Consider the following 230,686-nt stretch of genomic DNA (forward strand, 5'->3'; position numbering starts at 1 on the left):
ATGGGCCGCACCGAAGTCAACGCCCGCTGGCAGGCCGACATGGCCCCTTTCTTCGAACCGCCCGGCGGGCGGGACGACGGCGCGGGGCCCGCGCCCGACGAGGCGATGGTCCCGCTCACCGAGATCTTCCACCTCGCCTGACGAACGACGGGCGTGTCGCACGCGACCTGCGTGCGACACGCCGTCATCCCGCCCGCCCGAACCTGATGGAGCGCCATGATCCCCCGTACCCCCGCCGTCGCCCGCAAGCCCCGCATCGGGCTCGTCGCCGGAGGCCTCGGCGCCTACTGGCCGCAGTTCCCCGACCTCCTCCCGCAGCTGCGGAAGTCCGCCGCGCGCGTCACGGAACGCATGGGGGCCTTCGACGCCGAGGTGATCGACGTCGGCTTCATCTCCGACGCCCAGGAGGGCGCGGCGGCGGCCGAGAAGCTCCGCGTCGCCGACTGCGACCTCATCGTGGGATTCCTGACGACCTACATGACCGCGAGCATGCTGGTGCCCGTCGCCCAGCGCAGTGGCGCCCCCGTCCTGCTGATCAACCTGCAGCCGTCACCGTCGATGGACCACGCGAGCTTCGACACCGGCCAGTGGCTCGCCTACTGCGGTGCCTGCCCGCTGCCCGAGATGGCCAACGGCTTCGAACGCGTCGGGGTCCCCTTCCGCTCCGTCTCCGGCCATCTGGAGGACGAACGGGCCTGGGCACGCATCGGGCGCTGGATCACGGCCGCCGGGGTCCGCTCCGTCCTCAAAAACGGCAGGCACGGCCTCATGGGGCACCTCTACCCCGGCATGTACGACGTGTCCACGGACCTCACCATGGTCACCGGCAACCTCGGCGGCCACATGGAGGTCCTGGAGTTCGACGACCTCAGGGTCCGGGCCGAGAAGGTCTCCGACGACGAGGTCGACGCCAAGCTCGCCGAGACCCGCACGGTCTTCGACATCGCGGACTCCGTGGTGGAGGACGACCTGCGCTGGGCCGCCCGGGTCTCCGTCGGGCTCGACTCCCTCGTCGCCGAGTTCGATCTGGACTCCCTCGCCTACTACCACCGCGGCCTCGACGGTGAGACGCACGAACGCCTGGGCGCCGGCATGATCCTCGGCGCCTCGCTGCTCACCGCGCGCGGTGTGCCTGCCTGCGGCGAGTACGAGCTGCGGACCTCGCTGGCGATGCTCATCGCCGACCGGTTCGGCGCCGGCGGCTCCTTCACCGAACTGCAGGCGCTCGACTTCGACGCGGGCGTCGTCGAGATGGGCCACGACGGCCCCGGCCACCTCGCCATCAGTGAGCACAAACCGCTGCTGCGGGGACTCGGCGTGTACCACGGCAAGCGCGGCTGGGGCGTGTCCGTGGAGTTCGATGTACGGCACGGGCCCGTCACGCTCGTGGGCCTCGGCCAGAGCAGGGACGGTGCCTACCGGCTGGTCGCCGCCGAGGGTGAGGTCGTCGGCGGGCCGCTGCTGGAGATCGGCAACACCACCTCGCGCGTCGACTTCGGCTGCGACCCGGGGGAGTGGACGGACGCCTGGAGCGCGAGCGGCGTCGGCCACCACTGGGCCCTCGCCACCGGGCGGCTGCTGCCCGACCTGCGCGCGCTGGCCGGCCTGACGGGGCTCGACCTCGTCGAGGTCACCGTCTGATGGACCGGGCCCGGCCGGCGGGGATCAAGGACGTCGCCGACGCGGCCGGAGTGTCCGTCGGCACCGTGTCCAACGTCATCAACCGCCCCGACACCGTCACGGACGGCACCCGCCGCCGGGTCCTCGGGGCCATCGCCCGCCTCGGCTATGTCCGCAGCGAGTCGGCCCGGCAACTGCGCGCCGGCAGCAGCCGCATGCTGGGCCTGCTCGTGCTCGACCTGGCCAACCCGTTCTTCGTCGCGCTGGCCTCCGGCGCGGAGCGCTCCGCGCGTGACGCCGGGCTCGGCGTGATGGTGTGCGACAGCGCGGAGAGCACCGACGAGGAGGCCGCCTACCTGACGATCTTCTCCGAGCAGCGGGTCCGTGGGGTCCTCGTCACGCCGGCCGACCGGACGGGGCACACCCTCGGCATCCTCCGCCACCACGGCATACCGTTCGTCTCCGTCGACCGCGTCGTGCCGAGCGAGGACGGCTGCTCCGTGTCCGTGGACGACGTGACGGGCGGCTCGCTCGCCGTGCACCACCTGCTGCTGGGCGGGCACCGCTCACTCGCGTACATCAGCGGCCCGATGCACCTGACCCAGTGCCAGGAGCGGTATGAGGGGGGCCTCGCCGCGCTCGCTGCGGCGGGCCTGCCGCCCGGCACGATGCGGCACATCGGAGCCGCGCGCCTCGACGTGGCCTCCGGGCGTGACGCGGGCGCCCGGCTGCTCGGCACCCAGCCGCTGCCGACCGGGGTGTTCTGCGCCAACGACCTCCTGGCCCTCGGGGTGCTGCAGGCGCTGTACGAGGCGGGGGTCCGTGTTCCGGAGGACGTCGCCCTCGTCGGGTACGACGACATGGAGTTCGCGGCCGCCGCGGCGGTGCCCCTCACCTCGGTGCGCCAGCCCGCGCGCCGGATGGGGGAACTGGCGGCCGGCCTGCTCATCGAGGAGACGGGGGAGCAGGCGGCCGGTCACCGGCACCGCCGGATCGTGCTGGAGCCCGAACTCGTGGTGCGCGCCTCGACCCTGCAGCCGCGCCGCCGAGCCTGACGGCGCCGGGCAAGCCCCGGCCTCTCGCCCGTTCGTCCCGCGATCCGGTGCCCGGGCCTCGCCGGTGGCGCCGGGCACCGCCGCCGAGTCCGAAAATCCGACCGCCGCCGCAGAACTGTTGTGCCGTCCTCTCGTTGGGGGATGCGGGACACCGCCTCGGTGTCCCGGACGAACCGGCGAGCGGAGAACTTCATGGCGGGCGCGGCGACGCACGGTGGAAGCCCCAGGCGCACCCTTGTGCGCACCTTGTTCGGCCTCGGTGTGCTCGGCGGTACGGCCGCCGCTCTCAGCCCGCTCGTACGGGCCGACGGAGCGGCCCTCGGCGGGGCGGCCGTGCCGGATTCCGCTGCCGCGGCGGCGCCCGGCGCGGGAGCCGATCCATACGGGCCGTCCACCGGGCCCGTTACGGAGGAGACATACCGGGGGCGTCACATCAGGGTGCGGCACAGCGCCGGGCAGGATGCCGTCGAGGCCGCCGTGCCGGCTCCGGGCGTGTACCCCGCCGCCGCGTCGGACGACGTCCTGATCGACGGCAGACCGCTGCCCGTGATGCGACGCGCCGACGGCAGCTACCTGAGCGCGGTCAACCACTACGAGTCGTTCCCCACGCTGGTCGCCGCGGCCCGCGCCGCCGTGGACGACCTGCGCGGGGCCCGGCTCGCCCTGGACGACCCGATGATCCACCACGCCTGACGTCTCCGGGAGGACAGCCACCGCATGTACACCAGGAAGAACCAGCGCGATCTCGGCGCGGCGGAGAAGAGGAGCTTCGTCGAGGCGGTACTCGAACTGAAACGGCGCGGCGACTACGACGGATTCGTCCGTACGCATGTCGAGTTCTACACGCCGGACGGGGAGAGCGGCCTGCGTTCCGGCCACATGGCCCCCACTTTCTTTCCCTGGCACCGCCGCTTCCTGCTGGAGTTCGAGCAGGCGCTGCGGTCGGTCGACCCCAAGGTCACCGTCCCGTACTGGGACTGGAGTACGGACAACACCCCGGCCGCCGCCCTGTGGGGCGAGGACTTCCTCGGCGGCACGGGCCGTCAGGAGGACCAGCAGGTGATGACCGGCCCGTTCGCGTACACGACGGGCAACTGGCGGATCGAGGGCAACGTGACCGACGACGCGTTCCTGACGCGGGACCTCGGGCGTCCCGGCCGCGACCCCATCGCCCTGCCCACCGGGCAGGAACTGGAGCGGGCCCTGTCGGAGAGCGTCTACGACGTGTCGCCCTGGGACTCGACCCCGTCGCGCGGGTTCCGCAACGGCCTGGAGGGCTGGGTGGGACCGGGTGCGGACCAGCCCTGGCGCAACCACAACCGCGTGCACCGCTGGGTCGGCGGCGAGATGCTGGGGGCCGCGTCCCCGAACGACCCGGTCTTCTGGCTCCACCACGCCTTCATCGACCTGCTGTGGGACCGCTGGCAACAGCGCCACCCGAAGGCGGGTTACCAGCCGGCGAAGAAGCTGGTAACGGGCGACCGGCAGGCCGGACGGGTGCTCAGCCTGGACGAGCCGATGCCGCCCTGGAACGTGAAGCCGAGTGCCCTGCTCGGCCACGCGGGGATCTACCGCTACGCCTGAGCCGTGTGCGACCCCGGGGTGCCGCGGCGGAGCGGTCGGCGGGCGACAACGGGACACGGCCCCCCGCGCGCCGCGCGGGAGGCCGTGTCACGAGGGGTCCCTCGGCGCGGTGTCCTGCGGACGCCGCACCGACGGGGGCCGCGGACCCGCAAGGGCCCGCGGGTGTCAGCCGCCGTAGCCGGCGTCGTCGTGGCTGCGGTGCTGGTGGGAGTCGACGTTGGCGCAGGTGTTGCCGAAGGCCGGGTTCAGCAGGCCGACGACGTTGACCGTGTTGCCGCAGAGGTTGACCGGCACGTGCACCGGCACCTGGAGGATGTTGCCCGACAGGACACCGGGCGAACCGACGGCGGCGGCACCCGCTCCGGCGTCGGCGGCGGCCATTCCGGCACCGCCGGCCAGGACGGCACCGGCGCCGACCAGAACGGCGGTGGCCTTCGTGATACGCGACATCAGGAATCTCCTTGAACGTTTGTTGCACAGCCGCACGATGTGCGGCCTCACGCACCTACAACGCCGGGACTCACGCCGGGTAACGGATGCGCGGCAGAACACTGCCGAACGGGTGTAAGCCGAGCGCCGCGCGGGGCTCAGGGGGTCGCGCGACCGGGTCCGCTTCCGGAGCCGCCGGGCACGCGCTCGGGAGCCGGCGGGGCGCGCTCCGGAGCCGGCGGGGCGCGCTCCGGAGCCGATCGGTGGGACGGAGGTTCCGGAATACGATGGTCATGCGTACCGGACCTGGCACCGTACGCCGCATGTCGTGTGCCACGAGGGAGTCACCATGAAATTTGATGCGGTCGACCGTGCTTTGCTGCGGGAGTTGCAGGACGACGCCCGACAGACCAATCGCGACCTGGCGGCCAAGACGGGCGTCTCGCCCTCGACCTCGCTGGAGCGCGTCAAGCTGCTGCGCGAGCGGGGAGCCATCACGGGCTACCACGCCTCCGTCGACCTGGACGCCATGGGCCGTCCGGTGCAGGCGCTGATCTCCGTACGGATCAGGCCGCCGGCACGGCCGGTGATCGAGGGGTTCCGCAACTGGGCGGCCCGGCTCCCCGAGGTCATCGGCCTCTTCGTCACCTCGGGTACGCACGATTTCCTGCTGCATGTCGCCGTGCCGGACGTGAACGGCGTCTACGCGTTCGTCATCGACCGGCTCACCGAACGGCGCGAGGTCGCCGACGTGCAGACGACGATGGTCTACGAGCATGTCCGGCCGGGCCGGATCGACCCGGCGGCCCGGCCGGACGGCGAGCCCGGGGAATAAGAGTCCATGAGGGTCCGGGGAATAAGTGAGAGTGTGACCGTCATTTACTGAGACGTACAGGAACGACGAACACGGAGAAGAGGGTCCGGACATGACACAGACGTGGCTCATCACCGGGAGCTCCCGCGGCTTCGGCCGTGAACTGGCCGTGGCCGCCCTGGACGCGGGCGACAACGTCGTCGCGACGGCCCGCCGCCCCGAGCAGCTGGACGACCTGGTGCGGAGGTACGGCGACCGGGTCCGTACGGCGCCGCTCGACGTCACGGACCCGGCCGCCGCCGCCCTGGCCGTCCAGGTCGCCGTCGACGCGTTCGGCGGGCTCGACGTCGTCGTGAACAACGCCGGCTACGCCAATTCCTCCCCCATCGAGGAAGTGGACGAGGACGACTTCCGCGCCCAGATCGAGGCCAACCTGTTCGGCGTGTTCCATGTGACCCGGGCAGCGCTGCCGGTTCTGCGCGCTCAGCGCTCGGGCACCTTCGTACAGTTCTCGTCCATCGGCGGCCGCGTCGGCGGCTCTCCCGGACTGAGCGCCTACCAGAGCGCCAAGTTCGCCGTCGAGGGCTTCTCCGAGGTACTCAAGAACGAGGTCGGGCCCTTCGGCGTGAAGGTCATCATCGTGGAGCCGGGGGCCTTCCGCACCGAGTGGCAGGGCGCCTCGATGCGCAGGGCCGAGGTCGGTCCCGACTACGAGGCCAGCGTCGGCGCGACCCACCGCCTGCGCGCCGAGAGCGAGGGATCGGAGCCGGGCGACCCGAAGCGCGCCGCGCGCGTCATCGTCGAGGTCGTGCGCCATCCGGAGCCGCCCACCCGGCTGCTGCTGGGAGCGGGCGCCGTTGCCCTGGCCGAGAAGTCCTCGCACGAGCGCGCGGCCGAGACCCGTGCCTGGGCACAGACCAGCCGGTCGGCCGACTTCCCCGAGGACGAGCGCTGACGGCGGCCGGGGGACTGCGCCGGGACGCGGCCGAGAACCGCACGCGCATCCTCGGCGCGGCGACGGACGCCTTCGCCGCGCACGGCCGGAACGTGTCCCTGGAGGAGATCGCCCGCCTCGCGGGTGTCGCCCCCGCGACGCTGTACCGGCGCTTCCCCTCGAAGGAGGCCCTCATCGGCGAACTCGTGTCGGTCTTCTACGGCGAACTGGTCGGGCTCGCCGAGGAAGCGCTGCGGCTGCCGCCGGGAGAGGGACTGGACCGGCTGCTGCGCACGGTGGGCCACCGCATCGCGACCGCGCGCGGCTACCTGCCCTTCGCCTGGGGGGAGCTCGCGGGGCCCGAGCAGGTCGGCCACCTGCGCGCGTTGACGGGCCGGCTGCTCGACGACGCCAAGGCGGCCGGGGCGGTCGACCCGCGTGTCACCGTCTCGGACGTCGCCACGGTCGTCTGGGCGGTGCGCGGCGTCATCGAGACCGCGGGCGACCTCGCCCCGGACGCCTGGCAGCGCCACCTCGACTTCGTGTCGGCGGGTCTGCGCCGGGCGCCCGAGCATCTGTCCGCGCCTCCGCTCGCCATGGAGGCCGTGGACCGGATCACCGGCTCCTGACCCGGTCGCGCCGCGCCCCGCCATCGCCCGGACGCCGGGCCGCGAGGACGTACGGCCGCCGGGAAGTGCGAGGGCCCGAATGGTGGGATGGTTGACGCATGGCCGATGGGGGTCCCCCCGGTGGTGTCGCGCCGGAGACGCACAGCTCGCCTGCCCATCCGGCCCAGGCGCATGTGCCGGGCCGTATGGGCAGTTTCGACTGGGATCTGCGCCGCGGCCGGCTCGACCTCGACCCGTCGGCGCTCGACGTGCTCGGCCTGCGCCCCGACGAGTACGACGGCCGGGCGACGAGCGCCACGCGGCTGGTCCCGCCGGAGGAGGCCGCCCGGCTGCGGGCCAGGGCCCGGCTCGTGCTGCTGCAGGGCGCCGACGGTTTCGGGGCCTACTACCGCACGCGGGGACAGGACGGCGTGCTGCGCACCCTGCACTCGCAGGCCCAGATCCGCTACGACGGCAGGGGCCGGCCATGCCGGCTCGTCGGGGTGGTGCGCGAGGCGGACAGCGCGGGTACGGGCATCGGCGAGAGTGCCGGCCGCACCGACCTGACCGAGCGCCTGACCTTGCTGATGGGGCAGGCCGTGTCGGTGGGGGACGTCAGCGCCGCCCTCAACGACCGCGAGGTGCTCGGCAGCCTCGGAGCCCTCGGCATGACGCTCGGGATGGTGGAGGGAGGCCGGATCCACCTGCTCGCCCTGCCGGACCTGGAACTTGGCCTTCCGGTCGTAGACCGGCCGCGGCTCGACGAACCGCTGCCGATGGCGCAGGTCATCAGGACGAACCAGCCCCTGTTCGTACGCTCCCCCAAGCAGTTCCGTACGGACTACCCGACGATGTGGCCGGACACCGAACCGTTCCCGCTCGGAGCGGGGGCCTACCTGCCGCTCATCACCGAGGGCAGGACCATCGGCGTGCTCGGTGCGCTCTTCCCCGAGCCGCACTCCTTCCACGCGGCGGAGCGCAACCTCCTGCTGACGCTCGCCAGCGGCATCGGCCAGAGCCTGCAGGGTGCCCTGCTGCACAGCCAGGAGCACGACCTGGCGGAGAACCTGCAGCAGGCCATGCTGCCGCGCGTCGTCCCGTGCATCCCCGGCGCGGCCGTCGCCGTCCGCTATCGGTCGGCACGGCTCGGCCGCAGCGTCGGCGGTGACTGGTACGACGTGGTCCCACTGGCCGCCGGCGGAGTGGGTCTGACCATCGGCGACGTGCAGGGCCACGACACGGACGCGGCCGTCGTGATGGGCCAGCTGCGCATGGTGCTCTCCGCATACGTCGCCGAGGGACACCCGGCGGCCACCGCGATGGCCCGGACCTCGGCGTTCCTGCGTGAGCTCGACACGGACCGGTTCGCGACCTGCACCTACGTGAACACGGACCTTGCGACGGGCCGGCTGCGCATCGTCCGGGCAGGACACCTCGACGCCCTGATACGGCGACGGGACGGCACCTGTGAGTGGATCCCGTCCGGCGGCGGACTGCCGCTCGGGCTCTCCGCCGAGTTCGCCGGGTCCGGGGCCATCGACTACCCCGTCACGGAGGCGCGGCTCGGGCCCGGTGAGACGGTGCTGCTGTGCACGGACGGTCTGGTCGAAGTGCCGGGCACCGACCTGGGCACCCGGATGCGGGTGCTGAGCGACACGGTGGCCGAGGGCCCCGAGGAGGTGGAGGCGCTCGCCGGATACCTGCTGGACAAGGCGGCCGACCTCAACGGCGGCGACGACATGGCGCTCCTCCTGCTGCGCCGCGACGACGCGCCGGACGGGGCACCGGACCTCGCCGGAGCCTGATCCTCCGCGCTGCTGCGGCGCCCGGACCCGAGGTCCGGGCGCGGCGGCTTCGTACCCGGTGATCCCGTGTCCGGCGGGGATGCCCGCGACTGTCGCGCACCCGGCCGTGCCGGCACCGCGATCACCGGCCGGGGCCCGCGAGACTCACCCCGGTGACGCGCCGTCACACTGAGGGGCCGTCACCACCGGTACGGTCGGACCGCGTCACTGCCTGTTCTTCGCGATGTTCCCCCACATCCCTGGATCATTGGCGTGTGCACGGCGATGCTGGCGCGTGACCTCGCCCGCACCCGGGTGACCCGCCATTCTCAGGAGAACGTGTGGGACCTCGTATCGCCGGCCGTTCGGCCGTCGTGTTCGCCGCCCTGACCGCTCTGACCATCGGGGCGGCCGCGCCCTCCCTCGCCGACACGGGGGCAGATCCGCACCCCCGCACCACGGCTGAGGTACTGCGCCCGGTCGCACCGCCACCCGCGAGCGCCCTCGCGGGCGGCACGAGATCCGACGGCACGAGATCCGGGGCGAGACGCGCGGACGGCCCCGACGGCATCGAGACCGACTCCGCCTCGCACCCCGTCGCACCGGGCGTTCTGCTCACCTCGTACGACCGTCTCGAAGCGGACAAGTGGCTCCGCGTGCAGGCGCTGAACGTCGACCTCGACGGCACCGGAGCCCGCGCGGACTACCTCTCCTCCGGCACGGTCTCGGGACGTGACACCGTGTCGGACATGGCGGCCCGGCACGACCCCGGCACGGGGCGGCGCACCGTCGCCGCCATCAACGCGGACTTCTTCGACATCAACGAGACGGGGGCGCCGGAGGGCGAGGGCATCAGCGACGGCGCCCTCGCGCAGTCCCCCAGCGCGGGCCCCTCGCCGGCCGTGGCCCTCGGCCCCGACAACGCGGGACGCATCCTGCAGCTCTACTTCGACGGCACGCTCACCCTGCCGTCAGGACAGCGGCCGCTCGCCACGTACAACGCGGCCGACATCCCCGCCGACTCCATCGGTGTCTACACCCCCGCGTGGGGCACCGCGGACCGCGCGCTGACCGTGAACGCCTCGAAGGGGCCGCTCGCCGAGGCGACCGTACGGGACGGCAGGGTCGTCTCCGTCGCCACGACGCCCGGCGGCGGGACCATTCCCGCCGGGACCACGGAACTCGTCGGCCGCGAGTCGGGTGCCACCGCACTCGGCGCGCTCGAACCCGGCGACCCGGTGTCGCTCACCTACCGGCCCCGCACGGACGGCGGCGCCGTGCCCCGTACCGCCGTCGCCGGCCGCGAGCCGCTCGTCATCGACGGCGTCGCACAGAACCACGACGGCGAGGGCAACAACACACCGGCGCCCCGTACCGCTGTCGGCTTCTCCCGCGACGGCAGCCGGATGCAGATCCTGACCGTCGACGGCCGCCAGGCCGACAGCGCGGGCGTCACCCTGACCGAACTGGGCGGGATGATGAAGAAGGCCGGCTCGTACAGCGCACTCAACCTGGACGGCGGCGGTTCCACGACGCTGGTGACCCGCGAGCCGGGCACCGACGCCCTGCACGTCGACAACAGCCCCTCGGACGGCAGCGAGCGCGCCGTCGCCAACGGCCTGGCCCTGACCGCCCCGGACGGCAGCGGACGCCTCAAGGGTTTCCGGGTCGAGCCGCGGACGTCCGCGACCGACGCGCCCACCGTCGACCCGGTCACCGGCGGCCACCCCGAGCGGGTCTTCCCCGGCCTCAGCAGGCAGCTCACGGCGGCCGGTTACGACGAGACGTACGGACCCGCCGCGGGCACGCCCGCGTGGCGCACATCGGACGGGTCGGTGGGCCGCGTCGACCCGCACGGCCTGTTCACAGCGCGCTCAGGCGGTACGACCCGGGTGCGGGCGGTCCGGGGAGGCGCGAGCGGCTCCACCACCCTCCAGGTCCTCGACCGGCTCACCACCCTGCGGCCGACGACGGAGCGGGTCGGCCTCGCCGACACGTCGGCCACCGGTACCTTCGGTCTCGTCGGGCTCGACGCGCACGGCGACAGCGCACCGGTCGAACCCCGCGACGTGGACCTCGGCTACGACCACACGCTGTTCTCCGTCACCGACGACGGCAAGGGCTCCTTCAGCGTGAAGTCCCTGGCCCCGGGCGGCTCGGGAGCGATCACTGCGAGTGCCGGCGGGGTACGGACCGAACTCGCGGTCAGCGTCGGCCTGCAGCAACAGCAGGTCGCGTCCTTCGACGACGCGGCATCGTGGACCTTCAGCCAGGCGCGCGCGAGCGGATCACTCGCCGCCGCACCCGACGGGCACACAGGTACGGCGCTCTCGCTGAGCTACGACTTCGGCCAGTCGACGGCGACCCGGGCCGCCTACGCGAGCCCGCCCGCGCCGATCCCGGTCCCCGGACAGCCGCAGTCCTTCACGCTGTGGATCAAGGGCGACGGGCACGGGGCGTGGCCCACGCTGCACCTCAAGGACGGGGCCGGCACGGACCAGCTGCTGCGCGGCCCGTACGTCACCTGGACCGGCTGGCAGCAGGTGACCTTCACGGTCCCCGACGCGGTGGCCATGCCCGTCAGCGTCTACCGCTTCTACCTGGCCGAGACCGACGCCACGAAGTCGTACACGGGGCAGATCCAGATCGACGACCTGGCGGCGCAGGTCCCGCCCGCCGTCGACCTGCCCATGGCGCAACCCCCCACCGATCCGCTGATCGACACGGCCGCGGGCACCCAGGACAGGGACTGGCGCTTCGCCGTGATGTCCGACGCGCAGTTCGTCGCGGCGGCCCCCGACAGCGACATCGTGGCGCAGGCGCGGCGCACGCTGCGTCAGATCAAGGCGGCGAAGCCGGACTTCGTCGTCATCGACGGGGACCTGGTCGACGAGGGCTCCCCGGCGGACCTCGCCTTCGCGCACCAGGTGCTCCAGCAGGAGCTGGGAGACGCCGTGCCCTGGTACTACGTCCCCGGCAACCATGAGGTGATGGGCGGCTCGATCGCCGACTTCACGGCCGAGTTCGGGCCGGCACACCAGGTCTTCGACCACAAGGGCACACGGTTCGTCACACTCGACACGTCGAGTCTGACGCTCCGGGGCGGCGGACTCGACCAGATCGAGCAGTTGCGCGCCCAGCTCGACGCGGCGGCGGCCGACGAGCGCGTCCGGTCGGTCGCGGTGATCGAACACGTGCCGCCGCGCGACCCCACCACGCAGAAGGGCAGCCAGCTGACGGACCGCAAGGAGGCGGCGCTGCTGGAGGGCTGGCTGGCGGACTTCCAGCACCGTACGGGCAAGGGCGCGGTGTTCGTGAGCGGGCACGTCGGGGTGTTCGACGCCTCGCACGTCGACGGTGTGCCCTACCTGATCAACGGGAACTCGGGGAAGAGCCCGTCGGCACCCGCCGACCAGGGCGGCTTCACCGGCTGGTCGCTGATCGGCGTCGACGGCGTCTCGCAGGCGGCGCAGGCCGCGGCGCGGCGCGCGCCGTGGCGGGGCGCCCCCGACTGGATCTCCGTCCAGACCCGGCCGAGGACCGACGCGCTCTCGCTCACGGCACCGGCGGCCCTGGCCGAAGGCGGCGCGGCGAAGGTGACGGCGCGTCTCACGCAGGGCACGCGGGAGGTCCCCGTGGCGTTCCCGGTGAGCGCCGACTGGCGCGTCACCGGTCCCGCGCGACTCGACCCGTCGACAGGGACGCTCATGGCGGGACACGAACCGGGCACGGTCCGGATCGCGGTGACGGTGAGCGGGGTGACGCGCAGCACGGATATCCAGGTGACGCGACGCTGACGCGGAGCGCGCAACCCCGCGGGGGACGGCGCTGACGCGGACCGGAGGGCCGACGGGGAGCCGTCGCCCGCGGGTGGCGGCCGGTGCCCCGGTCCGGCACGTCCCTCGGGCACCGGGGCCAGGGCGGGCGCCCGGTACCGCCTTCGGTGCGGAGACCCCTCTCCGGCTGCCCCCCGGCCCGGGAGCCGGCGACGGGCGCTACGCCACCCCGCAGCGCATTCCCGTCAGTTCCTCGGACACCGACCAGAGTCGGCGCGCCAGGTCCTCGTCCCGGGCAAGCGGCGACCGGGAGGTCGCCGTCCTGGTGTCGGACACGATCAGGACCCTGGTGGACGGACTGCGGCCGCGCTGACGGGTACACCGGCGCCGGTGCACCCGGCGCCGGATGCCCGGCGTCCCCGCGGCGGTCGGTCCCGCCGGTCCATCGGCCCCCGATCCCAGGTCGGAGTCGGGCACTTCGCTTGTGCCGACCGACCGACCGGCCGCCTGAATCGACATGCCGAACGAGCCGAACGAGCCGAACCAACCGAAAGAACCGAACGAACGGAACGAACCCGCCTACCGACCGACGAGCGGTGCCGGGGCCCGAGGTCAGCCGGCGGCCGGAGCGGGGGACTGCGCCAGCCGGAGGTCCGTGAACCGCGTTGTGAACCCGCTGCCGTCCGGTGACGCGCACATCGGCCCCGCTGTCGCCGCCGCGCCCTCGGGGAAGTACGCCAGCCGCAGCAGTGTCGAGGGCTCGGCGCCGTCGGTCCCGTACCGGACGGTCACGCTGTCGCCCGCGCGCTCCAGCTCCACGGTCACGGGTCCGGTCGCCGGACCGTCCAGCGGGGCGACGCTCCAGTCCGACACGTCCCGCGTGACGACGGCGCTCACCTGGCGGCGGCCGTCCACGTACTCGATGCCCGTCTTGATCCAGTTCGTGGCGTCCAGCCGCAGCAGCAGCCCGGCCTGGTCGTACTGGTCGCGGTAGTCGCCGGCGAAGGTGACCCGCAGCGTGAACGCCGCCGGTACCGGCCTCAGCAGCGCGTGCCCGGTGTCCCGGACGAACCCGTAATGCGTCCGCACCCAGAGGTCGGTGTCCCGGTCCGTGGTGATGTCGAAGGCGGCGTCGGAAGCGGCCCACGCCGACGGCGGGTTGAACCACTGCCATCCCGTCAGTCCGAGGACCGTACCGGGCGTCGCGGCGCTGCTCTCGTCCGCCCCCGCGGCGACCTCCGTGGAACGTCCCAGATATGTGAGGGGGCCCGGATCGGGTACGGGAAGGACCTCGAATCCCAGCCGGTCGTAGAAGGCGCGCGCGGCCGTGTTCGCGGTGACCATCGACAGGTGTACGGCTTCCGAGCCCCGGGCGTGCAGCGCGCGCAGGAGCGCGTGCATCAGGGCCCGCCCGTGACCCTTGCGCTGCCACGCGGGCAGCAGGTCGATGTGCAGGTGCGCCGGATATCCGGCCAGTTCGGGCAGCACCATCCGCTCGGGAGTGTGCAGCAGTTCGGCCATCTCCTCGCTCGGCGTGGCGGGCGTGGCGGCCGGGCGGGGGTAGCGGTCACGGACCCGGGGCAGCCAGCTGTCGCGGAAGGCGCGGACGAACGCGGCCGTGTCGGCCGCGCCGAGCACATAGCCGACGGCCCGGCCGGACCCGTCGTCCAGGACGAACGCGAGAGAGGGCTCCAGTTCCACGTACGGTGCGGCGAAGATCGACGGCAGCAGGTCGAGATCGGGGTAGAGCTGACGGGAGTCGCCGCCTTCCAGGGCCGTGCGTACGCAGATGTCGTACAGCGCGTCGCGGTCTCCCGGCCGGTACGGCCGGACGAAGGCGCCGGAGGGCGAACTGGACGTCGCGGCGGACGATGTGGGGGACGCGGAGGCCGTACCGGGGACGGCATGCGAGGCGGCGGGGGTGGCAGGTGGCAGCATGTCAGACATTCTGCGTCTCTGAGAGCGCTCTCACAACCGCTCTCCCACCCCTCTTCCACCCCGCCCCGCCCCCGCCGCCCGTCCCGTCCGCCACCTCCCGGCCCGCCGGTGTCCCCTCCCGGGGTGCCGGTCGCTCAGGCCGAGGCGGGAACCCGGTCCAGGAACCCCCGGACCGTGGCGATCCGGCCGTCCGGGGCGAGCGTCACCACGTCGAACCCCGCGACGGGGGCGGAACCGTCCGCCGCCGAGACCAGTTCCCAGCCGAAACGCGCTGTGTCGTGGTGGCCGTCGACCGGTCCGTTCGGCCGGAAGGTGAAGCCGGGGAACTGCGCCCGCGCGCCTGCGATCACCTCCGCGATGGCCGCGTGCCCGGTGACCTCGGCGAGCGGGTCCGTGTAGCCGCCGTGCTCGCTCCAGGCGGCGGCGACCGCCGCGGAGCGGGACTCCTCGTCGGCGTTCCACGCGGCGAGGTAGCGGTCGGCGGCGGCCTGGTAAGGGTTCTCGGACATGGCGATGGTCTCGCTTCCGCTCGGTCGGCAGGTCGGTTCACCACCGGGGCCGTACTCCTTGGGACCCGATGACCTCACCCTGCCGTCCTTCACCCGGGCCGGTCGATTACCTCCGGAGTAATGAGGCCCGGCCCGGGGGACGCACCGCACGGGGTGATGCGTCCCGCCGGCGACGCCGTACCGGCGCGTCGGCTCAGGAGGCCGACGTGTCCGGCGTCAGAACGAGGTCGAACTCGATGAGCCGGAAGGGCGCCTCGACACCGAACGCGGCGGCACGCCCGGCGTCGCGGACCTCCCGCACCGGTGTCACCAGACTGCGCTTCACCCCGAACACCGCGTCCGAGTCGAGGTACGGGCTGCCGTCGAGGAACAGATGGGTCGTCACCGGCTGGTGCCCGCGTGCCCCGCCGATGAAGTGGATGTGCGCCGGGCGGTACGGGTGGCGGCCGGTGGCACGCAGGAGTGCGGCCACCGGGCCGTCCTGCGGAATGGGGTAGTGGCGCGGTACGACACTGCGGAACCAGTACCTGCCCTCGTCGTCCGTGGTGAACAGGCCCCGCAGGTTCAGCTCAGGCTGCACGCCCGGCTGCTGCACGTCGTAGAAGCCGTCACCGTTGGCCTGCCAGACGTCGACCAGAGCCCCGGGCACCGGTGTGCCGTCGATCGACCTGACCGTGCCCGCCACCACGCAGGGCTCGCCCACGTGGTCCAGGGCGATGTCGGCACCGAGTGTGCGCGCGGGGGAGTCGACCAGGTGGAACGGGCCGAGGACGGTGCTCTCCGTCGCCCCCTGCGGCTTGCGGTTGTTGATCGCGTCGACCAGCATCGACACCCCCAGCACATCGGACAGGAGGATGAACTCCTGCCGGGTGTCGTCGCACTTCTGGCCGACGTCCGTGAGGAACCGGAGGGCGCGTTCCCACTCCTCGTGCGTGGGTTCCGTCTCCTTGACGAAGGCGTGCAGATGGCTGACGAGACCGGACAGCAGCTCGCGCGACCGCTCGTCAGTGGCATCGGCCCAGGACGCGTTGACGAGCTCGGCCGACGTCTCCTCGTCGAAATCGGCGACGGGGCCGGAAGCTGCCGCAGGAGTCACGGGCAGCGGGTCGGATTTCGGGTCGGGGACGGAATCTGATGTCGTGCCGGCCAGGGGAGCCGCACCGGGCGCCGCCGTCTCCGTACCGGGCGCCGCGCCCGTGGCCGCACGGGAACCGCCTCCGGCCGATGCCGATGCCGGAGCCGGGGCCTGCCCGGGCGCCGTGGGGCTGCCGGGGCCGACGGGAACGCCGGTCCGGGACGGTCCACCCGGCCGCGGGGACGGTCCTTGTTCGGCGGCGGTGTCTTCCATGCTGCGCGCTCCCTCTTGGGTCTGCCCGCCCGCCGGGCCGGTGTCAGTCGCGGGGCGGTGTGGCTGCTGTGTCCAGGAAGAACGAGTCGATGTCCTGGACGGAGCGCATGAACTCGTCCAGGTTCATCGGCTTGGTCACGTAGGCGTTCGCGTGCTGCCGGTAGGCGTCCTCGATGTCGTCCGGGGCGGTCGACGTCGTGAGGACCACGACCGGAATGCTGCCGAGGTCGCCGTCCTCCTTCAACACGGCCAGGAGCTCGCGTCCGTTCATGCGGGGCATGTTGAGGTCCAGGACGATCAGGTCCGGACGGTCCTTGGACGGGTCTCGCAGGTGCTCCAGGGCGGCCACACCGTCCGTGACATGGTCGATCGTGCGTGCCGTGCTGCGCTCCACCAGCGCGTCCTCGATCAGCAGTGCGTCCGCCGGGTCATCCTCCACGAGCAGGAGGCTGTACGTGCGGTCGTCGCTGAAGGCGTTCACGGCTGGTCTGCTCCTGCGCTGGAAGCTGGAAGGTGGGGAGGCACGAGGGCGGCCGTGCGAGGCCATGACGCTACACCTTATGGCCGCGATCACTCGTGCGCCAGCGGTGCCCGCACCGGGCCGCGACGGCCGCCTTGCACCCGAGCACAGCAGGTCGGCCGCCCGCGCAAGCCCAGGTCCGTACGGACCACGGCCGCCGCTTCGCAGCGTGGAGCGCGGGACCGCGGGGAAGGGTGAAGCTGCCGTCCTGTCGTCCCCTGACAAAGAGCCACCTGCCCCGGCACCCCGCCCGGACGGGCCCACTCAGTCGCGTCCGTACGCTCCGTCGCGGTCCTGCCCGCCGCGGCGGACCCCTGCGAGTGCGACGCAGGCGTCCCCGTTCCCACCACGAGACGCGGCCCCTCACGCCCGAGTGGCGCACCGGCGGCCGCGTGGAGGAGAACCATGCCGATCACCCCGGACCGCCCCGGTGAAGGTTCCGCGGGGCCCGTCGTCGACCGCCTCGACGTGTCCGTGTGCAGGGTGCCGACCGAGGGCCCCGAGGCCGACACTCCCCTCGCCAGGACCGTGACCACGGTCGTCCTTGTGGAGATCGCCGCCGGGGGTGTCACCGGACTCGGCTGGACCTACGGCGACCCGGCCGTGGGCCAGGTGGTCACCGGCGCCCTCGCGCCCGTGGTCACGGGGCGCGCGGTCCACGACGTGCCGGCCGCACACCGGGCGATGAGCGGCGCGGTGGGGACCTTCGGCGGGCCCGGACTCGTCCGAGCGGCGATCTCCGCCGTCGACATCGCCCTGTGGGACCTGAAGGCCCGGCTGGTCGGCCTGCCGCTGACGCGCCTGCTCGGGGCCGTGGAACACCGGGTGCCGGTGTACGGGAGCGGCGGGCCTGTCTCGTACGGCCAGTTGCTGCTCGAACGGCAACTGCGCGGGTGGACCGAGGACCTGGGCATCGGCCGCGTCAAGATCAGGATCGGCGAGGACCGGGGCCGCGCGCCCCAGCGCGACCTCGACCGGGTGCATGTGGCACGTGAGATCCTGGGTCCGGTCCCCGAGTTGTACGTGGACGCTGGCGGAGCGTACAGCGTCAAGCAGGCGGTCCGGATTGCCGAGATGTTCGCCGACGACGGCGTGAGCTGGTTCGAGGAGCCCGTGCCCGCAGGCCACCCCGCGCTGCTGGCGCAGGTGCGGGAAGCCGTCACCGCCGAGGTCACCGCGGGTGCGGACGGCTGGGACCCGGCCTGCTTCGCCCGCCTGCTGCGGGCGGACGCCGTGGACTGCCTCCAGGCGGACGTCACCCGCTGCGGCGGCGTCACCGGCTGGCTGCGCGCCGCGGCTGTCGCGGAGGCCGGCGGACTGGAGATCTCAGGGCACGGCGCGCCCCACGCCCACGCCCATGTCGCCGCCGCGGTGCCGAACCTGCGCCACATCGAGTGGTCCCACGACCATGTCCGCGTCGAGAGCGCGCTCTTCGACGGCGTGCTGGACCCGGCGGGAGGCACCGTGGAGCCGGGTGCGTCCGGCGCCCCCGGCCTCGGGCTGACCCTGCGCCGGGAACAGGTGCGGCGCCACCGCGTCGCCTGAGGGCCGGGGCCGGCCGGTGTCACGCGTGCCGTGGCGCGGGCGGGCACCCGCCTGCCCTGTTCACCCGTGCACCCACGCACCCCTGCCCGTACCCGTCGACGACGATGGTCGTGAACGACGACGAAGGTCGTGGACATGGTGCGCCGCTCCCGGAGCGCACGCGGCCCGCGCCGCCTCGTGCGGACGGTGGCGGCCGGCCGGCGGACGACGTCCCTTTCGAGGGCGGGGAGCGCCCCGCCGGCCCTCCCGGCTCGCTAGGGTTGGAGATCCACGACGCGCGGCGTCGTCGACGAGCCCGAGGAAGGACCCCGCATGGCGGCCACGACCGCAGACCGTCCGTACTCCCAGGGAGAGGGGCAGGGGCTGCGCGCCCTCCTGGCGTCCGGCCGGCCCTCGTTCTCCTTCGAGTTCTTCCCGCCGAAGACGGAGGCGGGCGAGCGGACCCTGTGGAAGGCGATCCGTCGCATCGAGCCGCTGTCGCCGTCCTTCGTCTCGGTGACGTACGGGGCGGGCGGCTCCTCCCGCGACCGGACCGTCGAGGTGACCAAGCGCATCGCCGCCGAGACCACACTGCGGCCCGTCGCCCACCTGACCGCCGTCGGCCACTCCGTCACCGAGCTGCGGCACATCATCGGCCAGTACGCCGACGCCGGGATCCGTGACGTGCTCGCGCTGCGAGGCGACCCTCCGGGTGACCCGAAGGGCGAGTGGGTGCGGCATCCCGAGGGGTTCGGCCAGGCGCACGAGCTGGTGACGCTCATCAAGGAGCTCGGCGACTTCAGCGTCGGCGTCGCCGCCTTCCCCGAGCGGCACCCGCGCTCGGCGGACTGGGACAGCGACATCCGCAACTTCGCCGCCAAGTGCCGGGCCGGGGCGGACTACGCCATCACCCAGATGTTCTTCGACGTGGAGGACTACCTGCGGCTGCGGGACCGGCTCGCCGCCGCCGGCTGCGTGACGCCAATCATCCCCGAGATCATGCCGGCCACGGACGTACGGCAGATCCGCCGCTTCGCCGAGCTCAGCGACGCGCGCTTCCCCGACGTCCTGGCCCAGCGCCTCGAAGCCGCGCGCGACGACGCCGCCGAGGGGCACCGGATCGGTGTCGAGCACGCCACCGCGATGGCTGAGCGGCTGCTCGCGGAGGGCGCCCCTGGCCTGCACTACATCACGCTCAACCGCTCGACGGCGACCCTGGAGATCCACCAGAACCTGGGCGTGCGCGAGCGCCCGGGCGGGGAACTCGCGGCCCTTCCGCGCTGACGGCGTCCCGCCTGCCGGCACGGGCCTTCTGCGTCCCGGCACGGGCAGCGTCCGTCCCGCCCCACCGCGTCGGCTCCGGGGGCGGACGCAGGGGGCCGGGGGAGCGGAGCACGCAATTCCGCCACGTCGTAGCATGCACCGTATGGAGCAGCGTGTATTGGGCCGGACCGGCCGTGACGTATCCGTGGTCGGACTCGGGACCTGGCAGCTCGGCGCCGACTGGGGCGAGGTGGCGGAGGCAGACGCCGCCGCCGTGCTCGACGCCGCCGTCGAGTCGGGTGTGACCTTCTTCGACACCGCGGACGTCTACGGCGACGGCCGCAGCGAACAGCTGATCGGCAGTTATCTCAAGGAGCGCCCGGACGCCGGGATCTTCGTCGCGACGAAGATGGGCCGCCGCGCCGAGCAGCTGCCCGAGAACTACGTCCTCGCCAACTTCCGGGCGTGGAACGACAGGTCCCGGGCCAACCTGGGCGTCGACACCCTCGATCTGGTCCAGCTGCACTGCCCGCCGACCGCGGTCTTCGCGTCCGACGAGGTGTTCGACGCGCTCGACACCCTCGTCGAGGAACAGCGGATCGCCGCGTACGGCGTGAGCGTCGAGACCTGCGCGCAGGCGCTGACCGCCATCGCGCGGCCCGGCGTCGCGAGTGTGCAGATCATCCTCAACCCGTTCCGCCTCAAGCCGCTGGACGAGGTGCTCCCGGCGGCCCGCGCGGCCGGCGTGGGCATCATCGCCCGTGTCCCGCTCGCCTCCGGTCTGCTGACCGGGAAGTACACGAAGGACACGGTCTTCGCGGAGAACGACCACCGCTCCTTCAACCGGCACGGTGAGGCGTTCGACCAGGGCGAGACGTTCTCCGGCGTCGACTACGAGACGGGTCTCGCCGCCGCGGCCGAGTTCGCCGGCCTGGTCCCCGCGGGCGCCACGTCCGCGCAGACGGCGCTGCGCTGGATCGTCCAGCAGCCCGGCGTCAGCAGTGTCATTCCCGGTGCCAGGTCGGTGGCGCAGGCGAAAGGCAACGCGTCGGCCGCCGAGCTGCCCCCGCTGGGTCCCGAGGTGGTGGCGGCGGTGCGCGACCTGTACGACCGCAGGATCAGGGAGTCCGTGCACGGTCGCTGGTAGTGCGCCGGGGACCGACTGGGCCGCAGGGGTGAACTCCTGGGCGCGGTGGGCGACACGAGGCGGACCCATGGTGCCGTCTTCTGTGGCTGTACCGCGCCCGGCGATGTAGCGTCATGATCAGCTGTCGTGGTTCCGAAGTACCGCTCGCCCGTGACGCTCCGTTACGGGCGTTCATGCTGTCCAGCGTGTCCGGACCAAGGCGATCACCTCCGGGCCGCCGCGCCGTGCGGCGGCCCTCGCTTCGCGGAATACGGAGAATCGGCATGGCCAGTGGCACCGTCAAGTGGTTCAACTCGGAAAAGGGCTTCGGCTTCATCGCGCAGGACAGCGGCGGACCGGACGTCTTCGCGCACTACTCCAACATCTCGACGACCGGCTACCGCGAGCTGGCGGAGGGCCAGAAGGTCACCTTCGACGTGACCCAGGGCAACAAGGGCCCCCAGGCGGAGAACATCCTCCCCTCCTGATTGATCCACGGCGTCCGCCCCCGCGGCGGACACGAGGACGATCCCGGGGCGTGGGCCCGGTGGCAGTCGGCCACCGGGCCCACGCCCTTCGCGCCTCCCGGGCCACTGTCGGGTCTGGGGTCCCTCTTCTGCGCTTCCCCGATGGCGTGAGCGCTGGGGGACGGCTGTCATGGAGCGAAGAGGGCGTCACCCGTGGCGCCCGATGACCGACACGGTGGGTGCCCCACCCGTGGTCGTCTCGGCAAAGGGAGCCGCGCCAATGCCTCGTGACCCGCATACCGCAGAAGGAGAACAGGATCCTCCGCCTCCCCGAGCGGGCGGGGACACGACCCGGGAACCCATACGTACCCTCCTGTGGACGGCGGCGACCATCCGCCCGCTGGACGAGGTCGCCGCGCTCGTCAGCCTGCTCCGGCGTACGGGGGAGGTGCCGAGCCCCGCGGACGAGGCGCTCAGGGCGGCGGCCGTCGCCCGTCCGCTGGATGAGGTCAGGCAGCTCGTCCTCATGCTCAACGAACCGCCGGATCGACAGGACGAGATGGACGCGGCCCTGCGCGCCGTCGCTGTGGGGCGTCCCATCGAGGATGTCGCCCACCTCGTCAGCATCCTGGGATTCGAGGGCTCCGAGCCGGCCGGGACAGCGGGGGAGCGTCCCGTCCGCGCGGCGACGGCGGCCTCGGTCGCGGAGCGCGTGACAGCGCACGAACCCGTTCTGGCACCGGCGCGGGAGGCCGTGCTGGAAGCCGTGTCCGAAGCGGGACCCGCGGCGGGGGAGCCGCCGGTCGTCGCGGACGCGCAGGCGGCTGCCGTCGTCGACGCTCCCGAGCCGGCGCGCCGACAGGCGTCCGCGGTACGGACAGCCGGCGCCGAGCCCCCCGGTGTCGACACGTTCCGCTTCGTGCCGCCCGCCACCACCCGGACCCGGATTGCTCCCGCGTCACCGGCGCCCCGCCCGGCCGCGCGGCACGCCGCCAGGACCGCCGTGCCCGACCGTGACGCCCGGGCCGCCCGCCCGGCCCCGTCCCCGGCGCTCGGGTCCGTCCTGCGTTGGCCCGCCGGTGCGGTGCTGATCGTCATGGGCCTGCTCCATCTGCCCGAGGACCTCGGCGAACTCCGCTCCGGCGGCGTCACCGACATGCTCTGCGTGGTCATCACCGTGCTCTGCCTGGTGCTCGCGGCCTGGCTGATGGTGCGGGACATGGCGTGGACCTGGGGCGCGAGCGCGGTGGTCGCGGGCGCGGTGCTGGTCATCCACTCGATGGTCGGCTTCGGCAGCATCACACTGCCGGGCAGCAGCCTCGGCGGGGCGTACAGGTGGGCGAGCGCCATCGCGCTGGTCTGCGCGATCGCGGCACTCGCCCTGAGCGGCTCGGCGCTGATGCGCAGGCACCCGCAGGGCGTCACCGGTGACGTCGGCTCGTAGCCCGCGACCCGTCCCGTGCGACGGCGGCGCCCCCTGCCGTCAACGCGTTCCAGGGGGCGCCGCCGCGTGCGTCAGGCGGTCCGGTCGGGCAGCCAGTTGCCGTGGAAGCCGGCCGGGACGCGGCGCGGCAGGTGGACGACCGCGACAGGCGGCGCAGCAAGGTGGTCGGCGTCGAGTATCACCAGGTCGCTGCGGTCGGTGGCCGCGTCGTACACGAAGGTCATGAGCCAGCCGGGGCCGCCGGGGACATCGTCGGCCGGCGCGAAGGCCGCCTCCCCCGGCGCTCTGCCGGCGCCGAAGACATGGCTCGTCACCGCACCGGAGTCCAGGTGGTAGCGGTGCAGCGCGCCACGGCCGTGCCCCCCGTCCGTCCGCCCGGCCGCCTGCGTCGCGTGGCCGAACGCGCTGGGCAGTCCGGCGAGCCGGTCGTCGATCCGCGGGAACTCGGCGCGCCGGTCGTCCAGCCGCTCCTCGCGGACCGCGCCGGTGGTCAGGTCGATCGTCCACCGCCACAGCGACGCGCTCCCGTCGAGGGCCACGCCGTCGCCGAGGGAGGGGTAGCGCGACACGTGGAGCACCAGGCGGGTTCCGTCCGCCCCCTCGTGGGCGTTGAGCGTGTGGAAGACGTAGCAGGGTTCGATGTCGAACCAGCGGACCGGACCGAACGGGTCGTCGCGCCGCAGCACCCCGAGCCGGGCCCCGTTCTGCGGCGACCACACGTACGGCATGCCGCCGCCGGGGGCCGTCGCCCGCCCACGGTCGAAGACGACCGGGAGGTCCATGAAGACCACATGGCGGGCGGTGAGGTGGAAGTCGTGCATCATCGTCGCCGCGGGCACCTCGATCTCCCGGCTGACCGTCAGCTGCCCGGCCGCGTCGGCGCGGTGGTAGGTCAGATACGGGGGCCTTCCCGCGCCGTACCCGAAGAAGTGCAGCTCGCCCGTGGTGGGGCAGACCTTCGGGTGAGCGGTCATCGCCGTGCCGAGCCGCCCGCCGAAGTCGTACGGTCCGACGGTCCCGAGTTCGTGACCGGGCTCGCAGGTCAGCTCGTAGGGGAACGACGACTCGACGAGGGCGAGCGTGCGCCCGGCGTGCCGTACGACATGGGTGTTGGCGACGCCTGCGGTCAGGTCGCTGCGGCCGTGAACGTCCCGGGTCCGGGCGCCGTGTTCGAAGGTGCTGGTGCGGACCCATCGGTTGCGGTAGGCGACAGCGCGGCCGCTCTCCAGCCGGACGCCGTGCACCATGCCGTCACCGAGGAACCAGTGGGCGGACGCGGCCTCGCGGGGGTTGGGTCCGTTGCGCAGGTACCAGCCGGTCAGCTCGGGCGGTACCGCCCCGGTCACTTCCAGCGCCCGGGTGGTGAGTTCGTCGGGCACGGGGGCGTAGTTCCCCGCGAGGTGCGGCGCGGGTGCGTCGGCCGTGGTCATGATCGGTCCCTTCGTGAGGGTCGGGAGTGGTGCGGCTCGTGTGGTCGCGGGCCTGTGGGCGGGGCGCGGAACGGTCCGCGGGGTGGGGTGCGCCGGTTCAGGCCGCTTCGCCCGCGCTGCCGGAGGATGTCGGGGCGGCTCCCGCGGCGGCTCCCGTACGGGCGAGGCGGGCGCGGACCCGGCGCGGATAGAGGGAGGTGAAGAGGGCGGGCGTGGCCAGCCCCACGACGTGGACCAGGATGATGACCCAGTCGGGCGCGTCCTTGGCCGAGCAGGCGATGAGCGCGGCACCGGAGAAGGTGAAGGCGGTGGCCCAGACCGACGTGATGATCACGTTGACCCGGAGGAAGCCCGGCGTGTGCCAGTACTCCCGCGGTGTCTGCTGCCGGGCGATGCCCAGGGTGAAGGGCCTGCGGATGGCCAGCGACAGCCAGGCGGTCAGGCAGAGCCACACGAACGACATCGCGCTGTCGTAGGGCTTCAGCGCGGAGCCGGGATCGGCGAACGCGAGTGCGCCGAGGGGCACGAAGTAGATCACCGTGCTGATGTCGAGGATCAGGGCGTCCGCGGCGATCCCGCCGCGCAGCCCGCCCGCCAGCAGGATGCTGCCGGTGGCGAGGGCGGCGACGGCCCCCCAGCGCCAGTCGGCCGACGACACGGCGGCGAACACGATCCACGGAATGAAACCACGCAGGTAGCCCACGGCTGCTCTCCCTGAGAACTCCGTTATTCCAATATTGACAGGTCAAAAGTAGAAGGTCTTCCTTTGATGTGTCAACACTGGAAGGTAGGGTCGTTCCCATGAGCCTTCGGCACGCACTTCTCGGACTCCTGGTGGAACGCACCGGCAGTGGCTACGACCTGATGAAGCTGTTCGACACCTCACTCGCGAGCGTCTGGCCGGCCACCCAGAGCCAGGTCTACGGCGAGCTCAACCGGCTCGACGCCGGGGGCCTGATCGAGGTCGTCGCCGAGGGCGCCAGGGGCCGCAAGGATTACGGCATCACCGCGGACGGGAAGGCCGAGCTGCACCGCTGGCTGGTGGAGAACGAGGAGCACAAGCCGCAGCGCAGTGAGCCGCTACTGCAGGTCTTCTTCCTCGGGGTGCTCGCGAAGGACGAGGCCGCGGCGCGCATGCGCCGCTGGGCGGAGCTCTCGGAGGCGCAGCACCAGCAACTGGTCGGACTCCGGGAGGGCGTCGACTGGGGTGAGGACATGCTGTCCACCGGTGGCGCGCTGGCGCTGGAGTACGGCCTGAGACTGCGCGCGATGGAGCAGGAGTGGGCCCGCTGGGCCGCGGAGCGGATCGAGCAGGGCCGGTCCTGAGGTACCGCGCCCGCGGTGCGACGGCGCGTCTCCGTGTCCGCGCACGGCACGGACAGGGAGGCGCGCCGTCGGCCGGGCACGGCGCACTGCGACGGGTCGCGCGGCCGGCGCCCGGTCAGGTGGCGGGGGTGCTCGAAGTGGGTTTCGTGCCGCCGTCGTTGACGCCGCGTGCCGACAGGGGAGTGGCGATGTCCTCCAGGGACCTGCCCTCCGCGGAGACCGCGAGGAACACCGCGACCAGTCCCGCTGCCACCATCAGCCCGGCACCGACGCAGAACGCGATCACCGCGTCACCGACATTGCCGCTGCTCGTCAGCGAGGAGAAGACCAGCGGCCCCGAGATGCCGCCCGCCGCGGTGCCGATCGAGTAGAACAGGGCGATCGCGAGCGCCCTGGTCTCCATGGGGAAGATCTCGCTCACCGTGAGATAGGCGGAACTGGCGCCCGCGGAGGCGAAGAAGAGCACCACGCCCCAGCACACCGTCATCGTGGTGGCGTTGAGCCAGCCCTCGTTGAACACCCAGGCGGTGATGAACAGCAGGACACCCGAGAGGATGTACGTCCCGGAGATCATCTTCTTGCGGCCCACGGTGTCGAACAGCTTCCCCAGCAGCAGCGGGCCCAGGAAGTTGCCCACGGCGATGGCTGCGAAGAAGTAACCCGTCGTGCTGCTGGAGACGTCGAAGAAGTTCACCAGGATCGACCCGAAGCCGAACGTGATGGCGTTGTACAGGAAGGCCTGCCCCACGAAGAGGGAGAAGCCGAGCACCGCGCGCCGGGGATAGCCCGCGATGAGCGTCTTCGCGATCGTCCAGAGGCTGATGCTCTTGTGCTGCTCGACGGTGATCGAGCCCTCCGGCGCGGGCAGCCGCTCCCCCCTTTCCTCCTCCACCTGCCGCTCCACGTCCGAGACCAGGTCCTCCGCCTCCCGCTCGTAGCCGTGGATGAACATCCAGCGCGGGCTCTCGGGCACATGGCGGCGCACCAGCAGGATCACGAGTCCGAGTACGACACCGAGCGCGAACGTCAGCCGCCAGCCGACGTCCTTGGGGAAGATGTCGGTGTTCAGCGCCAGGACGGACAGCAGCGCTCCCCCCACCGCGCCGAGCCAGTAACTGCCGTTGATGATGAGGTCGACCCGGCCCCGGTACTTGCTCGGGATGAGTTCGTCGATGGCCGAGTTGATCGCCGCGTACTCGCCGCCGATGCCGAAACCGGTGAGGAAGCGGAACAGGAAGAACCACCACGCGGAGAACGACAGCGCCGTGGCCGCCGTGGCAGCCAGGTAGACCGCGAGGGTGATCAGGAAGAGCTTCTTGCGGCCGAACCGGTCGGTGAGCCAGCCGAAGACCAGCGCGCCCGCGCAGGCCCCCGCCACATAGAGGGCCGCACCGATGCCGGTGACCTGGCCGTCGCTGATGCTCAGGCCGCTGCCGTCCTCGGAGAGCCGGCTCGCGATGTTGCCGACGACGGTCACCTCAAGGCCGTCGAGAATCCATACGGTGCCCAGCCCGATCACGATCAGCCAGTGCCACCGGGACCAGGGCAGCCGGTCCAGTCTGGACGGGACCTGAGTGGTGACCGTCCCGATCGCGGGTTGCGCGGATTGACTCATCGTTTGAGACTCCTGCCCGGCGGCGCATGCTGTACGGCGCGTGGGACACGCCGATGATGGTTGGCTGCGGTTACCCGATGATCAAAGTGGGTAAACCGCCGGGTTTCGCGTCCAGTTGGGAGGGCCGGGGAACGCGAGGCGACGCGTGCCCGATCGAATGACTCCCGGGGAGCGGTATTGACGGTGCGTCCGCGCACCTCGGCCGACGGGCCGCACGGTCCTGGTCAGGCCTCCCGGCGGCGCGGAGCGAGAGCGTACGACGCCGGGACGGCCGAGTGGCGGAGCGGAGCAGAGGCCGGGAACGCTCACGGCCGCGCTGTCAGGGGCCCCGGCCCCTCCGGCCGGGGCGGGTCCGCGCGCCGGGGCGGCCTTCCCGGCGAGGCGGCTCAGCTTTCGCGGGGCCCGCCACGAGGACCACGTCCCCGTTCCCGCCGCCGCGCCGACGGCCGGGCGGGACCGGCTTCCGTAGCGGCCGAGGGCGGCCGGGGGAGTGCCACTGTCCCGGAACGCCTCCGCCCTGGAGAGCCGGAACCTGGCAGGGCCGCCTGCGGCGCCGCTGTACGGGCAGAGCCGTCATGCTCGGCCGTGAGCGCCTTCCGGGGGGCGGGGCGACGGGTGGCGGACGGTCCGCGCCTCAGGCGTCGGCCGTGTCGCAGGACCGCGGCTGCGCGTGCCGCACGCTCTCGGGCATCTCGATGTTCCACGCGGTGATGACGGGGCGGTCGTGCTCGGTGCCCAGCCGCGAGACCGTGCCGGTCTCCAGCTTGAACAGTCTGCCCTCGGCCGGTGTGAGCTCCAGGTAGCGGGCGGTCAGTACCCGCAGGAAATGCCCGTGCGAGACCAGAACGACGTCGTCGTCCGTCTCCGCCATCGCCTTGCGGACCTCGGCGAGGACCCGGTCGGCGCGCTCGCCCACCTCCTCCGGTGTCTCGCCCGGATGGGCCGCGTCGCCGGGGATCACGCCGTCGGTCCACAGATACCAGTCGGGGCGAGTCCTGTGGATCTCGTTCGTGGTGATGCCTTCGTACCCGCCGTAGTCCCACTCGTGCAGGTCGGTCGTCACCCGGTAGTCCGTGAGGCCAGCGAGTTCGGCTGTGCGCTCCGTACGTCCCAGCGGGCTCACCATCGTCAGGCCCACCCTGCGGTCGGCGAGCAGCGGCGCGACGGCGCGGGCCTGGTCCTCGCCGCGCGCGGTGAGAGGGATGTCGGTGTTCCCGGTGTGCTGCCCGGACAGTGTCCACTCGGTCTCCCCGTGCCGTACCAGGATCAACTCGCCCATGGCTCGTGCCACCCGCTTCCACTCGTGTGCAGTTCCTGCGGCCTGGGCCGTTTCCGAGGGGGACAACCCGCCCGGAGGGCGCCGCATTCCGGTCGCCCGTCCCCGCGGATCCGGGCGGGCGACCCCGTGATGTCCTCCCAGTGTCCCCTCTCCCTGCTTCCCCCACAGGGCGGGAATGCCACACGGAGGGGGTGCGTTACACCGGGCGTCCAGTTGATGAACATGACATCCAGAACGGAGAAGCCGGGCGAGAGTCGGGCGACCTCCGCGACGGAGTCGGAACGCCCTGTCTGGAGCACGCATGGCACGCAGTGAGACCCGCCCCGTCGTCACTCTCCGGTCCACCGCAGGGACCGGGCACACGTACGTGACGCGGAAGAACCGCCGCAACGACCCCGACCGCCTCGAACTGCGCAAGTTCGACCCGACGGCCGGAACGCACGTGCTGTACCGCGAATCGCGCTGACCTGCGGGGGTACCCGTAGGAGCCGTCCGTAGACGAGGAAGGACTACGTTATGAAGCCTGGCATCCACCCCGAGTCCCGTGCGGTCGTCTTCCGTGACACCGCCACCGGCGACGCCTTCCTGACGCACTCGACGCTCGACTCCGACAAGCGCGTCGACTGGGAGGACGGCAACACCTATCCTCTCGTCGACGTGGAGATCTCCTCCGCGAGCCACCCCTTCTACACCGGCAAGGGCCGGGTCGTGGACACGGCGGGCCGCGTGGAGAGGTTCGAGCGCAAGTACGGCTCGTACCGCAAGGACGACAGCGGCAACAGCTGACCGTGCGGACCCGCGTCCGCCGCGCGGCCCGTGGCCCAGTTCACAGGACGGCACGGGAAAGCGGCGGAACACGCGGATCCGGTTGAGCGTTCACCTGTACGTGGCCGCGGAGGGGACAGTGTCCCCGGGCCTCACCCCTTGCCCATGGGGAAGATCGTTCGGCTGAAGCCCCATGGAGCCTTTCGCCGCGAGGCGACCGCCCTCCGTGACCACCTCTGAACGGCCCCGGCTGGAATCCCCCGAATCCAGCCGGGGCCTCCCCATGTCCGCGGGGTCTTCTCCCTCCTGTCCGGGTCTTTCCGCGCTTGTGGCGCCCCGGTTCCACCGACCCCCGGTTCCGCCCACCCCCGGTTCCCTCGGGCCCTCGGTCTCCCCGGATCCGGGGCCGCTCGGCCGGTCACCCGATCCTGCAGGGCACGACGAGACCCGCCCGGCATACTGCGCCTCATGACGCAGCAGCCGACAGGTCCCCGTGTGTCCCCCCTCTTCCCGGCCCTCGCCGTGCCCGACGGCCGTCCAGCCCTGCGCTTCGGCGAGCGCACCGTCGGCTACGCGGAACTCGCCGCCACCGCCACCGCTCTCGCCGCCAGGATCGACGGCGCCCGCCGGATCGCGATCTGGGCCACGCCGAGCGTCGACACCGCCGTCGCCGTCGTGGCGGCGCTGCTCGCCGGGGTGCCCGCCGTACCGCTGAACCCGCGCAGCGGAGAGCGCGAGCTCGGGCATGTCGTCGCCGACAGCGAACCCGAACTCGTGATCGCGGAACGGGACGCCGTGCTGCCCGCCGCGCTGGACGGCATCGAGCGGGCGGCCGTGCCCGTCGTACCCGAGACGGGTGGTCCTGCCGCGCCGCTGCCGGGGGAGCCCGACGCGGAGAGCCCGGCCCTGATCATCTACACCTCGGGCACCACGGGCCCGCCGAAGGGGGCGGTGCTGCCCCGCCGCGCGCTCGCCGCCACCCTCGACGCGCTGGCCGACGCCTGGCAGTGGACGGCGGACGACGTGGTCGTGCACGCGCTGCCGCTGTTCCACGTCCACGGCCTCGTGCTCGGGGTGCTCGGCCCGCTGCGGCGCGGCGGCTCGATGCGGCACCTCGGCAGGTTCGACACCGGCGCGGTCGCGCGCGAACTGGCGGACGGCGGGACCATGCTGTTCGGCGTTCCCACGATGTACCACCGCATCGCGCTGGCGGTCGCGGTGGACGCCGCGCTCGTCAGCGCCCTGTCCGGAGCCCGGCTGCTCGTGTCCGGCTCCGCGCCGCTCCCGCTGCCGGACCACCGGAGGATCACCGAGGCGACCGGGCGTCAGGTGATCGAGCGGTACGGCATGACGGAGACCCTCATGAACACGAGTGTGCGTGCGGACGGTGAACCACGCGCCGGGAGCGTCGGCGTGCCGCTGCCCGGCGTGGAACTGCGGCTCGTGGACGACGAGGGCGGTGTGCTCGACACGGACGACGGCGCGACGATCGGGGAGATCCAGGTGCGCGGCGCGAACGTGTTCACGCAATACCTGAACCGCCCGGAGGCCACCGAGGCCGCGTTCTGGGCCGGTTGGTTCCGGACCGGTGACATGGCGACACGTGACGGCGACGGATACGTCCGCATCGTCGGCCGCCGGGCCACCGACCTGATCAAGAGCGGCGGTTACAAGATCGGGGCGGGTGAGATCGAGAACGTCCTGCTCGATCACCCCGGGGTGGCGGAGGCGGCGGTCACCGGCGAGCCCGACGACGACCTGGGGGAGCGGATCATCGCCTGGGTGGTGCCGGCCGACCCGGCGGCGCCCCCGGCCGCGGACGAACTGGCGGCACATGTGGCGAGGGAACTCGCGGCGCACAAGCGGCCCCGGGAGGTGCGGTTCCTGGAGGCGCTGCCGCGCAACGACATGGGCAAAATCACCAAGCGGGCACTGGGCACCTGATTCTCATCCCCCTCTCACCGGACGATACGACAAGCTGAATAGAGTGGAGGAGTGACCAACTCGACTCCTCCCGGCTGGTACCCCGATCCGGCGCAGACAGGTGAAGGCGCCCATCAGCAGCGCTGGTGGGACGGCTCCGCCTGGACCGACCACGTGCACCCGGCAGCGTCCGACACGTGGAACGCGACGGACGCACCCGGCCTCCCCGGCTATCCGCCGATGCCGCAGAGCACGCCACGCGGCGCCCGCGGGCGCAAGGTCGCCGTCTCGGTCACCGCGGGAGTGGTGGTTCTCGCGCTCGCGGGCGGTTTCTACCTGCTCGGCAAGAACGACAGCGGCGACGGGTCGAAGGCGGCGGACTCCGTCCCGTCCGCGCCCCCCCAGGCGGGGCAGGGCGAAGGGGGTTCCCAGGGTGGTGGCGGCCTCGGCGGCTCGGACGGTGGATCCGGCGGCTCCCTGGGCGGCTCGGAGGGCGGTTCCGGCGGCTCCCTGGGCGGCTCGGACGGCGGCGGCCTCCCCGGCAGTCCCGACGACCCGCAGGGTGGCGACGGCGGCAGTGCCGGCGGCGACGGGCAGGGCCAACTCCCGCAGACGGAGAAGGGCTTCGCCACCGACGCGGCCAGTGGGATCGACCTCCCCGTGCCGAGCGGCTGGGCGGGTCAGTCCGGGCTCGCGGGCGCCGGCGTGACCACCGGGAACTACAAGTGCCCCGGGGACGCCTCCCAGACCTGTGTCCGCGGTGGCGTGTTCTCGGCTCCCGCGTCCAGCCTCAAGGTCACCGCGAAGACGGCGAAGGCCGCGGCGCTGCAGGACATCCCGGCCAACGCCCAGGAGTCGTACGGCGACGACGGTGTCTACGGGAAGATCACCTCGCACCAGCAGCTGAAGTCGGAGGCCGTGAAGGTGGCCGGCAAGGACGGTTACCTGGTGCTGTGGAAGGTCGTCACGAGCAAGGGCGACGACGGGTACGTCGAGTCCCTGGCCTTTGCTTCCCCGGCGGCCGAGGGACAGATGGTGATGGTCCGTGCCGGGTTCGACGTGAACAGCAAGGCGCCGGCGCTGAGCGTCCTGAACACCATCGTCAAGGGCATCAAGGCCGCGCCTGCGGGCGCCGGGGACAGCGGGAACGGCAAGGGCGTCTGACGCGGGGCCGCTCGGCTGTCCGCCCGGCCCGGTGCCGGGCCGGGTGGCCCGGGCGGTCGCCCCGCGCGTACACGGGCGTCGCGGCCGGTGCGGATCGTGGTGGTGGCGCGGAGATGCCACGCCGAGGCGGCCGTGCGAAAGCACCACGAGGGGGCGGCCGGACGAAAGCGCCCGCGACGGTGGCGGCTGTACGAGAGCCGCCACCGAGGGCGGCGCCGTTGGCGGGTGCCATGGCCTGTGGCGGTCGTACGCATGTCGTGCGGGCGAACGTGTGGTGCGTCCGTCGCGCGCCCGTACCGCCCGGAGCCCGCTGCCGGCCGGACGGAGCCTCGCGGTTTGACTTCGAGCGCGCTCCAATTCGTAGCCTGGCTTCATGAACACGCCTCAGCACAAGATCGGAACAGGGTTCGGAGCCCGTACCACCGCCGCCGAAGTCCTTCGGGGAATCGACCTCACGGGCAAGCTCGTGATCCTGACGGGCGGCTACTCGGGCATCGGCATCGAGGCGACACGGGCGCTGGCGGGCGCGGGCGCGCACGTCGTCGTACCCGCGCGGCGGCCGGAGCAGGCCAGGTCCGCACTGGAGGGCATCGCGAACGTCGAGGTCGACGAACTCGACCTCGCCGACCTCGACAGCGTGCGCGCTTTCGCCGAGCGCTTCCTCGCCTCGGGTCGCTCCATCGACATGATCATCGACAACGCGGGCGTGATGGCGTGCCCCGAGACGCGCGTGGGGCCCGGCTGGGAAGCGCAGTTCGCCACCAACCACCTCGGCCACTTCGCGCTCGTCAACCGGCTCTGGCCGGCGGTGGCGAGCGGGGCGCGCGTGGTCTCGGTCTCGTCCGGCGGCCACCGGCGTTCCCCGATCCGCTGGGACGACATCCACTTCGAGCGCGACTACGACAAGTGGGAGGCGTACGGGCAGGCCAAGACGGCGAACGTGCTGTTCGCCGTCGAACTCGACCGTCTCGCAAGGGAGTCGGGCGTCCGTGCGTTCGCGCTGCACCCGGGAGGCATCCTCACGCCGCTCCAGCGGCACCTTCCCAAGGAGGAGATGGTGGCCTTCGGCTGGATCGACGAGGAGGGCAACCCGGTCAACGACTCCTTCAAGACGCCGGAGCAGGGTGCCTCGACCGAGGTGTGGGCCGCCACCTCGCCGCAGCTCGACGGTGCGGGCGGTGTCTACTGCGAGGACTGTGACATCGCAGAACGCAACGACGACCCCCAGGTGGGCGGCGGTGTGCGCGATTACGCGGTGGACCCGGAACAGGCCTCCAGGCTCTGGAAGTTGTCTGCCGCGCTGACCGGTGTCAACGCGTTCCCCGCGGTCTCCTGACCGCTGCCGCACACAGTCGCCGCGGCCTGCGGCGACGGCCGCCACGGGCCGGGGCTCACACCGCAGGCGACGCCGTCGCCGGGGGAGCGGTGCCGGGCCCTGGGCGCCCGCCGCGACGCACCTGTGGGGCCCCGCCGCCGGGTCCGGCCGCGCGGTCGCACGGAACGAGAACGGACAGGCGGCCGTCACCGCGGGCCCGCGGTGACGGCGAACGGTGCGCCCGGGCTGCCGGTCAGGTGGCGGGCTCGCCGGTGGTTTCGCCCGGGGGCGCCGGATCGTCGGGCGGCGGGCACCGGGTGTCGGGGTGCCGGCACGGACGCCGGCGCCCCGGCGCCTGCCCCAGGCCCGTCCGGCGCGCGGGACCTCCCGTCACCGGCCGGGTGGGGAGCGGGCCGGGAGGTCGTGGACCCTCCACGACGTGCGGCGATCAGAGTCCCCTTCGATGGGCCCGCAGTGAACGTGGTCGCCTGCGCCGTGGCCGGTTCCGGTGCCGCCTCCTCGGCTTCGCCGTGGCCCGGGCGTTGTGCGCGACGACGCCCTGGCTGTTCCGTCCACGGAGGTTGGTGACGGGGCGGGCGTCGCCGTCGTCTGAGGCGTCCCGCTTAACGACGGCTTCGAAGACTTCAACCGCCGGGTCCGGCTCCCCCTGGGGTTCCGGATCCTTCGGCCCGCCCGCGAAATCGTGTTCCTGACCCCGTCGGGCAAGGCGGAGTTCTCGGCCGCCCCGCTGCCGGACGTCGCGCCCCAGGACGGCACCCTGATCCTGCAGACGATGCGTTTCGCACGACCAGTGGAACACCACGATCTACTCGGACAACGACCGCTACCGGGGTATCGAGAACCTGCGGACCCTGGTGTTCCTGAACGCGGACGACATGCGGGCGCGGCAGTTGGCCCGACGCGACAGCGTCGACATCACCAGCACCGCGAAGGACGGATCACCACGCGTCCTGCGGGGTTACATCGCGCTTCCCTACGACATCCCGCACGGATGTGCCGCCGGCTACCTGCCGGAGATGAACGCCCTGATCGCGGCGGGGGACTACAGCGTCCAGAGCGACCAGCCGCTGATGAAGAGTGTCAGGGTCCAGGTCGCCGCGGCGGCTGCCGCGCCGCCCTCCTCCGGCAGGTGCCCGTCATGTCGGGCGCGTCGGCAGCCCGTTGACGCTCCGCCCGGCGGATCCGCAACAAGGACGCGCCGCTCACGGAGCCGGTGAGCCGCGTACGGCAGCCTGAAGCCGCGTACGGCGCGTACGAATGGCGCGTACGGCGTGAAGCCGCGCATGGCAGCGCGAAGCCGCGTACCGCGTGAAGCCGCGTGTACGGGGCGGCGGGAGGCGACGCCAGTGAGGGGCCGGGGCAGCCGCGGGCCTCGGAGCGTGCGGCCGGGCCACGCGCTTCGCGCCGTTCGCTGAGGTGACGAACCCGTCGGTCCGCGGCGGCGGTTCGTCCGCGTACGCCCGCCGCCCGGCCGCGCACCCGTGCGGATTGCCCGAGCGGCAGTGAGTTCCACCGTCTCCGCTGCGGGCGCCGCCACCTGCGAGGACGGAACGGCACCGGCGTTTCGTGGTGTTCCGGCCCCATCCCGGATGAGCGCTTCCCATGGCGCGCTGCACGCTTATGGACATCGCCCGGCGGACGTGCTGTCATGCCAACTGCCTGCATTACAACGATGGAACAGTCCGTGCCGCAAGGGAACGAGCCGGTCGCGGCGCTTCTCGGCCGGCCCGGCGCGGACGTGTCACCCGGTCGACCGGAGAGCGGAGTTGTCCATGAGAGCCCCAGCAAAGAGGCGATGGCCCAGGTCCCTGCGGAAGGGGATCGGACTGGCCGCCGTCCTGAGCGCGGCCGCCACCACGACACTGGCCGGCGGTGGCACGGCGGCGGCCGGCGCGGCCCAGGCCGGAGCTCCGGCCCACCGCATCCCGACCGTCTCGTCGGGAGACGCCCGCTTCGAGATCCTGTCGCCGACGCTGATCCGTACCGAGTACGCGGGGGACCGGAAGTTCACGGACGACGCGACGTTCAACGCGATCGGCCGTGACGGCTTCGCACCGGCCGCCTACACGGTGAGGACCTCCGGTGGCTGGCTCACCATCAGGACGAGCGCGGTGACCCTGCGCTACCGGGTCGGCTCGGGCCAGTTCGACGCGCAGAACCTCACCGTGCACACGGTCGCGGGCGACACCCCGGTGACCGCCACGCCCTGGCAGCATCTGAGCTGTGGGCTCGGCGCGTTGTGCGAGGCCGAGGAATTGCAGCTGAGCGGTGTCTCCGTGGGCTCCGACCACGTGGGCCACACGGGGGCCGGCTTCGCGGCGGGCTTCGAGAGCACCGGTGCGTCCGCGTCGGCTGACATCGATGTCAGCAGCGCCGGGACCTACCAGTTCGACGTGCGGTACGCCAACTCCCTCGGCGGTGACGGCCAGACCACGACCCGTACGCTGACGCTCTCCGTGGACGGCGGCGATCCGCAGAGCGTCACTCTGCCGACCACGGCGAACTGGGACACCTGGAAACTCGCCACCGCGAGCCTCGGGCTCACCGCCGGGCACCACACCATCACCCTGGCCAGGACCGCGACGGACTCCGGCGACGTCAACGTCGACAGTGTCGCGCTCGTCCGGCCCGGCGACGCGTACCCCCCGGCCTCCACCACCGCGATCTCCGACTGCGGCTACGGCGTGAGCTGCGAGGCGGAGGCAGGACGGACCGGCGGCTCGGCGGTCGTCGCTACGGACCACACGGGATACGCCGGCAGCGGCTTCGTCGCCGAACTCGATCAGGGATCGAGCGTGGCCACCCACGTGGTCGGCGTGCCCGCCGACGGCGACTACACGCTCCGGGTGCGTTACGCCAACGGCCCGGGCGGCGACGGACTCCACCAGACGCGCGACGCCACCGTCACCGCGGGCGGAGCCAGCACGACGCTGTCGCTCCCCGCGACGAAGGACTGGGACGACTGGCAGACGGCGTCCGTGCCGGTGAGCCTCAAGGCGGGCTCGGACGACGTCGCCCTCACCTGCCCGGGCGCCGCGGACTGCCACATCAACGCGGACACCCTGTCCGTGGCCGCGCCCAAGGAGGCCGCGCCCCCGCCGCACCTCGCACTCGGCGGCTACCGCCGGGGTCTGGACGGCGTGACCGGCAACGGCGCCGCACCCGCGACCACCCCCGGACTGCTCAACCAGGACGGCTGGTACCTGCTCGACGACACCCCGTCGGCCCTCTACGACACCGCGGCGCACAAGGTCACACCGCGCCCCGGCCACGGCGGCGATCCGTACCAGGACGGCTATGTCTTCGGATACGGACACGACTACAAGCAGGGACTCAAGGATCTGGCCACGCTGACCGGGCCGCCCGCCCTGCTGCCGTCATGGGCCTACGGCGTCTGGTACTCGGAGTACATCGACCGCACCGCGGCCGACTACGAGAACACGATCCTGCCGTCCTTCCGGTCCGAAGGCGTACCCCTGGACGTCCTGGTCACCGACACCGACTACAAGGCGGTCAACGACTGGAGCGGCTGGGAGCTGGACCCGTCGAAGTTCCCCGACGCGAAGGGATTCTTCGACTGGTCGGCCGCGCAGGGACTGCACAACACGCTCAACGTGCACCCCAGCATCCTCGCGTCCGACCCCCAGTTCGCCCAGGCGCAGGCAACGGCCAAGGGCAAGCTGCAGAAGGGGGGTTGCGCCTCGGGCGCAGAGGTCCAGGACAACTGCTACACCTTCGACTTCGGCGACCCGGACCAGCTGAAGGCGTACCTCGGCCTGCACCGGACCATGGACCAGGAGGGCAACGACTTCTGGTGGCTGGACTGGTGCTGCGACGCGTCGCAGTCGTCGCTGCAGGGGGTCACCCCGGACGCGTGGATCAACCAGCAGTACGCCGACCTCACCGCGAGGACCCTCGGCCGGGGATTCGTCCTCTCCCGTGCGTACGGATCCCTGCAGGCCGGCGGGTACAGCGGCCAGCAGGCACTGCCGACGGGGCCGTGGGCGGACAAGCGCACCACCGTGCATTTCACCGGCGACACGTCCTCGACGTGGGGCACACTGAAGCTGGAGGTCGGCTACACCCCGGGCGAGTCCGCGGCGACCGGGATGGCGGCCATCACGCATGACATCGGCGGCCACAACGACACGACGGGGCTGACGGGTTCGGAGACGTACACCGACGGCGGGCAGACGCTCAGCACGCACAAGCTCCCCGACGACCTGTACGCCCGCTGGGTGCAGTTCGGCGCGTTCCAGCCGATCGACCGGCTGCACAGCAACCACAGCGACCGGCTGCCCTGGCAGTACGGTGACGCGGCCAGGAAGTCGGCCGACGCGTTCCTCAACCTGCGCGAGAACCTGCTGCCGTACACCTACACGCTCGCGGCCGAGGCGAACCGTACCGGCCTGCCGATCGTCCGCCCCACCTACCTGGAGTACCCCGACGAGCCACAGGCGTACGCGACGTCCGCAGACGAGTACTTCTACGGCTCCGACGTCCTGGTGGCGCCGGTGACCTCGCCGGGCGACTCCGCCACCACTTCCGTCTGGTTCCCGCCCGGCCGGTGGACCGACTACTTCACCGGCAGGACGTACGCCGGCGGGACCACGCAGTCCGTCACCACCGGCCTCGACACGATGCCGGTCTTCGTCAAGGCCGGCGGCATCGTGCCGACGCGCACCCACAACGTCACGGACAACGACCGCAATCCGCTGACGGACGTCACACTGAGCATCGCCACCGGGGCCTCGGGTTCGTACAGCCTCTACGAGGACGACGGGGCGGCCCCGCAGAAGAACCGGAGTGCCACGACGACGGTCCGCTACCAGGAGAGCGGCTCGCGCCACACGGTGTCCATCGGCGCGGTGAAGGGGTCCTTCCCCGGACAGGTGCGGGAACGCGCGTGGACCCTCGCGCTGATGGGAACCCACGCGCCCACCAAGGTCACCGCGTCCGGGGTACGGCTGTCTCCGCACGCGTACCACTGGAACAGCACCACCGGGGTTCTGACGGTCACGCTGCCCCGCCGGTCGGTCCACTCCCCGGTCACCGTCACCTACCAGTAGGAAGGAACAGGAAGGAGACGCGCGGGCCGGCCGCTGACTGCGGGCCGGCCCGGTGATCGCCCGCTCTCCCACAAGGACCCGTCCCAGGACCGGGCGCCGCGGGTGGGCGACGCGAGGTGCCCGGTGGACTTCCCGCCACCGGGCACCCGTCCGCCGGTGGGCGCGCGGGGGGCCGCGTCCGGTCAAGGGCGTGCGGACGCGGCCAACAATGGTTGTCCGCCGACCCGTTGCCCCGGTCCGGAAGCTTCCTACTCCGCCTGGGTGAGACCGGCGTGCGCCTCCAGGCGGTCGATGCGCTCGGCGAGCGGCTTCAGCTCCTGCCGCAGGGCGGTGAGGAGCGCGGCCTGCGGCGTGCCGGGCGCGTCCGCGGTGGCCCGGCCCGCCGTCTGCGCCTGGAGGTGGACGTAGCCCGCCAGCGCGGCAGTCACCGCCCGGCGCAGCAGTCGCGGCTCGGCGCCCAGGGACCGCAGCACCTGACCGCCCACACCGTTCGGTTCGGCGGCCAGGCCCAGCAACAGGTGCTCGCAGCCCACGTAGTTGTGTCCGAGGCCGATCGCCTCCGTGACCGACAGTTCCACCGCGGCGGCGGCCTCGGCGTCGAACCGGGGAGCCGCGCCTTCGCCCCGTACGTCGTCAACGGCTTCGGCGTTCACGAGCGTGTCGTCCGTGGGCGGGCGCCCCTGCGCCGCCAGCCCGCGCCGCGCCGCCAGCTCGCGTCCCACGTGCTCGGGCGGGATCTCCATGGCGAGCAGGACCCTGAGCCCCAGGTTCTCCCCCTCGGCGAGGATCCCGGCGAGCAGGGCGCCCGTGTCCACCTCGGGCCTTCCCGTCGACCTGGCCTCCTGTGCCGCCCGTTCCATCACGGTCTTCGTGCGCGCGGTGAACTGGCCGAACGCGCCCTGGGCCGCGGCCGTGTCCGGTCCGTGCAGGGCCGTCTCGCGGATGGCGGTCACGCGCCGGACCGCCGTCTCCAGAGCCCGCTGGCAGACGGCGGACACCGGTACGCCCGCCTGCTTCACCGTCTCCGCGAGCTCGTCGGGCAGATACACGTTGATCTTGGGCATCGGAGCACCTCTCGACGGTTGCCATGCGCCGTCCGCGCATTGAACCCCCAATGTAACCCCCATAGGGTTATGAAGGCCACGGAGGCGGGCACTTGACGTGGTCGGGTGCGGGCGGAGACGCTGGGGGACGTCCTGAGAGCGCTCCCATCGCGGCTACGTGCTGAGAGCGCTCTCAGAAAACCGGCTGTCGCCGGTGACCGCGACGACGAACCTCCCTGGAAGGACCCCCGTGGCCACCTCAGCACCCATCCCAGGCCAGGCCCCCGACCCCCAACAGGCGATCAGCTTTCCGCCGGACTTCCTGTGGGGGACGGCCACCGCCTCGTACCAGATCGAGGGCGCGGCCCGGGAGGACGGCCGCACGCCGTCCATCTGGGACGTCTACTCCCACACCCCGGGGCGGGTGCTGAACGGCGACACGGGTGACGTGGCCGACGACCACTACCACCGCTGGCACGAGGACCTCGGCATCCTGGCGGACCTCGGCGTCGGCGCGTACCGCTTCTCCGTCGCCTGGCCGAGGGTCCAGCCGACCGGCAGCGGGCCGGCCAACGCCAAGGGGCTCGACTTCTACAGCAAGCTCGTGGACGGCCTGCTGGAGAAGGGTGTCCAGCCCGTCGCCACGCTGTACCACTGGGACCTCCCGCAGGAGCTGGAGGACGCGGGCGGCTGGCCCGAACGCGAGACGGCCTACCGCTTCGCCGAATACGCGGGCGTCGTCGCCGATGCGCTCGGCGACCGCGTCCGCACCTGGACCACCCTCAACGAGCCCTGGTGCAGCGCATTCCTCGGCTACGGCTCCGGTGTGCACGCCCCCGGCAGGACCGACGCCGCCGACTCGCTGCGGGCCGCCCACCACCTCAACCTCGCCCACGGCCTCGCCGTACGGGAGCTGCGCGAGCGGCTGCCCGCTGAGGCGCAGGTGTCGGTCACGCTCAACCTCCACCAGGTAAGGCCGCTCAGCGAGGGCGCCGAGGACCTCGACGCGGCCCGTCGCATCGACGGCACCGCCAACCGCGTCTTCACCGGCCCCATGCTCGACGGCGCCTACCCCGACGACGTGCTGGCCGACACCGCGCACCTCACCGACTGGTCGTTCGTGCGGGACGGCGACACGGCGATCATCCACCAGCCCCTGGACTTCCTGGGGGTGAACTACTACTCGCCGACCCTCGTCTCGTACGACAAGGAGGGTGCCGCGCACGGTTCCGACGGGCACGGCGCGAGTGAGCACAGCCCCTGGCCCGCGGGCGAGGGGGTGGCCTTCCATCAGGCTCCCGGCCCGCGCACGGCGATGGGCTGGGGCATCGACCCCACCGGTCTGTACGACCTGCTGCGGCGGGTCGGCGGCGAGCACCCGGACCTGCCGGTCGTCATCACGGAGAACGGCGCCGCCTTCGACGACCGGATCGGCGCGGACGGCGTCGTGGACGACCCGGAGCGCATCGCCTACCTCCGGGGCCACCTCGGCGAGGTCCACCGCGCGCTGACGGCGGGTGTGGACGTGCGCGGATACTTCCTGTGGTCGTTGCTCGACAACTTCGAGTGGGGGTACGGCTACAGCAAGCGGTTCGGCGCCGTCTACGTGGACTACGAGACGCAGCGGCGCATCCCGAAGGCGAGCGCCCGGTGGTACGCGCAGGTCGCGCGTACCGGCACGCTGCCGGCGCCGTCGGGCCCCTCGGCCTGATCTCGCGACGCGGGCCGGGATGTTCCGCTCCGTGTCGCCCCGTCACACGGCCGGGCGGCCGTGGCAGTCGCCGTACGGGCGGCCGCCGCGGCCGCCCGCGTCTCTCCGGACGGTGGGGGAGCCGCTCCTGCGTCGGCGGTGGTGGTGCGCCTGACGAGGTGTCGGCGGCGCCCGTGGGAGCCCGGTTCATCGGGCGCGGGCCCTTCACCGAGGGACCCACCGGAGGGTGCGAGAGGGATGCGTCGGGTTTTTCCATGCCTTCCCGGGCTTCTCCGGCGTCGTGGGTGATGTCCGGACGTGGGCTTCTTCGTCCCCCAACTGCCCATGGCGGAAAGGTGCCTGAGGCATGGAGAAGATCACTGGCCTGACCTGCGTGTTGACCTGAACATGCGGTTCCTTTGGTATTCCTTTGGTCTACGCGTGTTCCCCCTGAGAACACTTGATCGACAGAGTGAGGGTCTGCGTGTGGTCTGCACCTCTCACCGCGCCGCACGCGTTCACTCGCAACGCAGGGGGTTTTATGAGATCCAGCCGACCGCGCCTGCGCACCGGAATGGCCGTGGCAGCCACGCTGTCCATGGTGACCGGCGCTCTCGCACTCGGCGTCCAGGCGGCCGGTGCCGACACCGGCCCGGCCGGACGCGCCATGCTGCACGGCACCAAGCCGCTGTGGGCCACCGCGCAGGCCGACAAGGGCAGTACGGCCGCGTCCAACAAGGTCTCCGCACGCGTGTACCTGGCGGGGCGGGACGCCGCGGGTCTGGCCACGTACGCGAAGGAGGTCTCCGACCCTTCCTCCGCGAGCTACGGCAAGTACCTGAGCGCCAAGCAGGTCAAGGCACGCTTCGGAGCGACGCAGCAGCAGGTGGCGGAGGTCACCAAGTGGCTGACCTCCGCGGGGCTGAAGGTCACCGGTACCACCAGTCACTACGTCTCGGTCTCGGGTGACGCGACGGCCGTGGCCAAGGCGTTCTCCACCAAGCTGCACAACTACGCCAAGTCCGGCAAGACGTACCACGCGCCCGACACGACGGCGTCGGTCCCGGCCTCGCTGCACGGCGCGGTCCTGACCGTCACCGGCCTGGACAACGCCCCGAAGGCCTCGCAGCACGACGACGCGCTGCCGCCGCCGGACGCCGCGTTCCTGAACGCCGGGCCGTTCTCCACGTACTTCGGCTCGAACGTGAACAAGAAGCTGCCGAACGCCTACGGTTCGAAGGCTCCGTACACGATCAAGGGCTACACCGGGGAACAGCTCCGGGCCGCCTACGGCGCGAAGACCTACACCGGCAAGGGCGTGACGGTCGCCATCACCGACGCCTACGCGTCGCCGACGATCGCGCAGGACGCCAGCAAGTACGCCAAGCGCAACGGCGACAAGAAGTACAAGGCGGGCCAGTTCTCGCAGGTGGTCCCGAACGACTTCACCGTCGACGAGACCAACTGCCCCGACCCCGCCGGCTGGTACGGCGAGGAGTCGCTCGACGTCGAGTCGGTGCACGCGGTCGCGCCCGACGCGGACATCACCTACGTCGGCGCGAAGTCCTGCCTGGACGACGACCTGCTCGACTCGCTCAGCAAGGTCGTCGACAGCCACCTCGCCGACATCGTCTCCAACTCGTGGGGTGACGTCGAGGCCGACCAGACCCCGGCGTCGCAGGCCGCCTACGACCAGGTGTTCCAGATGGGCGCCGTCGAGGGCATCGGCTTCTACTTCTCCACGGGTGACGACGGCGACTTCAAGGCGGCGACCGGCACCAAGCAGGTCGACGTTCCCGCCAACTCCTCGTGGGTCACCGCCGTCGGCGGTACCTCCCTCGCGGTCGGCAAGAACGACAAGTACCAGTGGGAGACCGGCTGGGGCACCCTCCAGGCGTCCCTGTCGGCCGAGGGCAAGAACTGGACCGGTTTCCCGGGCGCCTTCACCTCGGGCGCCGGCGGCGGCACCAGCACCACGGTGGCGCAGCCGTTCTACCAGAAGGGTGTCGTGCCCACCTCGCTGTCGCAGGCGAACGGTACGTCGTCCCCGATGCGCACCATGCCCGACATCTCCGCGGTCGCCGACCCCAACACCGGCTTCCTGATCGGCATGACGCAGACCCAGGCGAACGGCAAGCAGCAGTACAGCGAGTACCGCCTCGGTGGCACCTCGCTGGCCTCGCCGGTCATCGCGGGTATCCAGGCACTGGCGCAGCAGGCCCGGCACGGTGTGCCGATCGGCTTCGCCAACCCGGGCATCTACCAGCGCTACGGCACGTCGGCGCTCCACGACGTCACGGACCACCCGCTGGGTGCGGGCCAGGACATCGCGGTCGTCCGTAACGACTACACGAACACGCAGGACCCGACCAGCCCGGTCAAGACGTCGATCCGCACCCTCGGCCACGACAGCTCGCTGTCGGCGACCGTCGGCTACGACGACGTGACCGGTGTGGGCACTCCCGCGGGCAACTACGTGTCGTCCTACAAGACGCGCTGATCCGGCACTCTCCGGGGCGCCACGGCGTCAGGGAGCGTGGCACTGCCTCGCACACGACGGCCCCCGTGCGGTTCCCGGGCGGAGTTTTCCTCCGCCCGGGGCCCACGGGGGCCGTCGTGCGCCCGGGTGCGGCCGGTTGTTCGTTCCGGGTCCGGGCGCGCGTCTCAGTGGAACTGGGGGACGATCAGGTACAGCCCGTACGCGACCGCCGCGAGGCAGGCCAGGAAGCACAGCCCGGCCACGAACCGCGACAGGGGCGCCGGTCCTGCCGTCCCGGGAGCCGCGCCCCCGGAGAGCCCTGCCTGCTCCGGCGTCGTGGCGGCCGGCTCGCCGTCCGGTCCCGGCTCTGACAACACCCGTACACCGAGGGCGAAGACGACCACGACGGCGACCGTGGCGCCGATGCTCACGCCCGCCACCTCACCGAGGGCGCTGAAGTCGATACTCATGTGCGGTCTCCTCCCGCCGGATCAGACGCCGGCCCTGGCCGCCTGCGCCCGGACGGGCACGGCGTGGTCCTCGTTGACATTGCCGGACGTCACCGGGTTGCGCCGGGACATGTGGACGATGAAGCCCGACACCGCGGCGGCCACCAGGGCGATCACGATCGTGCCCGCCGTGCCACCGTGCACCACGACCCCCGCCGCCACCGCGCCGACCGCCGCGGCCGCGGGAAGCGTGATGCACCACGCCGCGGCCATCCGTCCTGCGACGCCCCATCGGACCTCGGCCAGCCTGCGGCCGAGCCCGGCGCCGAGGATGCCGCCCGAGCACACCTGCGTCGTCGACAGCGCGAAGCCGAGGTGCGCCGAGGTGAGGATCACCGTCGTCGACGCGGCCTCGGCGGCGAACCCCTGCGGCGACTTGATGTCGGTAAGGCCCTTGCCCATCGTCCTGATGATCCGCCAGCCGCCGATGTAGGTACCGAGACCGATGGCGAGCCCGGCGGCGCCGATGACCCAGACGGGCGGGCCCGCGTCCGGGCCCAGGGCGCCCGCCGAGATCAGCGTCAGCGTGATCACGCCCATGGTCTTCTGCGCGTCGTTGGTGCCGTGGGCGAGCGAGACCAGCGAGGCCGAGGCGATCTGCCCGATGCGGAAACCCCGCTCGACCGGACCGGACCCGCCGCGCCGCGTGATCCGGTACGCGAGATACGTCGCGAACAGCGCCGCGAGCCCCGCGACGAGCGGCGATGCCACCGCCGGGATGATGATCTTCTGTACGACCTGGTCGAAGTGGACTCCGCGCTGCCCGGCGCCCACCCACACGGCGCCGATCAGACCGCCGAACAGGGCGTGCGAGGAGGAGGAGGGGAGCCCGAGCAGCCACGTCGCCAGGTTCCAGAGGATGGCACCGACCAGACCGGCGAAGATCATGCCCGGCGTGACCAGGTTGTCCTGAACGATGCCGCCGGAGATGGTCCGGGCGACCTCCGTGGAGACGAAGGCGCCGACGAGGTTGAGGACACCGCTGATGAGGACGGCCACTTTGGGGCGCAGTGCCCCGGTCGCGATGGAGGTCGCCATGGCGTTCGCGGTGTCATGGAATCCGTTGGTGAAGTCGAAGGCCAGAGCCGTGACGATCACCACTGCCACAAGGAAGGTGATGTGGTCCATTCGCCCCATGAAAGCGCGAGCGGGCGTACCCGGGGCAACAGCGATGTGAAGACGTCAGGTTCTTGTCTCCACAGGTAGGCGACACATCCCGGGGTGCGCCTGAACGCTCGGGCCCGTGCCCGCGGGTGGCCGGTTCGGCTCCGGGCCCCACGCACCGCGTCCGCCCCCGGGGACCCGACGCGGTGTGGTGCCCCCGGCCGCGGGCTCCGCACCCCCGCGGACCCCGGCATCACTGGACGGGAACCGCCACCATCCGTCCCGGACGTCGCCAACCCCCGCCCGGAAAAGCCGAGTACGGCCCCGCGAAGGGACCGTGGCGGGGCCCCGGCGCGGCGCGCGGACAGCGCCTCGGGCGCCGGCCCGGTGCGGACAGCTCCCACCGCGGGGCCGGGAGTGGCAGGGCGATGGGAGCGGACGGCGGGAGGGGCGGCCCGGTACGGGGCCGCCCCCCGGATCAGACGCGCTCGCGGTACAGACCCCGGCCCGCGCGGTCGGCGCGGGACGTCGCGACCAGACGGTCGAGTGTGCTGCGCACGGCGTTGATGTCACCGGGGCTCCCGTCACGGCCGAGGACCTTCGCCACGTCACGTGCCCTGACCGTGCCGCCCTTGGCGTCGGCGAGGATGTCGAGCACCTGCCGGGTGAGGCCGTTGGCCTGCTCCTTGTCCTCGGTGCGCTCCTCGGACTTCTTCGCGGGGGCGGGCTTGGCCGCCGCCTTGGCCGCACGCACGGGCTTCTTGGCCGGGCCGCGCTTCTTGGCGACGGCCTTCTTCGAGCCGGAGCGGCGCGGTGCCGGCACCGAGGCGACCGGCTCCTCGGCCGGCTCGGCGACGGTCTCGGCCTCTGTGGCGGCGGCCTCCTCGGTCCCTTCCAGCACGTGCGGCACACCGGACAGCGCCTGGAGCGCCGTCAGGGCCGAACGCACCGATTCGAGGCGCTCGGTGACCGCGGCGAGTTCCTTCTCCAGAGACTGCTGGTGTGCCTCAAGGCGGGGAAGTTCCGCCTGGAGGAGAGTGGTTGTCGCCTCGACACTGCTGGGAGAGGCGGGTGCGGATGTCATTGGTGTCCCTTTCCGTCAGGAGCCACCGGCCGTTGTTCCCGTCGGTGGCCTGTGCCAACAAAGCCTAGGCTCTCCACGGCGCCACGTGGGCGGCAGGTGATCGTTCGGCGTCACACGCATGCACAACGACTCGGGTTCGACACCGGTTCCTGTTCACGGCGAACGCATCGGGCACCACCGTACACACCCTTCCTGACGTGCATGAACGCGCCCTTCCCACAAACCCTTCCGTCCCCGTCGCGGTCGCCGGCGGCGGATTCGGGGGCCCCGGTACCGTGCGTGTGACAGAAAGCGTAGAACGTGCACGGTAGTTGACGCGCGCTTTCCGGGCTATGGGCGCACCCGACCGCGTGGCGGTGTACCGTTCACGCCTTGCGTGCGAGGACCGTCAGACACCGGGGGGCGCCGTCGGCCCTCCTGCCGAAGCTCTCGGCGGCCCGCAACCGCACGGAGAAGCCCGCGTCCGCCAACTCGCGCAGCGCGTCGGGCAGCCCGAAGGTCCGGTAGTACATGACGAACGGCGGCCTCCACACCGCGTTGCGCACCCGCATCGCGGCGTCGAACCCCCACATCGCCCAGTAGGGCAGTGACCCCACCCGCGCCGGCGCGGGGAGCGGGAAAACGAAGAGGCCGCCCGGCCTCAGCGCCGCGTGCACACCCGCGAACACCGCGGGCCGCTCGGTGGGCAGGAAGTGCCCGAAAGCGCCGAAACTGGTGGCGAGATCGAACACTTCGTCGAACGGAAGTGCCCGTGCGTCCGCCCGTACCCACTCCACATCCGGCGCCCCGCCGGAATCCGACGGGACCCCCGCGAACGCTCTCCGGGCCTGCGCGAGCATGCCAGGACTGAAGTCGAGGCCGGTCACCCGCTCCTCGCACACGCGGCGCAGTGCCCGTACCCCCGCTCCGGTACCGCAGCACACGTCGAGCCCGGTGCGGAACGGGCCGAGCGGGCGCACCGCGGAGACCACCGCGTCGAGGAACGGCCCCGGCGTGCGGAAGGGAGTCGCGTCGAACTTCGGCGCCAGCAGGTCGTATCCGTGTTCCACGGACGACAGTGCCTGAACGGCCAGTTCGGTGAGGGAGGGCCCACGGTCGAAGAACATCACCCCCCAGCGTAGGCGCCGCCCGTGAGCCCCCTGGCGTCCGCCACCAACTCGTCCAGCCACTGCGGCCAGTCCGCCACCACACCGACACCCTCCTCGACGACCCACCGCAGCGCCTGCACCGTCCAGCACAGCCCGCCGACCGCCAGATCCGACAGGACCCCACCGGGAGGCAGGCCCGCCGCCCGCGCGAAGACCCCGGGCAGTGCCGCCACGCCGACCTGCTCGGCCAGTCCTGCCTTTCGCGCGTCCCGCAGCAGGCAGTACAGATCGCCGAGATGCCCGCCCACATACGCGAGTGGCCAGTCGACGACCGTGACGGCGCCGTCCGGACCGAGCACCAGGTTCTTCGGGTGGAAGTCGCTGTGCACCACCGTGGGCGGCGCGGTGTCGTCCAGGTGCGCGGCGAGCCACCGGGCGGGCCCGTCCAGCGCTCCGGCGAGCCGTGGCCGCAACCGGGCCACGCCCGCCGCCGCGACCCGCGCGGACTCGGCGAAGCGTGCCGCGTCACGCACCGGCGCCGGCGCTCTGTCCTGCCGGGTGAGCCGCCGCGATGCCGCCGCGCGCATCCGCGCCAGTGCCCGTACGGCCTCGCCGTACCCCTCGGCGCTCGGCCGCTGCTCCAGCGTGTGCGTTCCCGCGTCGGTCAGGACCAGCACCACCGCGCCGTCGCCTTCGCCGCCCACCGACGCCAGCAGGCGCGGCGCCGGCAGCCCGAGCGGCACCACCAGGCTCCGGTAGCGGGCGGCCTCGGCCGCCATCCCGCCCGTCGCGCGCTTCACGATCACGGTCTTCGGCCCTTTCCCGCCTGTGAGTTCGAGCCGCCACACCTCGGAGAGGCCCCACGCGCGCAGCCGCCAGCCCCGTACCGGCTTCGCACCGCGTCCTAGCGGTACGTACCCGTCCGTCAGCCAGGCGGGCAGTGCGGCGGCCGACACGCCGGGAGGCCCGGTGGTGCCGCGGAAGGGAGGGACGGGAAAACCGGTACCCGATACGTGATCCACCGCGCCATCATGCGGCCCGGGCAGCAGAACGCCCACCTGCCCGCATCACCGGCCATGCGCTACCTGCCACTGCCACCAGTCACCAGCCACCGTCAACAGCCGCCAGGCCGGCGCCGGGCCGCGATCGAAGAGCCCGCTGCCGCCTTCCCCGCCTGCCGGCCCGTCCTGTCAGGGAGTTCCTGTGCGTCTGCTCGTCCTCGGCGGTACCAAGTACCTCGGCCGCCACTTCGTCACCCACGCCCTGAGTCGGGGGCACGACCTGACGCTGTTCCACCGCGGCCGCACCGGGCCCGCGCTGTTCCCGGGCGTGCGGCGCCTGTTCGGCGACCGGGACACGGACCCGCGGAGCGGTCTTGCCGCGTTGCGCACGGGGGAGTGGGACGCCGTCGTCGACTTCAGCGGTTTCCTGCCCCGGCAGGTGAGGGCCACCGCCCGCCTGCTCGCGCCCCGCGTCCGTCACTACGTGCTGATGTCGAGCATCGCCGTCTACCCGCGCTCGGCCACCGCCGGTCGCACCGAGGACGTCCCGCTGCGGCGGCTCGACCTGCCCCCGGGGCGCACGCCTGAGGAGGTCGGGAGCTTCACGGCGCAGACGTACGGACCGCTGAAGGCGGCGGCGGAGCGCGCCGCGGTGGAGGAGTGCGACGGCCGCGCGACACTGGTGCGGGCCGGGCTCGTCACGGGTCCCGGGGACCCCTTCGGTGCCTTCCCCGGCTGGGCACTCGCCATGGCGGGAGAGGGCGGGAGGGACGGCACCGTGCCGTGCGCGGCCCGCCCCGGCCAGCCCCTCCAGATCACCGACGCCCGTGATCTCGCGGCGTTCATGGTCCGCATGGCGACCGTCCCGTTGCCCGGTCCCTACAACGTGACCGCGCCGCCCGTCACGTTCGCGACGATGCTGGAGACCTGCCGGGCGGCCTGCGGCGGTACGGCTCGTGTGCGGTGGACGGGTCCGTGGAACGAGCCGGGACCACGGAAGGGCGCCGAGGCATACGGGTACCCCGAGACCAACGGGACGCCCGAGACGAACGAGATGAACGAGATGAACAAGGGAAAGGGACACCGGACGCCCGAGGGGTGCGGGACGCCCGAGGCGCAGGACGGCGACAGCCGACACGCGGCGAACGCGTCGGGTGTCCGCCACGGAGGGCCCGCCCGCAACGTCGACGAGCATGCGGCAGGCATCGTGCAGCCGGCCGACGGCAGTGACGACGCCGTCTTCCAGCTCTCCACACGGCGCGCGCGGGACGCGGGGTACCGGGCCCGTCCGCTGGCCGACACCGCCCGCTCCACCGTGACCTGGGCCCTTCGCACAGGAGCCGTGTTCACCAGCCCGCACTGACGCCGGGCGGGGGTTGTGCGCCGGGCCGCCTGCCGCCGGACGGGTGGGCCCGGCGCCGGGCGGCGGCCGGGAGCGACTATCGTAGGTCGACATGTCCGTCCCTGAGATCGTCCGTATCGTCTCCCGCGACTCGCCGATGGCCCTGGCCCAGGTGGAGCGCGTCCGCGCCGAGCTGAGCGCGGCCCACCCCGGCATCACCACCGAGGTCGTCCCGGTGAAGACCACGGGCGACAAGTGGCTCGGGGACCTGTCCAAGGTCGAGGGCAAGGGCGCGTTCACCAAGGAGGTCGACGCGGCCCTCCTCGCGGGCGAGGCCGACCTCGCGGTGCACTGCGTGAAGGACATCCCCGCGGACCGGCCGCTGCCCGCGGGCACCACCTTCGCGGCGTTCCTCAAGCGGGACGACGTGCGGGACGCGCTGATCCACCCCGGCGGACTCACCCTCGACGAACTGCCGGACGGCACCAGGATCGGCACGTCGTCCGTGCGCCGCGTCGCCCAGCTCGCCGCGTCGCACCCGCACCTGGAGTGCGTTCCGCTGCGGGGCAACGCCAACCGCCGGCTCGACAAGCTCGCAGCGGGCGATGTCGACGCGCTGCTGCTCGCCGCCGCCGGGCTCGCCCGGATCGGCCGCGAGGACGTGATCACGGAGATCCTGTCCACGGACACGATGTGCCCGCCGATCGGCGCCGGAGTGCTGGCCCTGCAGTGCCGCGAGGGCGACACCGCCGTCATCGACACGGTGAGCGACCTCGGCGACCCGGACACCTACCGCGAGACCACCGCCGAGCGGATGTTCCTGCACGTCCTTCAGGGCCACTGCAACTCGCCCATCGCGGGCTTCGCGAAGGCCGAGCGGGGCGGCGACCTGTCGCTGCGCGCGTGCGTGTTCTCCCCGGACGGCAAGACCGTCCTCAACGCGCACGAGTGGGCGGGCCCGCTCGACCCGGCGACGCTCGGCACCTCGGTCGCGGTCAGCCTGCTCCGCCAGGGCGCGCGCGACCTGATCGACGGCATCGCGCACTGACGGCCGGCTTCCTCCCGCGTACGCGGCACGGCTGAGGGCCGTGCCGCCTGGCGGGGCGCGGCTCCCGGGCGGCGAGCGCCGCAGCTCTCGCCCCGCGGCCCCGGCGAACGGACGCCAGGCGTCCGCCATCCCGGCGTGGCGCTGCCGTTCCCCCGGCGTCACCGGGGACTGAGATCGTCCACGGATGCTCGCCCTGAACGTGGACCTCGACCCGGGCCGCTGCCGCATCCTCGGGTTCACCGGGTCACTCGCGCTGACGGCGGGCGGGCTCACGGCCGGCGCCCTCCCGGTGCACGACACCTTCCCGCCCTCCGCCGGCCGCGTCGCCCTCGGCGTGCTGTGCGGGTACTTCGGGCTCGTGCTGCTGGTGGCCGCGTGGTGGTGGCTCGGCGGCGCACTGCGCGGGCCGCGTCCGCCCGCGCCGCGCGAGCTGGTGCTCACCCTGTTCGTGTGGGCCGCTCCGCTGCTGTGCGGCCCGCCGCTGTTCAGCAGGGACGTCTACAGCTACCTCGCGCAGGGCGCCATGGTCGACGGCGGGATCGACGTGTACCACCACGGCCCCGCCGACCTTGGCGGCCCGCTCGCCGCCGAGGTCGCGCCGGTGTGGGCGCACACCCCTGCCCCCTACGGTCCGGTCTTCCTCGCCGTCGCGGGCCGGGCCGCCCGGCTCACCGGGTCCGATGTGGGCGCGGGCGTCCTCGGCATGCGCGGTGTGGCGCTGCTCGGCGTGGGTCTGCTCGTCGCGCTGTTGCCGGTCCTCGCCCGCCGTTGCGGTGTCGACCCGGCGGCGGCCCTGTGGCTGGGCGCGCTCAACCCGCTGGTGGTGCTGCACCTCGTCTCCGGTGCCCACAACGACGCCCTGATGCTCGGGCTGCTCGTCGCGGGACTCGCGGTGGCGGCCGGCGGCCGGCCGCTCGTCGCCACCGTGCTCGTCACACTCGCCGGCCTCGTCAAGGCGCCCGCCGCGCTGGGCCTGCCCGCCGTCGCGGCACTGTGGGCGCCCGCCCTCACGGGCAGGGCACGTACCGTCAGGGCCCTCGCCATGACGGCGGTGCTCGCCCTCGCGACCACGGTTTTGGTGACCGCTCTCGTCGGTACCGGATACGGCTGGATCGGCACCCTCGGCACGCCCGTCTCGTCCGGGAACTGGTCACTGACCAGCGGTCTCGGCCGGATCACCGCCGCTGTCCTGGGCGCCGTGCCCGGCGACGACGCACTGGCGCGGTTGGCCGTGCCGCTGTGGCGCAGGCTCGGGCTCGCGGGCACCGCCGCGCTGGTGGTGGCGGCCTGGCTGCGCCGGGCCCGGCTCGGGGCCGTCCACGCCCTCGGCTTGAGTCTCCTGGCCGTCTTCCTGCTGGGCCCGGCGCTGCGGCCCTGGTACGCGCTGTGGGGTCTCGTCCTGGTGGGCGCGTCGGCGCCGGCCGGCCGGCTGCGCACCGGCGCCGCGGCGGTGGGCGGAGCCCTCGCGTTCGTCCTCATGCCGGACGGATTCCCGCCCGGTGGGCTCCAGTTGACCCTGGCCGTGTGCGGTGGTGTGCTCGCTGTCCTGGCGTTGTGGTGGATGCTCCTGCTCGCCCCTGCCGCGTCGCCGGTGGCGCCCTCGCTCCCGAGGACCGCGCTGTGAACGGCGGGCGCGCCGCGGCCGGTTCGGCCCGCGCCGCGAAGAACCGGCCCGTCACTCAGCCTTCTTCGTCCCCGCCACCCCTGCAGGCGTCCGGACCCCCGGCGACCGGGCACCGTTCACCCGTCCCCGTCCCCGTCCCCGTCCCCCTCCCCGTCCATCCGGCGCCGCGCTCCCCGGCCACCGCCCGCGACGCGCTGCCGGCCCGGCCGGCCTCTCGGGTCCGGGGCGGTGTGTCCCGGGCCGCGGCCGCGCCGACCTCCTCGGCGGGGCGCCGCGCCACCACCGCGGGTGCGCTGGTCGCCGCGACGGCAGTTTTCCTCGTGACCGTCCCGCTGTTCCGGCACTTCTTCGACATCGGCGTCTACTACGGCACCGTCGACGCGTGGACGCACCACGGGGGCCGCATCTACGACTACGTACGCCCCGGCACCCACTACGGCTTCACCTATCCGCCGTTCGCCGCCGTCGTGATGGCTCCGATGGCGCTGGTGTCGTGGCCCGGCGCCGTCGCGATCGGCCTCGCCCTCTCGGCCCTCGCGTCCTGCCTGCTGCTGTACTGGTGGCTGGATCACGTCATACGCCGCCAGGGCTGGCGGCCCTGGTTCGCGTACACCGTCATCGGCTGTCTCTTCGCGCTCCTCGAACCGGTCAACGACACCTTCAGCTTCGGCCAGGTCAACCTCGTCCTCGTCGTGCTCGTCCAGGCGGACGCCCGGCTGCTGGCCACCGGGCGCGGCCGGTACGCGGGTGTCGCCACCGGGCTGGCCGCCGCCGTGAAGCTCACCCCAGCCCTGTTCATCGGCTACCTCCTCGTCACCGGGCGCCGCAGGCAGGCCGCCGTCGCGGCGGGCACCGCTGCCGCGGCCACCCTGCTCGCCGCGGCGGTCGATCCCGGCGCGTCGCGGACGTTCTGGACCGGCGCCCTCTTCGACACCGGCCGCGTCGGCCGGCTCTCGTACGTCTCCAACCAGTCCTTGCAGGGTGTGCTGGCCCGCCTCGCGCCCGGCTCCGACACCCACACGGCGTGGCTGCTGTGCGCCGCCGCCGTGCTCGCCGTCTGGATCCGCAGGGCCCGGGCCGCCGTGGCAGCCGGCGACGACCCCGCGGGGTTCGCCCTGACCGGCCTTGCTGCCTGCCTGGTCAGCCCCGTCACCTGGGTGCACCACCTGGTGTGGGCCCTGCCCGCGCTCGCGGTGCTCCTCGACGGGGGTCTCCGGCGCCGCGCGCGGGGTCCGCTGGCGCTCTGCGCGGTGCTGTACGTCCTCCTGTGCAGCTCTCTCGTATGGCTGTGGCACGACGGGTCCACCGGGCCGCTCGCGTTCGTCGGCTCGAACGCGTTCGTCTGGATCACGCTCGGGCTGCTCGTGGCGCTCCCGGCGCGCGCCCCGGCGCCGACCGGGCAGCGCGCGGGCAGCGGAGGGGGAGAAGGGCCGACCGGGGGGCCCTTGTCCCCGGATGACCCCTCTCGTTAGGGTCAATGGGCTGACCAGGGCATCCCCGTGCCCCGGTAGGCCCGTCAGGTCAGGCCCGTCCCGGCGGCCGTCGGGAGTGAACGAGAAAGAAGCGGTTCGTGCGCTACACGCGGTTGGGCAACACCGGTCTTGAGGTCTCCGCCATCACCCTGGGCTGTATGAGCTTCGGCGAGCCCGAGCGGGGCACGCACCCCTGGAGTCTCGGCGAGGAGGCGAGCCGGGCCCTCATCAAGCAGGCACTGGACGCCGGCATCACCACCTTCGACACGGCGAACGTCTACTCGGACGGGTCGAGCGAGGAGATCACCGGCCGGGCGCTGAAGGACTTCGCGCGCCGCGACGAGGTCGTCATCGCGACCAAGATCTTCAACCGGATGCGGCCCGGCCCGAACGGCGCGGGCCTCTCGCGCAAGGCCATCCTCGCGGAGATCGACAACAGCCTGCGCCGGCTCGGCACCGACTACGTCGACCTCTACCAGATCCACCGCTGGGACCCGCTCACCCCCATCGAGGAGACCCTGGAGGCCCTGCACGACGTGGTCAAGGCCGGCAAGGCGCGTTACATAGGTGCCAGTTCGATGTACACCTGGCAGTTCGCCAAGGCGCTCTACACCGCGGACCTGCACGGCTGGACGCGGTTCGTGTCCATGCAGAACCACTACAACCTGATCTACCGCGAGGAGGAGCGGGACATGCTCCCCTTCTGCGCCGACCAGGGCATCGGCGTCATCCCGTGGAGTCCGCTCGCCCGCGGCAGGCTCACGAGGCCCTGGGACGCGCAGACGGCGCGCTCCGACACCGACGGGTTCGGCAAGACGCTGTACCACCCCGAGGACCGGACCGTGGTGGAGCGGGTCGCCGACGTGGCGCTCAAGCACTCCGTCTCCCCTGCGCAGGTGGCGCTGGCCTGGGTCTCGCAGCGGCCCGTCGTGACGTCGCCCATCGTCGGCGTCACCCGCTCCGGGCAGTTGGAGGACGCCGTGGCCTCCCTCGACCTGCGCCTGGAGGCGGACGAGGTCGCGCAGTTGGAGGAGGCGTACCGGCCGCACAGCGTCGCCGGTCACTGACCACCCCGTGAGAGGGACGCCGCCTCGGGGCCCGGGGCGGCGTCTGGCAGGCTTGTTGCATGCGAACCAGGACCCCAGTCGAACTCGTGGACGCCCTCCTCGAAGGCGAGCGGCCCGCCGCCGTCGTCAGCGCGGGCGACCCGGTGCTGCGCCGGCCCGTCCCGCCGTACGAGGGGGAGCTCGGCCCGGACCGTCTCGCCCGCCTCGTCGCCGCGATGCGCGAGACGCTGCACGCCGCCCCGGGTGTGGGCCTCGCGGCCCCGCAGATCGGGATCCCGCTGCGACTCGCCGTCATCGAGGACCCCGCGGAGGTGCCCGAGGAGGTCGCCGTGGTCAGGGGGCGGGTGCCGCAGCCCTTCCGGGTCCTGGTCAACCCGCGCTACGAGGCGGCCGGCCCGGGGCGGGCAGCGTTCTTCGAGGGCTGCCTGAGCGTGCCGGGCTGGGGCGCCGTGACCGTACGCCACGCCGCGGTCCGCCTGCGCGGCCAGGACGAGCACGGCAGGGAACTGGACGAGGAGTTCGCCGGGTGGCCCGCCCGCATCGTCCAGCACGAGACCGACCACCTCGACGGGACGCTGTACCTCGACATCGCCGAGATCCGGTCCCTGTCCAGCACCCAGGACGTGCGCGACCGCTGGTCGCAGCCGACCCCGGAGGCCGCCGCGCGCGACCTCGGGTTCGACCTGCCGGGCAACGCGAGGGAGGCGGGGGCATGAGACGAAGACCGGCACATCCCTGGATGATCGCCGAATCACCTGCCAGAATCGGCTGGGTGAAAGGGTGTCAGGCGGTGATCGCACGATGAGTGAGGCCCGGCCGGGAGGTTCCGGCGGTGCCAGCGCCCCCACAGTCCTGCGCATGGTGATCGGCAAGCGTCTTCTCGCGCTGCGCGAGCGCGCCGGAGCGAGCCGGGAGAGTGCGGCCCGGCTGCTGGATGTCACCCCGCTGACCATCCGCAGGATGGAGAACTCCGAGGTCACCTTCAAACTGCCGTATGTGCGGCTGCTGTTGGGTCTGTACGGAGTCGACTCCGCGGAGGCCGACCAGTTCGTGGAACTGGTCAAGGCCGCCAACAAGCCGGGATGGTGGCACCGTTACCGCGACGCGGTACCGGGGTGGTTCGGCGCCTACGTCAGCCTGGAGGACGAGGCCAGCCTGATCAGGGCCTACGAACCCCACTACGTGCCTGGCCTGTTGCAGACCGAGGAGTACGCCAGGGGGGTGCTCGGCGCGGGCATGCCCCGGAACGCGGAGGTCCTTGAGCGGCGGGTCGCGCTGCGCGTCAAGCGTCAGCAGCTGCTGACCAAGGCCGACGCCCCGATGCTCTGGATCCTCATGGAGGAGGCCGTGCTGAGCCGGCCGGTGGGCGACACCGGTGTGATGGACGGCCAGTTGGACCGGCTCATCGAGGCGACCACGCTGCCGAACGTCACACTCCAGCTGCTGCCGTTCTCGATCGGACCGCACCTCGGTGCCTTCGGCCCCTTCCACCTGTTCCGTTTCGACGTGGTGGAACTGCCGGACATCGTCTACACCGAGAACCTCACCGGCGCCGTCTACCTCGACCGGCGGCCCGACAGCTCCGCCTACCTGGAGGTGCTCGACAACCTCTCGGCGCGCGCCCGGTCCGTGCGGGAGAGCCGTGACGAGCTGCGAAGAATACGCGCGGATTACTCGTGAGGGCGGTGCGCCGGCCCGGCGTGCCCGTACGCCTCCTCCGGGTGCCGGGCCTACGCGGTGGCGCCGGGTACGGTCCCGTGCACCTGCCGCAGGAAGGCCGCGTTGTCCGGGGTGCTCCTGAGGCGGTCGAGCAGGGTCTCCAGGCCCCCTTGGCCCTCGCGGCCGCGCAGGGCCCGGCGCAGTCCCCGTACGGTTGCCAACTCTCCTGGCGAGAGCAGGAGTTCCTCGCGCCGTGTGCCCGAGGGGGCGATGTCGACGGCGGGGAAGATCCGGCGGTCGGCCGCCGCGCGGTCGAGCCGGAGTTCCATGTTCCCCGTGCTCTTGAGCTCCTCGAAGTAGAAGTCGTCCGCGCGTGAACCCGTCTCCACGAGGGCCGTCGCGAGGATCGTCAGCGAGCCGGCCTCCTCGGTGCGGCGGGCGGCGCCGAACAGCCGCTTGGGGCCGAGGAGCGCGCCCGCGTCCACGCCGCCGCTGAGCGTACGCCCGCCGGACGAGGCCGCGTTGTTGTGTGCCCGGCACAGTCGGGTCAGCGAGTCGAGCAGCAGCACGACGTCCTCGCCGCGCTCCACCCGCCGCTTGGCGGTCTCGACGGCGAGCCCGGCGAGTGCGATGTGCTCCTTGGCGGGCCGGTCGAAGGTGGACGCGAACACCTGGCCGCGCACGGACCTGCGCATGTCGGTGACCTCCTCGGGCCGTTCGTCGAGGAGCAGCACCATCAGGGCGCACTCCGGGTGGTTGTGGGCCACAGCCGCGGCGATCTGCTGGAGCAGGACGGTCTTTCCGGTCTTCGGCGGCGCGACGATCAGTCCCCGCTGTCCCTTGCCGACGGGGGCGACGAGGTCGAGGACACGGCCCGCGAGGCCGCCGCGCGGGGTCTCGAACCGCAGCCGCCCGGCCGGGTGGAGAGGAGTCAGGTCCTGGAAGCGGGGCCTGGCGGTGAGCGTTTCCGGCGGCAGCCCGGCGAGCCGTTCGACTCGGGTGAGGGCACGGCCGCCCTCGCGAACGCCCTCGACCGCGTCGCCGGTCCGCAGGCCGAAGCGGCGGATCAACGCGGCCGGTACCTGAAGGTCGCCCGGCTCCGGCAACAGGCCGGGTCCGCGCAGGAATCCGTGCCCCGCGGGCGTGATGTCGAGGATCCCCGCCGCCGGCGCGGCCTGGTGCCCGTCGGTCGCCGCGGGGGAGCGGTGGAGTGTGGTGGTGGTCATGAAGTGCCTTTCGCATACGGCGGATCGGCCGCTGACCGGCCGGTGGTGGAGCGGGAGGGGGTTGTGCCAGGCCCGTTCGTCGGGCGGCGGCCGTCCATCGTCAGAGCTCCGACACGCACGCCAACGGGTACGTGAAACAGGAGCTGGTGAGATCCGAGAGGCCAGTACGGACGCGCTGCGACCCACCGCTCCATGCGGTTTGTGGGATCGGGCGTACGACGTACTGGACGAAGACTACCACGACCGGGCGGCGGCATGGGCGGGGACCGCGGGGGCGCCGCGTCATCTGGCCCCTGTGATCGTTCTGATCTAGTTTCGAGGCCATGTCCCGACCACTCCCCCTCGCACTGGTCCAGGCGCCTCCCCACCCGGCCTCCGCTGCCTTCGCCGGCTTCGCCTCGGACACCGAACACCTGCTGGGCCGCCTCCCCGGCACCCGGATGGTGATCCATCCCGAAATGCACCTGTGCGGCGTCGATCCCGGCGCGCCGGACAACCACGAGCAGCTCAGGGCCGCCGCCGAACCGCTCGACGGTCCCCGCGTCACCGCGCTCGCCGAACTCGCCGGCGACCTGAAGGTGTGGCTGCTGCCCGGCACGGTGTGCGAACTCGGCTCCGGTGGTGAGCTGTTCAACACCGCGCTCGCGTTCTCACCCGAGGGCCGCCTCGTCGCCTCGTACCGCAAGATCTTCCCGTGGCGCCCCTACGAGCCCTACGACGCGGGCGACCGCTTCGTCGTCTTCGACGTCCCGGACACGGGACGGATCGGTTTCTCCGTCTGCTACGACGCGTGGTACCCCGAGGTGACCCGCCATCTGGCGTGGATGGGGGCCGAGGTGGTCGTCAACCCGGTGATGACCACGACCGCGGACCGTGCGCAGGAGATCGTGCTCGCGCGGGCCAACGCCATCGTCAACCAGGTCCATGTGGTGAGTGTGAACACCGCGGGTCCGGTCGGCACGGGGCGCAGCCTCACCGTCGACCCGGAGGGGCGCGTGCGCGTCGAAGCGCCGTCCGAGGCGCCCACCGTGCTGACCGATGTGCTGGACCTGGACGACGTGACGCGGGTCAGGAAGTACGGCACCGCCGGCGTCACCCGTGTGTGGGACGTGTTCGGCGAGGACGACAGCCCGCTCGAACTGCCCCTGTACGGGGGCCGGATCGATCCCCGCCAGTGGCGACCGGCGACGGCGGGGGAGGCCCGCGCATGAGTTCGTCGACCCCTTCGTCACCCTCCGGGCCGTCCTCGCCCTCTGAGCCGTCCTCACCGAAGCTGAACAGGACGCTGGGCCTTCGGTCCGTCGTCCTGTTCGGCCTCGCGTACATGACCCCGCTGATCGTGCTCGGCACCTTCGGCGTCGTCGCCGACGCGACCCACGGCGCGGTGCCCATCGCGTACGCGCTGGCGCTGGTCGCCATGCTGTTCACCGCGCACAGTTACGGCCGGATGGCCGCCACGCACCCCGTGGCGGGCTCCGCATACACGTATGTCAGCCGCGCGATCGACGGCCGCGTCGGGTTCCTGATCGGCTGGGCCACCCTGCTCGACTACTTCTTCCTGCCGATGGTGATCTGGCTGATCGGCGCGTCCTATCTGCAGGCCCAGTGGCCGGGTGTGCCGTTCTGGGTGTGGATCCTCGCGTTCATCCTGCTCACCACCGCGCTCAACGTCCGGGGCATCAGGACCGCGGAGCGCGTCAACGACCTGCTGATGGTCTTCCAGGTGCTGGTCATCGCGGCGTTCGTCGTCCTGTCGGCCCACCACATCGTCCAGTTGCACGGCGGCGGCGGACTCGCGGACTCCACCCCCTTCTGGAACAACGCCACCACGGTCTCCGCGGTCTCCTCCGGAGCGGCGCTCGCCGCGTACTCCTTCCTGGGCTTCGACGCTGTCACGACCCTCACTGAGGAGACCGTCGACCCGCGCAGGACCATGCCGCGCGCGATCCTGCTGATCGCCCTCATCGGCGGCGGCATCTTCGTCCTTGTGGCGTACGTCACCCAGCTCGCGCACCCCGGCAGCCACTTCGACGACACCGGCTCGGCGGCCTTCGAGATCGCCAAGACCATCGGCGGCGACGTCTTCTCGTCGGTCTTCCTCGCCGGTCTGGTCGTCGCGCAGACGGCCTCGGGCATCGCGGCGCAGGCCAGCACCGCCCGGTTGCTGTATGCAATGGGGCGTGACGACGCGCTGCCCAGGCGTGTCTTCGGCTATATCCACCAGCGCTTCCGCACCCCCGCGTTCAATGTGCTGCTGACCGGGGCGGTGGGCCTGATCGCCCTGACGCTCGACGTGGCGACGTCCACGTCGTTCATCAACTTCGGTGCCTTCACCGCCTTCACCTTCGTCAACCTCTCGGTGATCGTGACCTTCATCAGAGAGCGCAGGGCCGGTCGTGCGCCGGGTGTCGCGGGCCACGTCGTCGCGCCGCTCATCGGCGCCGCCGTCGACGTGTGGCTGCTCGCGCACCTGGATGGCAGGGCCATCGAGCTGGGCCTCGCGTGGCTGGTCATCGGCATCCTCTATCTGGCATGGCTGACTCGTCTGTTCCGCAGGCCGCCCCCGGCTCTGGACTTCAGTGAGGACGACCCGCAGGATGACCAGCGGACAGTCGGAAAGGTCTGAACGTCCAACCATCGGACGGGTCGCCAAACGGGACGGCGGCTCTGGTTATCTTGTGGAGTCCGCCTCCGGTCCCGCATCTGTGAAATGAGGCCGCTCACGGTGTCCTCCCGCCCTGTGACCCTGCTCAGCCTGGTACCCGCCGTCTTCCTTCCGGCGCTCACCTTCGAGACGGGCATGGGCGCGCTGGCGCCGATCCTCGCGCTCAGCGGCAGGGCACTCGGCGCCTCCGTGGGCGCCGCCGGGCTCGTCCTCGCCCTGCTCGGCGTCGGGCAGATCCTCGGCGACGTGCCGGCGGGCGCGCTCGCCGCCCGGCTCGGCGACCGCAAGGCCATGCTGGTGGCCGCGGGCGTCGCCGCGCTCACCCTGTGCGGCTGCGCGTTCGCCCGTACGGTGTGGGAGCTGGCGATCGCCGTCACGGCGACGGGCGCGACCAACGCGGTGTTCGTGCTGGCCCGGCAGGCCTACCTGACCGAGGTCATCCCGGTCGGTCTGCGGGCCCGGGCGCTGTCGACGCTCGGTGGCATGTCGAGGGTGGGCGCCTTCATCGGACCGTTCATCGGCGCCGCCGTGCTGCGGGACCGGCCCGTGCACGACATCTACTGGCTGGCGCTCGGCTTCACCGCGGTCACCGCGGGTGTGCTGCTGTTCGTGCCGGACGTCTCCGATCCGACGTCCGCCCACGCGACGGGCGCCAGGAACCCCGTCTCGGTGCGCGCGGTGGTCCGCGACCACAAGCAGGTCTTCCTCACGCTCGGCATGGCGGTGCTGCTCGTCGGATCGGTCCGCGCGACCCGGCAGACCGTGCTGCCGCTGTGGGCCGAGCACCTCGGGCAGAACGCCTCCACAACGAGCGTCGTCTTCGGCATCGCCGGCCTGATCGACATGCTCACCTTCTACCCGTCGGGCATGGTCATGGACCGGCTCGGACGGCTGTGGGTCGCCATCCCGTCCATGCTGGTGCTCGGACTGACCCAGGCCGCCCTGCCCCTTACGCACGGGCTGGTCTCGCTGACGGTGGTCGCGATGCTGATGGGCTTCGGCAACGGCATCGGCAGCGGCATCCTGATGACACTCGGCGCGGATGTCGCGCCGCCCGGGACCCGGACGCAGTTCCTCGGGGTGTGGCGGCTCTGCGCGGACTCGGGGAGCGCGGGCGGCCCTCTCGTCGTCTCCGCCGCCGCGTCGCTCGGCAGCCTCGCGGCCGGGATCGTCGCGATGGGCGCGATGGGCGTCGTCGCCGCGGGCGCCCTGCTGCGCTGGGTGCCGCGGTATTCGGAGTTCGCCACCACCGGCACCCGCCACCGGCGCAGCACGGTCGCCGCCGTGTCCCTGCCACCGGCCGCACCGCCGCCGCAGCCGGAGCGGATACAGCCGGCCCAGGGCGCGGAACACGGGGAACGCGTCGACGAGGCGTGAGCCCCCGGGCTCCTCCCGGCGCCCCGAGAGGCCGCGAGCACGGGCCCGCGGCGATCCCGGGTCGGAGAGCCGGCCGGGCGGAGGAGGGAGCGAGCCGGGTGCGGCGGGCGATCCGGGCGTGTGGCCTGAGGTGCGACGGCGGGGACGTGCGATCCGTTGCGGGGCCGAGGACCGGGCCCGCCCGCGGAGTATGTTGACGCCTCCTCGCGCCGCGTTCCGCCATCGGCGGCCCGGCTCATGGTAGGCACAGGACATGTCTTCTGACGACGTGTCATCCGGATGGCCGCGGGCGGACCGCATCCGTTCCGCCGCGCGTGGCGGACGCCTTCGCCGGATATGACCTGATGCGGGGCCGATCGACATGTCGATGTCATGGCCCTGCCCACTGAAGGTCGGGTTCCCACGCCTGTACGCCTGTCATCTTGCCTGCGGCCCTGCCGCCACCAGAAGGGACCACGCCATGCCCGAAATCTCCCGCCGCCGGCTGATCGCCGCCGGTGCAGCCGCGTCCGGAGCCCTTGTCGCAGGACAGTTGACCACCGCCGCAGCCGCCTCGGCGGCACCGCGCCGAGCCCGCAGACGCGCGCCCGACCCGTTCACGCTCGGCATCGCGTCGGGGGACCCGCTCACGACCGCCGTCGTCATCTGGACCCGCCTCGCCCTTGATCCGCTGCACGGCGGCGGCATGCCCGACCAGGCCGTCGAGGTGACCTGGCAGGTCGCCGAGGACCAGAAGTTCAGCCGGATCGTGCGCACGGGCACCGCCTACGCCCAGGCCGCGTTCGGCCACAGCGTCCACGTCGACGTGCGCGGTCTGCTCCCCGGTCACGAGTACTGGTACCGCTTCCGCACCGGGGACCAGCTCTCGCCCGTCGGCCGGACCCGCACCATGGACTCCGCCCCCTCCAAACTGCGCGTCGCCCTCGCCTCGTGCCAGAACTGGCAGCAGGGCTACTTCAACTCGTACGCCGACATGCGCGAGCAGGAGCCCGACTTCGTCCTGTTCGTCGGCGACTACATCTACGAGTCCGCGCCGACCACGTCGTCCGTACGGGTCCACGAGGGCAAGGGCGAACCGGTCACCCTCGACCAGTACCGCAACCGGTACGCCCAGTACCGCACGGACCCCGATCTCAACGCGATCCACGCCACCACCCCCTGGATCGTCACCTTCGACGACCACGAGGTCGACAACGACTTCGCGGGCGAGGTGCCCCAGGACCCGGACAAGCAGCCCCACGACGCCTTCGTCAGCCGGCTGACCGCTGCCTACCAGGCGTACTACGAACACATGCCGGTGCGCGCCACCGCGGTCCCCAACGGACCGCACATCCAGATGTACCGGCGCTTCGACTTCGGTGGCCTGGCCCGCCTCAGCGTCCTCGACACCCGCCAGTTCCGCAGCAACCAGGTCACCTCGGACGCCGCCGCCGAGGACCCGAAGCTGACCATGCTCGGAGCCACCCAGAAGGCCTGGCTGACCAGCGGTCTTGAGGGGTCGCCCGCCCGCTGGAACCTGATCGCCTCGCAGATCATGATGGCCGAGACCGACAACGTCGCCGGGGCCGGCAAGAACTGGTTCTACGACGCGTGGGACGGCTACCAGGTCGAGCGCAACGACCTCATGGCCCGCTTCCAGCACGTCAGCAACCCCGTCGTGCTCAGCGGCGACCGCCACCTGACGATGATCAGCGACCTGAAGAAGGACTTCTCCGACCCCAAGTCAGCCGTGGTCGGCGCCGAGTTCGTCGGAACCTCCATCAGCTCCAACGGGGACCAGGACGTCGCCGCCTTCAACGCCCAGTGGGACCCGCTGCGCCCGGACAACCCGCACTGGAAGTTCATCGACTGCCACCGCGGCTACCACCTCTTCGACATCGACCGCCAGGGGGTCGACGCCCAGGTGCGCGGCGTCGGGACGGTCAGCAAGCCGGCGTCGGCGGCCACCACCCTCTCCCGCCTGCGGGTCGACGACGGTCACCCGGGCGTGCACACCGTCTGACGCGCGCCGTCGCCGCTCCCGCCGCCCCGCCGCCGTCACGCGGCGGGGGCAGCGGCCCCCGCGTCCCCTGCGGCCCCGTCCTGTGCCTCCCCTTCCTGCAGCGCCGCGGCCGCCCTGCGCGCCCTGGCCAGCCCCGGCGCCAGCGCCAGCGTCACGGCCACGGACAGTGCCGCGAGCGTGGCCATGGCGGCCGGCACCGACGTGCGCTCCGCCACCGCCCCGGCCAGCGCGGCGCCCAGGCCCTGTGCCGTCAGCATCCCCGACGAGTGCAGCCCGAGGGCATGTCCCCGCACGCTCCGCGGTGTGAGCGCGACCAACTGCTCCTGGAGCAGCAGACTCGCCGCGTACCCCACCGAGGCGAACAGCACGGCCCCGGCCGCCACCGCGAGCGGCGGCCCCACGGCGAAGACCAGGTAGGGCACCGCGAGTACCAGGCGCAGCGGCGCACCGGAGCGTGCCCGCCACCGCGGCGGGACGAAGCGACCCGCCAGCGTGTCTCCCGCGAGCATCCCGACCGCCGCCGTCGCGAACAGCAGCGCCGCCCGGTGCCCCGCGTACGGGACGAACAGCGCCTCGCACCCGACGATCAGACCGTTGGGCACCCACAGCGCGAGGTAGACGCGGCGGCGGTGCGCCGAGGACCACAGCAGCACGTCGGTGCGCCAGGTCGCGGACACCGAGGGGCGGCCGGCCGCCCGCGCCGGTCTGCTGGTGAGCCCCCACCGCGCGGCGCCCGACGCCAGCAGGTAGAGCCCGGCCGCCACCAGGAGCGTGCCGCGCGGGGACACGAGTGCCACCAGCGCACCGCCCACCGCGTAGCCCACGACCTGGGTGGTGCCCGCGGCCATGTTCAGGACCGACCTGCCGAGGATGTAGCCCGGCGCGGGCAGCACCTCGCCCAGCAGTCCGTACCGCACCCCGCCGCTCAACGACGAGGCGAGCCCCAGCACGGCCAGCACCGCGAACAGCGCCCACAACGGCAGCCCCGGCAGCGCGAGCACCGCCGTGCCGACGCCGAACACCGCCGACGTACAGGTCAGCGCCGCCCGCGCGGGCAGCCGGTCCGCGGCGGACAGCAGGGCGAGCGCGCCGACCACCTGGGCGAACGAGGTGCCGAACATCGCCAGCGACGACAGCAGCGGCGACCCCGTCGCACCGAACACCAGCGTGCCGAGGGCCAGGCCGCTCACCGTCTGGCCCGCGACCTGCGCCCCGGAGGAGGCGAAGAGAGCCGTGAACTCGGCCGTACGGAAGAGCTCGTGGTAGGTGCGCATGGCCGGGAGTCTCACGGGTGGCCCGGGTCGCCCGTTAATGTTTCGCGCGGAGGCGAAACGACATGGGCTTGTGGCTGGTGGACACCGACACCCTGGCGAGCAGCCGCTTCGTGCTCTCACCGCTCGCCGAGACGCTCGCCTGCGTGCAGACCCTGGAGGCGGGTACGGCGGCCCATCCGGGCGAGCACCGCTGGCTCGGACATCACCTGCGCGCCTACCGGGGGTTCCTGGCCGCGGACCCCGTGACGGCGGCCCTGGTACGGATCGGGCTCGCCGGTTCCTGGAACGCCGGCTTCCTCACCCCCGTACCCGAACCGGGACCCGACGGGCCGCGTGGCTTCCGCGACGAACTCGCCCCGGTACGCGCCACCTCCGCGCTGCGCGCCCACACGGACCTCACGGTCTGCCACGGCCGCCCGCTGCCCCGGCGACTGCGTGTACCGGATGCGGCGGAGCGGCTCGCGGGCCTGCTGGAATGGGTGTGGTCCCACGCCGTGGAGCCGTACTGGCCGGTGCGGCGGCGCGCCCTGGAGGCGGACGTCGTCGCCAGGGCGGGGCGGCTCGGCACGGCCGGGTGGTCCGCCGTGCTGGACGACCTGCGGCCCGGAACGCGGTGGCTGGGGGAGGGACGGCTGCAGATCAACGAACGGGACTTCCCGCCCCGCACGGCCCGCGGTGCCCTGCTGTTCGTGCCGGTCACACCCCGAAGGGGGTGGGTGTCGTGGACGACCGACCGGTTCGCCCTGGTCCACCCCTGCACCGGCGCGCTCGCGGAACCCGCGGGGCCGCGGGTGCCGGGCGCGCTCGGCAGGCTCCTGGGCCCGGCGCGCGCCGCTGTCCTGGTGCTGCTGGACGACCCCAAGAGCACCACGCACCTTGTCGCGTTGACCGGACAGGGCCTCGGCTCAGTCGGCCGTCATCTCAAAATCCTGCTGGAGGCGGGCCTGGTACGGCGGCGCCGGGCAGGCAGATCGGTGCTCTACTACCGCACGGCCGCCGGGGACGGGCTGGTCGGGACGCGGTTCCCGGACTGACCGGGACCACGCGGCCGCCTGGGGGCAGCACGCCGTCCCGTCGTCCGATCCCGCGACACGGGGACTCCGGGAGCGAAGCCGTGCCGGGCGTCCCCGTGCCGGGCGTCCCCGTGCCGGGCGTCCCCGTGCCGGGTCAGGGAGCGTGCGTACGCGACTCCAGGTCCTCGCGGGTCGCGGCGCCGTACACACCGGAGGGGTCGCCCGTGATGCCGTGCGCGTCCTGGTAGCGCGCGACGGCGTCCTTCACGCCCGCGTCGTACTGACCGTCGGGCGCGCCCAGATAGACCAGCAGCAGTTGGCCGAGCCGCTTCTGCAAATCCACCACCTGGGGACCGCTGTCGCCCTCCTGCAGGATCGCCGGCCCGCCGGGCGTGCTCGCGGCGCCCGAGGGCGAACCGGCGGCCGGCGCGGAACCCTCCCCGGTCGCCGAGGGAGAGGAGCCCGTGTCCGCGCTCCGCCGCGCCACGCCGCCCGAGGCGGACGCCGAGGGACTGCCGGCCGCTCCTGCCGCGGCCTTCTTCTCCGCCCCCTTCGACGAAGGCGTCGCCGACGGGGCCGACGCCTGCTGCGACGCACCGGCACTCGCGGCGGCGCCCGATCTCCGCGCGCCGTCCTGACCGCCGGGCAGCGCGGCGTCCGACGTCGAGGACCCCGTGCCGGCCGAGGCCTTCGAGTCGTCGCCCCCGAACACGCCGGTGCCGGCCCCGACCGCGACCGCCGCGACGACCACGCCCGCCGCGACCGCGATGAGCAGGCCCTTCCTCTTGCGGCGTCCGGGTCCGTCCGGCTCGGCGCCGGTCGCGGCGGAGCCGCCGGCGTCGATCACGGAGCCCGCGAGGGGACCGGCCGCCTCGCCCGTCGTCCCCTCGCCCGTCGTCCCCTCGTCCGCGGGGGCCGAGGCACCGGGAGCCCGGTCGGCCTGTGTCGGAGCGGTGCTCTCCAGGGCCGTCGGAGCAGTGCTCTCCTGCGCCGGCGCTTCACCCACCGCCCCGGCCTCGGCCGTGCTCGTGCCCTTCTTGGAGGCTCCCGCCCCGGAAGCGGCGGTGATAGGGGGTTCTTCCGCGGCGCGTCGCCCGGCACCGGGCCCGGCCACGTCGCCCGATCCGGAGTCGTCCGCCGCCGTCGCGACATCCCTGGCCGGGTTCTGATCCGTCGTCGGCCCGGGCGCACCGGAGGCCTCGGATGCGTCGGAAGCAGTGGCAGGGGCAGTGGCGGCGGAGGCAGTGGCGGAGGTGGAGCCGCGAGCGGCGGCGTGGCCGGGCTTCCCGGTTTCCGTGCCGCCCGTGCCGTCCGAGCCGCCCGTGCCGTCCGTGCCACGCGTGCCGTCCGTACTGGCGTCCCGGACGCCCTGGTCAGCGGCTCCGCCCCCGGGGCCGGTCTCCCCGTCCGAGGCCGCGGCGGCGACACGGCGCGCCTCCACGGTGACCGCGCAGGCGCAGTCCGGGCTGCCGTCCTCGCCCGCGGGGGCGAAACAGCGGGGGCAGGGTTCTGACTTCACCGACGTTCCCTTCGTGGATGCGGTGTGTGACGCAGGGCCGCATGGGGTATGCGCTGCGATTGTGCCGCGTGCGGCGGCAGCGTCATTCGGCCATAAGAGGGCAAGTGCGGCCCGAAAGGGCAAAAAAATTCCGCCAGTTGCGTCGGCTCCGCGTCTCACCTCGGTGCGGCCGCACCCCTCCGGGGCCGACCGCCCTCGTCCCCGCGGCCCGTCATCCGCCCCGAGGCCCCTCCTCGGGGCGCCGCCAACGTAAGCCCAGAAGCCGCCGGTTGTGCATCTTGGGGGTGTGGTGGCCGGTCGGCTCGACGCGGGCCGGCAGTCGGGAGAGCGTTGACGCGGTTCTCGCAGGCGCGGCGGGGCCCGCGCCGGGCCGGGAGCGCCGTGGTGCCGTCGAGGACCTGGCAGAGGCAGAGGAGCCGCCGGTGGGCCGCGAGGACGGCTGCGAGGCGCGGGGTGAGGCCCAGGCCGCGTCGTACGGTGATGGCCTGACCCATGGTGGGTGAAGGCGGCTCAAGGTCCCGGCCTGCTCCTCGAAGACGACCAGGGCCTCGATCCCGGCCTCGCCGGCACCAGGTTCTGGCGGTCGGTCGACTGCTGGTCGCTCGCTTGCTGACCGGCCGACACCCGCTCCGGGACCAGGCCGGCCAGGCCGCTCCCTGTTGCGGTGGTCGCATTCGGGCCTGGCAGTGAGCTCGATGGCGCCGGTCGCCTCACCGGAACTCCCCCCTTTTCCCGAGCGCGGCACATCACCGCCGGTTTCCAGGCGCGCGCTCGCCCATAAGGCGCACGGACAGCGGGAGCGCAATGAGCGATAGGGCGAATTGCGGGACGCGTAATACGGTCGGCCGTCGTGGATTCTGTGTCGGAGACATGGCTTCAACAGGTAAGTCAAGACTTACCTTTGGGGAACTTTGGCCGTATGGTGTGGCTCGAATCGAAGGAGCCCCTGTTGTCGGAAATGAATGATCCCATTGTTCGTGCGGTTGAATCGGAGCGGGATTATGTGTCCTCCTTGTATGAGTTGCTGTCCGAGCGGCTTTCCGAGACGCGAGTACACCGGGCGAGTGTGCTGAAGGTCCCGGCGGAAAGCGCCGGCGAGGCATATGAGAGAGAAATCGCCGCCGAGAATCTGGCCAAGGAAATCGGCCGGCTGGAGGGGGCCGAAAAGGGGCTGGTCTTCGGGCGCATCGACGGGACGGACGGCACGGTCCTGCGCATCGGGCGGATCGGACTGCATACGGAGGAGGATGACCTTCCTCTGCTCGTGGACTGGCGTGCGAACGCGGCGCGGCCCTTCTACGAAGCGACACCGGTCCATCCGATGGATCTGCGGAGGCGCCGGCACCTGCGCCTCCAGGAGCGCACGGTCGTCTCGGTGAGCGACGAACTGCTGGACGGGACCGCTCCGACCGACGAGGACGTCGTGGGGGACGGCCCGTTGACGGAGGCTCTGTCGGCACGGCGCACGGGCAGGATGCACGCGGCCGTCGCGACGCTGCAGGCGGAGCAGGACGAGATCGTCCGCTCCACCCACCGCGGGGTGACCGTGGTGCAGGGCGGGCCCGGCACCGGCAAGACGGTGGTCGCCCTGCACCGGGCGGCCTACGTCCTGTACGCGTTCCCGCGCGCCGCGGAGGAGGGAGTCCTGGTGGTGGGCCCGACCGCCCGGTTCCTCGACTACATCTCCCAGGTCCTTCCCTCGCTCGGGGAGAACGACGTCGTTCTGGCGACCTGCCGGGAACTGGCCGCAGTGTCCACGGACGCGGTGGACCCGGTCGAGACGGCGCGTCTCAAGGGCGGCTCCGACCTCGCCGACGCCTTGGCCGGTCTGCTGCGCGTCCACCAAGCCCCCTGCGGTGACTTCACCGTGCGGGTCGGACGGGAAGTGGTGCACCTGTCCGGCGAGGAGGTCGCCACGGCACGCGACGCCGCAGTGGCAGCCGCACCGGGGCACAACCCCGCGCGCCAGGTGTTCAGGGAGCTCTTGGTCGACGCCGTCACCGACGCGATGCAACGGGACATGGGCGACCTCCTGGAGCAGATCGACGCCGATACCGAGAGGATGACGGGCCTGGACCTCGACCGGTTCACGGGAGCCGCCCAGCGCCGTGCCGAAGGTGCGGCCGACTCGGGTCCGGTCCACGAGCTCGACCTGGACGCCATCCGAGCCGATCTCCTCGACGACGCCGGTGTCGAGCGAGCGGTCGAGGTGTTGTGGCCGCGGCTGGTACCCGGTGACCTCGTGAAGGCGCTCCTGACGAACGCCGCCGCTCTCGCGGAGCGCCTGCCCCGGCTGACCGCGCAGGAGCGGTCCCTTCTGCTGCGCGGTCCTGGCGACCCGTTCACCGATGCCGATGTGCCGTTGCTGGACGAGGCGGCGAGCCTGGTCGACGGCCCTCCCGGGCGGACGTACGGGCACGTCGTCGTCGACGAGGCGCAGGAACTGACCGCCATGCAGTGGCGGATGATCGTCCGCCGCTGTCCGGCGAGGGCGATGACACTGGTGGGTGACTTCGCCCAGGCAGGCCCGGTCGCGACAGCACGCGACTGGAAGGAAGCACTGAGCCCCCACGTCGGGCCGCGGTTCGCACTGCACAACCTGACCGTCAGCTACCGCACCACGCAGGAGATCCTTGAGAGCGTCCGGGACCTGCTCACGCGGATCGCGCCGGACCAGAAGCCCACCCGGTCCCTGCGAAGCGGTGAGACGCCTCGCACCGTGACCGCACCTCCGGACGGGTCGGTCACCGCCGTCGTTCAGGAACTCCGCGCCCAGAGCGCCGCGCACCCGGGCGAGTTTCTGGGAGTGATCTGCGCGGACACCAGGGTGAGCGATCTGACGGCCCAGGGCATCGCCCACCACGCACGCATCGTGCCGGCGTCCGAAGCGCGCGGCCTGGAATTCGACGGGGTCGTCGTCATGAACCCCGAGGAAATCATCACGGCCCGCCCCGGTGGGGAAAGGGATTTGTACGTGGCCCTGACCCGGGCCACCAAGCGCCTTTGCACCGTCACCTTGCAGCCCGCCTGACGACGCGGCGCCCACGTCGTCGCCGCGGCCGCACCCGGCCCGGTGCGGACACCGGCTCGCGCGCACGGGGCAGCCCGCCGCCTGACCGCTCGTGGCCGCACCCGGCATCACGCGGCCTGGTCCGGGCCGACGACGTCGAGATCCCCTCCGCTGCGGCTCGCGCCCGGTGATCAGCGGTGGTCAGCGCTGATCTGCCGCTTGAAGCGCGGGTACGCGGTCCGTTCGATCGACGTCCCACGTCCCGCCCCAGGCCCGGGGATCGGCAGTGTCAGCACCAACGACCCTCGGCCGAACGGGTGACGGCCGGCCCCGGTCGGACATCAAGATCAAGTAATGGCGGCTCATGGCCTTGCCCCGGCGCTCCCCCTCGTCCGTCCTCGCGGCGCCGTCCTCGTACACGCGCCGGTCACGCCCGCGCCGGAAACCCTCGGCAGGCGGTCGACCGTGTGGACGACGCGGCCCCGTGGCGCAGGTCGATGCGGTGCGGAGGGGACGGACGAGGCAGAATTGCCAGGTGACGGAATCCGCGACAGGCGACGCGTACACCGGCCGGACGGAATGCAACTCCCGCGTCCGATCTCCTTGGCGCGACTTCCTCCGCACCGAGACGGGCAGTGCCGCCGTCCTGCTGGCCGGGGTCGTCGCCGCACTCATCTGGGCCAATACGGGCTTCGGCGCGTACGAGATGGTCTGGCGCACCACGCTGTCCGTGCGACTCGGGAGCATGGATGTCTCCCTCGACCTGCGCGGCTGGGTCAACAGCGGGCTGATGGCGATGTTCTTCTTCGTCGTCGGCCTGGAGGCCCGCCGCGAGTTCGACATGGGCGAACTGCGCGACCGGCGCCGCGTGGCGCTGCCGCTGATCGCGGGGGCGTGCGGGCTCTGCGTGCCCGTACTGATCTTCGTGGCCGTCAACGCGGGGCACGGCACCGAACACGGCTGGGGCGCCGCGATGTCGACCGACACCGCCTTCGCGCTCGGCATGCTCGCCCTGCTCGGGCGACGGCGGCTGCCCGCCGGGCTGCGCACGTTCGTGCTGTCGGTCGCCGTGGTCGACGACTTCGTCGCCCTCGCCGTCATCGCCTTCGCGTACAGCGGGACCGTCGTCGTGCCCGCCTTGCTGACCGCCGTCGGCATCCTGGTCGCGGTCCTGGTGATCCGGGCGCTCGGAATGCACCAGGGCGCCGTCTACGCGGTACTCGCCCTGGCCATCTGGGTCGCCCTGCAGAAGTCGGGCATCGATCCCGTCGTCACCGGTCTCGTGATGGGACTGCTGACGTACGCCTACCCGGCCGCGCGCGGCGACCTGGAACGGGCGAGCGGTCTCTTCCGCAGGTTCCGCGAGCAGCCCACCCCCGAACTGGAGCGCACCGCGCGCCGCGGACTCGCCTCCGCCATCTCCCCGAACGAGCGGCTCCAGCGCGCGTTCCACCCCTGGACGAGCTACGTCATCGTCCCGGTGTTCGCCCTCGCCAACGCGGGCATCGAGTTCAGCTCGGGCGAGCTCTCGCGCGCCTTCTCCTCGACGGTGACCTGGGGCATCCTCGGCGGCCTCGTGCTCGGCAAGCCGATCGCGATCCTGGGCTCCTCGCTGGTCACCTCCACCGTCACCCGCGGGAAGGTGCGCCCACCGGTCGGCTGGGGCGCGGTCGCCGCGGGCGGCACCGTCGCGGGTGTCGGCTTCACCGTGTCGCTGCTGATCGCGACGCTGGCCTTCCACGGGCAGCGGCTGGCCGAGGCCAAGATCGGCATCCTGACCGCCATGATCGGTGCGTTCGTCCTCACCTGGACGGTCACCGCGGTCATCGGCCGCCTCCCGAAGCCGCTGCGCGGCCGGGCCCTGCTGGGGACCGCCGAGACCATTGTGGATCTCGCGGTGCCCGTCGACCCCGAGCGGGACAAGGTGCGCGGCCCGCACGACGCCCCGGTGACCGTCGTCGAGTACGGCGACTTCGAATGCCCGTACTGCGGCCGCGCCGAATCGGCGATCCGCGCGCTGCTCAAGGAGTTCGGCGACGACGTGCGCTACGTGTGGCGCCACCTCCCGCTCACCGATGTGCACCCGCGGGCGCAGATCGCCGCCGAGGCGTCCGAGGCGGCAGCCGAGCAGGGCCGTTTCTGGGAGATGCACGACCTGCTGCTGGACCACCAGGGGGCGCTGCGGGTGGAGGACCTGCGCGGTTACGCGCAGCAGCTCGGCCTCGACATGGAACGCTTCGGCCGCCATCTCCGCCACCACGCGGGCGCGTCCCGCGTGGCGGACGACGTCGAGTCCGCCGACCAGAGCGGCGTCTCGGGAACACCGACCTTCTTCGTCAACGGCCGCCGCCACACCGGGGCCTACGACATCGACCACCTGTCGACGGCTGTCCGGACCGCCCGCGTGCGCGCCGCCCTGGGCGCGCCCGGCTGACCCGGGTCCGGGGAAGGGGCGAAGGCCTCATGCCGGCCGCCCCTTCGGCGCCGTCACACCCGTCAGCCGGTCAGCAACTCGGACTTGAGCCGCTTGATGTCCTTGGCGTCGAGACCGAGCGCCTTCTTCTCGTACGAGGCGAAGGAGCCGTACTGGTCCTTCACCTCGTCGAAACCGGAGTTCAGGTACTCCGCTCGCACGTCCAGGAGCGGCTTGTACACGGCGGCCTGGGCGGCCGGCATCGCTGCCAGGGCCGCAGCGTTGGCCGCCGCACGGTACGTGTTGGACGCGAGGTAGTCCTCGAAGACCGTCTCGCGGGGCACACCCAGCGCGGTGAGCAGGACGGCGCTCGCCCAGCCCGTACGGTCCTTTCCGGCGGTGCAGTGGTACAGCGAGCCGTCGGCGTCCGCGAGGATCCCGTTGAAGACCGTGGAGTAGGCGTCCTTGGCGGTCGCCGAGCTGACCATCGACTTCTCGCCGTCGGTCATCAACTGCTCGGCGCCCTCGACCGTTGTGGGCAGATCGGTCGTGCTGGTGGAGTCGCCGGTGACGTTGGCGACCACATAGCGCACCCCTCGGGGCAGGCGGTCCGGTCCAGCGGTCCGCTCCGAGGTCATGCGCAGGTCGTAGTCGACGGAGATGCCGAGGCGCTTGAGCTTGGCGATGTCGGCGTCCGTGAGGTTGTTCAGGGCGTTCGAACGGTATACGACGCCCATCTTCACCCAGTGGCCGTCGGCGGTGCGGTAACCGCCCGCGTCACGGAAGTTGTCCGTCCCGTCGAGCTTCACCAGACGGTCGGCCAGGTGGAGTTTGCCGCCCCTGTCGGGTACGAGGTCGAACCACTGCCGGTCGAGGGTGGCGGGCAGGCCCCTGACCGTGACGGAACCGGTCGAACCGCCGGAGGCGACGGTCCGGCCGTTGGCGCGGATGGCGACGTGCCGCACACCCGGCGCCTTCCAGGTGATCTTGTACGAGCCGTTCTCCTGCGCCGTGACCTCGGCAGCGGTGAAGGGGATGCGCGGGGAGGTCCGCTGCGAGCCGGAGGGGTGGGACGAGTGGGACGAGTGGGAGGCCGGGGCCGCGCCGGCGGTCTGAGCCGTCACGCTCGTGAGCACGGCGGCCGCTGCCACGGCGCAGGAAGCCCATCTGACATGGGTCATGCGAGGAGTCATGGCGAGATCGTCGCGCCCGAAGAGGATCTGGAGGTGACCACTCCGTTAACGGCCGGCGGCCTGCGGCAACACGGCGGGCTGCCGTCACCCTTCCTGTGCGCACCTCGGGCGCACCAGGGGCGGACGTACGCTCGGCCCGCCGCCCGGCTCGGAGCAGCCGCTCGTCCGCGACCTCGGCCACGCCGTGGCCGAGGTGCCCGGCCTGGGCTACGGGGTACCCGGCCGGGGGCCGGTCGGAGCGTTGTCCTGCGCAGCTGACGAGCCCGGCGAGGCATCGGCCCCCTCGGGGCCTTCCGGCCCCGGCTCCTCCTCCTGCGTCATCGGCAGGCACACGATGAACTGCGTGTCGCCGGGCCGGGACTCGACCCTGATGTCGCCGTGGTGCTTGTTGACCACGATGCGGTACGAGATGTCCAGGCCGAGGCCGGTGCCCTCGCCGACGCCCTTCGTCGTGAAGAACGGCTCGAAGATGCGCGGCCTGATCTCCGGCGCGATGCCCGTGCCCGTGTCGCCGATTCCCACCAGCAGATGGTTGTTGTCGTCGCCCCAGGTGCGGATGGAGAGCGTGCCGGTGGTGCCCATCGCGTCCACGGCGTTGTCGATGAGGTTCGTCCACACCTGGTTCAGTTCGGCGCCGTACGCGGGGACCTCGGGCAGTGTCCTGTCGTAGTCCTTGACGATCCTGATGCCGGTCGGGATCTTCGCGCGCAGCATCGTCAGCGTCGCTTCGAGCAGCTCGTGCACGTCGACCGTCTGCTGCGGCGCCCGGTCGAGCTGCGAGTACTTCTTCGCCGCTCCCACCAGGTCGGAGACCCTGGTGACCGCGTCGTCGATCTCGCCCATCAGCAGCTCGGTGTCGATCGCGTACGCGAGCCAGCGCACCGCCGAGTCGAGATACGTGTCGCCGACGGTGTCCGCCACCGTTTCCAGCCACGGCACCCCGACACCGCCCGCGACCAGCGTCGGAGCGATGTCCCACGGGTTGACCACACCGCGCTCGTCGAGCCAGTCCGACAGCACGTCCTCCGCGTCCGACGTCTCCAGGGCGGACAGCGACGGCGCGGACGCCGCCTGTTTCACCGCGGTGTCCTGCAGTTCGACGAGCTGGTGGAGCCGGCTGCCGTCGAGCCGCCCGTCGGCGATCAGCGCCAGCTTGTGCCGCATGCCCGCCACCCGGTCGCGCAGCGCTTCCGTCGCGCGCACGGCCGCCGCCGCCGGGTTGTTCAGCTCATGCGTCAGGCCGGCGGACAGCGACCCGAGCGCCAGCAGCCGCTCCCGCTCGTTCACCAGTGAGTTCGCGGCCCGGTAGCCGAAGAACAGCCCCTCCAGCAGGTGCAGAGCCATCGGGAACCACGTACGGACGGCCGTGGCGAACTCGTCGGCGGCCAGCACGAAGAACTCGCTGTCGCTGATCGCCCTCAGCGAGTTCTTGTACGTCTGGTCGACCCGGTCCCCGAGGTAGGCCTGCGTGGAGCCCGCGTACACGCCCCGCTGCTCGGTCCTCGACGTCTCGACGTCGTCGCCGTGCATCTCCCGGCTCAGCGCGACCGTGCCGCTGAGCAGGACGTAGAAGCAGGTGGCCGGCTCGCCCTCGCGGTACACGAAGCTGCCCGCCGTGCGCTGTTCCAGCCGGCCCCGCTCGGAGAGCCAGCCGAGCTGTTTCTCGTCCAGCTTCTCGAAGAGGAAGAGCCCGCGCAGTTCCTGTGGAGTCATGCCGTCCGCCGCGCTCACTGTGCCTCCAGATAACGATGCGCCAGCGATACCGCCATCGCGCCCTCGCCGACGGCCGACGCCACGCGCTTGACGGACGCGGCCCGCACGTCCCCCGCCGCGAACACACCGGGCACACTGGATTCCAGGTGGTAGGGGTCACGCGGCAGGGACCAGCCCGCGATCCGCTTCCCGCCCGCCACCAGATCGGGGCCCGTGACCACGAACCCGCCCGGGTCGCGGGCCAGCACCCCGTCGAGCCACTTCGTGCGCGGCGCCGCGCCGATGAACACGAACAGCCATGAGGCGTCGACCGTGTCCGTCGTACCGGAGCGCACGTCCCGCAGGGTGAGCTGCTGGAGATGGTGGTCGCCCTTGGCGTCGGCCACCTCGGTGTACGGATGGACCACGATGTTGTCGATCGCCGCGATCTGGTCGATCAGGTAGCTCGACATGGAACGCGTCAGGTCGCCCGAGCGCACCAGCATGTGCACCCGGCTCGCGTAGCGCGAGAAGTACACCGCGGCCTGCCCCGCCGAGTTGGCGCCGCCGACCACGTACACCTCCGCGCCCTCGCATCCCTGGGCCTCGGTGACGGCCGAGCCGTAGTAGACGCCGGCGCCCGTGAACTCCTCCAGGCCGGGGGCGGGCAGGCGCCGGTAGGAGACGCCCGTGGCGAGGACGACGGTGTGCGCGCCGATCGTCTCGCCGCTGCCGAGGTGCAGGACCCGCGCGGAACCCGCCGCCTCCAGCGACACCACCTCCCGGGCGCTGAGGATCTCCGCGCCGAACTTGAGCGCCTGCCGCCGCGCCCGGTCGGTGAGCTGGGAGCCCGAGACGCCGTCGGGGAACCCCAGGTAGTTCTCGATGCGGCTCGACTGGCCGGCCTGTCCGCCGGTCGCCTCGCGCTCCACCAGCACCGTGTTCAGGCCCTCCGACGCGCCGTAGACGGCGGCGCCCAGCCCCGCGGGCCCGGCGCCGATGACGACCAGGTCGTAGAAGTCGGACGCGGGGGTCGTGGACAGGCCGACGTGCGCGGCGAGTTCACTCTCCGTGGGCGCCACCAGCGAGCTGCCGTCCGCCAGTACGACCAGCGGCAGCCGCGCCTCGGTGTCCAGGCCGGCGGCGGCGAGCAGCCGCTCGCCCTCCGGCTCGTCCACCGGCAGCCACTGGTACGGCACGAGGTTGCGGGCCAGGAAGTCGCGGGCCGCGTACGACGGGCGCGACCACCGGTGGCCGACCACCCGCGTCATGGCGCTCGCCGGATCGGGCGTCGCCAGCCACGCCTCCAGCAGGGTGTCGATCACCGGGTAGAGGTTCTGCTCCGGCGGGTTCCACGGCTTGAGCAGGTAGTGGTCGAGATCGACGACGTTGATCGCGTCGATCGCCGCGTCCGTGTCCGCGTACGCGGTCAGCAGCACCCGGCGGGCCAGGGGGAACAGGTCCATGGCCCGCTCAAGGAACTCGATGCCGTTCATCCGCGGCATCCGGTAGTCGGCGAGCATCACGGCCAGCTGGTCGCCGCGCAGCTTGATCTCGCTCAGCGCCTCCAGCGCCTCCTGGCCGGACACCGCGCGTACCACCCGGTACCGGTCGCCGTACCGGCGCCGGATGTCCCTGGCCACGGCGCGGGATACCGTGGGGTCGTCATCCACGGTCAAGATCGTCGGATTCGTCATGGCGCCATCATCCGGACTGCTCCCGATGGTCGTCGGACACCGCTTCGTGTCCCAGTCTAGGGACGGTGTACCCGTAGCCGCCCGACTTCGAAGCTGAGTGCGGACTGTGACCGCTCCGGCGCGGGGTGGTAGCGGCCCGCGGACACGGACAGGTTCACGATCAGGTACGCCTCCCAGCCGCGCCCCACGCCGCGCCCGTCCGCGAAGACCCGCCTGCCGTTGACCCACCACACGACCGAGCGCGCGCCGAACTCGGTCCGCACGGAGACCCATGCCCCGGGCCGCAGCGCCGGGTCCCGGTGGTCGTACGACCCGCCGCCGACGTGGTTCGACAGCTCCAGCAGATCCGGGTTGTCCGGGTGGTACTCGAATACGTCGACCTCGTTGCCGCCGTCCCGCCACGTCCACACCGCGGGCCAGGCCCCGATCCCCTCGGACAGCCGGGCCCGTACCTCCAGCACGTCCCCTGTGCGCACCATGAACCCCTCCTCGCTGCCCTCGGTGGTGAGCAGACCGGTGTTCCACAGCCCGTCCGGGCGGCGCTCCGCGCGGAAGACCCCGGTCCGGCAGAAGGCGGGATCAGTCACCAGGTGGTCGAGCTTGTTGTCGCCGGGGTTGACGGGACCGCCGTCCGGATAGCTCCAGGACCGCCCCTCCACCCACTGCTCCGCCGACGAGAAATCGGCCTCGAAGGCCAGGGGAGGGAGGGCTCCGGGACCGGGCGGATACGGGCGGGAGCGCTGAGAAGGGAACAACGACGCGAACCACTGCTTCACGGACATCCCGGCACCCTAGGGATTCCGGTCCCCGCCCGCGCGGGAAACGCCGGAGCGAGCACCCCGCGCACGCACGTGCGACGCCGTGGCCGCGACACCGTGCGTGAGCGGCGGCGGGGCCCGCACCGGGCCCGCGGCACGGGACGGGCCCCTCCCGGTGGCAGCGGGCCCGGCCGTTTCCCGGCCGTGCCGGGCCCGCACGCCGGCAGCTATGCGGTCCGCGTGGTCAGGGCGCCGTCGGGGAGCAGCGCGTGCACACCCCAGACGCCGTTCGCGATCTGCGTCACCCGCAGGTCGACGACGGTGCTGGCGAGTGCGAGCGCCGTGGGCCTGTCGAGGCCGTACAGGGCGCCGAGCCAGACCAGCATGGCGTCGAGGGCCTGGGCGGACGCCTCGTTCAGGTCCGCGTCGAAACCGAAGGTGACGCGCCCCGCGGGAGTGACGGCGTGGATGCCCGGCACGGGAGGCTTCTCCTCGATCAGGTCGAGGCGGAGCGTGGTCGTCATGCCGCACTCGATCGCCGTGCCGGAGACCTCGCCGTCCCCCTGCGCCGCGTGCCCGTCCCCCACGCACAGAAGGGCCCCGGGGACCGTCACGGGCAGGTACAGCGTCGAACCCGCCACCAGTTCACGGCAGTCGATGTTGCCGCCGCCCTCGGCCCGGGGAGGTCCGGTGGGATGCTCGCCCGGTTCGGCCGGCGGCAGCCCGACGACACCGAGGAAGGGGGCGAGGGGCACGGTGTGACCGTGCTGTTCGGTGGCCGTGCCGGCCTCCTCGTCGATGTCCCACAGCAGATGGGCGGGCCCGGCGCCGGTGAGGCCCAGGCGGCGGTTGAGGGGTGTGTCCCGGGAGTTGGCGGCGGTGAAGCCCCACGCGTCGGGATGGAGCTCGGCCAACTGGACGGCGAGCGTCGCACCGGGTACGGCGCCGCGTACGGCGACGGGACCGACGAGGCAGTGGCCCGGCTTCGAGTCGAACATGCGGGGACGGGTCTCGCCCGGTGACCGCAGCCGCTCCAGGTGGCCCGAGCAGTCGAGGGTGTGGACGACGAGGGTGTCGCCCGGCTCTACGGTCAGGACGGGAGGCGTGTCGCGGGAGAAGACGTTGGTGACGGTGGTGGGTGCGGATTCGAGTTGGTGCTGTGCCACGGTGCTCCTTGGGTTCGGCCGCTCGTACGACGGACGCTACGGGCACGCCCCGGCGCGGCGCGCGCGGCCCCATGTCCGCCGTCCCGGTCACTAGCCTGGGCCGCATGCGCATCCTGCTGACGTCCGACACCCATCTCCCCAAGCGGGCCAAGGTGCTGCCGGGCGAACTCCTCGACGCGATCGCCGCCGCCGACGTCGTCGTCCACGCGGGCGACTGGGTGGACGAGCCGGCACTGGACCTGTTCGAGGCGCGTGCCCGCCGGCTCGTCGGCGTGTACGGCAACAACGACGGGCCGGGGCTGCGGGCGCGGCTGCCCGAGGTGGCGTCCGCGGATCTCGGGGGCCTGCGGTTCGCCGTCGTCCATGAGACGGGCCCCGCGCAGGGCCGCGAACGACGGTGCGCCGAGCGGTTCCCCGGCATCGACGTCCTCGTCTTCGGTCACAGCCACATTCCGTGGGACACCACGGCACCCGGCGGGCTGCGGCTGCTGAACCCGGGCTCGCCCACCGACCGCAGGCGTCAGCCCCATTGCACCTACGTCACCGCCGAGGTGACGGGCGGCCGGCTGAGCGAGGTCGTGTTTCACCGGCTGCCGCCACGCTGACGGATGCACCGTCGATCCCCGGGTAGGCGACGTACAAGAAGCACGAAACGGAACGGACCGAACAGCACGGAAAGGCAGGTGAGGACGGTGACCCAGACCTTCGACCGGCCGGCCGCCCGCGGCTCCGACTCGGTGGGGGCCCTGGTCAAGGACGCCTCCGAGGATCTCTCCCAGCTCGTACGGCAGGAACTGCGGCTCGCCCAGGCCGAGATGCGGGTGAAGGGCAAGAGGTACGGCCGTGGCGGTGGCCTCTTCGGCTCGGCCGCCGTCGTCGGCTTCCTCGCGCTCGCGGCCCTGGTCGCCGCGGCCGTCGCCGGACTCGCACTCGCGCTGCCCCTGTGGGGGTCGGCGCTGATCGTGGGCGGGGTACTGCTCGCGCTCGCGGCTGTGCTGGCGATGCTGGGGCGCAAGGAGTTCGGCAAGGCGGCCCCGCCGGCACCGGAGCAGGCGATCGACGGTGTACGCAGCGATGTGGCCGAGATCAAGGAGAGGGCACACCGATGACCGACGAGGCCCACGACGACGTCACGAGCGGCGCGGAGACGGCCGAGAGCATGGACGAACTGCGTGCCGAGGTCGAAGATACGCGGGCGAGGCTCGGCTCCACCGTGGAGGCGCTCGCGGCGAAGACCGATGTCGTGGCGCGGGCCAAGGAGAAGGCCGCCGCTCTCAAGGGCCGTGTGCAGGACAGCACGCCCGAACCGCTGCGCGAGAAGGCGCAGCAGGCGAGGAGCCTTGCCCGTCGCAACCGCACACCGGTGCTGGCGGCGGGCGCGGGTGCCGTCCTCGTCGCGGCCCTCGCCGTCCGCCGGGCCCGCAGAAAGGGCAAGTGAGGCCGTTCGGGGGCGCGGTGCGGCTCCCCGTCCTCAAGAGCCGCCGCAGGCCGGCGGGGTGAACCCCAGGCGGCGAAACCGCGGTCGGGAGAGGACGAGTCCGACCGCGGTTTCGCGCTGCGGGGCCTTGCCACAAGCCCCGCTGGCGCTCGCGGAGGCAAGGACCGAGGCAGAGGGATCGACAGGCCCTCGGTGCGCCCGGTGTCAGTCCGAGGCGCGTGCGAGGAGTTCCGCCTCGATCAGGTCCGCGGCCCTCGGCGCGCCGCCTTCCGCTGCCATGGCGGCGCCGATCTCCCGCAGCCTGCGGGCCACTTCCGGGTCCCCGACGAGCGAGAGCACCGCGTCGCGCAGCGCGTCAGGCGTCGCGTCCGGAGTGTCGAGGCGGCGGGCGACCCCGAGCGCGACCAGCGTGTCCGCGTTACCGAACTGGTCCACCGCCTGCGGGACGGCCACCATCGGAGTCCCGGTGGCGAGGCCCTCCTGGGCGCCGCCCGCGCCCGCGTGGGTGATGAACGCGTCCGCCTGCCGCAGCACCGACAACTGCGGTACCCAGGTGCGCACGTCGACGTTCGCGGGGACGTCGCCGAGTACCGCCGCGTCGACGTGCCGTCCGATCTGGAGCACGACGTGCCAGCCGGGAAGGTTGCCGAAGGCTTCGACGCAGGCGCGGTAGAAGGCGGGCTGCTTGGTGAACGTCGAACCCAGCGAAACGAGCAGCACCCGCTCCGCGCCCGGGGGGCGCGACCACACCCCCTGCTCCGCGCGCTCGCCCTGGCACGAGCCGACGAACGTGTACACCGGGGTGTCCACCCGGTCCACGTTCGGCTGGAGCACCCCGGGGATGAGCACGAGGCACCGGTCCGGCCGGCCCATGAAGTCCTCGACGGCGATGTCCATGCCGTTCTCGGCGATCCACCGGGCGAACGTGCCGTAGAACTCCTTGCCGCGCACGGTCTGTTTCATCGGCTCGAACACCGCCCGGCCGACTTCCTCCTCGTAGCCCCGCCACGCCACCATGGCCGGCGAGAGCTGGATGACCGGCACGCCCCAGCGGTGCGCGAGCACGCGCGCCGGATAGGACGTGATGTCGTACAGGACGAGGTCGGGCCGGTCGTTCTCGAAGGCGCCGGCGAGCTGCGGAAGCGCCTGGATGGCGTCGGTGAGGAACGGTTCGAGGTGGTCGACCAGCTCCGTACCCCACGCGTCCTGATCGCCGTCGGCCGGCAGCACGGAGCTGTACGGGACGGGCCGCGCCCCCGTCTCGGCGACCACGCCGGTGAACGACGGCGGTACCGCGTAACTGACCCGGTGGCCGCGGGCCACCAGCTCCCTGACGACACCGAGGTTGGGGTTCACATGGCCGTGCAACGCGGTGGAGAACATGGCGATGTGCGCCGGACCGCGCTCGGGTACGGAGGTCATGCGCCCGACCCTAGGCGAGGAGGACGCCGGCGCACGAGCGAATATCCCGCCCGGAGCAGGGTCGTGCCGGGCGGCGGGCGCGGGCACGGACGGTGGCGGCCGTCCGCACCTCGCCGGCCGGCCGAGGTGGCGCGGCGGCCCTGGATCCGGCCGACGAGCGTCACCACTCGGCCGGTCAGGCGGTCAGGACCGGGCCGCCGTGGGCCCGGTCGACGTGCCCTTCGGCTGTTGTCAGGCCGCCGTCCTCGCCGGAGCGGTGGACGTCAGCCCTGGAGGGGCCGCGGCCAGTGCGGAGCGGATCGCGTCGATCAGGGCCAGCGCCGACTCCTCGGTCAGCTCCACCGCCACACGCGACGAAGGGCCCTGCGAGGGGTTGAGGAAGTCGATGTTGACGGTGTGTTCGTGGGGGGCGTGCTGCGGGTGGTCGACGTAGACCATCGCGTCGGTCAGCGTGAAGTAGCCGCCGGCTCCCTTGCCGCTGCCGTCCAGCGCGAACTTCTCGGTGAGGTAGGTGCACATCAGAGGTGCTCCCCGTAGAAACGGAGGATCTTCTGCCAGCCGTCGACGACGGCAGCGGGCCGGTAGCTCGGCCGGTCCACGGCGAAGAACGCGTGGCCGGCGTCGTCGTAGCGGTGGAACTCGTAGGGCTTGCCCTGCGCCTTGAGCTCCTGCTCCAGCTCGTCGACGTGCTCCGGCGACGGGTACTGGTCGTCGTTGCCGAACAGGCCGAGCAGCGGGCCGCGCAGATCCTTGACGCGGTCCTTGAGCGGCGACACCTGGAGCGGGAAGCCCTCCGGGGGCGTGCCGGTGACGAACGCGCCGTAGCAGTCGACGCCCGCCTGGAGGTCGAGGCTCGCGAGCGCCAGGAACGACTGGCGGCCGCCGGAGCAGTAACCGATCGTGCCGACCTTGCCGTTGGACGAGGGCAGGCCCCGCAGGTACGCGGCGGCACCGGCGACATCGCCGACGAGACGCTCGTCCGGCACGCCGCCCGCGGCGCGCGCCGCGGCGGCCGCGTCGTCGGGCTCCGCGCCGGGGGCCTCGCGGCTGTAGAGGTTGGGGCAGACCGCCGCGTAGCCCTCGGCCGCGAAACGCCGGACGATCTCCTTGCTGGGGGCGTCGTAGCCGGGCATGTGGTGGATCACCACGACACCGCCGAGCGGCCCCGCGGCCATTGGGCGCGCGGAGTACGCCTCGATGGCGTCTCCGCCGTGACCGGTGATGGTGATGGTCTCGGCCAGCACTGCGTCGTACATCTGGGTCCCTTCAGCGCGGATTGCTGGCTCGTACACTAAGCCTCCTGCCCCGTCGGGCGGCCACCGCCCCGTCCGCCCCCGAGCGGGCCGCTCCTCGCTCCCCCCGCGCGGCGGCGTGAAGCGGCGTCAGCGCAGGTAGGCGGGGGCCAGGGCCGCCGTCATCAGGCGCCTGGGGGCGCCCGTGCCGTCGGCGGGCAGCGTGTAGAGGTCGGATCCGTAGTCGCTCGGCATTGCGTACACGACGGTGTGGTCGTCCGGCCACACGACCTGGTCGTCGACGCTGCGCGGTTCCGCCAGCGCCCTCTCGCGCCCGGTCCGCAGATCCAGTACGTACAGCCGCCACGGCGCGTCGGCCGGCAGCCCGGGTACGCGCTTCTTGAAGGCGATGCGGGTGCCGTCGGGGGAAAGGGAGGGGCATTCGACGTTCGTGCGCACCGTGGTGACGGTGCGGGCCGCGATGTCGCCGCGCACCAGGTACGTCCGGCCGCCGGTCCCCATGGTCGCGTAGAAGTGCCGGTCGTCGGCGAAGGTGACACCCCAGTAGTTGATGTCGGAGGCGTGCACCGGCTGCCCGTCCCTGACGGCACGGTACGACTCGAGTGACGCGTCGAGAGCGCCGGTACGGGTGTCGAGGATGCCGGTGCGGGTCGAGAAGTCCGATCCCGCGTACGAGTCGCCGCCGACGAACACGGTCCACGCGAGGAGGTGCCCGCTCGGTGACACCCGCGCGCGGGTCGGGATGCCGGGCAGCGGGTAGCGGGCACGCTCCCTCAGCGCACTGTCCAGGACGACCGCGCGGTAGCTGTCGCTCAGCGGGCCGTGCACCGCCTGCAGGCAGATGCCGGTGCCGCCCGCCGCGTAGAAGCGCAGGCACCGCATCCCGGACGCGGTCCTCTTTCCGCCCGGGGTGGCCGCCGGCACGCTGCTCAGTTCGTCCCGGTGCGGGCCGTAGGCCATGTTGCGGAAGACGACGCGCCCGGCCGCGGCGGGCCCCAGCGTCACCGGGCCCGCCGCCACCGGGGGACCCCCGGCCTGCGTACGGTCCTTGACGGCGGCCCGGTGGCCCGCGTGCAGCACGGCGGCCCCGGCCACCAGCGACAGCACGACCACCGCCGCCACCAGGATCAGCACCTTGCCGCGTACGGCCGGCGCTCCCGCGCCCGCCTCGGCCCCGGTCATCGGGCATCGCCCCCGGCGGCCTGGGGCGCGATCGTGGCGGGGCGCAGCGCGAAGGCCGCGGCCATCAGCACGCCGTCCGTCGCCGCGTAGAAGCAGCCGTGCAGGGCGAGCACCACGTACGGCAGCGCGACAGAGTGCCAGGACGAGAGGATGACACCGTAGGCGGCGAGCAGCGCGAGATGCCCGCCGAGGAAGACCTGCCAGCGGCCGATCCGGTCCGCGAGCCGGCCGAGCGGGACGGCGAGCAGCAGGAACGCCGCGGCGGTGCCCAGCGGCAGCAGCGCGAACCAGCGGTCCGAGACGCCCAGCCGGTGCTGAAGGAGCAGGTAGACGAACGAGTCGCTGACGGTGGCGAGACCCAGCAGCAGCGCGCAGACGGTGAGCCGCCGCACGTCCCGCCGGCGCAGCAGCCGGAGCGCGGCCCGCAGCGAGACGGCGTCGGCGGGGGCCGGGGGAGCGGGAGTGGGGGACGCGAGGGCGCCGGCCCCGGACGCGGTTGCCTTCGCCGTCCCGCCGCCACGTGCGCCGAGCGTCCGGCCAGGCACGAACAGGACCAGCACCAGCACACCGACGATCGCCACGCAGAAACTCACCGTGAACACGGCGTCGTAACCGTCCACGGCGAACCGCAGGATCAGGAACGCGGCCAGCGGCCCGAGCAGGGCACCCGCCGTGTCCATCGCCCGGTGCACCCCGAACGCGCGGCCACGCGTGGCGGGTTCGCATGCCAGCGAGATCATCGCGTCGCGCGGCGCGGTGCGCAGGCCCTTGCCCGTACGGTCGGCGGCGAGCACCGCGCCGATCAGCGGCAGGGAACCCACCAGCAGCAGAAGGGGCTTGCACAGTGCGGAGAGGCCGTAGCCGAACACGGCGACCGCCTTGTACCGGCCGCCCCGGTCGGCGAGATGCCCGCCGACGAGCCGGACGAGCGCGCTGAAGCCGTTGTACACCCCGTCGAGCAGGCCGAAGCCGAGCGGTGACAGGCCGAGCCCGGTCACCAGGTACAGCGGCAGGACCGCGGTGACCATCTCCGAGGAGATGTCGGTGACGAGGCTGACAGAACCGAGTGCGAGGACCGTGGGCGCGACGGCCGCGCGCCGCCCGGAACGGATCCGGGCGGGCGCCGCCGACGCGGGCGGTGTGCCGCGACTGTCGGCTACGTACACGTCAGGACGTCCAGATGCCGGAGATGTCGGTGGCACCCGCGGCCTGACCGGCGTGGCCGGTCCCGTACATGTCCTCGATCGTGCGCAGCACGTTGTAGTGCGTGTACTTCGCCGAGGACGACGAACCGGGCTTGACGGGCTGCCCGTACAGGACGGTGGTGATCTTGTTGCCGGACAGCGAGTTGTCCTCGTCGAAGGTGACGAGGAGCAGGCTGTGGTGCGTCTTGGCCCAGGTCGCGTACGCGCCCAGGTTGTTCTGCAGCCAGGTGTCGCCGGTGGCGACGGAGCAGTCGTGCATGTCGCTGCACAGGTTCGGCGTCACGAACGAGACCTGCGGCAGCTGGGTGAAGTCGGTCGGGAACTGGGCGAAGGTGTGGGCCGTCGAGGTCGGCACGTTCCTGAAGCCGAACCACGGGTTGTGCTTGCGGGCGTACTTGCCACTGCTGCACGTGGTGGAGCCGGCGCTCGGCAGGGTCTCGTTGTAGCTCGCGAACGACTTGCCCGCCGAGGCCAGTTCGGAGCCGAGGTTCGCCGCCGAGGAGAAGCCGGGCGTGTAGCAGCTGTCGTCCGTGACGCCCTGGGTCGAGCCGGAGAACAGCGCGAAGTAGTTGGGCTGGCTCGGGTGGGTGATGGCGTACGACGACGCGAGGTCCGCGCCGCCGGACTTGAGGGAGTTGATGTACGGCGCGCTGGAACTGCCGATGATCTGGCTGTAGGCGTGGTTCTCCATGACGACCACGACCACGTGGTCGGGTGTGGGGACGCTGCCCGCCGCCTGGGCGGCCGGTGCGCCGCCGAGGGCGGCCCACAGCCCGGCGCCCGCCGCTGCGAGGCAGGTCAGCGAGGCGGCGGCGGTACGGGCGGGGCGGGAGAGGAACCGTCGAGCGGGGGAGCCGGACACGGCGTACCTCCGGTACGGGGGACGGGGGGACGTGCACCGCGAGAGTAGAACGTGACGCGTGCACGTCACGCGGGGATTCAGGTGAAGTCCTCGGGAACGGCTGGTGGTCGGCGGGGGTCGCGGTCCGGGGGCCGCGGGAGCGGCGAGGTTCGTGCGGGTGCGGGTGCGGGTGCGGGGTACGGCGTGCGGAGGGTGTCCCTGTGGTCAATCCTCCGTCACCGCCCCGCGCTTGGTGAACCTGTGGTGTGATGCGCGTAGACACAAGATGAACATGACATGTCTTCGAGACGGGAGAAGCGTCTTCATGCGAACGTTCCACCAGGTGGCCGCCGCCGCCCTCGCCACCGGGGCGCTGACCGCCGGCATCCTCTACGGAACCGGCGTCGCCGGCGCCGACACCGGAAGCCACGGGCACCCGGGCTCCGAGCCGGAGAACATCGGGCTGCTCACCGGCCAGATAGACGACTACTACGGCGCCACCCAGGCTGCCGACGGCACATGGCAGGCCTCGCCGGACAGCCCCTACGCGCACGACCTCGCCGCGATCGAGGCCCGCGCCGAACACGACATCGCGGCGGAGACCGCCGGCGGCCACCACACCGGCGCCCGGCACGGCAAGCCCGCGATCGTCCTGGACGTCGACGACACCGCGCTGCTCAGCTTCACGTACGAGCGCGACACCAACTACGTCTACACCGACGCGACCTGGAACGCCTTCGTCTCCAAGGCCGACCGCCCGGCCGTCTACGGCATGCCCGGCCTCGTCTCGTACGCCAAGAAGCACGGCGTCACCGTCTTCTTCCTCACCGGACTCGCCGAGAACCTGCGCGACCCGGCCGTCCAGAACCTGCGCAAGGACGGCTACGACACCGACCTGGACCGCACCCACTTCTTCACGAAGGACAAGACCGCCCCGCCCGCCTACCTGGCCGACTGCGCCACGGCCGCGGCCTGGAACTGCACGACGGTCCAGTTCAAGGCAGGCACCCGGCAGCACTTGGAGGCGAGTGGCTACGACATCATCGGCAACTTCGGTGACCAGCAGTCCGACCTGACGGGCGGGCACGCCGACCACACGTACAAACTGCCGAACCCCACTTACTTCGTCGAGTGACACGCTGAAGCCGGGGATCGCCCGGCCATCCGCCGGCGGGGTGCCATGGGCTTCGCCGCCGGCGGGTGCGGGCCGGCGCCCGCGAGGCGGTGCGACCCGAGGTGCGAGGTGCGGCGATGAGTGTCAGCGAGGAACCGGTGGAGCCCGCCGGGGAGGCGGTCGTCGAGGCCAGGTCGGCCGAACGGCTGATGCTGTTCACCGACGCGGTGGCGGCCATCGCCATCACGCTGCTGATCCTGCCGCTCGTCGACATCGTCCCCGAGGCGGCGCACGATCACGTCCACGCGCGGGACGTGATCGGTGACCACCTCGACCAGGTCGGCAGTTTCGCGTTGAGTTTCCTCGTCATCGCCCGGCTGTGGCTGGTGCACCACCGGTTGTTCGCCACGGTGAAGTCGTACAACGACGCACTCGTCCTGTGAAACCTGGGGTGGCTGCTGTCGATCACGTCCTTCCCTTCCCGACGGAGATGGTGGGGGAGTTCGGGCAGGACCGCTTCACCGGCACCCTGTACTACGCCAACGTCGTCGCCTCCATGGTGTGTTCGACCGTCATGGTCCAGATCCTGCGCCGCAACCCGGAGCTGCTGAGCTCGGGGGCCGACGAGTTCGACGCGTTCCTCGTCGCCGGCCTGGCCAACGTCTGCGCGCTGGTCGTGGCGTTCGTCATCGCCTTGCTGGTGCCCCACCTCCAGTACTACAGCCTCCTCGTGCTCGTACTGGTGTCGCCGGTGCTCAGGTTCCTGCGGGCCCGCGGCCTGATCCGGGTCTGACGCGCGGCCGGCACGGGCACGGGGAGGGTCAGGGCTCGATGACCAGCCGCTCGATGGAGCCGTCGCGCAGCGTGAAGCGGAAGTGCAGATCGGCGACGCCGCCCGGAAAGTCGCCCTCCAGGCGATGGTCCGCGACATAGTGCGCGTCGTCGGCCCGGTAGGCGCCGGTGAGCGTCGTCGTGTACGTGTACTGGCTCCCGGCACGCTCCAGCCAGGACTGGATCGCCGTGATGCCCTCGTGTGTCCTGCCCTCGTCGGTCACCGCGGCGTCCGGGGTGAAGGTGGCGAGGGACGCGGCCGTGTCGCGGGCCTGATGGGCCCGCAGGTAGGCGGTGACGGCGTCGGGGAGCAGGGCGGCGTCGATCGGCCGGAACGCGCTGTCGGTCATGGGGTTCCCGTCTGTGTCTGTGGTGCTGGTGCTGGTGGTGTCGGTGCCCGGGTGTCGGTGCCCGGGTGTCGGCGGCTGCCGGGTGCCGGCGTCAGACCGTGGGGATCGTGCCGCCGTCGATGACGTGCTCCGCGCCGCTGATCGTCCGCGCGCGGTCGGAGACGAGGAAGGCGACCAGTTCGGCCACTTCCGCGGGCTCGTTGGGGCGGCCCACCGGGATTCCGCCGAGCGAGTCCATCAGTCTGCCGAGCGCGGCCTCGGTGGTGATGCCCGCCTCTTCGGCGATGCGCTCCACCAGTTCCTGCGCGGCGGGTGTACGAACGAACCCGGGCGAGACGGTGTTCACCCGCACGCCGTGCGGCGCCACCTGGCGGGCGAGGCCCTTGCTGTAGGTGGTGAGCGCGGCCTTGGCCGCCGCGTATCCGAGGGTGCCGTTCCACAGCGGCATGGTGCGCTGGATCGACGTGACGTGTACGACGGCGCCGGCGCCCCGCTCGATCATGCCGGGCAGCAGCCCCCGATCGAGCCGTACGGCGCCCAGCAGGTTGGTGTGGAGCTCGGTGTGCCAGGTGTCGTCGTCCAGGGCCGAGAAGCCGCCCGCGGGCGCTTGGGAGCCACCGACGGTGTGCACGACGATGTCGGCGCCGCCGAGCCGCTCGCTCACCTCGCGCACGACCGTGTCGGTGCCCTCGGGGGTGGAGATGTCGGCGGCGATGAAGCCGCGCGGCCCAGTGCCGGTCGTCCCGTCCCCGTGGACCGGGGCGTTGCGGGCCGTGACGAGGACCGTCGCGCCCGCGTACGCGAGGCGGGCCGCGATCGCCGCGCCGGTGCCCTTGGTGCCGCCGGTGACGAGGGCTCTGCGGCCCTGGAGGGACTCACTGAGGGGAACGGTGGTCGAGGGGGAGGTCATAAGCTGCTCCGAAGGGGAGTGCGGGCATACGGAACCGCACTCGTTATTACTGCTAAAATAGAAGTGAGTGAATTCGATTTTAGCAGACACTCTGGAGGGGTGAGGACCTTGGTGAAGCGGATGAGGCTGGAGGACCGCAGCTGCCCGCTGTCCACGACGGTGCAGCACGTGGGGGAGTGGTGGACGCTCCTCCTGCTGCACGACCTCTTCGACGGCTACACCCGCTTCGATCAGTTCCAGGAGAGCCTGGGCATTTCCTCCAGCATGCTCACGACACGCCTCAAATCGCTCGTCGCCGACGGGCTCGTCGAGCGCAGGCCATACCAGACGAACCCGGTGCGCCACGCCTACGAGCTCACCGAACTCGGCCGCTCCCTGCGGCCGGTGATCGTGACGATGGCGGCCTGGGGGAACGCGCGGCTGGCACCCCGGCAGCGGGAGATGATCCTGGTCGACGCGGTGACCGGTGAAGAGGTCGAGCCGGTGGTCGTGGACGCGAAGACGGGCCGCAGGCTGGAGGACAGCGAGGCGTACGTGTTCACGGCGGGCCCGTCGGCGGGACCTGGCATGCGCGCGCGTTACGTGCCCGGAACCGGTGAGGCGGCGACGGCGGGCGCGCGGGACGCGGCCGTCCCCGCCGGGACGGCGGGGGAAGGGACGGGGTGCGCGGCGGACACCGGGCCCGTCGTACGGGAGCCCGGGGTGCGGATCGCGTAGCCCCCGCCCCGTACACACCGAAGGCCGGCGGTACGAAATCCTGGTCCGGCCTCGGCCACGCACAGGCGGGCCGAGGCCGGGACGCGCTACCGGCGGGGCCGGCGAACGTCCGTGGACGGCGCACAGTCGCACCGCGCGCTCCGGGTCGCGGCGGATGTCCCGGCCGGGTGCGCCGCGCGCCGGTCGGTGTCATGGCCGCCGTCCCGCGGCGGCAGCTCCCGTCTACCCCTTCAGCGCCGTACCACCGCGCACCTGCTCGCGGATCTGATCATCCGTGAGGTACGCGTCGGTGTGCTCGAACTCCCTGAGCGTGGCGCGCTTTTGGGCCTGGAACCCGGTGCGGACGAAGTCGTCGCCGGCGACAGCGTTGAGCAGCCAGTTGGTCATGACACGTGTCCTGGCGACGTTGGTGCGCAGCGCCGACCAGTGGTAGCCGCGCGCCACGGCCTGTGCGGGCATGCCGCGCAGTTCGATGCCGAGGGGCTTGGACACCGCGTCCCGGCCGCCGAGGTCCACGACCAGCCCCAGGTCCTTGTGCTCGTAGGGACGCAGCGGCTGTCGGCGTACCGCCGCGACGATGTTCGCGGCGACCTTCTTGCCCTGGCGCATCGCGTGCTGTGCGGTCGGCGGGCAGATGGCGCCGTCGCCGGCCGCCAGGTCCGGCACGGCCGCCGCGTCACCGAGGGCGAACACGCCTTCGGTGCCCGGGACCGTCATCTCCGGTGTCACCACGAGCCGTCCCTTGACGGTGTCGGAGTCGAGGGTCCGCATCAGCGGACTCGCGGCGACCCCGGCCGTCCAGATGAGGGTCCGGCACGGCAGTACACGGCCGTCCGTGAACGTGACCTCCTCGGGCGCCGCCTTGGCGACGGACACCCCGAGGGAGACCTCGATACCGCGGCCCCGCAGGATCTCCAGCGCGCTGCTGCCGAGTTTGTCGCCGAGTTCCGGCATCAGTTTCGGGGCGATGTCGATGAGGTGCCACTTGATCAGCTTCGGGTCGAGCCGCGGGTAGCGCTTGGCGGCGTTGACCGTCAGCCGCTGGAGGCAGGCGGCGGTCTCGGTGCCCGCGTAGCCTCCGCCCACCACCACGAACTGGAGCCGCGAGGCGCGTTCCGCCTCGTCCTGGCTCGCGTCGGCCAGGTCCAGCTGTGCGATGACGTGGTCACGGATGTACGCGGCCTCCGCCAGCGTCTTCATGCCCCGCGCGTTGTCCAGCAGACCCGGGATGTCGAAAGTGCGGGTGATACTGCCGGGCGTGAGGACGAGGTAGTCGTACGGCTCGTTGACGATCTCACCGGTGATCTTGCGCACGACGCAGACTTTCGCCTGGTGGTCCACGCCGATCGCGCCGCCGGGGATGATCCGGGTCCGGTGCCGCTGGCTGCGGCGCAGCGAGACGGCGACCGACTGGGGGGTGAGGACACCGGACGCCACCTGGGGGAGCAGTGGCAGATAGAGCTGATACGAGAAGGGGGCCACCAGAGCGACGTCCGCCTCGCCGGGAGCGAGACTGCGTTCGAGACGGTGTACGCAGGCGACGCCGGCGAATCCGGCGCCCACCACGAGGATCTTCTGTCGTGCCACGGTGTCGGTCCCTTCTCAGTGCTGCGCGGTCGTCACTCGACTGCCCCCTGATCCCAGTCCATCACCCCCATCTTCGCGAGCCTTGCGCACCACCGCCACAGGATCGGCCGTACCCGAGGGGCCGGGGGCGGCCGGCGAGGGCGCGCCCCCGGCCCGGTCAGGTCCCGGTGACGGAAGTGAGGTGGGCGAAGACGACCACGTTGGCGGAGTAGCCCGACCTGCGCTCGAAGCGCCCGCCGCAGGTGAGCAGCCGCAGTTCCGGGCGCCCTGTGTCCCCGTAGACCGTCTTGTCGGGAAAGGAGGCGCGGGGGAAGGTCCGTACCGAGTCCACGGTGAACACGGCGGTCGTCCCGTCCTCGCGGGTGACCTTGAGGACGTCACCGGGGTGGAGGGCGTTGAGGTTGAGGAACACGGCGGGCCCGGTCATCGTGTCGCGGTGGCCGACGATCACCGCTGTCCCCTGCGCCCCGGGGGATGGTCCTCCGGCGTACCACCCCACCAGGTGCGGTCTGCTCATGGGCGGGGTGCCGAGGTGGCCGTGCCGGTCGAGCCGGAGCCGGACGACCTTCGCCTCGACCACGATCCGGGGCATCGCGAGCTTCACCGGCGCCGAGGGCGGCAGGGGCGCGTGGGAGGTCACCGGGGCCGGCCGCCGCGCCCCGCCGCCGGCCCCGTCGGAGGCGGCGACGGTGGCCGTGCGCGCGTCCTCTCCGTCGCCGCCGCAGCCGCGCACCACACCGAACAGCAGCGTGGCGGTCACGCTGAGGGTCAGGGTGAGGCGGACGGCCCGGCTCGGGCCGCGGCGGCGGCGACGGCGCTGCGGATACGGACGCGCGTACGGACGGGGTTGTGGGCGGGGACGGGGCCTCGGTGTGTTACGCGGCGCCATGGACGCGACGGCGGGCCCGGCGCAGGAAGATCAGCCCGGCGGTCGCCACGGCACCCGAGACCAGGAGGGGCGCCGCCACGGAGGAACCGCCGTCCTCGCCGCCGGTCGTCGGCGGCACGCCGCCACCGCCCGCGTGCACCGGGCCGCGCGGCTTGTCGTCGACGTTGCCGCAGTTGACCTTGAACGTCTTCTGCTTCGGCACCCCGCCGGGGAACGTCCAGGCGAGGGTGTACGTCCCGTTCGGCAGGGAGAGGGGCTGGGCGGTGGCGCCCCTGCCCTGGGTGAGCGTCAGCTGACCCACGAGGGTCGGCTTGTTCAGGGCCTTGGGCAGCGGTGTGATCGTGTACGCCACGGCGGGAAGGGTCTGGAAGTTGGTCGCGGCCAGGCCGAACGAGCAGACCTGGGGCGCGTCGCTGGTGTTGGCGGCGGGCACACCGGCGGGGTGGACCTTGATGTCGCCGCTGTCACCGGGAGCGGCGACGGCGGTGGAGACGGACAGCAACGTCGTGCCGGCGAGGATCAGCGTGGCCAGAGCCACCGGGCCCGTGCGGGGACGGCGCGAACGGAAAGATGCCGAGAGGGACATGCGGGGCTCCTTCAAGCCGTGTGATTGTCATACCGGTCGACCGGACGCCCACTTGATGTCATGATCCCGAGCCGAAAATATTAAGAAACACTGAGAAAGGCCGATATCCCACCCGGACGGACCACACGGACGACGCGGGACGGGACCCCGCCACCGTCAACCGTGGCGGTGACAGGGCCGATCCGCCGCTACGGCTATGTTCGCTACGGATCTGATGTCCACCGGCCCGGCAGGCCGGGCCGGCGACCCAAGGGACACGATGAAACGCCAGCAACGTCGTCGCGCCACCTTCCCCCGCTCCCTCGGCCTCCTCCTCCCACTCCTCGCGGGCGGCCTCGCCCCGCTGTCCGCCGCCCCCGCCGCGCACGCGACCGGCGCGCCCTGCGCCGCGAGCGTCCCGTACCGCTCCGGCACGTCCGGTTACCACACCTTCCGCATCCCGGCCGCGGTCGCCACCGCCGACGGCGCGCTCCTCGCGTTCGCCGAGGGCCGCCGCGACTCCGCCGCGGACGACGGGGACATCGACCTCGTCCTGCGCCGCTCCAGGGACGGGGGCTGCACCTGGGGCCCCCTCCAGGTCGTCGCCGACGCGGGCAAGGACACCGCCGGCAACCCCGCACCCGTCGTCGACCCGGCCACCGGCGACGTCGTGCTGCTGTCCTGCGGCACGCTCGGCGGCGCCACCGAGCACGACATCGTGTACGGAGCGGCTGACGCCTCCGCACGCCGCGTCTACGTGCAGCGCAGTGCCGACGGCGGTGCCACCTTCTCACCCCGGCGCGACATCACCCGCGACGTCAAGCGTGCGGACTGGAACTGGTACGCGACGGGCCCCGGCCACGCGATCGTCCTGCGCGGCGGCCCCCACCGCGGCCGGCTGGTCGTGCCCGCCGACCACTCGCTCGCCGCCGACGGCACGAGCGGCGGCCACGCGCTCCTCAGCGACGACGGCGGAAGGACCTGGCGCATCGGCTACGTCAGCGACGACCTCGGCACCGTCAACGAGAGCACGCTCACCGAACTCCCGGGCGGCACCCTCTACATCAACGCCCGCGACCAGGGCGGGCGTGCCGCCGCCCGCGACGACGCGTACAGCACCGACGGCGGTACCTCGCTCTCGACGCCCTTCCGGAGCCGGCCGGACCTGTCCGGGCCCGAGGTGCAGGGCAGCGTCCTGCGGACCACGGTGCGATCCGGCGGCCGGCTGCTGTATTCGGGCCCCGCCGACCCGGACAGGCGGCAGCGCATGGAGATCAGATCGAGCGCCGACGGCGGCCGGACCTGGCGGTCGCTGTGGACCGTGTCCGAGGACCCCGCCGGCTACTCCGATCTGGTGCAACGCACGCCGGCCCAGGTCGGCCTGCTGTACGAGACCGGCTCCGCCGACTCGCGGGAGACCATCACGTACACACCGCTGCCCGGCTGACGAACCCGCACGGCCGCCGCGCTCCCCGCGCCTCGTGTGCCGGGCCCCGTGGGGGCGCTCCCCACGGGGCCCGACGTTCCCAACTCCCCGTCCTCGCCCGGCGGAACGGCAGGAAGACGTACAGCATGACCGGCAGCCAGACACCCCTCCCGGCCGGAACCCCGTCCGTGCGCCGCGGTCCACGCTTTCGGGCGTGGCTCCTCGAAGGACTCAGCGAGCGCAGCGCTCGCCACCCCGGTCCGCACGCGACCCTGCCCCAGGAGCACGTGGGGCACAGCTGGTGGCGTGTCATGTGCCTCACCGGTGTCGACTACTTCTCCACCCTGGGCTACCAGCCGGGCATCGCGGCGCTCGCCGCCGGGCTGCTCTCCCCTCTCGCCACGCTCGTCCTGCTCGCGCTGACCCTGTTCGGCGCGTTGCCCGTCTACCGGCGCGTCGCTCGCGAGAGCCCCCACGGCCAGGGCTCCATCGCGATGCTGGAGCGGCTGCTGCCGGGCTGGGCGGGCAAACTCCTCGTGCTGGTGCTCCTCGGGTTCGCGGCGACCGACTTCATGATCACCATCACGCTGTCGGCGGCCGACGCCTCCGCGCACGTGGCCGAGAACCCGTTCGCACCGTCCTGGCTGCACGGCGCCGGCGTGTGGATCACCCTCGTCCTGCTCGCCGCACTCGGCGGGATCTTCCTCAAGGGCTTCAAGGAGGCCATCGGCATCGCCGTCGTCCTCGTCGGTGTCTACCTCAGCCTCAACGTGGTGGTGCTCGGCGACGCGGTGGTCCGGATCGCCACCCACCCCGGCGACTTCCACGACTGGTGGTCGGCCGCCACCCGGGAGCACTCCTCACCCCTCGCCATGATCGGCATCGCGCTGCTGGTGTTCCCCAAACTCGCCCTCGGCATGTCGGGGTTCGAGACCGGCGTCGCCGTCATGCCGCAGGTGCGCGGTGCCGAGTCCGACACCTACGAGCGGCCCGCGGGACGCATCAGGGACACCCGTACCCTGCTGACGACCGCGGCCGTCATCATGTCCTGCTTCCTGCTCCTGTCGAGCGTCGCGACGACGCTCCTGATCCCGCAGTCCGCGTTCAAGGCCGGGGGCCCCGCCAACGGCCGCGCCCTCGCCTTCCTCGCCCACGCCGAACTGGGCCAGGCTTTCGGCACCATCTACGACGTCTCGACCATCGCCATCCTCTGGTTCGCCGGTGCCTCCGCGCTCGCCGGGCTGCTCAACCTCGTACCGCGCTACCTGCCCCGGTACGGCATGGCACCCGAGTGGGCCGGCGCGGTGCGCCCCCTCGTGCTGACGTTCATGGCGATCGCCGTCGCCATCACCGCGTACTTCGACGCGAGCGTCGACGCGCAGAGCGGCGCCTACGCGACCGGTGTGCTGGTGCTCATGCTGTCCGCTTCCTTCGCCTCCACGGTCGCCGTGCACCGGCGCGGTCGCCGGGCCGCCACCGCCGGATTCGGCGTGATCACCGCCGTGTTCGCGTACACGGTCGTCGCCAACGTCGTCGAACGGCCGGACGGCATCAAGATCGCGCTCCTGTTCATCGTGACCATCATGATCAGCTCCCTCGCCTCGCGCGTGCACCGGGCCTTCGAACTGCGCACCGTCGACGTGACGCTGGACGCGGAGGCGGAACGTCTCGTCGCGCACGCCGCGCAGGCGGGTCCCCTGCGGATCGTCGCCAACGAACCGCAGGAGCACACCGCCGCCGAATACCGCGCCAAGGAGGCCGCCCAGCGCGCCGACACGCACATCCCCGCCGACAGCCCGGTGCTCTTCCTGGAGGTCTTCGTCCGTGACTCGTCCGAGTTCAGCTCGGACGTCGCGGTACGCGGCGACACGAAACACGGCGTCCACCGGCTGCGCGTCCAGGGCCCGACCGTGCCCAATACCATCGCGGCCGTGCTGCTCGAACTCCGCGACCGCACGGAGGAGGTGCCGCACGTCTACTTCAACTGGACGGAGGGCGATCCGTTCGGCCACCTCGTGCGTTTCCTCGTCTTCGGTGACGGCGAGGTCGCGCCGGTCACCCGGGAGGTGCTGCGCCGCGCCGAACCCGACCCGTCCCGCCGCCCCCGCGTCCACGTGGGGTGATCTGCCGCGTTAGCGTCATGCCCGTGACCGATTCCGCCGACGTCCGCCGTATCGCGCTGTCCCTTCCCGAGACCGTGGAGAAGGAGGCCTGGCGCATGCCCACCTTCCGGGTGGCGGGCAAGATGTTCGTCACCGTCCCGGACGACGAGACGTCCTTCGCGGTCCGCTGCCCCCGTCACGAGCGGGCGGAGCTGATCGCGGCGGAGCCCGGGAAGTTCTGGGTGCCGCCCCACGAGGCGGCCTCGCACTGGGTACGGGCCCGGCTCGCCGCCCTGGAGGACCTGGCCGAGCTCTACGACATCCTCGTCGACTCCTGGCGTCAGGCGGCGCCGCCCCGGCTGCTCGAAGCCCACCCCGGCCTCGCCCCGGGCACGGGGCCACAACGCCCGGGCGCGTAAGGCCTCCCCGGGCCGGGCCGGGTGACGCGTGCGCCCCGGCCGGCACGCTTCGCTGGAGCCGGGCGCCCCGCAACCGTCGGACTTCAGGTATTCCGGCGGCAAAGGCTCCGTGAGGATCGAGCACGACGTACCCGCACGGCCACCCGTTCAGCGCACTGCCACGAGCACGCAACTGCTGCCGACCTGCCACACCGGGGCCGCCTGGCCGAAGCCCGCCGCTCGCAGCATCGCGGTGTGGCGGTCGAGCGTCAGCCCGTTGTTGCCCGAGCCGCGCCCGTCGTCGCGCCGGGCGCTCTCCCGCCCCGCGTCGCGCCGTCCGCTGTCCCACCCGCCGCCGTCCCGTGCGCCGGCGGTGTGCCCGGCGGCGGTGGGGTGTGCGTCGCCGCCCGTTGTGCCCGGCACGGAGCCATGCAGGCGCCTGCGCTGCGCGAACAGGTCCGTCAGTTCCGGGTCCTGTTCCGCCGCCGCCCACCAGGACTCCCAGTCCTCGTGGGCGAACGCCCGCTGCCGCCGCGCCCGTCGGCGTCCCACGTGCACCGCGATGTCGGACGCGTCCTCCGGGACCAGGTGGTCGGCGTTGACGAGGACGCCGCCCGGCCGCAGTATCCCCGCGAGTTGCCCGTACACCCGCTGGAGGCGGTGACCGGGCAGATAGTGCAGAGCCGTCGTGGAGACCGCCGCGTCCAGTGGCCCGTCGAGGCCCAGCGCGGAGGTCCAGCCCTCGGCGCCGATCACCGCCTCCACGTACCGCACCGCGTGGGCCGGCCCCCCGGACCCGGCGTGGGCCCGGGCCAGTTCCAGCAGGACCGGGTCCATGTCGACGGCGACGATCCGGGCCCGGGGCAGCCGCCGCGCCAGCCGCACCGCGAGTGATCCGGGACCGCAGCCCAGATCGACGACCAGCGGGTGCCGCCGGCCCGCCGTCACGTGTTCGACCACGTCGGCGATGACGGTGAAACGCTCCTCGCGGTCGATCGCGTACCGCTGCTGCTGCAGTTCCCAGCGCTCCACCCACCGTGCCGCCGTGGTCGTGCTCAGGCCCATCGTGCTCGGTCACCCCTCGTTCTCGATCCGCCTCCGGGGGAGGTGACAGAAATCTACACTCGAAAACGGTTTTCATCTGCACTGATGGGCCGGACGGGTTCACAGCGTGTCAAGAACCGCCAGCAGCCGGTCGATCTCGTCCGGCGTGTTGTACACGTGCAGGCTCACCCGCACCGACGTCCGCCTTTCCCCCGCGGGCCCCTGGCAGTGGCTGTCCGAGCGCACCATGAACCCGTGGCTGTAGAGGATGAACCCCAGGTCCGCGGCCTCGATCCGCTCGTGCCGCAGGGTGACGACCGCCCGCCGCCGCTGGACCTCCGCGTCCGCCGCCAGGCTGAGCGCGCAGCCCAGGACCTCGTAGCGCGGCATCCGGCGCAGCCCGTCCGTGAGCCGCGCCACGAGTGCCTCCGTCCACGTCTCGATCCGGCCGACGCCTGCCGCGTCCAGCCAGTCGAGCGCGGCCTCCAGGCTCGCGATGCCCACGGTGTTCGGCGTCCCCGCCCAGCCGCCCGGTGCTAAGGCGGGCCCGCGCAGTCCGCGCGACCACACCGCCCCCGTGCCCGGCAGCGCCAGCGCCTTGTGCCCGGAGAAGACCACGAAGTCCACGTCCAGCTCCCCCAGGCGGACCGGCACGTGGCCCACGCTCTGCGCCGCGTCCAGGCAGATCACGGCATCCGGTCCGACCGCCCGCCGCACCCGCCGCACGTTCATGTCGCCGCCGTAGACGTGGTGGACGTGCGTCGCCGCGACGAACCGCGTGCGGGGGGTGACCTGCCGGGCCAGCTCGGCGGTGTCGTAGTCCCGGGAACCCTCCTGGTACGGCATCTCCCGCACCGCGACGCGCACGCCGCGCCGCGCCAGCAGGTCCCGCGCCTCCAGCCACGGCAGCGTGTTGGCCTGGTGGTCGCCGAACGGGACGACGATCTCGTCGCCGTCCGCGAGCACACCGGGCAGCCAGTCGAGCGCCACCGCGCGCAGCCCCTCGCTCGTACCGCTGGTGAAATCCACCCGCGAGCGCTCCGGTGCCGGGTCGCCGAGGAACGCCTTCACCCGGCCGCGTACGCGCTCCACCATCGCCGTCGTCGCGTTGGCCCAGGGGTAGGTGCCCCGGCCCGCGTTCGCGTTGGAACCGGTCAGGTACGTCCGTACGGCGTCGAGCACGGCGTCCGGTTTCTGCGAGGTGGCCGCACTGTCCAGGTAGGCGAGAGCGGGATGCGCCGTGACGATCGGGAACTGGGCCCGCAACGCCTCGTGCCACGGCCGCAGGTGATCCGGGAACGGAGCCATCCGCCCTCACTCCCTGACCAGTTCGCCGCCGCCGTCCCGCCAGGCGACGATCCCGCCGGCGAGGCTGCGAACGTCCGGATGGCCGAGCCGGGCCAGCAGCGCCGCGTACCGCGCCGACCGCTCGCCGACCGGACAGGCCAGCAGCACCGGCTGGCTCCGGCTGAACGGAAGACCGTCCCGCACCAGTTCCTCGAACAGCTCGTCCACGATGTTGACGGACCCGGCGATGTGCAGCGCCGCGTACGCGAACGGACTGCGCAGGTCCACCACGAGTGGATCCGCCTGAGCGATCCACGCGCGCGCACCCGCCACGTCGACGGACGCCGCCTTGGCGACCTCGTCCTCGGACAGCGCCGCCGCCGAGGCGCCGCGCACCTCGGCGCCGAACAGGTCGGGACGCCGCGTGCGCACGTAACCCAGATAGCTCTCGATCCGGTCGCACACGATGAACACCGCGGAGGCGCGCCGCCCGGACGCCGTCAACTCCTCATCGACAGCGCGGAGATGCCGTACGGCGCCGAAGTACGCGGCGCCACCCGTGGGTCCGGAGAGCACCCCGCACCTGCGGGCCAGCGTCAGCATCCCGTCGATGGCCTCACCGGACGTCACCGCGTCGATCCGCCCGTACACCGCCGGGTCGAACAGACCCACCTCCTGCACCTCGTCGATCGTGCGGATGCCCGGCACGAAGTCCGACTTGTGCGCCACCAGCCCCACGACCTCGACGTCGGGGTCGTGTGCGCGCAGCACCCGCGCCACACCGGTCGACGACCCCGCCGTGCCGACACACGCGACGAAGAAGTCCGGCGCCCGGCCGTCCAGATCGCGCACGATCTCCGGGCCCGTGCCCGCCGCGTGCGCGTCCGCGTTGCGCGGGTTGAAGTACTGGTCGGTGTGGAGGTACGTGCCGCCCCCCTCGCCGAGCGCCTGGTGGAAACGGGTCAGCGGGTCCTGGGTGTCGGTGGGGTCCAGGCACTCGCTGCGCCCCGGCAACTCCTCGATCTCCGCCCCGAGCAGCAGCAGGAGGTCCTTGATCTCCGGCACCTTCATCCGGTTCGTGACGCTCTTGAAGCCGAGCCCGTGCATGCCGGCGATCAAGGCCAGTGCCTTGGCCGTGTTGCCGCTGGACAGCTCCACCACCTGGCTGCCGCGGGCGAGGGCGTCCGGCAGTCCGGGGCGCGCCATGTTCCATGCCGCGCGGTCCTTCACGGAGCCGAATGGATTGAAGAGTTCGAGCTTCGCGTACAGATCCACCGAGCGCAGGGCGTGCACGGCCGGATCGATGCGCAGCAGGGGAGTGTCGCCGATGATGTCCGTGACGCTGTCGTATCTCATGCGCTCGCCTCTTCCTGCCGGTCGGTTCCGTTGCGGTGCGCCGGTGCCTCCGGCGCGAGCGGCCAGTAGTGGGTGTCCAGACGCCACCGCCAGGTGTCGCCCTGCGGACCGGCTGTGACCGCCACCTTCCGTGCCCGGGGCCTGCGTTCGGCCTCGTGGGCGCCGAAGTCCATGCAGTAGGCCGCGGTGTTCACGAAACACAGCAGGTCGCCGGGGGCCGGCAGCCGCGGCAGGAAGACCCGTCGTCTGGTGATCAGGTCGGACTCCAGGCAGAGGTTGCCGAACAGGTGCACCCCGACGGGCCCGTCGCTCACCACGTCGCTTCCACGTCCCCGGCCGGCCGCCGGTGTCGGGATCACCAGCGGGTCCACCAGGATGCCGTGGTCCTCCAGTGGACAGTCCCCGGTGTTGAGATCGAGCCGCAGCGACCAGACGTCCCCGCCCTCGCCGGAGCCGTCACGCCGGACCTCCAGCACGCGCGCCAGGGTGAGACCGCACTGGTCCGCCAGCGCGCGGCCCGGCTCCACGTGCAGGTCGTACAGGTTCTCCAGTAGCAGCGCGGCGAGCGGCCGGCCGAGCGACGGCGCACGCGTCGAGAGCAGATCGTCCAGATAGGCGGGCCCCGCCACCTCGCGGTGCGCCGGATAGAGGGAGAGCCCCCCGGCCAGCGTCCCGCCCTCGTTGCGCAGCCCGTATCCGTGGTTGCCCCAGGCCAGCGGCGGGCGCGCGGCCAGTACCGCGCGGATCAGTTCCGTCGTGTACGCCTCCCACTGCCCGGCCTCGGCGAGGTAGCTGACACCGAAACCACCGCCGATGTCCACCACCCGGGGGCGCAGACCCCGCGCGCGGCACATGTCCATGACCTTCACGCAGCCTTCGAGCGCCAGTGCCTTCTCGTCCGCACTGACGGTGTCGAGGTGGTACCCCACCCCCAGGAGTTCGACGGCGTCCCCGCACCGCTCCACCACGTCCAGCAGCCGGGGCACGTCCGCCACCGGCGTACCGAACCTGCTGCGCCGCGTCAGCCTGCGGACCCCGGAGGAGGGGAACCCGGACAACCGCAGCAGCACCCGGACCGGAGCGAGGCCGTGGCTTCGGACGAGCCCGGCCAGCGCCTCCAGCTCGCCTTGTCCGTCCACGTGAAAGGTGACGCCGACGCGCGTGCCGAGGTAGCGGAACGCGGGGTCCTTCGGGCCCGTGGCCGTGATGCGGTCCGGGGTGAATCCGCAGGCGAGAGCGTGCTGCAACTCTTCGAGGGACGCGACGTCGACACAGGAGTCCGTCGCGGCGAGGCGCCGCAGCAGCGCGCTCGACGCGGACGCCTTGTGCGCGAAGTAGACGCCGCCGGCGAGCCGGTGCCGGCGCAGGACGGCGTCGAAGCGCGCCGCGTTCTCCGCGATCTGATCGGGTATCACGACGTTGAGCGGTGTGCTCAGGCCGTCGGCGAGCGTGTGCAGGAACGCGGCGGCCGCGGTCAGGGCCGCGGACCGCGGCGCGAGCGCCGGTCGCAGGTAGAGCGGATTCGGCTGGTTCGGCGGGCCCCCCACGGCGTTCGGACCTCCTCGGTGAGCGGCTGGTCACCGCTCGTGGTCGGTTGTGTGCCCGATGCAGCCTTTCCAGTGCGCCGCTCCTTCATGCAATGAAAACCGTAATCATTCGCTGAAGGCGGCCGAGACGCGGTCCGGGCGGGATCCGGACGCGGTTCCGGCGGGATTTGGGTCCGTTCCGGGTGCCGCGCGCGGCCGGTCCCGGGTTCGGGCGGGTCCGGCCCGCAAGGGAGCCGCGAGTAGGGTGCGCGGGGCGATCCCCTGGCCGCCGTGACGCCCTCCCGCGCGGGGCACCTGTCCGGAGCTGGCATGATCGGGGGCATGGTGGAACGTGTGGTCGCCGCGTGCGACGGGGCATCGAAGGGCAATCCGGGACCGGCGGCCTGGGGCTGGGTCGTCGGCGACGACGAGGGCGGGCCGGTCCGCTGGGAGGCGGGCCCGCTCGGTACGGCGACGAACAACGTCGCGGAACTGACCGCCCTGGAAGAGCTGCTGACCGCGACCGACCCCGCGGTGCCGCTGGAGGTCCGGATGGACTCCCAGTACGCCATGAAGGCCGTCACGGAATGGCTCCCCGGCTGGAAGCGCAAGGGCTGGAAGACCTCCGCGGGCAAGCCGGTCGCCAACCAGGAGCTGGTCCAGCGGATCGACGCGCTCCTGACGGGCCGCCCCGTCGAGTTCCGGTACGTGCCCGCGCACCAGGTCGGCGGAGACCCCCTCAACGACTTCGCCGACCGGGCCGCCAGCATGGTCGCCGTCGCCCAGCAGGCCGCGGGCAGCGCGTACGGATCCGAGGACCCGCCGCCGAGCGCGACCGGCCAGGGCTCCGCGGCCGCGTCCCGCGTCCCGCGTTCGTCCGGTGCCGCGCCGCGCAAGCGGGCCGGGGGAGCGGTCCGCACGCTCAAGGCGAAGTTCCCCGGCCGCTGCCGGTGCGGGCGCTCGTACGCGGCCGGCGAGGAGATCTCCAAGAACGACGACGGCTGGGGCCACCCGGCGTGCCGTACGGCCGCCGTCTGACCGGTGCCGGTGCCGGTGCCGGGCGGCGGCGGACAGGTCACAGCCGTTCGTGCCGTCGGTGCCCTGAAGGCCCCGGCGGTCGCACAAGGGTCTCGACCTGGGCGCTCGGTCGCGACCGCCTCGTGAAGGTGCCGCATCACCTCGCGGCGGTGCCGCCCCGCACGGCGGTGCCGCGCCCGGCGTGGGTGCGGCACCGCTCGGCGGGAGGCCGGGTCAGCAGATGGCTGACGCCGGGAGGCCGCCGTACTGGTCGCCCTTGAGGTAGACGGCGCTGACGAAGCCCTCCGCGAGGCGGACCCAGACGTCGTTCGTGTAGCCGTTGTCCGTGACCGACTGGCCGTGCGCGTAGCAGGAGGCGCCGCGCGGCTCGCCCGCCGTGACGTGCCCGGTGATTCCGTACGAAGTCGACGGACCGGAGCGGACGTTGGCGTTCTCGTACGGCGTCACGCCGTAGGGCAGGCCCGCCGGTGCGGCCTGGGCCGCTGCTGCCCCGGTCGCGAGCAGCCCCGCGGTGATGATGCCGACGCCGGTGGCGGCGATAGCCCTGGTCCTCATCCCCATGAGATGTTCCTTCCCCGTTGGTGTTTCGTTGCCTGGTCGTGGACGCGGTCCGAGGACCGCTCCCTTTGCATGGACGCGACATGCCGGGTGTTCGGTTCATCCACCTGGCGCGCGACCTGAGGTCCCCTGGGCTGCGGGCGGCACATGGTCGGGCGTCTACGCACTTCCGCCCCGGCCCGGACCGTGCGCCGCCAGGTCCGCCCCGGGGTGAGCGGGCGGCGCACGGCGCCCGCAGTGGTCACGCGGAGGGCGTCCCTTGCCCGCCACTACCGTACGGCCGGGTGATGATCTCCATGCCGTGACCCGCCGGGTCCGTGAAGTACACCCCGCTTCCGCCGTCGTGGTGGTTGATCTCGCCCGGACGCTTCCCGTGCGGGTCCGCGTAGTACGTGATCCCCGCCTCCCGGATCCGGGCGAACGCCGCCGCGAACTCGTCGTCGGTGACGAGGAAGGCGTAGTGCTGGACGGTGATGGACCCGGCGGGGATCGTCGCGAAGTCCAGGGTGACGCCGTTGGCCAGCACCAGGGGGACGAACGGGCCCCCTTGCTCACCGGCCGTCAGGCCGAGGACGTGGGCGAGGAAGTCGGCGGACTCCCGGTTGTTCCGTGCGTGGACGATGGTGTGGTTGAGCTCGACTGGCATGGGTCGAATGCCTCCGTAAGGCACTCACGGGCACCTCCATGCCTCACCCGGCCGGTGACCGGCACGCGATGCCGTGCGCAGGAGCCTAGAGGGAGGGGGCCGGCCCGTCCATGGGGAACGCGCCGGCTCAGCGCGGGCGCAGCCGGGCCGCCCCGCCCGCAGGACAGATGGTCCGGCCGGCCGTGGACAGGACATGCCGACGCCGGGGGTGGGGCATGCGGCGGCGGGTACGGCCGGAGCGCTGCACCCCCGTCACCTCAGCGCCCTGCCCGGTCCGCCGCCCGGCGCCGTGCACGGGCGCCGTCGCGTACCATCCGCACCGCCAGCCAGAGCGCGGACAGGGCGAACAGCGCCGCCGTGATCAGCAGCCAGCTGCCCAGGAACACGTCCGGCGAGAGGCCTGTCGACAGGCGGAAGTGCGGTGCCTGCCGCAGCACGAGCGGCCAGTACACCGCGAGCAGCAGCAGCGACAGGAAGGCAGGGACCCGCACGTGGTTGAGCGCGGTGCCGGGAGCGGGCCGCCGTCCGCGCAGCACCGTGCACAGCAGCCGGTCCGTCGCCGTGTACAGCGGCAGCAAAACCAGGTCGTGCAGTACCGCCGCGCCCACGAACCACAGCACCACGCCCGGCCAGTCGCCGCTCAGCAGCCCGACAGCGGCATAGCCGCAGACCGCGAACGAGGCGCACAGCACCAGCAGATGGACCGGCGATTCCCCGTACAGGCGGTGGAATCCGGGCCGCCGCCTCGTCCGTCCGGGCCTCAGGCTCGCCATGCCGTCTCCCCGAAGCTCAGGCGGCCCACCCACTTGGTGTTCATCACCCCGGGGGCGCCCGGCACGATGACACGGGCCGGCCGTGGTCCTCGGTCAGCGGAGCTCCGTTGACGCGCAGCGCGAGGAGCGAGCGGGTGTCGCGCACCTGGTTGTCCCGCAGGACCACCGAGCGGAACGACCCCGCCGTCTGCACCGACTCCACGAACACACCGGGGGGCGGGTCGGCCGTCCCCACGAGCGCGGCGAGGTCGGCGAGCCGTACGCCCTCCCACTCCTGATCGTCCGTCGACCAGCCCTCCACGCACGCGATCGGCAGCAGGGAGCGGTGCTGGGGGAGCGCCAGCAGGTCGTGCAGGGTCAGTACGGTCCTGCGGCCGCCGCCCCGTACCGTCAGCCGCCAGTCGTCGCCGATGTCGCGCGGCCGGATCCGCGCGTACGCCGCCGTCTTGTTGATCTGGAATCCGCCGGGACCCGTTCCTGGTTCGCGGCCGTGCGGTGCCAGCAGGGCCGTGCGCCGGAGCGAGCCGCCGATGCTCTGCCCCGCCGTCACCACCAGCAGCGTCAGCGAGCCGAGCCCCACCGTGCCGAGCGCGCCGCGCCGCGACATCGTGGGCGCGGCGGGCCGCTGCGTGACCAGTCCCGAGTCGTCCGCCGGTTCCTGCCGGGTCGCCGAAGCGGGGGTGCGCAGTTCCGCGCGCAGGTCCCGGCCGCGCAGCGCCCGTACCGCGCGGGGCGCTCTCAGCGCGACATGGGCGGCGAGAGCGCCGGAGAACACCCACGCGCCGTAGAAGTGCAGCGGGTAGAAGGACCCGGGGAAGAGGTAGGTGATCTGCACGTTCAGTACACCGGTGAGGAATTCGAACAGTCCGCCGCCCACCAGGAGCAGCAGGGACAGCCGGTCCAGCGCGTGGCCCACCGACCGCAGGGGCGGCAGGGTGAACAGTTTCGGCGCCACCGACCAGAGTTTCGCCAGCAGCACCGGCACCAGCACGATGCCCAGTGTCACGTGCACGCCCTGCGTGAGGCGGTAGATCCAGTACGGGTCCGTCGGCCAGGCGAAGAGGTAGAAGCCGAGGAGTCCCTTGCCGGGCGTCTTGTCGTTCACCGCCGCGAGGTCCGGGTTGTAGGCGGCGTAGGACAGCAGGCCCGTGACGAAGACGACGGGCACGCCGGCGAGCAGGGCCGCGCCGAACACGGAGGTCAGCCAGCGGCCACGGAGCGGGCTGCGCCAGGGTCCCGCGCTGCGCGGCCGTCCTCCTGGGGCGAGTACGCGGGCGAGGGAGGGCGTCAGAAGTCTCACGCCGCAGACGGTAGGCGCCACGGCACACCGGAGCCGGGGCACGACGCGGGACGAATCGCCGACGTTCGACCAACCGGCGTCCTTTTCGCGTGATGACGCGTGTCGGCCCCGACCGCTCGGCGATGAGTGGGGCTCCGGCCGTACGGCGGCGTGTCGCGTGGCCTCCCCCGGATGGCCGGTGGGGCGGGACGGGACGCCCGATGCCGGAACGTCGGGTGGGCGGACGTCGGGGGAGCGGACGTCGCGGGACGCGGACGGGTCCCGCCCGGCAGTGCCGCCGGACGGGACCTGGGACCGCTGTGGCGTGGCGCCGCCACCAGGTGGTGTCTCAGGGGGCCTTGTTGTAGACCGCCACGTAGTCGACGTTCATCTGGCCGCCGGACACGGTGGCCGCGTTGGGCCCGCCGCCGAACGCTCCGGGGAAGCCGCCTCCCATCGCCAGGTCGTAGATGATGAAGAACGGGTGGTCGACGGCCTTCGACCAGGTGTCCGCGTCGACCTGCGTCGAGTTGATGGTGAAGTAGTTCTGGCCGTCGAGGTACCAGCGGATCTGCTCGGGCGAGGTCGACCGGTCGATCTGCACGGCGTACGTGTGGTAGCCGGACTGGCAGCCCGGGCACGCGTGCTCGCCGCTGCCGATTCCGGTGGACTCGTTGCACGGACCGCCCGGGCTCACCCCGCAGTGCAGTGTGCCGAAGACCGAGCTGCGCCCGTTGATGTCCTCCAGGATGTCGACCTCGCCGGAGGTGGGCCAGGTCGTTCCGGTGCGCAGCGGCTGCCCCAGCATCCAGAACGCGGGCCAGTAGCCCGCACCGTTCGCCGTCGACACGTCCGGCTGCTGGATGGACGACTGCATCATGACGACTCCGCCGGCGGGCGCCCCGAACGAGTCGTTCTGCGTCTCCACCCGGCCCGAGGTCCAGCCGGAGCCTGGGTCACTGCCGGAGTGCAGCGCCTTGAGGACGAGATGGCCGCTGCCGTCCTGGTAGACGTTGTCCGTGGAGTTGGTCATGGTTTCGATCTCACCGGTGCCGAAGTTGCTGCCGGGACCGGTGTCGTACTTCCAGCTGCCGCCGTCGAGACCGCTGCCGGCACCGCCGTTGAAGTCGTCGCTCCAGGTCGTGGTGAAGCCGGCGGGCGGACCCGGTACGTCGGACGGTGCCACCGCTGCGGCGCGCGCGTCGGCGGGAGCGGCCACCGCGCCGTGCTGCGCCGTGGCCGTGAGCCCGGCCAGGGTCAGGGCGCCGACGGACAGTCCGACGAATCCGCGACGGATCCTGGACCGCCGGGTTCCGCTTCGTGCTGATGGCCTGGGTATGTCTCCAGGGGCCATGGTTGTACTCCTGTTCCGTGTGAGCCCGATGTGGGGGTCTGCCCTGCACGGTGTGTCCGCCGGAGAATGAGGAACCATGACCTCTCCTGACAGGGTGGGGGACCGTTCAGGGCGGGGACTCCTACTGAGAGCGCTCTCTCAGTCAGGGAGTTGTCTACTCCTGCGCTGATGTGCGGTCAAGACGCTGATCCATATCGGCCCGGGGAACGTGCCGGACGGGCGGCTGGTTCCGGTCGTACGGGCGTCCCGGATACCTACGGGCGCCGCCCGCCGCGCTCCGGCCTCCGCCGGGGCGGTCGCGAGGGCCGGTCCGAAACCAGCGGCCTGCGCCGCGCGCGGGGGAGCGCGTCGGGCGGTCAGCTCCGAGGCGATCGCGCGGCAGCCCGCCGCAGCTCATGCCCAGGCACGACATACCGTGATGATCCGCCCATGCCGCGAGGAGCAGTCCACCCCGTGCAAGAGCGAAGAGGGCCGGGCTCGCGGCACGTCGAAGCAGCCCTACGCGCATGCGCGCGATCCGGCACAGGCCATTCAGCCACCCGTATCCGGCGGGAGAGGGGGCGAGCGGCGGTGGCCGCGCGAGGAAGTGGCGCTCCCGGACAACGGGTTGATGACCCCGTGTGCGCCGCCGGGCACGGCGCGCGCGGTCCGGGAGTGCGCGCCGGGGAGCGGGGCAGCAGAGAGGTCATGAGAGACGGAGAGGATCGCCGGGCCCGGCGGGACGGCCACGACTGCGCGTTCGTGCTCGGCGGCGGTGGAGCGCTCGGCGCGCACGAAGTGGGCATGCTCCAGGCCCTGTTCACGGCGGGGATCACCCCCGATCTTGTGGTGGGCACCTCCGTCGGTGCCATCAACGGCGCCGCTGTCGCCGCTGATCCGACGCAGGGCGCCGTGGAGCGGCTCACCGACCTGTGGACCGGACTCGGCCATGCGGGCGTCTTCTCGGGGTCGTTGGCGAACCGGTTCGCCACCGTGGTGCGCAGCGGCGGAACCCATCTCTACTCGGCGGAACCGCTGCGCAGACTGCTCGCGGAACACCTGCCCGTGGAGCGGATCGAGGACCTGCGGCTGCCGTTCCAGTGTGTGGCGGCCGGAATCGAGGGGGCGGCCGAGCACTGGTTCGCCGAGGGGCCGCTCGCGGACGCCGTCGTCGCGTCGTGCTCCGTACCGGGCCTGCTGCCGCCCGCCGAGATCGGCGAGCGGCACTACATCGACGGCGGGCTGGTCAACAGCATCCCCGTGGGCCGGGCCGTCGCACTCGGCGCCAGGACCGTGTACGTCCTCCAGGTCGGACGGATCGAGGCGCCGCTGCGGCCGCCGCGCTACCCCTGGCAGGTGGCGATGGTGTCGTTCGAGATCGCCCGCAGGCACCGGTTCGCCCGGGACATGGCGGACCTGCCCGACGATGTCACCGTCCACGTCCTGCCCAGTGGTGCGTCCGCGCGTGAGTGGACGCCGGTGAACCAGTTGCGGCACCGGGACTTCGCGCGCACCGCGGAACGCATCGAGCAGGCGTACGAGGCGTCGTCGCGCTACCTGGAGGGCGTGGCCGACTCGGCCGGCGCGCCGGCCGCGCCGGACTCCGCGCCCCCGGTGCACGAGCCACGGCCGAGGGACGCCGACGGGGCGGACACCACGCAAGCCCCCGGCTCCGCGCGCCCGTCGGGCCCCGTGCAGGCACCCGGCCCCGCGCGCTCGTCCGGCAAAGCGCAACCACGAGGCACCGCGCGTCCCTTCGGCCCCGCGCGCGGACGGCGCGGGTGAAGACGGTCCGGCGGCTGGTCGCGACCGTGTTGCTGACCGCCCTGATCCCTCTCGCCACGGCGCTCCTGATCTGCGTGACCCTGTGCACGGGACCGGTGTCACTGGCCCGGCACGGTCGCTGGCGCGCCCCCAGGATCGCCGCGTTCGCTCTGCTGTACCTGGTGGTCGACGTCTCGGGTGTGGTGGCGGCCACGGCACACTGGCTGCGCCATCCGGTACGCGCCTCGGCGCGCCGGGGCGGCCCGGGCGGCGGCGGCGACACCGCGGCGTACACCGAACTGGCCAGTGTGCTGGGTGTGCTGTACCGCGCGGCCGTGCGGACGTTCGGGCTGGACCTGCACATCACACCGCCCCTCGTACCCGCCCGACCGGCCCCGGGGCGAGGGCCGTTGCTGGTGCTCGCGCGGCACGCCGGTCCCGGCGACTCGTTCCTTCTCGTGCACAGCCTGCTGGCCGGCGCCGGGCTGAGGCCGCACATCGTCCTCAAGCGCCTGCTCCGCCTGGACCCCTGCCTCGACATCCTCCTCAGCCGGGTACCGCACTGCTTCGTGCCGGCGCCCCGTGGCGTGGCCACCGAGCGCGGCATGGCGGCGCTCGCCGCCCGGCTGGGCCCGGGCGACGCGCTCGTGCTGTTCCCCGAGGGCGGCAACTTCACGGCGCGGCGCCACCGTCGGGCGATCGGCGCGCTGCGCGGTCTCGGCCGTGAGCGGCAGGCGGTCCGCGCCGAGGCGATGCCGCATGTCCTCGCGCCGCACACGGCCGGTGTGCTGGCGGTGCTGGAGGCCGCGCCCACGGCCGACGTGGTCTTCGTGGCCCACACCGGTCTCGACCGGATCACCTCCGCGCGGACGGGGTGGGCCGAGCTGCCGCTGCGCGAGAGTGTCGAAGCCCACTGGTGGCAGGTTCCCGCCGGGCGGATACCGGCGGGTGACGAGGCGCGCAGCGACTGGCTGTTCGCGCACTGGGCCCGGATGGACGCGTGGATAGCGTCCCATGCCAAGGCGGCCTGAGCAGGTACTCGTTTCGTTCACGCGGCTCCTTCGCCTCGGCCCGTGCCTCAGCAACTCTCATTAAATTAGTAATAAATATTGACACCGCGCAAGCGTGGCCACAGTCTTCGTGCTGGCCCGCTCGCCTTCCGTGCGGCGGGTGCCCTGGTTGGACCCCACACCCCACCCCGCCTCAACTCCGAGAAGGCCTCAATGACTTCACCCCGTGCAGGGACGTCGCACGCCCGTCGGCTGGCCGCCGTGCTCGGTGCCGCGGCACTCGTCGCGGTGACCGTGCCCGCCGCGCAGGCCGCGACCCACCCGGCCGCTGCCGCACCGCGTGCCGCGAGCGCACCGCCGGCCGCCGCCGGCCCGCGATCCGCCGCGGCCACCCCGTACATGGGCTGGAACACGTACTACGGGCTCGGTGCCCCCACCGAGGACCAGGTCATGGGCGTCGCCGACAACCTGGTCAAGAGCGGCCTCGCCAAGGCCGGTTACGACATCGTCTGGCTGGACGGGGGCTGGCAGGCCGACAACCCCCGCGACAGTGCGGGCCACCTCGTCGCGAACCCCGAACGCTTCCCCTCCGGCATCCCCGCCCTGGTCAGCCGGCTGCACCGGCTCGGTCTGCGCGTCGGCATCTACACCGACGCGGGCGACTACGACGGCGGCAAGAGCTGCGGTCTCGGCAGCCGCGGCCACTACCAGCAGGACGCCCAGCAGTTCGCCGACTGGAAGGTCGACGCCGTCAAGGTCGACTTCCTGTGCGGCATCTCGGAGAAGCTCGACCCGGCCACCGCCTTCGGCGAGTTCAGCGCGGCGATCGCCGCCACGGGCCGCCCGATCCTGCTCAACCTGTGCAACCCGCTCACCGATGACTGGGGCGTCCCGCACACCCCCGCCGAGGACGCTCACAACTCCTACGCGTACGGGCCGAGCATCGCGACCTCCTGGCGCACCGGCACCGACATCGCGTGGGGGACGCCGACGGCGGGGGAGTGGCCGAACATCCTGCGCAGCATGGATGCCAACGCCCAGCACCCGGAGGCCCAGAGCCCGGGCCACTACAGCGACCCCGACTACCTCATCCCCATGCGGAAGCTGGCGGACGGGTCGTACGAGCTGACGCAGGAGGAGTCCACCAGCCAGCTGGTGATGTGGGCCGAGATGGCCTCCCCGCTGGTCATCGGCTCGGACCCGCGCACCCTGCCGAAGTCGATGATCGGCACGCTGACGAACCCGGAGATCCTCGCCGTCGACCAGGACCCGCTGGACATCCAGGGCGTACGGGTCGCCACCGACGCGAGCGGCGACGTGTACAGCAAGGTGCTCAGCGGGAGCGGCAAGCGCGCCGTCGTCCTGCTCAACCGGTCCGACCAGGCCGTCCAGCGGAGCGTGAGCTTCGCCGACACGGGGCTCGGCGGCCGGGTCGCCGTGCGGGACCTGCGGGCCCGCGCCGACCGGGGTACGCACACCGGCTCGTACACCGTGACCGTCCCCGCCCACGGCACCGCGTTCCTCAAGCTGTCCGGCACGGACGCGGCCCCCGGTACGGCGCTCGGCACCACCTCGACGGACGACCCCGCGCTCGTCGCGGACGGCACGCGGACGACGGTGTTCACCCGGGGGGCCGACGGCTCGCTGCGTGAGCAGAGCGGCACCGGCGGCGCGCCGTCCTCGCGTGTGACGGACCTCGGCGGCCCCACCGGCGGCCGGATCAGCGGTGCGCCCGCCGCCTACGGTTCGTCCGGTGGCCGGATCGACGTCTTCGTGCGCGGCACCGACGACGCCGCGTACCGCAGGACGTACGACGGCCGCCACTGGGGCCGTTGGCAGCGGCTCGGCGGCGCTCTCGTGAGCGCCCCGGCCGTGGCGTTCGCCGGTCCTGATGACTGGACACTGTTCGCCACGGACCGTGACGGCGGAGTGCTCTCGATCGACCGGTCCGGTACGGGTTCCGCGGGCGCGCCCGCCGGGCTCACCGTGACGGGCCGTCCCGCGGCGGCGCTCGACGCGGCGGGGCGGCTGCACGTGGCCGTCCGCACGAACGACGACGCCGTCTGGGAGCGGGTGCGCGACGCCTCCGGCACCTGGTCCGACTGGACCTCGCTCGGCGGTACGGTGAGCGGCAGTCCGGCGCTGGTGGCCACCGGGGACACCGTGCGCCTCTACGCGCGGGCCAGTGACTACACGCTCTGGCAGCGCACGTACTCCGCGAGCGGCGGCGACGGTTGGGGCGGCTGGTCCAAGGACACCGCCTGGGCCAGCGGCGCTTTCGACGGCGCGCTCGGCACGGCCGCCGAACCCGGCGGTCAGGTGGTCGCCGCCTACCGTTCCGTGGCCGGACGCGTCCGCGAAGCGACGCTCTGACCTGATTTTCTCATCACCTTCAAGAAATAAATTAGTAATTAATCTTGACGGTGACGCTCTGTCCCGACAGTCTGATCCAGCCGAACGAAGGGGCCCGCCCGCCACGGGTGGTGCGGGCCCCCGTCCGTGGGTACCAAAGGAGTTCACCCATGATCGCCACACCACCCAGCCGTCGCACGTTCCTCGCGGGAGCCGGAGCGGCCGGAGCCGCCGCCCTGATGAGCGGATGCGTCACCTCCACCAGCTCCTCCGGAGGCAGCAGCGCATCCGGCGGCGGCCCGGTGACCCTCCAGTCGAACCTGTCCTCCCCGCAGGCCAAGGCGGCGATGCAGAAGCTCGTCGACGCCTTCGACAAGAAGGGCGGCGCGAAGGCGTCCCTCAACACCGTCGCGTCCGAGACCTTCCGCACCCAGCTGCCGACGTACCTCACCTCCGCGAACCCGCCGGACGTGCTGACCTGGTACCCCGGCTCCGTCGCCGACTCGTACGCCAAGCAGAAGCTGCTGCTCGACGTCAGCGACCTGTGGACCAGCGGCGACCTCGCCACCTACTCCGACGCCCAGAAGAAGCTCTGCACCGACTCGGAGGGCAAGAAGGTCTTCGTGCCCGCCTCCTACTACTGGTGGGGCGTCTTCTACCGGAAGTCGAACTTCGCCAAGTGGGGCGTGAAGGAGCCCAAGACCTGGGACGAGTTCATCGACCTGTGCGACAAGCTCAAGGCCAAGAAGGTCGCCCCCATCGGCCTCGGCGCCGGCAACGGCACCACCTGGGTGGCGTCCTCCTGGTTCGACTACCTCAACATCCGTATCAACGGGGCCCAGTACCACCGCGACCTGCTCGCGGGCAAGCACCGCTTCGACGACCCCGAGGTCCACAAGGTCTTCGACCGGTGGAGCGAGGCCCTGCCCTACTTCGACCCCAACGGCACCGCCCTGGCCTTCCAGGACGCCACCACCGCCCTCCTCCAGGGCCGCACGGGCATGATGCTGATCGGCACGTTCTTCGCCGACGCCGCCCCCAAGGACGCCCTCGACGACATCGACTTCTTCCGCTTCCCGATCATCGACCCGAAGGTGCCCGCCGCCGAGGAGGGCCCCACGGACGGGTACTTCGCCAGCGCCCGCACCCACCACCCGGACGACGTCAAGGAACTCATGCGGTACATGGCGACCGTCGAGGCCCAGGAGACCTACCTCAAGGGTTCCTCGGGCACCGCGATACCCGTCAACCCGAAGGCCAAGGACAGCGGTACGCCCCTGGTGAAGAAGGGCCGGGCGCTCATCGAGAACGCCTCCGACGTCACCCAGTTCTTCAACCGCGACTCCAGCGACGCGCTCCAGCCGTCCGCGGACACCGCGCTCACCCACTACCTGTCCAAGCCGAAGGAGATCAGCAGCATCCTCACCACGTGGCAGCGCGACGCGCAGAAGATCTGGAGCCAGTGACATGGCGCTCCTGACCGCGCCGGGCCGCCGCAGGGGGGCCACCCGGGTCCCGCCCGTGGTGCTGGCGTTCGTCCTCGTCCCGCTGCTCGCCGAGGCGTTCTGGGTGTTCTGGCCCGCCATCCAGGGCTTCTACCTCTCCCTCACCGACTGGAACGGCGTCGCCCCCGCGAAGTTCGTCGGCCTCGCGAACTTCCGCGAGATGTTCGGCGACAGTGTCTTTCGCACGGCGCTCCTCGACACCGTACTGTGGCTGGTCCTCTTCGGGGGACTGTCCATCGTCCTCGGGCTCGGCGCCGCCATGTTCCTCCAGCAGGAGCGCCGGGGCGTCGGGTTCTACCGGGCGGCACTGTTCCTGCCCGTCGTCTTCTCCCTGGTGGCCACCGCCCTGGTGTGGCAGGCGATGTACCAGCCGGACGGCCTCATCGACAAGACACTCGGCGGACTCGGCCTCGGCAGCTGGGAACACCCCTGGCTCGCCGACCAGTCCACCGCGCTGTACGCCGTGATCGTGCCCGCCCTGTGGCGCGAGATCGGCTACGTGATGGTGCTCTACCTCGCCGGCCTCAAGGGCATCGACCCCGCGCTGTACGAGGCGGCGAAGGTCGACGGAGCCAACCGCCGGCAGCTGTTCCGGCACATCACCCTGCCGCAGCTCAGCAGTGTCAACGCCGTCGTCGTCTCCGTCGTCATCATCGACTCGCTGCGCTCGTTCGACGTGGTGTGGGCGCTGACCCGGGGCGGCCCGTACCACTCCTCCGAACTGCTCAGCACCTACATGTACTCCACGGCCTTCCAGTCCCTGCGGCTCGGCTACGGATCCGCCCTCGCGGTCGTGATCTTCATCCTGGCCTTCGGGGTCATCGTCTCCTATCTCGTCCGCGCCTTCCGGGAGGCCGACTGATGACCGTCACCCACCCCACGGCGCCCGCCGTGGAGAAGGCGGCGCCCCCCGGGGCCCGCCCGCCGCACCGCGACCCGGTGGCACGCCGCCGCCGGGCCGGTACGGCCGGCTTCCACGCCGGAGCCGTGCTGCTGTCGGCGCTGTGGCTGCTGCCCGTCGCACTCGTCCTCGTCACGGCCACCCGGTCCTTCGACGACATCGCGGGCAACGGCCTCGGCGCCCTGCCGCACTCGTTCACCCTGGACGGCTTCGGCCAGGCGTGGACCGACGGCGGCCAGGCCAGGGCCCTGCTCAACAGCATCCTGATCACCGTCCCGAGCGTGCTGATCTCGCTGCTGCTCGCCTCCATGGCCGCGTTCGCGCTCAGCCGCTACAACCTGCCGCTGCGCCGCACGCTCCTGCTCGTCATGCTCGCGGGCAACCTGCTGCCCCCGCAGATCCTCCTCGTCCCGGTCTCCAGGCTCACCGAGATGCTGGGTCTGTACGACAGCCTCTACGCGGTCATCGGCGTCCAGGTCGGCTTCGGCGTCGGCTTCTACGTGTTCGTCCTGCACGGCTTCATGCGGTCCATCCCGCCCGAGATCCAGCAGGCGGCGGTGATCGACGGCGCGGGTCCCTGGACCATCTACAGCCGCATCGTGATGCCGCTCGCGAAGCCCGCGCTCGCCGCCTTGTGCGCCCTGTCGTTCACCTGGATCTTCAATGACCTGCTGTGGTCGATCACCGTGCTGCGCACCGACAGCAAGATGCCGATCACCGCGTCCCTCATCGGACTTCAGGGGCAGTACGTCTCGGACTGGAACGTGATCGCGGCGGGCTCGGTCATCGCGGCCGCGCCCACGGTGATCGTGTTCCTGCGGTTCCAGCGCCACTTCGTGGCAGGACTCAACCTCGGAGCAGTCAAGTGACCCCGCACGACCCCCAGCACGCGCAGGGCCCCCAGCATGCGCACGACCCTGAGCACCCGCACGACCTCCAGCACCCGCACGGTCCGGGGCACACCGCCCCGCAGGGGGACCCCGGCCACGGCCCGTGGGCCCTGCGCACCGACACCACCGTGTACGTCGTACGGCTCTCGCCCGACGGTCCCTGGCCCGAACTCGCGGCCTGGGGACCGGCCGGCGCCGAGAACGGCCCCTCGCCGCTCGACTGGTCCCACCGGACCCACTTCATCACCCCCGCCGACGTCGCGCCCGCCGAGTACATCCCGTACGGGCTGCGCCCCTTCACCGGCGCGGACCTCGTCGCCGGGCACCCGGGCGAGGAGCGCGGCACCTGGTGGACCTTCACCGGGGCCACCGCGGACGACGGCTCCACCGCGGACGACGGCGCTACCGGCGGGGGGCAGAGCCTCCGGCTCACCTTCACCGACGAACGCCTCGGCCTGGGCACCACCCTCGTCTACGAGACCGTGCCCGGCACCGACGTGATCCGGCGCAGGACCGAACACACCAACACGGGCGCGCGCGAACTGCGCCTGGAACGCTTCGACTCCGCAGCGGTCAACGTCCCGGTCACCGACGCGGCCCGTCTGAGCTACCTCACCGGCCAGTGGTCGCACGAGTTCCAGCTCACCCAACTCGAACTCGGGCGCGGACGCTTCGAGATGACCAGCACCCAGGGCGTGCCGGGCCACGCCTACGCGCCGTGGCTCGCCGTCCAGGAGGCCGCCGCCCCCGCCGAGGGGGACACCCCCACCTACGGGGTCGCCCTCGCCTGGTCCGGCAACTGGCACATCACCGCCGACGCCGAACCGGGCGGCGCCGTGCGCGTCCGGGCCGGGCGGCTGCCGCACGAGGGCGCGGTGCGCCTGGCCCCCGGCGCCACCCTCACCACTCCCTGGCTCGCCTGCGCGTTCAGCGCCCAGGGACTCGACGGACTGGCCCGCGTCTGGCACCGCTACGAACGCCGGCTCGCGGGCGACCGGCTGCACCGCACCCGCAAGGTCCTCTACAACTCCTGGGAGGCGACCGGGTTCGACGTCCACGCGGCCGGTCAGCTGGACCTCGCCCGCGCGGCCGCCGATCTGGGCGCCGAACTGTTCGTCGTCGACGACGGCTGGTTCCCCGGCCGCGACGACGACACGGGCGGCCTCGGCGACTGGACGCCCGACCCGGCCGCCTTCCCCGACGGGTTCGACCACTTCATCGGCGAAGTGCGCGCTCTCGGCATGGACTTCGGGCTCTGGGTGGAACCCGAGGCCGTCAGCCCCAGGTCGCAGTTGTACGCCCGCCACCCCGAATGGGCCTATCGCCTCGACGGCCGGCCGGCCACCCTCGTGCGCAACCAGCTCCTCCTCGACCTCGGCCGCGCCGACGTGCAGGACTTCGTGCTCGGAACACTCGACCGGCTTCTCGGCGCCCACGACATCAGCTACCTCAAGTGGGACATGAACCGGCCGCCCACCGAGCGCGGCCGGCCGGACGGCGGCCCCGCCGAGACCCAGGACCTCGACGCCGCCCATGTGGCGGGCTACCTCCGCGTCCTGGACCACCTCCGCTCCCGCCACCCCGGCGTCACCGTCGAGGGCTGCGCGGGCGGCGGCGGCCGCATCGAACACGACACCCTCGCCCGTACCGACGTCGTGTGGCCGAGTGACAACACCGCGCCGCTCGACCGGCTCGCCGTCCAGTACGGCTACCTCCACGCCCACGCCCCGCACACCATGAGCTCCTGGGTCACCGACGCGCCCGGCGTGTTCGACCCCCGGCCGCGCTCCCTCGCGTTCCGTTTCGTGACCGCCGCCGCCGGCGTCCTCGGCATCGGCGCCGACATCCTGCGCTGGAGCCCCGAACAGCTCGCGGAGGCCGCGGAGTGGATCGCCCGCTACAAGGAGGTCCGCGACACCGTCCACCACGGTGAGGCGCGCCTGCTCGGCGGCCCGGCGGACGCCACCTGCGGCATCCAGTACGACCACCCGGTCAGCGGCCGGATCGTCATCGCGGCCTGGAACACCGGCCCGCTCGACGGCGCGCCGCTCGTACCGGGCCGGCCCGCGAGGCTCCGCCTGCGCGGACTGGCCGACCCGGCGGCACGCTACCGTGACGCGAGGACTGGTGCCCTCTACAGCGGGGCCCATCTCGCTCACGCGGGGCTGCCGTTGGCGTGGACGGCCACGTACGACGCCGATCTCGTCGTGCTGGACCGGTGGTGAGCCCGTGCGCCGGGTGACCCCTCGCCCTGCGGCGGCTCCCCCCGCCGCGAGCGGCGCCCCCGGACCCGCGGGGCACCGTCACACCGACCCAGGCACCGCTCCGCCCGGAGCGGAGCGCCCCGAGGAGAGGACCCGTCCCATGCATCCCGCCGCACGCTTCACCGACCGTGTCGCCGTCGTGACCGGCGCGGCCTCCGGCATCGGCGCGGCCACCGCCCACCGTCTCGCGCAGGAGGGTGCGGCGGTCGTCCTCGTCGACGTCGCCGAGGAGCGCGGGCAGGCCGTCGCGGACGCCGTCACCGCCGACGGCGGACGAGCCCTGTTCGTCGCCGCCGACGTCGCCGATCCCGACGCGTGGGAGCGGGTCGCGTCCGCTGCCCACACCTACGGCCAGGTCGGCGTCCTCGTCAGCAACGCGTACACCGTCGACGTCGTGCCGGCCGGGGAGATGACGCTGGAGTCCTGGCAGCGCCAGCTCTCGGTGAACCTCACCGGCGGCTTCCTCGGCTTCCGCACCCTCCTGCCCGACCTGCGGGCCCAGCGCGGCGCAGTGGTCCTGACCTCGTCCGTCCACGCACACAAGGGCATCCCCGGGCACCCGGCGTACGCCGCGTCCAAGGGCGCGCTGCTCTCCCTCAGCGGGCAGCTCGCCGTGGAGTACGGGCCCGACATCCGCGTCAACGCGGTCCTGCCGGGGCCCATCCTGACCGCCGCCTGGGACCGCGTGCCCGAGGAGGACCGCGTCCGCAGCGTCGCGGAGACCGCGGCCCGCCGCTTCGGCACCCCCGAGGAGGTCGCCGCCGCGATCGCGTTCCTCGCCGCCGGGGAAGCGGGATACATCACCGGCGCGAGCCTCCTCGTCGACGGCGGCTGGAGCGTCGTCAAGGCATCCGCCTGACGCGCCCCGCCCCCGGGGCGGGTGGCAGGCACGAGAGCCTGGTGGCACGAGACCTGGTGACACGCACACGAGCGGTGATCCGTTCCCGCGTGGTGGCACCGCAACGAGCAGCAGAAAGGCAGAGAACGACATGACGCCATACGCGCGCCGCGGAGTGCACGGCCAGACCGTGGAGACACTCGCGCGGCGGGTCCTCAGCGGCGAGTTGCCCGAGGGAGCGGTGCTCGACCTCCCCGCGCTGCGGGACGAGCTGGACGTCAGTCTCACCGCCCTGCGCGAATCCCTGAAGGTCCTGGCCGCCAAGGGCATGGTCGACGCCCGCCAGAAGCGCGGCACGTTCGTCACCGCCCGTTCCGACTGGAACCTCCTCGACGCCGACGTGCTGCGCTGGCAGTTCGCCGGCAGCACGAACAGCGGCGCCGATCTCGCGCTCCTGCAGAACCTCGGTGAGGTCCGCGGCATCGTCGAGCCCGCCGCCGCCCGTCTCGCCGCGGTCCGCCGCGACGCCACGGACCTGGAAACGCTGGAGGCCGCGATCGACGCCATGGCCGCCGACACCGGCGGGCGTGCCGAGGCCGCCGTGGAGGCGGACCTCTCCTTCCACCGCGCCCTGCTGCGCGCCACCCACAACGAACTCCTCGAACGGATGGAGATGGTCATCGAGTCCGGGCTGGCGCACCGCGACGAGATCGTCCACTCCTCACCGCACGGCGAGGACCCGGTGCCCAGTCACCGGGCTGTCCTCGACGCCGTCCGCGACGGTGACGGCGACCGCGCGGAACGCGCGATGCGTGCTCTGCTCGACCAGGCCCTGCGCGACCTGCACAAGGTCCACGGCGACGCCGCGGCGCGCATCGCCCCCCCGACGAAGGGTGACGAGACCCGGTGAAGATCGTCCGTATCGAGACGTTCCTCGTTCCGCCGCGCTGGCTGTTCTGCCGGGTGGAGACGGACGACGGGCTCGTCGGCTGGGGCGAGCCCGTCGTCGAGGGCAGGGCGGAGGTCGTCCGGGCCGCCGTCGACGTCCTCGCCGAATACCTCATCGGCCAGGACCCGTTGCGCATCGAGGACCACTGGCAGGTGATGACCAAGGGCGGCTTCTACCGGGGTGGCCCGGTGCTCTCCAGCGCCGTGGCCGGCCTCGACCAGGCCCTCTGGGACATCGCGGGCAAGGCGTACGAGGCACCTGTGCACGCCCTCCTCGGCGGCCCGGTCCGCGACCGTGTCCGCGTCTACGCGTGGGTCGGCGGCGACGACCCTTCCCACATCAACGAGGAGGTGGCCGCGCAGGTCGAGGCCGGTTTCACCGCGGTGAAGATGAACGCGGCGGGACGCACCTCCCCGATGGTCAGCGCCGCCGAGACGGCGGGTGTCGTCGCGCGCGTCGCCGCCGCCCGCGAGGCGCTCGGCCCGGACCGGGACGTCGCGGTCGACTTCCACGGCCGCTTCACCCCTGCCGGCGCCCGCCGGGTCCTCGCCGAACTGGGCCCTCTGCACCCGCTGTTCGCGGAGGAACCGCTGCTGCCCGAGCACGGCCACGCGCTGCCCGCGCTCGTCGCCGCGAGCCCGGTACCCATCGCGACCGGCGAACGGCTCTACGGACGGGCCGAGTTCCTGCCGGCGCTCGCCGCGGGCATCGCGGTCGCCCAGCCGGACCTGTCGCACGCGGGCGGCATCTCGGAGGTGCACCGCATCGCGTCCCTCGCAGACGTGTACGGCGCGCAGCTCGCACCGCACTGCCCGCTCGGCCCCGTGGCGCTTGCCGCCAGCCTCCAGATAGCCTTCTGCACCCCCAACTTCCTCATCCAGGAGCAGAGCCGGGGCATCCACTACAACAAGGACGCCGACCTGCTGTCGTACCTCGTCGACACCGAACCCTTCCGCTTCGAGGAGGGACACGCCCGGCGCACCACGACACCCGGCCTGGGCATCACCGTGGACGAGAGTGCCGTACGGGCCGCCGACCGGGCGGGCCACGCCTGGCGCAACCCCGTGTGGCGGCACGCAGACGGGTCGTTCGCGGAATGGTGAGCGATCCGGCGGCAGGGCCGGCGGGTCCCCGTATCACCGCCGATCTCGGACACGGCGGACGCTGGACCTCGCTCGTGGCGCACGGCCGCGACTGGCTCTGGCACCGCACGGACCCGGCCAGGGCGGGCGTCCGCCCCGGCGACGCGTTCGCCGACGCGGGCGGCCTGGAGGAGTGCGTACCGACGGTGCGCGGGGCGCCCGACCACGGTGACGCCTGGTCGCGGCCCTGGCGGCCCGACGGCCCGGGAGCGTACGTCGAGTGCCCCGACTTCCGACTCGACCGGCGCATCGGTACGGGGGACGCCGAGACCGTCGTGGACTACCGGCTGAGCGCACGGGCCGGATACCGCTTCGTCTGGGCGGCCCACGCACTGCTCGACCTGTCCGAGGAGGCGCACATCGAGATCGCACCCGGCACCCCGCTGCGGCTCTACCCGGACGAGGGCCCTGCCTGGAGCGCGGGCCGCTGGCCCCTGGCGGGCGGCGTCCCGCTCGACCGGCTCGGGCCGTCCGACGGCACCGCGCTCGGTGCCGTGATCGAGACGCCGGAAGCGACCGTGCACGACGGCGCCGACCGTCTCACGCTGCGGATCGAGGCGGACGGCGCACCTGTGGCGGTCGCGCTCTGGCGAAATCTGGGAGGCTTCCCGCGCGAGGCCCCGTACCGTTCCGTCGGCGTGGAGCCGATGCTCGGCCGGGTCTTCGACCGGGAGGGAGCCGAGGACGGTGACACCGCCTGCGTGCCAGGGACCGGGGAACTGCGCTGGCGACTGACCGTCACAGCACTCCGGCGCGGTGACGGCGCGAGTCCCTAGGAACCGGCGGGCCCGGGGCCGCCCGGAGGCGGCAGTCGAGTGGCGGACAGCCGCGCGCACCAGCGACCGGCGGGCCGCTGGGCCCGTCGGCCCGACCGGCCACCGGCCCCCGCCGCGCCGAAGCGAGCCCCTCGACCGTCCGCACCGACCCCGCCGCGTCAAGACATCACGCCACGTCAAGACATCCCGCCGCGTCAGGCGCCCCGGCGCCCTTGCCGTACCGACCGCGCGGCCCACGACCGACCCGGAGCCACCGCCCGCGAGGCACCCCTGCGCGCGGCGCCGCCAGGGAACCGCCGTCCGCCGCTCCGTCCGACCGCCACGAGCCCTGCCCCTCTGCCCCCGTCCCCGCCCCAGCCCCAGCCCTAAGGAAGCGCCGAAGTGGACCTGTTGAACGCGCTGCGCAGTCATCGCCTCCTCGCCATCGTCCGGGGCAGCGACCCCGACGCCTCCCTCTCCGCGGTGCTCGCCCTCGTCGACGAGGGCGTGCATCTCATAGAGGTCTCCCTCTCCGGCCGGGACGCGCTCGACGTCATCTCCCGCGCGCGCGAGGCTCTCGGACCCGGCGTGGCGCTCGGCGCGGGCACGGTACTGAGCGCGCAGGACGCGCGAGCGGCGCACCGGGCGGGCGCCGGCTTCGTGGTGACCCCAGGCCTCGGCGACGGCGTACGGGCCGCACGCGACCTGGATCTGCCGGTGCTCGCCGGGGTCATGACGCCCACCGAGATCATCGCGGCGGGGGCCCTCGGAGCGACCGCGCTCAAGCTGTTCCCCGCCGCGGACGCGGGAGGTCCCGGTTACCTCAAGGCCCTCTCTGGCCCGTTCCCCGGCCTGCCGGTCGTTCCCGTCGGAGGAGTGGACGCCGAGGCGGCCCGTGCCTACCTCGCCGGGGGAGCCGTGGCGGTCGGCGTCGGCTCGCCCCTCCTGGGGGACGCCGCCGACGGCGGGGACCTGGCCGCGCTGCGCACCCGCGCCCGCGCCTTCCTGGATGTCGTCCGGGAGTCCGCCGCGTCCAGGGCGGCCCGTTGACCGCGCCGGTGCCACCGCTCCCGCCGGACGGTGACGGACCGGTGGTGTGCCTCGGAGAGACCATGGCGGCCATGGCGCCCGAACCCGTCGGCGCCCTCGACACGGCGGACCTGCTGCGGGTCGACGTCGCCGGGGCCGAGTCCAACGTCGCGCTCTACCTCGCCGACCACGGCATACCGGCGCGCTGGGTGTCGGCGGTCGGTGACGACCCGTTCGGCCGGCTGATCGTGCGCCGGGTCGGGACCGCGGGTGTGGACGTGTCGGGCGTGCGGACCGACTCCATGCGCCCGACCGGACTGCTGTTCAAGGACCCCGGCCCGCTCGCCACCCGTGTCCACTACTACCGGGGCGCTTCGGCCGCCGCCGCCCTCGGTCCCGAGATCCTCTCCGACGCGTGCCTGCGCGGCGCCCGGCTGCTGCACCTGACCGGCATCACGCCCGCCCTGTCCGCGTCCTGCCGCGACCTGGTGGAGAAGGCGCTGTCCGCCGACCGGCCCTGGCCCGTCAGTTTCGACGTCAACCACCGCCCCGCCCTGTGGGCCGGCGCGGCCGAACCCGCCGCCGACGTCCTGCGCGCCCTCGCCGACCGCGCCGACATCGTCTTCGTCGGCCTGGACGAGGCCCGTGACCTGTGGGGCGCGCAGCTCACCGAGGCCGGTGTGCGCGCCCTGCTGCCGCGTCCCCGCACGCTCGTCGTCAAGGACGGCGCCCACACGGCCACCGCCTTCACCGGCGAGGCCCGCCACACCGTCCCCGCGCCCCGCGTCGACGTCGTGGAACCCGTCGGAGCGGGCGACGCGTTCGCCGCCGGATACCTGGCGGGGCTGCTGCGCGGCGACGACCCCGTACGCGCGCTGCGCCGCGGTCACCTCACCGCGTCCTCCGCGCTGCGCGTCACCGGGGACCACGGCGCACTGCCGCCGCCGGAGACCGTGGACCGGCTGCTGGCCGCCGACCCGGCGACCTGGTCCGCCCACTGACCGGTCGCATCCGGCCCGCCGCGGTCCCTTCCCTGACGGCACTCCCCGAACCGAGCCCCGGAGCAGCCGAGCCGGCCCGCGGCCCTCCGGAGGCATCGTCCCGACGCCTTCCGGTGATCCCCGAGGAGAGGGTTCCCGAAGCGACCTGCAGGGCCACGGACCACCGCACGACGCCATCCGCACGTCATATCCGCCGAGGAGGAACATCCCCCATGACCTCTCACGATCCCCTGACGCCGGAACACCGCCCGCACCAGCCGCAGCGTCCCAGCCGTCGAGGCTTCCTCGCCGCCGCGGGCCTCGGTGCCCTCGCGGGGGCGGGCCTTCCCGTCTTCACCGCGTCCGCCGCCGAACCGCACCGCCCGGCGGCCGACCCCCGCGTGCCCGAGGACCGGACCCTGGAGCTGTGGTACCCGGGGCCCGCCGACTCCGCCAACATGATCCAGACGGCTCTCCCCGTCGGCAACGGCCGTCTCGGCGCCCTCGTCGGCGGCGACCCGGCGGCGGACCTCCTCTGCATCACCGACGGCACGATGTGGACGGGCGGCCTCAATGACACGCTCGACGCTGACGGGCAATTCCCGTACGAGAGAGTCCAGTTCGGGTCGCTGACGCAGCTCGCCCATGTCACGGTCGCGGTTCCCGCCCACAGCGCCGACCGGATCAGCGGATACCGGCGCGCCCTGGACCTCAGCAACGGCGTCGCCACCGCCTCGTACACGCTCGACAATGTGACGTACCGCCGTGAGACGTTCGCGAGCCACCCGGACAACGTGGTCGTCCTGGCCCTGACCCAGAGCGGCGGCGGCACGTACACCGGCACCGTCGACCTCGCGGGCACGCACGGCGAGAGCGTCACCGCGACCGCGGCGGCAGCGAGTTCCGCGAACGGTGCGCGCGTGACCGGCACACAAGCGGCCGGGGCGGGCCCGTTGCTGGCCTTCGCGGCATCCTTCGACAACGCTCTCTCCTACGCCGGCGCCGTCACCGCTACCGCCACGCACGGCACTGTCGAGATCACCGGCACCCGCGTGACCTTCACCGACTGCGCCGACCTCACCGTCGTGTTCGGCGGCGGCACCGACTACGCCCCCGACCCGGACCACGGCTACCGTGACCCGTCGGCGCACCCCGCCGACCTCGCCGCGCATACGGCCCACGCGGCCGCGCGCCACCCGGCTTCCGTTCTGCGTGCCACCCATGTGGCAGACCACCGGCGGCTGTTCGAGAGCCTGTCGCTCTCGCTCGGGACATCGGACGCACATCAGCGGGCCCTCGACACCCCGAGTCGTCTCGCCGCCCGCGCGGCGGCCGGCGCCGCACCCGACCCGGAACTGGAGTCCTCCTACTTCCACTTCGGCCGCTACCTGCTGGTCGCCGGGTCGCGCGACAGTGTTCCGCTCGGCCTCCAGGGCCTCTGGCTCGACGGCAACGACCCGGACTGGATGGGCGACTACCACACCGACATCAACGTCGAGATGAACTACTGGCTGCCCGACCGGGCCGGCCTGCCCGCGTCCTTCGACGCCTTCACCGACTACTGCCTGAGCCAGCTGCCGTCCTGGACCGACGTGACGGGCAGGACCTTCAACGACTCCCGCAACCGGTTCCGCAACTCGACCGGAAAGGTCGCGGGCTGGGCCGTCGCCTTCTCGACGAACATCCACGGCGGCTCCGGCTGGTGGTGGCATCCCGCGGCCAACGCCTGGCTGGCCAACACCCTCTTCGACCACTACGCGTACACCCAGGACACCCGCACCCTCGCCAGGATCTACCCCCTGCTGAAGGGCGCCTGCGAGTTCTGGGAGTCCCGGCTCATCACCACCACGGTCGACGACCCAGCGAGCCCCGGCGGCACGCGCGAGGTCCTCGTCGACGACAAGGACTGGTCGCCCGAGCAGGGGCCGCAGGACGCCGTCGGCAACACGTACGCGCAGGAACTCGTGTGGGCACTGTTCGGCAACTACGCCACCGCGACCCGGGTCCTGGGCCGGGACCGCGCCTACGCCCGTACCGTCGCGGGCCTCCGCGACCGCCTCTACCTCCCGGTCGTCAGCCCGACGACGGGCTGGCTGGAGGAGTGGATGTCCCCGGACAACCTCGGCGAGGACCAGCACCGCCACCTCTCGCCCCTGATCGGCCTGTTCCCGGGCGACCGTATACGTCCCGGTGAGACGTCCGAGGCCGTCCTCACCGGCGTACGCAACCTGCTCACCGCCCGGGGCATGGACAGCTACGGGTGGGCCAACGCCTGGCGCGCCCTGTGCTGGGCACGGCTGGGGGAGGCCGAGACGGCGTACCAGCTCATCGCCACCAACCTCCGTCCCTCCGAGGGCAACAGCAACGGCACCGCACCCAACCTGTTCGACATCTACCAGGTCGACGCGGGCCGCAGCATCTTCCAGATCGACGCGAACTTCGGTACACCCGCGGCGATCACCGAGATGCTCGTCCGGTCGAGGCCCGGGCAGGTCGACCTGCTGCCTGCCCTGCCCGGGGCGTGGGCGGCGTCCGGGCACATCAACGGCGTGGGTGTACGAGGCGGTTTCGTACTCGACCTCAGTTGGCGGGACGGCCGTGTCGTCACAGCGGTACTCCGCAGCGTCGGCGGGCGTACGACGACGGTGAGCGCGCACGGACGGTCCCGGACGGTACGGCTCGCCCCCGGCGCCTCGGTGCCCCTGCACGGGCTCGGCGACCGCTCCTGACGCGCCGCTCCTGACGCGCCGCCGTCGTAGCCCCGCCGCCGCGGCACAAGCCCGGCGGCGGGGCTGCCGGTACGGTCAGGGCTTGACACCCACCCCCACCAGACCGTGCAGCTCCGCCCGGTCGAAAGGCTCGTCCGGCGAGTCGGGGCGCCAGTGCGGCAGGGACACGATCCCCGGCTCCACGAGGTCGAACCCCGCGAAGAACGGCCTCAGTTCGGCCCTGCCGCGCATGACGAGGGGGGTCGGTGTCCGATCGTAGACGTCCTGCACCGCGCGTTGCCCGTCCGGGGCGGGACCGTGGTCCAGGGTCGCGTGGGTGATGACGAGGACACTGCCCGGAGCGAGCGCGTCCCGCAACGCGGCGATGATCCCCGCGGGCCGGTCGGCGTCCGACAGGAAGTGCACGACGGCGACCAGCAGCAGCGCGATCGGCCGGTCGAAGTCCAAAGAGCGAGTCACCGGATGGCCGAGCAGCGCCGCCGGGTCGCGGAGATCGGCGGCGGCGATCGCCGCGTCCGGGTTCCCCGCCAGGACCGCCCGGCTGTGTGCCACGGCCACCGGATCGTTGTCGACGTAGACCACCCGGGAGTCAGGTCGCTGGGCCCGGACCACCTCGTGGACGCTGCCGAACGTCGGAATGCCGGAACCCACGTCGAGGAACTGTGTGACACCCCGGCCGGTGGCGAACCGCAGCGCCCGCTGCATGGCGGCCCGGTTGGCGCGGGCGATCGCCGGTATGCCCGGCATGGAGCGGAGCGCCGCCTTCGCCGCCTCCCGGTCCACCGCGAAGTTGTGCGAACCGCCCAGGAAGTAGTCGTATATACGGGACACGTTGGCCTGGGTGATGTCGACGTCGCGGGGCGCCCAGGAGGGTCGGTCGTTCACAGCGGGGGTTCCTCCGTGTCATCGGGTCGTACGCGCTGCCCACGACCCTACTGACCACCGCGTCCGTGCACCACGGGCCGATGTGACGGCCCATCGGGCAGGGCGCGCGGCCCGCGCGCCCGCGACGTCCGCGCCGCGAACCGGGGAGGGCGGATGCGCTCCCGCTCCCGCCCTCCCCGGTCCGGCCCGCGCCGATACCTCAGCCGCGCGTCACCGCCCGCGGCGCGTTGTACCCCTCGGTCCGCAGGGCCGGCCGGCCCGACGGCAGCGCCGCCGCGGGCCACGACAGGGTCACCGTGCGCGACTCACCGGGCAGCAGCCACAGGTAGTTGTCGCCGTACAGCGTCGGCAGCACCCGGTCGCCACTGCGCGCGTCCAGCAGCGAGAGCCGCACCATGGAGGCGACACCCGCACCCCGGTTGTGCACCGTGGCGGTCACCTCCCTGCGGTTCCCGTCCACGCTCTTCACCGTGCCGAGCGTGGCCGAAACGGTGGCCTTGCGGGCACTGTTGAGGGCCTTCATGTCGGCCGGGTCGCGGTAGCGCCAGTACGTGTTCCGCGACAGGACCGTGCCCCGTGCGTCCTCAAGGGTCAGCCGCAGCAGGTGCAGCGCGGGAAGGGAGCCGCTCCAGGCGGTGGTGAACGCAGCGGTCGTGGCCGCCGCGGCGACATCCACCTTCTGGCTCCTGGCCGGGCCCAGCGTGCGGCCGCTGAGGTCGTACAACTGCGCCGTGACCCGTGCACCCTTGAGCGCGGTCGGGGTGTGGTTGACCGCGAGCACCCGCCAGTCCTGCGGGTCGGCCTGCACATGGTGCGGTTCGCATCCCGAACGCGCCCCGTAGTAAACGCCGTTGACGTCGAAGTCGTAGTCGTACGTCTGCCACACCGTGCTGTGCCACGCGGGGTGGGACATCCAGAGCATCAGGCCGCTGGCGTCCTTCCACAGGTTCGCGTTCCAGGCCTCGAACATGGCGCGTGTGTTTTCGAAGTTGACGAACTGCGCCTTGCGCGTGAAGTCGTCGACGCCGGTCGCCGCGCCGAGGCGGGCCTCGATCGCCGCCTGGTAGTTCTGCGGGGCCTGGTTCCCCTTCGTGCTCCAGTCGTGGTAGTACCAGGCGCCCCCGATGGGCCACTCCGGCTCGTCGCCGACCATGGCCCGGGTGGACTCGGCCGTCGACACCACGGGCATGCCGATCTCGGTGTGGAAGCCGAAGCTGCCGCTCCCGTAGGTCGACGGCTTGAAGTAGTTCGCCGGCTCCGTCCAGCCGTAGGGGCCGCCGCCCGTGATGATGCCGCCCGCCGAGTTGTTCTGGTACAGGATGCCCGGCGCCTGCGTCTGGACCGCGGTGCGCATCCCCGTGTCGATCGCGGCGGGCGGGTTGCCCTCATTCGCGCCGCACCACACGACGACGCTCGGGTGGATGCGGTAGCGCTTCACGGTGTCCAGGGCGACGTCGTTGTACCCCTGGTGGTCCGGCGGGTCCATCGCCCAGGCGTTCGGGAAGTCGTTCCACACCAGCAGTCCGTGCTCGTCGCAACTGGCGAAGAACTCCTCGCGGTTGCTGCTGGCGACCCAGTTGCGGATCATCGTGAAGTTCATGTCGCGGTGCATGCGCACCGCGGCGTCCATGCGCGACGCCGGCATGCGGCGCAGCAACTCGTCCCAGCCCCAGTTGCCGCCGCGGCAGAAGACGCGCACCCCGTTCACGCTGATCTTCAGCGGATCGGTGGTGTTGTCGACCGTCTGCGCGTCGGTCCAGGTGCTGCCGTCGTCGGACGTCTGCACCGTGTACGTCTTCGCGTACGCCTGCTCCCACACGATCGCGACCCGGTCGAACGGGACGGACGCCCCGAGGTCGACCTGGATCCACTGGTCGTCCTCGTAGGCGGAGGACCAGCGGCTGCCCGCGTCGCCGTCCGTGGCGTTGGACGCCGGGTTCGAGGAGTCGTCGCTCGACGCGGTCGCCTTCCTGTGCAGGGCCAGGTCGGTGCCGGGCGTGGCGGAGTCCACCACGGACAGCGACCACAGGGAGAATCCCCAGCTGGTGGCCCTCGCGGCACACGCGAGCCGCACGTAGCGGGCGGTCCGCGCCGTGAAGTCCACCGTCTGCAGGCTCGCGTCACCGTTGTTGAACGGCAGCGGCACCGCGGAGTTGTCCACGGACTGCGCGTCCGTCCACGTTGAACCGTCCGGCGAGACCTGCACCACGTAGGTCTTCGCGTACGCCTGCTCCCACGCCAGGTCGACCCGGTCGAAGGCCACGGACGTTCCGAGGTCGACCTGGACCCACTGGTCGTCGTCGAAGGACGACGACCAGCGGGTGGCGGCGTCCCCGTCGGTCGCGTTGGACGCCGCGTGGTCGGACTCGTCCACGGACAACGCCGTGGCCGTCTTGTGCAGGGCGAGGTCGACGGACGGCGCCGAGCTGTCGAAGACGGACAGGCTCCACAGCGAGGAGCCCCAGCCGGTGGCCCGCGTCAGGCATCTGATCCGTACGTAGCGGGCGGTACGCGCGCCCACATCGACGCTCTGGGTGTACGAGTCGCCCGTCGCCACGAACTGGAGCGGCACCTCGTACGCGTAACCGAACTGCCGGATGCCGAACCGGGTCGTGCGCCGGTCGCTCTCCTGCCCGCCGACCTCGGCCGTCAGCGTCAGGTCGTGCAGGGCCGGTTCACCGTACCCGTTGGGCCACCACAGCTCCGGGTCGCGCAGCCGCAGCTGCTTGTAGGCGTCCGGGGCGAACGTCACGTCCGTGGAGCCGCCGGCGGGGACCGTGACGGTCCGCGAGACCCGTATCCGGTCGAACGAGGCGGTCACCGTCACCGCGTGGTCGGCCGTGTCGGCGTTGGTCACCGGCACCACGACGGTCACCTCGGCGGTGCCGGTGTCCGGCAGGTCCGGCAGGGACGTGTCGACGCGGGGGTCGCCGATCACCGCGTGCCCGGTGGAGCGCAGCCGCACGTGGTTCCAGATGCCGGAGACCCGGTCGCGCACGGCGGGCATCCAGTCCCAGCCCGAAGCGGCCAGGTAGGTGGGGGAGTCGAGGTTCATGATGTTCGCGCCCGCGTCCACGAACGACAGCCCCTCAGGGCCCTTGTCGCCCGGGCTGCCGGGGTGCGGCATCGGTGTCACCTGCACCGCGAGGGCCTGCTCGCCGCTCGCCAGCAGCGCGGTCACGTCGTGCGAGGAGCGCGCGAACGGGTAGGTGACATCGCCGACCTGATGGCCGTTGAGCCAGATGTCCGCCTTGTGGTTGACCCCGTCGAACTCCAGCCACACATGGCGCCCGGACCCCGTGCGCAGCCCGCGCGGCAGCTTGAACTCCCGGCGGTACCACCAGGCGTGCCGCGACAGCGCCTCGGGCACGTGCATGTTGTTCATGCCGATCACCGGGTCCGGCAGGTGCCCCTGGTCGACCAGCGAGGTGAGCACCGTGCCCGGCACGGTCGCGGGCAGCCAGGCACTCGTGTCGAGCGAGGGGAGCGAGAGCTGCGCGCCGGTGCCCTTCGCCCAGTCGTCCATCGTCAGCGTCCAGCCGGACTCCAGCGCGACCGTGCCGTCCTCGGCCACCTTCAGGTCCGGGGCCGCGTGGGAGTGGGTGCCCCAGTCCGTCCAGCCGGTCGCCGCGGGCCGGTGGCCCTGCGCCGTGCCGTACACCTCGAAGCCGTTGAGGCCGAGGGGGTTGGCGTTGGACCGCTTGGTCACCGTCAGCCGGACCCAGCGGGCCGTCACGGGCTTGTCCAGCGGGATGTCCACCACGCCGCCCTTGCCGGACGTCGTCGTGTACACGCTGGTCCAGGTCTTCTCGTCGCGGGACGTCTCCAGGACGAAGTCCACGGCGCAGCTCGACAGGATCTCCGTGCCGGTCGTGCTGTCCCGGGGGTTGCCGCTCGTGGACGGCGTGAAGACCGGGTCGTCGCTCGTGGCCTCGAAGGTGAGGCGCACGGACTGGACGCCGCACAGGGCCTGGAGGTCGACGCTGATCCACTGCGGGTCACCGGCGGCGGCCCGCCACCCCGTGCCCTTCACACCGGTCGTGCTGACGCCGTCCACGGCGAACTCGGCCGGGGTGGGGGCGTAATCGGTGGAGGAGACGGTGACCGGTCGGTAGGCGGCCAGCTCACCCGGGCGCCCGGCGGCGGGCGAGGAGCCGCCCGCCGCGGTGGGCTCGGCCGCGAATCCGGTGCCGGGAAGGGCGACTCCGAGTCCGAATCCGGCGAGCAGGACCGTTCCGGAGGCCACGATCGACCGGCGGGAGGGAGAGGAGTGGGAAGACAGCGACGGCGACGGCGACGGCAACTGCTCTGACATGTGCGGCCCGTTCGATCGGAGGAGCCCGGGGGACCGTCCGGCCCTCGGGATCATCTCTTTGACAACGTTGCCATAGGCTCTATTTCCTTCCGCTTTCTGTCAAGACCCGCCGCGAAAAGGGTAGACAGTGAACTCTTTCCACATAGGGGTGGGTATCGGTCCCTCAGCCGGCGCATACGCGCGTGCCGGAGGGCCTGACCTGAGGCGACACCCGTGGGCGGGTGGCCGGAGATCTGCGGGACGTCTCGGTCCCGCACCGCCGGGCGGCCGGTTCCGCACCGCCGGGCGGCCGGTTCCGCCGCGCTGCCGGCCGCGGACCTGGAGGGCGGCCGGGTCGCCGGTCGCCTCGCGCGGCGCGTTCCGCTCTCATGCCCGGCGGCCCGGACCCGGACGTCCCCGTCCGGTCGGTGGGCGGGACGACGCTGTCCCGCCCACCGGCCGCACGGGGACGGTGTGTTCCTGTTCCCTGGCCGGCTCCGCGTGATCCCGCTCGGTGTGTTCCGCCTGGGAGCGGGGTCCGCTCTTCCCGCTTCTGGCGGGTCGGGACGTCAGCCGGGTACGCGACGGATCGGTGCTGTGTGCTGTGTGCTGCGTGCTGCGTGCTGCGTGCTGTGGTTGGTGGTTGGTGGGTGTGGACGCGGGCGTGCGGGGCGGGAGATGTCACCCCGGTGCGCGTCGGCGATGTGCGCTCACGGTGTACGGGCCAGGAGCCGTACGGACCACACGTCACGGACGTACAGCACTCCCGTGCACACCAGAGTCCACAGGCCCAGCACGATCAGGCCCGTTGCCAGGCCGTCGGAGCGGAAGTACGACACGCCCTGGATGGCCCGCACACCGGCACCCACCGGCAGGATGGCATGCAGCGGATGCAGCCAGTCGGGCAGATAGGGCGCGGGCAGGACACCACCGCAGGTCGCGTTGCCGAAGATCAGCAGCATGATCGTGGAGAGCATCACACCCGCGGGGCCGAACAGTCGCATCAGTGCCATCGTGGCCCCGCCCGCCGCCGTGGCCATCAACGCCACCACGACCGCGACCTCCAGGAACGGTCCCGGGACGGCGCCGAAGGCGTGCCCGCCGATGAGTGACACCACCAGCCCGCCCAGTGCCCCGAACAGGCCGAGGCTCAGCATGCGCAGGCGGTATTCGAGCCGCGGCGCCAACTGGTAGGTCATGGTCCCGTACAGGAATCCGGCGAGCACCACACCGAACGCCGCGTAGAACACGGACAGACCCCGTGAGTCACCGGTGCTCGCGGGCACCACGTCGTGCGCGGTCAGTTGCTGTCCCTGGGCTGTGGCGACGGCACCGAACGCACCGGTCACGGTGGCCGTCACCCCGGAGCCGTTGGCGCCCGCGTACAGCAGTTCCGGTGCTGTCCCGGGCCCGCCCGTCGCGGAACGGCCCGCGGACGGTGCGGGGTTGGCGACGGCTGCCACCGTGGTGGTCGCGGACGTATTAGCCGACGTGCCGGCCTTCGCGCCGGACGGACCACTTCCCGCGGCGGACGAGGCGCTGCCCGCGCCCGGTGCGATGTAGGCCGCGTACACCTGCCGGTCGTGCAGGGCGGTGCGGGCCTCGCTCTCGCTCGCGTACCCGCGCACGGTGAAGCCGCCGGGCTGCCCGTGCTCCAGGCCGCGCTCCACACCGGCGAGCGTCCGCTCGTCGCCGACCACTGCCACCGGCAGGTGGTGCGGTGCCGGTGCGTGGAAGGCGGCGAGGTAGACACTGACGAAGATCGAGCCGATGCCGAGGACGATCAGCACCGGCAGCAGCACGCCCTTCATTCCCGCGGCACCGCGGACGGTCGTCGCGGAGTCCATCGCGTGAGCGCGGTGGCGGTGTGCGGACTGCGTCTCCGGTTCCTCGCTGGTGGCGGTCGACATCGTGGCCTCTCCATAATGTAAGGTGCCTTATATTCTCCGGCCTAGCTTACATGCCACCGAACCCACACGGAGCAGTAGTGATCCACGACCCGTCCCACCACACCGGCTACCTGACCTGGCAACTCGGTCAGGCGACGGCACAACGTCTGGAGAAGGCACTGCGGCCCATCGGGATCAGCCTCGCCCAGGTGCGCGCGGTGGTACTGGCCTCGCTGGACCCCGGGATCTCCAGCGCTGAACTCGCCCGCAGGTCCGGGCTGACCGCCCAGTCCATGGGCGCCGCCGTCCAGGGGCTCGTGGACCGGGGCGCGCTGGAGCGCTCGCCGCACCCGGAGAACCGGCGGGTGCAGCGGCTGCACGTCACGGACGAGGGCCTGGCCCTGGCCGAGCGGGCCCAGTCCGCGCTGGAGCGTGTGCAGGACGAGATGTTCGGTGTGCTGCCCGAACGCGAGCGGGCAGCCCTCCATCGCGCGCTCCACCGCGTCGTCGAACACAACATTCCCGAGGCGCTGCGGACCGTCGTCCCTCCGGAGGGTGACTGACCGCACCCACCGTGCGGTGGTGCCCGCCGGTGGCGGGGCTGTGCGGGTCGGCCCGCGGCCCGGCGCCGTCACCCCGAGGCCCGGCAACCCGCGCCGCCGGCCGCGCGGGGACGGCGGAGCGGGCGGCCGGGGTCTCGCCGCCCGGGTCAGCCGGCCGCGACCCATTCGTCGAAGGTGCAGGTCCCACGCGCGCTGTCACCGAGGGGCAGCAGGCCGCCCCCCGCCATGGCCTTGCCCACCGCTCCCGGCAGGCTGACCGGCAGCACGGGACGGCGGCCGCCGCGTGCCCGCTGCAGTTGCCTCACCATGGCGACCATCTCCCGTACCTCAGGTCCGGCCAGTTCGGGCGCGTGACCCGCCGGCTCGGCGAGGACGAGCCGCACGAGCGTGTCGGCCACCTCCCGTGCCGCGACCGGACGGCAGCGCATCCGGGGCACGACGGCGAGCGGGCCGCCGCGCGCCAGCATCTGGGCCGCGAACTCGTGGAACTGTGTCGTCCGCAGCACGGTGTACGGCACGCGGCTCTCCCGCACCCGTTCCTCCTGGCGGAGCTTGCCCTGGTAGTAGCCGAAGCCGACCCGGTCGATCCCCACGATGGACAGCACCACATGGTGTTCCACGCCCGCGCTCTCCAGCGCGGGCAGCAGGTGGCCGGCCGCCGCCTCGAAGAACGCGACGGACTTCGCCCTGCTCGTGGTCGTCACGTTGCTGGCGTCGATCACCCGCGATACGCCGTCCAGCGCCGCCTCCAGCCCTCGGCCGGTCGTCAGGTCCACCCCGCGGGACCGGGCGAGCACCCGAGGTTCGTGCCCGGCCGCCACTACGGCGTCGACCACGAGCCTGCCTGCCCAGCCGGTTCCACCGGCGACTGCGATACGCATGACATGTGCCTCTCGGATACGTCGATGACGTCGGTCACGTCACTCACTGTTCCCCCCGGCAGGAGACGACGTACCGGCCCCGAATGTGACATGACACGGCCAAACGGGTTGTCGCGCGGGCCCCGGTGTCACGTTTCACCGCCCCGCGTCGTCTCCCGGGCATGAGTGTCACCGCACGACGCGTGCTTCTTCTCCTGCTGGCCGCCCTCGGGGCGTATGTCGGAATCTGGGCGTACTTCCTGACCGGCTCCTGGTACCGGTCGTTCCCGGGGTTCGGGCTGCGCTGGCTGCCCGTCCTCGGCCCGTACAACGAGCATCTGTCCAAGGACGTCGGCGCCCTCTACCTGGCGCTCGCGGTGCTGAGCGCCTGTGCCGCGTATGCCGCGCGCGACCGGCGGCTGAGTGCGGTGACGGGCCTCACCTGGCTCGTCTTCAGCGTTCCGCACCTCATCTTCCACGTGCGGCACCTCGACATGTACGGCACGAGGGACCAGATCCTGAATGTCGTGGCCCTCGGGCTCTTCGTCGTCGCGGGCGCGGTACTGACCGTCCCCGTGGGAGATCGGCGCCCGGCGGCCCGCGACCGCGACGACGCCCGCCGGTGACGACGACCGCCCGGCCGGAACCCCCGCATCACGATGCCCCGGGACTGCGCGCCATGACGCCCCCGGGACTGCGCACCACGGGTCCGCGCCGCGGACCGCACACGGCCGCGCCCCCCGCCGGAACCGCGCGCGCAGGGGCAGGGCGCGGGGGTCGGGTGGCGAGGGGCGCGGGAGGCAGTGCGCAGGGGTCCCGGGGGACGCCGTCGCGTACGAGCCGTGGGCGGGGCGTCAGCGCATGGCCGCCGACATGTTCGCCGCCCACTGCCAGGGTGCCGCCGTACCGCCCGGGTCGGAGTTGAAGTACTCCCAGCCGGCCACTCCGCCGAAGGTCGGGTACTTCGCCACGAGGGATTTGACCGTGGCGGTGAGGGTGTTCATCGGTACGTAACCGCTGCCGCAGTTCGCGGCGTTGGTCAGCGTGCCGGCCACCACCTTGGACGCGGGCACGACGCCGTGGGCGATGATCCCGTCGTAGCCGCTGGTGGAGGAGAGGCTGCCCCAGCCGCAGTAGAACTGCGTGTTGAACCAGCTGATGGACGACGCGCGGTCGCGGTAGAGGCTGTCGTAGCTGAAGCCGGACAGGTTGCCGCCGCCGTTGAGGGCGGTGGCGACCGGGGCGAGCGTCACGGTGAAGCCCGAGCCGAAGTCGGTGTGCAGCTGGTCGATGAGGTGTTCGATCCCGCCGAGGGACATCGACTCCTCGACGTCGAGGTCGACGCCGTCGAGGTGGTGGGTCGTGATGACGTTCTTCAACTTCGGGTAGTACGTGGCGAAGTCGCTGTCCAGGCGCTGGAAGCTGCCCTGCGCGGCGCCGCCGACCATCCCCTCGACGTGGACGCCCTTGGCCTGCATGGCCCCGAGGTCGCTCCACATCTGGTCGAACTTCGCGTTGTCGGGCGAGTCGTCGTTCAGTGCCACACTGCCGTCGCCGTTGAGGTGGATGGCGCCGACGACGACATCGGTGACACCCGTGTTGTTGTCGGTCATCGCGCGCGGCGAGACGTAGGTGCCGTTGTTGAACTGCGTCTGGTAGTAGACGACCACGCGCTTGCTCGTGGCCGCCGGTGCGGCCGACTGCGCGGCGCCGGCGGGCGCCGCCGCGACGAGCGGCGCGCCGAGACCGACGGCGGCGGCCAGCGCGAACGTACGGAAGAGACTTCTGATGCGCATCAACCGCTCCTTGGTGGAGCCGCGGTGTCGGGGACCGCGGTTGGGGGGCTCCGGGTGTATGAAAGCGCTGTCCCCGCGTGCCCCACAAGGCCCCCTCGCCCCCCGGCCCGGTCAGGTCCGCCGCGCATCGGATGCCGAAGGCCGTCATGTCGGGTGATGTCCCCTCGCCGCGCCGCACCGGCCTTTCTTCGCGTGTCCGGCACCGGAAGACCCCGGCACGCACGCGGGGGCCGGTACGCACCGGCCCCCGCGAGCGGACGAACGAGTGGAGCGCGCCGCGCAGTTCAGTGCCGCGGCGCCGGGATCAGCAGGCCCCGAGGTCCTGCCAGACGCCCCACTCGCCAGTGGTGCCGGGCTGCTCGCCCTGCGTCCACCACTTGGCCTTCCAGGTGTGCCCGCCGTACGACACGGAGTCGCCGCCGACGTACACCGACGAGGCGTTCCAGCCGGTCGCGGAGCACGAACCGCCGCCGGTCACGGTCAGCTTGTAGGTGGCGGAGCCGGTCGTCGAACCGGCCGCGCCGTTCACCGTGAGGGTGTACGTGCCCGGTGCGGCGGCCGACGTCGTCTTCACGGACAGGGTGGCGCTGCCGCCCGCGGTCACGGAGCCGGGGCTGACACTCGCTGTGACGCCGGCGGGCGCCCCGCTGACGCTGAGTTTCACCGACGGGGCCGTACCGCTGCCGGAGAAGGCCGTGGCGACCGACGAGGTGGTGGACCCGCCGGGCGCGAGAGAGCCCGAGGCCGGGGAGAGCGACACCGAGATGCCGTTCGCCGGCGGGGTGGTGGTGCCGCCGTTGAACGGCTCGAAGGTGTGGCTGAACTGCCAGGTGCTCTGCGTTGTGCCGGAGCACGAGTCGGAGCCGCCCTGACCGGCACAGCCGCCGTTGTCCCGCTGCAGCGCCCAGATGGACAGCGTGTTGATGCCCTTCGTCACCGCCCAGTTGTAGACGGAGGTGGCGTTGGCGGTGGTGAACGTCTCCGGCGCGCCGAAGTCGTCGATGCCCGGCATCTCGGTGACGCCGACCATGTTCCACAGCTGTGCGTCGCTCTTGGACGGGTAGAGCGCGGCGAGTTGGTCGTGCAGGCCCTGGGCGGCGGTCTGCGTGTCCGTGGCCATGTTGTGGGTGGCGTTGTCGTAGTAGTCGAACGTCATGAGGTTCACGACGTCGAGCTTCACCCCGTTCGACACGGCGTTCTTCAGGACGGAGAGCCCGCTGCCGTCGCCGGCGGTGCCGTCGGTGAGGCCGTGTGTCGTGGTGGGAAGTGTGTAGGAGAACTGGATGGGGCGGTTGTTGGCGGCCGCCCAGTCCTGGACCATCTTCACGGCCTTGTTGCGCCGGTCGATGCCCGCCGCGTTCCGCAGCGAGTTGTCCTCGATGTCGAGGTCGATGCGACTGACGTCGTAGGTCGTGATGACCTTCTCGTAAGCCGCAGCGATGGAGGCGACGTTGGTGCAGCTGTCGGCGATCTCGGTGCCGCCGTCGTCGGCCGCGTATCCACCGAAGGACGGGATGACGTCGCCGCCGCCCGCCTGGATCGTGTCGATGTCGCTGCCGAAGGTGGACTGGGCGACGGGCATGCTGCTGTCGCCGTTCCAGTACGGCGTGCAGGAGCCTACGGACGAGGTCTGCAGGAAGGCCATGGTCAGGTACTTGTTGCCGGACTGCGAGGCGAGTTGGGCCGGGCTGTCGCCGTTGTACGCCTCGAAGTACGGGGCGTACAGGTGGGAGGGCAGCGCGGTGGCGGCCTGGGCTGTGGCCGCACCTGTCACCGCCATCCCGAGGGCGGCGGCGCCGGTGGCGAGGACGGCGAGAAGAGTGCGGGCGGGTCTGCGAACGGGTCCGGGCATGGACCGTTCTCCCTTCGTAGGGGGACCGGAAGGGTCAATGGTCTGGACCATTAATCGCCCTCGGCAGGCGCCTGTCAAGAGTTGGGGACACACCAGCCTTCGACAGGGCGCACGTGCACGGGTGGTTGGGGGCGATCGCAGCCCAACTTCGACCACCCCCGGCGGCCGCTGTTCATACGGTCGAGGGCCTGCCGAGCGCGGGCCCCAGCCTGGTCGCGATGTCCGTGAGGATCTGGACGTAGTCCTCGTGGTCGAAGGCGAACGGCAACGCGAAGGCGACCTCGTCGATCTCCCGGAACGCGGGCAGGGCGTAGAGCTGTTCGGCGATCCGGTCCGACGTGCCCACCAGGTCCCGCGCGAACAGCATCCGCCCGGGGCCCTGCGGGGCGGCGGTCCGCGGCAGCCGCTTCCTCGCGTACTCCTCGTACTTGGCGCGCTGCCCCGGCGTGGCGGAGTCGGTGGGCACGACGACGAGTCCCTGCGAGACCCGCCCCCGGTCGCCGTCGGGGTGGTGGGCGCGGAACTCCCGCACATGCGAGAGCTGGATCGCGGCGAAGTCCTCGGACTCCTCGGCCCGCACGACGCTGCTGGTCAGGAAGTTCATCCCTTGCTCACCCGCCCAGCGGGCGGAGCGCAGACTCGCACCGCCGTACCACATGCGCCGCCCCAGCCCGGGGGAATGCGGCTGCACACGCTCGGAGTACGTCTCGAAGCCCTCCGTGCCGCTGAAGTCCGTGACGGGCTCGCCGCGCACGAAGTCCAGCAGACGCCGCACCCGTCCGTAGCCGAAGTCCTCCTCGTCGGCGGTGCCCGGGTACAGCGCGTCCTTGACCCGGTCGTAGTGCGTCGGCGGGCCGACGCTGACGCCGGGATTGAGCCGGCCGCCCGAGAGGATGTCGACTGTCGACAGGTCCTCCGCGAGTCGCAGCGGGTTCTCCCAGCCCAGCGGGATGACGGCCGTGCCCAGCTCGATACGGCTCGTACGCTGCGTGGCGGCCGCGAGCACGGCCGTCGGTGACGAGATGCCGTACTGCAGGTGCCGGTGGCGGACCCAGGCGCTGTCGAAACCGAGGCGCTCGCCGAGTTCGATGACGGCGAGGGTCGATTCGTGACCCGCCCGGGGGTTGTCGCCGTCGAACAGCCCGATGGTCAGGAACCCGAGCTTTCTGAGCGGTTGCGAGGTCTGCGGCACGGGGGTCCTCCAAGGTCCGCGGCGTGGTCGCCGTCTCTGCGCTGCCACGATTCTGGCAGGCCCCCGTGCCGCGCGGCGCGCCGGCTCCGCGTTCCTCACCCGGCCTTTGCCCGGCGGCCGTTGCGCCTCGTGGCGGGGCGCGGGAGTGTCAGCAGGGCACCGGGATGCCGTTGCCGATCTCGGTGGGCAGCGGATCGGTCTCGCTGGAGATGTCGGTGTCCTTCATGTAGCCCCACTCGCCGTTGTCGGCCTCGGTCCACAGCCAGCGGTAGGGGTGCGGGCCGCCGACGTAGGCACCGTTGTCGGTCCTGCACTCGAACCAGCTCGGGTTGGTGTTCATGGTGCCCACCGGCCGGCTGGTGTCGGGCGCGGCGTACACGGTCGCCCCCACGACGTTGTGGCAGTACCACGACGTACGTCCGTCGTACGTGCAGGGTGTGGCCGCCTCCGCCGTGCCGGTGAGGACCGTGGCGAGGGCCGCCACCGAGACGCCGGCCGTCACCAGTGCCGAGATCCTCCGTATCTGCTTCGTCATGCTGTCTCCCCCTTGCGTGATTGACGGGAACACGTCATCCCGTCGATGGTGCTCGCACCCTAGGACACGTCCGCGCGTCTGCCGGAACGGGACAGCGCCGGTGTTCCGGCCGATCTCCGGCGACGACGGATCGCGCCTGACCTGCGAAGCTCGTCGGCGCACCGCACTGGACGCCACGTCGTCCGTGGCCGGAAGCCGCCGCACCTCGCGCCGTCCGGAGCCTGCCGGACCCCCGCTCGGACCGTGGCGCCGACGGCCGCCCGGTGCCCGGGCCGGCTCAGGGGCGAGCGCCTCGCGCCGCGGCCGACGGCGCGCACGCCTGCCCCCCGGCCCCGCACAGCGAGGCCGCGCCGTGCACGGCGGCCGGCGACCCGATCGGCACGCCGTTCGCGCGCAGCACCCCGCGGACGTCCTGGATCAGCGGGAAGACCTCCCGGTTCCAGTCCTCCCCCTGCTCGTCCCAGGCCCGCTGCTCCGCCTCGACCGCCATCCGGTCCTGCGCGAAGACCCGTTCGGTGAACCGCCGGATCAGCGGCCAGGCGGCGTGCAGCGCCCCGGGGACCGGCGGCTTCTCGATCATGAGCAGCCCGTAGGCGTGGTTCGTGCGCTGCTCCGCGTCCTCGGGCACATACGCGACCCAGAGTGAGAACGCGGGCAGATCCGCCTTCTCCGGCACCGCCTGCAGCGTCTGGTACGGGTACTGCGTCCGGATCGTGACGACGTCCGGCGAGGCGGAACCGCCGACCCCCTCGGCGGAGAGGAGTCCCGCGCCGCGGTCCTTGCGCCCGCCGGCGGGCGTGAACAGGTACCGCGCCTCGACGAACTCCGGGCCCTTCTCGTACCCGAGCAGTTCGGGCTGGATCCGGCCGAGCACACTGCGGTGCAGGAACTGGTGGTTCATGTCGAGCAGGTTCTCGTGCATGAACGAGTAGTGGCACCGCACGGTACGGGAGAACGTCATCGTCCTGTGCCGCGGCGAGTCGAACTGCGGCAGGTCCGGCAGCGGTGTGGTCGCGGCCTTCTCCGGGTCGCCGGGGAAGACGAACACCAGGCCGTACCGCTCCCGCGCCGGGTAGGCCCGCACACCGCGCGGGACCCCCTCGACCCCCTTGGGCAGGTACGGGATCTGCGAGACGCGCCCGTTCCCGCGGTAGGCCCAGGCGTGGTAGCAGCAGCGGAGTGCCTCGCCCTCCACCACACCCATGCTCAGCGGGACCTGACGGTGCGCACACCGGTCCTCCAGCGCGTACACCGTGCCGCTGCGGCCGCGGTACAGCGCGATCCGCTCACCCGCGAAGGAGGCGGCGTACGTCTTGTTCCTCGCCACCTTCCGCGAGGTCGCCACCGGATACCAGAAGTCCGGGGCGATCCCGACCCGCCGGAGGTCGGTGACGCCCCCCGACGCCTCCCGCGCATGCCGGGCACGGCCCGTGGTCCCGGGGTCCGCGGCTTCCTCGTCGGCGGCCGGCTGTGTCTGGGTCATGCGCTTCTCCATTGCGTGCGACTCGTCGGTGCGCGGAGCGGGGGAGCACGGCGCCGTTCCTCCCTCTCCGCCGTGTCCGTCGCGCGTCACCGCGGCGGCACGAGGCCCGGCCCCTGTCCACGGACGACCCTTCCACCACTGCGCGAACCGCACGATCCGGGAGGGTCCCGGCGAGTGACGCCGGACCGCGCGGGCGGGCCGGCGTCCTTTACCTGTACCTGGCACAACAGTCTTGACATGAGCGCGCCGCCCGGCGGAGCATCCTGGGCCAAGCGGTTAGGAAACCTTCCTAACATCCCCCCACATCGCGGAAGGCCGTCATGCCCAGAACCCTTCGCCGCCCCCTCGTCGCCCTCACCGCCGCGCTCTGCCCCGCCATGGCGCTGCTCGTCGCCGGCCCCTCGGCCCACGCCGCCACGGCCTCCTTCCCCGCCCAGTACGCCGCTCCCTACCTCCAGATCGACAACAGCACCGCCAAGGACATGGCCGCGGACCAGAAGGCGTCCGGCGTGAACCACTACACGCTCGCCTTCCTCACCTCGCAGTCCGGCTGCACCCTGAACTGGGAGGACGGTGGCGACGCGGTCGGCGCCCACAGCACCGAGATCAACGCGCTCAAGTCCTCCGGCGGCGACGTCGCCATCTCCTTCGGCGGCGCGGGGAGCAAGGAACTCGCCCAGACCTGTACCTCGGTCTCCAGCCTGACCGCCGCGTACAAGAAGGTCGTTGACACCTACGGCGTCAACCGCCTCGACTTCGACATCGAGGGCGGCACCCTCGGCGACACCAGCGCCAACACGCGGCGCGCCCAGGCCCTCGCCGCGCTCCAGAAGGCCGAACCCGCCGTGCAGATCGACTGGACCGTCGCCGTCGACCCCGACGGGATGGAGTCCGACGTCACCGGACTGCTGACCGGCGCCCAGTCGGCCGGTGTCAAGACCACCGTCGTCAACCTCATGACCATGGACTTCGGCGACGGCGAGAACGCCCTCCAGGACTCGGAGTCCGGCGCCAACGCCGCCGTGAAGCAGTTCGTCTCGATCTACGGCGGCTCCACCGCCGCCAACTGGGCCCGCATGGGACTGACGCCCATCGCGGGCCAGAACGACGACGACGAGAACTTCAGCCAGTCCGACGCCTCCGCCCTGGAGAGCTTCGCGGCCGGCAAGGGCGTGCAGGAACTGTCCTTCTGGGAGGTCGACGAGTACGACAAGGCCGTCGGATACGCCTACTCCAAGATCTTCAACAAGATCTGACAGCAGGGCACTTCGATGAGGGCTGCGGCGCGTCAGACGCGAACGGCGCGCCGCAGCCTGAACGGGACGTACACGACGAGAGCCGCCACGAACGCCACGTAGTACGCGAGATCCGCCCCGTGCAGCGCGTGGGCGACGGAGCCCTCGTACACGGAGGTGTTCATGAAGGGCACCGCGGCGCCGAAACCGACGACGAACGCGAGCAGCGCGGGCCACCACGGGCGGCGCTCCGCCTGCTCCGCCGCCAGGTCCACCGGCGCCCCGCCCCGGGCCCGCGAGCGCGCGTACCAGTCAACCGACACCACGGCGACGAAGCCGGGAATCCAGTACCCGACGAACAGCAGCACGTTCTGGAAGCGCGCCACCGTGTCGGCGGCGTGCATCCACAGCACCAGCGGGAAGCCCAGGGCCGCGGCGAGCACCGCGGCGAGAGGCCGCGGCAGCCGCACCCCGACCGTCTGGAGGGCCAGCGAGCCGCTGTAGTCGTTCATCGCGTTGCTGCACAGCGCCGCACACGCCACCGCGAGCAGCCCGAACGCGCCCAGCGCGCCGCCACCGAGCAGGCGGTCCACCCCCGCCGCACTCTGGTCGGTGAACACCGAGGCGCCCCAGAGGCCGAGCGCCTGCACCGCGACGAACGAGACACTCACACCGAGGAGTGTGTACCAGAACATGCGGGTACGGGACGTCTCCCTGGGCAGATAGCGGCTGAAGTCGCTGGCGTACGGCGCCCAGGACAGCGACAGGCTCAACGCCACCGTGCTGGTCAGCATGAAGGCGCCGAACCGGTCGGCCCCGTGCACCTGCGAGACGGCGGCGGGATGCACCCCGCCGAGCATCTTCACGGCGAGGAGCGCGAAAGCCACCGCGAGCCCCAGCGTCATGACCTTCTGGAGCCGGTGGATCGCCTCGTAGCCCAGCACCCCGACCAGTCCCTGCCCGGCCATCATCACCAGCACCCCGAGCCAGAAGGGCCAGCCGAACAGCCGGGCCAGCGCGTCCCCGCCGAACAGGCCGATCAGCGCGTCCCAGGCCACCGACGACATCCACTGGAGCAGCCCCGGCACGACCACCGAGCGGCCGAAGGCCAGGCGGGCCAGCGGCAGTTGCCCGGCTCCGGTGCTGCTGCCCCACGTTCCCAGCCCCGCCACCGGCACGGCGCCCAGCACCGTGCCGACAACCACCGCCACCAGGGCCGTCGTGAAGTCCAGCCCCAGCACCACGCCCAGCGTCCCGGTGAACACCCCCGTCATCGTGAGGTTCGGCGCGAACCACACGGTGAACAGCCGTCCTGCCCGGCCGTAACGGTGGTCCCCGGGAACGGGCGCGATGCCCTGGGTCTCGATCCGCAGATCCCCCGCGGCGGCGGGCATCCGGCCCTCGAAGGCGGACGCACGCGCCCCGTCCGCGACATCGTCGCGGTCCTGCAGAGAAGTACGCGGCTGCGCCATGAGAGACATCCCTCCGCCAGTACGAGCTGGTTCAGGTTCGACGGGTGTGATCTCAGCCCCGCGCGGGGCACCCCGTGTCCGGTCCCACCAGCCTAACGCGCCCATCCCGCGCCGCGCGGTCCGGGGGTGGGCCGCTCCCGGAGGGCCGCCGTGCGGCCCGTGCGCGTGGTGGAACGCGGACGGCGCCGCAGGACGGGCCCGCGGACGTGTCCGCTGCCCGCGCTTCTATGCTGGCGAAGTTGCCTGGGAACAGATGGAGAGTGCCGTGCCGCGCCGGATCGACGTCATCACCGCGGTGCACGCGCCCTCCGCCCGCTACCTGGCGGACGCCTACCGCTCCCTGCGCGGGCAGCGCATGCCCGAGGGCTGGGAGTGGCACTGGCTGATACAGCAGGACGGCGACAGCGACACCGTCGCCCCCTACGTGCCGGCCGATCCACGCGTCTCCTTCCACCAGGGACGTCCCGGCGGTCCCGGCACCGCGAGGACGCTGGCCCTCGCGCACGCGCACGGCCCTTACGTCCGCGTCCTGGACGCCGACGACCAGCTCCCGCCCGGCGCCCTCGCCCGCGACATCCTCGCGCTGGAGGGCCATGCGGACATCGGCTGGACGACATCTCGCGCACTGGACCTGCTGCCTGACGGTTCCACCGTCTCGTTCGAGACGGACCCCGCTCACGGGCGGCTGGAACCGGGCGGCATCCTCGCCCACTGGGCCGGTCACGACCACCGGCTGCTCGTCCACCCGGCGACGCTGTGCGTCCGCCGCGAACTGCTGCTCGCCCTGGGCGGCTGGATGGCGCTGCCGGCCTCCGAGGACACCGGTCTGCTCCTGGCCCTGGAGGCCACCGGGCCGGGCTGGTTCACCCGTGAGCCGGGCCTGCTCTACCGCAAGTGGCCCGGCCAGGTCACCGGGCAGCGGGCGCACGCTGACAAGGCGGAGTGGCAGGCCCGCACGGCCGTCGTGGAAGCCAGGGCCCGGGCGCTCGCGCGCCTGTACCCGCGAGGGCCCGTGCCCCGGTAGCAGGTCTTGCCGCACCCGCCACCGGTATCCGCGCCGCAGCGCGGTCCCGGGCTCGCGGCGGAGCAGGCCGTCGTGGCGCCGCCCGGTGTGGGCGGCGCCACCACGGCGCGACGGTTCAGGAAGGCAGCCCCCACTTCTGTGCCGCGCTGCTGTTGCAGGTGTAGAGCGCCAGTTGTGTGCCCTGCGTCGTGGACGAGGACGGGTCGTCCAGGCAGAGCCCCGACCCGGGGTTGACCAGGGACCCGTTGGAGCCGGCGGTCCACTTCTGCGCGCCCGTGCCGTTGCAGTTCCACAGCTGGACGGGCGTTCCGTTGGTCGTGCCGCTGTTCGACACGTCCAGGCACTTGCCGAGGGTGCGCAGGGTGCCGTCGGCCGCGATCGTCCAGTCCTGCGCCGCCGTGCTGTCACAGCCCCAGAGCTGGACGTGGCTGCCGTCCGTGGTCGAGGAGCCCTGGTCGTCCACGCACAGGCTCGCGGACACGCCCGCGGTGACGGGCCCGACCCGCGGCTTGGCGGGAGCGGCCAGGCTGCCGCCGTACGACGGGGGAGCCGCCGAAGTCCCCGCGGCCCACGAGGTGTTCGCTGCGGTACCGAGGGTGTACGAGAGGGTTCCACCGCCGGTGATCGCCGCGGTGGGTGCGTAGGCGTTGTTCCAGGACGCCCCGTTCCAGGAGGCGGACTGCACGTACGGGGCGTTGTCCGCCGCGCCGTTCCCGTTGATCGTCAGGGTCTTGCCCGACGGCAGGGTGACCACGGCCTGGGTGAACAGCGGGGAGCCGAGCGCCAGGTCCGAGGTGCCGGGTGTCATGGGATACATCCCGAGTGCGGACCACACGTACCAGGCGCTCATCGCGCCGAGGTCGTCGTTGCCGTCGGCCAGGCCGCCCGGTGTGTTCGTCCAGATCTGGTCCTGGACGCTGCGGACCGTCGACTGCGTCCGGTACGGCTCACCGGTGTAGTCGTACTCCCAGGGGAGTTCGATGCTGGGCTCGTTGCCGACCCAGGCGTAGCCGTTCGCGCCGGTGTAGCTGCGCAGCGTGGTGTCCAGGTAGTGGTTCATCGCCGCGTTGCCGCCCTTGGCGGTGGCCAGACCCGCGACGTCGAACGGCACCATGCCGGTGTAGATCCACGAGTCGGCCTCGACCATGTCGTTGCCGCTGGTGGGATCGAAGCCGCCGACCCAGGTGCCGTCGGCGTCGCGCGGCTGGACGAAGCCCGAGGCCGGGTTCAGGACGTTGCGCCAGTCCTGGGCGCGGTCCGCGTACGTCTTCTGGTCGGCGCTGTCGCCGAGTGCCCCGGCGTACGCCGACAGGGCGAAGTCCGCGGTGTTGTACTCCAGCGTCGTCGAGACGGGACCGTAGAAGTTGCAGCAGCCGTAGCTGCCGTCGTGCGGCATGTATCCGGGGCTGCTCAGGTAGTTCAGGCCCGGGCGGTTGTTGTTCGTCCTGCTCGCCTCGGAGACCATGTCCGTCAGCGCGGTGGACGTGTCGAAGTTCGTCGCCCCGAACGCGTGGAAGTCGGCGAGGATCGCGGCGGCCGGGTCGCCGACCATCACGTAGCTCTCGCCGTTGTTCTCCGACCACTTGGGGAACGTGCCGGTCTGGGCGTAGTCGTCGACCATCGACTGCGCCGTGTCCGACGCGGTCTGCGGATCGACCAGTGCCTCCAGCTGCGCCTGGGAGCGGTACGTGTCCCAGCCGGAGTAGTTGGCGTACGCGGCGCGGTGGCCGGAGTCGACGGTGTGGGTCTTGCCGTCGAAGCCCGAGTACTGGCCGTTGGTGTCGCTGATGACGTTGGGGTGCAGGAGTGAGTGGTAGAGCGCGGTGTAGAAGACCGTCTGCTGGTCGGCGGTGCCGCCCGCAGTCTGGATCTTCCCGAGCTCGGCGTTCCACGCGTCACGTGCGGCGTCCCGTGTGGAGTCGAAGTTCCAGCCCGTGTTCTCCGCGGTGCGGTTGGCGACCGCGTTGGCGGTGGAGACGTAGGAGATGCCCACCTTGGCCTGCACCACCTGCTGGGAGGTGGTGTTGAAGGTGAGGTGCGCGCTCGACGCCGCCGCGTCGGGTGCGGCCGTGGACGCCGACGTCGCGGCCTTCGGCATCGAGCCGTGCAGCTGGGGCTTGTTCGGCTTCTCCGGGGCGTTCTTGGACGCACGCTTCGCGGACGGCGCGGGTGCGGCCTGTGCCTTCGTCGCGGCGCTCGTGCCCGACCCGGTGAACGGCTGGTCGAAGACCATGTCGAAGTGCACGGTGTACGTGTTGCCCGCGCCGCAGAACTTGCCGCTGGTCACCTGGCCGCTGATCTCCGTGCTGGAGACGACGGTGAACTGGGGCGCGGTGTCCCCGTTCTGGCTGCCCGCCAGCTTGAAGATCAGGTTGGCCTGGGTCGTGGCGGGGAAGGTGAAGCGCGCCATGCCACTGCGGGTGGTGGTGGTCAGCTCGGTGGTCACGTGGTTGTCGAGGGCGACCTTGTACGAGCCGGGCGACGCGGACTCGTTGCCGTGCGCGTACGAGTCCGTCGCCGTGGTGCTGACCGCCCCCACCGTCGGCAGGACGGGCACGTCGCCCGCGGCGCCGCAGCCCGGTCCCGCGATGTGCGTGAGGCTGAAGCCGGTGATCGAGGAGTCGTTGTACTCGTAACCGCCGCCGGAGGGGCGGGAGGGTGTGTCGGGGCTCCACTGCACCATGCCGAAGGGGACGTCGGCCCCGGGGAAGTCGTCGGCCTGGTTGGAGGTGCCGATCAGCGGGTTGACCAGGGCGGCGGGGGAGGCCACCAGAGCGGGGCCGCTCGCGGCCAGGGCGGGCGTTCCGAGGCCGGCCGCGGCCAGCGCCGCGACGGTCAGTACGCCTCCGGCGGCACGGCCGAACGTCCTGCGCGGCCGTGCGGTCGCGGAGCGTCGCCCGGGCACGCCGAGCCCTGGCCGTGCAGGTTGGACAACGTTGTCAGATCCGCCGGGCGAGGAGCTCGGGAGAGGGTCGGACAACGTTGTCTGCTGGGGGTGGCGCGATGCCGGTGGCGGCAGCGATCTCATGAGCAACTCCCTTACCTTCTGGGCGCGTTGGGGCGCCGCTACGCATGGAGAGTGCTCGCCGAATGTAGCCAGTCTGCATGTGCGCGTCAACGAGTCGGACGGTGAACGGGACGACCGGCCCGCGCTGACGCCGCCGACCTGGCCGCCGCCTCGCTGTCCTGTGGCACGCTGTCCTCCGCCCTCGCTGTCGCCGGCCGGTTGCGTCGCGCCGATGCCCCGGCGCACGGGAGGACCGGGCGTTCGGCGCGAGAGCCGTGCCCGGCCCTGCGGCTCCGGCCGCGCCCTGCGCGGTGCCGGCCTCCGAGGGGAACGGGGCCCTTCGGGCCAGCAGGCCCGGGCGGGCGGGCACGCGGACATCTGCGGGCGGGCGAAGAGGTCAGTGGGGGGCCGGCGAGCCGGCCCCCCACTGCGGTCGTTGCCGCGCTGCGGTGCTGTCAGCTCGCGAAGTGCCAGGTCCCCGAGCCGACGGTGTAGAGCGTCTCCTGACCGTCCTTCCGCAGTGTCCTCGCGCCTGCGGTGGCGGCGCTCGGGGCGCTCCCGCTCGTCCGGGGTACGTGGACGGTGGCCGTCACCCCCACCGGGACGGACACGGTCAGGGCGAAGCGGCTGCCGGTCCTGGTCCACGACGTGGCGACGGTGCCGTGCACGGTGTCGACGGAGGCGGACGCGTGCCGCAGGCCGTCCGGCACCTGCGGGTCGATCATGACGGTGCGGTAGCCGGGAGCGCTGGGACTGATGCCGCCCAGCAGGCTGGAGAAGGAGGCGTTGATCCCGGCGAACATGGCGTGGTCGTGCGTTTCCATGCTGGAGCGGTAGGTCCACTCCTCCCAGGAGCTCGTCGCGCCCTGCGCGATCTCGAAGCCGAAGCCGGGATAGCTCTTCGCGTCGAGGACCGTCATCGCGATGTCGGTCCTGCCGATCGCCGACAGGGCGTCCATCAGATACCGGGTCCCGAAGATCCCGGTGTCGAGGTGGCCCGCGTCCTTGTGCAGGACGGTGTCGGCGAACTGTGCGCCCACGGCGTGCAGGTCCTCGGCGGGCACCATGCCGAAGGCCAGCGGGAGCACACTCGTCACCTGGCGGCCGTCCCCGTACGTGTCACCCGCCGCGTTGAGGAAGTGTGCGTTGAAGGCCGCTTTGATGCTGTCGGCCAGTTGCCGGTAGCGAGCTGCGTCGTCGGGGTGGCCGAGTGCCCCGGCCGCCTTGGCCACGTCCGTGGCCTGGAGATAGGAAAGGGCGGTGTTGACCACGGACACCTCGCTCGTGCAACTGCCCGCGCTCGCGTCGCCCATCCCGCCGTTCGCGTGGGGGCCGAGGTCGGGCGGGCACCAGTCACCGAAACCGCGGTTCTCGGGCCAGATGTGGCCGGGTACGTCGGAGGCGTTGGTGTCGACGAACGCCTTCATGGCCCGATAGGCGGCTTCGAGGGTGGCCCGGTCGCCGTACTGCTCGTAGAGGGTCCAGGCCAGGCTGATCTGGTCGCCGCCCATGTCGGGCTGCTGGGCGTTGGACGCGTCGTTGGGCAGCGCCGTGCCCGGCGGCATGTCCTTCAGGTAGCTCGCGTAGAAGCGGTCCATGCCGAACTCGGTGGTGGACGCGTCGTGGTAGGCCTGCACGTCCATGCCAGGCGGTGTGCGCTCGTCGCGGACCGGGTTGTCGGTGGGAAGGCTCATCGAGTTGTTCAGGATGCTCCACCGGTTGTTCTGCCAGATGCGGTTCAGCAGCGGGTCTGACGAGTCGAAGGTGGCGGTCGAGGCGACGTCGGCGTGCACCACGCGTGCGTCGAGGCTGCTCGCGCTCGGGGTGCCCGGGTATCCGGTGACCTCGACGTAGCGGAAACCGTGGTAAGTGAAGCGAGGTTCGTAGGTCTCGGATCCGCGGGCGCCCGCAAGGGTGTAGCTGTCGGTGGAGGCGGCGGCCCTGTTCGTGACGGTGTCGAGCATCCCGTCCTCACCGACCTCCTCGGCCGTGCGCATCCGGACGGTGGTTCCCGCCGGGCCGTGGACCCGCAGGCGGGGCCAGCCGGCGACGTTCTGGCCGAAGTCGTACACGTAGACGCCGGGCCGGGGTTCGTCGAGCGTGACGGGACGGAGCGTTCCGGTGACCCTCACCGGCGGCGCGGTGTCCGCCGTGAGGCGTCCGGCCGGGGCGGGCACGGTCCGTACCCCCTGCCAGGAGATGTCGGTGAAGCCGGGCGCGTCCCAGCCGGGCTGATCCTGCTGGGCGTCGTAACTCTCGCCCGCGTACAGGTCGTTGCTGGTGATCGCGCCGGACGACCACTTCCACGTCGGGTCCGTGGTGATGTTCTGGCGCGTCCCGTCGGTGTAGGTGACCGTGAGCAGCATGAGAGCCTGCTTCGGCCCCGTCCACCGAAAGCCGTACGGGCTGAACTGATCGCCGTAGCCGTTGCCGAGCCACATCCCGACCGCGTTGGCGCCCTTGTGCAGCTGGTCCGTGACGTCGTAGGTGGAGTACAGGTCACGCTGGTCGTACGGGGTGCTCCCGGGCGCCAGCACATGGTCGCCCACCTTGTGCCCGTTCAGGTGCATCTCGTAGAAGCCCAGGCCGTACACGTAGGCCCGGGCGCGCGCGACCTTCTTGGGCAGGCTGAACGACTTGCGCAGCATGGGCGCGTCGGGATCCGGGTCGAGCAGGACGGGGTCGCCCTTCGGTTCGAGCTGTCCGTCCGTGACGGTGGAGCCGGGGAAGCGGGGGTCCGCCGCGGTGGAGAAGTCATCAGCGAACAGCCGCGTGCCGTCGGGTCCGGTCACCGCGAGGTTGTCGTAGAGGGCGTCCTCGGCCACGTTCGCGCTGGTGGAGGTGCGGAAGCCGAGCGTGCCCCGCGTCAGGGTGGCGTCGGTGCGGGTGTCGACCCGCGTCCCGTCGATCCAGGTCGTGATCGTGGCGCCGTCCGCCGTGATCTTCATGTGGTGCCGGGCCGACGCGTTCGCGTCGGTGATCACGGGAGTGAGATCGACCTCGCCGAGCGTGCTGAAGTGTCCGTCGCTCTGCAGCTGCGGACGCAGCATCACCTTGCCCGGCGTGGTCACCGTGTTGACCTGCCACATGTAGTAGTTCCGTGCGTCCTTCGCACGGAACAGGACGCTCGCCGCGCCGGCCTTGATGGTGAAGTCGGTGTCGAGTGTGAAGTCCGACCAGGTCATGGAGGAACCGGTGTCGGGGCTGATCCACTGGGCGCCGCCCCAGTCCGCGGTGTTCAGCAGGCCCATCTCCCACCAGGCCGTTTCGCTCCACGCCGAGGTCCGGCCCCGCGCGTCCCAGACCTGCACCTTCCAGTAGTAGCGGTGCCCGGACGCAGGCTGGGGGCCGCCGTACGCGATTCCGGTCGATTGCGCTGTGGCGACTTTGCCGCTGTCCCAGACGTCCGCGTCGCCCCGGTCCAGTCGCGCCTTGCTGCTCGCCACGAGGAGCCGGTAGGCGCTCTGCCGCTGGTTGTTGACGGGGGAGCGCAGCGTCCAGCCGAGCGCGGGGTGCACGTCGTCGATCCCGAGCGGATCCGTGGCGGAGTCCGTCGTGAGCCGCGCCACCGAGAGAGGCGCGGAGGCGGCCTCTGCCTCGGGGAGGGAGGAGAAGGGAAGTCCGCCGCACGCCAGGGCGATGACGATCGCCACGACCCCGATCCAGTAAGTCGACCTCGTCCTGCGGTGATCGAACAACATCACGTCCCCATCAGCTCGCGACGTCGGCGGCCCCGCGAACGGGGGAAGGGGCCGCCTCCGACATGAAACGATTCAATCGTGGCGCGTCAGCTTAAGCGAGCGCTGCTGAGGGGCGCTACCCCTGTGCCGGGCATTTCCGCTCGGGCCCGCGCCCCCGTCCCTCACGGAACCGGCCGCGCCGGCGGACCTCCGGGGACGTGACCGGCCCGTTCCGTGCGTCAAGGTGAAGGAGGTGGGGACGCACGGCTGTTGGGCGCCGGGGGCCCGTCATCCGGCCGACTGCCGTCGACCGTCAGATGGTGGGAGACGAATCGGTGCCAGCGGGTGATCGCACGGGGATCCGTCGTGGTGTGCGGGCCGTCGAAGCAGATCAGTCGCTTGTCCTGCGAGCCCAGCGCGTCGAAGAGGGCGAGTTGGCCCTCCCTGGGAAAGATCTCGTCGTCCCGTTGGACGTGGAACAGGACCGGGGCGGTGATCCGGCGGGCGTCCGCCGCGGCGCGCTCCGGCGCTGCCATGCCCCCGTCCAGCGCCGGCCCCTGCCGGAGGCCGAACTTCCCGAGGACCGCGCACCGCAGACGGGTGCCCAGGGCGGCCGCCAGGGGGAGTCCGAACCGTGTTCCCATCGACAGTCCCACGTAGGCGAGACGGTCGGCGCTCACGATGCCCGGGGCCGCGAGGGCGCCGAGCACGCTCTGCCAGTCGTCCGCCATCCGGTCGAGGACGGCCTCGATCCCCTCTTGGGCGATACGAGCCTGATACGCGCGGGGCGTGAGCGGGCCGGGCACCCGATCTCCGTGGTAAGGCCCGTCGATCGCGAGTACGGCGAGGCCGGCCCGGGACGCGAACCAGCCCGCCAACGCGCGGTTTCGCGCGCTCCGCTTGTGTCCGCTTCCCCCGTGCCCGAGGAGAACCACCGCAGGCGGCGACGCGACGGGCGCGGGCGGCAGCCACAGCACGCCCGGAACGGCTCCGGCTTCGCGGGTGAGTCGAAATCCCCGCTCCACGACACCGCCGGGCACGACGGAACGCACGGTCCACTCGACCGCGTCATCCACGCCGTCTCCCCACTGACGCCTCAAGCGCCGTACGTGGCCGCACCGTCGGCTGGCCCACGGGTGAACCCACGTGAACGGCGGGCGCGTTGAGCGCGGCACCTCCGGGGTGCCCGCCCGTGCTCATCTCGTGGGGGACGGCCGCCGGAACGCACCGTTGCGGTCACCGTCCGCGCTCGGCAGCGGCCGGGACCAGGCGACCTCGCGCTCCAACTGGCCCGACTCCACGAACAACCGCACCTGTCGGGTGCCGGCGAGCGCCCGTGCCAGCTCGGCCCGGTCCGCCGGCAGGAAACCGAGCCGCTGCCAGAAGCCGCCCGACCGGCGGCTGAACAACCAGGCGTGTCGCGCGCCCTCCGCCGCCGCCCGGCCGAGAGCGAATCGACCCAGCCGGAGCCCGAGGTTGTGTCCGCGCCACGCGTCGTCCACGGCGACGCTCCGCACCAGGGCGTGCTCACCGCTCGCGTCGACCTCGTATCCGGTGCTGCCCCGTACGACTCCCTCGCCGTCGCGCAGCAGCCACAGGCGCAGAGCCGGCGAATCCAGTCCGCTCAGTGTCAGGTCGGATCGTCGCAGGAAGTCCGTCACCTCGGGAACCTCCGACCGCAAGAGGCGGGTCGGCGCGGACAGCCCCGTCCTTTCCGGTGAGAGGACGTCGATCGTCGGTTCGGTGGTCGGCACGGCACTGACTCCGTCTCGTTCGTCCGTGCCCGCACATCGGACTCCGGGGCTCCGTCAAGGGATCGCGAACGATCGACATTCTGCATCGCCGAACCTCCGTACGCGTATCGATGACCGGCGCCGGCTCGGGCGGTGGGGGATCCGGTGGCAGGCAGCGCCGTCCGCCCGGCCGGGACTCGACGTGATGGACGGAGCGGCCGTGCCGGCCGGCGCGGGCAGAGCGCTCACTCGCGCCGATCCGCGCCCCGAACACGTGGGACGCGGCGTGTGCCACGGCTCGCTATCGTGCCGTCGTGACTGGATCTTCACCGCGCCCGCTGCTCTTCCTCGATGTCGACGGACCACTTCTTCCCTTCGGGTCGGCGCACGGCACTCCGACGTACCCGGCCGGTTCCGGGCGGGACGGTGCCGCTGCGAATCCACTGCTGGCGAGGATCAACCCGGCGCACGGCCCTCGCCTGGCGGCGCTGCCGTGCGACCTGGTCTGGGCCACGGCCTGGATGGCCGACGCCAACGAGGGTGTCGCCCCGCGCCTCGGCCTGCCCCGGTTGGCCGTGGTGGTCTGGCCGGAGCCGTCGGGCACCGACGACGAGGACGAGCGCAGCGGGCTGCACTGGAAGACCCGCACCCTCGTCGAGTGGGCCGCGGGTCGCCCGTTCGCCTGGGTCGACGACGAGATCACCGGCATCGATCGGACGTGGGTCTCCACGCACCACGAAGGACCCGCCCTGCTCCACTGGGTCGATCCCCGTCGGGGCCTCGCCGAGGACGACTACCGCACCCTGGACGCGTGGCTGCGGCAGGCGTCGGTGCTGCCGGGCGCCTGACCTCCGGGCCTATCGGCCTCCGGACCTATCAGCCTCCGGACTTCCCGGCCTCCGGACCTGCTGCCCGGCGGCCGGTGGCCGACGGCCGAGGTGCGTCGCGGCCGAGCGGGCGCCGGCGGACGCTGACAACACGATGCAACGGCTCTATTGACTGACCATAAGGCCAATGGTCAGACTCATCACGCCGGGCCTGCCCCGCGGCCGGGGGCGGATCCTCGTCCGGCTGATCCCTGAACACCTCCGTCAACGCAGGAAGGTGCACTCATGGCTGCCGTCACGGAACATTCCGGAAGACGCAGAACCCGTCGGCTGACTCGTCGGCTGTATCTCGCGCTCATCAGCGCGTGCGTCCTGCTCGTGGCACCGCTGCTCGTCTCGTCGGCGCAGGCCGACACCGCACGCTCCTCCGCGGCGCCGACGCCCGGCGCACCCGTCGCGTACAGCACCTCGACCGTGCTGCTCGGCCAGGACCAGGTGATCGGTGCCCTGTACCGGCCGAGCTCCCCGAGCCCGAACCGGTCCACGGCCCTCTTCCTCACCCACGAGAACAACGACTTCATCGGCAGTATCCCGTGCGTGCAGTTGGCGCAGCGCGGGTTCACGGTGCTGTGCGTGAAATCGCAGTACGCCGACCAGGCGGCGGCGAACTGGGACAAGCTGGCGCTCGACGTATCGGCGAGCGTCACCTATCTGCGCGGGTTGCCCACCGTCAAGAAGGTGGTGCTCGTCGGCTGGTCCGGCGGCGGCGCGATCATGTCGTACTACCAGAACGTCGCGCAGAACGGCCTCGCCACCTGCCAGGCCAAGGCCCGTATCGACCCGTGCGGCGACGATCTCGCGCATCTGCCGCCCGCCGACGGCGTGGTCCTGCTCGACGCGATCCCCGGTATCGCGTTCTCGGATCTGACGGCCCTCGACGCCTCGGTGACGAACGAACGGAACCTCACGGTCCGCGACGAATCACTGGACATGTTCGCCGCTCGCAACGGCTACAGCGCCTCGGGGTCCTCCGACTACAGCCAGGCGTTCATCAATCGCTACCTCGCGGGTCAGGCCGACCGGGAGACCGGCCTGACGGCCCAGGCGCAAAAGCTCCGTCGGCAGGTGGCGAACGGGAAGGGGCAGTACTCCGACGACACGCCCATGCCGGTGGGCCGGGACACCGCGCGCATCTGGGAGGCCGACCTCTCACTCCTGTCGCACACGAAGGGTGCGTATCCGCTGATCTCGCCGCAGCACCCGGACGGGAGTGCGCCACAGGTGATCCACTCGGTGCGTGTCACCTCGGCGGACGCCTCGGCCAACGACGTATGGGATTCCAGCAAGGGTGGTTTCACCGCCGACTCGTTCCTCTCGGTGGGGGCCATCCGCGCCACGGCCCCGAAGATCACGTCCGACTCGGTCAGCGGCATCGACTGGTCGTCCAGTAACACGGCCACGGTGAACAACGTCAAGGGCATCAGTTCCCCGTTGCTGATCATGTCGATGACCGGGCACTACTGGCTGGTGCCCTCCGAGATGTACTACGACAACGCGACCCACGCGAAGAACAAGACGCTGGTCTTCGTCAAGGGCGCGGAGCACGGCTTCACCCCGTGTACGGCGTGTGCCACGACGCCGGGCGAGTTCGGTGACACGGTCGGGGAGACGTTCGACTACGTCGCCAAGTGGCTGACCACGAACTACGGTTGGTAGCCGCCCGGCCCCCGCCGTCCGTGCCGGGGGCGGGGCCTGGGCGCCCGAGGGTCCGCCTCCGCCGGCGGAGGCGGACCCTCCGAGCGTGTACGGAAGGAAGCGCGGAGTACTGGACCGAGCGGGAGAGAGTCGATGGACGGACGAGCGTACGGATGGAGGGGCGGAGGGCCGGACGGGCGGACAGACGGACGAGCGGACGGCCCGACGGATGGACAGCAGCTGCCGGTTCCTGGCTCGGTCGCCGAGCGTGCGTCCCCGGACACCGCGAGTGGGGCGTCCCGGCAATCGGGCCGCAGAGTTGGCGATCGTCCAGCGGGCCTGTTTCGCTGGAAGGAAGAGATCAGCACGGATCGAGGCTCGATCATGGACGAGATAGGCGAATCACACCGCCATGTCCGAGAGATGCGGGAGAAGGCCCTCGCGCTGAAGGCGGACGCCGAGCAGACGGATGACGCCGAAAAGCGTCGGCAACTCCAGCGGGAGGCAGGCACGTTGGAGTTCAACTGTGAACAGGAGAGCATGATGGCGGCCGGAGACATCTACCCCGTCGAATGACACGGTGCCGGCGGATGCCGCCGACGGTCATCCCGTGGGCGCTCCTGGGCGAGGCCCGTGTGCGGAGTCCAGGCCCCGTCCTCGCAATGTCTGGCGTGCCGCCGCGTCACCAGGTGTCGCGGCGGCACGGTCCTTCGTACGGGTGGCGTGCCGATGGCCATGGTGGCGAAGCGCAGCTGCCCGGTCGTGGGCGGCCGGGAACTTCGACGTGCGTGCGGGATTGCGGCAGCGGACCGCGAGGCTCGTCCGCGTTCGCTACCGTGACGGCCGTGATGGTGGGCAGCGAAGAGACACGGCTCGTGACCCTGCGTGGCAACAGCGCGTCGGGGAAGTCGTCGGTGGCGGCCGGTCTCCGCGAGAGGTTCGGCCGGGGCCTCGCCCTGGTCGGCCAGGACAACCTGCGCCGTATCGTCCTGCGCGAACTCGACCGGCCCGGTGGGGCGAACATCGGCCTGATCGACCTGACGGCCCGTTACGCCTTGGACGCGGGGTACCACGTCGTGGTCGAGGGCATCCTGAACGCCGACCACTACGGCGCCATGCTCAGCCGGCTGCGCGCCGACCACCGGGGCCCGACGCACGCCTACTACCTCCACGTGCCGCTGGCGGGGACGCTCGCCCGCCACGCCACCAAGCCGATCGCCGACGAGGTCGGCGAGGCGCAGTTACGGGCCTGGTACCGGCCGATGGATCTCCTGCCGGGCGGCGTCGAAACCGTCATCGGCGCCGACAGCAGTCTCGCGGTGACCGTCGACCGCATCATGCTCGACAGCGGTCTGGTCGACCTGCTGGCCCGGGAGCACTGACCCCCGCGATCGGTTGGCGAGCCCACCCGACGGTCGGTCTCATTCCGCGTCCTCCTTCTCCGTCGCCGCGTCGCAAACGGGTGCCCGACGGTCCCGTCCATGCCAGGCTGCCCCGCATGGACGTTCGCCTCGAACCCTGGTCGCCCGCCTCACTCGACCTGCTTCGGCGCATCAACACCCCTCAGATGCGGCACCACGTCGGCGGGCCCGAACCGGAGGAGGCGCTGCTCGCGCGGCACCGCCGCTACCTCGCGATGCCCGAGACCGGCCGGGGCCGCATGTTCGCCGTCCTGCTCGGGGACGAGGCGGTCGGCAGTATCGCGTACCACCGACGCGAGTGGCGGGGCGAGCAGATCTACGAGACCGGCTGGAACGTCCTGCCGCCCCACCAGGGGCGCGGTGTCGCCACCGCAGCCGGTGCGGCCCTGATCGCCGTCGTACGTGAGGCCGCTCGTCGCCCCTGCGCCCCCAGCGACCTGCACGCCTTCCCCTCGGTCCGCAACGCCGCCTCGAACGCCCTGTGCGGGCGCCTCGGTTTCATTCTCCGCGGCGCGTGCGACTTCGTTTATCCCGGGGGCAGCGAGACCGTGATGCGCAGTAATGACTGGTGCCTGGACCTGGTCGGACCCCTCCTGGAGGGGCCGGGCGAGGATCACGGCACGCTCCGTCGATGACGCGGAGACGCCGACGCCCCGTCATGAGACGGTCGGCCGCGCCCTCGTGGTGACTCCGGCCGGCCGGATCTGTTACCCGGTCATCGGCGTCGGCCGAAACCCCTGTTACCCCTGGGCTTGCCCGGCTCCGGGGCCCTGTGCCTGCCCTCGGCCGAACGGCTGCCAGTGACTTGCCTGCTTGAACGCCATGGCCCGCTCCACTTCGCGCCACACGTTCTCGGCGGTCCGCCGGACGTCATCGGGCACGTCGCCCCGCTCCTGCACCAGGCGGCCGTAGATCGGGGCGTCCGCATGTTCGGTGTAGGCCATGAGGCGTAAGTCCTTCCCAAGCTGGCTGTGAGACGGAGATCAAGTCTACGGACCGGAGTCACCGCCCCGTCACCGGCCTTCCGGTTCCGACGCACGGGAGGGCGGGGGCCCGCTGCCGACAAGCCCGCACGGTCGCCCGGGAGCCGTGTGGGCGCGCCCCTGTTCCTCGGTCGTGGAGGGGTGCCCGTCCTCCGAGCTGTCCGACTGAGCCCGGCGCGTCGCGCGGCGGGACCGGACCGTGTCCGGGTCGGGGAATGGCCGTGCCGGTTGACTGCGCGTACTCATGCGCGGGCCGCGAGCGTCACGGCACGGTGTGGAGATGACATATCCGCCCCCGAATCCGGCGTCGAGACGCGGCTTGCCGTGGTCGAGCAGGACGTCCGTCGGCGTGGACGTGGGTGGCGGGGTCGCGCTCCTCGTCGCCGAGGCCGTCGTCTGTGTATGGATGATTTTCGGCTACGGCCTGCGGATATGGGCGGCGCAGGGGATGCGGGCGGAGATCGACGCGACCCAACGGGCGAGCATCGGCGGGACGGAGCACTTCCTGTTCGCCACACTCGTCCTCGCGGTACTCGCGGGACTGGCCCGCGCGCCCTGGACCGTGCTGTCGCAACTCCTCGCCGCCGGGGTGCCGGCCGGTGCTCCTGCTCTCCCAGCACGAATACAGCCGCGTCCACCCGTACCCCGCGCCTGCCCCGAGCGCCGGGTACTCGCCCTGCTGCGGCGGGAGCTGGACCTGCCGCTGAATGTGCGCCGCTCGCCCCGCCGAACGCCCTCCGCCGACCGGGGCGCCCCGGCACCGTGCGGGCGGCGGCCACTCTCCGTTCTTGATGAGGTGGACGCGTGCGCGGAGGACGGACGCAGTACCGCGAGTACCGTGATCGTCCGCTCCGGCGGCCCGGACCTCGCTCGGCCCGGACTGCCGGCCGCCCAGGGCCGCACCTTCCGCTCGCGCGGTTGCGGTCCTGGGCCGACGCCGGCCGCGCGTCCTGTCGTGCCGGCTCGGGATGCCGCGCGCGGTCCTCGCGGGCTCGGCGCAGAGGCGATCTGTGACGTGGCGGTCCTACGCCTCAAGCCGCTCGGAGATGTCGGCGAGGTGGCGGCCCTGGTAGTGGGCCGCGGCGAGAACGGCCTCGTCGGGCCCCTCGCCACCGCCACTGGGCCAGGACGTGCCATAGGGGTTTCCACCGGCCGCGAAGAGCAGCGGGTCGGTGTACCCGACGGGCACGATAAGGCAACCCCAGTGGTAGAAGACGTTGTTGAGGGACAGGATCGTCGACTCCTGGCCGCCGTGCCGGTTGATCGACGACGTGAAACTGGTGGCCGGCTTGTTGTGGAACACCCCGGCCTGCCACAGGCCGCCGGTGAGGTCGATGAACTGCTTGAGCTGGGAGGCGACGTTGCCGAACCGGGTGGGGGACCCCCACGCGTAGGCGGTCGCCCATTCGAGGTCCTCAAGCGTGGCCTCGGGCACCGTGTTCTTGGTCGAGTCGAAGTGGGCGCGCCAGGCGGGGTTCGCGTCGATCGCGGAGTCGGGCGCGAGCTCGGGAACCCGCCGCAGTCTGACCTCGGCATTGCGGCTGCGGGCCCCCTCGGCCGCCGACTGGGCGAGCGCGTGCACATTGCCCGTAGCGCTGTAGTAGATCACCGCAACACGTACACCCATGTGCTGCTCCTTCTCTGTGGGCGAAGCCGACCGGCAGCCGAGCCTGCTGTGCGTGCGCTGACGACGTCGGCGCCCACGGAGCAGGGACAGCGCTCACCATTAGATGTCGGGTCGGCGTGATCCGCGCGCTGAGATCCCTCCTTCGGGCGGGACGGGGCCTGCCGCCCCGGGGAGCCCCCGGCCGTGGCGAGCGGGGAGCGAGGAGCGACGGTGCGTGGGAGAGCCGGTGCGTGGGAGAGCCGCGTGGCGCGCCCGGACCATGCGTGCCGTCGTGCGGCGGACTTCGGGCGGCGGGCTTCGGGCGGCGGGCTTCGCGTGGCGGCGAGGGGCCGACGGCCCGTCGCGCCGTCGGTTCACCCGCGCGCCCCGAGGGTGCCGTGCGGGTCCGTGACGCCCGGTGTTCAGAGACCGGCCCGCAGGTGAAGTCGCTGGATCTGATGGGCGAGGGTCCGGCGCGCCGGGGCCGGCGCGGTGGCGGCGTCGGTGATCTTCGGCGGGACGTCGGGGCTGCGGCTGATCATGTCGTACGAGTCCCGGTAGCTGCGATCGTCGCGGTTACGGGCAGCGACTGGGAGGCCGGGGCCCCCTTTCTCCACGGCCGGTGGGACGCCGCTAAGCGAGAGCACCATGCGGCCGCCTGTCCGCGCCATCAGGAGGCTGTGGCCCGCTTCGGGGCCGAGGGGGCGTTTCAGGGGGCGTTTCACTCCCGGGAGATCCGTGGGGCACTCGCCGCGTGCGGGCCCGCGTCCTGCTGCTCGCCGGGGAGTACGACGTGAACAGCCTCCCGCGGTCGGTAGGGGAGTTCGCCGGCCTGTTCCCGGATGCCGCATGCGAGGTGCTGCCGGGCGCGGGGCGACGCCGACCGCTTCCTGCTGTCCACGGCGCCCCTTTCGGCTGACCGGCTTGATATGCCCGCCTGCCCGGCCGGGAGGGGAGGAGGTCGTCAGGGCGCCGGTGCGCACGCGGACGCGACGGGCTTCACGTGCGGCGCGAACGGCTGCTGAGTCGGCGCGAGGAGTGGCGGACCGGCATCCCCGGCGGCCGGCCTGAACCGGCTGGGTCCCTCCGACGAGAGGTCCTGGCTTATAGTCCGAGGCTCGCGTGATGGTTCGAGGGCAAGGGGGACGAGGTATGCATCCGGCCGTGGTGGAGCGGGACTTCAGGGACCGGACGGGGCGGCTCCAGGCCTGGGGAGCGGGGCTGCTCGTCGCCGCCGCGCTGTGCTGGGCGTACGCGGCATGGGAGGTGTTCGTTCCGTTCACCTCCACGTACGGCCACGTGCACTGTTCCGCACCGGCGTTCGCCGATCACGAGGACCTCTACAGCGGCCGCGACGACGACGCGCACGATCGCGCGGAGATCTGCGCGCAGGGCCGCGACTGGCCCGGTCCCGTGACCGCGTTGGTGCTCGCGGCCCCGCTCTCCGCCGTGGGCGGGCTGCAGTTGGCGACGGTGTGGGCCGGCAACCGCCTCCGTGAGCACGAGGAAGCACTGCTCAGGGCGGAGCACTGACTGACCCCGGCCCGCGACAGCGCGACGGCACCGGGTCTGTCCGCGCCGGCAGGTGCACCGGAGACGAAGGGTGGGCCGCACCCCGGAAGGAGCGGCCCACCCTCGTACGGTGTGACGGGAGCGCTACTGCTTCTTGAGCGTGAAGTTACTGGTCACGGTGGCCCCCTTGGTGAGCTTCACCGTGGTCACGGTCGGCTGGTAGCCGTCCTTGGCCACGATGACGGTGAGGGGGTTGTTGCGGGTGTCGAGCCACAGCGCGTAGGTGCCGTCCGCGGCGGTCTTCAGGGTGTAGGTGGTCGCCCAGCTGTCGATCTGCACGGTCGCGCCGGCGAGCGGAGCGGTTCCGGTGGCTGTCGTGCCGAGGACCGTCCCCGTGATCTTCCCCCAGGTCTTCGGGGGATTGACGTGCAGCGTCACGGGGATCTTGGGCGTGGAGTACGGAGTGTCGCTGCCGAGGGTGAGCCCGGCCTGGTATGCGCCAGGCTGGGTGACCTCGGGGACCGACGCGTCGAGCGAGACGGTGAGGGTCGCGCTCGCGCCCGGCTGGATCGTGAGCTGCGTGGCGCTCTCGCTCAGCCAGGTGACGTCTCCGCCACCGCCCTGGTCGTAACCGGGCAGGAACTCCGCGGCCGCGGACGGTGTGTTGGGAGCGTTGCCGCCGCCGATCTTGTAGAAGCCGATGCTGCCGCCGCCACGGTAGGTCGCGACGTTGGAGTTCGGCAGGTCGGCCCAGGTGCCGGCCGCCGGGTCGAAGGCGTAGCTCTGGTTGGTGAGGGCGTTCGCGCTGACACCGCCGGAGATCACCAGCTGACCGTTGGCCGACGCGTACGCCGAACCCCACACCGGTGCGGGCAGGTCGGCGACCGGGGACCAGCTGTTGCTGGCCGGGTCGTAGGAGTAGGCGTGCTTGATGTCGCTCGTGCCTCCGGTGCCGCCGGCGCAGTAGAGCTCGCCGCCGATGCCGCCGCACGACTCCCACGCGACGGGCTCCGGGTAGGCCGCTATCGCCGACCAGTTGTCGGACGACGGGTCGTACACGGCCGCGGTGGTGGTGCCACAGCTGGCGGTGCAGCCGCCGATCACGTACAGCTTCCCGTCCAGGACGGCGTTGCCGCTGCCCGCGAGGGGCTGCGGTGCGGACGCTCCGGTGCTCCAGCTGTCCGTGCCGGGGTCGTAGACCTCCAGCTTCGGGTCGGTGCTGCCCGACGTCGCCCAGCCGCCGACGACATAGAGCTTGCCGTCGATGAACCCACCGGAGGGCGCCTCGCGCTTGTCGGCGGCGGAGGCCTTCTTCGTCCAGGAGCCGGCTGCCGGGTCCAGGGCGAAGATGCTGTTCGAATCGTCACTTCCGGTGAAGCCGAAGCCGGAGTACACCGTGCCGTCGTTGACGGCGACGACATTGCCCATCGTCGTCTCGGGTGAGTCGGCGACGCTCTGCCAGGGGCTGTCGGCCGGCTTGGCGGACGGGCTCCCCGCCGCATGTGACGTGCCGGACGGACCCGCCTGTGCCCTGCTGGCCTCCGGCGAGTAGCTGCCCTTGATCTTCTGCAGCGGCGCTCCCGGCAGCGCGTTCTGGGCCTGGAACGTACCCGGCGCCTCGCTCACCTTCAGCGTCGCGGACGTACCGCCCGTGTTCTTCACGGTCAGCTTCTGGGTGGCCTGCCCGCCCCAGGCGACTGTCTTGTCGACAGTGCCCGGCGTCACGGTCAACTGCCCGGCGGCGAGCTTGAAGTTCACGGACACCGCACTGTCGGCCGCTGTCTTCGCGGACTTCGACAGACTCGTGTAGCGGCCCTTCGCCGCGGTGAGGGAGTGCTTGCCCAGGTCCGGCGAGAACACCGAGTAGAAGCCGTCCTTCACGGCCGGGTCGTCGGGGGTGGCGACCGTCGACGTGGTGACGGCCGGGTCGTCGTCGCTGCTGACGATGGCGTCGGAGAGACCGTCACCGGTGTTGGCGTCCGTCACGTTGCCGATGAACAGGCCGCCGGGCGTCGGTGTCACGGTGCGCTGGCCGACGAGTACGTTGTCGACCTGCCACCACCAGCCGAAGGAACCGGTGAAGTGGAAGCGCAGTGTGACGCCCTTGGTGTTCGCGTAGTCGTCCAGCGGGACCGTGATCTTCGTGGGACCGCTGACCGAGGCGACGGTGGACCACGCGCTCTTCCAGGTGGCTCCGCCGTCCGTGGACGCGTCGACGGAGGCCGTCTGGCTCCCGACCGCCCGGTAATCGGTGGCGAAGGACAGCAGCGGATTGGACTGATCGCTGAAGTCATAGGCCGGGCTGATCAGTTGGGTGTCCTGCGTCTCGCCGTTGCCGAGATTGTCGCTGTCGACGATGGCGAAGGCGCCCGAGCCGCCCGTGGTGTTGCCGCGGTTGCCCGGGTCGTTGAAGACCCAGCCCCCGCCGTCTCCGGCGCTGACGACCTTCCAGCCGTCCGGGGCCGACGTGGTGGAGTCGAACGGCTCCGTGGTGCCGGAGTCCTTGGAGGTGTAGCCGGGCGTGGTGCCGCCGAACGGGTCCGCCTTCAGGCTGAGCCCGGCGCTCACCGGCGCGTCGCCCACCGAGATCGTCTTGACCGCTTCGTGGTAGCCGGGCGTGGTGGCGGCGACGTGCAGGGTGTAGTCGTGGCCCTGCGGCAACGACAGGTCGTAGGCACCGGTGGCCGGGTCCGTCCACACGGGGGCGCCCGGTGCGCCGTCGACGGTGATCTTCGCGTAGAGGGGCCAGCCGTGGCCCGAACCGTCGGTGACCTTCCCCGAGACGGTCTGGCTGGGTACGGGGGTGAGGGAGAAGTCCTTGGTCAGCGTGGCACCGTCCGCGACGTCCAGGGACGAGGCGCTGCCTGAGGTGTATCCGAAGGCGTCGACGGTGATGTCGTAGGTCCCGGCCGGAACAGTGAGCTTGTAGCTTCCGTCGGTTCCCGTCGTCGCGACGTTGCCGCCGGCCGTGACCGTCGCCGCGGCCACCGCCTTGCCGGTTCCCGCGTCGGTCACCTTGCCGGACAGCTCACCGTGCGGACCGCTGCGGAACGCGTCCAGCCCGTTCGGACTGCCGAGTCCGGTCGGACCGTCGTAGCCCGCGCCGCCGTTGCACAGGTAGCTCGGGCTGCAGGAGCCGTTGCTGCCGCCCGACACGTCGTTGAGCCCGGAGCCGCCGCCCGCGTAGGGGTAGGCGTTGGGGTACGTGCCCGCGACGGGGGTGCCCGCCGCGGCGTAGGTGGCGGCGATCAGCGGCGATGCAGCGCTCGTTCCGCCGTAGACGGCCCAGCCGCCGTTGCCGAAGGTCTGGTAGACGGAGACACCGGTGGCCGGGTCGGAGTCGGACGAGACGTCGGCGAGGGCGCGGTTCGCGCATCCCGTGTCCTTCTGGAACGCGGGCTTGGGCTCGTAGGCGGAGCAGCCGGAGCCGGCCCCGTTCCACGCGCTCTCGGACCAGCCGCGCGAGGAGCCCGTGTCGCGGGTCAGCGAGGTGCCGCCGGCCGCCGTGACGTACTGCGACGCGGCAGGGTAGCCGACCCCGTACCCGTAGTCACCGGTGGACGCGACCACCGCGACACCCGGGTGGTTGTAGTAGGCGTCCAGTTCGGTCGTCTCCGATGGGTCCTCGCCGCCACCACCGCGGTAGTCGGTGCCGTACGAGTTGGACACGAACTTGGCACCGAGAGCGACGGCTTCGTCGACTGCGGCGCCCAGGTTCTCGAAGCTGGGGTCGTCCGCCTCGACGAGCAGGATGTGGGCGTTGGGAGCGGCGGCCGAGACCATGTCGAGGTCGAGGGATATCTCGCCCGCCCAGCCGGCGTCGGACTGCGGGTAGTCGGTACCGCCCCGCTGGCTGACCTTGGTGAGGCAGCCGTTCGCTGAGGTGCACGCCGGGAGCCCGTACTGCTGGCGGTAGACGGCCAGGTCGCTCTCGGCGGTGGGGTCGTCGTACGCGTCGACGATGGCGACCGTCTGCCCCGCACCGCCGTCGGCGGGCAGGTTGTAGGCGCTTTGCAGATCGCTCGCGCCGACTCCGGCCGGTGTGTCGGTGGCGGCGCGGACACCCTTGGTGGCCTTCACATCGGTGCGGCGTAGGGAGTAACAGGCCGCGTCACCCGGCTTCGGGGTGGCGCAGGACGCCTCGTAGGACACGCGGGCCTTGACGGAGGATGCGGAGGGGGCGGTGGCCGCGGCGTTGGCCGGCGCGGCAAGGGCGGGGGCCTGGAATCCCAGGACGGCCATGGCGGCCGCGCTCAGGACGGCGAGTCCCGCTCCGATTCTTCGGCGGGCGCGGGGCGCTCTCGTCGGTCTGCCGGATCTATCGGATCTGTCGGATCTGCTCGATCTCTCGGACATGCGCAACGTGTGACTCCCATGCTGCGAGCAGGGGTCGACCCGTAACGGTGCAGGGGCGACGGCGAATGAAAGCATTCACCGGGAGTCCATTAGTGAGCGCCTCGGCCCCGCCGGTCAATACGTCGCGTGTTACCGGTACATGAAATGCGATCACTTCCTGGGAGAAGGCCCCGGAAAACCTACGAGAAGGGAAGGAAGCAGGTCAGAGGATTCTTTGAGGACGCTAGTCATCACTTGTCCGCCGCATGAATCAGGCCTGTTCCAGGCGGAGTCGGGGTGTGGCTGGACGCGGGTGAAAGGCGGAGATGTCCGGGTTGGGCGGGAGGCGGAGACACGTCGGGGACGCCGCCGGGATGCAGCGGACCGCCGCTGCTCGATGGGGCTTCCCAGCTGCGGGAAGCGCCCTTTGCCGCGGCCCGGTCACCGATTCCTGGGGCGCGAAAAGCGTGACATGTGCGAGGTGCCCATTTCGGACACGTGCGTCACCGGGTATGGCCGACTCTCTTTCCTCTGCTGGGGAAACAGGATTCGGGCGGGAAGGCGAATGACCCGCGGCCTCGTGACCTCGGGGGGCGAGCCGCGATGTCCGCTCGTCAGCACGACGGGACGTGCGAACACCCGCTTCCTGACGGGGCCGACCGGTGCCGGCGGCCGTCGCGGTGGCACCTGCGGTGCCGCGAACGGTGAACGCCGGGCCCCGTCCCTGACGTGCGATCGTGGCACCGAGCACAGAACCGGGCCGGGCGAGGGGGAGCCGATCCTCGCCGGGCGGGACCGGGCCGAGCGGGACCGTGCCCTCCGCCTCCCGAGCGGGCCCTCCGTGCCGCCCGCCGTGGCGGCCGCGCCGCTCGGTTGCGTCGACGCTCCGGCCGACCTGCTCCGCGGCGCTCTTCTCCCCGCACGCCCTCGCCGCTAGTGTCTCCTTCTGCGTGAACGGCTTTGCGATCCCGATCGCTCGATCTCAGTACTCGACGTTTCTGCCGGCGCTGGAGCCGACGCCGACGTGGACTCCACTTCCGCGCGTCCGCGTCACCTGGACGACTCCTGGCGGCGGGGGGCGGTGCCCACGACGGGTGTCCTCCTCCCGGGCCGTCCCACCGCGCAGCGGAAGGTTCACCGTGGCCCCGCGGCAGTGGTTTCGTCGTACCGCGCCCGATGTCCCCCGTACCACCCGCGGGTCTCGCACGTCACCGCCCACCCGTACGGGGACCGCCTCCTACCGCTCGGCCCTGCGCACGCCCGGCGCGACGGCGTTCTTCCTGGCCGCGGCTCCGGGCCGGGTCGGGGTGGCGATGGCCGGCCTCGGCATCGTCTGGCTGGTCCATGGCGAGACCGGGTCCTTCGGGGTGGCCGGGCTGGTCACCGGTTCGTTCGCCGTGGCGGAGACCCTGGTGGGCCCGCAGACGGCCCGCCTCATGGACCGTTACGGACAGCCGCGTGTCCTCGTCCCCCTCCTGTGCGCCCACGCCGTGGCGATCGCCGTCCTGGTCGCGCTGAGCCTGACGGGGCCGCACGCGGTACCGCTGATGGCTGCCGGCGCCGTCACCGGGGCGACCATCCCGCCATTCGGCGCTCTCTGTGCGGCCCGCTGGTCGGCCCTGCTGCACGGCAGGACCGAACTCACCGCGGCGTTCGCGCTGGAAACGACGAGCAACGATGTCGCCTTCCTCCTGGGCCCCGCCCTCGCGGTGGTGACGGCGGCGCGGGTGCACCCGGCCGCGGGTACGGTCCTGGCGGGAGTGCTCGTCGTCGGCGCCGGACTGGTCTTCGCCTCGCTGGGCACGACGAGCACGGCGCCTGCCGCGGCGACGCCTGCCCGGGACCGTACGGCCACCCAGGGGAGCGGAACCCTGCTGACCCGGAACTTCGCGACCTTGCTGGCCGTCAATCTGGCCCTCGGTGTCTTCTTCGGCTCGACGCAGGTCTCGGTGAGCGCCTTCGCCGGCGTTCATCACGCCGCCGCGGCGGGCGGGTTCCTGTACGCACTGATGAGCGCGGCGAGCCTGCTGGGCGGTCTCGCCTACGGGCGGCATCGCGGGTCTGCCCCGCCCGCCGCACAACTGCCGCTGATCCTGACCTTTCTGGCCTGCGCGTCCCTGCTGCCGCTCGTGGCCGACGCCCCCTGGCAACTCGGCCTTGCCCTCCTGCTCCCCGGTGCGGGCGTCGCCCCCTGCATCATCGTGTCCTCGACGCTGGTCGAGTCGGTCATGGGCCGGTCGGTCCTGACGCAGGCCTTCACCTGGACGAACTCCGCGAGCGCGGCGGGCATCGCCGTCTCCGCCGCCGTGGTCGGCGGGCTCGTCGACGGTCCGGGCGGCACACGGGCCGGCTTCACCGTCCCTCTCCTCGCCCTGACCGCGACAGCGGTGCTCGCCTGGTCCGGCCGTCACGCGCTGGCCACCGCCGCCACGACATCCAGGCAGCCGCCGGAGGAGACTGGTTCCGCCCACACCGGATAGCCGTCGGCCGTCGCGCCTTCCACCGCCCCCGGTGCCGTCCTCGCCGCATGACGTCCACCGCCGCCGCCATCCGATCTTGGATCGACATCGCGCCTGCGATGCCGGCATGGACGACGCGTCATTTCAGCCGTACATACCCCGCGCCGTCCGCGCTCGCCGGCGTGTGGACCGGCACGGCTCATCCACGGCCATGACAGGCGGCGCGGTTGCCGCCGCGGCTTGTTCTGATGTCCCTTGACGTCCCGGGATTTCTCCGTTTCTTCGGTCCTTCGCCCCCTTGACCTGATGCGACATTGCGTCGGTGATGGATCTGGCGAAGCGAGCGGCGCACAACAGTGACGCCGCGTGCCGTCGTGCCGGTGGGGCTCCTCGACCGGAGAGTCCCCACATCCCGAGGGGACGGATGAGTGAGTACGGGGTGGACTCCTGGAACGGTTGACGACGCTCCGCCCGTCGGCCGGAGCGCATCGCGCCTCGACGTGATCGCTCGTGCCGTTCCGGCGGCGGGGCTCTGGTGCTTCTCGGCGATGAGGCCGAGTGGGTTCGTACGTCCCCCGTACGCGGGGGAAATCGATGATCTTGCTGATTCCGGACGGCAGTTCTGCCGACAGGCGATCTTCCGGCCCAAGCGCGACGATGGGGCGAGAGTGCGGCTGCCTGAGCGGATGGATGACGGGTAGCGCACCGCCCACCACGTGTACGCGACCGCAGGCCGGGGAGGCACAACATGACCGCTGATCGACATGCTCAGGGGACGCCCGGCGAGTCCGTCATCGCCGGCCAGACCGTCGTGGTGATCGGCGCCAGCGCGGGCATCGGACGGGAGACGGCACGGCAGGTACGGGCCGGGGGCGGGCGAGTCGTGCTGGTCGGCCGTAATCCGGAGCGGCTTCAGGAGGCGGCACGCGAACTGGAACCGGTCAGTACGGCCGCGTTCGACGCGAGTGACACGGACCGGCTGACGCGTTTCTTCCAGGATCTGCCCGGCCCGGTCGACCACGTTCTGCTCACCGCGGGGAGCCCGGCGTACATGCCACTGGACGGCATGAACATAGCCGACGCGAGCAACGCGATGGCCGAGCGCATGGCGATGACGCTCGGGGTGGCCCTCGGCAGTCGCGACAAGGTGAGGGCCGGAGGCACCCTGCTCTTCCTCGGCGGCACCGGAGGCCGCCGGCCCGGTGTCGGCATGTCCGTCATGACCGCCATGACCGCGGCCCTGCCCGCGCTGACCGCCAACTTGGCCTTGGAACTCGCGCCGATCCGGGCGAACCTCATCGCCGCCGGATTCGTTGACACCCCGCTGTCCGCCTCGCTGCTCGGTGACCAGTTGGAAGCGCGGCGGGAGGAGCTGCGCAGGACGCTTCCCATTCGCCGGGTCGTCGGCCCGGAGGACGTCGCCTCACTGGCCGTGCACATCATGGGTAACGAGGCGCTCACCGGCGCGACCTTCGACGTCGACGGCGGACAGCAGCTTATCGCCCGCTGAGCACGTCCGGGGGTGACGCGGCGGGGCCCCACCGCCCGTCCTGCGGCACCTTTGCCCGACCGGGCGCCAGAGCGTGGAGCGCGCTCGGCACGGTGTCCCCGCGAGCGCGAGGCTGGACCCGGGACCTCCGCCCGGGATCAGGGGCCGTCGGCATGTCCGGACCCGTGTGATCCGGGGATCGAGTCGGATGCGCGCACTTCGCACAAGTGAGACGCTGTGTGAATTGGCCGGCCATGGGCCCGGCCCGCCACGGCGACCACTGTGTGGAGCCGGAGTTCCTCGCACGGTGACACGGTGGTCCGACAACAGAGTCAGCCGACGTGGAAGAACCCCCATGACGAAGGTTCGCTCCGACCTCCTTCTCGCACCATCCGCCATCACGTCGCGGATCAACGCGCCTGCGGAGAAGGTCGATATCGCGAAATGGCTGCTGGCGATGCCCGATGCGGAATACCAGCGCGCTCCGGGAGACCACATTTAAGCGGGCCACACCACGACGGACGACGGTCGGCCCATGTCCGTCAACGTGGACCAGATCGGAGAAGCGCTCCTCGTCGAACACTATGTCGGTGACGTCACGGACACGCTCCACCGCACGATGGTGTCGACCTCCGACCTGTTCACCGGCGACGGCCGCAGCAAGATCCAGGTGATCCGGGAGCTGACGGCGGAGCCGATGGTGACGGTCTCGAGTTCACCAACGAGGTGACCGTGCACCCGACCGATGAGTTCCTGGAATTCATTGACAAGTCCGGTGTCACGTTCGAGCAGGCGTCAGAGGAGCACAAGACCGCCTCGACGGCGCACAATAAACTCGGAAACTCCGAATTTCGCGAAGAGCATCGAGCGTGAAGCTCTGGCGAACGCGTAGGACCATCGAACACCGGGGGCGTGCGTACGGCGGGAGCACCTGGGATGGACGAGCGTGCGCGGATCGATCTCAGGCGCCTGCCCTCACGCCCAGGAGGCACTGGCGCGTACGACGCCGACCGGCCGGGCCGTGATGGGTTCCGACGCAGCCGCTGTCGCGGAGGTGGCAAGTCCTTTCTCGCGGCGCCCGGGCCGAGGCCCCGGCGCGGACGTCCCGTTTCGGTGGCGGCGGGTTCACGGTGCCTCCGTCGCGGCTTCCGTCGGCAACTCGGCCCATACGGTCTTACCCTGCGGGTGATAGCGGGTGCCCCACTGGTCGGCGAGGGTCGCCATGATGAACAGCCCGCGACCGGTCTCATCGATGGTACGGGCGTGCTGCACATGCGGAGCGCTGGCAGCGGCGTCACTGACCTCGCAGGTCAGCATCTTCCCGAGGATCAGGCGCAGCCGCAGGGGCGGAGCGCCGTGGCGGACGGCGTTGCCGACGAGCTCACTGACGATGAGTTCGCCGGTGAACGCCGTCTCCTCGTCCACCCCCCACAGCTCCAGTTGCCGGCGTGCCGCCTCCCGGGCGATCGGTGCGGCCTCGGGATCCGCGGGCAGGCCGCGTGTCAGAACACGTTCGCCGGACAGCGCTCGCGTCCGCGCGAGGAGCATCAGCGGCTCGCCGCTGCCGTCGCCGACGCTGAGCTCGGTGGCGATCCTGTTCCGCAGATCCTGCAACGACCCCGTGCCGACGGCGTCGAGGAGCGGGCGCAACGGGGCGGACGGCGCCAGCACCTCGCGGGCGACGACCGCGGTGCCCATCGCGAGGACGGTTCCTTCCGGCAGCTCGACGGTTGTCGCGGGGAACGGGGCGTTGCCCGGTTCGGCCAGCATGGGCCCCAGGGGGACGGGCAGGTTGACGGAGGTGCCGTCGGGAAAGACCGCCACCGGCCCGGCGCCGCCGGCGCAGGCGACGGTACAGGTGAGATCGACCGGGTCGTAGATCGCGATGGCGCAACTGGCGGTCAGCGGCTGGTGGTCGGGGAGATCCGACGGCGCATACCCGGCGGCGAGGCGGTTCGCGGTGTCGTTGAGGCGGGCCAGCAACTCGTCGGGCTGCAGTTCCATGGCGGCGAGGGTGTGGATGGCCGTGCGCAGGAGCCCCATGGTGATGGCCGTGGTGATGCCCTTCCCCGTCACGTCGCCGAGGACAAGCGCGGTGCGCGCGCCGGGCAGGGGGATCGCGTCGAACCAGCCGCCGCCGCCCTCGGGGTTCGGAAGGCGGAGCCGGGAGATCTCCAGGCTGGGCTGCGTGGCAGGTTCCTGGGGGAGCAGCCGGTGCTGCACGGTCTGCGCCACGACCCACTCGCGCATGTACCGGGTCACACTGTCGATGCAGAGCGCGGCGTGCGCGCACACGCCGGCCGCCACCGTGAGGTCGTCCTTCTCGAAGGCATCCATGCGCTGGTCGCGGTAGAAGCTCACCACACCGAGTGCCAGTCCGTGCACGACCAGCGGAGCGACGATCAGGGAGTGCGCACCGCATCTCCTGATGATCTCGGCTCGGCTCGGATCGGCCTCCAGCCACGGGGTGTCGTCCTCGATGGTGAGCAGGCGCGGCTGGAGATCGGCCAGGACGTGCGAGAAGGGGGTACCGGCCGGCATGGGGCGCACCTCGCCGACCGGGTAGGCGGGTTCGGGCCCCTCGAAGGCGGCCCTGCGCAGGCGGACGTCCTCCGCGACGGGCACAGGAGGCGGCCCCTCCCCGCGCACGACATTCTCGATCACCTCGACCACGGCCGTACACGCGAAGGCGGGAACCACCGTTGCCACCACCTCCCGGCACACGGCACCCAGGTTCGCCCCCTGGCCCACCCGCGCGCGGACGGCGTCCAGGAGGGCCAGCCGGTCCTGTGCCTTCTCCCGCTCGGTGACGTCGACCTCGGAGGCCACCAGCCCGAGCACGTCGCCGTCGGGGCCCTCCAGACGGAAGTAGGAGACGGAGTGGGTCCGGCGTCCGGGTTTGCCCGGTACCCGCACGCCCCGGACGAGCCGGTTCAGCACGGGCTCCCCGTTCTCCAGCACCCCGCGTGCGACGGTGGTCTCCTCCTCGGAGCCCGCGCGCTCGAACGCCTCGGTGAAACGCCTGCCCATCAGGTGCTCCACCGACCCGTCGGGCTGCCCCCGGCGGCCCGTACCCGGACCGACGACGCACAGCCGGCCGTCGAGGACGTGCAGCCCCACCGGGGACGGCGCGAACAGGGCCCTCAGGATCGCCACGTCCCGCCCGGGAACGGTGTCCCCCGCCGCACGCACCTGCCACACCACGGAAGTGCCCCGCAGCATCGGCTTGACCAGCACCGGTGTGGCTCCCGGAAGCTCTTCCCGCTGCAGTTCGTCGTCAGCGGCGACCTCCGGCAGGAGCGCGGTCACCTCCATGCCGACGGCCTCCTCGGCGGACCAGCCGAGCAGTTCCTCGGCCGGACGCCCCCATTCGAGCACCCGGCCGGCCTCGTCAACGAGTACCAGGACGTCACCGCTGGGCATGCGCATGCACCTCCGCCTCCATCCCTGCCCGCACCCCGCCGACGGCAGGCCCGCGCACCGGACACCTGCACCGATCGGCTCAGCCCGGCGCCTCCGGGGAGGAGGCCTTGGTGGCCCTGGCCGACGCTCTCAGCGGTGTGGGCGTTCGCCGGTCGTCGCCCCCACGCCGCGCGAGCATCGCCCGTCGCGGGTTTTGTCCCGGAAGGGGCGCCCAGGCGCGGCCGCGCGGGGTGGTGGGCGGTCAGGCGGACAGCCAGTTCCGCCAGTGGGGTTCGATCAGGGCGGCGATCTCGTCGTAGCCGCCCGCGGCCGGATGTGCGCCGTCGCCGGTACGTACCTCGCGCGTCCAGACCGCGCTGTCGCGCAGGGGCTGGTGTACCGGCACGTACGGGACGGACGCGTCGAGGCAGATGCGGGCGAACCGTTCGTCGAGCAGCGCCGTGCGGGAGTTCTGCTCGCCGTCGTCGACGGGCGGCGGGGCCACCACCAGGACGGGCCAGTCCCGGTCGGCCGCCCGAGCGAGCATCCGGGACAGGTTGGCCGACGACACATCGGGTGCCACGCGCGGGCGGCCCCCCTCGTGGGTGGTGTCGTTGACGCCGAAGGACAGGACGACCCTCAGGTCGGTGCCGCCCAGCAGCCGCGGACCGCACTCGTTCTCCCAGCGGGCGACGATGTCGCGGGAGGTCTCGTGCCGCACACCGAGGTTGTACCCGGTGAGGGGCCGACCGTCGGCGAGGGCACGCACGGCCAGGCGTCCTGCCCAGCCGAGGAACCGGGGGTCGCCGACGCCGGCGACGAAGGAGTCCCCGACGAAGCAGACGCGCAGGTCACGGATCATGGCTTGATCTTCGCACTGTTTTCGGGGCGGGCGCGGCCGGCCGCACCTCGGGGGATCGCGCGAGGCCACCACGGGGCCGCCCCGCGCGAAGGGAGCGTGACACGTGGATACGAGGACGTGCCGGGGGGATCGCCTGGGCCGCCGTCACCGGGACGTCACCGGCGGCGGCCGTCCGGGATGGCGTCTTCGAGGTCGTCGATGCTTCCCGACATGATGGTCCGCACATGTGCGGTGATGTGCTCCGCCGGCCAGTCCCACCAGGCCACGGCGAGGAGGCGGGCGATGTCCTCGTCGCTGTGGCGGGTGCGGATGAGGCGGGCCGGGTTCCCGCCGACGATCGCGTAGTCGGGCACGTCCGAGGTCACCACCGCACCGGCGCCGACGATCGCGCCGTGTCCGATGCGTACTCCGGGCATCACGGTCGTCCCGTACCCCAGCCAGACATCGTTTCCGACGACGGTGTCACCGCGGTTCGGCAGGCCCGTGAGCAGGTCGACATGCTCGGCCCAGGAGCCGCCCATCGTCGGGAAGGGGAACGTCGACGGGCCGTCCATGCGGTGGTTGGCACCGTTCATGAGGAAGCGCACCCCTGTGCCGAGGGCGCAGAACGCGCCGATGACCAGTTTTTCCGGCCCGTAGTGATAGAGCACGTTGCGCGTCTCGAACGCGGTCGGGTCGTCCGGGTCGTCGTAGTAGGAGTACGCCCCGACCTCGATCAACGGGGACGTGACCAGCGGCCTGAGCAGCACCACCCGGGTCTGTTCCGGCATCGGATGAACCACGGTCGGGTCGGCGGGAAGTGGCATGGCGAGCGATTCCTCGGGGTTGCGTGTCAGTGACGGGTCCTATGATCCCGGCACCGCACCCGGGGGAACGCCGGTTTATCCGGGCGTGGTCGATCGTGTGGGCCTCGTTGTCCGCCGGCGCCCGTCGTTGTCCGGGAAGCCGGATGCCGGCCCGTGTGTGCCGGCCGCTGGGATCCGTCGGTTGCGAAGTCGGGTCAGGCCGGGCCACGTTACGGCACGGATCTATCCCTGGGCGGTCGGGCGAACGACGATGTCACCGACGTCGACACCGTCCGGCTGCTCGATGGCGAAGGCGATGGCGCGGGCCACGGCGTCCGGCGCAAGCGCGGTTTCCATCATCTTGTCGATCTGGCCCTTCACCGCCGGGTCCATGCGCTCTGCGAAGTCGGTGCGGACCGCGCCGGGGGAGACGACGGTCACACGCAGGCTGTCGCCGGCCTCCTGGCGCAGGCCCTCGGAGATGGTGCGTACGGCGTTCTTCGTGCCGGCGTACACCGACTGGAGGGGCACGATGCGCAGTCCGGCGGTGGACACGGTGTTCACGAAGTGCCCGAAACCCTGCTCCCGGAAGACGGGGAGGGCTGCGGCGATCCCGTACAGGACCCCTTTGAGGTTGACGTCGATCATCTCCTCCCAGTCCTCCACACGCAGGTCGTCCAGACGGGAGATCAGACCGACCCCGGCATTGCTGACGAGGACGTCGAGCTTGCCGTAGTGATCGCGTGCCAGCTCGACCAGGCCGGAAAGGTCCTCGCGTCGCGTCACGTCCGTGCGGGACCAGACAGCATCACCCCCGGCCTTTTCGATCCGGGCGGCCAGGGCCGCAAGACGCTCAGGACGGCGTGCCCCGAGGACGGTCTTCGCGCCGCGCGCGGCGAGCAGCAGCGCGGTCGCCTCGCCGATGCCGCTGCTCGCACCCGTGATCGCCACGACTTTGCCTTCGATTCCCGACATGAGGGACCGGTCCTTCCAGGAGGTGAGTGGGGCGGGCCATGCCCCGGGCCGTGCCGTACAGTGAAAGCGGAGGCGCCGCCACTTCGTCCCACACTAAGTGGCGGCACCTCCACTTAGCAAATGGACCCAGGGGAGAACCGCCGATGGCCCGAGACGCAGGACGCCCGCTGAGGGCTGACGCACAGCGGAACCGGGACAAGATCCTGGCCGCGGCGGTGCGCGTGTTCACCGAGGAGGGGCTCGACGCGCACTTCGAGCGCATCGCCAGGGAAGCGGGCGTGGGAACCGGCACCCTGTATCGCAACTTCCCGACCCGGGAGGCGCTGATCGAGGCGGCGTACCGCAACGAAGTGGCCCGGCTGTGCGACGCCGTCCCCGGTCTTCTCGCGGCGATGCCGCCGTCCGAGGCCCTGCGGGCGTGGACCCGCCGCTTCATCGACTACGCCACCGCCAAGTTCGGCATGGCCGACGCCCTGCGAGCCGTCGTCAGTTCGGGAACGAACCCCTACGCCGACAGTCACGAGATGATTCAGGCCGCCCTCTCCTCCCTCATGGAAGCCAATACCGCAGCCGGGACCATCCGGTCCGACATCAGCCCGACCGACATGTTCGCCGCCCTCGCCGGTATCGCCCTCACCTCCGCAAGGCCCGAACAGCGGGAGCGGGCCGAACGCCTCCTCGACCTCACCCTGGACGGGCTGAAGCCCGCGTCGCAGCGGCTCCCCGGAAACTGACGGCGGACGCCCGGACATCATCGAAGCGCCGTTCAGGGCGTGTTCGGCGTCTCTTCGAGCCGACGCCCGTCGCGGAGCCGCTCCGGTGCCGGGTCCTGTCCGTGCACCGCCAGCGGCGTTCCAGGAGCTGCGGGCGTGGCCGGTCCGCGTGACAGCCTGACTGCTGACCGGCAGTCAGAGGGCGCTTGCCGGCTGCCGCTGGGACCGGCGACCAGCCTTCGGCGATGTCGCCCGCACCACGACCGGTTCGGGGCCCGAGGCCGCGTCACGGGGCCGGAACGTGTCCGTTCTCCCCGGGCGGCCTGGACTCGCCCGCCCGCCAACTGGCCCGCGAATCAACCGACATATCCCCTCCTGAGGGCGACGTGATCATCGCCGGGATCAGGCGGGGGCCTTCGTCGCACGGCGGTTCAGCCGAAACGGCGCCCAACGTTCGCCCTGATGTCGGTCCCTCGTGTCCATCCGGTCGCTCTCCGCGATTGTCATCAGTCATGCTCGCAGAGCCCGGCGGGATCCGTCCCCGGTGTGCTCGTCTCCCTACGTCCCTGTGAGGAATCATGCAGCATGCACGCTCGGCAGCCGCAATGGACGCTGCCGCGTCCCGTCGTTCCGTGCGCCCGCGCACCGCGCTGACCACGGGCGCGGTCCTGCTCGCGGCCACGTCGCTGTGTGCCCTCAGCAGCGCGCAGGCGTCGACCCCCTCCACCGCCCGGCCCTTGGCGACCCACACCCCGCCCGCCGTCCGGCCCGTCGTCACGCGCACGGCGTCCACCGCCCACTGGACGACCCAGCAGGTGGCCCGGGGCCTGGAGGTGCGCACCGGCACGGTGACCGATTCCAAGGCGGCACCCGCGTGGACCATCACCGTGCAGGCGGCCACGACGGGACGGCTCTCCGGCGCCGCCGCGTGGGCCGAGGTAGGTCCGGGCGCCTGGGCCGACAGCACGGCGGGGAAACTGCGCGCTGACGGCTTCACGCCGCGCGTCGACCGGGTCGACTGGCCGACCTACACCGACACTCCCCGCGGCCTGATGGGCGTGCGGGTCCGCGTCGGTTCGTACGGTACGCAGGCGGAGGCGACCACCGCGGCCAAGGCCGTCACGGCCGCCGGGTTCCACACCGCGGTCGAGTGGACGGGCTACGACGCCGACCAGGCGGCCGACGTGGAGAACCTGCACGTAGCGGTCATCGATCCCCGCACCTTCGCGGGCACCGTCTCCGGCACGCACGACGGGAACGTCGCGCGGCGCGAGACCACGTCGTCCGTCGCCGCGAAACTGCACTCCCTGGTCGGGGTCAACGCGGGCTTCTTCGTGACCTCGGACAGCGACGGCGTGCAGGGCATCCAGTCGGGCCTCGGCGCGTACGACGGCCGCCTGGAGTCGATGTCCGCCGGCTCCCGCGCCGCGCTCGTCCTCGACGACGGCGGTCACCATGCCCGCGTGGCCGACCTGACCAGCACCGCCGTCGCCCAGGTGGGCGGGGCGCGGTACGCGGTCCAGGGCATCAACCGGGTGCCCGGTACCGTCCGCGACTGCGGCCGTCCGGGCGGCACGCCGAGCACGCGACCCTGGCAGGACGTCACCTGCCACGAGACGGACGACCTGGTGCTGTTCACGCCGGAGTTCGGGGCCGCCCTGCCGAAGGGGGCGGGCAGCCAAGCCGTGCTGGACAGCTCCGGCCGGGTCGTGTCGGCGGGCGCTCGCGGTGGCTCGGTGCCGGCCGGCGGCTCGGTGCTGCAGGGCATCGGGGGCGCCGCGGACTGGCTGAGCGCGCACGCGACGCCCGGGCGCCGCGTGGCCGTCGACGAGAGCGTGAAGGACGCGAGCGGGCACCGGGTCGTCCTCGGCAAGGGCGACAGCATCGTGAGCGCCGCCCCGACCCTGGTCAGGAACGGGCGGGTCAGTATCGACGCCGCGACCGAGGGCACGGTGGACCCGCAGGACCTCTCCTTCGGCTACGCGTGGGCCAACACCCGCCAGCCGCGGACCATGGCCGGCATCGACGCGCGCGGCCGGCTGATTCTGGCCACCGTCGACGGCCGGCGGGCAGGCGGCAGTGAGGGCTTCACCCTGCAGGAGGCGGCCGCGTTCATGCGCTCGCTCGGCGCGGTACAGGCCCTCAACCTCGACGGTGGTGGTTCCACCGCCATGGCGGTGGATGGCGCGCTCGTCAACCACACGTCGGACGCGACCGGCGAGCGCGCCGTCGGTGACACGGTCCAGGTGCTGCCCCGCACCGCCCACTGAACCGCACGGCCCGCCGGACCCGGCGGCGCCCACTGAAACCGCCCGGCCCGCCGGACCCGGCAGCGCCCACTGAAACCGCCCGGCCCGCACCGCCCGCACCGCCCGCTGAAACCGCCCGGCCCGGTCAGCCCGCACCGCCCGCTGAACCGCACCCCAAGAACCGGTATCGCGTGAACCCGCACCCCATGGCGCTGTCGTCCCGCACCCGCGCGGGGCGACGGTGCCCGCGCAGGACCGGGCCGCCCCGGGCGCTGCCACCCGCCGGGCCGGCCGTAGGCCCTCTTGACAGTCCAGCACGCTCTGCCTAGGTTCCGAGCGCTCGTAAGACATCGTTGTCGAGGCGTGGGAGTCGGCTATGACGGCACGGCAGGGCACTACCTCCCGGCGGGGTTTCCTGGTCGCGGGGGCGGCGGCGGCCGGAGCCGCCGGCCTTACGGCGACGGGGGCCGAGGCGACGGGAGCGGAGGCGGCGGCACCCACGGTGCGCCGGGTCGTGTACGACCTTCCGACACTCTCCTTCGACGCGTCGCCGGTGCAGCGAAAGCTCGGAACCCTCTACGAGTCGGCGCTCACCGACGTGGTCGGCATCAACACCACCTACGCCGATCCGGCCACGTACGACAAGGCCGGACTCGTCAGTTATCCCCCGGGGACTCTGGTACGGGCCGGCGGCGGGTACCCCGAACCGCAGCGGTGGACGCGGGACGCCGCCATCAATGCGTGGAGCGCGGTCAGCCTGCTCGGCCCGTCCGTCGGCGAGAACACCCTGTGGTCGGTGATCGACCCGGGGAAAACGGACGGCACGCCGGTCGTGCAGCAGGACAACCAGTGGTGGGACCAGGTCGTCTGGATCGTCGGGGCCTGGAACCACTACCTCGTCACCGGCGAGCGCGGCTTCCTCACGACCGCCTACGGTGTAGCCGCCCGCACACTGGACCTGCGCACCGCACAGAACTTCAACGCCGCCGCCGGCCTCTTCCAGGGCCCCGGATACATGAACGACGGCATCGCCGGCTATCCGGCGCCGCCCTGGGCGGCGGGGATCGACTCCAGCTTCGTGCTCGACTACCCGCACACCGACGAGTTGATGGTGCTGTCGACCAACTGCCTCTACTACGGCGCCTATCAGGCCATCGAGGGCATGGCCGCGACGCTCGGCCACACCTCGGCCGCCGCCGGGTACCGGAAGGCCGCCGCGTCCCTGCGGTCCGCGATCGACCAGCACCTGTGGCGCGAGGACGCCGGGACGTACGGCTACCTGGTGCACGGCGGGGACGCGCGGGCCGGACGGCTCGACACCTCGCAGGAGGGTGCCGGGCTCGCGCTCGCGGTCCTGTTCGGCGTGGCTGACGGACGCAGGACCCGGCTGCTGCTCGACGGCGCGCACTGGCAGCCACGCGGCATCGTCAACGTCTGGCCGCACTTCCCGCGTTTCAGCGACGAGCACCCGGGCCGCCACAACGTGATGGTGTGGCCGATGGTCCACTCGCTGTTCGGGCACGCGGCAGCGCAGGGCGGCAGGACCGACCTGTTCGCCCGCGCCGTCACTGATCTCGCCGGGCTCGTCCAGGGCACGGGCAACAGCTTCTACGAGCTGTACGACTCCGTGACGGGCGAGGCCGACGGCGGCTGGCAGACCGGCGGCAGCGGCGAGGACACACATTTCGACTCGCAGCCCGACCAGGCCTGGTCCGCCACCGGCTACCTGCGGCTCATCCATCACGGCCTGTTCGGCCTCCGCCTGGCGGCAGACGGGCTGCGGTTCGCACCGGCGCTCCCCGAGGGCTGGGGGAACGTGTCCCTGCGCGGGCTGGCGTACCGGGACATGACGCTCGACATCGAGCTGACCGGTGCGGGCGACCGGATCCACGACTGTGTGATCGACGGTCGGCGCCCCCGCACGCCGACGCTGTCCGCGCACGGCACCGGTCACCACACAATCCGTATCGCACTCGCCGGCGCGTGATAACCGGGCCTTCTTCGACCACCGGTTTCTTTGCACGCCCGGCCGCTCCCGGGGAGCCCTGGACATCGGGCCTCTGCTCGGAACACCCGGGCCGGCCGACGCGGCGCGGACCGGGCCGGCCGGCGGGGGGAGGCTCGGCGCCTGGTGAGGCAATGGCCGTTGTCGGGGTCGGTGGTCAGGCCCGGACGGGCCAGAGCCCTGGCGGGCACCGGTGGGAAGGCCATCGCCCGCTGCCCGGTGCCGCGCCCTTCCCGCTCATCGCACACCGCACACCGCACACCGTCCCCGCCCCGGCCTTCCGCCCATCGCACACTGCGGACCGCCCGGGCCGTCGGTGGCACATCAGCATGGCCATGAAAATATGATCATTTTGGCTGGCATTCACACCACCGTCGCCGACACGCCCGGGCAGGGTCCATAGGTTCGCCATACCCCCCACCCCTTCCGGAGGTGTTGATCCATGTCTGACCTGTCCCGCAGAGGCTTCATCGGCGCAGCCACCGCGATCACCGGCGCCGCCGCTGTCGGCGGTGTCACCGCGCCCGCCGCCGAGGCCGCAGCGGCCCCCAAGCGGAAGCCGCACGGTGACATCCGCGACATCAAGCGCGTCGTGGTCCTGATGCAGGAGAACCGCAGCTTCGACCACTACTTCGGTTCCCTGCGCGGTGTCCGCGGCTTCGGTGACCGTTCCACGACCCAGCTGCCGGGTGGCCTTTCGGTCTTCGAGCAGCCGTTGTCGACACCCGGCCAGCCGCTCACCGGGACGCAGTACCCGTGGCGCCTCGCGGACGCGCCCGTTTCCGCCTACCCGGCGGGCCACCAGCCGCCCAGCTCCGAGGTCGGTGCCCAGAACTACGGCGGGACGGACCACAGCTGGGAGTCCCAGCACACCGCCTGGTACGGCGGCCTGATGAACGCCTGGTACGTGAGCAAGGGCGGCCCGACCACCCTCGGCTACCTGGACCGCAGGGACCTGCCGTTCCACTACGCCCTGGCGGACGAGTACACGGTCGGCGACGCCTACCACTGCTCGGTGCTCAGCGCGACGGGCCCGAACCGCACCTACCACTGGGGCGGCACCATCGACGCCGCCAACAAGTACAGCAGCTACACCGCCTACAGCGGTGGCGACGAGCTCGGCCGCAACCTCCTCTGGGAGTCGTACGCCGAGACCCTGCAGAAGGCCGGGATGACCTGGAAGGTCTACCAGGGCAGCGACAACTACGGCGACAACGGCCTGGAGTACTTCAAGACGTTCGCCCAGCACGACCCGGGGCAGGGCGGCACCGCGGCGCCCGGCAACGTCTACTACGACAACGGTGTCGCGATCGTCCCGGAGCCGCACGACCCGGAGACCGGCAACGCGGACAACCTGGCCCTCGCGATCAAGAAGGACGTGCTGGCCGGCACGCTGCCGCAGGTGTCGTGGGTGGTGACGAACCAGCGCTACTCGGAGCACCCCGACGGCGCGCCCACCGACGGCGCGTACTACGTGCACGAGGTGCTCAAGGCACTCAACGCCGACCCCGACGTCTTCAACTCGACGCTGGTCATCATCAACTTCGACGAGAACGACGGCCAGTTCGACCACGTACCGCCGCCGGTCCCCGCCCCCGGGGAGGCCGACGAGTTCGTCGCGGGCACCGACCTGTCCCAGTATGGCCTCTCGGCGCCCGCTCCGGTGGGCCTCGGCTTCCGGGTGCCGTTGCTGCTGGTCTCGCCCTGGACGCGCGGTGGCTGGGTGACCTCGGAGGTCTCCGACCACACCTCGGTGATCCAGTTCATGGAGAAGTGGTCCGGCGCGCTCGGCAAGCCGGCCATCAGCCCGAACATCAGCGCCTGGCGCCGCAAGGTCTGTGGTGACCTGACCGGGGCCTTCGACTTCACGTCTCCGGTGTACGGGCTGCCGCGGCTGCCCAGTCTCGAACCCATCGGTGAGCCGGTCGGCTACGCCCCGCCCGTGACCACGAACAAGATGCCGAAGCAGGAGTCCGGTACGAAGAAGGCCCGGCCGCTGCCGTACCAGCCCAACGCGAACCTCGTCGGGTTCACGCGGCACGCCGGCGGACCCGCGACAGCGAAGCTTGAGTTCAGCAACAACGGCTCGCACGTGACCAAGGCCAGCCACTTCTCCGTCTACAACAACCGCGCGGACTCCCCGTCGCTGGCGGACTACCCGGCGAAGTTCCCGGGGCAGTACACGGTCGACGGCTCCAGGAGCGGTTCGCGGACCGTGGCCGGGACCGCGCCGGTGGGCAAGGACGCGAACGACTCCGCCTACGACATCACGGTCGTCGGACCGAACCGGTTCCTGCGCCGTTTCACGGGCGACGTCGACGCCGCGGGCAGCACCGCGCAGGTGGAGGCCGAGTACCAGCAGGAGGGTCACGGTTCGCGGCCCGGGCTCGCGCTGCGGCTGACCAACGACGGGCACAAGGCCGTGACGTTCACGGTCCGCTCGGACCACTACCTCAAGGACCGCACGGTGACCTACCACGTCCCCGCGCGCGGTCACGCGACCCACACGGTCGACCCGTTGAACAAGAGCGACGGCTGGTACGACCTGACGGTGAAGCTCAGTGGCGACTCGTCGTGGTCGCGCCAGTACATCGGCCACATGGAGGACGGCTCGCGCAGCGTCACCGGCTGATCCCGGCGACACTCCGGGCGGGCCCGGCGGTTCCACCCCCGAGGGGGCGAGCTGCCGGGCCCCGCTCGTACCCGGGGGGCGCGCCCTCGCCACGGAGGGCTCGCCTCGGCCCGGGCCGAGCAGGGCCGCGTGCGGGAGGCCCGCGAACTGGCCGAGCGCGCCCTGGCCCTGCATCCCCGTTCGGGCGTCGCCGATCATGCCCTCGCCCACGCCCGGCACGAGAGGGGTTGGGGCCGGGCCGGCGTCGACTTCCTCGACGCATGGCTCGCAGAGGATCCGCAGGCGGTGCAGTCCCGCCACCTCCACTGGCATGCCGCGCTGCAGTCGCTCGTCTGCGGTGACTTCACCGACGCGCGGCGGCGGGCCGACACGGCGCTCGCCCGCACGGATGTCGGCATGCGCGCGGCCACCAACTGGCGGCTGCTGCTGGCGGGACAGACACCGGCAGGCCGCACGGACCCCGAGAAGGTCAGGGAACTGCTTGCCGCGCCGGGCGGGATGACGGAGGTCTTCCACACGTTCAACCTGGCGCCGGCCCTCGCGGTGGAGGCCGCCACCGATGACCTCCACGCGCTGGCACGGCGGGCCGCGGCGGACGAGCGCCCCGACTACCGTGAGGTGCTGGCCCCCGTGGTCCTGGCGCCGGCCGAGGTCACCGCGGGTCGGCCGCGCGCGGCGGTGAACCTGCTGGGCGGTCTCGGCGGCACGGCGGCGCGGATCGGCGGAGTGCGGGTGGAACGGGAGATCGTCCAGGACACCCTGGCCCGCGCACTCGTGGACGCGGGCGAGCCCGCACGGGCGGCGGGACTGCTGCACCACCGCATCTCCACCCGCCGCCATCACACCTACGAGGACCTGCTCCTGGCCATGCGAACACCGACGGGGGCGGAGGTGCCCGGCGGAGTGGACGGCGGCGACGTCTCGGGAACGGCGCGCTCGGCGAGGGCGAGGGGGTGATCGTCGCTGGCGCGCCGTGCTTCCGCCTCCCGACGTGCACGGGGGAAGTGGGCAAGGCAGACCTGGTCACGTTCCGCGGTACCGGTGGTGGAGGGGGCCCGGTGGTCGAGTCTTGGCCGGGAGGCGCGCCGGCCGCGAAGCTGAGGTACGGGTCTCCCTCGCGGGAGGGGGCGCTGGGTATCCGCCGCGCGACTGTACGGGCGGATACGTGCCGCGGCCGGCGGGCCGGCCCGGGATGCCTGCGCGACGGACGTGGCCTCCATGCATGCGGGGGGCGGGTCGCACTCGTGGCGGCCCTGGCCGTTCCGACATGTCGCGTGACGGTACGCCGGGGCACCGGACGTTACGGGGAGTCACCGCAGGACGGTGCACACCGCCCGGCCCGCGCCGGGTCGGGGTGCTGATCAGCGAACACAGGCGCCTGCCCGGCGGAAAGGCCGGAACCGACGGTTGGACGGCCCGATGCGGGTACCCCTTAGCTGTGCGGCCCGTTGTTCCGACGCCACCCGTGGGCGCCGGACGCGGGCGGCTGTCGATCCGAGGGGCCACGCCATGACGTCTTCGCACGACATCGCGTCCATGCTCGCCGGCCTGCTGCGCGAGAGCCACAGCACGAACTTCGACGACCTGCCCGCGCTCGTGGAGCGTCACGCCGCTGCCGCGGGCCTCGGACGTGTGCGCATCCTGCTGGCCGACCTGCAGGAGGACATCCTGAGGCAAGTGACGGGTCGCGGGCGTGACGCCGGCGAGGGCGGTCAGGAGATGCGCATCGAGGGGACGCTGGCAGGGCGGGCCTACCAGACCATCCAGGAGGTCACCTCGCCCGACCTGCGCCAGCGCTGGCTCCCCGTCCTGGACGGCACCGCACGACTCGGTGTACTGGGCATCGAGAGCGGGCCCGGCCCAGTGGCGCAGGGGACGCAGGGGACGCAGAGCGTCGAGGCGGCGCGGGCCCTCGCCTCGGCAGTGGGCCTTCTGGTGGTCTCCAAACGGGCCAACAGCGACTCGTACGACAGACTCACGCGCGTCCGGACGATGAACGTCGTGGCCGAGATGCAGTGGACGCTGATGCCGCCGCGGTTCTTCGCGAACGACCGCGTCAGGATCAGCGCGGCGATGGAGCCCGCGTACCACATCGCGGGGGACGCCTTCGACTACGCGCTCGCGGGTGACGTCGTGCACCTGGCCCTCTTCGACGCCATGGGCCACGACATCGCCGCAGGTCTCAGCGCGAGCCTGGCCATGGCCGCCTGCCGCAACAAACGACGGCAGGACGCCACGGTCAAGGAGGTCAGCGTCGCCGTCGACGAGGTACTCGGCGACCAGTTCGGGCAGGAGCACTACGCGACCGGCCTCCTGGCCGACGTCGACCTGCGCACCGGCGCGGTGACCTGGGTCAACCGGGGCCATCACCCGCCTGTGGTGGTTCGCGGGGAGCGGTGGGCCGCTTCCCTGGAGTGCCCGCCCTCCCATCCCATGGGAACCGGCCTCGGCCTTCCCGTCACCGTCTGCCACGGGCAACTGGAGCCCGGGGACCGGATCATCTTCTACACCGACGGGATCATCGAGGCCCGGGACAGCGCGGGAAACGAGTTCGGCCTGGAGCGGTTCCTCGACTTCATCGTCCGGCAGCACGCCGACCAGCTGCCGGTCGCGGAGACGTTGCGCCGCCTCATCCACGCCGTCCTGCGCCACCACGAGGGAAGGCTCGACGACGACGCCACCGTCATGGTCTGCGAGTGGCTGGGGCCCGGGGACCCCGTACCGCCTCCGTGAGCCGAGGGAACTCCGCGCGGTGCGCGGTGACCTGGGCGCTGGGCGCCCGCCTCCCGTTCGACGCCCCTGCCGACGCGGTACGCGGTGACCTGGACGCCTGCCTCCCGGGCGATGCCCCGCCTCGGCGCCGCTCTAGGCCACACCCACCGCCCCATCGATGTTCCCGCCACCTCGACGCGCTCGCGGCCACGGCATGGCGCCGCGGCCGCGAGAAACGCACGCGCGGACCGCCCCGATCAGTCGGCGGACGAGGGCGAGCCCATGGCGGGCGAGAGCTGCTCAAAGGTGAGCGAGTCGCCCTCCACGGCGACCCTGACGTGGCTCCCGCGCGGGATCGTGCCGTCGAGCAGCAGCCGGGACAGCGGTGTGTCCACCTCACGCTGGATGGTGCGGCGCAGCGGGCGGGCCCCGTACTCCGGCTCGCGGCCCCGGCGGGCCAGCCAGTCGACGGCCTCCGGCGTGAACGCGAGCACGACGTCCTGGGCGTGCAGGCGCCTGCGCGTCTCTTCCAGCAGCAGGTCGGTGATGCGCCGCAGTTGCTCATCGGTCAGGGACTGGAACACCACGATCTCGTCGATGCGGTTCAGGAACTCCGGCCTGAAGTGCTCACGCAGCGGACGCAGCACGCGTTCGCGGCGGGCCTGCTCGTCGGCCTCACCGCCCCCGGCACCGAAGCCCAGCGGAGTGCTGCTGCCGGATATCCGCTCGGAGCCCAGGTTGCTCGTCATGACCACCACGGTGTTGGAGAAGTCGACCGTGCGTCCCTGCGCGTCGGTCAGCCGTCCGTCGTCGAGCACCTGGAGCAGTGTGTTGAACACGTCCGGGTGCGCCTTCTCGATCTCGTCGAACAGCAGCAGCGAGTACGGGTGGCGGCGCACCGCCTCGGTCAGCTGGCCGGCCTCGTCGTGCCCGACGTATCCGGGCGGGGATCCCACCAGGCGGCTCACGGTGTGCCGCTCCTGGTATTCACTCATGTCGAGGCGCACCATCCGCTCGTCGCTGCCGAACAGCGCCTCTGAGAGCGCCCGGGCCAGCTCCGTCTTGCCGACGCCGGTGGGGCCGAGGAAGAGGAAGCTGCCGGTCGGGCGCGCCGGGGAGGACAGGCCCGCCCGGGAGCGCAGCACCGCGTCGGAGACGACGCCGACCGCCTCGTCCTGCCCGATGACCCGCTCGTGCAGATGGGCCTCCAGACCCAGGAGCCGGTCCTTCTCCTCCTCGGTGAGCGTGCTGACGGGGATACCGGTCTGCCGGGACACGATGTCCGCGATGTCCTCCGCCGTGACCTCCACGACCGGGTCCTCGCCGCCTTGCGCGTTCGGGGCGTCGGCCGAGTCCGTACCGATCCGCTCGGTCAGCTCGGCGATCCGGTCGCGCAGTTCCGTGGCCCGCTCGTACTGTTCGGCGGCGACGGCCTGGTCCTTGTCCCGGGTGAGCTGTTCCGTCTCGCGCTCCAGGGCCCGCATGTCGCTGCCCTTCGTGCGCGTACGCAGCCGGACCCGCGCGCCCGCCTGGTCCATCAGGTCGATGGCCTTGTCGGGGAGGTAGCGGTCGGTGAGATACCGGTCGGACAGTTCCACGGCGGCCAGCAGCGCCTCGCCCGTGTACCGGACCTGGTGGTGCGCCTCGTAGGGGTCCCGCAGCCCGCGCAGGATCTGAACGGCGTCGGCCGGCGTCGGCTCGGGAACCAGCACCGGCTGGAAACGCCGGGCGAGCGCGGCGTCCTTCTCGATGGAGCGCCGGTACTCGTCGAGGGTGGTCGCCCCGATGACGTGCAGTTCACCTCGGGCGAGAGCGGGCTTGAGGATGTTGCCCGCGTCCATGGAGCCGCTCTCGCCGCCTCCGCCGGCGCCGACCACGGTGTGCAGCTCGTCGATGAAGACGATCAGCTCGTCCGAGTGCGCGCGGATCTCCGAGACGATGTTGTTGAGGCGCTCTTCGAAGTCGCCGCGGTAGCGGGTGCCGGCGACGACGCCGCTGATGTCCAGGGCGACGACCCGGCGGCCGGTGAGGATGTCGGGCACGTCGTTGTCGGCGATGCGCTGGGCCAGGCCTTCGACGATCGCGGTCTTGCCGACGCCCGCCTCACCGATGAGCACCGGGTTGTTCTTACCGCGGCGGGACAGGATCTCGATGGTCTGCTCGATCTCGTGGTCCCGGCCGATCACCGGGTCGATACGGCCCTGTGCGGCCATCCCGGTCAGGTCGTGCCCGTAGCGGTCGAGCGTGGGCGTGTCACCCCCGCCCGCCGCCGGGCCGGGACGCTGCTCGGCGCCGGTCTCCGGGAGGCCGCCGCCCGCCGCGCCGGCGCCGGGCGGGGGCACCTGGCCGGGGGAGAAGCGGGACGAGCGGAGGATGTGGCCGGCCGCGGAGTCGGGGTTCGAGGCGAGCGCGGCCAGGACGTGTTCGGGTCCGATGTATCCCGCGCCGCCGGCCCGGGCGAGCTCCCGGGCGTCGAGCAGGGCCCGCTTGACGGCCGGCGTCACCGCGAGCGACGTCGGCTGGGGCCTCGCGTCAGGACCGGATTCGGCCGGTCCCACCCGCCGGTCGATCTCGTCGGCGATGCGGTCGGGATCCGCTCCCGAGCGCTCCAGCAGCCCCCGCGTGGGCTCGACGCCGAGGGCGGCCCGCAGTAGGTGCTCGGTGTCCAGGTCGTTGCTGCCGCGCTGCGCGGCGTACGTCGCGGCGTCCACCACCAGCTGGCGAGCGGGCTCGCTCATCAGCCGGTTGATGTCGACCGGCTGGGGACCCCTCCCGGGGCCGCTCCCGAGGAAGCGCCCCAGGAAATCTCCGAACGGGTCCGGACCGTACGCTCCCGGACCTGAGAAACCGTTGCTCATGGCCGTCCCATCCGTCGTGTGCGGCTTGCGGGCCAGTCGCCCCTGCGAGCGACGGACACCCGCTACGCGTTCCCAAAATCCGGACGGACATACGCCCCATAACGGTCCTATGGTCGATCCGTGTCGCCGGAGCCCGCTTTTCCCGCGGCAGGTCGTACCCAGCGTGATCATCAGCGTGATCATCACGTACGGGAAAGGCGAGGGGACGGGGCTGGCCAGCGCGAGTGGACGGCACACCGGCGGTGGTGTGCTCCGACCCCGATGCCCCGCTTCCCCGTCGCCCCGCCGCAGCCGGCACTTCCCGCCCGTCACGAGCGGCGGTGGTAGGAACCCGGGGTGTACCCGAAAGCGCGGTGGAAGACGTCGATGAAGGCGCTGGCGGAGGCCCAGCCGCAGCGGTGGGCGATGGTGGTGACAGGGAGTCCGTCGGCCAGCATCCGCAGTGCGTGGTAGAGGCGCAACTGCGTACGCCACTGCGGGAAGGTCATGCCCAGTTCGGCCTGGAACAGCCGGCTGAGCGTGCGCTCGCCGACACCGGCTGCCGCCGCCAGCGCCGCCAGGGTCCGAGGGTCCGCCGGGTCGTCGCGCAGCATCCGGCAGACGGCCGACAGCCTGGGTTCGACGGGGGTAGGCAGTTGGACCGGCTGGTGCGGCGAGGCTCGCAGCTGGTCGCAGAGGACGGCTCGCAGCCGACGTCTCTCGGGGCTGTCGTCGTGCCCGTGCCGGGTGCAGACGACGATCAGTTCCCGCAGCAGTGGGCCGACGGTCAGGGCGGTGGGACTGCTCAGGCCGAGGGGGCTGTCGCTGACCGGCAGCCCCAACAGGTGCAGGTCGAGGTGCCCGTGCGCCTGATGGGTGTGGACGGTTCCCGCCGGGATCCAGATGGCGCGTGTCCTCGGGGCGAACCAGGTGCCGCGGTCGGTTGTGACGGCGACGACCCCGGAGCCCGCGTAGACGATCTGGTGGTCGTCATGACGGTGTGCGTCGATGATCTCGCCGCCCGTCATCGACCGGGTGAGTGTCGATGCCCGCGGCGTGTGGCGGATATCCGGCATGGTTCGGCACTTTATCGGAAGCGCGACATGCGACGTTCGGGCCACGCTGTGGGCATGCCGACGAACCGAGCTCCCGCACGCGGCTCAGCGATCACCTCGATGTCCTTCGGGCACGCGTGTGTGGACATCTATCAGGGCGCTGTCGCCGCGCTCGTGCCGTTCTTCGTCTCCGAACGCCACTACACCTACGCCGCGGCTTCCGGCATCGTCCTGGCCGCTTCGCTGCTGTCCTCCGTGATGCAGCCGCTGTTCGGTGCCCTGACCGACAGGAGGGCGATGCCCTGGCTGCTGCCGGTGAGCACGCTCGTCGGCGGGGTGGGCGTCGCGCTCAGTGGCCTCGGCCATTCCTATCCGCTGACTCTCGCGGTGATCGCCCTCGCCGGGACCGGGGTCGCGGCCTATCACCCGGAAGCCGCGCGTATCGCCCGGCAGGCGAGCGGGGGGAGCCACACCGCGATGGGATGGTTCTCGCTGGGCGGCAATGTGGGTTTCGCCGCCGCTCCTGTCCTGGTGGCCGCCGTCGTCGGCGTCGGTGGTCTGCGTGCTTCTCCCCTGCTCGTGATTCCCGCGGTGGCGGGCGCGGTTCTCTGCGGGTTCGCGGTCCGGGCGCTCGGTGCCGGCGGGGTGGGTGCGTCGCACGCGGCCCGTGTTCCGGGAAGGAACGACTGGGCGTCCTTCGTGAAACTGTCGGTGGCCATCGCATGCCGTTCGATCGTGTTCGTCAGCCTGAGCGCGTTCATCTCCCTGTACGCGGGCCGGCGCGTCGGCGGCGACATCGCGGGCACCGCCGCCCTTTTCCTCCTCTACCTCGGGGGAGCGGTGGGGACGGTCGCCGGGAGCAGGCTCGCCGGACGTTTCGGGCGGGTGGCCGTGGTGCGGTGGTCGTACGTGCTCTGCGTTCCCGCCGTCGCCGGAGTGGTCTTCGTTCCCGGGCCGCTGCTGTACCTGTTCGTCGCCCTGGCCTCGGCCGGGCTGTACGTACCTTTCTCCCTGCACATCACGCTCGGCCAGGACTACCTTCCGCGGCGGATCGGTACGGCGAGCGGTGTCACTCTCGGTCTGGCCGTCAGCGTCGGGGGAGTGGTGAGCCCGCTCGTCGGCTCGATCGCCGACGCCACTTCGCTGCAGTGGGCCCTTGCCCCTCTCGTGGCGCTGCCGGCGATCGGCGCGCTTGTGCTGTGCACCCTGCGCGAACCGGCACGCCTTGAGAAGACCCCCTCCGTTGCCGGGCCGTCCGCGAACTCCCCCCGGCAAGAGGCCCGGTGAACGTGTCGCTCGGCATCGGTCGACCGCGAGTATTCGAGGATGATCATGACGCGAGGGTGGTGGCGGCGGGCCGTGCGGGTGTGCGTCTCGCGCGCGGGGGACGTGCCCGCCCGCGGGTCCCGGGGTGGCCCTCAATGCTTCCGGCACGGGTACGCCGTGTCCCGGGCGGGGCCGCCGGCATGCGCCGTCCTCGGGAACGGTAGTCTCCCGCCTCCGGCGGCCGAGCCGGAGACGGGAGAGCGGGGCCCGGAAAGCGGAGCCTGGAAAGCGCGGGCTACTTGGCGGTCAGGAACTCGCTGAGGGCCAGGGGCCGGTTCACGATGCGGATGTCACCGACGTTGCCGTGGAAGACGACGTCGACGGCGCCCGCGTACTCGTGCCCGCCCACCAGCCAGGGCAGCCCGAGCGAGGTGAGGCCGACCGAGACCCGGTTCGGGTTGTCGACGACCGGAGCGCCCTCGACGTACAGCTTCGTGTAGCGGCCGTCGTTGACGACCGCCAGGTGCCACCACCGGAGCTCCACCATGCCGTGACCCCAGTTGGTCGTCGGGTAGGTGTCGTTCAGCGGGTAGTGGTTGAACTGTGCCTCGCGGCCGTTGTTCGTGACGGCGAACTGGGCGAGCGGCTCGTTCGGATCGGTGTTCTTGCCGTGCTTGCCGGCCGTCCCGGCCGAACCCCGGCGGCTGAGTATCGAGGCGTTGCCGTTGTTGCCGGCGTCCCAGTCGAGCGGCATCATCACGAACGTCTCGATGGTGTAGCCGCTCTTGAACGTCTCGGCGTTCAGCGGAGCCTTCGCTCCCGTCGTCAGGTACGCGCCGTGCACCGGGTTCCTGCCACCGACGAACTTCAGGCTGGCGTGGCCCGGCTGGTCGGGGTGGTGGTCGGCGGACCAGGTCAGCGCGTCGGCTGCCGTGCCCGGCACGCTCACCACCGTCAGATCATTGCCCTTGCCGGACAGGTCGCGGATCGTCCTGCCGGCGGCGAGCGATGTGCCGGGCGCGCCCTCACCGTCGAAGCGCCAGTACGCCAGCGTGCCCTTCACCAGCTCCCTGCTCGCGGGGCGGGCCGGGCGGACCGGGACCGGGACGAAGCCCGCGAACCGCTCCTCGAAGTCGATCGGCACGGAGAAGGTGTCGACCGGACCGGTGATCCGGGCGTGCTCGGCCGCCAGTTCGGTGCGTGACTCGGGGTCCTGGGCCAGGATCCACGGGTTGATCGTCTCGACGTCGATCGTGTTGCGGGCCAGGTCGAAGTGGTACAGCCGGATCATGCCGCCGCCGCCGAAGTAGCGGTTCTGGTAGTTCGCGATGTGCAGGGACACGTCGTTGCCGGCCGCGTTCTTCTTGGTCGTACGCGCGGACGGCCAGTAGTGGCCGTTGAGGGTCAGGAAGATCTGGTCATTGTCGTTGATCAGCTGGTCCCAGACCGTCTGACCGTAGTCGGAGAGGACGGCGTTGTTCTCCGGGTCGCCCGACTCGTACGGGAAGACGTTGTCGTCGTAGTTCGAGTAGACGATGTCGTGTGACGTGAGGATCACCGGCATCTTCGGGTGGGCCTTGATGACGTCGTTGGCCCAGGCGAAGCCCTGGTCGGTGGTCCGCCAGTCCAGAGCCAGCACGAGCCACGAACGGCCGGCGGCCTGGAAGATGTGCGCGGTGTTGTAGCCGGTCGCATCCGCCCCGGCGAACGTCTTGGCGTGCTTGAACCGCTGCGGGCCCATGGTCTGCAGGTACGGCGTGTCGCCACGGCTGTCGTCGCCGGTCACGTCGTGGTTGCCGGCCAGCACGCTGTACGCGGCACCGCGGGCGTCCAGCAGCGCGAACGCCTTGTCGACCTGCTGGAACGACGACGGATCGGCGTCCTGCGTCAGGTCACCGAGGTGCGTCATGAAGACGATGTTGTCGTTGGCGGCATCCCCGCTGTTGTTGATGATGTAGCGGAACGACTCCTCCTGCGGCGTCCGGTTGACGCTGTCCTGGCTGCCCCAGTACAGGAACTGGGTGTCCGGCATGACCGCGAGGGTGAACTGCAGGGCGGTCGGATCCGGTCTCCAGGTACCCGTCCCGCCGCTCTTGGCGTTGTCCGCCGCGACAGCGGGCGTCGCGCCGAGCGCGGACGCGCCGACGCCCGCGGCTGCCGCTCCGGCACCGGCCAGTGCCGCGTTGCGGAGGAAGCCCCGCCGGTTCTGACCGCTCGGCTCTTGTGACGACGTGTCACCGTTCTCAGACATAAGGGCTCTTCCCGGGTCGACAGCTCAAACGCCACGAGGCTAGTCAGAACCTGTCCAAGCTGGGCAGACGTGAGATGACAAACGAAGATCAAGTGTCTGTCCACCATCAAATCCCCAGGCAAATTGTGTCCCGGTGCTCATACCGCGATCGCGGACGGTCACCTGGAAGGGGGCGGGCCCACATGAGGGGACTTCTCCGTCCGGGCCGGCGGCGAGGGCGGCCCGCTTCTCCCGGTCCTCGTCAGACCGGCTCCACCACGTCGTCCCGCGCCGACGGCGCGAGACAGCGAACGGCCGTGGAAGCGGTCGGCTGTCTTCCGGACTTCCGTACGGACGCCGCCCGGTGCAGAATCTACGCGCGTCGCTGATTCTCAGTCGTCTGACAGGAGCCTCTCGTATGCCGATCGACCGCAGAACCTTCCTCAACCGGACCGCCGCGACCGGGGCGGGAGTCGCACTGGCCGGCGGGGCGCTCACCGGGACGGACACGGCCGAGGCCGCACCGCTCGGCGGGCACGGCGGCCGGGGCCCGCGCACCACCTCATTGCGCGTGCTCGGCACGACGGACGTGCACGGACATGTGCTGAACTGGGACTACTTCACCAACGCCGAGTACGACGACGCCACGCACAACGACGTGGGCCTTGCCAAGGTCGCGACGCTGGTCGAGCAGGCCCGCGAGGAGGCCGGCCGCCACCGCACGCTGCTCGTCGACGCGGGCGACATCATCCAGGGCACCCAACTCTCTTACTACTACGCCCGGGTGGACCCGATCACCGGGGGGAACGGCAAGAGGCCGCCGAAACACCCGATGGCCCTGGCGATGAACCACATGAAGTACGACGCGGCCGCCCTCGGCAACCACGAGTTCAACTACGGCATCCCGGTGCTGCGCGCGTTCGAGGAGCAGTGCGACTTCCCGCTGATCGCGGCGAACGCGCTGGATGCCAAGACCCTCAAGCCCGCCTTCCAGCCCTACGTCGTCAAGCACGTCCGCGTCCCCGGCGGGCCCGACATCAAGGTGGGCATCCTCGGCCTGACCAACCCCGGCATCGCCATCTGGGACAAGGCCAACGTGCAGGGCAAGATGACGTTCCCCGGTCTGGTCGAACAGGCGAAGATCTACGTCCCCAAGCTGCGCAGCCTCGGCTGCGACGTCGTTTTCTGCACCGACCACTCGGGCCTGGACGGTTCCACCACCTACGGTGACGCGATCCCCTACCCGGAGAACGCCTCGTCACTCGTCGCTGCCCAGGTACCGGGCATCGACGCGATCCTCGTGGGCCACACCCACGTCGAGCGGCCCTGCACGATCGTCACCAACGAAGAGACCGGTAAGCAGGTCGTACTCTCCGAACCCCTGATGTGGGGCATGCGGCTCAGCGTCTTCGACTTCGACCTCGAACTGCGCCACGGCCGCTGGGCGGTCACCTCCGTCACGGCGGGCGTACGCAACGCGGACAGCGTCGAGGAGGATCCGCGCGTCGCCTCGCTCGTCAAGGCGGAGCACGAGGCCGTCGTCACGTACGTCAACCAGATCGTCGGCACCTGCGCCGTCGCGATGAGCGCCACGGAGTCCACGTACAAGGACACCCCGATCATCGACTTCATCAACCGGGTGCAGACGGACACGGTCACGGCAGGCCTCACGGGCGGCCAGTACGCCGGCCTGCCCGTCCTGTCGGAAGCCTCCTGCTTCTCCCGCACCGCGGCCATCCCGGCCGGTCAGGTCTCCCTGCGCGACGTGGCGGGGCTCTACGTCTACGAGAACACCCTCGACGCCAAGATCCTCACGGGCGCCCAGGTCAAGGACTACCTGGAGTGGTCCGCCCAGTACTACGTGCAGACGGCCGCGGGAGCCCCGGTCGACGTCACGAAGATCACCAATGCCGACGACATCCCGGACTTCAGCTACGACGTGCTGAGCGGGGTCTCCTACGACATCGACATCGCGCAGCCCGTGGGATCGCGCATCGTGGGCCTCACCCACGGCGGCGCCCCCGTCGACCCGGCCGCCTCCTTCGTGCTGGCGGTCAACAACTACCGCTCCGGTGGCGGCAGTGGCTACCCGCATGTCGCCACCGCCCAGTCGGTCTGGTCGAGCAGCGACGAGATCCGCAACACGATCATCGCCTGGGTGCAGGCCAAGGGCACCATCGACCCGTCGTCCTTCGGCGGCGACGCCTGGCGGCTGACCCGTGACGGGGCGCCCCTGTTCTGACGGCTTGACGCCCGACTCGGCGTCGGCTTCCGTGACACGCGCCGGTGGGCCCCGTCCTGTGTGCGGGAGGTGCCCATCGGGGCGGTGCGGTCGGGGCGGTGCGCTGGGGGCTGCGGCGACCGGGGCGGCTGCGACGCGGGCTGTCAGCCGGCTGAGCATTTCTACGGGCTCCGCAGCACGATGTCCGCAACCGGTGTGACCTGAGCGCGCTCGGCCGGGCCCGCACACCGTGGCGGTGTGCTGGGGGACGGGCGCCTGGGCGCCGGCGCCGGCCCTCGGTACGGCACGACCAGCCGCATCACGTACGGCCGTTGGGGCAACCGGCCCTATGTGAGGCCGAGGCGTTGCCAGACGTCCCCGACCCGGGACGCGCGTGGACGAGGTGCCCCGGCGGGTGCTGAGGCGGACGGGATGCCGTGTTCCGGTGTGCCCGACGGCGGCCCGGAACGCACCTCCGCCGGGCCCTCTGCGGCGGGCCCACGGGACACCGCGCAGGCGTGCGCCCTGCGACCGGGATCGGGAGGCGGGGTGCGGGTCAGAAGGGCTGGGCGCCGTTGCCCCGGATGGTGAATTCGCCGGTGCTCGGGTCGCCTCCACTGATCAGGAACTCGGCCGCGCTGTCGCCGATGAGGAGGTGCGGCTGGTCGGCACTCTCGATCGTCCAGCCCTCCCTCGCGGGGACGCTCAGGCGGCCGTCCCACGATGTGGGTCCCGGCAGGTGGTCCTTGCCGACCTGCACGTACTCGATGTGCTGGCGCATGTCGACTTCGGCTTCGATCTCCCGCGCGTTGACGAGGACGACGGCGTTACCCGTGTATGACTTCATAGATCCAGTGTGCGCCATATTCAACCGTTATGACCCTCGTCGGAGTCGGCTCGACACGCTGCGTCCACGCGACCCCCCGTGGTGAGGGGATGAGGCGCACCGCGGCAGGACCGCATCCCGGCTCGGGGGCTCCAGGAGTCACGCAGGGCCGGGCGGAACGACGACCCGGCCCGGCTGAACGGGGCCACCGACACCGCGACGCTCCGTGGCCCGCCCGCCAGGATCTTAAGGCCCCGGGCCCCCGCCGGTCAGGAATCGCTCTGCGTCAGTCGGTGTGGACAAGCTCCGGCGCCGCGTGGCGCGCAACGCGGCGGGCCGGGCGCGGGCCGTCCCTCCGGTCCGCTGGGTGTACCGCGCAATTCGGGTGTCCTCGGGGCGAACCCCGCCCGCCTGCGGGAGGGAAGCGTCCACCTCTTGAAGACCTCGTGACGGGTCTGTGTGCAACGGAGTTGGGGTGGTCTCGCCTGCGTCGACCCCCCAGGACACACCCTGTAGGCTCGTATTGAGTGATCACTCAATTGAGAGGGGTTTTGGTGGCGGACGGACAGCGTCGGAGCCAGGATGGCGGGGGGCGCGGCAGGTCCGCGCGTCGGACACCTGATGCCGAGGGAACCCGCGAGCGGATCATGGACGCGGCGCAACGACTGTTCGCCGAGGGCGGCTTCGACGCCACCTCGACGGCGAGTGTGGCCACGGTGGCGGACGTACCCGCCGGGCTGGTGTTCTACTACTTCCCGACCAAGCGGGACCTCCTCATGGCGGTGGTGCGGGAACGCGCCTACCGGGGGAGTCTGCCCCAGGTGATCGCCGAGGGAGGCGGAGAGGAGCCCGAGGAAATTCTGCGGCGCGCGGTCGAGGAGCTGGCGCGGGTGTTCAACCTCCACCGGGACACTCAGGTGATCTTGTACCGTGAGGCTCACACCCACCCGGAAATACAGGAGTTGGCTTCGGGGTTGGTGGCCTCCTCCACCGGGGACCTGGCCGGTCTCCTGGCAGCCCTGCCGGGGGTGCGAGCTGATGCCGACGGCAGGGCGGCGGCTGCTCGTCTCGTGGTCAGCGGCCTGCTGATGGACAACTTCCTGCAGCCGGAGGGGGTGGACCCGGCCCGGTTCGAACCGGCGGTGCGGCTGCTCGCCGCCGCCGTGAGCGGTGCTGCACGCCCCTGGGGAGACGATGGGCTGCCCGACGCGTCCGCAGCCGGGGCGGGGCCGGCTCCCGCAGCCCCCGCGCCGGTGGGCGGGAACCCGGCGTAGGTCCCGCTTCAAGGGCCCCGGCCGTGGTGGGAGGAATCGCGCACCGCGCTGATTCCGACGGCAGCCCGGGCGCCGGTCGTTGAAGGAAGGCCACGGCGGGCGGGCGGTCCGCGGCTCCGGGCTGCCCGGGACCCACGCGTGGCGCCACACCAACTGCGTCGGCCGACGATCCGTCGACGAACCGCATCGCGTCCTTCACCGGCCGCAACCCGTAACAGGAGTGCCGCGACCAACAGCGGCACGTGAGGAAAGGACATTCATGCCTGAGAAGAATCGCCCCACGGTGGCTGTCACCGGGGTCACCGGGGCACTGGGCAGTCGGATCGCAGCACGGCTCGCCGACCACGGAGTACCCCAACTCCTCGTCGGACGCAGCCCGGAGCGCATACCCGAGCTGCCGGGCGCCCGGCGTCGGGGCCCGGCCGCCTACGGTGACGCGTCGGACATGCGCACGGCACTTCAGGGCGCGTCGACGCTCATCCTCGTCTCAGGACACCGCACGGGACGCCGACTTGAGGAACACGCCACCGCGGTCGAGGCCGCGATCGCGGTCGGCGTGGAGAGGGTCCTGTACGTGTCCCTCGTCGGCGCGGCGCCCACCGCCACGTACCTCAACGCCCGTGACCAGTGGCTGACCGAACAGTATCTGGCGGGAGCCGGGATCCGTCACACGGTGTTGCGGGCGGGCTTCTACACGTCGACGCCCGCCGCTCTCGCGGACGAGGAGTTCGTCGTACGGGGCTCCGGTGGCACCGGCCGCGCGGCCTTCGTCACTCACGACGACATCGCCGCCGTGATCGCGGCCGTGGCCCTCGACGACGGTCCCCGCTCCGAGCACGACGGCGCGATCCTTGAGATCACCGGGCCGGAGGCGCTCACCCTGGACGAGGCGGTCACCCGCATCGCCGCGGCCACGGGCCGGCCCTACCGCTACGAACCCGAGACCCTTGAGGAAGCCTTCGCGCGGCGGTGGCGACTGGGCATCAGCGGCCAGCAGATCGAGACCTGGATCTCGTGGTACCAGGCGATCGCGAAGGGCGAGGTCGCCGCGGTCTCCGACGTCGTCCACCGGCTCACCGGTGCACCGGCGACCCCGATCTCGGATGCGGCGTGGTGGCCCTCGCCGAACACCGCGCGCGGCGTTCGCTGAGCCCGGCGGCCGGCCTCCAGGGGCTCATACTGCTGATCCTTCTTTGTCGCCCGGGGCAATGGGCGGCCGTTCCTTCACACGCCGAGGCAGCGGAGCATCGTCGTGTGAAGCAACGGCCGCGGTCCCGCCCAGCCCGGCTTGCGCCGGTCCCTCCGACGCGGGGAGCGTCAAGAGCACTGCCCCACGTTCGTGTGGCGCTCCCCTACTGCTCCACACCAGGGCTCCCGCGCCAGTGAGCATCGTCGGGTCTGCGCGCCGGCCGGTGGCGCGGTCACCCACTGGCCCGGTATGTACGGCGCGACGAGAGCGACCGCTCTCCGTCGCTTCGCAGTCGGACATCACGAAGCGTGGAGAGCGGTCGCGTCACGTGTGACAAAACGCCGGGGGTCTCGGCGGTCTGCATGGCCCGCGGTGGTGTGCGTCCGGGGCCGGGATGCCTCCGGCTTGCTCAGCCGGTCTGACCCGGATCGTTGGGATGCGACTGCAAAGCGGTGATCACCGCGGTCGCCCAGGGCCAGAGGGGCAGGCTCCCCAGGACCTTCTCCCGCAACTCCACCTCGTCGTCGGCGCGCCATACGCCGATGGTGCGGAGCTCTCCGACCGGGCGCCAGAGACGGACCAGGTGGGATTCAGCGGCAAGCTCTTTGGCCCGCACGGCTTCGGCGGCGCGGCGCCGGTCGACTTCTGCCGGATCGGTCCCCTCGGGCACATTGGCGGTCAGCTCGACCAGGAACTCCTTCATGGCCTCTTCCTCTCTCATGTTCTCGGGCGTTCTCGGGTCGTGTTCACTCAGGGACAGGCAGGACAGGCAGGACGTGCTGATCGCCTGCGTCGGCCTTTCCCGACTGCCGCCCGCGGCTCGGGGTTGTCCGGGTCACCGTGACGGCCCGTCAACCGGCCGGACCGGCAGCGTGAGGGGGAAGATCCAGGTCGACCGACGCGGCGCGCGCGACGCTGGACGTCGCCGGGGACCCGCTTCGGCGACGACGTGGCCATCGCCGGCACGGCGGGCCTCCGGAGGAACCGGGGTTCCTCACCTGACGGCCCCGACGGCGCTCCCGTGCGGGCGGACGCTCTCGATTACTGGGCGGTGTTCGCGGTGCGGTAGAAGTCGGCCCCGGTGAAGTCGGCCCGGAGGCCGAGTTCCGCAGCGACCGCGGTGATGACGGCGGCGCCGAAGGCCGGGTCGACCTGGCCGTCGGTGGTGAAATGCGGGGCGATGAACTTCGCGTAGTGCGCGCGGACTTCGTCCGCGGTGTGCCCGCCGAGGAACGTCTGCAGGTGACGTACCGTGGTGTCGGGATCGTTCTGGATCACCTGCAGGGCGCGCCGGTGGGCTCGTACGACAGCCTGCACCGCGGGGCCGTCCGGGTCGACGTAGGTGGGATCGACGGCCACGCCCACCGTGGGGACCTGGAAGTGATCACCGACGAAGGCCAGGACCTGCCAGCCGTTTTCGGCGGCCACCGCCTCCGGCGCCATGGTGTCGCCCACCACGGCGGCGTCGATCTCGCCGTCGCGCAGCCGGCGCAGGTCCATGCTGTAGTCGCCGGGCGGGCGGACGAGGGTGTGGAGGTCGCGGTCGGGGTCGAGGCCGGCCTGGCGCAGGATGATCCGGGTGAAGACCCCGGGGCCGGTGTGGGGCGGGTGTACCGCGAGCCGTCGTCCGGCGAGGTCGGCCAGGGAGGTCAGCCCTGGGCGGGCGAGGAACCAGAACAGTGGCCGGTCGGTGTTGACGTTGAGTGCGACCCAGGGGATGCCACCACTCAGTCGGGACAGCAGTGTCCGGCCGAGCCCGATGGTGGCGCACCGGCGCAGTCGCTCCGGGTCCCAGGTGCAGCCGTCGCGCAGCGAGACGTGCACGCCCTCGTCGGCATAGAAGTCCTGCTGGTCGGCGATGTAGGTGACCAGTTCCTCGTGCGGTCCCCGCCCGACGTAGGCCAGATCGATCGTGTGCATGAACGTGTTCCTTACGAGGTGACGGTGTGCCGGTTTCGGCCCGGCCGTCGGCCGGACGGGGACGGCAATGGCCCCGTGCGCGGGCAGGGTGGTGGGAGACGTCAGTGGGCGACGTCGGTACAGGGACAACGACCCATGCACATTCATCCGTGCGCAACCGCAACACGGAGGAAGGACAGGTCGGTCGGTTGGCGGCCCCCACGGTGACGTCCGCGTTCTGCCCGCCACCATGGAAACTCTGAATACTCATCTGGTTTCCATGGTGACGATCCTGGCTTCCCCTCCTTGTGCTGTCAAGGCGCGCGGGGCTAGCGGGGCCCGAGGCCTGCGGGGTCAACTGACCGTCCGCGCCAGGTATATGAGCAGTGATGTGGGTTGATCACGTGATACGTGATCAAGGGCTGGTCGGGTGGCGCCGGAAGTTGACGGGCACGCCGGCCGGCCGCGCATGGAACGGACCGCGGGTCGGCCGCACAGGTTGGAAGGCCCGGACGACGGGTGCACCGGTGATGCGGACGCGACCGCGACGAAGGCCCGCACCGATGGGCGCGGGCCTTCCGGAGTTCGACGTGCCCCGCTCCTGGCCGACCGGAGCAGCCGACGCCCGCCCGCCTCTGCCGTTGGTGAGCCCGCGGTGTCCACGTCCCGGTCCCGGGAGGCGGACACCGCACGAGGAAGAACAGGCGCCGGCACCGCCCGGCTCACGGACGGCCCTGCCGGTCGCCACGGACCCTGATGCGGTACGAAGTCAGGTGTGAACGAACAGACTCAGCCCGCGACCGTCCGCGTGTTCATCGCCCTCGCGCCGCCCGACCACGCCAAGGAGGAGTTGGCCCGGGAACTGCGCCCCGCTTATGCCACACACCCGCACATGAGGTGGAACCGGATCGAGGACTGGCACATCACTCTGGCGTTCCTGGGAGAGCTGCCGGCCGAGACGGTGCCGCTCCTCGGCGCGCCCCTGGCGGGCGTCGCGGCGGGCCACCGGCCGCCGGGGCTGGCACTGCTCGGCAGCGGGAACTTCGACGACCGGGTGCTGTGGAGCGGGATCGACGGAGACCTCGAAGAACTGCACGTGCTCGCGGCCGACGTGCGGAGCGCCGTCAAGGAATGCGGTGTCGCCTTCGAGGACCGGACCCTGCGTCCCCATCTGACCTTGGCCCGCGCCCGCCGGGGAGACCGGACCTCGGCAGGAGAGATCGCCGAGGGTTTCGCCGGGTTCACCGGCCGCGGATGGTCCGCCGAACGACTGCACCTGGTCGGCAGCAACCCCCTGCGCGGTGGCGGACCGATCCGCTACCGCGACATCGAGGCCTGGCCGTTCGGCGACGGGATCGCCGCCGGATCGCACACGGACCGACGGCGGCCCGGATGAACGTGAGCACCTCGGGGCGCGAGTCCGGTCCTCGCCGTCCCGCGCCGAGGCCGCTGTCAGCGGGCGGTGGCCCGTGCGGCCTCGTCGATGACGTGGGCGACGACGTCCGGGTGGGAGACGGCCACCGAGTGCGAGGCGGCGACCTCGGTGACGTGGGCCCGGGCGCGCTCGGCCATGAACCGCTGGGCGGCCGGCGGGATGTTGAGGTCCTCGGTTGCGACCACGACCCAGGAGGGGACGCTCGCCCAGGCGGCGACGGTGGCGGTCTCCGCCAGAGCGGCCTGCGCGATGGGGCGCTGGGTGGCTGCCATCAGGGCGGCGGTGTCGGCCGGGACGTCCGCGGCGAACTGCTGGTGGAAACGGTCGGCCTGAATGGCGAGGTCGACGTCCGCGGTGCCGTCGGGAAGCACGGTCGGAACCGCGTCCAGAGCGTCCGGGAGGGTGCTGCCGGGGAACTTGCCGGTGAGTTCCAGCGCGCTCTCGCCCGTGTCGGGCAGGAACGCCGCGACGTAGACGAGCGCCTTGACCCGGTCGTCGCCGGCCGCCGCGGTGCTGATGACCGACCCCCCGTAGGAGTGGCCGACCAGGACGACAGGGCCGTCGATGTGGTCCAGGACGGTCCGCAGGGCGGCGGCGTCATCGCGCGGGCCGCGCAGCGGGTTGGCCGCGGCGACGACTCGGTAGCCGTCCTGGCGCAGGTGCTGGATCACCCCGTTCCAGCTGGATCCGTCGGCGAACGCGCCGTGCTCCAGCACGATCGTCGGGAGGGTGTCCTGGGCGGTGGCGGATCCGGTGAGGCTCATGGCGTGCTTCCTGTTCTTCGGGACGTGGGGGCGGGCTGGGTTCTCCGGCGGGTTCTGCTGCTGCGGTCACCGGAGGTTGTGCTCCCCGGCGCCTGCTCCCTCCGACAGAGAGAACAGTAGTGCACAATCAAGTTGCACACAACTAATAGTGTCGGCCGGATCCGCCGGCCCGCCGACGGCCGTGGCCGCAGCCGCGCAACCGCCCATCCGCCACCGCGGCCCCCTCCGCACGCTCCTCAATCGCCTTTCGCACCGGGCCCGCCGAGGGCTAGTGTTCGGGGGCAACGAGTGAGCCCTGAGGAGTTGGACATGCCCGGTCGTTCGAGCGCGCGCTGACGTCCTAGGCCGTAACCGGCCCGTCATCGCGTGCTGCCCTTGATGTCGCGGCACAGCGAGCCTTCTCCTGCCTGAACCGCCGGTGCGCCCTGCGTGCGCCCGGTGACGGGCCTCGTTGTCGGCAACCCAAGGGGTCCTCGTGCCGCGCCCTTCCTCCTCCCCGACCGATTCGGGTCAGTCACCTTCCGCACGACTGCGGCAGGACGGCGACTTCCGCAGACTGTGGGCGGGCCAGACCGCCTCCCAACTCGGCGAACAGGCGAGCCTGGTGATCCTGCCGCTCTTCGCCGTCCTGACGCTCCACGCCGGCGCCGGCCAGTTGGGCGTCCTCCGCGCGGTGGGGCAGGCGCCGATCCTGGTGCTCTCGCTCTTCGTCGGCGCCTGGGTGGACAGGTGGCGGACCCGTACGGTGATGGCGACGGCGGACGCCGGCCGGACCCTGGTCCTGGGCGCCGCCGCCGTGGCCGCCCTCCTCGGGTGGCTCGGCCTGCCCGCACTCCTGGGCGTCACCTTCGCCATCGGCGCCCTGTCCGTGTTCTTCGACGTGGCGTACCAGGCCTCTGCCGTACGGCTGCTACGACGCGATCAACTGCTGCGCGCCAACAGCGCGCTTGAGGGGAGCAGGTCCGCGGCTCAGACGGGTGGTCCCGCGCTCGGTGGTGCGCTGGTGTCCCTGCTGTCGGCGCCGATCGCCATCGCGTGCGGCGCGCTGTTCCTCGCGCTCTCGTTCCTGTCGATCCGCCGGATCCGTCGCAACGAATCCGTCCCGCGGCGCCCGGACGGTCCCGCTCGCGTCCGGCGGCGGATCCATGCGGGGCTCCGCTTCGTCATCGCTGATGCCACGTTGCGGACCGTGTGCCTGGCCTCGGCCGCCTACCAGTTCTTCTTCGCCGCCGTGATGACCGGATACCTGCTCTTCCTGCCGCGGGAACTGCACCTGTCGGGGGCGGCCGTCGGGCTGGCGCTCGCGGCGACGGGACCGGGCGCGCTGCTGGGCTCCGTACTGGCCGCACGCCTGCCGGACCGGTTCGGTTACGGCCCGGTGCTCATGTCCGCGGCGGCCCTCGGCGACGGCGCGTTCCTGTGTGTACCCGCGCTGCACGGCTCCCCAGCGGTGACGCTTCCCGCCCTTCTCGCCGTCAACTTCGTGTTCGGAGCGGGCGGGCAGCTGGTGAGCGTGGCGCTGATGGCAGTGCGGCAGTCCCTCACCCCGGACGCCATGCAGGGGCGCGCGGCCGCGACGATCACGTTCGTCGGCATGGGGCTGACCCCGCTCGGCTCTCTGCTCGGTGGATTTCTCGGTGCGCAGTGGGGGCTGCGCACGAGCCTCCTGACGATGTCCGCGGGCATGATGCTGTCCCCGGTCCTGATGGCTCTGTCCCCGCTCGCCCGTCTGGGGCGGGCACTTCCGGCCCGGCGGGACACGTCGGTGCCGGCCGGCGGCTGCGGCGTCCGGCTCACACCGTGAAAGGGACCGGGCCGTGCCGGGCGGGAAGCCGCGAACGGTCCGGGGTCATCTCCCGGCCGGTGCCAGTAGGCTCCGGTGGCCCGCTGGTCACGAGAGCCTGGAGTACGCACCGATATGCGCGGACGTCCCCGTCACGAAGCCGGTATTCCCCGTACGGTGCGGCACGACTGGTGGGGCGTCGTACTGGAGGCCCCCGATCCGCACGCGCTCGCGCGCTTCTACTCCGAGCTGCTGGGCTGGGAGATCGCCAAGGAGGATGCCGACAGTGCCGCCGTCGCTCCACCGGAAGGTGTGGCCTACCTCGCCTTCCAGCGATCGGACGGCTACGTCCCCCCGGCGTGGCCCGCTCAGGAAGGCGCCCAGCGGATGACGATGCACCTCGACTTCGAAGTGACGGATCCGGCGGCGGCGCTCGCGCACGCACGCGAACTCGGTGCGCGGGAGGCCGGGCATCAACCGCAGGACAATGTCACGGTGATGCTCGACCCGGCCGGTCACCCCTTCTGCCTCTACCTGGAGGGTGACGGCAACTGACCCGTCCGCCGCCGTGAGGGTTCCCCCAAGTCCGCCAACACGGTGGACGCGGGTCTTCGTGCCGTTTCCGCGTCACGCGCCCCGGCGGAACGGACACCCCCGAAGGCCGTCACGGTCAGGTCCGGTGTTCGGGCGGGAGGTTTCCCACGGACGGCTCGGTCGCGCCGTGCCGCCGGACCGGGGAAGAAGGGGCCGGGTGGGGCGACGCGTTGAGCCGGCCGCTCCCCGGTGGGCGCGTCGCGAGGACCGGCCCGTATCCGACACCGTGGATGTGACGTGCGACACCTGCCGTTACCCGGCTGCCCGGTGCGACAATGCGCCAGACGACCTGGCCACAGTGGGGACGCCTCCTTGAACGATCAGCCGGCGACAGCCGAGCGGGACCTTCCGAGCCTGAGCATCCCCCGGTTCGTGGGTCGCGGCTTCGAACTGAAGGAGTCGCTCCGGGCATTGGCCCACCCTCCCGCCCTGGTGCTGGTGGAGGGCGAGGCCGGGATCGGGAAGAGCCGGCTGATCCGGGAGATGCTCGACATGCCCGAGGCGCGGGGGCGTCGGGCGTTGATCGCGGCCTGCCCGCCGTTTCGTGACGCGCTGACCCTGGCCCCCATCGTGGATGCCGTCCAGCAGGTCGGCGCCAGCCTGGCAGGGCTCGAACTGAGCCCGCTCGCCGGGACGTTGCGGCCGCTCTTTCCCGAGTGGACGAAGGAGCTGCCGGCCGCGCCCGAACCGCTCACGGACGCCGGGGCCGCCCGCCACCGCCTGATGCGGGCGCTGGCCGAACTGCTCGACCAGCTGGGAGTCGAGGTGCTGGTCGTGGAGGACGTGCACTGGGCGGACGACGCGACCGTCGACTTCCTGCTGTTCATCGCCTACCGTCCGGCCACCCGGATCAGCCTGGTCCTCAGCTACCGGCCCGGGGACCTCCCGGCGGATTCGCCGTTGCCCCGGCTGTCCTCGCGCCCGGCGGCGGACGGCGGGCACGCGCGCGTCACCCTGGGTGCGCTAGGGGTGGACGAGACCAGCGAGCTGGTGTCGTCCATGCTCGACGGCGACAGCGTCTCGGAGAGTTTCGCCGTCTTCCTGCACGAGCGCACCGACGGCCTCCCGCTGGCGCTGGAGGAGTCGGTGCGGCTGCTGCGCGACCGGGCCGACCTGGTCCGTCAGCACGACGCGTGGATCCGCCGCCCGCTGGACGACATCGCCGTCCCGGTCACCATCCGGGAGGCGGTGGCCGAGCGGGCCGCCCGCCTGGGCCCCGACGCGCAACGGGTACTGAGCGCCGCGGCCGTACTCGGTGAGCCGACCCTCGAAGCGAACCTGATCGAGGTGGCCGCGCTCTCGGAACGGTCGGCTCCCGCGTCCGTCGACGAGGCGCTGAGAGGAGGGCTGCTGGTCGAGGACGACGGAGGCCGGATCGCCTTCCGCCATGTGCTGGCGGCGCGCGCGGTCTACGACACGATCACGGGACGTGAGCGCCGGGCCGCCCACCAGCGCGCGGGCGAGGCGCTGGCGCTGAGGCAGCCGCCGCCGGTCGCGCGCCTGGCCCACCACTTCCGGCAGGCGGGGGACACCGCCCGCTGGAGCCATTACGCCGAGCAGGCCGCGGATCTCGCCCTGGCGTCGGGCGACCACCACGCGGCGGTCACCTTCCTCCACGAACTCCTCAACGATGCCGCACTGCCCGGCACCGCGAAGGCCCGGCTGGCGCAGAAGATGCCGATCTACGCGTTCACCGGTCACGTCGGCCTGGCCCAGGTCGTCGAGACGCTCCGAGCGGTCCTGGACAACGAGACGCTCGGCACCCACGAACGCGCCGAGGTCCGTGCTCAACTCGGCAGGATGCTGATGCAGGTCGGGGAGTACGGGGACGGCGCGGCGGAACTGGAGCGGGCGATCCCGGACCTGGCGCGGCCGATCGACGCCGCCAAGGCCATGGTGGTGCTCGGCCGAACGGGAGGCGCCGACGTGCCGGCCGCGACCCACCGCCGTTGGCTCGACGGGGCGGCCCGTCTGATGGACGCGTCGGTCCCCCCGGACGACCGGGCGTCCCTGCTGGTGGACATCGCCACCGGTCTGCTCGCCATGGGCGACCGGGACGGGTGGTCGGTCGCCGACCAGTTGCTGGGCGACGCCTTCGCCTGGCAGGTCCAGCTGGGACGCGGCCTGCTGAACCTAGGGGACGCCGCCATGTGCTGGGGGCGGCACACCGAGGCGCGGCAGCGGCTGACGTCCGCGATCGAGTGGGCGGAGCTGCACGGGCACCACCGCCTGGGCGACATGGCCCGGGTGACGATGGTCCACCTGGACTGGTACACGGGCCGGTGGGAGGGGCTGGCCGAACGGTCGGCGGCCCTCGCCGGGCTGGAGGAGGAGCCCGTCATCCGCCTGGACGCGGTCCTGGTGGGGGGCCTGCTCGACGCCGTGTGCGGCAGCGGCCCGGTCGCCGAGGGGAAGCTGCGGCCCGCGATGGAGGAGGGTGACCGGCGGGGCATGCAGGACCTGCCGATCGAAGCGGCCGCCGCGCTCGCCCGTATACGCCTCACCGAGAAGCGGACCGAGGAGGCGCTCGAACTGACCGAGCGCCCGATGGCGATCGTGAGGGACAAGGGAATCTGGCTGTGGGCGAGGGAGATCGCCCCGGTCAGGGTCGAGGCGCTGATGGCGGCCGGGCGGGAGAGCGAGGCGTCCGGGTTGGTCGCCGCGTTCTCTGCGGGCCTGGGCGACTGCGACGCGCCGTCCGTGCGGGCGGCCCTGGCCGGCTGCCGCGCCCTGCTCGTCGGGGGGCGGCGTGAGTACGCGGCGGCCGCGGCGGCGTGGGAGCGGGCAGCGGCCGCCTGGGAGGCACTGCCCCAGCCGTACGAGGCGTTGCTGGCCCGCCACCGGCAGGGCGAGTGTCTGCTCTCCTGCGGCGAACACGCCTCGGCGCTCCCCCTGCTGACGCAGGTCCATGCCGGGCTGTCGGGCCTGGGCGCCGGGCGGGACGCCGCCGTGGTCGCAGGGACGCTGCGCGCCCACGACGCGCCGGTGCGGCCGGTGTGGCGGGGAGGCCGGCGCGGATACGGCGATCAGTTGTCGCCGCGCGAGCTGGAGGTGGCCCGGCTGATGCTCGGCGGGCTCACCAACCCGGAGATCGCCCGGGTGCTCTCCCGTTCTCCCCGGACGGTCGCGGCCCAACTCAACTCGGCGATGCGGAAGTACAGGGTGTCGTCGCGCACCGCGCTCGCGGTGGGACTGACCCAGGCGGGCATCACCCCGGCCGAAGCATGACGGCCGGGGCGCCGTCAGGGCCGCCACCACGGTCCGCCCGGGTCGACGGCTGCCGGACTTCGGGTCATTCAACGTATTGACACGGCGTTCTGCTTCGCACTCGGGGAGTGCGGCTACCCGGTGGTCCGGTGGAGGGCCGGGCGCCCAGGAGCCCGCCTGGCCCCCGGCGGACGGCAGGAGGCACCGACCGCGACGGGCGGCCCAGCACGTGGGCGAGGCCCCTGCCGGGGAATCCCGGCAGGGGCCTCGCTGTACTCGACGGAACGGGTGCTCAGCTCTGCGCCAGGGCGAAGTCGGCGGATGTCGCTCCGCCGTGCTTCAGCACCACCTCCCGGCTGCCCGTGCGGTGGCCGTCAGCGGTGACCGAGACCGTCGACGAGCCTGCCGTACGCCAGAGGTCGTACCGGCCGTGGCTGTCGGTCGTGACCGCGATCTGCTGCTTGCCGTGCTGGGACAGTGTGACCGCGGCGCCCGCGAGCGGCTTGCCGCCGGTGGCCTCGGTGACGGTGCCGGAGACCTCCCCCCACGAGGCGGGGGCGGTCGCCTTCACGCCTACCTGCACCGGCTGGTAGAGGTAGGGCGTGTCCGAGATCATGGACAGCATCGCCGCGTAGTCGCCGGGGGCCGCGAGGACCTTGGCGTCCGCGGTGACGGTGAGCTGCCGGGAGGCGCCCGGTGCCAGGCTGATCGTGGTCGCGTTCTCCGAAAGCCAGTTCACGTCGTCGCCCGTGCACTGCGCGAACCCGGACCGGGCGGCCGCCCAGGTGGTTCCCGCCAGACCGTTGGGATCCGACCCACCGATCTGGGTGAGCCCGCAGCCGGTACCCGAGCCGCTGAAGTCGGTGGCCTGGGGGGCTTCGGGGAGGCTGGTCCAGGTGTCGCTCGCGGGGTCGTACTGGACGACCTTCCTCGTGTCGGCCGCTGCCTCGTTCTGCGACACCGAGTCCGTCGTGAAGCCGGCCGTGACCTGGAGTTCACCGTTGGCGGAGGTGTACGACGCGCCGAAGACCTCGTACGGCATGTCGGCCGCCCGCGTCCACTTGTCGCTCCCCGGGTGGTAGACGTAGGTGGTGCTGTGAGCGACGCTGTGGCCGCCCTGCGTGTTGACCCCGCCGGCGCACACGACCCCGGCCGAGGTGCCGCCGCAGCCGAAGGCCGACATCTGCGCCGGGTAATCGGCTGTCCGGGTCCACGTGTTGTGCACCGGGTCGTAGCGGTAGGCGGCCGCGCTCTCCTGGCTTCCGTCTCCCGTCTCGCCCCCGACCACGTACAGCTTCCCGTCGAGGACGGCGACGGCGGCATCCATCACCGGCTGCGGGAGGTCGGCCACCTTCGACCAGGAGTCGCTTGCGGGGTGGTACGCGAAGGTGCTCGCGCTCAGGGTTCCGGCGTCGCCGGGGTGGACGGTGTAGGCGCCGCCCGCGACGTAGAGCGTCCCGTTCAGGAAGGCGCCCGAGGCGCCGGTGCGCGCTTGTGGCATGTCGGCGATCGGCGACCAGGAACCGGCCGCCGGGTCGTACACGTAACCGTGCTTGGAAGGAGTCCCGCCCCAGGGGCTGTCGATCCCGCCCACCGAGTAGGTCCTGCCCTGGTACGAGCCCACGACGTTGTTGCGGATCGGCTCAGGGTAGGTGGGCAGTTGCTGCCACGTCCCGTCGGCCGCCGGCTGCGCGGCGGTGTCCGTCGCGGCGGCGCTCTGCTCCGCCACCGTGACCTTCAGCGGGCCGCCACCGGTGTTGGTGAGGGTGACATGTCCGGTGGCCTTCCCCGACAGGCCGGTCCGCAGGGACACCGGGCTCGACGAGAGCTTCAGCCGTCCCGCCTTCAGCGCGGTGTCGTGGCGCGCGACCTTCGAGGAGACACTGACGGACGACTTGGCGCTCACATAGCGGGGGTTCGCCGTGCTGACCGTGTTGGCGCCCGCCTTCGGGCTGTACAGCCAGTAGAAGCCGTCAGCCACCTTGGCGTCGTCAGGGGTGGCGGTGCTCACCGCGCTGCCGTACATGTTCTCGGCACCGCCGGCACTGACGGAGACGGTGGCGCCGTTGACCGGGGCGCCGGTGTTGGCGTCACGGACGGTGCCCTCGATCAGGCCGCCGCCCAGCGTCCGGCACGAGCCCACGGACACGTTGTCCAGCTGGAGGAGTGAGTTCGCTCCGCCCTTGAAGTGGAAGCGAACGCGGACCTTGCTGTGCCCCAGGGCCTTCGTCAGCGGAATGTCGCCGTGCACGAGGTTCGCCTCGCCGGTGGGAGGCTGGAAGACCGGGGTCCACGTCGTGCCACCGTCGGTGGAGACGGAGGCGTCGAAGGCGGCGCCGTCCTCCAGCAGGTAGATGCTGTCGAAGTCCAGGTTCGCGCTCTTCTGCCCGGCCAGGGAGAACACCGGTGAGACGAGGTCGGTGTCCTCGGCGGTGTCGCCGCGCACCCCCGGTTCGACGGCCGCGTAGTCACCCGAGCCAAGGAAACCGCCCCCGGAGGGCTGGCCGAACAGCCATCCCGGCGAGGGGTCGTGGTTGACGACGCTCCAGCCGTACTTCGCGCCGTACCGCCAGCCCTCGAAGCCGGCCTGGGCCGTGTAGGAGTAGCCGGGCGCACTGCACTGCGTCGTGTCCGCGGCGAAGGGGACATCGCGCTTGACGTCCGCCCCGGCGACCGGCAGGTCGAGGGTGAGCGGGGTGTATCCCGGGGCGACGGGGGAGACGCGCACCGAATAGTCGGCCTGTCCGGGCAGTTCCACCGAGTACGCGCCGGTCCTGGGGTCGGTGTAGACCGGCCCGTCGGGATAGCCGTCGATGGTGAGCTTGGCGTAGAGGGGCCAGCCGTGCCCGGACCCGTCGGTCACCGTACCGGTCACCGTGTGGGTGGGCGTCTTGGCGAGGGCGAAGTCCGCGCCGGCGCTCTGGCCCGCGGCGACCGCCACGCCCTTCTGTGTCTCGGACGCGTAGCCGAAGCGGGACGCCGACACGTCGTAGGTGGCGGCGCTCACGTGGGCGTGGTACGTGCCCGTGCTGTCCGTCGTGGCGCGGTAGGTGAACTGGTTCGACTCGTCGACCAGGGAGACGGTGGCTCCGGCCTGCGCCGAGCCGTCCGCCTTGTTGGTGACATGGCCTGTCACGGTGGCGAGCGTGCCCGGCTTCAGGGCGCTCAGGCCGTCCGGGGAGCCCAGACCGGTGGGTCCGTCCCAGCCCGCCCTGGCCTCGCACAGCTGGTTGCCGCAGTCGCCGTCAGTGCCGTCGGTGAGGTCGAAGAGACCGCTGCCGCGGTGGGCGTACGGGTAGGTGTTGGGGTACGTACCGGCGTCAGGGGCGCCGGCCAGCGCGTACATCGCACTGATGAGCGGGGACGACAGGCTCGTGCCGCCGACCTGCTCCCAGCCCTCGTTGAGCGAGTTGTAGATGGCCAGACCGCTGCTCGGGTCCGCGTCCGCGGAGATGTCGGCGGTCGCCCGGCCGGCGCAGCCGCTGTCCACCGCGTCCTGCACATCGGGTCGGGGCTGCCAGGCCGAGCAGCCGCTGCCGCCCCCGGACCATGCCTTCTCGGTCCAGCCGCGCGCCGTGCCGGCCGCGCGGGTCAGGAGGGTCCCCCCGGCCGCGACGACATGCGGGTCGGAAGAGGGCCACTCGATCGCGTTGCCGGTGTCACCGGTGGAGACGGTCACGACGACACCGGGGTGGTCGTAGTCCGCTCCCGAGAGACCGGTCGCGGCTCCGTCGTCCAGACCGTACGAGTTGGACACGAACTTGGCGCCGAGCGCCACCGCCTCGTTGACCGCGGCACCGAGGTCGTCCGTCGAGGCGCTGTCGCCCTGCACCAGCAGGATGTGGCAGGTGGGGCAGGCCGACGAGACGGCGTCGACGTCCAGCGCGGTCTCCAGCGACCAGCCGGCGTCGTCCGCCGGGTAGTCCGTACCGCCGCGCTGGTCGACCTTGCGGAAGCAGCCGTTGTCGGTCGTGCAGGCGGGCAGGCCGAACTGCGAGCGGAAATGGGCCAGGTCGGCCTCCGCTGCCCCGTAGCCGAAGGCGTCCACGATCGCGACAGTCTGACCGGTGCCACCCGCCGGCAGGCCGTAGGCAGCCTGGATGTCCGCCGGGGTCAGGGCGGTGGAGGGCGGCGCGTCCTGGTTGGCCCGCAGCCGCTGGTCGGATGTCGTCGCCACCAGCGACAGACATCGTGCGGTGTGCTTCGCGAGCGTCGCCGTGTTGCAGTCGGTGGGCGTGTAGTGGTGGGCGGTGTCGTCGAGCTTGGCCGCGGAGGCTTTCGCGTCACGGGCCGCGGATGCCGCGTCCTTGGCCGTCCGACCGGCCGGATCCGTCCCGGCGGTGGCCGTCGCGGTGGTCCGGGCGGCCGCAACGGCCGATGGTGCCGCCAGGGCGGGGGTCTGGGCCGCGGCGAACAGGCCGAGGCAGGCGGCTATGAGGAAGGAAACTGGAGCGCGCAGGCGCCCGCGTCTCATCATGGGTGAAGGACCCTTCGTTCGAGGACAGGCGTGTCAGAGCGGTTCGTAGCCGGAAGGCACATCACCGGCGGCGGGTTGTCCGTCCCCCGCCGCTTCGAGCTCTTCCTGTTCGTCGTGGAGGCCGCGATCGTCCTGCGCGTCGGGATCGCGTGAACCCGCCTCCGGAATACCACTCATCGCCAGACCCTCCGCTGTCGCGCCCCTGTTGGACGACGATCATCCGCAAGCATGGGCCGGCGGAACGCATGCTTGCGATTGCGCGAATGACCTAAAAAATCGACGTGACCGTGCGGCCTGACACGTGAGCACGCGCGAGAGGCCGCTGCGGCGGATCGCGCGTGGCCGGAATCTCCCTGATGCGTTCGATGCCCGTTACGGTGACGGATCGTCATGATCTGTGCTGGGCAGGCAGGAAATGTTCACTGAGTGCCTGAGCGCCTGGGTGCCTGAGAGTCGTTGCGCTGTCGATCGCGGGGAGGATCGGTTCGATTGCGACTGCCCAGTCAGGGCGATCTTGGGTTGGGCACGCTCGGTCGACGCGATCCGGTGCCGCGCGGAGACCGTTGGGACCTCGGACCCACCGACCCTGTCCATATTTTGGCCAAGAGTTCCATCATGTGGACTCCATGGTCGTGGTGATCCTGGCGCGGGCACGATGTCTCGTATGACTGAGGAGATACGCACGGCATACCTGCTGGGCGCCGAGCAGGCCGTGCACCTGCTGGCCACGGAAGAGGTGGCGCGTTGCTGGGACAAGGAGTCAGTACTGCCGGGGATGACGGTGGGTGGGCTGGCCGGTCATCTTGCGCGCAGCGTCCTACAGGTCGAATGGTTTCTCGACGGCGAGACAGTCGGCGCGGCGCCGGTGTCGCCAGTGCGCTACTACGCGCGGCTCGTCGGCACGTCTCTGCCGGACTCCGCACTCAACGTCGGCGTGCGTGCGCGGAGCGAGGAGACGGCAGTCGCCGGCCCCACCACCGTGGCCGAGCAGGCGCACGCCGCATGGCAGAGGCTGACACAACGGCTTGACAGGGAGCCAGCCGATCGGCGCGTGGCCATCCTCCACCGACCCGGAGAGGAAATGCTGCTCGATGGCTACCTCCGAACGCGATGCGTCGAATTGGCAGTGCACCTTGATGACCTGGCTCTGAGCGTGGGCGCTCTGGACCAGACACCCGAAGCCCTTCTGGCCATTGCGGTCGATGTCCTTGTCGCAGCCGCTCGTGACCGGCACGGCGATCAGGCCGTGCTCCATGCGCTCGCCAGGCGTGAACGTGACGCCGGCCAGGCTTTGCGCGTGCTGTAAGAAGCCGTATTCATGCCGCTCATCCAGCTTGCGGATCGAATACGGTACTGGATCGGATGATCCCGGGGTGATCGGTGCATGAGGACAGGGCCTCTTGGCAGGTCGGGGGTGTTGAAGCCTGCCGATCCGCCCAGGCGACCCTGTTGCCGCAGTGGTACGCGCTCGCGCCCACATCGTCCGACTCGACTGCCCCATCGTGTGATTGTCTCGCGCACGTGTACGGCAACGCTGCTGATCATCCCGATCGGGTACGCCGGTATCCCTCGGACTTGACGGAGCGCAGTGGGCGGTGAGCGGAGTGGGCGGTGGTCCTGCCGTTGCTGCCAGTGCCGACCCGGGTGCGGGGCCGGGGCGGGCCGCCGGAGTCTTACTGCCGCCGGGCGCTGCTGGACGCGGCCCGGTACCCGGCCTACGACGGCACCAAGTGGCGGGCGATACCGGCCGAGTTCCCGCCACGCGACCGCGTCTACGCGTTCTTCCGCCGTTGGTGCGACCACGGCCTGGCCACGGAGTGCCACGACCGGTTGCGCGGTCGGGTCCGTGAGAGGGACGGGCAGGACGCGGGGCCGACGGCCGGTGTGATCGATTCGCTGTCGGTGAAGGCGGACGCCGTCGTCGGCGCCGACGGCCGGGGCTTCGACGGCGGGAAACTGATCAACGGGCGGAAGGGTACCTCGTAGTCGGCGCTCTCGGCCTGCTGCTGAGTGTGGTGGTCACCGCGGCAGATGTCGGTGACCGCGCTGCCACGAAGGTACGGCTCCAGCGCGTGGCCCAGGCGCATCACCGGCTGGAGTTGCTCTGCGGGTGCCGTCCCGATGCCCGGACCGCAGGCGGACCGCCTGCGGGCCGTGGCGGCAGGGCCCGGCCACCACGCTGCCGAACCCCGCTCGTCCGCCTCCACCGCCCGAGAGCGGTCGCGGCTTACCGCACAGGGCGAGTCGTCAGTTGTTCACTCTTCGCGTTCAAACTCGGCCTGGGCCCGCTGGTCGTCGAGGTCCTTCTGCGCGGACTCGTACACCTCCCGGACGATCTCGGTCGCCTCTTTCCGTGATGGCTTCGTGGGAAGATTGCTCACGCGCTCTGCCCAGTCATCTGTGGATTCCCTCATGTCTCTCTCCTTAAGGCGAGGAAGCCCGCTCCGCGCCCTTCTGCGGAGCGCGGTCAAACGAACCGGCCTCATCGCGGCACGTCAACGACCCGTACAAAAACCCTACGCCTCCGCCCGCCGCCGCACCCGTTGCCGAGGGGGCCGGTGCCCGGCAGGAGCGGGACCGGGCCGGTGCCAGGAGCACCTGGTCGCGGACCTCTCGTCCCGCCCGGCATTCGCCACACCACGCGCCACACCAGGGGCACCGACACAACGCTCGACGGTCCGCGCCGGACGTCGGGAAAGCCGGGTCGGCCCAGGACTCCCGAGATGGCTCCGCACGTAACGCTTCGTAACGGCTGCCCGGGCCCGGAAGTGATGCAGGCCGGGTGCAGGCCGGGTGCAGGCCGGCGCCTCGTGGCAGGGACAAGACGGCACGCGTCCCGGGGGCCGCGACGGGCTCACTCCGGGACGACGGGTCATTGCGGCTTGTCGGAGGCAGGTGCTGGATCCGGCACGTCTTTCTTGGTTCCGGACGACGGTCGGGAGATGAAGTTCTCGAAGGCATCCATCCCGAGTATCAGCAGCATCATGAGTACGGGGAGGCACACGGCTATGAAGATCACGGAGCCCTCTCTGAAGGAGTACGGACTACGTTCCTTGCGCTGACCTTCAGTGTCAGGCCGAACGGAGTAACGCGCTCGTCGAGCGGCTGTCTCCCCGTCGTGCGGCGCTGTCGGGGCCCCCTGCGGGCGTGTCCGTGACCGTCGCGGCGGGGACCCGCGGCGGCGTCCCGTACGGGTGCCCAGCTGTGTCGTACCGGGGAGTCCAGGAGCCGGGGTCCGGGAACACACTGGCCGCGCAAAGCTCCGCGATGTCACATGCTGTGACCGGCGGGGGTGCCACGCTGCCGCAGTGCAGCGGTGCCGCGGGCCCGCCGCCTCGAATGCTCCGTAACCGCCGTAACCGCCGTCCTCGCCGTCCCCGCCGCACCGCCCGACGTCGGCTCCCATGCCGTGCCGGGCACGGCATGGGAGCCGGGCCGGTCACCACGGACCGGACGCGCTGCGGTCATCGCGGAGCTGATCCACGCGCCGCCGGTGCGCGGACGATCTTCGCCCGGGTCCGCGCACCGGCGGCGGGTCGCCCGCCGGAGACGTCATTTCCCCTCTGCACGTCTGCACGTCTGCACGCCGCCCGCGCCGGGCTGCCCCCGCGGACCGGTCGACGGATGCCACCGGCTCCACCAGGAACGCACCCGGGCCGGCGCGGCCTACACGGGGCCGTGGTAGAGCAGGCCCAGGGTCAGGACGGCCGCCGCGGTGGCGAGGAAGACGATCCCGCCCACGATGTTGCGGGAGCCCACCCGAAGGTGGGCGATGATCGCTCCGATGAAGTACAGCACGAGGCCGGAGGCGGCGAGGGTCCCGAGGAGCGGTACCGCGAGGCCGGCCGCCAACCCCACGGTGCCCGCTGCCAGCAGCGTGCCCAGTACCGGTACCCACTTGCGGGGTATGCCCTTCATATCCGCCTGCGTCTTGGGGTATTCGTGGCCGATCAGGTAAGTGACGGCGGCGGCACCGTTGAAGACCGCGCCGAGGATGGTGACCGTGACATAGGCGGCGAACACGATTTCTCCGTTTCTGCGGGGGAGCACCCCTGCCGGGGGAGCACGCCTGCCGGGCGCTCCGTCGTAGGACCTCGTTCTCCCCCGCAGGACGGGCGGGCGGCTCGATGTGTGACAGTGCTCGGCGGCCGGATGGGCACGCCGTCTCGCGTGGTGGCCCCCGTCGGGCGGGAACGCGGCGGCCCTGCGCCGATCGGTGCTGCTCGCGCCCGGCGTCGGGGCCGAGGCGACTGGTCCGCTCAAGTACCGCCTCGCGGATGCCGGGCGGCACGTCGAGTTCCGCGACGTCGCGCCGCAGCCAGGCGCCGTCCTCCCGGACCAGGTCCGCGCGGTCGTGCAGCAGGCGCACGCACTCCTCGATGGCGAGCGGCAGTCCGTCGGTGTGGGCGTGCAGGAACGCGGCGAACTCCGTCGAGACCGGTTCCCCGCCGAGCATCGAGGACATCAGCTCCGCGGTCGCCGTGGTGTCCAGGGGCCCTGGTTCCACCCGGACGCCACCGGTCTGTGCGACCAGCCGCCGCAGCAGCGCCCCGGGCCGTACCTCCTCGGGCCGGTAGGTCAGGACGAGTCGCGGGGCGCGCTCCCGCTGGGCCCGCAGCAGCAACAGGAGTTCCATGGTCGTTTCGTCGGCCCAGTGCGCGTCCTCCACCACGAGCAGCTCGACACCGAGGGCGTCGATGAGTTCGATGAGCGCGCGGAGCAGACAGCGCCGGGCCGCCGCGGGGTCGGACAACGGGTCGCAGGCGGGGGGCAACTGCTCGGCCCACTCCGGGAAGACCGGCCGCAGCACTCCCGCCGGCGCGGTGAGCGGCACGTCCACGAGACCCTCGGTCGCCTGGCGCACGGCGTCGACGACCGGCGCGAGTGTGTACGGCTCCCGCAACGGCGGGCACACCGCGACCAACGCGCTCTCGCGTCGCCGTAGCAGCAGTTCGTGGATCAGCCGGGTCTTTCCGATCCCCGCCTCGCCCGAGACCATGACCGGCCCTGCCCGCTCGTCGAGTGCCCGGTCGATCAGGGACAGGTCACGGTCGCGGCCGACCAGGCGGGGTACGGCGAGGTCGGGCCCGCACGCCGGCGCGTCCGCGCTCTCCTCGGCTCTCGTCTCCGCCTTCGTGTCGGCTCGATGGGGCCATTGTGCCGGTCACGCAGGCAACGGCGGACGGGTCGCGTCGTTGCCAGGCACAACGCACTACCGCCCCCCGGCTGCCTACCGCGCCAGCGGCGCGCCGGTGACCGCGCACGGCAACGTCCTGCCGACGGGCGCCCGGTGAGGGGCACACCGTCGACAGGACGGATCAGGCAGAGGCCGGTCGTCAGTAGCTGAACTGCTGGACCTGGTCACCGTACGGGCTGAAGGTCCATCCGGTACGGGTCGTCGGGTCGAGCTGGAGCGCGTCGGCTCCGCCGTGCCCGCCGACCGTGAACCCGGGCAGCGTCTTCAGGACCGTGCCCGACGTCAGGTCGACGACGAGCAGTTGACCGGTGGAGTTGTTGTCCGGTACCCACATGCCCGCACCGAAGTACGCGGTGCCCGCGGGCGTCCCGTAGGAGACGACGGCGATCTTGTGTGTGCCGTCCACCGCCATGGCAGCCGGTGCGCTCAGCCGCAGCGGCACCGGGTCGCCCACGGAATCGCCGGTGCTCTCCTTGATCCCGGACAGCGTGGACGTGGGCACGATGTTCACGCTGGGAACCGTGGCCGACGCGTTGTACAGGGTTCCGGCGTTGTCCGAGGCGATGCCGTGGCTGCAGCCGGATGTCGTACCGCCGCTCGTCAGCTGCCGGCTGACGAGGTCCACCCGGGCCACGGTGGTGCTGCCCAGGCAGTTCGCCTGCCCGGCGGCCTTCGCCAGGAACACCGTCCCCGACGAGGAGTCGAAGGTCAGCAGGGTGTACGCGCCGGCGGGCACGCCCGTCGGATCGGCGGGTACGGGCGCTGCGACCGCGCCGGAGGCCAGGTCGACCGGCACCACCAGATCGGCCTTGTCCGGACCGTGCAGCAACAGGGCGCCGCGACTGTGTACGGCGTCCACCCGGCCCGTGACGAAGGTTCCTTCCGAAGCCGGCAGGGCAGCCGCGCCGACCAGAGTGCCGGCCGTGGTGTTCCACGTCTCCACGATCGGGTCGGTGCCGGCGGACGAGCGGTGCAGCAGCAGGACGCGCCCGGGTGCGGTACCCAGCACCTCGTAGTCCGAACCCGGGCCGTCCGAGGCGATGAGCGCGCCGTACCGTCCGGTCCGCGTCGAGTAGTGCCGGATCTCGGTCCCGCCGACCGCGGTGTCGAGCGCCGCGACGGAGTGGTCGCCGTCCGCCGCGAACCCGGACACCAGCGAGCCGTCCGGGGCGAGGCCGTCGTCGAAGGCCAGCGAGGACAGTGCGGACGCCTGCCCCACGACGTGTCCTGCGCGGTCGAGTGCGAGGATCCGCACCCCGTAACTGTCCGAGCCGGTCAGACCCAGCGCGGCCGCGTCCAGCCGGACCGTCCCGGCCGTCGCGGGCAGCGCGCGGTGCGCGGTCGACGGGGCGTCCACGCCGTCGTCGTCCACTGCCGTGCCGTTGGCGTTGCTGAAGGTGTTCAGTGCGCCGTACTTCGTCGGACCGGGAGCGGAGAACTCCACCTCGGCGCTGTGCGCTCCCGCCACCGGCCGTACGTCGTAGCGCAGCGAGAACGTCGAAGCGGCCCGCGTGACCTCGGCGGTGTGACCCGCGACGCGGTCCGCACCGGTGAGCACCGGCGCGGCCGGACGCTGCTCGGCGGTTGCCCCGGCGACCCGCACCGGAGCGAACTCGCCGTACACGACGCGCTGCGGGTTGCCGCCGAATCCGGACTGCGCGATGCCGATCCCGTAGAGCCCGCCGCCGTCGTCGAAGGCGGACGCGGGGATGGTGACGGTGCCGCGCGTGGCCGTCAGTTCCTGGTGCCAGGCGGCGGTGAACAGCGGCGCGAGCTGGGGGTTCCAGTGACCGACGGTGGACACCACGAGCTGCGGACTCGACGTCGAGGCCACACCCGTCAGGTCGTACGACACCTTCACGGAGCGCCCGGCCGTGGCGACGGCGGGCACCTGGGGCGCGGGGGCCTCGGCGAAGCTCCCGTCGCTCGGGCCCACGGTGAGGGTGCGCCGGGCGGTCGCGACGGCCTTGCCGCCGAGACGCGCCGTGTACTCCACGGTGACCCGGCGGTCGGCCGTGGAGACGACCGGGAGTCCCGCCGCGGTGAGCAGTCGGGTCGGCGTCACGCGGACGGCGGGGGTGGTGGAATGGAAGACGGTTCGGCCCACCGTGAGGGTGGATGAGGCCGCCGCGCCGCCCAGCCCCGTCAGGTCGCCGGCGAAGGTCACAGGGCCGACGAGGCCCTCGCCGTCGCCGCCGGAGGCCATGTCACCCAGGTCGATACGACTCTGGTCGGTGGTCTCCAGGAAGGTGCCGCCCAGGCTGCCCGCGGTCACCCGGTGCGCGACGGACAGGCGGACCAGGCCGGGCCGCGGGTGCGCCGCGCCGCCGAGCGCGTTCTCCGCGGCCGCCGTCACGTCGATCTGGGGACCGACGTGCAGCGCGCGGTCGATCCCCGGCGGTGTCGGCACCGCGCGGCCGGTGCGCTCCAGGACGTCGCGTACCTGCTGCGGGCTCAGGTGCCGCCCGCCGAGCCTGCCGGACTGGAGGACCACCGCGGCCGCCGCCGCGATCTCCGGGGCGGACGCCGAAGTGCCGCCGTTCAGGGAGACGCTGACGTCCTGCGCGGAACCGCCCCCGGTGTGGGAGAAGGCGAGGACGTTGTCGCTGGGGGCCGAGAGGTCCACCCGGCTGCCGAAGCCGGAGGCGAAGGTCCCGAAGCCGCTGATGCGGGTCTCCGCCGTGGTGGCCGGTCCGCTCGTGCCCTGCGCGAGGGTGTCGTCCAGCGTGGTGCCGCCGGCCGCGATCGCGCCGGTGTCCGGCACCCTGGTCGGCGTCGTGGACAGCGCGTCGTCGTCGATGGTCGTCGCCGGGGCGCTGCCGGTCGCCGTGTCGGTCGGTGTGGCGCCGCCGTCGGGGCCGACGGCCGCCGGGGTGTACAGGCGGGTGCCGTCGTTGGAGGAGATGGACACCACGATGCCGTCGTGCCGCACGATGGACGCCACGACCGAGCGGATCACCGGGTCGTCCTCCAGGTAGCGGCCGGGCAGCCCCTGCACGTCCGTGCCGAAGCCGAGGCTTGCGGTGATGACGTCCGGCTTGGGGCTCTGCTGGGCGGCCGCCAGCAGCGCGCCCGCTATCTGGTCGGTGGTGGGCTGCTCGGGCACGACGAGGCGGTAGTCGGCGCCCGGCGCGATGCCGAGGAGGTCCGTGTAACCGCTGCCGGTGGCTCCGGGCCGCTGATCGCCGTGAGGGAGTGGCGACATCACGCTGAAGTCCAGCATGACCTCATCCAGCGTCGGGTCCTGGTCCTCGGTCGACGCCGCCGCGTCGAGTCCGCCCGCCTCCTTGGCGACATAGGTCGGGATCAGGGGCATCGACGGCAGATCCAGGTACCGACGGCCGTCCTTGACCACCGTGGTCGGGCCGTTGCCGCGTACGTACGCGTCACCCGCGTCGGCCATCGACTGGTCGGTGAGGTCGCCGACCGAGACGTTGGTGATGGTCTCGCCCGCGCCGGGGCGCTGCCCGAACCGGTCACCGAGCATCGCGTAGGCGCCGACCGCGTCGACGCCGCCGGAGTTGAGGAGCGCCTGGGAGGAGTCGGCCAGGGAGGCGTTGCCGGGCACCGACGAGGCGCCGGACTGCCCGGCCGGCGCCGTGTCCGCGCCGGAGCCGGACGCTGCGGCGCCCTGGGAACCCGGCGCCGTGGCGCCCGCCCGGGACGTGGGCTTCGGTGCCCCGGCGGGCAGCGGCTGCGCCCCGCTGTTCATGGTCGTCACATACCGGTCGGGCTCGACCGCGACCGCGCCCGGGCTGCCGCTCAGGGCCTTGGCCACGGCGGTGGAGTCCTGCTGCGACGTCTGCAGCACGTAGGTGTGGGCGAGGTCCGACGCGCCGGCACCGAGTTGGGACGTGGCCGCGCCGGTCAGCGCCTCGGCCGTGGCCGTCGTGACCGCGGGCAGCATCGGGCGCAGCGACTGCGCGCCGACCGACCGCAGACGGGTGTTGAGCGCCGTGTCACTGGTGGTGGGCCGGCGCGCGGCGATCCGGGCACCCGGCACCGCGGATCCGGTCACCGACGTGGAGGCGTCGAGGGTGATCAGCACCCGCCCCGGTACGACGCCCTGATGCCGCGGCGCCACGGGCGCCGCCGGCCCGGCGCCCGTGCCGAGCGCGGAGCGCGCGGGGGCGGGCAGGGGAGAGGCGGTGGCCGTCGCGGTCGTGGCCGCGTCCCGCGCGGATGAAGCGGTGGCCTGCGGCGTGGCCGCTGACACCGTTGTCGGAGCGGCCACAGCGGTGGCGAAGGCCGCGGCGATCGCCACCACGGCGGCGCGGGCACGGCCGGGCGGGCCGCCCGGCAGAGAGGACCGGTGCATGAAACACCTTCCGACAGAGGGGGAATACAGACGCACAGGGCAGGCGTGGTCCCGGGCCGCTCGGGCACGGAACCACACCCTGTGCGCTGGAAGATGCCAAGCAGGGGCGATCATGTGCAAGACCTTCACGCTGGCCTGGTTGTGCCAGGTGGCGACCTTCCGCCACGAGGAAGCGATACGACGATGGAACTTGACGTCCTGGGACTTGGCGACGAAACAGAACGCGTCTACACCGCGCTGATCGACCGTCCGCGCTGCACCGCGTCGGAACTCGCGGGCGCCGGCGGTGCCACCGTGGCGGCCACCTCCCGCGTGCTGACGGGCTTGGTGGCCAAGGGTCTCGCCTCGCGGACCAGCAGCAGACCGCCGCGGTTCAGTGCCATTCCGCCGGACGTCGCGGTGACCGCGCTGATCCAGGATCGACAGCGCCAACTCGACGCGGCGCGTTCACTGGTGGAGCGCCTCACCCACGCGCACCGCGAGGCGAACCGCATCAACGACCCGGACATCGCCGTGGAGTTGCTGACGCACCGCGAGGACATCAGCGAGGCCGCGTACCGGCTGACCAACGGAGCCCGGCGGCAGGTGCGCGCCTTCGACCGGCCACCCTACGTCGACCGGCCCGGCAGCAACTTCCAGCACCAGGTGCGGCGCCAACGGACCGGCGTGGCCCACCGGGTGATCTACTCCCACGACGCGGTGTCCTGGCCGGGTCGGCTGCTCGACGACATCCTGCCGAGCGTACGGGCGGGTGAACAGGCCAGAGTGAAGGGGGACCTGCCGCTGAAACTCGTGATACGGGACGACGACGTGGCGCTCATTCCCTTCAGCCTGGCGCCGGGCGGCCACTCCGCGGCCTACCTCGTCCACCCTTCGCCGATGCTGGCCGCGCTCGAAGCGCTCTTCGAGGCGGAATGGGACCGGGCCGTCTCGCTCGACACGACGAGAGCGGAGGCCGGTGGCGAACCGGTGACGAGCGGGGCACGGGAGGCCGCCGCGGACCGGCCCGCCCACGTCGCGCCCGGGGCCCCGGCGGAGACGGGGACGTCCGACGAGGACACACGGGTGCTGCTCACCCTGCTCGCTTCCGGCCTGACGGACGCCGCCATCGCCCGAGCCCAGGGCTGGAGCCCGCGGACCACGCAGCGCCGCATCCAGCGTCTGATGAGCGCGCTCGACGCCAGCACCCGCTTCCAGGCCGGCCTGGCCGCCGCACGCCGCGGCTGGATCTGAGCGGGACGTCGGTACCCGGAGGGCCCTCGCGACGGCCCGGCCCGAGCGCGGGATTCAGCGTCCGCGCCCACCGCGAGGTCCCGCCCACGGGTGCACAGGTGTTCCGGCCGGTGACCGGACGGCTGCGATCACTCCGAGTGGTGTGTCCCCCGGCCCTGGTGTTCACTGGTCTTGCGTGTCGATGTGAGCGATGTGGTCGATGTGCGTACCGGTGGGCGGACGGAGACTCCCGGCTGGAGCCGGCCGGCTCGCGCCTCGGAGGCCCGCCGCACTGACCCAGATCCCCGCATGCGCACGGGCCACGACAGTGCCGCGCGGCCGTGCGGGTCCGGACCAACCGTGGAGAAACCATGACCAGTCGTGCAATGGGGGCCCTGTACGGGGCGGCGGCGGGCGCCGCGGGGACCGTGGCGCTCGACACGGTGACCTACCTGGACATGGTTCTCCGTGCCCGTCCCGCGAGCCACACCCCTGAGACCACGGTGGAACGACTGGCCGAGGCGGCCCATACGCATGTCCCGGGCGACGGCGACCGGCGGGAGAACCGGACCGTGGCACTTGGCGCCCTGACCGGCATCGTTGCCGGTGTCGGCATGGGCGCCCTGCTCGGTCTGGCACGAGCGGCCGGCTGGCGTCCGCCCACCGTGATCGCCGCTGCCGTGGCGGCGGTGGGCGCCCTGGCCGGCACGAACGGGCCCATGATTGCGCTGAAGGTGACGGACCCGCGGACCTGGTCGACCACGGACTGGGTCTCCGACCTGGTGCCGCACCTCGCCTACGCGGTCGTGACCAGGGCGGCGCTGGAGCGGCTCGACCCCTGAGGACCTTGAGGACCTTGAGGACCTTGAGCCCTTGAGACCCTTGAGCCCTTGGGGCGGCGCGTGAGGTCGCCCCGGCCCGTACTCCCGTGCTGACGGCGCGATCCGGGAAGAACCTACGGCAGCGCGGCGGCCCGGGGTGTCAGGTTCCCCGGACCGCCACGCTCGGCGCCGTGTTCTCGCCGGTCCCTTCGCGGCGCGGACCGGACTCCTCCCGCGTCGCACGTTCACTCAGACCCGGATCCGGCCCAGCACCTCGTCGCGGATCCGCTCCATCGTCGCCTGGTCGCGTGCTTCCACGTTCAGGCGCAGCAGCGGTTCCGTGTTGGACGGGCGGAGGTTGAACCACCAGTCCTTCGCCGTGACCGTGAGGCCGTCGAGGCCGTCCATCTCGATCCCCGGTGTGTTCCCGTACGCCGCCCGGATCCCGGCCAGCCGGCCGGCTTGGTCGTCGACCGTTGAGTTGATCTCCCCCGACGCGCTGTACCGGTTGTACTCCCCGACCAGCCGCGACAGGGGCGCCTGCCCGGCGCTGAGGGTCGCCAGGACATGGAGCGCGGCCAGCATGCCCGTGTCCGCGTTCCAGAAGTCACGGAAGTAGTAGTGCGCCGAGTGCTCCCCGCCGAAGATCGCGCCCGTCTCCGCCATCCGCTGCTTGATGAACGAGTGACCGACCCGCGTGCGCACGGGAGTTCCCCCGTGCTCGCGGATCGTCTCCGGGACCGACCACGACGTGATCAGGTTGTGGATGACCGTGCCGTGGCCGCCGTTGCGGTCCAGCTCCCGTGACGCGATCAGCGCGGTGACGGCCGAGGGGGAGACCGGGTCGCCCTTCTCGTCGACCACGAAGCAGCGGTCGGCGTCTCCGTCGAAGGCCAGTCCCAGGTCCGCGTGTTCGGCCACGACGCGTCGTCGCAGGTCGACGATGTTCTTCGGATCGAGGGGGTTGGCCTCGTGGTGCGGGAAGGTGCCGTCCAGTTCGAAGTACAGCGGGACCACATCGAGCGGCAGGGCGCCGAGGACGGCCGGTGCGGTGTGGCCTCCCATGCCGTTGCCCGCGTCCACGACGACCTTCAGCGGACGGACGACCGGGCCCGCGAGGGAACGCAGGTACTCCGCGTAGCCGGGCAGCAGGTCGACCTCGGCCACTGTCCCGGGAGCAGGGACGGGGGCCGGAGTGCCCGACTCGGCCCATCCGCTGACCAGTTCGGCGATCTCCTGCAGCCCGGTCTCCATCCCCACCGGGGAGGCGCCGGCGCGGCACATCTTGATGCCGTTGTAGCGCGCCGGGTTGTGCGAGGCGGTGAACATCGCTCCCGGCAGGCCGAGGGTGCCCGACGCGTAGTACAGCTCGTCGGTGGAGCACAGGCCGATCAGGGTGACGTCCGCCCCGCGCGCGGTGGCTCCCCGGGCGAACGCGGCGGCGAGGCCGGGTGACGAGGGACGCATGTCGTGTCCCGCGACGATGGCGGTCGCCTCAGTGACCGTCACGAAGGCCGCGCCGAACAGTTCCGCCTCGCGCTCGCCCCACTGGCCGGGGACGACGCCCCTGACGTCGTACGCCTTCACGATCTGCGACAGCTCAGCGTTGGGCACGGCCGTCTCCTTCCTCGTCGGTGAACAGCCAGAGCGCCGTGTCCGGCGCGAGTACGCCGTCGGCCGACGGCACGGGGCCGCCGTCCGCGAGGGCGCTCGTCAGTATGGGACGTCCGCGCAGCCCGGTCTCCGCGAGCGGCAGGGCTCGCGCGCCGAGGTTCACCACGCACGCCAGGCCGTCGCGCTCGAAGGCCAGATACGGGGCGTCGGCCGGCGAGTGCCAGCGCAGCGAACCGTGTGCGGGCGCCGGGCGGGCACGCCGCAGCTGCAGCGCCGCGCGGTACAGCGCGAGCGTGGAGCCGGGGTCGTCCTCCTGTGCCTCGGCGCTCAGCCCGGTCCAGTCGCCCGGCTGGGGCAGCCAGGTGTCCTCGGGAGCCGCGGTGGAGAAGCCGTACGGGGGCCGGGACCCGGACCAGGGGAGTGGTACGCGGGCCCCGTCGCGCCCCCGGTCGCGATGGCCCGAGCGCGGCCAGAGCGGATCGCGGATGCGGTCGTCCGGTATCCGCGCCTGGGGCAGTCCGAGTTCCTCACCCTGGTAGAGGTAGGCGGCACCGGGCAGCGCGAGCATCACCAGCGCCGCGGACCGTGCGCGCAGGAGCGAGCCGTAGCGGGTGGCGGGGCGTACCGCGTCGTGGCTGGACAGGACCCAGGTGACGGGCGCGCCGACGGGCCGGGTCGCGGCGAGCGAGTCGTCGACGACGCGACGCAGCGCCCGCGCGTCCCACGGCGCCTCCAGGAAGGCGAAGTTGAAGGCCTGCTGCATCTCGTCCGGCCGGATGTAGCGGGCCAGGCGCGCCGGTTCGAACACCGCGGACTCGGCGACCAGGACCCGGTCCTCGGGCGCCACCGCGCCGGGGACGGCCGGGTGCTGGTCCAGGAGGGTGCGCCAGCTCCGGTAGAGCGGGTGCAGTTCCTCCTGGTCGTAGTACGGCATCAGGTGGTTGCGCGCGGGATCCCGGTGCTGTCCGGGGCCCGCGTCGGGCATCCCCTTGGCCTTGTACAGGGCATGCGCGACGTCGACCCTGAACCCGTCGACCCCGTGGTCGAGCCAGAATCGCAGCGTACGCTCGAAATCGGAACGGACTTCGGCGTCACGCCAGTTGAGGTCGGGCTGCTCCGGCGCGTGCAGGTGGAGGTACCACTCGCCGTCGGGCACCCGGGTCCAGGCGGGTCCGCCGAACGCCGACTGCCAGTCGTTGGGCGGCTGTTCGCCGCCTTCACCGCGGCCTGCCCTGAAGAGGTAGCGGTCGCGGGCCCGGCTCGCGCCCGGCCCCGCCGCGAGCGCCGCGCGGAACCACGGATGCGCGTCCGAGGTGTGGTTGGGCACCAGATCGACGATGACCTTGAGGCCCAGCGTGTGGGCCTGTCCGGTGAGCGCGTCGAAGTCGTCCAGGGTGCCCAGGTCGGCGGCGACGCCCGTGTGGTCCGCGATGTCGTAGCCGCCGTCGGCGAGCGGTGACGGGTAGAAGGGCGTGATCCAGACCGCGTCCGCGCCGAGCCGCTGTACGTACGGCAGGCGCCGGGCCAAGCCCTTCAGGTCGCCGGTGCCGTCCCCGTTCGAGTCGGCGAAGGACCGCGGGTAGACCTCGTAACAGACGGCGTCGCGCCACCAGCTCACGCTGTACCTCCCCCGGAAAGGGCGACCTGCCGCTCGGCGCCCGTCCGTGCGGCGTGGGCGGCGGCCTCGGCGATCGCGACGGCGGTGTGGCCCGCGTACGCGTCGGCGAGCGGCGTGCCGCCGTCGGCGGCGCAGCGCAGCAGGTCGCCGAAGGCGGCACGTACGCTCTGCGTGTAGACGCGGGCCTTGGCCGCCTCACCGCCGAGATCCACGACCGCCTCGACGCGATGCGGCACCGTACGCGATACGCCGCGGCCGGTCGCGGGTGCGGCCCCGCCCGCCTCGCGCTCCACGCGGACGGTGACGCGCTCGTCGCCGCTCGGCAGGAAGCCGGGGACGTCGAGGAGTTCGGCCGTACGGGACGGCAGCCGCTGCCACCGGGCCGCGCCTTCGTCGTCGGTCCACGCGGTGATCGTCGCGTGGGTGGGGATCCAGCCGGTGATCAGCGACTGCGCGAAGCCGTGGTCGAGCCGCATCAGCTGCCTCTCCGCGCGGTGGGCGTGGGTGAAGGAGTGCAGGTGCGTGGCCAGGGCCCCGCTCTCGTGGACGACGTCCGCGACGACCATGTCGACCGGGCCGTCGGGCCGGCGTACGGCCGTGGCCCGCACGGATCGCGGGTCGCTGCCCAGCAGGGCACGGGCCGC

Annotated in this window: 171 protein-coding genes, 8 pseudogenes and 1 riboswitch (2 of these 180 cut by a window edge); of the genes and pseudogenes, 98 read left to right on the forward strand and 81 right to left on the reverse strand. The window is 72.1% G+C overall.

Annotated elements, in window-relative coordinates; all coding sequences use genetic code 11:
* From OG310_RS33785 to OG310_RS33805, 5 genes are all read left to right on the forward strand, one after another.
* Positions 1 to 141: the 3' end of an L-rhamnose mutarotase gene (locus OG310_RS33785; protein WP_329459653.1), read on the forward strand. Its footprint begins 198 nt before the window's first position; 141 of the gene's 339 nt are visible here — the last part of the coding sequence; its start codon lies beyond the left edge, outside the window; the stop codon is at positions 139 to 141.
* Positions 142 to 216: 75 nt separating this feature from the next.
* Positions 217 to 1,641 (forward strand): L-fucose/L-arabinose isomerase family protein, encoded by a 1,425-nt coding sequence (locus tag OG310_RS33790; RefSeq protein ID WP_329459654.1) that lies wholly within the window; start codon positions 217 to 219, stop codon positions 1,639 to 1,641.
* Positions 1,641 to 2,675 carry a LacI family DNA-binding transcriptional regulator gene (locus tag OG310_RS33795; protein WP_329459655.1) on the forward strand — a complete coding sequence of 345 codons (1,035 nt, stop codon included), beginning with the start codon at positions 1,641 to 1,643 and terminating at the stop codon, positions 2,673 to 2,675. Before OG310_RS33790 ends, OG310_RS33795 begins: the two co-directional genes overlap by 1 nt.
* Before the next feature lie 141 nt (positions 2,676 to 2,816).
* A complete protein-coding gene (locus OG310_RS33800) occupies positions 2,817 to 3,368 on the forward strand; it encodes a tyrosinase family oxidase copper chaperone (protein ID WP_443078796.1) in 552 nt (183 codons plus the stop codon).
* Positions 3,369 to 3,392: 24 nt separating this feature from the next.
* Positions 3,393 to 4,259 carry a tyrosinase family protein gene (locus OG310_RS33805; protein WP_329459656.1) on the forward strand — a complete coding sequence of 289 codons (867 nt, stop codon included), beginning with the start codon at positions 3,393 to 3,395 and terminating at the stop codon, positions 4,257 to 4,259.
* A gap of 165 nt (positions 4,260 to 4,424) precedes the next feature.
* Here the strand turns inward: OG310_RS33805 and OG310_RS33810 are convergent, their stop codons facing one another.
* Positions 4,425 to 4,709 carry a chaplin gene (locus OG310_RS33810; RefSeq protein WP_329459657.1) on the reverse strand — a complete coding sequence of 95 codons (285 nt, stop codon included), beginning with the start codon at positions 4,707 to 4,709 and terminating at the stop codon, positions 4,425 to 4,427.
* A gap of 328 nt (positions 4,710 to 5,037) precedes the next feature.
* Here OG310_RS33810 and OG310_RS33815 point away from each other — a divergent pair, with 328 nt between their 5' ends.
* The 5 genes from OG310_RS33815 to OG310_RS33835 all read left to right on the forward strand — a co-directional run bounded on the left by OG310_RS33815 (position 5,038) and on the right by OG310_RS33835 (position 12,625).
* Positions 5,038 to 5,523 (forward strand): Lrp/AsnC family transcriptional regulator, encoded by a 486-nt coding sequence (locus tag OG310_RS33815; RefSeq protein ID WP_329459658.1) that lies wholly within the window; start codon positions 5,038 to 5,040, stop codon positions 5,521 to 5,523.
* Between the two features lie 91 nt (positions 5,524 to 5,614).
* Positions 5,615 to 6,457, forward strand: a complete 843-nt coding sequence (locus tag OG310_RS33820; protein WP_329459659.1) for an oxidoreductase — start codon at positions 5,615 to 5,617, stop codon at positions 6,455 to 6,457.
* A gap of 47 nt (positions 6,458 to 6,504) precedes the next feature.
* The gene (locus tag OG310_RS33825; RefSeq protein WP_329460507.1) at positions 6,505 to 7,065 is read left to right on the forward strand and encodes a TetR/AcrR family transcriptional regulator; all 561 of its coding nucleotides are present in this window, start codon (positions 6,505 to 6,507) and stop codon (positions 7,063 to 7,065) included.
* 98 nt (positions 7,066 to 7,163) lie between these two features.
* The gene (locus tag OG310_RS33830) at positions 7,164 to 8,849 is read left to right on the forward strand and encodes a SpoIIE family protein phosphatase (RefSeq protein ID WP_329459660.1); all 1,686 of its coding nucleotides are present in this window, start codon (positions 7,164 to 7,166) and stop codon (positions 8,847 to 8,849) included.
* A 320-nt stretch (positions 8,850 to 9,169) separates the two neighbouring features.
* Positions 9,170 to 12,625, forward strand: a complete 3,456-nt coding sequence (locus OG310_RS33835; protein ID WP_329459661.1) for a phosphodiester glycosidase family protein — start codon at positions 9,170 to 9,172, stop codon at positions 12,623 to 12,625.
* A 591-nt stretch (positions 12,626 to 13,216) separates the two neighbouring features.
* Here OG310_RS33835 and OG310_RS33840 read toward each other — a convergent pair.
* The 5 genes and pseudogenes from OG310_RS33840 to OG310_RS33860 all read right to left on the reverse strand — a co-directional run bounded on the left by OG310_RS33840 (position 13,217) and on the right by OG310_RS33860 (position 16,880).
* Entirely contained in the window at positions 13,217 to 13,858 is a 642-nt protein-coding gene (locus OG310_RS33840; protein WP_329460508.1) for a DUF1349 domain-containing protein, read from the reverse strand.
* Positions 13,844 to 14,542: pseudogene (locus OG310_RS33845) on the reverse strand (GNAT family N-acetyltransferase); the annotation flags it as partial. The pseudogene OG310_RS33845 and the gene OG310_RS33840, both read right to left, overlap by 15 nt.
* Before the next feature lie 134 nt (positions 14,543 to 14,676).
* Positions 14,677 to 15,051, reverse strand: a complete 375-nt coding sequence (locus tag OG310_RS33850) for a nuclear transport factor 2 family protein (protein WP_329459662.1) — start codon at positions 15,049 to 15,051, stop codon at positions 14,677 to 14,679.
* A 193-nt stretch (positions 15,052 to 15,244) separates the two neighbouring features.
* Positions 15,245 to 16,147 carry a dioxygenase family protein gene (locus OG310_RS33855; protein ID WP_329459663.1) on the reverse strand — a complete coding sequence of 301 codons (903 nt, stop codon included), beginning with the start codon at positions 16,145 to 16,147 and terminating at the stop codon, positions 15,245 to 15,247.
* A 295-nt stretch (positions 16,148 to 16,442) separates the two neighbouring features.
* The gene (locus tag OG310_RS33860) at positions 16,443 to 16,880 is read right to left on the reverse strand and encodes a response regulator (RefSeq protein WP_329459664.1); all 438 of its coding nucleotides are present in this window, start codon (positions 16,878 to 16,880) and stop codon (positions 16,443 to 16,445) included.
* 444 nt (positions 16,881 to 17,324) lie between these two features.
* On the opposite strand from OG310_RS33860, the gene OG310_RS33865 reads away from it, so the two are divergent.
* From OG310_RS33865 to OG310_RS33885, 5 genes are all read left to right on the forward strand, one after another.
* Complete coding sequence (locus OG310_RS33865) at positions 17,325 to 18,464, forward strand: enolase C-terminal domain-like protein (protein ID WP_329459665.1); 1,140 nt, start codon at positions 17,325 to 17,327, stop codon at positions 18,462 to 18,464.
* A gap of 312 nt (positions 18,465 to 18,776) precedes the next feature.
* Positions 18,777 to 19,727, forward strand: coding sequence for a methylenetetrahydrofolate reductase [NAD(P)H] (gene metF, locus OG310_RS33870; RefSeq protein WP_329459666.1), 951 nt, complete (start codon positions 18,777 to 18,779; stop codon positions 19,725 to 19,727).
* 133 nt (positions 19,728 to 19,860) lie between these two features.
* Positions 19,861 to 20,853: an aldo/keto reductase gene (locus tag OG310_RS33875; RefSeq protein ID WP_329459667.1), complete on the forward strand. Its 993-nt coding sequence runs from the start codon at positions 19,861 to 19,863 to the stop codon at positions 20,851 to 20,853.
* A gap of 263 nt (positions 20,854 to 21,116) precedes the next feature.
* Positions 21,117 to 21,320 (forward strand): cold-shock protein, encoded by a 204-nt coding sequence (locus OG310_RS33880; protein ID WP_329459668.1) that lies wholly within the window; start codon positions 21,117 to 21,119, stop codon positions 21,318 to 21,320.
* Between the two features lie 259 nt (positions 21,321 to 21,579).
* On the forward strand, positions 21,580 to 22,743 hold the full coding sequence (locus OG310_RS33885) for a hypothetical protein (RefSeq protein ID WP_329459669.1): 1,164 nt from the start codon (positions 21,580 to 21,582) through the stop codon (positions 22,741 to 22,743).
* A gap of 71 nt (positions 22,744 to 22,814) precedes the next feature.
* Here the strand turns inward: OG310_RS33885 and OG310_RS33890 are convergent, their stop codons facing one another.
* Together OG310_RS33890 and OG310_RS33895 are read right to left on the reverse strand one after the other, a co-directional pair.
* Positions 22,815 to 24,173 (reverse strand): carotenoid oxygenase family protein, encoded by a 1,359-nt coding sequence (locus OG310_RS33890; RefSeq protein WP_329459670.1) that lies wholly within the window; start codon positions 24,171 to 24,173, stop codon positions 22,815 to 22,817.
* 97 nt (positions 24,174 to 24,270) lie between these two features.
* The gene (locus OG310_RS33895) at positions 24,271 to 24,876 is read right to left on the reverse strand and encodes a hypothetical protein (RefSeq protein WP_329459671.1); all 606 of its coding nucleotides are present in this window, start codon (positions 24,874 to 24,876) and stop codon (positions 24,271 to 24,273) included.
* 98 nt (positions 24,877 to 24,974) lie between these two features.
* Here OG310_RS33895 and OG310_RS33900 point away from each other — a divergent pair, with 98 nt between their 5' ends.
* The gene (locus OG310_RS33900) at positions 24,975 to 25,499 is read left to right on the forward strand and encodes a PadR family transcriptional regulator (RefSeq protein WP_329459672.1); all 525 of its coding nucleotides are present in this window, start codon (positions 24,975 to 24,977) and stop codon (positions 25,497 to 25,499) included.
* Between the two features lie 115 nt (positions 25,500 to 25,614).
* Here the strand turns inward: OG310_RS33900 and OG310_RS33905 are convergent, their stop codons facing one another.
* Together OG310_RS33905 and OG310_RS33910 are read right to left on the reverse strand one after the other, a co-directional pair.
* Positions 25,615 to 27,114, reverse strand: coding sequence for an MFS transporter (locus OG310_RS33905; protein WP_329459673.1), 1,500 nt, complete (start codon positions 27,112 to 27,114; stop codon positions 25,615 to 25,617).
* A gap of 634 nt (positions 27,115 to 27,748) precedes the next feature.
* A complete protein-coding gene (locus OG310_RS33910; RefSeq protein WP_329459674.1) occupies positions 27,749 to 28,393 on the reverse strand; it encodes a histidine phosphatase family protein in 645 nt (214 codons plus the stop codon).
* 301 nt (positions 28,394 to 28,694) lie between these two features.
* Between OG310_RS33910 and rpmG the strand changes: the two genes are divergently transcribed.
* The 7 genes and pseudogenes from rpmG to OG310_RS33945 all read left to right on the forward strand — a co-directional run bounded on the left by rpmG (position 28,695) and on the right by OG310_RS33945 (position 38,650).
* Positions 28,695 to 28,859, forward strand: a complete 165-nt coding sequence (gene rpmG, locus OG310_RS33915; RefSeq protein ID WP_329459675.1) for a 50S ribosomal protein L33 — start codon at positions 28,695 to 28,697, stop codon at positions 28,857 to 28,859.
* 50 nt (positions 28,860 to 28,909) lie between these two features.
* Positions 28,910 to 29,179 carry a type B 50S ribosomal protein L31 gene (locus OG310_RS33920; RefSeq protein WP_329459676.1) on the forward strand — a complete coding sequence of 90 codons (270 nt, stop codon included), beginning with the start codon at positions 28,910 to 28,912 and terminating at the stop codon, positions 29,177 to 29,179.
* A gap of 474 nt (positions 29,180 to 29,653) precedes the next feature.
* Positions 29,654 to 31,102: an acyl-CoA synthetase gene (locus OG310_RS33925; RefSeq protein WP_329460509.1), complete on the forward strand. Its 1,449-nt coding sequence runs from the start codon at positions 29,654 to 29,656 to the stop codon at positions 31,100 to 31,102.
* Between the two features lie 51 nt (positions 31,103 to 31,153).
* Positions 31,154 to 32,245 (forward strand): DUF2510 domain-containing protein, encoded by a 1,092-nt coding sequence (locus OG310_RS33930; RefSeq protein ID WP_329459677.1) that lies wholly within the window; start codon positions 31,154 to 31,156, stop codon positions 32,243 to 32,245.
* A 373-nt stretch (positions 32,246 to 32,618) separates the two neighbouring features.
* Positions 32,619 to 33,581: an SDR family NAD(P)-dependent oxidoreductase gene (locus OG310_RS33935; protein ID WP_329459678.1), complete on the forward strand. Its 963-nt coding sequence runs from the start codon at positions 32,619 to 32,621 to the stop codon at positions 33,579 to 33,581.
* Between the two features lie 607 nt (positions 33,582 to 34,188).
* Positions 34,189 to 34,687: pseudogene (locus OG310_RS33940) on the forward strand (molybdopterin dinucleotide binding domain-containing protein); the annotation flags it as partial.
* Positions 34,688 to 35,353: 666 nt separating this feature from the next.
* Complete coding sequence (locus OG310_RS33945) at positions 35,354 to 38,650, forward strand: TIM-barrel domain-containing protein (protein WP_329459679.1); 3,297 nt, start codon at positions 35,354 to 35,356, stop codon at positions 38,648 to 38,650.
* A gap of 248 nt (positions 38,651 to 38,898) precedes the next feature.
* Here the strand turns inward: OG310_RS33945 and OG310_RS33950 are convergent, their stop codons facing one another.
* Positions 38,899 to 39,714, reverse strand: coding sequence for a Clp protease N-terminal domain-containing protein (locus tag OG310_RS33950; protein ID WP_329459680.1), 816 nt, complete (start codon positions 39,712 to 39,714; stop codon positions 38,899 to 38,901).
* Between the two features lie 229 nt (positions 39,715 to 39,943).
* On the opposite strand from OG310_RS33950, the gene OG310_RS33955 reads away from it, so the two are divergent.
* Positions 39,944 to 41,404 (forward strand): GH1 family beta-glucosidase, encoded by a 1,461-nt coding sequence (locus OG310_RS33955; RefSeq protein WP_443078797.1) that lies wholly within the window; start codon positions 39,944 to 39,946, stop codon positions 41,402 to 41,404.
* 520 nt (positions 41,405 to 41,924) lie between these two features.
* Entirely contained in the window at positions 41,925 to 43,883 is a 1,959-nt protein-coding gene (locus tag OG310_RS33960) for a S53 family peptidase (protein WP_329459681.1), read from the forward strand.
* A 164-nt stretch (positions 43,884 to 44,047) separates the two neighbouring features.
* On the opposite strand, the gene OG310_RS33965 is transcribed toward OG310_RS33960, so the two are convergent.
* From OG310_RS33965 to OG310_RS33985, 5 genes are all read right to left on the reverse strand, one after another.
* Positions 44,048 to 44,332 carry a hypothetical protein gene (locus OG310_RS33965; RefSeq protein ID WP_329459682.1) on the reverse strand — a complete coding sequence of 95 codons (285 nt, stop codon included), beginning with the start codon at positions 44,330 to 44,332 and terminating at the stop codon, positions 44,048 to 44,050.
* Positions 44,333 to 44,353: 21 nt separating this feature from the next.
* Complete coding sequence (locus OG310_RS33970; protein ID WP_329459683.1) at positions 44,354 to 45,499, reverse strand: inorganic phosphate transporter; 1,146 nt, start codon at positions 45,497 to 45,499, stop codon at positions 44,354 to 44,356.
* A gap of 454 nt (positions 45,500 to 45,953) precedes the next feature.
* Positions 45,954 to 46,559, reverse strand: coding sequence for a hypothetical protein (locus tag OG310_RS33975; RefSeq protein WP_329459684.1), 606 nt, complete (start codon positions 46,557 to 46,559; stop codon positions 45,954 to 45,956).
* A 365-nt stretch (positions 46,560 to 46,924) separates the two neighbouring features.
* The gene (locus OG310_RS33980; protein WP_329459685.1) at positions 46,925 to 47,665 is read right to left on the reverse strand and encodes a class I SAM-dependent methyltransferase; all 741 of its coding nucleotides are present in this window, start codon (positions 47,663 to 47,665) and stop codon (positions 46,925 to 46,927) included.
* On the reverse strand, positions 47,665 to 48,669 hold the full coding sequence (locus tag OG310_RS33985; RefSeq protein ID WP_329459686.1) for an aminoglycoside phosphotransferase family protein: 1,005 nt from the start codon (positions 48,667 to 48,669) through the stop codon (positions 47,665 to 47,667). The genes OG310_RS33980 and OG310_RS33985 overlap by 1 nt, the downstream gene beginning before the upstream one ends.
* 181 nt (positions 48,670 to 48,850) lie before the next feature.
* Here OG310_RS33985 and OG310_RS33990 point away from each other — a divergent pair, with 181 nt between their 5' ends.
* The 7 genes from OG310_RS33990 (at position 48,851) to OG310_RS34020 (ending at position 56,881) form a co-directional block, all read left to right on the forward strand.
* A complete protein-coding gene (locus OG310_RS33990; protein WP_329459687.1) occupies positions 48,851 to 50,011 on the forward strand; it encodes a hypothetical protein in 1,161 nt (386 codons plus the stop codon).
* Between the two features lie 91 nt (positions 50,012 to 50,102).
* Positions 50,103 to 51,038, forward strand: coding sequence for a hydroxymethylbilane synthase (gene hemC, locus OG310_RS33995; protein ID WP_329459688.1), 936 nt, complete (start codon positions 50,103 to 50,105; stop codon positions 51,036 to 51,038).
* Positions 51,039 to 51,222: 184 nt separating this feature from the next.
* A complete protein-coding gene (mptB, locus tag OG310_RS34000; RefSeq protein WP_329459689.1) occupies positions 51,223 to 52,662 on the forward strand; it encodes a polyprenol phosphomannose-dependent alpha 1,6 mannosyltransferase MptB in 1,440 nt (479 codons plus the stop codon).
* Positions 52,663 to 52,892: 230 nt separating this feature from the next.
* Positions 52,893 to 54,134 carry a glycosyltransferase 87 family protein gene (locus OG310_RS34005; protein ID WP_443078799.1) on the forward strand — a complete coding sequence of 414 codons (1,242 nt, stop codon included), beginning with the start codon at positions 52,893 to 52,895 and terminating at the stop codon, positions 54,132 to 54,134.
* 98 nt (positions 54,135 to 54,232) lie between these two features.
* Positions 54,233 to 55,201 (forward strand): aldo/keto reductase, encoded by a 969-nt coding sequence (locus OG310_RS34010; protein WP_329459690.1) that lies wholly within the window; start codon positions 54,233 to 54,235, stop codon positions 55,199 to 55,201.
* A 59-nt stretch (positions 55,202 to 55,260) separates the two neighbouring features.
* Positions 55,261 to 55,917 carry a peptide deformylase gene (locus tag OG310_RS34015; RefSeq protein ID WP_329459691.1) on the forward strand — a complete coding sequence of 219 codons (657 nt, stop codon included), beginning with the start codon at positions 55,261 to 55,263 and terminating at the stop codon, positions 55,915 to 55,917.
* Positions 55,918 to 56,059: 142 nt separating this feature from the next.
* Positions 56,060 to 56,881 carry a helix-turn-helix domain-containing protein gene (locus OG310_RS34020; protein WP_443078800.1) on the forward strand — a complete coding sequence of 274 codons (822 nt, stop codon included), beginning with the start codon at positions 56,060 to 56,062 and terminating at the stop codon, positions 56,879 to 56,881.
* 50 nt (positions 56,882 to 56,931) lie between these two features.
* Here OG310_RS34020 and rho read toward each other — a convergent pair whose 3' ends face one another.
* Positions 56,932 to 58,086 (reverse strand): transcription termination factor Rho, encoded by a 1,155-nt coding sequence (rho, locus tag OG310_RS34025; protein WP_329459693.1) that lies wholly within the window; start codon positions 58,084 to 58,086, stop codon positions 56,932 to 56,934.
* A 323-nt stretch (positions 58,087 to 58,409) separates the two neighbouring features.
* Here rho and OG310_RS34030 point away from each other — a divergent pair, with 323 nt between their 5' ends.
* The 4 genes from OG310_RS34030 to OG310_RS34045 all read left to right on the forward strand — a co-directional run bounded on the left by OG310_RS34030 (position 58,410) and on the right by OG310_RS34045 (position 64,130).
* Positions 58,410 to 59,297 (forward strand): carbon-nitrogen hydrolase family protein, encoded by an 888-nt coding sequence (locus OG310_RS34030; RefSeq protein ID WP_329459694.1) that lies wholly within the window; start codon positions 58,410 to 58,412, stop codon positions 59,295 to 59,297.
* Positions 59,294 to 60,712 (forward strand): APC family permease, encoded by a 1,419-nt coding sequence (locus tag OG310_RS34035; protein ID WP_329459695.1) that lies wholly within the window; start codon positions 59,294 to 59,296, stop codon positions 60,710 to 60,712. The genes OG310_RS34030 and OG310_RS34035 overlap by 4 nt, the downstream gene beginning before the upstream one ends.
* A 114-nt stretch (positions 60,713 to 60,826) precedes the next feature.
* The gene (locus tag OG310_RS34040) at positions 60,827 to 62,128 is read left to right on the forward strand and encodes an MFS transporter (RefSeq protein WP_329459696.1); all 1,302 of its coding nucleotides are present in this window, start codon (positions 60,827 to 60,829) and stop codon (positions 62,126 to 62,128) included.
* A gap of 460 nt (positions 62,129 to 62,588) precedes the next feature.
* The gene (locus OG310_RS34045; RefSeq protein WP_329459697.1) at positions 62,589 to 64,130 is read left to right on the forward strand and encodes an alkaline phosphatase D family protein; all 1,542 of its coding nucleotides are present in this window, start codon (positions 62,589 to 62,591) and stop codon (positions 64,128 to 64,130) included.
* 35 nt (positions 64,131 to 64,165) lie between these two features.
* Here OG310_RS34045 and OG310_RS34050 read toward each other — a convergent pair whose 3' ends face one another.
* Entirely contained in the window at positions 64,166 to 65,404 is a 1,239-nt protein-coding gene (locus OG310_RS34050; protein ID WP_329459698.1) for an MFS transporter, read from the reverse strand.
* Positions 65,405 to 65,466: 62 nt separating this feature from the next.
* On the opposite strand from OG310_RS34050, the gene OG310_RS34055 reads away from it, so the two are divergent.
* A complete protein-coding gene (locus OG310_RS34055; RefSeq protein ID WP_329459699.1) occupies positions 65,467 to 66,438 on the forward strand; it encodes an ArsR/SmtB family transcription factor in 972 nt (323 codons plus the stop codon).
* A gap of 133 nt (positions 66,439 to 66,571) precedes the next feature.
* Here the strand turns inward: OG310_RS34055 and OG310_RS34060 are convergent, their stop codons facing one another.
* A complete protein-coding gene (locus OG310_RS34060; RefSeq protein ID WP_329459700.1) occupies positions 66,572 to 67,936 on the reverse strand; it encodes a peptidoglycan-binding protein in 1,365 nt (454 codons plus the stop codon).
* A 1,003-nt stretch (positions 67,937 to 68,939) separates the two neighbouring features.
* On the opposite strand from OG310_RS34060, the gene OG310_RS34065 reads away from it, so the two are divergent.
* Together OG310_RS34065 and OG310_RS34070 are read left to right on the forward strand one after the other, a co-directional pair.
* Positions 68,940 to 70,967 carry a HelD family protein gene (locus OG310_RS34065; RefSeq protein WP_329459701.1) on the forward strand — a complete coding sequence of 676 codons (2,028 nt, stop codon included), beginning with the start codon at positions 68,940 to 68,942 and terminating at the stop codon, positions 70,965 to 70,967.
* Positions 70,968 to 71,481: 514 nt separating this feature from the next.
* Complete coding sequence (locus OG310_RS34070; RefSeq protein WP_329459702.1) at positions 71,482 to 73,380, forward strand: Na+/H+ antiporter NhaA; 1,899 nt, start codon at positions 71,482 to 71,484, stop codon at positions 73,378 to 73,380.
* Between the two features lie 62 nt (positions 73,381 to 73,442).
* On the opposite strand, the gene OG310_RS34075 is transcribed toward OG310_RS34070, so the two are convergent.
* The 5 genes from OG310_RS34075 to OG310_RS34095 all read right to left on the reverse strand — a co-directional run bounded on the left by OG310_RS34075 (position 73,443) and on the right by OG310_RS34095 (position 79,865).
* Positions 73,443 to 74,552 carry a tyrosine-protein phosphatase gene (locus OG310_RS34075; protein ID WP_329459703.1) on the reverse strand — a complete coding sequence of 370 codons (1,110 nt, stop codon included), beginning with the start codon at positions 74,550 to 74,552 and terminating at the stop codon, positions 73,443 to 73,445.
* Positions 74,553 to 74,759: 207 nt separating this feature from the next.
* Complete coding sequence (locus tag OG310_RS34080) at positions 74,760 to 76,265, reverse strand: ATP-binding protein (RefSeq protein ID WP_329459704.1); 1,506 nt, start codon at positions 76,263 to 76,265, stop codon at positions 74,760 to 74,762.
* Between the two features lie 14 nt (positions 76,266 to 76,279).
* Positions 76,280 to 77,941: an FAD-dependent oxidoreductase gene (locus OG310_RS34085; RefSeq protein ID WP_329459705.1), complete on the reverse strand. Its 1,662-nt coding sequence runs from the start codon at positions 77,939 to 77,941 to the stop codon at positions 76,280 to 76,282.
* Positions 77,942 to 77,997: 56 nt separating this feature from the next.
* Positions 77,998 to 78,723: a beta-glucanase gene (locus OG310_RS34090; protein ID WP_329459706.1), complete on the reverse strand. Its 726-nt coding sequence runs from the start codon at positions 78,721 to 78,723 to the stop codon at positions 77,998 to 78,000.
* 203 nt (positions 78,724 to 78,926) lie between these two features.
* On the reverse strand, positions 78,927 to 79,865 hold the full coding sequence (locus OG310_RS34095) for an acetamidase/formamidase family protein (protein WP_329459707.1): 939 nt from the start codon (positions 79,863 to 79,865) through the stop codon (positions 78,927 to 78,929).
* Between the two features lie 104 nt (positions 79,866 to 79,969).
* Here OG310_RS34095 and OG310_RS34100 point away from each other — a divergent pair, with 104 nt between their 5' ends.
* The 3 genes from OG310_RS34100 (at position 79,970) to OG310_RS34110 (ending at position 81,303) form a co-directional block, all read left to right on the forward strand.
* Entirely contained in the window at positions 79,970 to 80,470 is a 501-nt protein-coding gene (locus tag OG310_RS34100) for a metallophosphoesterase family protein (protein ID WP_329459708.1), read from the forward strand.
* Positions 80,471 to 80,557: 87 nt separating this feature from the next.
* Entirely contained in the window at positions 80,558 to 80,974 is a 417-nt protein-coding gene (locus OG310_RS34105) for a phage holin family protein (protein ID WP_329459709.1), read from the forward strand.
* On the forward strand, positions 80,971 to 81,303 hold the full coding sequence (locus OG310_RS34110) for a DUF3618 domain-containing protein (protein WP_329459710.1): 333 nt from the start codon (positions 80,971 to 80,973) through the stop codon (positions 81,301 to 81,303). The genes OG310_RS34105 and OG310_RS34110 overlap by 4 nt, the downstream gene beginning before the upstream one ends.
* A 204-nt stretch (positions 81,304 to 81,507) precedes the next feature.
* Here the strand turns inward: OG310_RS34110 and OG310_RS34115 are convergent, their stop codons facing one another.
* From OG310_RS34115 to OG310_RS34140, 6 genes are all read right to left on the reverse strand, one after another.
* Positions 81,508 to 82,725: a macrolide family glycosyltransferase gene (locus tag OG310_RS34115; RefSeq protein ID WP_329459711.1), complete on the reverse strand. Its 1,218-nt coding sequence runs from the start codon at positions 82,723 to 82,725 to the stop codon at positions 81,508 to 81,510.
* A 231-nt stretch (positions 82,726 to 82,956) separates the two neighbouring features.
* Entirely contained in the window at positions 82,957 to 83,244 is a 288-nt protein-coding gene (locus tag OG310_RS34120) for a DUF6295 family protein (protein ID WP_329459712.1), read from the reverse strand.
* Positions 83,244 to 83,981: a dienelactone hydrolase family protein gene (locus tag OG310_RS34125; protein WP_329459713.1), complete on the reverse strand. Its 738-nt coding sequence runs from the start codon at positions 83,979 to 83,981 to the stop codon at positions 83,244 to 83,246. The genes OG310_RS34120 and OG310_RS34125 overlap by 1 nt, the downstream gene beginning before the upstream one ends.
* 126 nt (positions 83,982 to 84,107) lie before the next feature.
* A complete protein-coding gene (locus tag OG310_RS34130; RefSeq protein ID WP_329459714.1) occupies positions 84,108 to 85,160 on the reverse strand; it encodes a TolB family protein in 1,053 nt (350 codons plus the stop codon).
* A complete protein-coding gene (locus OG310_RS34135) occupies positions 85,157 to 86,326 on the reverse strand; it encodes an MFS transporter (RefSeq protein ID WP_329459715.1) in 1,170 nt (389 codons plus the stop codon). Before OG310_RS34135 ends, OG310_RS34130 begins: the two co-directional genes overlap by 4 nt.
* A gap of 1 nt (position 86,327) precedes the next feature.
* Positions 86,328 to 87,227 (reverse strand): alkaline phosphatase family protein, encoded by a 900-nt coding sequence (locus tag OG310_RS34140; RefSeq protein ID WP_443078801.1) that lies wholly within the window; start codon positions 87,225 to 87,227, stop codon positions 86,328 to 86,330.
* 304 nt (positions 87,228 to 87,531) lie between these two features.
* Between OG310_RS34140 and OG310_RS34145 the strand changes: the two genes are divergently transcribed.
* From OG310_RS34145 to OG310_RS34155, 3 genes are all read left to right on the forward strand, one after another.
* Positions 87,532 to 88,341, forward strand: coding sequence for an HAD family acid phosphatase (locus tag OG310_RS34145; protein WP_329459716.1), 810 nt, complete (start codon positions 87,532 to 87,534; stop codon positions 88,339 to 88,341).
* 116 nt (positions 88,342 to 88,457) lie between these two features.
* Positions 88,458 to 88,763, forward strand: coding sequence for a TMEM175 family protein (locus tag OG310_RS34150; RefSeq protein WP_329459717.1), 306 nt, complete (start codon positions 88,458 to 88,460; stop codon positions 88,761 to 88,763).
* Between the two features lie 8 nt (positions 88,764 to 88,771).
* Positions 88,772 to 89,113 carry a hypothetical protein gene (locus OG310_RS34155; protein WP_329459718.1) on the forward strand — a complete coding sequence of 114 codons (342 nt, stop codon included), beginning with the start codon at positions 88,772 to 88,774 and terminating at the stop codon, positions 89,111 to 89,113.
* A 28-nt stretch (positions 89,114 to 89,141) separates the two neighbouring features.
* Here the strand turns inward: OG310_RS34155 and OG310_RS34160 are convergent, their stop codons facing one another.
* The gene (locus tag OG310_RS34160) at positions 89,142 to 89,501 is read right to left on the reverse strand and encodes a nuclear transport factor 2 family protein (protein ID WP_329459719.1); all 360 of its coding nucleotides are present in this window, start codon (positions 89,499 to 89,501) and stop codon (positions 89,142 to 89,144) included.
* A 91-nt stretch (positions 89,502 to 89,592) separates the two neighbouring features.
* Positions 89,593 to 90,411 (reverse strand): SDR family oxidoreductase, encoded by an 819-nt coding sequence (locus OG310_RS34165; RefSeq protein WP_329459720.1) that lies wholly within the window; start codon positions 90,409 to 90,411, stop codon positions 89,593 to 89,595.
* Positions 90,412 to 90,531: 120 nt separating this feature from the next.
* Here OG310_RS34165 and OG310_RS34170 point away from each other — a divergent pair.
* Positions 90,532 to 91,002: pseudogene (locus OG310_RS34170) on the forward strand (winged helix-turn-helix transcriptional regulator); the annotation flags it as partial.
* Between the two features lie 348 nt (positions 91,003 to 91,350).
* Here OG310_RS34170 and OG310_RS34175 read toward each other — a convergent pair.
* The 3 genes from OG310_RS34175 to OG310_RS34185 form a co-directional block, all read right to left on the reverse strand.
* The gene (locus OG310_RS34175; protein ID WP_329459721.1) at positions 91,351 to 92,715 is read right to left on the reverse strand and encodes an NAD(P)/FAD-dependent oxidoreductase; all 1,365 of its coding nucleotides are present in this window, start codon (positions 92,713 to 92,715) and stop codon (positions 91,351 to 91,353) included.
* Between the two features lie 157 nt (positions 92,716 to 92,872).
* Positions 92,873 to 93,475, reverse strand: coding sequence for a class F sortase (locus OG310_RS34180; protein WP_443078803.1), 603 nt, complete (start codon positions 93,473 to 93,475; stop codon positions 92,873 to 92,875).
* Between the two features lie 115 nt (positions 93,476 to 93,590).
* Complete coding sequence (locus OG310_RS34185) at positions 93,591 to 94,190, reverse strand: hypothetical protein (RefSeq protein WP_329459722.1); 600 nt, start codon at positions 94,188 to 94,190, stop codon at positions 93,591 to 93,593.
* A gap of 259 nt (positions 94,191 to 94,449) precedes the next feature.
* On the opposite strand from OG310_RS34185, the gene OG310_RS34190 reads away from it, so the two are divergent.
* The 3 genes from OG310_RS34190 (at position 94,450) to OG310_RS34200 (ending at position 98,116) form a co-directional block, all read left to right on the forward strand.
* Positions 94,450 to 95,616, forward strand: coding sequence for a sialidase family protein (locus OG310_RS34190; protein ID WP_329459723.1), 1,167 nt, complete (start codon positions 94,450 to 94,452; stop codon positions 95,614 to 95,616).
* A gap of 125 nt (positions 95,617 to 95,741) precedes the next feature.
* Complete coding sequence (locus tag OG310_RS34195; protein ID WP_329459724.1) at positions 95,742 to 97,718, forward strand: amino acid transporter; 1,977 nt, start codon at positions 95,742 to 95,744, stop codon at positions 97,716 to 97,718.
* A gap of 17 nt (positions 97,719 to 97,735) precedes the next feature.
* The gene (locus tag OG310_RS34200; RefSeq protein ID WP_443078804.1) at positions 97,736 to 98,116 is read left to right on the forward strand and encodes an MmcQ/YjbR family DNA-binding protein; all 381 of its coding nucleotides are present in this window, start codon (positions 97,736 to 97,738) and stop codon (positions 98,114 to 98,116) included.
* 147 nt (positions 98,117 to 98,263) lie between these two features.
* On the opposite strand, the gene OG310_RS34205 is transcribed toward OG310_RS34200, so the two are convergent.
* From OG310_RS34205 to OG310_RS34220, 4 genes are all read right to left on the reverse strand, one after another.
* Positions 98,264 to 99,160: a class I SAM-dependent methyltransferase gene (locus OG310_RS34205; protein WP_329459726.1), complete on the reverse strand. Its 897-nt coding sequence runs from the start codon at positions 99,158 to 99,160 to the stop codon at positions 98,264 to 98,266.
* Positions 99,161 to 99,259: 99 nt separating this feature from the next.
* Positions 99,260 to 100,447 (reverse strand): aminotransferase class V-fold PLP-dependent enzyme, encoded by a 1,188-nt coding sequence (locus OG310_RS34210; RefSeq protein ID WP_329459727.1) that lies wholly within the window; start codon positions 100,445 to 100,447, stop codon positions 99,260 to 99,262.
* A 6-nt stretch (positions 100,448 to 100,453) separates the two neighbouring features.
* Positions 100,454 to 101,782 (reverse strand): pyridoxal-phosphate dependent enzyme, encoded by a 1,329-nt coding sequence (locus OG310_RS34215; RefSeq protein ID WP_329459728.1) that lies wholly within the window; start codon positions 101,780 to 101,782, stop codon positions 100,454 to 100,456.
* Complete coding sequence (locus OG310_RS34220) at positions 101,779 to 103,329, reverse strand: Y4yA family PLP-dependent enzyme (protein WP_329459729.1); 1,551 nt, start codon at positions 103,327 to 103,329, stop codon at positions 101,779 to 101,781. The genes OG310_RS34215 and OG310_RS34220 overlap by 4 nt, the downstream gene beginning before the upstream one ends.
* 309 nt (positions 103,330 to 103,638) lie before the next feature.
* Here OG310_RS34220 and OG310_RS34225 point away from each other — a divergent pair, with 309 nt between their 5' ends.
* The gene (locus OG310_RS34225; protein ID WP_329459730.1) at positions 103,639 to 104,346 is read left to right on the forward strand and encodes a ribonuclease H family protein; all 708 of its coding nucleotides are present in this window, start codon (positions 103,639 to 103,641) and stop codon (positions 104,344 to 104,346) included.
* 213 nt (positions 104,347 to 104,559) lie between these two features.
* On the opposite strand, the gene OG310_RS34230 is transcribed toward OG310_RS34225, so the two are convergent.
* The 5 genes and pseudogenes from OG310_RS34230 to OG310_RS34250 all read right to left on the reverse strand — a co-directional run bounded on the left by OG310_RS34230 (position 104,560) and on the right by OG310_RS34250 (position 108,956).
* The gene (locus tag OG310_RS34230; protein WP_329459731.1) at positions 104,560 to 104,901 is read right to left on the reverse strand and encodes an SH3 domain-containing protein; all 342 of its coding nucleotides are present in this window, start codon (positions 104,899 to 104,901) and stop codon (positions 104,560 to 104,562) included.
* Positions 104,902 to 105,145: 244 nt separating this feature from the next.
* Positions 105,146 to 105,550 (reverse strand): VOC family protein, encoded by a 405-nt coding sequence (locus OG310_RS34235; protein WP_329459732.1) that lies wholly within the window; start codon positions 105,548 to 105,550, stop codon positions 105,146 to 105,148.
* Between the two features lie 257 nt (positions 105,551 to 105,807).
* The gene (locus tag OG310_RS34240) at positions 105,808 to 106,323 is read right to left on the reverse strand and encodes a hypothetical protein (RefSeq protein WP_329459733.1); all 516 of its coding nucleotides are present in this window, start codon (positions 106,321 to 106,323) and stop codon (positions 105,808 to 105,810) included.
* Positions 106,311 to 107,614: pseudogene (locus OG310_RS34245) on the reverse strand (molybdopterin-dependent oxidoreductase). The gene OG310_RS34240 and the pseudogene OG310_RS34245 overlap by 13 nt, the downstream one beginning before the upstream one ends.
* 337 nt (positions 107,615 to 107,951) lie before the next feature.
* Positions 107,952 to 108,956 carry a glycoside hydrolase family 16 protein gene (locus OG310_RS34250; protein WP_329459734.1) on the reverse strand — a complete coding sequence of 335 codons (1,005 nt, stop codon included), beginning with the start codon at positions 108,954 to 108,956 and terminating at the stop codon, positions 107,952 to 107,954.
* 687 nt (positions 108,957 to 109,643) lie between these two features.
* Between OG310_RS34250 and OG310_RS34255 the strand changes: the two genes are divergently transcribed.
* From OG310_RS34255 to OG310_RS34320, 14 genes are all read left to right on the forward strand, one after another.
* On the forward strand, positions 109,644 to 110,720 hold the full coding sequence (locus OG310_RS34255) for a patatin-like phospholipase family protein (protein ID WP_329459735.1): 1,077 nt from the start codon (positions 109,644 to 109,646) through the stop codon (positions 110,718 to 110,720).
* Positions 110,717 to 111,730 (forward strand): 1-acyl-sn-glycerol-3-phosphate acyltransferase, encoded by a 1,014-nt coding sequence (locus OG310_RS34260; protein ID WP_329459736.1) that lies wholly within the window; start codon positions 110,717 to 110,719, stop codon positions 111,728 to 111,730. Before OG310_RS34255 ends, OG310_RS34260 begins: the two co-directional genes overlap by 4 nt.
* A 192-nt stretch (positions 111,731 to 111,922) precedes the next feature.
* Positions 111,923 to 114,082 carry a glycoside hydrolase family 27 protein gene (locus tag OG310_RS34265; protein ID WP_329459737.1) on the forward strand — a complete coding sequence of 720 codons (2,160 nt, stop codon included), beginning with the start codon at positions 111,923 to 111,925 and terminating at the stop codon, positions 114,080 to 114,082.
* A 149-nt stretch (positions 114,083 to 114,231) separates the two neighbouring features.
* Positions 114,232 to 115,527, forward strand: coding sequence for an ABC transporter substrate-binding protein (locus tag OG310_RS34270; RefSeq protein ID WP_329459738.1), 1,296 nt, complete (start codon positions 114,232 to 114,234; stop codon positions 115,525 to 115,527).
* A 1-nt stretch (position 115,528) separates the two neighbouring features.
* On the forward strand, positions 115,529 to 116,428 hold the full coding sequence (locus OG310_RS34275) for a carbohydrate ABC transporter permease (protein WP_329459739.1): 900 nt from the start codon (positions 115,529 to 115,531) through the stop codon (positions 116,426 to 116,428).
* Positions 116,428 to 117,336 (forward strand): carbohydrate ABC transporter permease, encoded by a 909-nt coding sequence (locus OG310_RS34280; protein WP_329459740.1) that lies wholly within the window; start codon positions 116,428 to 116,430, stop codon positions 117,334 to 117,336. Before OG310_RS34275 ends, OG310_RS34280 begins: the two co-directional genes overlap by 1 nt.
* Before the next feature lie 149 nt (positions 117,337 to 117,485).
* The gene (locus OG310_RS34285; protein ID WP_329460514.1) at positions 117,486 to 119,582 is read left to right on the forward strand and encodes an alpha-galactosidase; all 2,097 of its coding nucleotides are present in this window, start codon (positions 117,486 to 117,488) and stop codon (positions 119,580 to 119,582) included.
* A 139-nt stretch (positions 119,583 to 119,721) separates the two neighbouring features.
* Positions 119,722 to 120,480, forward strand: coding sequence for an SDR family NAD(P)-dependent oxidoreductase (locus OG310_RS34290; RefSeq protein WP_329459741.1), 759 nt, complete (start codon positions 119,722 to 119,724; stop codon positions 120,478 to 120,480).
* A 130-nt stretch (positions 120,481 to 120,610) separates the two neighbouring features.
* Complete coding sequence (locus tag OG310_RS34295; RefSeq protein ID WP_329459742.1) at positions 120,611 to 121,369, forward strand: FadR/GntR family transcriptional regulator; 759 nt, start codon at positions 120,611 to 120,613, stop codon at positions 121,367 to 121,369.
* Positions 121,366 to 122,511: a galactonate dehydratase gene (dgoD, locus tag OG310_RS34300; protein WP_329459743.1), complete on the forward strand. Its 1,146-nt coding sequence runs from the start codon at positions 121,366 to 121,368 to the stop codon at positions 122,509 to 122,511. The genes OG310_RS34295 and dgoD overlap by 4 nt, the downstream gene beginning before the upstream one ends.
* Entirely contained in the window at positions 122,505 to 123,326 is an 822-nt protein-coding gene (locus tag OG310_RS34305) for a hypothetical protein (RefSeq protein WP_329459744.1), read from the forward strand. Before dgoD ends, OG310_RS34305 begins: the two co-directional genes overlap by 7 nt.
* 381 nt (positions 123,327 to 123,707) lie before the next feature.
* Complete coding sequence (locus tag OG310_RS34310; protein WP_329459745.1) at positions 123,708 to 124,355, forward strand: bifunctional 4-hydroxy-2-oxoglutarate aldolase/2-dehydro-3-deoxy-phosphogluconate aldolase; 648 nt, start codon at positions 123,708 to 123,710, stop codon at positions 124,353 to 124,355.
* A gap of 8 nt (positions 124,356 to 124,363) precedes the next feature.
* Positions 124,364 to 125,335 (forward strand): sugar kinase, encoded by a 972-nt coding sequence (locus tag OG310_RS34315; protein ID WP_329460515.1) that lies wholly within the window; start codon positions 124,364 to 124,366, stop codon positions 125,333 to 125,335.
* A gap of 212 nt (positions 125,336 to 125,547) precedes the next feature.
* Positions 125,548 to 128,043, forward strand: a complete 2,496-nt coding sequence (locus OG310_RS34320; protein ID WP_329459746.1) for a glycosyl hydrolase family 95 catalytic domain-containing protein — start codon at positions 125,548 to 125,550, stop codon at positions 128,041 to 128,043.
* Between the two features lie 75 nt (positions 128,044 to 128,118).
* Here OG310_RS34320 and OG310_RS34325 read toward each other — a convergent pair whose 3' ends face one another.
* From OG310_RS34325 to OG310_RS34335, 3 genes are all read right to left on the reverse strand, one after another.
* Entirely contained in the window at positions 128,119 to 128,928 is an 810-nt protein-coding gene (locus OG310_RS34325; RefSeq protein WP_329459747.1) for an SAM-dependent methyltransferase, read from the reverse strand.
* Between the two features lie 199 nt (positions 128,929 to 129,127).
* Complete coding sequence (locus tag OG310_RS34330; RefSeq protein ID WP_329459748.1) at positions 129,128 to 133,243, reverse strand: discoidin domain-containing protein; 4,116 nt, start codon at positions 133,241 to 133,243, stop codon at positions 129,128 to 129,130.
* Positions 133,244 to 133,932: 689 nt separating this feature from the next.
* Entirely contained in the window at positions 133,933 to 135,132 is a 1,200-nt protein-coding gene (locus OG310_RS34335) for an ABC transporter permease (protein ID WP_329459749.1), read from the reverse strand.
* A 77-nt stretch (positions 135,133 to 135,209) separates the two neighbouring features.
* Between OG310_RS34335 and OG310_RS34340 the strand changes: the two genes are divergently transcribed.
* Complete coding sequence (locus OG310_RS34340) at positions 135,210 to 135,674, forward strand: MarR family winged helix-turn-helix transcriptional regulator (protein WP_329459750.1); 465 nt, start codon at positions 135,210 to 135,212, stop codon at positions 135,672 to 135,674.
* 146 nt (positions 135,675 to 135,820) lie between these two features.
* Here the strand turns inward: OG310_RS34340 and OG310_RS34345 are convergent, their stop codons facing one another.
* The gene (locus OG310_RS34345) at positions 135,821 to 136,555 is read right to left on the reverse strand and encodes an SDR family oxidoreductase (protein WP_329459751.1); all 735 of its coding nucleotides are present in this window, start codon (positions 136,553 to 136,555) and stop codon (positions 135,821 to 135,823) included.
* A 161-nt stretch (positions 136,556 to 136,716) separates the two neighbouring features.
* Here OG310_RS34345 and OG310_RS34350 point away from each other — a divergent pair, with 161 nt between their 5' ends.
* Positions 136,717 to 137,160 (forward strand): hypothetical protein, encoded by a 444-nt coding sequence (locus OG310_RS34350; RefSeq protein WP_329459752.1) that lies wholly within the window; start codon positions 136,717 to 136,719, stop codon positions 137,158 to 137,160.
* Between the two features lie 228 nt (positions 137,161 to 137,388).
* On the opposite strand, the gene OG310_RS34355 is transcribed toward OG310_RS34350, so the two are convergent.
* From OG310_RS34355 to OG310_RS34375, 5 genes are all read right to left on the reverse strand, one after another.
* Positions 137,389 to 138,330: a glycosyl hydrolase family 18 protein gene (locus tag OG310_RS34355; RefSeq protein ID WP_329459753.1), complete on the reverse strand. Its 942-nt coding sequence runs from the start codon at positions 138,328 to 138,330 to the stop codon at positions 137,389 to 137,391.
* Positions 138,331 to 138,634: 304 nt separating this feature from the next.
* A complete protein-coding gene (locus OG310_RS34360) occupies positions 138,635 to 140,182 on the reverse strand; it encodes a glycosyl hydrolase family 18 protein (protein ID WP_329459754.1) in 1,548 nt (515 codons plus the stop codon).
* Between the two features lie 172 nt (positions 140,183 to 140,354).
* Positions 140,355 to 141,374: an LLM class flavin-dependent oxidoreductase gene (locus OG310_RS34365; RefSeq protein ID WP_329459755.1), complete on the reverse strand. Its 1,020-nt coding sequence runs from the start codon at positions 141,372 to 141,374 to the stop codon at positions 140,355 to 140,357.
* A 148-nt stretch (positions 141,375 to 141,522) separates the two neighbouring features.
* Positions 141,523 to 141,909 (reverse strand): hypothetical protein, encoded by a 387-nt coding sequence (locus OG310_RS34370; RefSeq protein WP_329459756.1) that lies wholly within the window; start codon positions 141,907 to 141,909, stop codon positions 141,523 to 141,525.
* A 277-nt stretch (positions 141,910 to 142,186) separates the two neighbouring features.
* Entirely contained in the window at positions 142,187 to 143,392 is a 1,206-nt protein-coding gene (locus OG310_RS34375) for an aromatic ring-hydroxylating dioxygenase subunit alpha (RefSeq protein ID WP_329459757.1), read from the reverse strand.
* A gap of 320 nt (positions 143,393 to 143,712) precedes the next feature.
* Between OG310_RS34375 and OG310_RS34380 the strand changes: the two genes are divergently transcribed.
* On the forward strand, positions 143,713 to 144,648 hold the full coding sequence (locus OG310_RS34380) for a glycosyl hydrolase family 18 protein (protein WP_329459758.1): 936 nt from the start codon (positions 143,713 to 143,715) through the stop codon (positions 144,646 to 144,648).
* Positions 144,649 to 144,680: 32 nt separating this feature from the next.
* Here OG310_RS34380 and OG310_RS34385 read toward each other — a convergent pair whose 3' ends face one another.
* Entirely contained in the window at positions 144,681 to 146,099 is a 1,419-nt protein-coding gene (locus OG310_RS34385; protein ID WP_329459759.1) for a purine-cytosine permease family protein, read from the reverse strand.
* A riboswitch (TPP riboswitch) is annotated at positions 146,091 to 146,184 on the reverse strand. Its footprint overlaps the gene before it by 9 nt.
* Before the next feature lie 168 nt (positions 146,185 to 146,352).
* On the opposite strand from OG310_RS34385, the gene OG310_RS34390 reads away from it, so the two are divergent.
* Positions 146,353 to 147,123, forward strand: a complete 771-nt coding sequence (locus OG310_RS34390; protein ID WP_443078805.1) for a glycosyltransferase family 2 protein — start codon at positions 146,353 to 146,355, stop codon at positions 147,121 to 147,123.
* 115 nt (positions 147,124 to 147,238) lie between these two features.
* Here OG310_RS34390 and OG310_RS34395 read toward each other — a convergent pair whose 3' ends face one another.
* The 5 genes and pseudogenes from OG310_RS34395 to OG310_RS34410 all read right to left on the reverse strand — a co-directional run bounded on the left by OG310_RS34395 (position 147,239) and on the right by OG310_RS34410 (position 155,564).
* Positions 147,239 to 150,028: a lectin gene (locus OG310_RS34395; protein WP_329459761.1), complete on the reverse strand. Its 2,790-nt coding sequence runs from the start codon at positions 150,026 to 150,028 to the stop codon at positions 147,239 to 147,241.
* A 557-nt stretch (positions 150,029 to 150,585) separates the two neighbouring features.
* Positions 150,586 to 152,799: pseudogene (locus OG310_RS34400) on the reverse strand (family 78 glycoside hydrolase catalytic domain); the annotation flags it as partial.
* A gap of 579 nt (positions 152,800 to 153,378) precedes the next feature.
* Positions 153,379 to 153,831, reverse strand: a pseudogene (locus tag OG310_RS38645) (glycoside hydrolase family 78 protein); the annotation flags it as partial.
* Between the two features lie 218 nt (positions 153,832 to 154,049).
* Positions 154,050 to 154,886 carry a dienelactone hydrolase family protein gene (locus OG310_RS34405; RefSeq protein WP_329459763.1) on the reverse strand — a complete coding sequence of 279 codons (837 nt, stop codon included), beginning with the start codon at positions 154,884 to 154,886 and terminating at the stop codon, positions 154,050 to 154,052.
* A gap of 120 nt (positions 154,887 to 155,006) precedes the next feature.
* Positions 155,007 to 155,564, reverse strand: a complete 558-nt coding sequence (locus OG310_RS34410; RefSeq protein ID WP_329459764.1) for a GNAT family N-acetyltransferase — start codon at positions 155,562 to 155,564, stop codon at positions 155,007 to 155,009.
* Positions 155,565 to 155,857: 293 nt separating this feature from the next.
* On the opposite strand from OG310_RS34410, the gene OG310_RS34415 reads away from it, so the two are divergent.
* From OG310_RS34415 to OG310_RS34435, 5 genes are all read left to right on the forward strand, one after another.
* Complete coding sequence (locus OG310_RS34415) at positions 155,858 to 156,391, forward strand: HAD domain-containing protein (protein ID WP_329459765.1); 534 nt, start codon at positions 155,858 to 155,860, stop codon at positions 156,389 to 156,391.
* Positions 156,392 to 156,655: 264 nt separating this feature from the next.
* Positions 156,656 to 158,086, forward strand: a complete 1,431-nt coding sequence (locus OG310_RS34420; RefSeq protein ID WP_329459766.1) for a hypothetical protein — start codon at positions 156,656 to 156,658, stop codon at positions 158,084 to 158,086.
* Between the two features lie 363 nt (positions 158,087 to 158,449).
* Positions 158,450 to 158,641: a DUF6381 family protein gene (locus tag OG310_RS34425; protein WP_329459767.1), complete on the forward strand. Its 192-nt coding sequence runs from the start codon at positions 158,450 to 158,452 to the stop codon at positions 158,639 to 158,641.
* A 272-nt stretch (positions 158,642 to 158,913) separates the two neighbouring features.
* Entirely contained in the window at positions 158,914 to 159,447 is a 534-nt protein-coding gene (locus OG310_RS34430; protein WP_329460516.1) for an AAA family ATPase, read from the forward strand.
* 116 nt (positions 159,448 to 159,563) lie between these two features.
* Entirely contained in the window at positions 159,564 to 160,121 is a 558-nt protein-coding gene (locus tag OG310_RS34435; protein WP_329459768.1) for a GNAT family N-acetyltransferase, read from the forward strand.
* Between the two features lie 105 nt (positions 160,122 to 160,226).
* Here the strand turns inward: OG310_RS34435 and OG310_RS34440 are convergent, their stop codons facing one another.
* Positions 160,227 to 160,430 (reverse strand): hypothetical protein, encoded by a 204-nt coding sequence (locus tag OG310_RS34440; protein ID WP_329459769.1) that lies wholly within the window; start codon positions 160,428 to 160,430, stop codon positions 160,227 to 160,229.
* A gap of 319 nt (positions 160,431 to 160,749) precedes the next feature.
* Here OG310_RS34440 and OG310_RS34445 point away from each other — a divergent pair.
* A pseudogene (locus tag OG310_RS34445) lies at positions 160,750 to 161,004 on the forward strand (DUF6234 family protein); the annotation flags it as partial.
* 489 nt (positions 161,005 to 161,493) lie between these two features.
* Here the strand turns inward: OG310_RS34445 and wrbA are convergent.
* Positions 161,494 to 162,096 carry an NAD(P)H:quinone oxidoreductase gene (wrbA, locus tag OG310_RS34450; protein ID WP_329459770.1) on the reverse strand — a complete coding sequence of 201 codons (603 nt, stop codon included), beginning with the start codon at positions 162,094 to 162,096 and terminating at the stop codon, positions 161,494 to 161,496.
* 1,131 nt (positions 162,097 to 163,227) lie between these two features.
* Between wrbA and OG310_RS34455 the strand changes: the two genes are divergently transcribed.
* The gene (locus OG310_RS34455; protein ID WP_329459771.1) at positions 163,228 to 163,608 is read left to right on the forward strand and encodes a hypothetical protein; all 381 of its coding nucleotides are present in this window, start codon (positions 163,228 to 163,230) and stop codon (positions 163,606 to 163,608) included.
* Positions 163,609 to 163,731: 123 nt separating this feature from the next.
* Here the strand turns inward: OG310_RS34455 and OG310_RS34460 are convergent, their stop codons facing one another.
* Positions 163,732 to 167,829 carry a carboxypeptidase regulatory-like domain-containing protein gene (locus tag OG310_RS34460; RefSeq protein ID WP_329459772.1) on the reverse strand — a complete coding sequence of 1,366 codons (4,098 nt, stop codon included), beginning with the start codon at positions 167,827 to 167,829 and terminating at the stop codon, positions 163,732 to 163,734.
* A 1,232-nt stretch (positions 167,830 to 169,061) separates the two neighbouring features.
* On the opposite strand from OG310_RS34460, the gene OG310_RS34465 reads away from it, so the two are divergent.
* The 4 genes from OG310_RS34465 (at position 169,062) to OG310_RS34480 (ending at position 172,600) form a co-directional block, all read left to right on the forward strand.
* The gene (locus OG310_RS34465; RefSeq protein ID WP_329459773.1) at positions 169,062 to 170,402 is read left to right on the forward strand and encodes an MFS transporter; all 1,341 of its coding nucleotides are present in this window, start codon (positions 169,062 to 169,064) and stop codon (positions 170,400 to 170,402) included.
* Positions 170,403 to 171,129: 727 nt separating this feature from the next.
* On the forward strand, positions 171,130 to 171,891 hold the full coding sequence (locus OG310_RS34470) for an SDR family oxidoreductase (protein WP_329459774.1): 762 nt from the start codon (positions 171,130 to 171,132) through the stop codon (positions 171,889 to 171,891).
* A 334-nt stretch (positions 171,892 to 172,225) separates the two neighbouring features.
* A complete protein-coding gene (locus tag OG310_RS34475) occupies positions 172,226 to 172,372 on the forward strand; it encodes a hypothetical protein (protein ID WP_329459775.1) in 147 nt (48 codons plus the stop codon).
* Between the two features lie 33 nt (positions 172,373 to 172,405).
* A complete protein-coding gene (locus OG310_RS34480; protein ID WP_329459776.1) occupies positions 172,406 to 172,600 on the forward strand; it encodes a hypothetical protein in 195 nt (64 codons plus the stop codon).
* 395 nt (positions 172,601 to 172,995) lie between these two features.
* Here the strand turns inward: OG310_RS34480 and OG310_RS34485 are convergent, their stop codons facing one another.
* The 4 genes from OG310_RS34485 to OG310_RS34500 form a co-directional block, all read right to left on the reverse strand.
* Positions 172,996 to 175,293, reverse strand: coding sequence for an ATP-binding SpoIIE family protein phosphatase (locus tag OG310_RS34485; protein WP_329459777.1), 2,298 nt, complete (start codon positions 175,291 to 175,293; stop codon positions 172,996 to 172,998).
* A gap of 241 nt (positions 175,294 to 175,534) precedes the next feature.
* Positions 175,535 to 176,134, reverse strand: coding sequence for a GDSL-type esterase/lipase family protein (locus tag OG310_RS34490; protein WP_329459778.1), 600 nt, complete (start codon positions 176,132 to 176,134; stop codon positions 175,535 to 175,537).
* Positions 176,135 to 176,289: 155 nt separating this feature from the next.
* Positions 176,290 to 176,940 carry a CatB-related O-acetyltransferase gene (locus tag OG310_RS34495; RefSeq protein ID WP_329459779.1) on the reverse strand — a complete coding sequence of 217 codons (651 nt, stop codon included), beginning with the start codon at positions 176,938 to 176,940 and terminating at the stop codon, positions 176,290 to 176,292.
* Between the two features lie 222 nt (positions 176,941 to 177,162).
* On the reverse strand, positions 177,163 to 177,894 hold the full coding sequence (locus tag OG310_RS34500; protein ID WP_329459780.1) for an SDR family oxidoreductase: 732 nt from the start codon (positions 177,892 to 177,894) through the stop codon (positions 177,163 to 177,165).
* 143 nt (positions 177,895 to 178,037) lie between these two features.
* On the opposite strand from OG310_RS34500, the gene OG310_RS34505 reads away from it, so the two are divergent.
* The 6 genes from OG310_RS34505 to OG310_RS34530 all read left to right on the forward strand — a co-directional run bounded on the left by OG310_RS34505 (position 178,038) and on the right by OG310_RS34530 (position 188,226).
* Positions 178,038 to 178,628, forward strand: a complete 591-nt coding sequence (locus OG310_RS34505) for a TetR/AcrR family transcriptional regulator (RefSeq protein ID WP_329459781.1) — start codon at positions 178,038 to 178,040, stop codon at positions 178,626 to 178,628.
* Positions 178,629 to 179,239: 611 nt separating this feature from the next.
* A complete protein-coding gene (locus OG310_RS34510) occupies positions 179,240 to 180,877 on the forward strand; it encodes a phosphodiester glycosidase family protein (protein ID WP_329459782.1) in 1,638 nt (545 codons plus the stop codon).
* A 355-nt stretch (positions 180,878 to 181,232) separates the two neighbouring features.
* A complete protein-coding gene (locus tag OG310_RS34515) occupies positions 181,233 to 182,843 on the forward strand; it encodes an MGH1-like glycoside hydrolase domain-containing protein (protein ID WP_329459783.1) in 1,611 nt (536 codons plus the stop codon).
* A gap of 460 nt (positions 182,844 to 183,303) precedes the next feature.
* Entirely contained in the window at positions 183,304 to 185,493 is a 2,190-nt protein-coding gene (locus OG310_RS34520; protein WP_329459784.1) for a phosphocholine-specific phospholipase C, read from the forward strand.
* 129 nt (positions 185,494 to 185,622) lie between these two features.
* Positions 185,623 to 186,450, forward strand: a complete 828-nt coding sequence (locus OG310_RS34525; RefSeq protein WP_329459785.1) for a hypothetical protein — start codon at positions 185,623 to 185,625, stop codon at positions 186,448 to 186,450.
* A gap of 552 nt (positions 186,451 to 187,002) precedes the next feature.
* Positions 187,003 to 188,226 (forward strand): PP2C family protein-serine/threonine phosphatase, encoded by a 1,224-nt coding sequence (locus OG310_RS34530; protein WP_329459786.1) that lies wholly within the window; start codon positions 187,003 to 187,005, stop codon positions 188,224 to 188,226.
* A 236-nt stretch (positions 188,227 to 188,462) separates the two neighbouring features.
* Here OG310_RS34530 and OG310_RS34535 read toward each other — a convergent pair whose 3' ends face one another.
* Both OG310_RS34535 and OG310_RS34540 read right to left on the reverse strand, forming a co-directional pair.
* Positions 188,463 to 191,063: an ATP-dependent Clp protease ATP-binding subunit gene (locus OG310_RS34535; RefSeq protein ID WP_329459787.1), complete on the reverse strand. Its 2,601-nt coding sequence runs from the start codon at positions 191,061 to 191,063 to the stop codon at positions 188,463 to 188,465.
* A 308-nt stretch (positions 191,064 to 191,371) separates the two neighbouring features.
* Positions 191,372 to 192,118 (reverse strand): AraC family transcriptional regulator, encoded by a 747-nt coding sequence (locus tag OG310_RS34540; RefSeq protein WP_329459788.1) that lies wholly within the window; start codon positions 192,116 to 192,118, stop codon positions 191,372 to 191,374.
* A 54-nt stretch (positions 192,119 to 192,172) separates the two neighbouring features.
* Between OG310_RS34540 and OG310_RS34545 the strand changes: the two genes are divergently transcribed.
* A complete protein-coding gene (locus OG310_RS34545; protein WP_329459789.1) occupies positions 192,173 to 193,384 on the forward strand; it encodes an MFS transporter in 1,212 nt (403 codons plus the stop codon).
* Between the two features lie 274 nt (positions 193,385 to 193,658).
* On the opposite strand, the gene OG310_RS34550 is transcribed toward OG310_RS34545, so the two are convergent.
* Positions 193,659 to 195,614, reverse strand: a complete 1,956-nt coding sequence (locus tag OG310_RS34550; RefSeq protein ID WP_329459790.1) for a Tat pathway signal sequence domain protein — start codon at positions 195,612 to 195,614, stop codon at positions 193,659 to 193,661.
* Between the two features lie 397 nt (positions 195,615 to 196,011).
* Here OG310_RS34550 and OG310_RS34555 point away from each other — a divergent pair, with 397 nt between their 5' ends.
* Positions 196,012 to 197,835 carry a bifunctional metallophosphatase/5'-nucleotidase gene (locus OG310_RS34555; RefSeq protein WP_329459791.1) on the forward strand — a complete coding sequence of 608 codons (1,824 nt, stop codon included), beginning with the start codon at positions 196,012 to 196,014 and terminating at the stop codon, positions 197,833 to 197,835.
* A gap of 535 nt (positions 197,836 to 198,370) precedes the next feature.
* Here the strand turns inward: OG310_RS34555 and OG310_RS34560 are convergent.
* Positions 198,371 to 198,661 carry a DUF4873 domain-containing protein gene (locus OG310_RS34560; RefSeq protein WP_329459792.1) on the reverse strand — a complete coding sequence of 97 codons (291 nt, stop codon included), beginning with the start codon at positions 198,659 to 198,661 and terminating at the stop codon, positions 198,371 to 198,373.
* A 626-nt stretch (positions 198,662 to 199,287) separates the two neighbouring features.
* On the opposite strand from OG310_RS34560, the gene OG310_RS34565 reads away from it, so the two are divergent.
* Together OG310_RS34565 and OG310_RS34570 are read left to right on the forward strand one after the other, a co-directional pair.
* Positions 199,288 to 199,914 (forward strand): TetR/AcrR family transcriptional regulator, encoded by a 627-nt coding sequence (locus OG310_RS34565; protein WP_329459793.1) that lies wholly within the window; start codon positions 199,288 to 199,290, stop codon positions 199,912 to 199,914.
* A 259-nt stretch (positions 199,915 to 200,173) separates the two neighbouring features.
* The gene (locus OG310_RS34570) at positions 200,174 to 201,064 is read left to right on the forward strand and encodes an NAD(P)H-binding protein (protein WP_329459794.1); all 891 of its coding nucleotides are present in this window, start codon (positions 200,174 to 200,176) and stop codon (positions 201,062 to 201,064) included.
* Positions 201,065 to 201,512: 448 nt separating this feature from the next.
* On the opposite strand, the gene OG310_RS34575 is transcribed toward OG310_RS34570, so the two are convergent.
* Entirely contained in the window at positions 201,513 to 201,806 is a 294-nt protein-coding gene (locus OG310_RS34575) for a muconolactone Delta-isomerase family protein (RefSeq protein WP_329459795.1), read from the reverse strand.
* 338 nt (positions 201,807 to 202,144) lie between these two features.
* Positions 202,145 to 203,023, reverse strand: coding sequence for an ABC transporter substrate-binding protein (locus OG310_RS34580; protein WP_329459796.1), 879 nt, complete (start codon positions 203,021 to 203,023; stop codon positions 202,145 to 202,147).
* A gap of 754 nt (positions 203,024 to 203,777) precedes the next feature.
* On the opposite strand from OG310_RS34580, the gene thpR reads away from it, so the two are divergent.
* Positions 203,778 to 204,398, forward strand: a complete 621-nt coding sequence (thpR, locus tag OG310_RS34585) for an RNA 2',3'-cyclic phosphodiesterase (protein ID WP_329459797.1) — start codon at positions 203,778 to 203,780, stop codon at positions 204,396 to 204,398.
* A gap of 56 nt (positions 204,399 to 204,454) precedes the next feature.
* On the opposite strand, the gene OG310_RS34590 is transcribed toward thpR, so the two are convergent.
* Positions 204,455 to 205,201 (reverse strand): alpha/beta fold hydrolase, encoded by a 747-nt coding sequence (locus tag OG310_RS34590; protein ID WP_329459798.1) that lies wholly within the window; start codon positions 205,199 to 205,201, stop codon positions 204,455 to 204,457.
* Positions 205,202 to 205,676: 475 nt separating this feature from the next.
* Between OG310_RS34590 and OG310_RS34595 the strand changes: the two genes are divergently transcribed.
* From OG310_RS34595 to OG310_RS34605, 3 genes are all read left to right on the forward strand, one after another.
* On the forward strand, positions 205,677 to 207,005 hold the full coding sequence (locus tag OG310_RS34595; RefSeq protein ID WP_329459799.1) for an MFS transporter: 1,329 nt from the start codon (positions 205,677 to 205,679) through the stop codon (positions 207,003 to 207,005).
* Between the two features lie 114 nt (positions 207,006 to 207,119).
* Positions 207,120 to 207,539 carry a VOC family protein gene (locus OG310_RS34600; RefSeq protein WP_329459800.1) on the forward strand — a complete coding sequence of 140 codons (420 nt, stop codon included), beginning with the start codon at positions 207,120 to 207,122 and terminating at the stop codon, positions 207,537 to 207,539.
* A 351-nt stretch (positions 207,540 to 207,890) separates the two neighbouring features.
* On the forward strand, positions 207,891 to 210,806 hold the full coding sequence (locus OG310_RS34605) for an ATP-binding protein (protein WP_329459801.1): 2,916 nt from the start codon (positions 207,891 to 207,893) through the stop codon (positions 210,804 to 210,806).
* Positions 210,807 to 211,077: 271 nt separating this feature from the next.
* Here the strand turns inward: OG310_RS34605 and OG310_RS34610 are convergent, their stop codons facing one another.
* A complete protein-coding gene (locus OG310_RS34610) occupies positions 211,078 to 215,262 on the reverse strand; it encodes a carboxypeptidase regulatory-like domain-containing protein (RefSeq protein WP_329459802.1) in 4,185 nt (1,394 codons plus the stop codon).
* A gap of 30 nt (positions 215,263 to 215,292) precedes the next feature.
* Between OG310_RS34610 and OG310_RS34615 the strand changes: the two genes are divergently transcribed.
* The 3 genes from OG310_RS34615 to OG310_RS34625 all read left to right on the forward strand — a co-directional run bounded on the left by OG310_RS34615 (position 215,293) and on the right by OG310_RS34625 (position 217,248).
* Entirely contained in the window at positions 215,293 to 215,415 is a 123-nt protein-coding gene (locus OG310_RS34615) for a hypothetical protein (RefSeq protein ID WP_329459803.1), read from the forward strand.
* Positions 215,416 to 215,926: 511 nt separating this feature from the next.
* Positions 215,927 to 216,568, forward strand: a complete 642-nt coding sequence (locus tag OG310_RS34620; RefSeq protein WP_329459804.1) for a maleylpyruvate isomerase N-terminal domain-containing protein — start codon at positions 215,927 to 215,929, stop codon at positions 216,566 to 216,568.
* Between the two features lie 305 nt (positions 216,569 to 216,873).
* A complete protein-coding gene (locus OG310_RS34625; RefSeq protein WP_329459805.1) occupies positions 216,874 to 217,248 on the forward strand; it encodes a transposase in 375 nt (124 codons plus the stop codon).
* Between the two features lie 269 nt (positions 217,249 to 217,517).
* On the opposite strand, the gene OG310_RS34630 is transcribed toward OG310_RS34625, so the two are convergent.
* The 4 genes and pseudogenes from OG310_RS34630 to OG310_RS34645 all read right to left on the reverse strand — a co-directional run bounded on the left by OG310_RS34630 (position 217,518) and on the right by OG310_RS34645 (position 224,777).
* Positions 217,518 to 217,676 (reverse strand): hypothetical protein, encoded by a 159-nt coding sequence (locus tag OG310_RS34630; protein ID WP_329459806.1) that lies wholly within the window; start codon positions 217,674 to 217,676, stop codon positions 217,518 to 217,520.
* Positions 217,677 to 218,928: 1,252 nt separating this feature from the next.
* On the reverse strand, positions 218,929 to 219,285 hold the full coding sequence (locus OG310_RS34635; RefSeq protein WP_329459807.1) for a DoxX family protein: 357 nt from the start codon (positions 219,283 to 219,285) through the stop codon (positions 218,929 to 218,931).
* Between the two features lie 604 nt (positions 219,286 to 219,889).
* A pseudogene (locus OG310_RS38650) lies at positions 219,890 to 220,327 on the reverse strand (ATP-binding protein); the annotation flags it as partial.
* A gap of 271 nt (positions 220,328 to 220,598) precedes the next feature.
* Positions 220,599 to 224,777, reverse strand: coding sequence for a hypothetical protein (locus OG310_RS34645; RefSeq protein WP_329459809.1), 4,179 nt, complete (start codon positions 224,775 to 224,777; stop codon positions 220,599 to 220,601).
* A 183-nt stretch (positions 224,778 to 224,960) separates the two neighbouring features.
* Here OG310_RS34645 and OG310_RS34650 point away from each other — a divergent pair, with 183 nt between their 5' ends.
* Both OG310_RS34650 and OG310_RS34655 read left to right on the forward strand, forming a co-directional pair.
* Positions 224,961 to 226,010 carry a helix-turn-helix domain-containing protein gene (locus OG310_RS34650; RefSeq protein WP_329459810.1) on the forward strand — a complete coding sequence of 350 codons (1,050 nt, stop codon included), beginning with the start codon at positions 224,961 to 224,963 and terminating at the stop codon, positions 226,008 to 226,010.
* A 350-nt stretch (positions 226,011 to 226,360) separates the two neighbouring features.
* Entirely contained in the window at positions 226,361 to 226,831 is a 471-nt protein-coding gene (locus tag OG310_RS34655; RefSeq protein ID WP_329459811.1) for a hypothetical protein, read from the forward strand.
* Between the two features lie 228 nt (positions 226,832 to 227,059).
* Here the strand turns inward: OG310_RS34655 and OG310_RS34660 are convergent, their stop codons facing one another.
* The 3 genes in view from OG310_RS34660 to OG310_RS34670 are tightly spaced (each overlapping or abutting the next) and all read right to left on the reverse strand, a layout consistent with a single transcriptional unit that may run on beyond the window.
* Positions 227,060 to 228,424, reverse strand: coding sequence for a phosphomannomutase/phosphoglucomutase (locus OG310_RS34660; RefSeq protein ID WP_329459812.1), 1,365 nt, complete (start codon positions 228,422 to 228,424; stop codon positions 227,060 to 227,062).
* Positions 228,411 to 230,042: a glycoside hydrolase family 13 protein gene (locus OG310_RS34665; protein ID WP_329459813.1), complete on the reverse strand. Its 1,632-nt coding sequence runs from the start codon at positions 230,040 to 230,042 to the stop codon at positions 228,411 to 228,413. Before OG310_RS34665 ends, OG310_RS34660 begins: the two co-directional genes overlap by 14 nt.
* A protein-coding gene (locus OG310_RS34670) for a Gfo/Idh/MocA family protein (protein WP_329459814.1) crosses the window boundary here: on the reverse strand, positions 230,039 to 230,686 show its 3' portion. 558 nt of this gene lie beyond the right edge of the window; only the last 648 of its 1,206 coding nucleotides appear in the window; its start codon lies beyond the right edge, outside the window — the gene reads right to left on this strand; it ends in the stop codon at positions 230,039 to 230,041. The genes OG310_RS34665 and OG310_RS34670 overlap by 4 nt, the downstream gene beginning before the upstream one ends.

Origin of the sequence: Streptomyces sp. NBC_01497, assembly GCF_036250695.1 — a bacterium.
GTDB lineage: Bacteria > Actinomycetota > Actinomycetes > Streptomycetales > Streptomycetaceae > Streptomyces.

Excerpts from the sequence above, each read along its gene's own strand:
- OG310_RS33790 (WP_329459654.1), top strand. The coding sequence starts at position 217 with ATGATCCCCCGTACCCCCGCCGTCGCCCGCAAGCCCCGCATCGGGCTC.
- OG310_RS33795 (WP_329459655.1), top strand. The coding sequence starts at position 1,641 with ATGGACCGGGCCCGGCCGGCGGGGATCAAGGACGTCGCCGACGCGGCC.
- OG310_RS33800 (WP_443078796.1), top strand. The coding sequence starts at position 2,817 with ATGCGGGACACCGCCTCGGTGTCCCGGACGAACCGGCGAGCGGAGAAC.
- OG310_RS33805 (WP_329459656.1), top strand. The coding sequence starts at position 3,393 with ATGTACACCAGGAAGAACCAGCGCGATCTCGGCGCGGCGGAGAAGAGG.
- OG310_RS33810 (WP_329459657.1), bottom strand. The coding sequence starts at position 4,709 with ATGTCGCGTATCACGAAGGCCACCGCCGTTCTGGTCGGCGCCGGTGCC.
- OG310_RS33815 (WP_329459658.1), top strand. The coding sequence starts at position 5,038 with ATGAAATTTGATGCGGTCGACCGTGCTTTGCTGCGGGAGTTGCAGGAC.
- OG310_RS33820 (WP_329459659.1), top strand. The coding sequence starts at position 5,615 with ATGACACAGACGTGGCTCATCACCGGGAGCTCCCGCGGCTTCGGCCGT.
- OG310_RS33830 (WP_329459660.1), top strand. The coding sequence starts at position 7,164 with ATGGCCGATGGGGGTCCCCCCGGTGGTGTCGCGCCGGAGACGCACAGC.
- OG310_RS33850 (WP_329459662.1), bottom strand. The coding sequence starts at position 15,051 with ATGTCCGAGAACCCTTACCAGGCCGCCGCCGACCGCTACCTCGCCGCG.
- OG310_RS33865 (WP_329459665.1), top strand. The coding sequence starts at position 17,325 with ATGCCGATCACCCCGGACCGCCCCGGTGAAGGTTCCGCGGGGCCCGTC.
- metF (WP_329459666.1), top strand. The coding sequence starts at position 18,777 with ATGGCGGCCACGACCGCAGACCGTCCGTACTCCCAGGGAGAGGGGCAG.
- OG310_RS33875 (WP_329459667.1), top strand. The coding sequence starts at position 19,861 with ATGCACCGTATGGAGCAGCGTGTATTGGGCCGGACCGGCCGTGACGTA.
- OG310_RS33880 (WP_329459668.1), top strand. The coding sequence starts at position 21,117 with ATGGCCAGTGGCACCGTCAAGTGGTTCAACTCGGAAAAGGGCTTCGGC.
- OG310_RS33885 (WP_329459669.1), top strand. The coding sequence starts at position 21,580 with ATGCCTCGTGACCCGCATACCGCAGAAGGAGAACAGGATCCTCCGCCT.
- OG310_RS33890 (WP_329459670.1), bottom strand. The coding sequence starts at position 24,173 with ATGACCACGGCCGACGCACCCGCGCCGCACCTCGCGGGGAACTACGCC.
- OG310_RS33900 (WP_329459672.1), top strand. The coding sequence starts at position 24,975 with ATGAGCCTTCGGCACGCACTTCTCGGACTCCTGGTGGAACGCACCGGC.
- OG310_RS33905 (WP_329459673.1), bottom strand. The coding sequence starts at position 27,114 with ATGAGTCAATCCGCGCAACCCGCGATCGGGACGGTCACCACTCAGGTC.
- OG310_RS33910 (WP_329459674.1), bottom strand. The coding sequence starts at position 28,393 with ATGGGCGAGTTGATCCTGGTACGGCACGGGGAGACCGAGTGGACACTG.
- rpmG (WP_329459675.1), top strand. The coding sequence starts at position 28,695 with ATGGCACGCAGTGAGACCCGCCCCGTCGTCACTCTCCGGTCCACCGCA.
- OG310_RS33920 (WP_329459676.1), top strand. The coding sequence starts at position 28,910 with ATGAAGCCTGGCATCCACCCCGAGTCCCGTGCGGTCGTCTTCCGTGAC.
- OG310_RS33935 (WP_329459678.1), top strand. The coding sequence starts at position 32,619 with ATGAACACGCCTCAGCACAAGATCGGAACAGGGTTCGGAGCCCGTACC.
- OG310_RS33945 (WP_329459679.1), top strand. The coding sequence starts at position 35,354 with ATGAGAGCCCCAGCAAAGAGGCGATGGCCCAGGTCCCTGCGGAAGGGG.
- OG310_RS33950 (WP_329459680.1), bottom strand. The coding sequence starts at position 39,714 with ATGCCCAAGATCAACGTGTATCTGCCCGACGAGCTCGCGGAGACGGTG.
- OG310_RS33960 (WP_329459681.1), top strand. The coding sequence starts at position 41,925 with ATGAGATCCAGCCGACCGCGCCTGCGCACCGGAATGGCCGTGGCAGCC.
- OG310_RS33965 (WP_329459682.1), bottom strand. The coding sequence starts at position 44,332 with ATGAGTATCGACTTCAGCGCCCTCGGTGAGGTGGCGGGCGTGAGCATC.
- OG310_RS33970 (WP_329459683.1), bottom strand. The coding sequence starts at position 45,499 with ATGGACCACATCACCTTCCTTGTGGCAGTGGTGATCGTCACGGCTCTG.
- OG310_RS33975 (WP_329459684.1), bottom strand. The coding sequence starts at position 46,559 with ATGACATCCGCACCCGCCTCTCCCAGCAGTGTCGAGGCGACAACCACT.
- OG310_RS33980 (WP_329459685.1), bottom strand. The coding sequence starts at position 47,665 with ATGTTCTTCGACCGTGGGCCCTCCCTCACCGAACTGGCCGTTCAGGCA.
- hemC (WP_329459688.1), top strand. The coding sequence starts at position 50,103 with ATGTCCGTCCCTGAGATCGTCCGTATCGTCTCCCGCGACTCGCCGATG.
- mptB (WP_329459689.1), top strand. The coding sequence starts at position 51,223 with ATGCTCGCCCTGAACGTGGACCTCGACCCGGGCCGCTGCCGCATCCTC.
- OG310_RS34015 (WP_329459691.1), top strand. The coding sequence starts at position 55,261 with ATGCGAACCAGGACCCCAGTCGAACTCGTGGACGCCCTCCTCGAAGGC.
- OG310_RS34020 (WP_443078800.1), top strand. The coding sequence starts at position 56,060 with ATGGTGATCGGCAAGCGTCTTCTCGCGCTGCGCGAGCGCGCCGGAGCG.
- rho (WP_329459693.1), bottom strand. The coding sequence starts at position 58,086 with ATGACCACCACCACACTCCACCGCTCCCCCGCGGCGACCGACGGGCAC.
- OG310_RS34030 (WP_329459694.1), top strand. The coding sequence starts at position 58,410 with ATGTCCCGACCACTCCCCCTCGCACTGGTCCAGGCGCCTCCCCACCCG.
- OG310_RS34035 (WP_329459695.1), top strand. The coding sequence starts at position 59,294 with ATGAGTTCGTCGACCCCTTCGTCACCCTCCGGGCCGTCCTCGCCCTCT.
- OG310_RS34045 (WP_329459697.1), top strand. The coding sequence starts at position 62,589 with ATGCCCGAAATCTCCCGCCGCCGGCTGATCGCCGCCGGTGCAGCCGCG.
- OG310_RS34050 (WP_329459698.1), bottom strand. The coding sequence starts at position 65,404 with ATGCGCACCTACCACGAGCTCTTCCGTACGGCCGAGTTCACGGCTCTC.
- OG310_RS34055 (WP_329459699.1), top strand. The coding sequence starts at position 65,467 with ATGGGCTTGTGGCTGGTGGACACCGACACCCTGGCGAGCAGCCGCTTC.
- OG310_RS34075 (WP_329459703.1), bottom strand. The coding sequence starts at position 74,552 with ATGACTCCTCGCATGACCCATGTCAGATGGGCTTCCTGCGCCGTGGCA.
- OG310_RS34080 (WP_329459704.1), bottom strand. The coding sequence starts at position 76,265 with ATGACTCCACAGGAACTGCGCGGGCTCTTCCTCTTCGAGAAGCTGGAC.
- OG310_RS34085 (WP_329459705.1), bottom strand. The coding sequence starts at position 77,941 with ATGACGAATCCGACGATCTTGACCGTGGATGACGACCCCACGGTATCC.
- OG310_RS34090 (WP_329459706.1), bottom strand. The coding sequence starts at position 78,723 with ATGTCCGTGAAGCAGTGGTTCGCGTCGTTGTTCCCTTCTCAGCGCTCC.
- OG310_RS34100 (WP_329459708.1), top strand. The coding sequence starts at position 79,970 with ATGCGCATCCTGCTGACGTCCGACACCCATCTCCCCAAGCGGGCCAAG.
- OG310_RS34110 (WP_329459710.1), top strand. The coding sequence starts at position 80,971 with ATGACCGACGAGGCCCACGACGACGTCACGAGCGGCGCGGAGACGGCC.
- OG310_RS34115 (WP_329459711.1), bottom strand. The coding sequence starts at position 82,725 with ATGACCTCCGTACCCGAGCGCGGTCCGGCGCACATCGCCATGTTCTCC.
- OG310_RS34120 (WP_329459712.1), bottom strand. The coding sequence starts at position 83,244 with ATGTGCACCTACCTCACCGAGAAGTTCGCGCTGGACGGCAGCGGCAAG.
- OG310_RS34125 (WP_329459713.1), bottom strand. The coding sequence starts at position 83,981 with ATGTACGACGCAGTGCTGGCCGAGACCATCACCATCACCGGTCACGGC.
- OG310_RS34130 (WP_329459714.1), bottom strand. The coding sequence starts at position 85,160 with ATGACCGGGGCCGAGGCGGGCGCGGGAGCGCCGGCCGTACGCGGCAAG.
- OG310_RS34145 (WP_329459716.1), top strand. The coding sequence starts at position 87,532 with ATGCGAACGTTCCACCAGGTGGCCGCCGCCGCCCTCGCCACCGGGGCG.
- OG310_RS34150 (WP_329459717.1), top strand. The coding sequence starts at position 88,458 with ATGAGTGTCAGCGAGGAACCGGTGGAGCCCGCCGGGGAGGCGGTCGTC.
- OG310_RS34160 (WP_329459719.1), bottom strand. The coding sequence starts at position 89,501 with ATGACCGACAGCGCGTTCCGGCCGATCGACGCCGCCCTGCTCCCCGAC.
- OG310_RS34165 (WP_329459720.1), bottom strand. The coding sequence starts at position 90,411 with ATGACCTCCCCCTCGACCACCGTTCCCCTCAGTGAGTCCCTCCAGGGC.
- OG310_RS34185 (WP_329459722.1), bottom strand. The coding sequence starts at position 94,190 with ATGTCCCTCTCGGCATCTTTCCGTTCGCGCCGTCCCCGCACGGGCCCG.
- OG310_RS34190 (WP_329459723.1), top strand. The coding sequence starts at position 94,450 with ATGAAACGCCAGCAACGTCGTCGCGCCACCTTCCCCCGCTCCCTCGGC.
- OG310_RS34195 (WP_329459724.1), top strand. The coding sequence starts at position 95,742 with ATGACCGGCAGCCAGACACCCCTCCCGGCCGGAACCCCGTCCGTGCGC.
- OG310_RS34200 (WP_443078804.1), top strand. The coding sequence starts at position 97,736 with ATGCCCGTGACCGATTCCGCCGACGTCCGCCGTATCGCGCTGTCCCTT.
- OG310_RS34205 (WP_329459726.1), bottom strand. The coding sequence starts at position 99,160 with ATGGGCCTGAGCACGACCACGGCGGCACGGTGGGTGGAGCGCTGGGAA.
- OG310_RS34210 (WP_329459727.1), bottom strand. The coding sequence starts at position 100,447 with ATGGCTCCGTTCCCGGATCACCTGCGGCCGTGGCACGAGGCGTTGCGG.
- OG310_RS34215 (WP_329459728.1), bottom strand. The coding sequence starts at position 101,782 with ATGAGATACGACAGCGTCACGGACATCATCGGCGACACTCCCCTGCTG.
- OG310_RS34225 (WP_329459730.1), top strand. The coding sequence starts at position 103,639 with ATGATCGGGGGCATGGTGGAACGTGTGGTCGCCGCGTGCGACGGGGCA.
- OG310_RS34230 (WP_329459731.1), bottom strand. The coding sequence starts at position 104,901 with ATGAGGACCAGGGCTATCGCCGCCACCGGCGTCGGCATCATCACCGCG.
- OG310_RS34235 (WP_329459732.1), bottom strand. The coding sequence starts at position 105,550 with ATGCCAGTCGAGCTCAACCACACCATCGTCCACGCACGGAACAACCGG.
- OG310_RS34240 (WP_329459733.1), bottom strand. The coding sequence starts at position 106,323 with ATGGCGAGCCTGAGGCCCGGACGGACGAGGCGGCGGCCCGGATTCCAC.
- OG310_RS34250 (WP_329459734.1), bottom strand. The coding sequence starts at position 108,956 with ATGGCCCCTGGAGACATACCCAGGCCATCAGCACGAAGCGGAACCCGG.
- OG310_RS34255 (WP_329459735.1), top strand. The coding sequence starts at position 109,644 with ATGAGAGACGGAGAGGATCGCCGGGCCCGGCGGGACGGCCACGACTGC.
- OG310_RS34265 (WP_329459737.1), top strand. The coding sequence starts at position 111,923 with ATGACTTCACCCCGTGCAGGGACGTCGCACGCCCGTCGGCTGGCCGCC.
- OG310_RS34270 (WP_329459738.1), top strand. The coding sequence starts at position 114,232 with ATGATCGCCACACCACCCAGCCGTCGCACGTTCCTCGCGGGAGCCGGA.
- OG310_RS34275 (WP_329459739.1), top strand. The coding sequence starts at position 115,529 with ATGGCGCTCCTGACCGCGCCGGGCCGCCGCAGGGGGGCCACCCGGGTC.
- OG310_RS34280 (WP_329459740.1), top strand. The coding sequence starts at position 116,428 with ATGACCGTCACCCACCCCACGGCGCCCGCCGTGGAGAAGGCGGCGCCC.
- OG310_RS34290 (WP_329459741.1), top strand. The coding sequence starts at position 119,722 with ATGCATCCCGCCGCACGCTTCACCGACCGTGTCGCCGTCGTGACCGGC.
- OG310_RS34295 (WP_329459742.1), top strand. The coding sequence starts at position 120,611 with ATGACGCCATACGCGCGCCGCGGAGTGCACGGCCAGACCGTGGAGACA.
- OG310_RS34305 (WP_329459744.1), top strand. The coding sequence starts at position 122,505 with ATGGTGAGCGATCCGGCGGCAGGGCCGGCGGGTCCCCGTATCACCGCC.
- OG310_RS34320 (WP_329459746.1), top strand. The coding sequence starts at position 125,548 with ATGACCTCTCACGATCCCCTGACGCCGGAACACCGCCCGCACCAGCCG.
- OG310_RS34330 (WP_329459748.1), bottom strand. The coding sequence starts at position 133,243 with ATGTCAGAGCAGTTGCCGTCGCCGTCGCCGTCGCTGTCTTCCCACTCC.
- OG310_RS34335 (WP_329459749.1), bottom strand. The coding sequence starts at position 135,132 with ATGTCGACCGCCACCAGCGAGGAACCGGAGACGCAGTCCGCACACCGC.
- OG310_RS34345 (WP_329459751.1), bottom strand. The coding sequence starts at position 136,555 with ATGCGTATCGCAGTCGCCGGTGGAACCGGCTGGGCAGGCAGGCTCGTG.
- OG310_RS34350 (WP_329459752.1), top strand. The coding sequence starts at position 136,717 with ATGAGTGTCACCGCACGACGCGTGCTTCTTCTCCTGCTGGCCGCCCTC.
- OG310_RS34355 (WP_329459753.1), bottom strand. The coding sequence starts at position 138,330 with ATGCGCATCAGAAGTCTCTTCCGTACGTTCGCGCTGGCCGCCGCCGTC.
- OG310_RS34360 (WP_329459754.1), bottom strand. The coding sequence starts at position 140,182 with ATGCCCGGACCCGTTCGCAGACCCGCCCGCACTCTTCTCGCCGTCCTC.
- OG310_RS34370 (WP_329459756.1), bottom strand. The coding sequence starts at position 141,909 with ATGACGAAGCAGATACGGAGGATCTCGGCACTGGTGACGGCCGGCGTC.
- OG310_RS34375 (WP_329459757.1), bottom strand. The coding sequence starts at position 143,392 with ATGACCCAGACACAGCCGGCCGCCGACGAGGAAGCCGCGGACCCCGGG.
- OG310_RS34380 (WP_329459758.1), top strand. The coding sequence starts at position 143,713 with ATGCCCAGAACCCTTCGCCGCCCCCTCGTCGCCCTCACCGCCGCGCTC.
- OG310_RS34385 (WP_329459759.1), bottom strand. The coding sequence starts at position 146,099 with ATGGCGCAGCCGCGTACTTCTCTGCAGGACCGCGACGATGTCGCGGAC.
- OG310_RS34390 (WP_443078805.1), top strand. The coding sequence starts at position 146,353 with ATGGAGAGTGCCGTGCCGCGCCGGATCGACGTCATCACCGCGGTGCAC.
- OG310_RS34420 (WP_329459766.1), top strand. The coding sequence starts at position 156,656 with ATGGCTGCCGTCACGGAACATTCCGGAAGACGCAGAACCCGTCGGCTG.
- OG310_RS34425 (WP_329459767.1), top strand. The coding sequence starts at position 158,450 with ATGGACGAGATAGGCGAATCACACCGCCATGTCCGAGAGATGCGGGAG.
- OG310_RS34430 (WP_329460516.1), top strand. The coding sequence starts at position 158,914 with ATGGTGGGCAGCGAAGAGACACGGCTCGTGACCCTGCGTGGCAACAGC.
- OG310_RS34435 (WP_329459768.1), top strand. The coding sequence starts at position 159,564 with ATGGACGTTCGCCTCGAACCCTGGTCGCCCGCCTCACTCGACCTGCTT.
- OG310_RS34440 (WP_329459769.1), bottom strand. The coding sequence starts at position 160,430 with ATGGCCTACACCGAACATGCGGACGCCCCGATCTACGGCCGCCTGGTG.
- wrbA (WP_329459770.1), bottom strand. The coding sequence starts at position 162,096 with ATGGGTGTACGTGTTGCGGTGATCTACTACAGCGCTACGGGCAATGTG.
- OG310_RS34455 (WP_329459771.1), top strand. The coding sequence starts at position 163,228 with ATGCATCCGGCCGTGGTGGAGCGGGACTTCAGGGACCGGACGGGGCGG.
- OG310_RS34460 (WP_329459772.1), bottom strand. The coding sequence starts at position 167,829 with ATGGCCGTCCTGGGATTCCAGGCCCCCGCCCTTGCCGCGCCGGCCAAC.
- OG310_RS34470 (WP_329459774.1), top strand. The coding sequence starts at position 171,130 with ATGACCGCTGATCGACATGCTCAGGGGACGCCCGGCGAGTCCGTCATC.
- OG310_RS34475 (WP_329459775.1), top strand. The coding sequence starts at position 172,226 with ATGACGAAGGTTCGCTCCGACCTCCTTCTCGCACCATCCGCCATCACG.
- OG310_RS34480 (WP_329459776.1), top strand. The coding sequence starts at position 172,406 with ATGTCCGTCAACGTGGACCAGATCGGAGAAGCGCTCCTCGTCGAACAC.
- OG310_RS34485 (WP_329459777.1), bottom strand. The coding sequence starts at position 175,293 with ATGCCCAGCGGTGACGTCCTGGTACTCGTTGACGAGGCCGGCCGGGTG.
- OG310_RS34490 (WP_329459778.1), bottom strand. The coding sequence starts at position 176,134 with ATGATCCGTGACCTGCGCGTCTGCTTCGTCGGGGACTCCTTCGTCGCC.
- OG310_RS34495 (WP_329459779.1), bottom strand. The coding sequence starts at position 176,940 with ATGCCACTTCCCGCCGACCCGACCGTGGTTCATCCGATGCCGGAACAG.
- OG310_RS34500 (WP_329459780.1), bottom strand. The coding sequence starts at position 177,894 with ATGTCGGGAATCGAAGGCAAAGTCGTGGCGATCACGGGTGCGAGCAGC.
- OG310_RS34505 (WP_329459781.1), top strand. The coding sequence starts at position 178,038 with ATGGCCCGAGACGCAGGACGCCCGCTGAGGGCTGACGCACAGCGGAAC.
- OG310_RS34515 (WP_329459783.1), top strand. The coding sequence starts at position 181,233 with ATGACGGCACGGCAGGGCACTACCTCCCGGCGGGGTTTCCTGGTCGCG.
- OG310_RS34520 (WP_329459784.1), top strand. The coding sequence starts at position 183,304 with ATGTCTGACCTGTCCCGCAGAGGCTTCATCGGCGCAGCCACCGCGATC.
- OG310_RS34530 (WP_329459786.1), top strand. The coding sequence starts at position 187,003 with ATGACGTCTTCGCACGACATCGCGTCCATGCTCGCCGGCCTGCTGCGC.
- OG310_RS34535 (WP_329459787.1), bottom strand. The coding sequence starts at position 191,063 with ATGAGCAACGGTTTCTCAGGTCCGGGAGCGTACGGTCCGGACCCGTTC.
- OG310_RS34540 (WP_329459788.1), bottom strand. The coding sequence starts at position 192,118 with ATGCCGGATATCCGCCACACGCCGCGGGCATCGACACTCACCCGGTCG.
- OG310_RS34545 (WP_329459789.1), top strand. The coding sequence starts at position 192,173 with ATGCCGACGAACCGAGCTCCCGCACGCGGCTCAGCGATCACCTCGATG.
- OG310_RS34550 (WP_329459790.1), bottom strand. The coding sequence starts at position 195,614 with ATGTCTGAGAACGGTGACACGTCGTCACAAGAGCCGAGCGGTCAGAAC.
- OG310_RS34555 (WP_329459791.1), top strand. The coding sequence starts at position 196,012 with ATGCCGATCGACCGCAGAACCTTCCTCAACCGGACCGCCGCGACCGGG.
- OG310_RS34560 (WP_329459792.1), bottom strand. The coding sequence starts at position 198,661 with ATGAAGTCATACACGGGTAACGCCGTCGTCCTCGTCAACGCGCGGGAG.
- OG310_RS34565 (WP_329459793.1), top strand. The coding sequence starts at position 199,288 with ATGGACGCGGCGCAACGACTGTTCGCCGAGGGCGGCTTCGACGCCACC.
- OG310_RS34570 (WP_329459794.1), top strand. The coding sequence starts at position 200,174 with ATGCCTGAGAAGAATCGCCCCACGGTGGCTGTCACCGGGGTCACCGGG.
- OG310_RS34575 (WP_329459795.1), bottom strand. The coding sequence starts at position 201,806 with ATGAAGGAGTTCCTGGTCGAGCTGACCGCCAATGTGCCCGAGGGGACC.
- OG310_RS34580 (WP_329459796.1), bottom strand. The coding sequence starts at position 203,023 with ATGCACACGATCGATCTGGCCTACGTCGGGCGGGGACCGCACGAGGAA.
- OG310_RS34590 (WP_329459798.1), bottom strand. The coding sequence starts at position 205,201 with ATGAGCCTCACCGGATCCGCCACCGCCCAGGACACCCTCCCGACGATC.
- OG310_RS34600 (WP_329459800.1), top strand. The coding sequence starts at position 207,120 with ATGCGCGGACGTCCCCGTCACGAAGCCGGTATTCCCCGTACGGTGCGG.
- OG310_RS34610 (WP_329459802.1), bottom strand. The coding sequence starts at position 215,262 with ATGATGAGACGCGGGCGCCTGCGCGCTCCAGTTTCCTTCCTCATAGCC.
- OG310_RS34620 (WP_329459804.1), top strand. The coding sequence starts at position 215,927 with ATGACTGAGGAGATACGCACGGCATACCTGCTGGGCGCCGAGCAGGCC.
- OG310_RS34630 (WP_329459806.1), bottom strand. The coding sequence starts at position 217,676 with ATGAGGGAATCCACAGATGACTGGGCAGAGCGCGTGAGCAATCTTCCC.
- OG310_RS34645 (WP_329459809.1), bottom strand. The coding sequence starts at position 224,777 with ATGCACCGGTCCTCTCTGCCGGGCGGCCCGCCCGGCCGTGCCCGCGCC.
- OG310_RS34650 (WP_329459810.1), top strand. The coding sequence starts at position 224,961 with ATGGAACTTGACGTCCTGGGACTTGGCGACGAAACAGAACGCGTCTAC.
- OG310_RS34655 (WP_329459811.1), top strand. The coding sequence starts at position 226,361 with ATGACCAGTCGTGCAATGGGGGCCCTGTACGGGGCGGCGGCGGGCGCC.